Annotated in this window: 199 protein-coding genes and 2 pseudogenes; 47 read left to right on the top strand and 154 right to left on the bottom strand. The window is 56.7% G+C overall.

From position 1 onward, the window contains the following. Nucleotides 1-114 precede the first annotated feature (114 nt). Entirely contained in the window at nt 115-1,338 is a 1,224-nt protein-coding gene (locus tag B5F19_RS01005; protein ID WP_087286680.1) for a site-specific integrase, read from the top strand. 539 nt (nt 1,339-1,877) lie between these two features. Continuing rightward, nucleotides 1,878-2,162 (top strand): hypothetical protein, encoded by a 285-nt coding sequence (locus B5F19_RS16990; RefSeq protein WP_140394133.1) that lies wholly within the window; start codon nt 1,878-1,880, stop codon nt 2,160-2,162. On the opposite strand, the gene B5F19_RS01000 is transcribed toward B5F19_RS16990, so the two are convergent. The 15 genes from B5F19_RS01000 to B5F19_RS00925 all read right to left on the bottom strand — a co-directional run bounded on the left by B5F19_RS01000 (nt 2,132) and on the right by B5F19_RS00925 (nt 21,026). Continuing rightward, nucleotides 2,132-3,412 (bottom strand): TIGR02679 family protein, encoded by a 1,281-nt coding sequence (locus B5F19_RS01000; RefSeq protein WP_087286678.1) that lies wholly within the window; start codon nt 3,410-3,412, stop codon nt 2,132-2,134. The two genes, B5F19_RS16990 and B5F19_RS01000, sit on opposite strands and share 31 nt — an antisense overlap. After that, nucleotides 3,409-7,455 (bottom strand): TIGR02680 family protein, encoded by a 4,047-nt coding sequence (locus tag B5F19_RS00995; RefSeq protein ID WP_162612488.1) that lies wholly within the window; start codon nt 7,453-7,455, stop codon nt 3,409-3,411. Before B5F19_RS00995 ends, B5F19_RS01000 begins: the two co-directional genes overlap by 4 nt. Next, on the bottom strand, nt 7,433-8,599 hold the full coding sequence (locus tag B5F19_RS00990) for a TIGR02678 family protein (protein WP_162612487.1): 1,167 nt from the start codon (nt 8,597-8,599) through the stop codon (nt 7,433-7,435). The genes B5F19_RS00995 and B5F19_RS00990 overlap by 23 nt, the downstream gene beginning before the upstream one ends. After that, a complete protein-coding gene (locus B5F19_RS00985; RefSeq protein ID WP_087286673.1) occupies nt 8,592-10,082 on the bottom strand; it encodes a TIGR02677 family protein in 1,491 nt (496 codons plus the stop codon). The genes B5F19_RS00990 and B5F19_RS00985 overlap by 8 nt, the downstream gene beginning before the upstream one ends. Before the next feature lie 237 nt (nt 10,083-10,319). Further along, nucleotides 10,320-11,366: a Fic family protein gene (locus B5F19_RS00980; RefSeq protein ID WP_087286670.1), complete on the bottom strand. Its 1,047-nt coding sequence runs from the start codon at nt 11,364-11,366 to the stop codon at nt 10,320-10,322. A gap of 187 nt (nt 11,367-11,553) precedes the next feature. Continuing rightward, entirely contained in the window at nt 11,554-11,757 is a 204-nt protein-coding gene (locus B5F19_RS00975; protein ID WP_087286667.1) for an antitoxin VbhA family protein, read from the bottom strand. Nucleotides 11,758-12,082: 325 nt separating this feature from the next. After that, nucleotides 12,083-13,354 carry a tyrosine-type recombinase/integrase gene (locus tag B5F19_RS00970; protein ID WP_087286664.1) on the bottom strand — a complete coding sequence of 424 codons (1,272 nt, stop codon included), beginning with the start codon at nt 13,352-13,354 and terminating at the stop codon, nt 12,083-12,085. A gap of 152 nt (nt 13,355-13,506) precedes the next feature. After that, nucleotides 13,507-13,707: an excisionase gene (locus B5F19_RS00965; RefSeq protein WP_087286661.1), complete on the bottom strand. Its 201-nt coding sequence runs from the start codon at nt 13,705-13,707 to the stop codon at nt 13,507-13,509. A 452-nt stretch (nt 13,708-14,159) separates the two neighbouring features. Continuing rightward, a complete protein-coding gene (locus tag B5F19_RS00955) occupies nt 14,160-14,540 on the bottom strand; it encodes a hypothetical protein (RefSeq protein WP_087286655.1) in 381 nt (126 codons plus the stop codon). Continuing rightward, the gene (locus B5F19_RS00950) at nt 14,527-15,471 is read right to left on the bottom strand and encodes a ParM/StbA family protein (protein ID WP_087286652.1); all 945 of its coding nucleotides are present in this window, start codon (nt 15,469-15,471) and stop codon (nt 14,527-14,529) included. The genes B5F19_RS00955 and B5F19_RS00950 overlap by 14 nt, the downstream gene beginning before the upstream one ends. Nucleotides 15,472-15,583: 112 nt before the next feature. After that, nucleotides 15,584-16,678, bottom strand: coding sequence for a DUF3854 domain-containing protein (locus B5F19_RS00945; protein WP_087286649.1), 1,095 nt, complete (start codon nt 16,676-16,678; stop codon nt 15,584-15,586). Between the two features lie 51 nt (nt 16,679-16,729). Then, nucleotides 16,730-17,452, bottom strand: a complete 723-nt coding sequence (locus B5F19_RS00940) for a hypothetical protein (RefSeq protein WP_087286646.1) — start codon at nt 17,450-17,452, stop codon at nt 16,730-16,732. Then, a complete protein-coding gene (locus B5F19_RS00935) occupies nt 17,449-17,919 on the bottom strand; it encodes a hypothetical protein (protein WP_087286643.1) in 471 nt (156 codons plus the stop codon). Before B5F19_RS00935 ends, B5F19_RS00940 begins: the two co-directional genes overlap by 4 nt. 11 nt (nt 17,920-17,930) lie before the next feature. Beyond that, nucleotides 17,931-20,111, bottom strand: a complete 2,181-nt coding sequence (locus B5F19_RS00930; RefSeq protein WP_087286640.1) for an ATP-dependent RecD-like DNA helicase — start codon at nt 20,109-20,111, stop codon at nt 17,931-17,933. 357 nt (nt 20,112-20,468) lie between these two features. Then, complete coding sequence (locus tag B5F19_RS00925) at nt 20,469-21,026, bottom strand: helix-turn-helix transcriptional regulator (RefSeq protein WP_004010378.1); 558 nt, start codon at nt 21,024-21,026, stop codon at nt 20,469-20,471. 166 nt (nt 21,027-21,192) lie between these two features. Between B5F19_RS00925 and B5F19_RS00920 the strand changes: the two genes are divergently transcribed. The 8 genes and pseudogenes from B5F19_RS00920 to B5F19_RS17830 all read left to right on the top strand — a co-directional run. Next, entirely contained in the window at nt 21,193-21,381 is a 189-nt protein-coding gene (locus B5F19_RS00920) for a hypothetical protein (protein WP_004010379.1), read from the top strand. Nucleotides 21,382-21,394: 13 nt separating this feature from the next. Next, entirely contained in the window at nt 21,395-22,471 is a 1,077-nt protein-coding gene (locus tag B5F19_RS00915; RefSeq protein WP_004010380.1) for a site-specific integrase, read from the top strand. 3 nt (nt 22,472-22,474) lie between these two features. After that, entirely contained in the window at nt 22,475-22,795 is a 321-nt protein-coding gene (locus B5F19_RS00910) for a hypothetical protein (protein WP_004010381.1), read from the top strand. A gap of 3 nt (nt 22,796-22,798) precedes the next feature. Then, complete coding sequence (locus B5F19_RS00905; RefSeq protein ID WP_031474225.1) at nt 22,799-23,953, top strand: helicase RepA family protein; 1,155 nt, start codon at nt 22,799-22,801, stop codon at nt 23,951-23,953. 446 nt (nt 23,954-24,399) lie between these two features. After that, on the top strand, nt 24,400-25,587 hold the full coding sequence (locus B5F19_RS00900; RefSeq protein ID WP_228275371.1) for a plasmid recombination protein: 1,188 nt from the start codon (nt 24,400-24,402) through the stop codon (nt 25,585-25,587). A 372-nt stretch (nt 25,588-25,959) separates the two neighbouring features. Further along, on the top strand, nt 25,960-27,879 hold the full coding sequence (tet(W), locus tag B5F19_RS00895) for a tetracycline resistance ribosomal protection protein Tet(W) (protein WP_031474227.1): 1,920 nt from the start codon (nt 25,960-25,962) through the stop codon (nt 27,877-27,879). A 50-nt stretch (nt 27,880-27,929) separates the two neighbouring features. Beyond that, nucleotides 27,930-28,697 carry a class I SAM-dependent methyltransferase gene (locus B5F19_RS00890; protein WP_004010385.1) on the top strand — a complete coding sequence of 256 codons (768 nt, stop codon included), beginning with the start codon at nt 27,930-27,932 and terminating at the stop codon, nt 28,695-28,697. A 169-nt stretch (nt 28,698-28,866) separates the two neighbouring features. Beyond that, nucleotides 28,867-28,944, top strand: a pseudogene (locus tag B5F19_RS17830) (sigma-70 family RNA polymerase sigma factor); the annotation flags it as partial. Between the two features lie 173 nt (nt 28,945-29,117). Here the strand turns inward: B5F19_RS17830 and B5F19_RS00880 are convergent. From B5F19_RS00880 to B5F19_RS16980, 25 genes are all read right to left on the bottom strand, one after another. Next, entirely contained in the window at nt 29,118-30,167 is a 1,050-nt protein-coding gene (locus B5F19_RS00880; protein ID WP_087286637.1) for a lambda-exonuclease family protein, read from the bottom strand. After that, nucleotides 30,167-31,309: a hypothetical protein gene (locus B5F19_RS00875; RefSeq protein ID WP_087286634.1), complete on the bottom strand. Its 1,143-nt coding sequence runs from the start codon at nt 31,307-31,309 to the stop codon at nt 30,167-30,169. Before B5F19_RS00875 ends, B5F19_RS00880 begins: the two co-directional genes overlap by 1 nt. Nucleotides 31,310-31,579: 270 nt before the next feature. Next, entirely contained in the window at nt 31,580-32,368 is a 789-nt protein-coding gene (locus B5F19_RS00870) for a hypothetical protein (RefSeq protein ID WP_087286631.1), read from the bottom strand. 30 nt (nt 32,369-32,398) lie between these two features. Further along, nucleotides 32,399-33,313, bottom strand: coding sequence for a hypothetical protein (locus B5F19_RS00865; protein ID WP_242972649.1), 915 nt, complete (start codon nt 33,311-33,313; stop codon nt 32,399-32,401). An 87-nt stretch (nt 33,314-33,400) separates the two neighbouring features. Beyond that, nucleotides 33,401-34,498: a HipA protein gene (locus tag B5F19_RS00860; protein ID WP_087286625.1), complete on the bottom strand. Its 1,098-nt coding sequence runs from the start codon at nt 34,496-34,498 to the stop codon at nt 33,401-33,403. 131 nt (nt 34,499-34,629) lie between these two features. Next, complete coding sequence (locus B5F19_RS00855; RefSeq protein WP_087286622.1) at nt 34,630-35,067, bottom strand: hypothetical protein; 438 nt, start codon at nt 35,065-35,067, stop codon at nt 34,630-34,632. Next, on the bottom strand, nt 35,064-35,669 hold the full coding sequence (locus B5F19_RS00850; protein WP_140394132.1) for a hypothetical protein: 606 nt from the start codon (nt 35,667-35,669) through the stop codon (nt 35,064-35,066). Before B5F19_RS00850 ends, B5F19_RS00855 begins: the two co-directional genes overlap by 4 nt. Before the next feature lie 78 nt (nt 35,670-35,747). After that, nucleotides 35,748-36,857, bottom strand: coding sequence for an ATP-binding protein (locus B5F19_RS00845; protein WP_087286616.1), 1,110 nt, complete (start codon nt 36,855-36,857; stop codon nt 35,748-35,750). 138 nt (nt 36,858-36,995) lie between these two features. After that, on the bottom strand, nt 36,996-38,234 hold the full coding sequence (locus B5F19_RS00840) for a PcfJ domain-containing protein (protein WP_162612486.1): 1,239 nt from the start codon (nt 38,232-38,234) through the stop codon (nt 36,996-36,998). A 102-nt stretch (nt 38,235-38,336) separates the two neighbouring features. After that, complete coding sequence (locus tag B5F19_RS00835; RefSeq protein WP_087286610.1) at nt 38,337-39,044, bottom strand: hypothetical protein; 708 nt, start codon at nt 39,042-39,044, stop codon at nt 38,337-38,339. Between the two features lie 18 nt (nt 39,045-39,062). Beyond that, nucleotides 39,063-39,602: a hypothetical protein gene (locus B5F19_RS00830; RefSeq protein ID WP_087286607.1), complete on the bottom strand. Its 540-nt coding sequence runs from the start codon at nt 39,600-39,602 to the stop codon at nt 39,063-39,065. 102 nt (nt 39,603-39,704) lie between these two features. Next, entirely contained in the window at nt 39,705-40,034 is a 330-nt protein-coding gene (locus B5F19_RS00825; RefSeq protein WP_087286604.1) for a hypothetical protein, read from the bottom strand. Nucleotides 40,035-40,099: 65 nt separating this feature from the next. After that, on the bottom strand, nt 40,100-42,415 hold the full coding sequence (locus B5F19_RS00820) for a hypothetical protein (protein WP_087286602.1): 2,316 nt from the start codon (nt 42,413-42,415) through the stop codon (nt 40,100-40,102). A gap of 46 nt (nt 42,416-42,461) precedes the next feature. Next, nucleotides 42,462-44,324 carry an AAA family ATPase gene (locus B5F19_RS00815; protein WP_087286599.1) on the bottom strand — a complete coding sequence of 621 codons (1,863 nt, stop codon included), beginning with the start codon at nt 44,322-44,324 and terminating at the stop codon, nt 42,462-42,464. A 15-nt stretch (nt 44,325-44,339) separates the two neighbouring features. Beyond that, nucleotides 44,340-45,080 (bottom strand): hypothetical protein, encoded by a 741-nt coding sequence (locus B5F19_RS00810; RefSeq protein ID WP_087286596.1) that lies wholly within the window; start codon nt 45,078-45,080, stop codon nt 44,340-44,342. Next, nucleotides 45,046-45,426 carry a hypothetical protein gene (locus tag B5F19_RS00805; protein ID WP_140394131.1) on the bottom strand — a complete coding sequence of 127 codons (381 nt, stop codon included), beginning with the start codon at nt 45,424-45,426 and terminating at the stop codon, nt 45,046-45,048. Before B5F19_RS00805 ends, B5F19_RS00810 begins: the two co-directional genes overlap by 35 nt. Nucleotides 45,427-45,530: 104 nt before the next feature. Beyond that, on the bottom strand, nt 45,531-46,079 hold the full coding sequence (locus B5F19_RS00800; RefSeq protein ID WP_162612485.1) for a single-stranded DNA-binding protein: 549 nt from the start codon (nt 46,077-46,079) through the stop codon (nt 45,531-45,533). Nucleotides 46,080-46,310: 231 nt separating this feature from the next. Continuing rightward, nucleotides 46,311-47,138: an XF1762 family protein gene (locus B5F19_RS00795; RefSeq protein WP_087286590.1), complete on the bottom strand. Its 828-nt coding sequence runs from the start codon at nt 47,136-47,138 to the stop codon at nt 46,311-46,313. Between the two features lie 9 nt (nt 47,139-47,147). Further along, a complete protein-coding gene (locus tag B5F19_RS00790; RefSeq protein WP_087286587.1) occupies nt 47,148-47,597 on the bottom strand; it encodes a hypothetical protein in 450 nt (149 codons plus the stop codon). A gap of 14 nt (nt 47,598-47,611) precedes the next feature. Continuing rightward, nucleotides 47,612-48,169: a hypothetical protein gene (locus B5F19_RS00785; protein ID WP_087286584.1), complete on the bottom strand. Its 558-nt coding sequence runs from the start codon at nt 48,167-48,169 to the stop codon at nt 47,612-47,614. Between the two features lie 56 nt (nt 48,170-48,225). Beyond that, the gene (locus B5F19_RS00780) at nt 48,226-48,603 is read right to left on the bottom strand and encodes a zinc ribbon domain-containing protein (RefSeq protein ID WP_087286582.1); all 378 of its coding nucleotides are present in this window, start codon (nt 48,601-48,603) and stop codon (nt 48,226-48,228) included. Between the two features lie 79 nt (nt 48,604-48,682). After that, nucleotides 48,683-49,492: a hypothetical protein gene (locus B5F19_RS00775; RefSeq protein WP_140394129.1), complete on the bottom strand. Its 810-nt coding sequence runs from the start codon at nt 49,490-49,492 to the stop codon at nt 48,683-48,685. A gap of 5 nt (nt 49,493-49,497) precedes the next feature. After that, on the bottom strand, nt 49,498-50,301 hold the full coding sequence (locus B5F19_RS00770) for a YkgJ family cysteine cluster protein (RefSeq protein WP_087286577.1): 804 nt from the start codon (nt 50,299-50,301) through the stop codon (nt 49,498-49,500). Nucleotides 50,302-50,386: 85 nt separating this feature from the next. Further along, nucleotides 50,387-52,357: an NAD-dependent DNA ligase LigA gene (gene ligA, locus B5F19_RS00765; protein WP_087286574.1), complete on the bottom strand. Its 1,971-nt coding sequence runs from the start codon at nt 52,355-52,357 to the stop codon at nt 50,387-50,389. Nucleotides 52,358-52,371: 14 nt separating this feature from the next. Continuing rightward, the gene (locus B5F19_RS16980) at nt 52,372-52,599 is read right to left on the bottom strand and encodes a hypothetical protein (protein WP_140394128.1); all 228 of its coding nucleotides are present in this window, start codon (nt 52,597-52,599) and stop codon (nt 52,372-52,374) included. A 575-nt stretch (nt 52,600-53,174) separates the two neighbouring features. Between B5F19_RS16980 and B5F19_RS00755 the strand changes: the two genes are divergently transcribed. From B5F19_RS00755 to B5F19_RS00735, 5 genes are all read left to right on the top strand, one after another. Next, a complete protein-coding gene (locus B5F19_RS00755; RefSeq protein WP_040647021.1) occupies nt 53,175-53,711 on the top strand; it encodes a hypothetical protein in 537 nt (178 codons plus the stop codon). 38 nt (nt 53,712-53,749) lie between these two features. Then, the gene (locus B5F19_RS00750) at nt 53,750-54,550 is read left to right on the top strand and encodes a hypothetical protein (protein WP_087286568.1); all 801 of its coding nucleotides are present in this window, start codon (nt 53,750-53,752) and stop codon (nt 54,548-54,550) included. 64 nt (nt 54,551-54,614) lie between these two features. Beyond that, nucleotides 54,615-55,211 (top strand): hypothetical protein, encoded by a 597-nt coding sequence (locus tag B5F19_RS16975; protein WP_140394127.1) that lies wholly within the window; start codon nt 54,615-54,617, stop codon nt 55,209-55,211. A gap of 105 nt (nt 55,212-55,316) precedes the next feature. Then, a complete protein-coding gene (locus B5F19_RS00740) occupies nt 55,317-55,697 on the top strand; it encodes a hypothetical protein (protein ID WP_087286562.1) in 381 nt (126 codons plus the stop codon). Between the two features lie 144 nt (nt 55,698-55,841). Then, on the top strand, nt 55,842-56,993 hold the full coding sequence (locus B5F19_RS00735; protein WP_087286559.1) for a DUF4317 domain-containing protein: 1,152 nt from the start codon (nt 55,842-55,844) through the stop codon (nt 56,991-56,993). Nucleotides 56,994-57,060: 67 nt separating this feature from the next. Here B5F19_RS00735 and B5F19_RS00730 read toward each other — a convergent pair whose 3' ends face one another. From B5F19_RS00730 to B5F19_RS00655, 16 genes are all read right to left on the bottom strand, one after another. Next, complete coding sequence (locus B5F19_RS00730; protein WP_087286556.1) at nt 57,061-57,369, bottom strand: hypothetical protein; 309 nt, start codon at nt 57,367-57,369, stop codon at nt 57,061-57,063. 12 nt (nt 57,370-57,381) lie between these two features. After that, on the bottom strand, nt 57,382-57,630 hold the full coding sequence (locus B5F19_RS00725) for a hypothetical protein (protein ID WP_140394126.1): 249 nt from the start codon (nt 57,628-57,630) through the stop codon (nt 57,382-57,384). 66 nt (nt 57,631-57,696) lie between these two features. Continuing rightward, nucleotides 57,697-58,095, bottom strand: coding sequence for a DUF4262 domain-containing protein (locus B5F19_RS00720; RefSeq protein WP_087286550.1), 399 nt, complete (start codon nt 58,093-58,095; stop codon nt 57,697-57,699). Continuing rightward, complete coding sequence (locus B5F19_RS00715; protein WP_087286547.1) at nt 58,092-58,547, bottom strand: hypothetical protein; 456 nt, start codon at nt 58,545-58,547, stop codon at nt 58,092-58,094. Before B5F19_RS00715 ends, B5F19_RS00720 begins: the two co-directional genes overlap by 4 nt. A gap of 298 nt (nt 58,548-58,845) precedes the next feature. After that, nucleotides 58,846-59,169, bottom strand: a complete 324-nt coding sequence (locus B5F19_RS00710) for a type II toxin-antitoxin system RelE/ParE family toxin (RefSeq protein WP_087286544.1) — start codon at nt 59,167-59,169, stop codon at nt 58,846-58,848. Beyond that, complete coding sequence (locus tag B5F19_RS00705; RefSeq protein WP_087286541.1) at nt 59,166-59,471, bottom strand: type II toxin-antitoxin system RelB/DinJ family antitoxin; 306 nt, start codon at nt 59,469-59,471, stop codon at nt 59,166-59,168. Before B5F19_RS00705 ends, B5F19_RS00710 begins: the two co-directional genes overlap by 4 nt. Before the next feature lie 131 nt (nt 59,472-59,602). Next, nucleotides 59,603-60,034 carry a hypothetical protein gene (locus tag B5F19_RS00700; protein WP_087286538.1) on the bottom strand — a complete coding sequence of 144 codons (432 nt, stop codon included), beginning with the start codon at nt 60,032-60,034 and terminating at the stop codon, nt 59,603-59,605. Further along, nucleotides 60,031-60,390, bottom strand: a complete 360-nt coding sequence (locus tag B5F19_RS16970) for a hypothetical protein (RefSeq protein ID WP_140394125.1) — start codon at nt 60,388-60,390, stop codon at nt 60,031-60,033. Before B5F19_RS16970 ends, B5F19_RS00700 begins: the two co-directional genes overlap by 4 nt. A 376-nt stretch (nt 60,391-60,766) precedes the next feature. Further along, on the bottom strand, nt 60,767-61,123 hold the full coding sequence (locus B5F19_RS00690; RefSeq protein ID WP_087286532.1) for a hypothetical protein: 357 nt from the start codon (nt 61,121-61,123) through the stop codon (nt 60,767-60,769). After that, entirely contained in the window at nt 61,120-61,455 is a 336-nt protein-coding gene (locus B5F19_RS00685; protein ID WP_087286529.1) for a hypothetical protein, read from the bottom strand. The genes B5F19_RS00690 and B5F19_RS00685 overlap by 4 nt, the downstream gene beginning before the upstream one ends. Then, on the bottom strand, nt 61,455-62,024 hold the full coding sequence (locus B5F19_RS00680; protein ID WP_087286526.1) for a hypothetical protein: 570 nt from the start codon (nt 62,022-62,024) through the stop codon (nt 61,455-61,457). Before B5F19_RS00680 ends, B5F19_RS00685 begins: the two co-directional genes overlap by 1 nt. Further along, nucleotides 62,021-62,935, bottom strand: a complete 915-nt coding sequence (locus tag B5F19_RS00675) for a hypothetical protein (protein WP_087286523.1) — start codon at nt 62,933-62,935, stop codon at nt 62,021-62,023. The genes B5F19_RS00680 and B5F19_RS00675 overlap by 4 nt, the downstream gene beginning before the upstream one ends. A gap of 67 nt (nt 62,936-63,002) precedes the next feature. Beyond that, entirely contained in the window at nt 63,003-63,200 is a 198-nt protein-coding gene (locus B5F19_RS00670; RefSeq protein WP_087286520.1) for a hypothetical protein, read from the bottom strand. Continuing rightward, nucleotides 63,197-63,679: an NADAR family protein gene (locus B5F19_RS00665; RefSeq protein ID WP_087286517.1), complete on the bottom strand. Its 483-nt coding sequence runs from the start codon at nt 63,677-63,679 to the stop codon at nt 63,197-63,199. The genes B5F19_RS00670 and B5F19_RS00665 overlap by 4 nt, the downstream gene beginning before the upstream one ends. Next, nucleotides 63,669-64,076, bottom strand: a complete 408-nt coding sequence (locus B5F19_RS00660) for a hypothetical protein (RefSeq protein WP_087286514.1) — start codon at nt 64,074-64,076, stop codon at nt 63,669-63,671. Before B5F19_RS00660 ends, B5F19_RS00665 begins: the two co-directional genes overlap by 11 nt. Beyond that, nucleotides 64,073-64,486: a hypothetical protein gene (locus B5F19_RS00655; RefSeq protein ID WP_087286511.1), complete on the bottom strand. Its 414-nt coding sequence runs from the start codon at nt 64,484-64,486 to the stop codon at nt 64,073-64,075. Before B5F19_RS00655 ends, B5F19_RS00660 begins: the two co-directional genes overlap by 4 nt. A 627-nt stretch (nt 64,487-65,113) precedes the next feature. Here B5F19_RS00655 and B5F19_RS00650 point away from each other — a divergent pair. Continuing rightward, nucleotides 65,114-65,293: a hypothetical protein gene (locus tag B5F19_RS00650; protein ID WP_087286509.1), complete on the top strand. Its 180-nt coding sequence runs from the start codon at nt 65,114-65,116 to the stop codon at nt 65,291-65,293. Between the two features lie 133 nt (nt 65,294-65,426). Here B5F19_RS00650 and B5F19_RS00645 read toward each other — a convergent pair whose 3' ends face one another. Then, nucleotides 65,427-66,551 carry a Fic family protein gene (locus tag B5F19_RS00645; protein WP_242972651.1) on the bottom strand — a complete coding sequence of 375 codons (1,125 nt, stop codon included), beginning with the start codon at nt 66,549-66,551 and terminating at the stop codon, nt 65,427-65,429. A 418-nt stretch (nt 66,552-66,969) separates the two neighbouring features. Between B5F19_RS00645 and B5F19_RS00640 the strand changes: the two genes are divergently transcribed. From B5F19_RS00640 to B5F19_RS00625, 4 genes are read left to right on the top strand one after another with little or no spacing between them, the layout of a single operon-like run. Further along, a complete protein-coding gene (locus B5F19_RS00640) occupies nt 66,970-67,503 on the top strand; it encodes a hypothetical protein (protein ID WP_087286503.1) in 534 nt (177 codons plus the stop codon). Between the two features lie 54 nt (nt 67,504-67,557). Continuing rightward, the gene (locus tag B5F19_RS00635; protein ID WP_087286500.1) at nt 67,558-67,815 is read left to right on the top strand and encodes a hypothetical protein; all 258 of its coding nucleotides are present in this window, start codon (nt 67,558-67,560) and stop codon (nt 67,813-67,815) included. Next, nucleotides 67,802-68,293 (top strand): hypothetical protein, encoded by a 492-nt coding sequence (locus B5F19_RS00630; protein ID WP_087286498.1) that lies wholly within the window; start codon nt 67,802-67,804, stop codon nt 68,291-68,293. Before B5F19_RS00635 ends, B5F19_RS00630 begins: the two co-directional genes overlap by 14 nt. Nucleotides 68,294-68,325: 32 nt before the next feature. Next, nucleotides 68,326-68,961 (top strand): hypothetical protein, encoded by a 636-nt coding sequence (locus B5F19_RS00625; RefSeq protein ID WP_087286494.1) that lies wholly within the window; start codon nt 68,326-68,328, stop codon nt 68,959-68,961. Nucleotides 68,962-69,098: 137 nt separating this feature from the next. Here the strand turns inward: B5F19_RS00625 and B5F19_RS00620 are convergent, their stop codons facing one another. Continuing rightward, nucleotides 69,099-70,298 carry an ATP-binding protein gene (locus B5F19_RS00620; RefSeq protein ID WP_087286491.1) on the bottom strand — a complete coding sequence of 400 codons (1,200 nt, stop codon included), beginning with the start codon at nt 70,296-70,298 and terminating at the stop codon, nt 69,099-69,101. Between the two features lie 266 nt (nt 70,299-70,564). Here B5F19_RS00620 and B5F19_RS18225 point away from each other — a divergent pair, with 266 nt between their 5' ends. After that, nucleotides 70,565-71,563, top strand: a complete 999-nt coding sequence (locus B5F19_RS18225) for an SEC-C metal-binding domain-containing protein (protein WP_275532762.1) — start codon at nt 70,565-70,567, stop codon at nt 71,561-71,563. 162 nt (nt 71,564-71,725) lie between these two features. On the opposite strand, the gene B5F19_RS00610 is transcribed toward B5F19_RS18225, so the two are convergent. The 6 genes from B5F19_RS00610 to B5F19_RS00585 form a co-directional block, all read right to left on the bottom strand. After that, entirely contained in the window at nt 71,726-72,010 is a 285-nt protein-coding gene (locus B5F19_RS00610) for an IreB family regulatory phosphoprotein (RefSeq protein ID WP_087286488.1), read from the bottom strand. A 64-nt stretch (nt 72,011-72,074) separates the two neighbouring features. Then, complete coding sequence (locus tag B5F19_RS00605; RefSeq protein WP_087286485.1) at nt 72,075-73,391, bottom strand: ATP-binding protein; 1,317 nt, start codon at nt 73,389-73,391, stop codon at nt 72,075-72,077. A gap of 194 nt (nt 73,392-73,585) precedes the next feature. Continuing rightward, the gene (locus tag B5F19_RS00600) at nt 73,586-73,978 is read right to left on the bottom strand and encodes a DUF6075 family protein (RefSeq protein ID WP_087286482.1); all 393 of its coding nucleotides are present in this window, start codon (nt 73,976-73,978) and stop codon (nt 73,586-73,588) included. An 84-nt stretch (nt 73,979-74,062) separates the two neighbouring features. Then, nucleotides 74,063-74,899 (bottom strand): tyrosine-type recombinase/integrase, encoded by an 837-nt coding sequence (locus B5F19_RS00595; protein WP_242972648.1) that lies wholly within the window; start codon nt 74,897-74,899, stop codon nt 74,063-74,065. 196 nt (nt 74,900-75,095) lie between these two features. Continuing rightward, nucleotides 75,096-75,344 carry a helix-turn-helix domain-containing protein gene (locus B5F19_RS00590; protein WP_006573133.1) on the bottom strand — a complete coding sequence of 83 codons (249 nt, stop codon included), beginning with the start codon at nt 75,342-75,344 and terminating at the stop codon, nt 75,096-75,098. A gap of 1 nt (nt 75,345) precedes the next feature. Next, entirely contained in the window at nt 75,346-75,762 is a 417-nt protein-coding gene (locus B5F19_RS00585) for a sigma-70 family RNA polymerase sigma factor (RefSeq protein ID WP_006573132.1), read from the bottom strand. A gap of 378 nt (nt 75,763-76,140) precedes the next feature. Here B5F19_RS00585 and B5F19_RS00580 point away from each other — a divergent pair, with 378 nt between their 5' ends. From B5F19_RS00580 to B5F19_RS00565, 3 genes are all read left to right on the top strand, one after another. Next, a complete protein-coding gene (locus B5F19_RS00580) occupies nt 76,141-76,500 on the top strand; it encodes a helix-turn-helix transcriptional regulator (RefSeq protein ID WP_242972650.1) in 360 nt (119 codons plus the stop codon). 991 nt (nt 76,501-77,491) lie between these two features. Next, entirely contained in the window at nt 77,492-78,004 is a 513-nt protein-coding gene (locus tag B5F19_RS00570) for a hypothetical protein (RefSeq protein WP_087286471.1), read from the top strand. Nucleotides 78,005-78,045: 41 nt separating this feature from the next. Beyond that, nucleotides 78,046-78,546: a hypothetical protein gene (locus tag B5F19_RS00565; protein ID WP_087286468.1), complete on the top strand. Its 501-nt coding sequence runs from the start codon at nt 78,046-78,048 to the stop codon at nt 78,544-78,546. Nucleotides 78,547-78,658: 112 nt separating this feature from the next. Here the strand turns inward: B5F19_RS00565 and B5F19_RS00560 are convergent, their stop codons facing one another. Then, nucleotides 78,659-79,240: an SOS response-associated peptidase gene (locus tag B5F19_RS00560; protein ID WP_087236211.1), complete on the bottom strand. Its 582-nt coding sequence runs from the start codon at nt 79,238-79,240 to the stop codon at nt 78,659-78,661. A 160-nt stretch (nt 79,241-79,400) separates the two neighbouring features. Here B5F19_RS00560 and dinB point away from each other — a divergent pair, with 160 nt between their 5' ends. Both dinB and B5F19_RS00550 read left to right on the top strand, forming a co-directional pair. Beyond that, nucleotides 79,401-80,651 carry a DNA polymerase IV gene (dinB, locus tag B5F19_RS00555; protein WP_087286465.1) on the top strand — a complete coding sequence of 417 codons (1,251 nt, stop codon included), beginning with the start codon at nt 79,401-79,403 and terminating at the stop codon, nt 80,649-80,651. A gap of 5 nt (nt 80,652-80,656) precedes the next feature. Then, nucleotides 80,657-80,899 (top strand): hypothetical protein, encoded by a 243-nt coding sequence (locus B5F19_RS00550; protein ID WP_087286462.1) that lies wholly within the window; start codon nt 80,657-80,659, stop codon nt 80,897-80,899. A gap of 48 nt (nt 80,900-80,947) precedes the next feature. Here the strand turns inward: B5F19_RS00550 and B5F19_RS00545 are convergent, their stop codons facing one another. Genes B5F19_RS00545 through B5F19_RS00530 form a run of 4 tightly spaced genes read right to left on the bottom strand, consistent with a single transcriptional unit; the run spans nt 80,948 to nt 85,150 of the window. After that, a complete protein-coding gene (locus tag B5F19_RS00545) occupies nt 80,948-81,379 on the bottom strand; it encodes a response regulator transcription factor (RefSeq protein WP_227604584.1) in 432 nt (143 codons plus the stop codon). Between the two features lie 21 nt (nt 81,380-81,400). Next, nucleotides 81,401-82,117 carry a hypothetical protein gene (locus B5F19_RS00540; protein ID WP_087286460.1) on the bottom strand — a complete coding sequence of 239 codons (717 nt, stop codon included), beginning with the start codon at nt 82,115-82,117 and terminating at the stop codon, nt 81,401-81,403. Next, the gene (locus B5F19_RS00535) at nt 82,110-84,293 is read right to left on the bottom strand and encodes a hypothetical protein (RefSeq protein ID WP_087286457.1); all 2,184 of its coding nucleotides are present in this window, start codon (nt 84,291-84,293) and stop codon (nt 82,110-82,112) included. The genes B5F19_RS00540 and B5F19_RS00535 overlap by 8 nt, the downstream gene beginning before the upstream one ends. Continuing rightward, a complete protein-coding gene (locus B5F19_RS00530; protein WP_087286454.1) occupies nt 84,290-85,150 on the bottom strand; it encodes an ATP-binding cassette domain-containing protein in 861 nt (286 codons plus the stop codon). The genes B5F19_RS00535 and B5F19_RS00530 overlap by 4 nt, the downstream gene beginning before the upstream one ends. 331 nt (nt 85,151-85,481) lie before the next feature. Here B5F19_RS00530 and B5F19_RS00525 point away from each other — a divergent pair, with 331 nt between their 5' ends. Beyond that, nucleotides 85,482-85,724 carry a hypothetical protein gene (locus B5F19_RS00525; RefSeq protein WP_087286451.1) on the top strand — a complete coding sequence of 81 codons (243 nt, stop codon included), beginning with the start codon at nt 85,482-85,484 and terminating at the stop codon, nt 85,722-85,724. 109 nt (nt 85,725-85,833) lie between these two features. Here B5F19_RS00525 and B5F19_RS00520 read toward each other — a convergent pair whose 3' ends face one another. The 30 genes and pseudogenes from B5F19_RS00520 to B5F19_RS17825 form a co-directional block, all read right to left on the bottom strand. Then, nucleotides 85,834-86,619 (bottom strand): ABC transporter permease, encoded by a 786-nt coding sequence (locus tag B5F19_RS00520; RefSeq protein ID WP_204248279.1) that lies wholly within the window; start codon nt 86,617-86,619, stop codon nt 85,834-85,836. Next, nucleotides 86,616-87,530 (bottom strand): ABC transporter ATP-binding protein, encoded by a 915-nt coding sequence (locus tag B5F19_RS00515; RefSeq protein WP_087286448.1) that lies wholly within the window; start codon nt 87,528-87,530, stop codon nt 86,616-86,618. Before B5F19_RS00515 ends, B5F19_RS00520 begins: the two co-directional genes overlap by 4 nt. Nucleotide 87,531: 1 nt before the next feature. Continuing rightward, the gene (locus B5F19_RS00510; protein ID WP_242972647.1) at nt 87,532-88,653 is read right to left on the bottom strand and encodes a helix-turn-helix transcriptional regulator; all 1,122 of its coding nucleotides are present in this window, start codon (nt 88,651-88,653) and stop codon (nt 87,532-87,534) included. 209 nt (nt 88,654-88,862) lie between these two features. Next, the gene (locus tag B5F19_RS00505; protein WP_087286442.1) at nt 88,863-89,516 is read right to left on the bottom strand and encodes a CatA-like O-acetyltransferase; all 654 of its coding nucleotides are present in this window, start codon (nt 89,514-89,516) and stop codon (nt 88,863-88,865) included. Between the two features lie 187 nt (nt 89,517-89,703). Then, nucleotides 89,704-90,339, bottom strand: a complete 636-nt coding sequence (locus B5F19_RS00500; RefSeq protein ID WP_242972646.1) for an alpha/beta hydrolase — start codon at nt 90,337-90,339, stop codon at nt 89,704-89,706. Nucleotides 90,340-90,354: 15 nt separating this feature from the next. Beyond that, complete coding sequence (locus B5F19_RS00495; protein ID WP_087286438.1) at nt 90,355-90,720, bottom strand: hypothetical protein; 366 nt, start codon at nt 90,718-90,720, stop codon at nt 90,355-90,357. Between the two features lie 67 nt (nt 90,721-90,787). Further along, the gene (locus tag B5F19_RS00490; protein WP_087286435.1) at nt 90,788-92,266 is read right to left on the bottom strand and encodes a HAMP domain-containing sensor histidine kinase; all 1,479 of its coding nucleotides are present in this window, start codon (nt 92,264-92,266) and stop codon (nt 90,788-90,790) included. Then, a complete protein-coding gene (locus B5F19_RS00485) occupies nt 92,244-92,912 on the bottom strand; it encodes a response regulator transcription factor (RefSeq protein ID WP_087286432.1) in 669 nt (222 codons plus the stop codon). The genes B5F19_RS00490 and B5F19_RS00485 overlap by 23 nt, the downstream gene beginning before the upstream one ends. Before the next feature lie 145 nt (nt 92,913-93,057). Beyond that, nucleotides 93,058-93,480 carry a response regulator transcription factor gene (locus B5F19_RS00480; protein WP_087286706.1) on the bottom strand — a complete coding sequence of 141 codons (423 nt, stop codon included), beginning with the start codon at nt 93,478-93,480 and terminating at the stop codon, nt 93,058-93,060. 64 nt (nt 93,481-93,544) lie between these two features. After that, nucleotides 93,545-93,913 (bottom strand): metal-dependent transcriptional regulator, encoded by a 369-nt coding sequence (locus B5F19_RS00475; RefSeq protein WP_087286429.1) that lies wholly within the window; start codon nt 93,911-93,913, stop codon nt 93,545-93,547. Between the two features lie 14 nt (nt 93,914-93,927). Further along, on the bottom strand, nt 93,928-95,592 hold the full coding sequence (locus B5F19_RS00470; protein WP_087286426.1) for an ABC transporter substrate-binding protein: 1,665 nt from the start codon (nt 95,590-95,592) through the stop codon (nt 93,928-93,930). A gap of 22 nt (nt 95,593-95,614) precedes the next feature. Further along, complete coding sequence (locus tag B5F19_RS00465) at nt 95,615-96,394, bottom strand: ATP-binding cassette domain-containing protein (RefSeq protein ID WP_087286423.1); 780 nt, start codon at nt 96,392-96,394, stop codon at nt 95,615-95,617. Then, entirely contained in the window at nt 96,388-97,170 is a 783-nt protein-coding gene (locus B5F19_RS00460; RefSeq protein ID WP_087286420.1) for an ABC transporter ATP-binding protein, read from the bottom strand. Before B5F19_RS00460 ends, B5F19_RS00465 begins: the two co-directional genes overlap by 7 nt. Nucleotides 97,171-97,172: 2 nt before the next feature. Then, complete coding sequence (locus tag B5F19_RS00455; protein ID WP_087286417.1) at nt 97,173-97,991, bottom strand: ABC transporter permease subunit; 819 nt, start codon at nt 97,989-97,991, stop codon at nt 97,173-97,175. Then, nucleotides 97,988-98,923 (bottom strand): ABC transporter permease, encoded by a 936-nt coding sequence (locus B5F19_RS00450; RefSeq protein ID WP_087286414.1) that lies wholly within the window; start codon nt 98,921-98,923, stop codon nt 97,988-97,990. Before B5F19_RS00450 ends, B5F19_RS00455 begins: the two co-directional genes overlap by 4 nt. Beyond that, a complete protein-coding gene (locus B5F19_RS00445; protein ID WP_087286411.1) occupies nt 98,920-100,686 on the bottom strand; it encodes an ABC transporter ATP-binding protein in 1,767 nt (588 codons plus the stop codon). The genes B5F19_RS00450 and B5F19_RS00445 overlap by 4 nt, the downstream gene beginning before the upstream one ends. Continuing rightward, entirely contained in the window at nt 100,679-102,439 is a 1,761-nt protein-coding gene (locus tag B5F19_RS00440) for an ABC transporter ATP-binding protein (protein ID WP_087286408.1), read from the bottom strand. The genes B5F19_RS00445 and B5F19_RS00440 overlap by 8 nt, the downstream gene beginning before the upstream one ends. Nucleotides 102,440-102,517: 78 nt before the next feature. Then, nucleotides 102,518-102,703, bottom strand: coding sequence for a cysteine-rich KTR domain-containing protein (locus tag B5F19_RS00435; RefSeq protein ID WP_087286703.1), 186 nt, complete (start codon nt 102,701-102,703; stop codon nt 102,518-102,520). Between the two features lie 8 nt (nt 102,704-102,711). Further along, entirely contained in the window at nt 102,712-103,347 is a 636-nt protein-coding gene (locus B5F19_RS00430; RefSeq protein ID WP_087286405.1) for a TetR/AcrR family transcriptional regulator, read from the bottom strand. Between the two features lie 72 nt (nt 103,348-103,419). Beyond that, nucleotides 103,420-103,845: a winged helix-turn-helix domain-containing protein gene (locus B5F19_RS00425; RefSeq protein WP_087286402.1), complete on the bottom strand. Its 426-nt coding sequence runs from the start codon at nt 103,843-103,845 to the stop codon at nt 103,420-103,422. A 61-nt stretch (nt 103,846-103,906) separates the two neighbouring features. Beyond that, nucleotides 103,907-104,293: a metal-dependent transcriptional regulator gene (locus B5F19_RS00420; RefSeq protein WP_087286399.1), complete on the bottom strand. Its 387-nt coding sequence runs from the start codon at nt 104,291-104,293 to the stop codon at nt 103,907-103,909. Then, nucleotides 104,290-106,038, bottom strand: coding sequence for an ABC transporter ATP-binding protein (locus B5F19_RS00415; RefSeq protein WP_087286396.1), 1,749 nt, complete (start codon nt 106,036-106,038; stop codon nt 104,290-104,292). Before B5F19_RS00415 ends, B5F19_RS00420 begins: the two co-directional genes overlap by 4 nt. Nucleotide 106,039: 1 nt before the next feature. Next, on the bottom strand, nt 106,040-107,806 hold the full coding sequence (locus B5F19_RS00410; protein WP_087286393.1) for an ABC transporter ATP-binding protein: 1,767 nt from the start codon (nt 107,804-107,806) through the stop codon (nt 106,040-106,042). Between the two features lie 124 nt (nt 107,807-107,930). Beyond that, nucleotides 107,931-108,881 carry an AraC family transcriptional regulator gene (locus B5F19_RS00405; RefSeq protein WP_087286390.1) on the bottom strand — a complete coding sequence of 317 codons (951 nt, stop codon included), beginning with the start codon at nt 108,879-108,881 and terminating at the stop codon, nt 107,931-107,933. 13 nt (nt 108,882-108,894) lie between these two features. Continuing rightward, the gene (locus tag B5F19_RS00400; protein WP_087286386.1) at nt 108,895-110,277 is read right to left on the bottom strand and encodes an energy-coupling factor ABC transporter ATP-binding protein; all 1,383 of its coding nucleotides are present in this window, start codon (nt 110,275-110,277) and stop codon (nt 108,895-108,897) included. A gap of 14 nt (nt 110,278-110,291) precedes the next feature. Next, nucleotides 110,292-110,963 (bottom strand): energy-coupling factor transporter transmembrane component T, encoded by a 672-nt coding sequence (locus B5F19_RS00395; protein ID WP_087286383.1) that lies wholly within the window; start codon nt 110,961-110,963, stop codon nt 110,292-110,294. 1 nt (nt 110,964) lies between these two features. Further along, nucleotides 110,965-111,570 (bottom strand): MptD family putative ECF transporter S component, encoded by a 606-nt coding sequence (locus B5F19_RS00390; protein ID WP_087286380.1) that lies wholly within the window; start codon nt 111,568-111,570, stop codon nt 110,965-110,967. Between the two features lie 144 nt (nt 111,571-111,714). Further along, a complete protein-coding gene (locus tag B5F19_RS00385) occupies nt 111,715-112,170 on the bottom strand; it encodes a response regulator transcription factor (protein WP_087286378.1) in 456 nt (151 codons plus the stop codon). A gap of 62 nt (nt 112,171-112,232) precedes the next feature. Next, nucleotides 112,233-112,604: a metal-dependent transcriptional regulator gene (locus B5F19_RS00380; RefSeq protein WP_087286375.1), complete on the bottom strand. Its 372-nt coding sequence runs from the start codon at nt 112,602-112,604 to the stop codon at nt 112,233-112,235. 16 nt (nt 112,605-112,620) lie between these two features. After that, a pseudogene (locus B5F19_RS17825) lies at nt 112,621-113,448 on the bottom strand (ATP-binding cassette domain-containing protein); the annotation flags it as partial. Here B5F19_RS17825 and B5F19_RS18295 point away from each other — a divergent pair. Further along, nucleotides 113,353-113,685: a helix-turn-helix transcriptional regulator gene (locus B5F19_RS18295; RefSeq protein ID WP_343219408.1), complete on the top strand. Its 333-nt coding sequence runs from the start codon at nt 113,353-113,355 to the stop codon at nt 113,683-113,685. The pseudogene B5F19_RS17825 and the gene B5F19_RS18295 overlap by 96 nt on opposite strands. A 124-nt stretch (nt 113,686-113,809) precedes the next feature. Here the strand turns inward: B5F19_RS18295 and B5F19_RS00365 are convergent, their stop codons facing one another. The 21 genes from B5F19_RS00365 to B5F19_RS00265 form a co-directional block, all read right to left on the bottom strand. Further along, on the bottom strand, nt 113,810-115,540 hold the full coding sequence (locus B5F19_RS00365) for an ABC transporter ATP-binding protein (RefSeq protein ID WP_087236192.1): 1,731 nt from the start codon (nt 115,538-115,540) through the stop codon (nt 113,810-113,812). Beyond that, nucleotides 115,541-117,298, bottom strand: a complete 1,758-nt coding sequence (locus B5F19_RS00360) for an ABC transporter ATP-binding protein (RefSeq protein WP_087236190.1) — start codon at nt 117,296-117,298, stop codon at nt 115,541-115,543. A 34-nt stretch (nt 117,299-117,332) separates the two neighbouring features. Continuing rightward, nucleotides 117,333-117,926, bottom strand: a complete 594-nt coding sequence (locus tag B5F19_RS00355; protein WP_087286372.1) for an MptD family putative ECF transporter S component — start codon at nt 117,924-117,926, stop codon at nt 117,333-117,335. A 70-nt stretch (nt 117,927-117,996) separates the two neighbouring features. Beyond that, nucleotides 117,997-118,611, bottom strand: coding sequence for a TetR/AcrR family transcriptional regulator (locus B5F19_RS00350; protein ID WP_006573116.1), 615 nt, complete (start codon nt 118,609-118,611; stop codon nt 117,997-117,999). A gap of 173 nt (nt 118,612-118,784) precedes the next feature. After that, complete coding sequence (locus tag B5F19_RS00345; RefSeq protein ID WP_204248278.1) at nt 118,785-120,533, bottom strand: ABC transporter ATP-binding protein; 1,749 nt, start codon at nt 120,531-120,533, stop codon at nt 118,785-118,787. Then, on the bottom strand, nt 120,530-122,251 hold the full coding sequence (locus B5F19_RS00340) for an ABC transporter ATP-binding protein (RefSeq protein WP_242972645.1): 1,722 nt from the start codon (nt 122,249-122,251) through the stop codon (nt 120,530-120,532). The genes B5F19_RS00345 and B5F19_RS00340 overlap by 4 nt, the downstream gene beginning before the upstream one ends. A 139-nt stretch (nt 122,252-122,390) precedes the next feature. Next, entirely contained in the window at nt 122,391-122,999 is a 609-nt protein-coding gene (locus B5F19_RS00335; protein ID WP_087286370.1) for a TetR/AcrR family transcriptional regulator, read from the bottom strand. A gap of 300 nt (nt 123,000-123,299) precedes the next feature. Continuing rightward, nucleotides 123,300-123,749, bottom strand: coding sequence for a response regulator transcription factor (locus B5F19_RS00330; RefSeq protein WP_087286367.1), 450 nt, complete (start codon nt 123,747-123,749; stop codon nt 123,300-123,302). A 62-nt stretch (nt 123,750-123,811) separates the two neighbouring features. After that, a complete protein-coding gene (locus B5F19_RS00325) occupies nt 123,812-124,180 on the bottom strand; it encodes a metal-dependent transcriptional regulator (protein WP_087286364.1) in 369 nt (122 codons plus the stop codon). 117 nt (nt 124,181-124,297) lie between these two features. Next, entirely contained in the window at nt 124,298-125,914 is a 1,617-nt protein-coding gene (locus tag B5F19_RS00320) for a nickel ABC transporter substrate-binding protein (RefSeq protein WP_087286361.1), read from the bottom strand. A 16-nt stretch (nt 125,915-125,930) separates the two neighbouring features. After that, entirely contained in the window at nt 125,931-126,632 is a 702-nt protein-coding gene (locus B5F19_RS00315; RefSeq protein WP_238072745.1) for a dipeptide/oligopeptide/nickel ABC transporter ATP-binding protein, read from the bottom strand. After that, entirely contained in the window at nt 126,620-127,408 is a 789-nt protein-coding gene (locus B5F19_RS00310; RefSeq protein ID WP_087286358.1) for an ABC transporter ATP-binding protein, read from the bottom strand. Before B5F19_RS00310 ends, B5F19_RS00315 begins: the two co-directional genes overlap by 13 nt. Next, nucleotides 127,401-128,207: an ABC transporter permease gene (locus B5F19_RS00305; protein ID WP_204248277.1), complete on the bottom strand. Its 807-nt coding sequence runs from the start codon at nt 128,205-128,207 to the stop codon at nt 127,401-127,403. Before B5F19_RS00305 ends, B5F19_RS00310 begins: the two co-directional genes overlap by 8 nt. Next, nucleotides 128,204-129,157: an ABC transporter permease gene (locus tag B5F19_RS00300; protein ID WP_087286355.1), complete on the bottom strand. Its 954-nt coding sequence runs from the start codon at nt 129,155-129,157 to the stop codon at nt 128,204-128,206. Before B5F19_RS00300 ends, B5F19_RS00305 begins: the two co-directional genes overlap by 4 nt. 115 nt (nt 129,158-129,272) lie before the next feature. After that, nucleotides 129,273-130,319 carry an AraC family transcriptional regulator gene (locus tag B5F19_RS00295; RefSeq protein ID WP_087286352.1) on the bottom strand — a complete coding sequence of 349 codons (1,047 nt, stop codon included), beginning with the start codon at nt 130,317-130,319 and terminating at the stop codon, nt 129,273-129,275. Between the two features lie 15 nt (nt 130,320-130,334). Next, on the bottom strand, nt 130,335-132,065 hold the full coding sequence (locus B5F19_RS00290) for an ABC transporter ATP-binding protein (RefSeq protein ID WP_087286349.1): 1,731 nt from the start codon (nt 132,063-132,065) through the stop codon (nt 130,335-130,337). Nucleotides 132,066-132,068: 3 nt separating this feature from the next. Then, complete coding sequence (locus B5F19_RS00285; RefSeq protein WP_087286346.1) at nt 132,069-133,820, bottom strand: ABC transporter ATP-binding protein; 1,752 nt, start codon at nt 133,818-133,820, stop codon at nt 132,069-132,071. 56 nt (nt 133,821-133,876) lie between these two features. Then, a complete protein-coding gene (locus B5F19_RS00280) occupies nt 133,877-134,503 on the bottom strand; it encodes a TetR/AcrR family transcriptional regulator (protein ID WP_006573093.1) in 627 nt (208 codons plus the stop codon). A gap of 108 nt (nt 134,504-134,611) precedes the next feature. Further along, nucleotides 134,612-135,994, bottom strand: a complete 1,383-nt coding sequence (locus B5F19_RS00275; RefSeq protein WP_087286343.1) for an ABC transporter ATP-binding protein — start codon at nt 135,992-135,994, stop codon at nt 134,612-134,614. Beyond that, a complete protein-coding gene (locus tag B5F19_RS00270; protein WP_087286337.1) occupies nt 135,991-136,683 on the bottom strand; it encodes an energy-coupling factor transporter transmembrane component T in 693 nt (230 codons plus the stop codon). The genes B5F19_RS00275 and B5F19_RS00270 overlap by 4 nt, the downstream gene beginning before the upstream one ends. Next, nucleotides 136,680-137,282, bottom strand: a complete 603-nt coding sequence (locus B5F19_RS00265; protein WP_087286334.1) for an MptD family putative ECF transporter S component — start codon at nt 137,280-137,282, stop codon at nt 136,680-136,682. The genes B5F19_RS00270 and B5F19_RS00265 overlap by 4 nt, the downstream gene beginning before the upstream one ends. Before the next feature lie 189 nt (nt 137,283-137,471). On the opposite strand from B5F19_RS00265, the gene B5F19_RS00260 reads away from it, so the two are divergent. After that, a complete protein-coding gene (locus tag B5F19_RS00260) occupies nt 137,472-138,431 on the top strand; it encodes an AraC family transcriptional regulator (protein ID WP_087286331.1) in 960 nt (319 codons plus the stop codon). Nucleotides 138,432-138,464: 33 nt separating this feature from the next. On the opposite strand, the gene B5F19_RS00255 is transcribed toward B5F19_RS00260, so the two are convergent. The 11 genes from B5F19_RS00255 to B5F19_RS00205 all read right to left on the bottom strand — a co-directional run bounded on the left by B5F19_RS00255 (nt 138,465) and on the right by B5F19_RS00205 (nt 148,722). Further along, a complete protein-coding gene (locus tag B5F19_RS00255; protein WP_087286327.1) occupies nt 138,465-140,219 on the bottom strand; it encodes an ABC transporter ATP-binding protein in 1,755 nt (584 codons plus the stop codon). A 16-nt stretch (nt 140,220-140,235) separates the two neighbouring features. Next, nucleotides 140,236-142,029 carry an ABC transporter ATP-binding protein gene (locus B5F19_RS00250; protein WP_087286324.1) on the bottom strand — a complete coding sequence of 598 codons (1,794 nt, stop codon included), beginning with the start codon at nt 142,027-142,029 and terminating at the stop codon, nt 140,236-140,238. A 59-nt stretch (nt 142,030-142,088) separates the two neighbouring features. Continuing rightward, on the bottom strand, nt 142,089-142,706 hold the full coding sequence (locus B5F19_RS00245; protein WP_087286321.1) for a TetR/AcrR family transcriptional regulator: 618 nt from the start codon (nt 142,704-142,706) through the stop codon (nt 142,089-142,091). 182 nt (nt 142,707-142,888) lie between these two features. Further along, complete coding sequence (locus B5F19_RS00240; protein WP_087236158.1) at nt 142,889-143,119, bottom strand: hypothetical protein; 231 nt, start codon at nt 143,117-143,119, stop codon at nt 142,889-142,891. A gap of 57 nt (nt 143,120-143,176) precedes the next feature. Then, nucleotides 143,177-145,285: a heavy metal translocating P-type ATPase gene (locus B5F19_RS00235; RefSeq protein ID WP_087286318.1), complete on the bottom strand. Its 2,109-nt coding sequence runs from the start codon at nt 145,283-145,285 to the stop codon at nt 143,177-143,179. Between the two features lie 57 nt (nt 145,286-145,342). Further along, nucleotides 145,343-145,603 (bottom strand): DUF6110 family protein, encoded by a 261-nt coding sequence (locus B5F19_RS00230; RefSeq protein ID WP_087286688.1) that lies wholly within the window; start codon nt 145,601-145,603, stop codon nt 145,343-145,345. A 214-nt stretch (nt 145,604-145,817) separates the two neighbouring features. Beyond that, the gene (locus B5F19_RS00225; protein WP_087286315.1) at nt 145,818-146,075 is read right to left on the bottom strand and encodes a helix-turn-helix transcriptional regulator; all 258 of its coding nucleotides are present in this window, start codon (nt 146,073-146,075) and stop codon (nt 145,818-145,820) included. Between the two features lie 15 nt (nt 146,076-146,090). Beyond that, nucleotides 146,091-146,750: an L-2-amino-thiazoline-4-carboxylic acid hydrolase gene (locus B5F19_RS00220; protein WP_204248276.1), complete on the bottom strand. Its 660-nt coding sequence runs from the start codon at nt 146,748-146,750 to the stop codon at nt 146,091-146,093. A gap of 14 nt (nt 146,751-146,764) precedes the next feature. Beyond that, nucleotides 146,765-147,580 (bottom strand): methyltransferase domain-containing protein, encoded by an 816-nt coding sequence (locus B5F19_RS00215; protein ID WP_087238578.1) that lies wholly within the window; start codon nt 147,578-147,580, stop codon nt 146,765-146,767. Nucleotides 147,581-147,592: 12 nt separating this feature from the next. Further along, nucleotides 147,593-148,108: a hypothetical protein gene (locus B5F19_RS00210; RefSeq protein ID WP_087286313.1), complete on the bottom strand. Its 516-nt coding sequence runs from the start codon at nt 148,106-148,108 to the stop codon at nt 147,593-147,595. Between the two features lie 38 nt (nt 148,109-148,146). Beyond that, entirely contained in the window at nt 148,147-148,722 is a 576-nt protein-coding gene (locus B5F19_RS00205; RefSeq protein ID WP_343219409.1) for a class I SAM-dependent methyltransferase, read from the bottom strand. A gap of 311 nt (nt 148,723-149,033) precedes the next feature. On the opposite strand from B5F19_RS00205, the gene ahpC reads away from it, so the two are divergent. The 8 genes from ahpC to B5F19_RS00165 all read left to right on the top strand — a co-directional run bounded on the left by ahpC (nt 149,034) and on the right by B5F19_RS00165 (nt 155,040). Then, nucleotides 149,034-149,597, top strand: coding sequence for an alkyl hydroperoxide reductase subunit C (gene ahpC, locus B5F19_RS00200; RefSeq protein WP_087236143.1), 564 nt, complete (start codon nt 149,034-149,036; stop codon nt 149,595-149,597). Between the two features lie 3 nt (nt 149,598-149,600). After that, nucleotides 149,601-151,220 carry an FAD-dependent oxidoreductase gene (locus B5F19_RS00195; RefSeq protein WP_087286311.1) on the top strand — a complete coding sequence of 540 codons (1,620 nt, stop codon included), beginning with the start codon at nt 149,601-149,603 and terminating at the stop codon, nt 151,218-151,220. Between the two features lie 273 nt (nt 151,221-151,493). After that, complete coding sequence (locus tag B5F19_RS00190) at nt 151,494-152,045, top strand: DUF3793 family protein (RefSeq protein WP_087236139.1); 552 nt, start codon at nt 151,494-151,496, stop codon at nt 152,043-152,045. Between the two features lie 42 nt (nt 152,046-152,087). Then, nucleotides 152,088-152,510, top strand: coding sequence for a flavodoxin (locus B5F19_RS00185; protein WP_087236137.1), 423 nt, complete (start codon nt 152,088-152,090; stop codon nt 152,508-152,510). 142 nt (nt 152,511-152,652) lie between these two features. Beyond that, nucleotides 152,653-153,351 carry a class I SAM-dependent methyltransferase gene (locus B5F19_RS00180; RefSeq protein ID WP_087236135.1) on the top strand — a complete coding sequence of 233 codons (699 nt, stop codon included), beginning with the start codon at nt 152,653-152,655 and terminating at the stop codon, nt 153,349-153,351. Nucleotides 153,352-153,362: 11 nt separating this feature from the next. Continuing rightward, complete coding sequence (locus tag B5F19_RS00175; protein WP_087286308.1) at nt 153,363-153,683, top strand: hypothetical protein; 321 nt, start codon at nt 153,363-153,365, stop codon at nt 153,681-153,683. Between the two features lie 29 nt (nt 153,684-153,712). Next, nucleotides 153,713-154,357 (top strand): GNAT family N-acetyltransferase, encoded by a 645-nt coding sequence (locus B5F19_RS00170; protein WP_087286305.1) that lies wholly within the window; start codon nt 153,713-153,715, stop codon nt 154,355-154,357. Beyond that, complete coding sequence (locus tag B5F19_RS00165) at nt 154,354-155,040, top strand: DUF2249 domain-containing protein (protein ID WP_087236128.1); 687 nt, start codon at nt 154,354-154,356, stop codon at nt 155,038-155,040. Before B5F19_RS00170 ends, B5F19_RS00165 begins: the two co-directional genes overlap by 4 nt. A gap of 89 nt (nt 155,041-155,129) precedes the next feature. On the opposite strand, the gene B5F19_RS00160 is transcribed toward B5F19_RS00165, so the two are convergent. From B5F19_RS00160 to B5F19_RS00145, 4 genes are read right to left on the bottom strand one after another with little or no spacing between them, the layout of a single operon-like run. Next, nucleotides 155,130-155,708 (bottom strand): ABC transporter ATP-binding protein, encoded by a 579-nt coding sequence (locus B5F19_RS00160; RefSeq protein ID WP_087286301.1) that lies wholly within the window; start codon nt 155,706-155,708, stop codon nt 155,130-155,132. 3 nt (nt 155,709-155,711) lie between these two features. Continuing rightward, a complete protein-coding gene (locus B5F19_RS00155; protein ID WP_087286299.1) occupies nt 155,712-156,461 on the bottom strand; it encodes an ABC transporter permease subunit in 750 nt (249 codons plus the stop codon). Between the two features lie 5 nt (nt 156,462-156,466). Next, nucleotides 156,467-157,513, bottom strand: coding sequence for an MqnA/MqnD/SBP family protein (locus tag B5F19_RS00150; protein WP_087236124.1), 1,047 nt, complete (start codon nt 157,511-157,513; stop codon nt 156,467-156,469). A 46-nt stretch (nt 157,514-157,559) separates the two neighbouring features. Next, nucleotides 157,560-158,201, bottom strand: coding sequence for a Crp/Fnr family transcriptional regulator (locus B5F19_RS00145; RefSeq protein WP_087286298.1), 642 nt, complete (start codon nt 158,199-158,201; stop codon nt 157,560-157,562). Nucleotides 158,202-158,383: 182 nt separating this feature from the next. Here B5F19_RS00145 and B5F19_RS00140 point away from each other — a divergent pair, with 182 nt between their 5' ends. From B5F19_RS00140 to B5F19_RS00130, 3 genes are read left to right on the top strand one after another with little or no spacing between them, the layout of a single operon-like run. Beyond that, nucleotides 158,384-159,097, top strand: a complete 714-nt coding sequence (locus B5F19_RS00140; RefSeq protein WP_087286295.1) for a GTP-binding protein — start codon at nt 158,384-158,386, stop codon at nt 159,095-159,097. After that, on the top strand, nt 159,085-159,828 hold the full coding sequence (locus B5F19_RS00135; protein ID WP_087286292.1) for an ATP-binding cassette domain-containing protein: 744 nt from the start codon (nt 159,085-159,087) through the stop codon (nt 159,826-159,828). Before B5F19_RS00140 ends, B5F19_RS00135 begins: the two co-directional genes overlap by 13 nt. Beyond that, nucleotides 159,825-160,748, top strand: coding sequence for a hypothetical protein (locus tag B5F19_RS00130; RefSeq protein WP_087236116.1), 924 nt, complete (start codon nt 159,825-159,827; stop codon nt 160,746-160,748). Before B5F19_RS00135 ends, B5F19_RS00130 begins: the two co-directional genes overlap by 4 nt. 301 nt (nt 160,749-161,049) lie before the next feature. Here the strand turns inward: B5F19_RS00130 and B5F19_RS00125 are convergent, their stop codons facing one another. From B5F19_RS00125 to B5F19_RS00100, 7 genes are all read right to left on the bottom strand, one after another. Further along, nucleotides 161,050-162,216, bottom strand: a complete 1,167-nt coding sequence (locus B5F19_RS00125) for an alpha/beta fold hydrolase (protein ID WP_140394123.1) — start codon at nt 162,214-162,216, stop codon at nt 161,050-161,052. Nucleotides 162,217-162,273: 57 nt separating this feature from the next. Beyond that, nucleotides 162,274-163,050, bottom strand: a complete 777-nt coding sequence (locus B5F19_RS00120; protein WP_087286285.1) for a helix-turn-helix transcriptional regulator — start codon at nt 163,048-163,050, stop codon at nt 162,274-162,276. Then, nucleotides 163,050-163,910: a class I SAM-dependent methyltransferase gene (locus tag B5F19_RS00115; RefSeq protein WP_087286281.1), complete on the bottom strand. Its 861-nt coding sequence runs from the start codon at nt 163,908-163,910 to the stop codon at nt 163,050-163,052. Before B5F19_RS00115 ends, B5F19_RS00120 begins: the two co-directional genes overlap by 1 nt. Nucleotides 163,911-163,916: 6 nt before the next feature. Then, nucleotides 163,917-164,708: a class I SAM-dependent methyltransferase gene (locus B5F19_RS00110; RefSeq protein ID WP_204248275.1), complete on the bottom strand. Its 792-nt coding sequence runs from the start codon at nt 164,706-164,708 to the stop codon at nt 163,917-163,919. A 69-nt stretch (nt 164,709-164,777) separates the two neighbouring features. Then, entirely contained in the window at nt 164,778-165,155 is a 378-nt protein-coding gene (locus B5F19_RS00105) for a hypothetical protein (protein ID WP_087286271.1), read from the bottom strand. A gap of 29 nt (nt 165,156-165,184) precedes the next feature. Next, nucleotides 165,185-165,367 (bottom strand): hypothetical protein, encoded by a 183-nt coding sequence (locus tag B5F19_RS16960; RefSeq protein WP_140394122.1) that lies wholly within the window; start codon nt 165,365-165,367, stop codon nt 165,185-165,187. Nucleotides 165,368-165,517: 150 nt separating this feature from the next. Next, nucleotides 165,518-165,805, bottom strand: a complete 288-nt coding sequence (locus B5F19_RS00100) for a DUF4491 family protein (protein WP_306792531.1) — start codon at nt 165,803-165,805, stop codon at nt 165,518-165,520. A gap of 146 nt (nt 165,806-165,951) precedes the next feature. Between B5F19_RS00100 and B5F19_RS00095 the strand changes: the two genes are divergently transcribed. From B5F19_RS00095 to B5F19_RS00070, 6 genes are all read left to right on the top strand, one after another. After that, nucleotides 165,952-166,569, top strand: coding sequence for a TetR/AcrR family transcriptional regulator (locus B5F19_RS00095; RefSeq protein WP_087286265.1), 618 nt, complete (start codon nt 165,952-165,954; stop codon nt 166,567-166,569). Nucleotides 166,570-166,648: 79 nt separating this feature from the next. Next, nucleotides 166,649-168,397 (top strand): ABC transporter ATP-binding protein, encoded by a 1,749-nt coding sequence (locus tag B5F19_RS00090; protein ID WP_087286262.1) that lies wholly within the window; start codon nt 166,649-166,651, stop codon nt 168,395-168,397. Next, on the top strand, nt 168,394-170,145 hold the full coding sequence (locus tag B5F19_RS00085) for an ABC transporter ATP-binding protein (protein WP_087286259.1): 1,752 nt from the start codon (nt 168,394-168,396) through the stop codon (nt 170,143-170,145). The genes B5F19_RS00090 and B5F19_RS00085 overlap by 4 nt, the downstream gene beginning before the upstream one ends. A gap of 148 nt (nt 170,146-170,293) precedes the next feature. Further along, entirely contained in the window at nt 170,294-170,917 is a 624-nt protein-coding gene (locus tag B5F19_RS00080) for a TetR/AcrR family transcriptional regulator (protein WP_087286254.1), read from the top strand. 86 nt (nt 170,918-171,003) lie between these two features. Further along, complete coding sequence (locus B5F19_RS00075; protein WP_087286246.1) at nt 171,004-172,746, top strand: ABC transporter ATP-binding protein; 1,743 nt, start codon at nt 171,004-171,006, stop codon at nt 172,744-172,746. Continuing rightward, on the top strand, nt 172,743-174,473 hold the full coding sequence (locus tag B5F19_RS00070; RefSeq protein WP_087286242.1) for an ABC transporter ATP-binding protein: 1,731 nt from the start codon (nt 172,743-172,745) through the stop codon (nt 174,471-174,473). Before B5F19_RS00075 ends, B5F19_RS00070 begins: the two co-directional genes overlap by 4 nt. 136 nt (nt 174,474-174,609) lie before the next feature. Here the strand turns inward: B5F19_RS00070 and B5F19_RS00065 are convergent, their stop codons facing one another. The 7 genes from B5F19_RS00065 to B5F19_RS00035 are packed head-to-tail and all read right to left on the bottom strand — an operon-like array spanning nt 174,610 to nt 181,820. Next, nucleotides 174,610-175,059, bottom strand: a complete 450-nt coding sequence (locus tag B5F19_RS00065) for a response regulator transcription factor (protein WP_087286240.1) — start codon at nt 175,057-175,059, stop codon at nt 174,610-174,612. 57 nt (nt 175,060-175,116) lie between these two features. Beyond that, nucleotides 175,117-175,485 carry a metal-dependent transcriptional regulator gene (locus tag B5F19_RS00060; RefSeq protein ID WP_087286237.1) on the bottom strand — a complete coding sequence of 123 codons (369 nt, stop codon included), beginning with the start codon at nt 175,483-175,485 and terminating at the stop codon, nt 175,117-175,119. Between the two features lie 12 nt (nt 175,486-175,497). Continuing rightward, nucleotides 175,498-177,252, bottom strand: a complete 1,755-nt coding sequence (locus tag B5F19_RS00055; RefSeq protein WP_087286233.1) for an ABC transporter ATP-binding protein — start codon at nt 177,250-177,252, stop codon at nt 175,498-175,500. Next, nucleotides 177,245-179,008 (bottom strand): ABC transporter ATP-binding protein, encoded by a 1,764-nt coding sequence (locus B5F19_RS00050; protein WP_087286231.1) that lies wholly within the window; start codon nt 179,006-179,008, stop codon nt 177,245-177,247. Before B5F19_RS00050 ends, B5F19_RS00055 begins: the two co-directional genes overlap by 8 nt. 3 nt (nt 179,009-179,011) lie before the next feature. Next, on the bottom strand, nt 179,012-180,490 hold the full coding sequence (locus B5F19_RS00045) for an energy-coupling factor ABC transporter ATP-binding protein (RefSeq protein ID WP_087286228.1): 1,479 nt from the start codon (nt 180,488-180,490) through the stop codon (nt 179,012-179,014). After that, on the bottom strand, nt 180,487-181,212 hold the full coding sequence (locus B5F19_RS00040; RefSeq protein ID WP_087286225.1) for an energy-coupling factor transporter transmembrane component T: 726 nt from the start codon (nt 181,210-181,212) through the stop codon (nt 180,487-180,489). The genes B5F19_RS00045 and B5F19_RS00040 overlap by 4 nt, the downstream gene beginning before the upstream one ends. Then, complete coding sequence (locus tag B5F19_RS00035; protein ID WP_087286222.1) at nt 181,209-181,820, bottom strand: MptD family putative ECF transporter S component; 612 nt, start codon at nt 181,818-181,820, stop codon at nt 181,209-181,211. Before B5F19_RS00035 ends, B5F19_RS00040 begins: the two co-directional genes overlap by 4 nt. A 187-nt stretch (nt 181,821-182,007) precedes the next feature. Between B5F19_RS00035 and B5F19_RS00030 the strand changes: the two genes are divergently transcribed. Beyond that, entirely contained in the window at nt 182,008-182,970 is a 963-nt protein-coding gene (locus B5F19_RS00030) for an AraC family transcriptional regulator (protein ID WP_087286221.1), read from the top strand. Nucleotides 182,971-183,180: 210 nt separating this feature from the next. On the opposite strand, the gene B5F19_RS00025 is transcribed toward B5F19_RS00030, so the two are convergent. The 5 genes from B5F19_RS00025 to B5F19_RS00005 all read right to left on the bottom strand — a co-directional run. Next, nucleotides 183,181-183,624 (bottom strand): winged helix-turn-helix domain-containing protein, encoded by a 444-nt coding sequence (locus B5F19_RS00025; RefSeq protein WP_087286218.1) that lies wholly within the window; start codon nt 183,622-183,624, stop codon nt 183,181-183,183. A 76-nt stretch (nt 183,625-183,700) separates the two neighbouring features. After that, the gene (locus B5F19_RS00020; RefSeq protein ID WP_087286216.1) at nt 183,701-185,035 is read right to left on the bottom strand and encodes an MATE family efflux transporter; all 1,335 of its coding nucleotides are present in this window, start codon (nt 185,033-185,035) and stop codon (nt 183,701-183,703) included. Between the two features lie 85 nt (nt 185,036-185,120). Continuing rightward, nucleotides 185,121-185,681: a TetR/AcrR family transcriptional regulator gene (locus B5F19_RS00015; RefSeq protein WP_087286213.1), complete on the bottom strand. Its 561-nt coding sequence runs from the start codon at nt 185,679-185,681 to the stop codon at nt 185,121-185,123. 65 nt (nt 185,682-185,746) lie between these two features. Further along, nucleotides 185,747-186,355, bottom strand: a complete 609-nt coding sequence (locus B5F19_RS00010; protein WP_087286210.1) for a class I SAM-dependent methyltransferase — start codon at nt 186,353-186,355, stop codon at nt 185,747-185,749. 119 nt (nt 186,356-186,474) lie between these two features. Then, the coding region (locus B5F19_RS00005) for a response regulator transcription factor (protein ID WP_140394121.1) at nt 186,475-186,828 on the bottom strand (354 nt) is incomplete at its 5' end.

The following is a 186,828-nucleotide window of genomic DNA, read 5'->3' as shown; positions in this document are numbered from 1 at the left end:
CAGGAGGTAGAGAACTTGACCCTGCTGTCCTACAGCTATTGTATCACGGGCATCTCTAAGCCTGCTGATATCTGAATTATTAACTTTCAAACTTATTATACGAGGAGGTACTTTATGGCAAAAGTCAGAAAAGATAAACGTGGACGTAACCTTCACAAAGGAGAATACCAGCGCCCGGACGGGCGCTATGCCTATGCGTACAAATACAATGGAAAACGGGTGTTTATCTATGATACGGATCTCGCCAGCCTAAGGAAGAAAGAACAGCAGATCCAGGCTGATTTGATAGACGGAATCCGGACATATGAGAGTTCCCGGCTCACATTAAATGATCTCTTCCAGGTATATATGGAAACAAAGACCAATTTGAAAGAATCTACGGAATCCAACTACCGCTATCTCTGGGAGCACTATATCCAACACGAATCTATCGCAGAAAAGGCGCTTTCCAAGATCCATAAAAGCGATGTCAAATTGCTGTACGCCAAACTGCTGCAGGAGGGCTTTGCCTCCAATTCCTTGGAAAGCATCAACAATCTGATCCATCCGGTTTTAGAGCTTGCTGTGGATGACGATTTGATCCGCAAAAATCCAAGCAACGGTGTCTACCGCGAGATGAAAACAAACGCTCCTGTGCAGCGTATCGCTCTCACTTCGGAACAGGAAAAGCACTTTCTCCAATACATAGAATCCTCGCCACAGTACTGCAGCTGGTTACCGCTTTTTGTAACCCTGTTAGGCACCGGGATGAGGGCATCCGAATGTACCGGTCTGGTGTGGGATGATATCGATTTTGAGAATAACTGTATCCATGTGGATCATGCGCTGATCTATCGCTCCATTCACGGGAATGCGCAGTGGTATATATCCACGCTTAAAACCAGAAACTCGGTACGCACGATTCCTATGATTTCCGCTGTTGCCCAGCAACTAAACTTTCTTTATGAAAAGCATATCGGCAAGCATGCAAAGCCTGGCCCCACATTGGATGGATACCACGACTTCGTGTTTCTCAATCGGTTTGGCCAGTTAATCAATGCTCATGGGATCGACCGCGCTATTGAGCGCATTCGTACAAGTTATAATGACGTGGAATCCACGCGGGCAAAAGAATACGACCGCAAACCAGAGCTGCTTCCGCATTTTACCGCCCACTGCTTACGCCATACCTTTTGCACAAGACTATGTGAGTGTGAGAAGGACCTCGCTGTAATCCAGCATTTGATGGGGCACTCTGATATTGAGACAACATTGACCGTCTATGACCATGTTTCCCCGAACCGGTTAAGGAAGGCAATGAATTCGTTAGATCAAGCGTATGTGTTTTGCCTTCTATAACGATGTTTGCATTCTTTCGTCCTCAATAACCTGAGTGCAGATGTTTTTAGGCGTTGATCATAGATTTCTCCATCTCTTCCGCTTAATTTTTCCGTAGCTTTTTTACAACTCTCACCTTATCGAAAACAGGTGTGTTCGCGCAAACCCTTTCATTTAGATCCCGAAGTATCGGCCGAAGCCGCTAAAACATTATACAGATTGCGGCCGAATTTTGAATTTACTCGCTTTGATGTTTCAAAAGTACTCATATATTCCAGTATGGTGATTACCAGAGTCGAGCTAACCACAAATGGAGCAAAATCCAGTGCACTTCCAGCAAGAAGAAAATAAAACCGCTGTCCGGAAAGACTTGGAATGTAGGTCCTTCCGGACAACGATCATTTGAGAGGAAATTTCTGTTTAAAATATGCTTACGTTTAGAATATTGGTGAACTGCCCAGAATAAATGAAATACAGGAGCAATTCCGAATGCTGTGACAGTCGCCGATAAAAAGACCCTTAAAAGCAATCATAGCCGACTAGTCGGAAAGGACGCTTGCATGAAAGTTTGGATCTATGGACGCGATGAACGGGAAATCTGCGCCATGTTCGCGTACTGCGTGGGCAATTCAGATACAATAATTGGATTTTCCGTTCAGAAAAGCGTTATAAGTTTTTTCCCTCAAGGGGGACTGACACAGCCTATGCAGGCTGCGATCCGCGGAGATCTCGATCAACTGCTGCTGTCCGATCTCACGCTGCTCGGAGACAGCACAGAGGAGATCCGTAAGCAGGAAACCGTATTTCGTTCTTATCAAGTTTCCATTAAGTCTGCCTGCAACTGAGACAGCAGCAGCTCCTGATACCCATCACAGCCGCTATGTCCGACTGCCTCGGCTGCCGGAGCAAGAACCGTGCCTGCACAGTTCCGGAGCAGTGCGCGGCTTTTTTCACTCAGCCGGACCTCTGAGCGGCACTGCGCATAATCTGCCGCCGTCATATGCCACGGATGCAGGCGATCCGAGTAGCGCGCCAGAAGCTGCTGGGCGATGGACAGACCTTTCCCGTCAAAGTCTCCCGAGTAGAACAGTTCTGTCCCGCTGGAAACAAGCAGATCCAGCAGACGGATCACAGCGATCGTTAGCTGTCCGGAGGTACAAATCAGCGGGGAATGAAAATGAGCGGCCTGATCGCACAGCTGGGTGAACACCATCTGATTTTCCACCAGGTAGGCTTTTCCTGAGGGACTGTCTCCCGCTGTTAAGCCAGCCAGATTGGTGAGAGTGAGGGTGCCGGCCTCATTCCGCAGGCGAAACGCGCGATAAGCCGGATGTTCTTCCGCGTCTGTATACAAACGGACTCCCACTTGTGTGACGAGACTCGATATGCTGTCGCATAAAATTCCGCAGTTATAGTAGAGGGCGGCCCGTTCCTCAGCCCCAGCGGGAAGCTCAACGCCCGCCTGCATGGACAGGAGATGCAGAAACAGCTTTCCGCCCAGGGTGTTGGTATCCAGGGCATGTGGATCTGACGTTGCGTAAGCGCTGAGAACGGCCAGACGGATCCTCTCATCCGGGTGGCGTTCCAGCCAATCTATGCTTTTACACGCCTGAAGGACGGCCCGCCGTACCGCATCCCCATCTTCGGGCAGGGCTTTCCGGATCAGCCGGTATCCTTCTCCGCACCGATGGGACAACTCATCCAGCCACCGGCGGCACAGCCGGCTCTGCACAGCGGCGGTGGCCTCATCGGTCACTCGCAGGATGCAGGCATCTATCTGGTCCCGGACTTCACGCTTGGTTTGGATCGTGGTGTCAAAATAACACTCTAGTACATCTTTCAAAACCGCGCCGCGATAGGGCGTACCCTGGAGCGCGGCCTCAAAGTCCGCGGTTTTGATGAGAAGCGGCGGGGAGAAGGAGCGGCCAAACAGGCCGCGGACAGCATCGCATTCCTCCGGCGTCGCGTCGGGCAGGCATATCGTCCCCGCCGGACGGCCGTAGCTGCGGTACTTTCGGAGAAGCAGCTCCAGAATCCGACGGTATGCGGGACGTTCGTGAAAAAAGGATGCGCAGTCGGCTGTCACTTGATTCATCGGCCATCCCCCTCCAATACCCGCTGAGCACCATTCCAGTGGTAATGCAGGATCGTGACCACCGAGGCGTTGCCAGGGCGGTGCAGCTCTGCAATATCCAGGCTTTTGACGTTGGCATAGCAGCCCCAAAGCGCCTGAGAATTCATGATGTAGTCAAAGTCCAAAACTCCAACCAGCTCAAACATGGCGCTGATGTTCCGCTCATCCACGCCTGCGAACGCCTCATCCAGAGCCAAAAGCATGGGACAGTGGGGGCCGCCCTTTTGATATTGGGCGGAAACCGCCGCGAAGAGGGGGACATACATGGCCATGGCCTTTTCTCCGCCGCTGAATTTGTTAAAAGCGCGGTCCGTCAGCCCTTTTCTCGGCTCCCCATCCCGTTCATACAGCAGATGAAATTCATACCAGGCCCGATAATCCAGCACGTCCCGGATCAGATCCGCGTAACTGACCATCTGACCCTCAAGCGCCGCATCCTGCCTGGCCTGCTTGACCTTCGCGCGAAAATGCATGGATACTCGCTGACTATCCTCCCGGGTCAGGAGCGCCCGGTCCTTATTTAACAGCCGGACTAGCTGCTCGGTGTCCAGCTGCGACTCCCCTTCCGCTTTTTTGGCCTTCCAGTCCAGACGGAAGGTCAATCCCATCGAAGTTTTCAGCGTCCCCATCAGGTCGGTCATATTCTTGGTCCACTGCTGGCTCTCTTCAATACGGGCCCGCAGTTTATGACTGATGGTCTCCGCCAGGATGTTTTCAAACAGCTCCCGGTCTTTTTCCTCCAACAGCGCAGCCGTCAGTTCGATCTTTGTCTGCATCTCCTGAATAAAGCCGTAGAGTGAGAGTTCCTTCCCCTCCCACTGCAGGCTGATGCACAGGCGCTGACGGAGCATTCCGGGCCTGGCCGCGTCGTCAAACACCAGCTCAATCTTAGGCTGATACTTCAAAAGCGTATTATTGTGCTGCTGATAGTTGTTGCGGAGCGCCTCGCCCATGCGTTCGGGTGTGCGTTCCCGATCCTCCGGGCGGACTTTTCCATACGCTTCTTCGGCCTGCTGTTCCAGGGGCCCATCCGATACGGAACACAGGCTCAGGCGCAGATCCTCCCCAAAATACTTCTCGAGGTCATCCTCTTCTATCACCGCGCCGCGCAGAAGTTCGTTGCGCTGCTGAAGCTGCTCCCGCTTGCCGCGCTGTTCTGCCTCCAGGGCGGCGCACCGCTTTCCCGCGTCGCTCATCCGCTCCTGCTGGTTCTCCATCTCCCGATCCAGCTCAGCGCGCCGCTGTGCCCTGGCTCTGTTTTCCGGTCGGCCCAGGAACTCCTGGATCACCCGGACCCGCGCCTGAGAGACCTCCTTCTGTTTCCGGGTCTGGGCATTGATCCTGCTCTGCGTGTCTGCCTGGTCGCGGAGCTCGGCAATGCGGTCCTCCGTCCACTCAACCGCGTCGGCCGCATGGAGCAAATCGCTGTAGCTAATTCCCAGCGAGCCCAGCAGCGCCTGATAAGATTCCGCAGCGTTCAGCGCCTCCTCATAGGCTTCTTCTGTCCGCATGTAGGGAAGTCCGCGGCTCAATTCACGGCTCTGCTGTTCAAGGAGAGCAACGACCTGCTTAGCTGACCGCTCCTGATCCAGGCACCGCTCCTTTCTGGCTTCCGCTTCAGACAATTCCTCCTGCGCCTGTGCCAGCATTTCCAGGGCGTGGTCCAGATCCACCACCGCAGGCAGCTGTTCCAGCTCCTCCTTCAGCCTCGCCAGCCGGCGTTCCAGCGCTTCCACTTCGGCTTTCTTCTCCCGCTCCAGCGCCTCCGCCCGCTCCAGACGCTCCTCCCACTCCCGGATCTGGCGCTCCCGGTTGGCGCGGCGCGCCGCGGCACCAACAAAACCGGCAGGCCCTTCCGCACAGCTGTGTCCATGGACGGTGCCGCAGCGAAATCTCCCATCCGGCAGCAGGGCAGTCCCCGCCCGCAGATCGGACCGGGAGATGCCGCACAAGCAGGCAAGGACCGTTTCCCGGAAGCGCGGATCCCCATCCGGGAGCAGGCTGGCTATGGGATCACCCACCGGCGGTTCCGGAGACAAAAACCGGTCCGGATATTCCCGGAGCAGTTCCCGGATCTCCTCCATATGCTCCTGCGGAACCACCAGCGCGTCCAGGATCCCAGCGTCGGTAAGTTGCGCTTCTAGGAGATCCCGCTCCTGTTGCCCCAGTTCCGGCGCAAAGTCAACGACCTCATAGAACGCCGCATGCGGGATACCCCGCATCACCAGCTGAATGCGGGTCGCTTGGATCTGATCCCTGCGGGGCGGTACAGGTTCCAGCTGCTTCCGAAGCCGCGTCAAGTCCCTCTGGATCTCGTCCCGTGCCTGACCCAGGTTTTTCAGTTCCATGTCTCCCCTGTTTTTTTCATTCTGAATCTGGCCGAGCCGGTCCAGATAACAGGAGCTGATTAAGTGGTTGACCGCTGTCCAGTCCGCGGGGGAGCGGTACTGCGCAAGCATCCTTTTTAAGCGCATCATGTCTTCCTGGGGAAAGCGGAGCTCCTGATTGCTCTCCTGCCGGCGCGAGAACGCTTCCAGAAGCTGATCCCGCTCCTGTTGTTCCTGCTGCTGCGCGTCGCGCAGCGCGCCCTTTGCTTGGACTTCCGCCGTATTTGCCAGATCCAACGCCTGGCAGGCGGCGTCATATGTATCTTTGGCCTGGGACAGCTCCCGAAAACACGTCAGCATTTGTCCGATCTGCTTTTTCCTCTGCAGGAGGGCGGCGGACAGGGTCCGGCTGTCGGCCTTTGGATCCTTTACCCGCAGTGCCTGTACATATTGATCGTGCTCCTCTCCCAGCAACAGAAGCTCATTCTGCTCGTTGAAATCTCGGATCCCATCGTCCACCCGGTCCCGCGCGTCGGACATCTGGTGCTCCTTCTGCCGCAAGTCCACCTCATTTCGGGAAATGCTGTGCTGGAGGTTTTCTATCTGACGCTCCCCCTCGGCCAGCTGTTCTGCAAACTGCTGACAGGCAGCCTCTTCCTCCTCCATCCGTTTCCGCTGGGCCTCCAGATCGTCTTCGCCCAGGGCCGCATACTGGGCCTTTGCCTTTCGGAACCGGGCCTCCGCATCTTCCTGCTTCTGGGCTTGATCACGGAGCTCCTGCTCCAGTTTTTCCAGATCCATTTTCACATCCTGAAGCTGGTTTTGGAGCTGCAGTGTTTTGGCATGCGATCTCAGGTAGGCCCGTCCCTTCATGCCCAGCATATACTGATTATAGCGGCTGTACTCATTACGGATGATCGCGGCATCCCGCATGGCCGCCTGAAAATCCCGCAGCGTGTCCTCCAGGGCATCCATGCGCTCCATGGTGCTGACCATGGCGGAGAGATCCTCATCTGTCAACACCTGAAGCGATTCGTTCAAAATTTTCTTCACTTCAGAGGGGCGGAAAGCCTCTTTGGACAGCTTTGGCGTGCGCACCTTGATGAGAAGCTGAATCAGCTGTTCATATTGGCGGATATCCCGGAACTGAAACACCCGGTCATTGACCAGCTGCTTATAGGTACCGGGTGCTTCTGCCCAGTTGTTTTCATCGCCAATCAGATTGCGGAGCTTCTGCTTGCTCAGAGGAAGCATCTGACCCCCGATTTTTTCGTAGAGCGAGACGCCGCCTGTCCCAATGCGGCGCCCATCACACAGGCAGAATCCCCAGAAATCGATCCCTTTCCCCTTCTGCGCCCGCATCCCAACGCCGATGGTGAGATATTCTTCTGTATCGGCTTTTTTGAACTCCAAATAGAGGTAGCCGGTGGATTCTTCCCGCTCCCCGTCTCCCAGGAGATAGAACTCCATTTTACGGTCTCTGGAGCCAAAGGGATCCAGGCGTTCCGGGCTTTTATTGCCATCCAGGAGAAATGGTATAAAACTCTGGGTTGTGATGGATTTTCCGGAGGCGTTATCGCCGCGCAGCAGGATATGTCCATCCTTGATTTGGAATTCCTCATGGTCATACAGCCAGAAATTCACAAATCCCAGTTTATTCATCTTCCAGCGGTTCATCCCCATCCTCCTCTCCAGGCTCGCCCCGATACCGGGCGGGATAGTGTCCTGTCCATTTTCCCACAGCGGGGCAGAGCACAACGCCTTCGGCCCGCTCCTCCAAAAGCATCCAGCCCGCCATGTAGGCGGTCAGCTCCTGGACCAGCTTTTCCAGCGGAAGCTCCCGCAGGCGGCGGCCCCACCCATCTCCATACTGCCCACGGCATTGGACCAGTTCGTGCTGAAATTCCCGCCGGGTCAGGAACACGGTATCATCTTCCCCGCGGGGATAGACGCCCGCCGTGATCTGATCCCGCAGCTGCGCGCACAACAGCAGCGCTGCGTCCGGGATGGCCGCATCACGCGGATGGACCAGTCCAAAGCGGTTTTCCTCATCCAGCACAAAAAATGCGCCGTTTTTGTGGATCTGAAGTTCTCCGCCCAGTGCTTCTCCCAGATACCGGTTCAGCCATGAGCGCTGGTTTTTCACATAGTCGTAATCGCTGTGGTTTTGTTCAGACCAATAGAGCGCCGGCGCCAGCGTCAGCTGCCGGTATACCCGCTGGATCCGTTGACGTCCGCGTTCCGCTTCCTCTCCCTCCCACGAGAAGGCCTCGAAATCCTCAATGGATCTGCACTTCATGATATCACGGCCAAAATGAACGGGGAAGTGGCGGGATAGTCCCGTATTCTCATAAAGGACCTCCTGTGTCTGATCGTTTCCAAATCCCTCGCTTACGCCGTCATAGGCCAAAAGCATCCCGGTCCGCTGTGCGTACTGGAGAACCCGCACCAGGGCTTTTCTATGGGGAAACCGGGTCCAATCCACCGGCTGCACCTCCGCGAGGATCGCTTCCAAAGTTTCGGTCAAAGAGGAGAGCAGGAACTGCTCCCCATCATCCAGGTCTGACAAGAAAAGCAGCATACCGCACAGCAGGCAGTAATCCAGCTTTTCCTGAAATTCCTGTATCCCCATCCAGGCCATTGCCTTCGGCGGCACCTTTTCCAGTTTTATCACCGATTCATTGACGATCAGATTCCAGCCCAGCTGTTCGTTCACAAGGCGGCGGTAATTGGGCAGCGCCCGCTTGACGGAAAAATACAATCCCTTGTGATCCGCGCGCGTCACCCAGAACCGGTCCAGCAAATACCGAAACTCATACATATCCATTTCCCTCAAACACCAGCGTACAGTCCGGCATGGTCAGTGTGCCATCCGTACAGATCAGGTCACATGTGCCCTTCCCCCGCTTTTGCAGCGAAAAACGCTGTCCGTACTGCGTGTGCCCGCAACCATCCGGGGCGAGATTCGCCATGGCCACCCACGAGAGAAATACCGTCCGCACTTCAGGCGGGACAGGATCGGACAGGGCGGAAAAGTCCAGCCTTCCATCCCGAATATACCCCATGACCTTCTCCTGGAGCCGGCGCTCTTCCTCCAGGATCTTCTGCCGCTGCGCCGCTTTTTCCGCGCTTTTATCTGCGAATCCGCTGCGGTCCATGCGGGGCTTATAGGTCCGCACTCTTGGCTGCAGGGCGTAGTCCATGGGCGGTTCTTCATAGGTGCTCAAGTCGATGCGCTCTGTCTCACGCTCTGCGTTTACGGTAAAGTGCCTGCACTGCTGGGCACCGAATACCAGGGCCGAGAGCCTATGCGCGTCCTCGATGGACGCGGCACTCGCAAACAGCGTCATCAGATGGTGCAATTCCGCTTTGTTGCTGACGCCCATGTTCTGCATTTGGACTAGGATCGCCGCGTTTTGAACCACTCTGCGGATCACTTCATTCGTGACATCCATGACCTGTCTGGCTGTTGAATCTTTTCCGGTGAACCAGCCCATCAACGACTGCCATACGCCCTGCTCCTTCTGCCAGAGTTCTTCCTGCCAGAGAGGGGTCTGCTCAGAGTGCGGGCGTGGAATCTCCAACGCGCTTTGATGGACGAGCGCGAGAATACGGTTGACCTGATCCCCTGTAAACGATTCCAGCAGCGCGCCGATCTGTGCCGCGCTGCTCTGAAGGTCCTGAATAAAATCCTCCAGGTAGTGGATCAGATGCTGCTTATAGGCAATGAACTCCGCTGATTTCATCTGTTTTTCCGCGTTAGGACCGTAAAATTCCCGCAGGTAATCCTGATGATTCTGGCGAAGACGGCGGAAATCCTCCTGCAGCTCCTGCCACCATTCCCCGATCTCTTTCAGGGACATCCCTTCCAGATGTTCAGCCGTATGTAGAGCCGCCTGGAGACGGCGGAACGCGCTGGAGGAAAGTCCTGTCGTCCGCGTATACAGGTTTTCCAGCGTGATTGTCATACGCTCCACTTCCAACGCGGCTTCCGTCATCATGTACTGAAACTGTCGGTTTTTAAAATCCGTGATCGTGTATGCCTTGTGGGGGTCCTGAATCGGAGTCAGATTTTTCCATTTTGCCAGCTGATCCAGGTCTGATATGAGCTGCTCCGCAGTATATTCGACGAAAAGAGGATCTTTGTGCAACAGGGTCAAAATGGTGTCCTTATCCAGCTGATAGTGCATTTTTTGATATTCCAGATAGAATGTACGCATGATGGCCCGGTAGGAAATGTAGCTCTCCGCGGACAAATATCTTGTCTGCGGGATGCTCTCCAGCAAATCTGCCTGCAATGCCATCCGCATTCCTCCCATCGTGATACTCGTCATGTGAAACGACGCTTTTAAGAAATATTAAATATAGTATATATGACTCGCCTGTATTTCGCAATCGTGATCGCTCCTGAATGGTATCTCACATGACGAAAACCCGCAGCAATACGGCGATGTCTAACCAACAGCTGCGGCCGCCTCATCAAAACATTTTCTCCTTAACCTGCACTTAATTTTAAGGGAAAGACTTAACGGCTGAGGGAATTATTTTAACCTGTAATAGCAAGTGTTCTTTCCGGCGCCCTCCCGTTTTAGTTCGCCGGATGCCACCAATTTCCGCAGCGCCCCTTCGATGGAGCTGATACTAAGTGACGGGCAAAGCTCACGGATGTCCTGCTTCGTAAACCGGCCGATTTTCTCCATGGTAGCCCGGCGCACAGTCTCCAGGGCAGGAAGTTTGGTCTCCACCAGAGCAAAGCGGTCTTCAAAATCCTTGTAGGCGGAAAGAATAGTCCCCAGCAGATACTTGATGAACGGAACCACATCTTCAGTACCTTCATGCCATCCAATCTGCGCCTGGCCCAGGACATCATAATAGAGGTCCTTATTTTTTGCGATCTTGGCCTCTAGTGAGATATATTTGCCCACATAGAACCCGCTGCGGTAGAGCAGCAGCGTGGTCAGCAGGCGGCTCATTCTGCCGTTTCCGTCGTTGAAGGGATGAATGCAAAGAAAGTCGTGGATGAACACGGGAATAACAATTAGCGGCTCCACTTCCATATTCCCAATGACCCGGTTGTACTCCTCGCAGATCCTGTCCAGGGCCTCCGGGGTTTCATAGGGGGCCAGGGGCGTGAACAAGGTCTCCACATGGCCGTCGGGATAGGTGGCGCTGATGTAGTTCTGCACGCTTTTGGTCCTGCCCGCCATGGGATTGTTCATGTGGCTATAAAGGATCTTGTGGAGCTGCAGGATGTAGTTCTGGGTGATGGGGATGGCGTCGAAGTTCTCGTGAATGAGGTTCAGCACATCCCGGTAACCTGCGATCTCCTGCTCGTCCCGGTTTCTCGGCGCTGTTTTCTCCTCCACAAGCTGTCGGATACGGGTGTTTGTGGTCACGATGCCCTCAATGGCATTGGATGCCTCGGTGCTCTGCACCTTTGCGATCTCTACCAGTTTCTCCAATTCCGCTGGCCGCTGTTTCAGGTACAGTTCCTGCTTTCCGGCTTCTTTATAAATCGCCGCGACCAGGCCCATAATCTCCGAGTCCCACTTCTGTTCCCGGATCGCGGAGTAATTGAATGTACGCATACCCTTATGCCCCCTTTATTCCCTTAAATTTTACCATAGAATAAGGGAAAGTTCAACTCTTGGAGAAAACTTTCCCTTACCAGTATATCAGTTTTAAGGGATACTATACGTCTGTAAGGGAAATCAATCCTGTTTCCGCCACAGATTTTCTCCCGCAGCGTTTCTTATGTCCCATAGTCTTTTTGACTTAGCAATTATCCTCGCTTCTCTCCTCCGCGATCTTCCGATGGAGGTCCAGCAACTCCTGCTTCATCTGTTCTCCGGTCAATTCCCCTCGGACCCACTTCTCTGACAGGAACTTTGCATCCGCAGAAACTGGTACACCCTTGATCGCGTTGATCGCATCTGCGGTTTTGAGGGCCGCAAGCCTTTTATGGAAATCCTCTTTCATTTTTGTTTCACTCCATATCGTGATAGTAGAACGGGACCGCCAGCGTACCGGCGGTCCCGTGTCTTTTCATCCAAGGATTTTCATTTGTAGTAAAATTGTTGTAACTGTAGTAAACCTGATTTCTCACAAACCCAGGTTTCATGCGGGTTTGCGGGCTGTCCATCAGTCTAATGGCTTCATTGTGGGGAACAGAAAACCGGTGCTCTGTATCCCCCCGCAAGTTCCCATATCCTCAGCATTGCCCGGAAGCTGGGCCATAATGTTCTTATATTGTTTCATAATATTCCATCGTCACTTCCTCAACTGGTGTAAAATCAGGTGTAAATTAACTTACCCGGATCTTCCCCTCAAGATTAACGAAGCTGGCCACTTTTCTTTCCTTTGTAGCTTCATTGTAAATATTCATTGTTGTCGTGATATCCGCATGCCCCATGATTTCCTGAATAACCTTGAGATCTTTCTCGTTCTCGCAAAAGCGAGTGCAAAATGTATGCCTTAGGTTGTGGCATGAAAAATGCGGTAGGAGCTGCGGTGCTCGCTTTTCTTGCTTAGCACGTAACGTTTCCTCAGCATTGTAATCTCGGCATATTCGTTCAATAGCTCGATTGACGCAATGCGGACTAATTGCCTCACCGTATCTGGATGAAAAAATGAATCCACTATAACCATCAATCACAGTATCATTGAAGCCATCTTCCATTTGACGAAGTCGCTCCTGGAGAAGAGCACGCCGAACTTCCTCAAGCATCGGAATAATCCGGATTCCCGCACTTGTCTTAGGCGTTGTAACGTGGAAACCCATCTTCCCTGTTTTTTCACGTTTGCGATAAACCAGGTTATGATTTATGGAGATTATTCCCTCAGCAAAATCGCAATCTTGCCATCTTAACCCTACAACTTCGCCGATTCTGCACCCGGTCCCGAGCAACACAGTAAAAATAGGTAGCCAGTGTTTGTAGGTCGGCGATGAAGAAACATAACTAATAAAAGCAGATTGTTGCGATTCTGTCAAGGCTTTTCTTTTCGGTTTTTCCCAGTTGTGGGTTCTTTTGATCTCGTTCATGACACCATCAGTCGGATTCAATCGAATGATGCCATCCCGAACTGCAGTAGAGAAAACCGGATGAAGTATGGTATGGATGATTTCCATACTGTTAGGCTTAAAGCCTTTTTCATGAATCAGCGACAGGTAAAATCTCTTGATGTCACTATACTTGATATTGGCCAGCTTCATGTATCCGATTTCATCTCTGACATACTTATCATACATGTACTTATAGTTTCCTCTGGTAGATTCCTTGATCTCAATCTTCTGGGCGATATACCGATCAAAGTGGCCGTTCAAAGTCGTTCGGTCCGCTTCATGTGTATGTATTCCATCTTCGAGATCTCTGCGAATCCGTTTCTCCATTGAGCGCAGTGATTCGTTGCATCTCTTACCGGATGGGATCCGATCCGTATCTACCAGTTTCCAACTATATACGCTTTTTCTCTCCCCCTTTTCATCGTAATACCTGTACTCATACTTGCCATCGCTGCGTTGTAATTCCCCTTGTCTTAGGAGTCGTCCTTTATTATCGCGTCGTTTTTCGGACACGGTTACTCCTTTCCAAGAGCCTCCTAATTACACATTTAATTATAATACAGGAGCCTCTTTTTTTCAACCTGTGCGTCATTTGTACTGATATGAACGAAAAGCCAAAGGCCTGGACATAGTCTAAATCTATATCCAGGCCCTTTTTTCATGCCCTACACGGCATCTACATCTTCCAAATACTTTTCAAACTTTTTTCGTTTAATCAGCCTTTTTGTTCCTATCCAAATAACGAATTCACAGTCCGGATTACTGGTGATTTCCCGTAGTTTATTAGTCCCTATTCCAAAATAGGCCGCTGCTTCCTCAATCGTCAGATTGGCCTTTTCCCAAATTGGCACCTCTTTCTTCTCCATCTTTTCATCTCCTTCCAAGGAAAAAGTCAAAAGAAAAGCAGCGGGCGGCGGCTGGCTGGGCCGCTCCGCGAGACTTACTCCCCGAGCTTCTGGCACTTCCCGCAACCTGCGACGGAATAACTACCGCTCGGATCACGGCCAAAGCGACGTATCATGATCAACGAGTATGGGTCATGGCCACCAAGCCGCCACAGCTCGTCTGCACACAGCATCCGGCTCCCCCTTGTCCTCCCTTCCCTATGTGGGATCATGGCCTGGTCTGCCTGTGCGGCTCTCCATACACGCAACGTACCCGCTGCTGAATATGAGGCGCAGTACGCCTGTTTGTCAAGGTGCAATAGGATGCCTTCCTGGAAGACCATTTCGTCTTCACCTCATTCCCCGTTTTCTGCCGGCAGTTTTGCCACAAAAGAACAGCCCCACGCCGCTGGAAGGCGCAGGGCTGTCCCTATTCACTGGTCAAATATTGTGAGATTGTCAAGCATGTCATCCAGATCCTGCTGATTGGGTCCAGTAGGAGCCGTTTGCCCTCCGTGCTGTTCCTGTAGGACCTGCAACTTCATGCTGTCCTTGAGCCTTTCCATCGAGGCGTCGATCATGCGTTGGATCTGTGCAAGGGTCTGCTCGTCCGTTTGCGTGGACTGGACGGCAATCACTATTTTTGTGTTCTCCGCCATCACTTCCGGATGATTTCCGATAAACTCCCAGACTGCCTGGACGATCAGATCGCTCTTGTGGTTCTTCAGCTTCTCAAGAAAGTCTCCAACAGCGATCTTTTCAGCGGTGTCCCTACCCCAGCTGAGAGAAAATCGGTATTTGTCATCCCTGCGCAAAGAACTCCCCTCCGTAATTCTGCGGAGCCATCCGCCGCAGCTGAGCAGTGGCCAGCATCCCGTAGCCGATGGCGTTTGCCTTGGGATCCGTCACAAAGTCCGCATGCGCCACCAGGGGCGATTCTTCCACAAAGGACCTGAACAAAATCGAACCACCCCCAATAAAGATGGCAGGGTTCGCACGCAGATCGACCTGCAGCTCCCGCAGTTTGTCAAGAATATCGCAGGCATAACTGCGTACCTTTGCAAAAATAACGTCGCGCACTTCCTGCGGCAGGATGGTAGGACGGCCCTGGATAATGTCCGCAATGTGATCGTCATCAATCTTAATGTCATACATGGCGCTTACCCGGCTGATGATGTCGTTGGACATGGGGATCACCCCCATCTCCAGGCTGCGGCAAAACTGCAGGTCCGGCGCCGCGTTGCGCAGGAGCATGACGTCCGTGGTGTAGCCGCCGATGTCAATGATAAAGGTGCGCGGAATCTCCTTCAGGCGCCCCGCCTGCGGCACAACAGCGGCGTAGGCCTGGGGATAGACGAACACATACCGGATCAGCAAGCAGATCGGAGCACCGTTGTAAACGAAGTTTACCCTCCCCCGCTTAAAATAGTCCGCAAATCGCTGCCGCAGCGCGTAGTGCTCCGGCGGCAGGCCGACCGCCAGATCCGCCTCGACCATAGGGCTCGTATTTCCGCTCTTCTCCAGTTCCTTGGCGATGGCGAACAGCGTCAGGATCCAGTACCTCTCGTCCTTGGTCTTATCTCGCATATAGGAGATCCGCTGGCCGGACAGCGTCCAGAACTTACCATCGTATTCCAGCATCTCCGTATCTACAGGCGGCCGGATGGGATTGTCGATCAGGCCGGACGGAAACACAAAGTTGACCGTCTTCATGGCCGAATTGCCATGGTCAATGGGAAACAACATGAGGAACCACTCCTTATCTATCTTGGTACTTCATTACACCGGGCAAAATGCGTTTTTGCAACAGAATGCGTAAAAACAGCGGGGCATTCTGCGAATGCCCCGCTGTCCTCTGCTACTCTGGCGCTTTGCCCTGATTCATGCAGAACTCCCAGATATAGTCGTCCAGACCATTGTGGTCCGGGACCCATAGATAAGTACCGAATGTGATGTCCTGTTTCCCCAGTAGAGCCACCAGGTTTCGATATGCGTTTTCTACATGCCAGTTCTTCAGGTAGTCCATATCAAAGCAGGTCATGACATGGCGGACGCCAAGCGGGATCAGATCCCGAAGGGCCGCCTCCAGGTGCTGCAATGAAGTCACACCTGGAATGGCAAGCATAGTCTGTCCTGTAAAGTAATTGACAATGTCAGCCTTCATGTATCCTTCAATGAGCAATATCCTCTCCCGCACCGGGCCAACCAGATGGCACCAGTTCTCACCCATGGCGCCGTCCAACTCGTCTCTGCTGGAAAAGGTCAAAAACTTACCGCCCTTTTTCATCTTGTTGTCAAGGCGGATCTGAAAGCCTTGGATCTTCCCAAGGTAGGTCCCGGGAATTAGGATGCCCCTTCGCCATACGGCCATCGTCCACCGCCCATCTTCGTCCCGGTAGAACCCAGGGACACCGAACAGTGTGTAGCCCTCGTCCAGAAGGGATTGGGCCAGAGCGTGGAAGCCTACGACCGGCGTAGATTTATAGCCCAGACGCTCTATGGCTTCATCGGTCAATCCGCGCCGGAGCAAATTCTCTCGGTGATCCGGCGCAAGAGTCAGCCGGCTGAGAAGCGCCCGGTATACACGATCCCGTTCTTCCAGCGGCGCAAGGCTTGCCTGGGGTTTCATCAGAGGAGGTTGCAGTTTCTTTCTGGATCCGCCACTCCCAGAAGGGATAGGCGAACCTCCATGCAGTCTTGCCGTTATATCCTCCAGCACCTTATCCCGCGGGATGCCCATGTAGTAGGCATATAGATCGAAGACGCCGCCCTGGAATTGTCCGCACTTGGGACACCGATACACATTCCGTTTGAGGTTGATATTCAAATGTTTTTCCCTTGTGCCCGGCCTGTCGCAAAGTGGGCATGGAATGTTATAGGCACTTCTCCCATGCGGCGGCTGCGGGATGGGCAGCAGAGGAAGGATATCGGTCATTTGGTAGCGTAATTCCATGGAACGCTCCTCTCTGTGGGCGGCCATTCAACTGGCCGCCCCCACACTTTCTCAGGCGCTCTGCTCCACGGACTGCTCACAAATGAGCTTTGCGGCTGCCGAGACCTCCGGATCCCCGGTGAATTTGGTCGCCACCCACAGGATAGCACGGGGGTCCTCACGGAGAACCTGTCCCAGCGTTCTGCCCTTGTACTTGCTGATGGGGCAGAGCGTGTTCATGGCTTTTTCCAGCGGATTCGCCGGCTCTGCGGGGGACTGCGGCGCCACCGGTGCAGTCGCCGACGGCATGTCCGCCGACAGCGGAGCCTGTGGTTCGTCCTCCCCGCTCCAGATGATGCCCCCCAACTCGTCCACGGCCGGCGAGTCGAAGGAATCACCGGCCGCGCTGAACTGAAGTCCAAAGCCGGCATTGCGAAGAGCGATCCCAATGGCGGCGGTCTGCGCCCATTCACGCGGAGATACCGTCGGTTTGTCGGCTTGGTAGCCGCGGGATGCGGTCGCCTCCGACAGATACTGTTCGGGCGGGTTTGTGTAGCTGGGATAGACCCTGGCCGTAGCCACAAAGCAGTCCTTGGCGGCGGTAACTGCAACAGACACGCGCCCCTCCGGATATTTGAGCCGGAACCACGCCAACTGCGCCATCACCGGAAGCCGGGAACGCTTCTCCTGGGTGTTGAGGTCGACATACTCCACTGCAAGCGGCGTCGGATCGAACCCTTCCACCGCATTGATCTTCTGGATGGCCGAGAGAGCGGCCTGCTTCCCATCGTTCATGACCTGTTCTCCTCCTTCTTATTCTTCAGGGGCACAAAGGTGTTCCGATACTGCAGCCACGCAGGCAGCAGTGTCGTGATGACCCGGCCAATCTCCTTCTGATAAGCCTCAGGCTCCGCGGGCTGAAAGCCGGTAAACCGCTTCCGATAATCCTGGATCACCCGCTCCAGATTGACCTGAGCAGCATCCCGCTCTTTCTGCGTATCGGGGCCCCGGTTCGGGCCATAGCGCCGCTCTCTGGCCAGGTTCTGAACGTAAGCATCCAGCATCATGTAATGCCCCTGCAAGCAGGGCACTTCTCTGGTGATGGGCGCGCTGCGCAGGTACATCTGGCAGGTTTCCAGAACGCCGATTCGATACAAGATCTCACCGTAGAGCCACAGGTCAGCGGGGCTGATCGGCGGCTGGGCCATCCGCTGGAGCAGTTGCTGCCGGTACCCATAGTAGTTTTCAAGCACCGTAGCCATTGTTCATCCTCCTATTCTTTTGTCAATTCGTTGATCCGCATGGCCAGCATCGTATGCCGGCGCTTGGTGTCCGCGGTCTGGATGGCCCGCACGACGGCATCCCAGTCGCCCACAATGATGACGCGCTTCTTCGCACGGGTTTCCGCCGTGTAGAACAGCGCCCGGTTGAGCATCTTGCCGTGCATGTCCTGAATGTTGATCAGCACAGCGTCGTACTCACTGCCCTGGGATTTATGGATCGTGGTGGCGTAGGCCAGTTCCAGCTGCCGTAGCGCTTCGATGTCCTCGTAGGCGACAACACGGTCATCGCCGAAATCGACCTCCACCAAAAGGCCATCCTCTCCCTGTGTACTGGTGCAGATATATCCGATATCGCCGTTGCTGGCAAAGTCACGGTTTTTCATCTGCATGACCTTATCACCTACACGCAGGACCCGCTGCCCGACTTCAATCTCCGCCTTCCCGGGGACTGCCGGGTTGACTTCGTCATGGAGGGCCGCATTCAGGCTATAGACCCCTGTTTCCGATTTTTTGCGGAATGGGGTCAAAAGTGCCACATTATCCACGCCGAATCTTGCAACTTCCCTTTTGTAAAGCCGCATGAGATACTGCGCCGATTGCACCTCGTCTGCGGAGGCCCAGAACTGGAAATCGTCGCCAAAGTCCAGTTCCGATACACCGTGCCGGATCCGCTGCGCATTTTCCGCCACAAGGCTGCCTTCGCTCTGGCGGAACACCTTGTCCAGGATCACTGCCGGTAGCCGGCCGCTGGCGAGCAGTTCATTGAGCACCGCGCCCGGTCCGACAGATGGGAGCTGGTCAGCATCCCCAACCAGGATCAGCCGGCAGTTAGGCGGCAAGGCGTTGAACAGGCACCATGTAGTCACCATGTCCATCATGCTCACCTCGTCCACCAGTACCAGGTCAGCCTCCAGCAGCTGCAATTCCCGCAATTTGTGAAGTTCTCCTGCCGTCAGATTCAGCGCCTTATGGATGGTGGACGCCGGATACCCGGTGCTTTGCTCCATGCGCCGCGCCGCGCGTCCTGTGGGGGCGCAGCATACCACATCGGAGTCTGGGAATACCTTCTTGTAGATATTCAGGATCGCCCGCTGAATAGATGTCTTTCCAGTGCCGGGTCCTCCCGATATGATGCAGATAGGCGAAGTCAGCGCGGTTCGGATGGCGTGACGCTGCTCCTGTGCAAAGGTGAAGCCCATCTCAGCCTGCTGCCTGTCGATCTCATCGTCCAGGTCGCCCATGTAGGGCATTTTGTCGCGCTTGAGCATATCACAGATCTCGGCTGCCACTTCCTCCTCTGCCCTCGCCATGATCGGGCGATAGACATAGTCGTTGTAGAGGATCAGACGGCCGCTCTGGATCATCTCGAAGGCGCGCTGAGCCACACCCTTCCAGGTCACCTGCGGCGCGTGGAGCAGATTTACCGCCTTTCTCACAAAGGCTTCCTTGTGCATACAAAGATGCCCGTCGTGCTCCGCCAGTTTCAGGGTGTAGAGCAGCCCGGCATCCAGCCGTTCCGGCGCATTTCGCGCTATCCCGTTGGCCTGGGCCAACTGGTCTGCCGTCTCAAAGTCGATCTGGTCGTGCTCAAACACCATGTAGGGAAACTGTGTGAGAAGGGCCGGCGCATCCGATCCCAGCTGCTCCCGCAGCTTGATTGCCTGCGGTGCGCTGATATTGAAGGGTGCCAACATGTTGATGAGTTTTCGGGCGCTCCGTGTCTCCATATATGCCGAGCAAAACTTCTCGCACTTCTTCTTGCTGATGCCAGGCACTTCCGCGATACGCGCAGGGTTTTGATCCAACACCTCCAGCGTCTGCGCTCCGAACGTGTTATAAATCCGCTCCGCAAGGACACTCCCGATCCCGGGAATCATTCCCGAGGAGAGATAGGCCACAATGCTGCGCTTGTCAGAGCCGACGATTTCCTCATAGGACTCCATCTCAAACTGGAGCCCATAGCGGGCGTCCTTTTTCCAGTGCCCGGTCATATCGACTTTCACGCTTGCCACCGTGGGCAGGAAGTGCCCCACCACTTTAATGCTGCTCAGGCGATTGCCCTGCGCGTCCAGCACCTTCTCATTTGGTTTGAACAGAGCGATCATGTAGCTGCCGTCCCGCGCCTCCTCCAACCGTTTGGGATAGAGCAGGCGGCTGAAACTGCATTTCATTTATTTGAGCCTCCTTCTTGCTGGCGGGGCTGCTTGTATGAGAAACCTCTCATTCCATACCCCGGCCCAGCACTCCGATTTTGCTTTCCAGTAATACCGCCAGCTTGTTCTTTGAAATAAAGCGTGGGGAACGATTCCGCCGCTCCCCACGCCTGTCCAAAAATCACAGAGTGGGAATGACGCTCGAAACGGCGAAAACCCGCATGAATACAGGCTTTTTTGCCCGTCCATACTGCTCTTGATACTGGATTGATACTATTTGTGTCCGCCCGGTATTCTCAAGAGAAAAATCCCAAAAGGACAAGCAAAACCGCCCTGCTGAACGACAAATTCAGCAGGGCGGTTTTTTTGCTTGTCTTATTTATTTTTCCGCCAAGGGATATAATATTCGCTTTCCAGGCCATCGTCGCAGGTATGGGGCCAGTTGAGTTTCCATTCAAAATACTCTTCCCTGGTGATCTCCCCGGCGTGTAACTCCTGCTGACGAAAAAGCCATTCCCGCATGAACTCGTCCACAAGGCCATACTGGAAGTACATACCCACGGGAGGGTGTGCGGGCCAGTCATCGCTATCATTGTACCGTACAGCGGTATCATCAGCGGCCCCTGCTCTGCCCGGATTGCGGACAAGTTGGAACAGGCGGATAGCGCCAGGGCTGTCCTCGTCCAGCCAGAAGAATGTCCGCATGAAGTCCTCGGCAGAGCCGGGGGCGATGGTGTAGAAGTTCTGGCGGTCTACCCGCAGCGCCTCGGCCATCTTGTCCAGCAGTTCCCGTTTCGGAACACGGTAATTCGTCTCATACTGGGCGATCCGGTTGTCCGCTCCCTTTTCCTCAAAGCCGATAGCAAGCCCCAATTCCTTTTGTGTCATGCCTCGAAAGGTGCGGATTTTCTTTATCTTGTCTCCGACTGTCATAATATCCCACCGCCTTTGCCAATAGTATAGCGCAAAAAAGCGAAAGATGCAAGATAATCTTTAACAAAAATGCGAAATAAATTCTTGACATTAACACTTATGTTAATGTATAATGAAGATGGTGACATTAACATATTTGCGAAACTAAAATAAGGAGGTGCTGACCATGGAAAAGGAGCTGTTTGTGAGAGCAGAGGAGGTCGCCAGGGAGCTGGGCATTTCCAAGCCCTACGCCTACAAGCTGGTGCGGGAGATGAACGAGGAGCTGAAGAAAAAAGGCTTTCTCACCATTCCCGGACGGGTAAGCAGGCGCTACTTCGAGGAAAAATTCTATGGGCTGCGGGACAGACAATAAGGAGGGAACCACAATGCCGGCATACAAAGACAAGGCAAAGGGCACATGGTATGCGTCCTTTTACTACGAGGACTGGACGGGCAAGAAAGTAAAGAAAATGAAACGGGGCTTTCCCACCAAGCGGGAGGCTCTGGAGTGGGAGCGGACATTCCTGCAACAACAGACCGCCGACCTGGAAATGACCTTTGAAAACTTCGTGGCTGTCTATGTGGCGGACATGAAAGGCCGTATCAAGGAAAACACCTGGGGGACGAAAGAGCATATCCTCTACAAGAAGTTGGTGCCGTACTTCGGCAAGCGGAAGATGTGCGACATTCACTCCAAGGAGGTCATCGCCTGGCAGAATGAAATGCTGGGTTACCGGGACAAGAACGGCAAGCCCTACTCTCCGGTGTACTTAAAAACGCTGCACAATCAGTTGAGCGCCGTGTTCAACCATGCGGTACGGCACTACAATCTAAAGGTCAATCCCGCTGCCCAGGCGGGCAATATGGGAAAGCCAAAGGGACGGGAAATGCTGTTCTGGACAAAGGCGGAGTATCTGAAATTCGCCGAGGCCATGATGGACAAGCCCCTTTCCTATTACGCCTTTGAAATGCTCTACTGGTGCGGCGTCCGGGAGGGGGAGCTGCTGGCCCTCACTCCTGGCGACTTCGACTTTGAGAAACAGACCGTCACCATCTCCAAGTCCTACCAGCGGATTAAGGGCAAGGATGTGATTACCGACCCCAAGACCCCTAAGAGCAACCGGGTCATTCAAATGCCCGCTTTCCTCTGTGAAGAAATGCGAGACTATATCAAGAGCCTGTATGGGGTGAAGCCCACCGACCGCATTTTCACGGTGACAAAATCCTACCTCCACCGGGAGATGGACAGGGGTGCGAAAGAGGCCGGGGTAAAGCGGATCAGAATACACGACCTGAGGCACTCCCACATTTCGCTGCTCATTGACATGGGCTTTACGGCCCTGGCAATCGCTGACCGGGTGGGACATGAAAGCATTGATATTACCTACCGCTACGCCCACCTGTTCCCCACCCGGCAGGCGGAGATGGCGGACAAACTGGACATGGAGCGAAAGGGGGCCTAAATCATGTCAGTGAAAAATCTTGACCGACACAACCGCTGGAGAAACAAAACTGTGGCTTTCCGGGTGTCCCCGGATGAGGACAGGGAAATTGAAACCGCTGTGCGGCTCTCCGGCCTTACCAAACAGGACTACATCACCCGACGGCTGCTGTGCCGGGATGTGGTGGTACAGGGCAACCCCAGGGTGTATAAGGCCCTGCGGAACGAGCTGGCCGCCGTTCTGGAAGAACTGGAGCGTATCGAGGCCGGGAATGGCGTGGATGGGGAGTTGCTGGACACCATCCGGCTGATCGCCGCCATCATGGACGGCATGAGGGAGGATTGATAGATGGATAGATTGCAAGAGAAAACGACTGCCCCATATCCGCCTGTTGGCGCAGACGGGGGACAGTCGCTCTCACAAAAACCTAACCAAAGTATAGCAGAGGGCGTGACAGAACACAAGCCCCCGGAAAGAGATTTGGAGGAAATCCTGCGGCAGATAAGCCGGGTCAATGACCCGGCCTATCTGCCTACCGTGTCTATGAATGACCTCTACGAACAGGTGTACCCCGGCAGACCTCCTGTGGTAGACGGTCTGCTCTATGCGGGGACATATCTCTTTGTGGGCGCTCCCAAGGTGGGCAAGTCCTTTCTCATGGCCCAGCTTGCCTATCATGTGAGTATGGGCCTTTCCCTGTGGGGGTATGAGGTGCGCCAGGGGACAGTCCTCTATCTGGCCCTGGAGGACAACCACCGTCGCTTACAGGAGCGGTTGTACCGGATGTTTGGAGTAGAGAGTACCGGAAACCTGTTCTTTGCCATCGGAGCTAAGCAGCTCGGCGGTGGCCTGGAGGAGCAGCTAAAGGGCTTTGTCCGGGAACACACGGACACCCGGCTTATTATCATCGACACCCTGCAAAAAATCCGGGAGGCCGGGGCAGAGAAGTACAGCTATGCCAACGACTATGAGGTAATCACCAAACTGAAACGGTTTGCCGATATAAGCGGGGTTTGCCTCCTGGTTGTACATCACACCCGCAAGCAGCAGGCCGATGATAAGTTTGATATGATCTCCGGCACCAACGGCTTATTGGGTGCGGCAGACGGGGCCTTTCTGCTCCAAAAGGAGCGGCGGGCAGACAACGCCGCCACCCTGGACATTTCTGGGCGGGATCAGCAAGACCAGCGCCTCTACCTCAAGCGGGACGAGGAACGGCTTGTGTGGGAGCTGGAGCGGCGGGAAACGGAGCTGCGGCAGGAGCCGCCTGACCCGGTGTTGGAGGCTGTTGCCGCCCTGGTAACGGCGGAACGGCCAGAGTGGAGAGGGACGGCCACGGAACTTGTCGCCGCCCTGGGGCTGGATATGAAACCCAATGCCCTGGCTATGCGGCTGAATGTCCGGGCGTGGCGGCTGTCCTATGAGTACCACATCCACTATGAAAGCGCCCGAACCCATGCCGGGCGGAGTATCAAGCTCACGTTGGAGGAACCCCAGGCGTGACGACCGTGACAGCTGTGACAGCTTTTCGGAGTGCGGAGGCGGTGTGTAAAACATCGTCACGGTCGTCACGGCTGTCACGGGGAGCGGGGGCGAAAGTCAAGGGGGGCATACCTGCGGGTGGAGATTGCCGCAAGTCAATACAACCCGTACCCCTTGACTTTCGGCCCACGGAAAACACTTGCCGGGCGGTGGAAAGGCCCCTGGCCTTTCCACCCTGCCCAACGGCGAGTGACAAAGTTTAGGCGGGGTGCAGGGTGCCCTTTTCAAAGGGCGGCCCTGCTGGGGGAGGCAACCGCAGTTGCCGGGGGCAAAGCCCCCACACCACCCCGTAGGGCGCAAATGCGCTTTTGATGGCCGTCAGGCTGTCAAAAGTGCTTTTGCGTTACTTTCGCAGAAAGTAACAAAGGCTCGCCGCTTGCGCGGCGGAAAAGGGAGGAGGGATTGATTTGAAAAGGACAATCAGCGCCATGGTGGGCCAAGGATCGGTGAACCATAACAGTAGAAAATTCCACGCCAAGAACACTGACCCGGAACGCTCCCACTTGAATATAACCTACTGCCAGGAGAATATCAAGGCGGTGTACCATGAACTCTTTGACGAGGCTCTGGAACGGTACAACGCTAAACAAACCAGGGCCGACAGAAGGATAGAGGATTACTATGAGAAGATCCGCTCCGGCAAGCAGGAAAAGCCGTTCCATGAAATCATCCTGCAAGTGGGCAATCGAGATGATATGAGCGCCGACAGCGAGGAGGGACAGCTTGCGGCAGCGGTTTTGGACGAGTACATGAAGGGCTTTCAAGAGCGCAACCCCCAACTCCGGGTGTTCTCTGCCCACCTCCACATGGACGAGGCTACGCCCCATCTGCACATTGACTTTGTACCATTCACCACCGGGAGCAAGCGAGGGCTGGACACGAGGGTATCTTTGAAACAGGCGTTAGCGGCCCAGGGTTTCCAGGGCGGCACCAGAGGGGACACAGAGTGGAGCCAGTGGGTGCGCTCGGAAAAGGAGCAGCTTTCCCTGGTCATGGAGCGCCACGGGATTGAGTGGGAGGACAAAGGCACCCACGACAAGCACTTGTCTGTGCTGGACTACAAGAAAGAGCAGCGGGCAAAGGAGATCGCCGTTCTGGAGACGGTCAAGGCGGAGAAAGAAAACCAGGTGGAGAGCCAGGAACGGCGGCTCAAAGAACTTGCCCCGGCGGTGAAAAATATGGAGCGGTTGGCAGCGGATTTCTCCGCCAATCCGGAGGAGATTTTGCCGGAGCCGGGAACGCTGGAAACAGGCCGGGCCTACCGAGAGAAAAAGGCAAAGCCCCTGCTGGCCCAAATCGTCAAGGTGCTGCGCTCCCTGTATCTGGCCTATGTGGAGCTGCGGGGGAAATTTGAGCGTCTGCAAGGGGACTATGGCCGGGTGAGGGAGAGCAACATCCGCCTGTCTGATCGATTGCAGGAGGTCAAGTTGGAAAACAAGGCCATGCGGCAAGTCTCCGCTGACTATGAGCGGGTCAAAAGGGCCTTTGGCCCAGAACAAGTGGACAGAATATTAGAGGCAGCTTACCAGCAGGAACATGCCGAAAAGGAACGGAAACGGGCCGCAAAGTCAAAAATTCGGATAGACGCACGATAATCACCAAAACCGGAGGGTATTCCAGTGAATACCCTCCGATTTTATTTGTGGAATCGGTAAAATGATTTCTTGTTTTTTAGAGCGTACTATGATATACTGCTATTATCCTGATTTGAGGAGTCTATCAAATATGCGGCAAGGTATTCTTAAATAAAATTTGATAATGGGCGCAAAAATGATTGCCCCTTGCAGGGGCTTGGTTTTTGTACCCAATTTTAAGAATACTTTTGCCTTTTTAGTAAATATCGTGACGGACCGCGGCTTATGTAAGTCGTGTATGTTTCTGTGTGTCCGAAGTCATGATCCCCAGCGGTAAAAGTATTAGCCGCTGGGGATTTTTGCGCCCATTCGGGCCTTGTATGGAGGATAGACATGAACATTATCAATATCGGGATTCTTGCCCATGTAGACGCTGGAAAGACGACCTTGACGGAGAGTCTGCTATATGCCAGTGGAGCCATTTCAGAACCAGGGAGCGTCGAAAAAGGGACAACGAGGACGGACACCTTGTTTTTGGAGCGGCAGCGTGGGATTACCATTCAAGCGGCAGTCACTTCCTTCCAGTGGCACAGATGTAAAGTTAACATTGTGGATACGCCCGGCCACATGGATTTTTTGGCGGAGGTGTACCGCTCTTTGGCTGTTTTAGATGGGGCCATCTTGGTGATCTCCGCGAAAGATGGCGTGCAGGCCCAGACCCGTATTCTGTTCCATGCCCTGCGGAAAATGAACATTCCCACCGTTATCTTTATCAACAAGATCGACCAGGCTGGCGTTGATTTGCAGAGCGTGGTTCAGTCTGTTCGGGATAAGCTCTCCGCCGATATTATCATCAAGCAGACGGTGTCGCTGTCCCCGGAAATAGTCCTGGAGGAAAATACCGACATAGAAGCATGGGATGCGGTCATCGAAAATAACGATGCATTATTGGAAAAGTATATCGCAGGAGAACCAATCAGCCAGGAAAAACTTGCGCGGGAGGAACAGCGGCGGGTTCAAGAAGCCTCCCTGTTTCCGGTCTATCATGGCAGCGCCAAAAAGGGCCTTGGCATTCAACCGTTGATGGATGCGGTGACAGGACTGTTCCAACCGATTGGGGAACAGGGGAGCGCCACCCTATGCGGCAGCGTTTTCAAGGTTGAGTACACCGATTGCGGCCAGCGGCGTGTCTATCTGCGGCTATACAGCGGAACGCTGCGCCTGCGGGATACGGTGGCCCTGGCCGGGAGAGAAAAGCTGAAAATCACAGAGATGCGTATTCCATCCAAAGGGGAAATTGTTCGGACAGACACCGCTTATCCGGGCGAAATTGTTATCCTTCCCAGCGACAGCGTGAGGTTAAACGATGTATTAGGGGATCAAACCCGGCTCCCTCGTAAAAGGTGGCGCGAGGCCCCCCTCCCCATGCTGCGGACGACGATTGCGCCGAAAACGGCAGCGCAAAGAGAACGGCTGCTGGACGCTCTTACGCAACTTGCGGATACTGACCCGCTTTTGCGCTGCGAAGTGGATTCCATCACCCATGAGATCATTCTTTCTTTTTTGGGCCGGGTGCAGTTGGAGGTCGTTTCCGCTTTGCTGTCGGAAAAATACAAGATTGAAACAGTGGTAAAGGAACCCACCGTCATTTATATGGAGCGGCCGCTCAAAGCAGCCAGCCACACCATCCATATCGAGGTGCCGCCCAACCCGTTTTGGGCATCTATCGGACTGTCTGTTACACCACTCCCGCTTGGCTCCGGCGTACAATACGAGAGCCGGGTTTCGCTGGGATACTTGAACCAGAGTTTTCAAAACGCTGTCAGGGATGGTATCCGTTACGGGCTGGAGCAGGGCTTGTTCGGCTGGAACGTAACGGACTGTAAGATTTGCTTTGAATACGGGCTTTATTACAGTCCAGTCAGCACGCCGGCGGACTTCCGCTCATTGGCCCCGATTGTATTGGAACAGGCATTGAAGGAATCGGGGACGCAGCTGCTGGAACCTTATCTCTCCTTCACCCTCTATGCGCCCCAGGAATACCTTTCCAGGGCTTATCATGATGCACCGAAATACTGTGCCACCATCGAAACGGCCCAGGTAAAAAAGGATGAAGTTGTCTTTACTGGCGAGATTCCCGCCCGCTGTATACAGGCATACCGTACTGATCTGGCCTTTTACACCAACGGGCAGAGCGTATGCCTTACAGAGCTAAAAGGGTATCAGGCCGCTGTCGGCCAGCCGGTCATCCAGCCCCGCCGTCCAAACAACCGCCTGGACAAGGTGCGCCATATGTTTCAGAAGGTAATGTAAAGATACATAATCGTCAAGACGGCAACAATCAGAAGTTATGGAGGGTAACAATGGAATATCGTAAGGAAGATTTAATGGAAGCAAAAAAGCAAATTTTGGGAGTGGGAGAGAACATGGGAACAGAGGAAAGTAAAAAAATCTGGGAGGAGAACGCACAATTTTGGGATAATGCAATGGGTGACGAATCTAATGAATTTCACAGAGAGGTAGTGCGTCCCAAAGTAACGGAACTTCTATCTCCTAATCCTGCGGATTATATTTTGGATATTGCGTGTGGCAATGGAAATTATTCTTCGTATCTTGCACAAAGAGGCGCTTCGGTTGTCGCTTTTGATTACAGCAAAAAAATGATAGAATTGGCTAAAAGACGGCAATCACAATATGCAAAACAAATTGAATTTTGTGTGGCGGATGCGACCAATAGAAAAAGTATATTAGAATTAAAAAGAAATCGAGCCTTTACGAAAGCAGTTTCTAATATGGCAATTATGGATATTACGGATATTGAACCACTTCTTATGGCTGTTTATGAACTGTTGCAGGAAAGCGGAATTTTTGTCTTTGCAACGCAACACCCTTGTTTTGTCACGTTGACTGAAAAATATATGACACCGCACAGTTACTATGATATAGCGATTGAAGGGCAACCGAAAGAGCAGATTTATTATCATCGTTCCATACAAGATATTTTTAACCTTTGTTTTAGAGCTGGATTTGTCATTGATGGATTTTATGAAGAATGTTTCAAAACCAACAAAGAAATTCCTATGGTAATGATAGTAAGGCTTAAGAAGGTAAAACGTGATACCTTACAATAAATTCAAGTTTGTCGGGTAAATAGCAAAGCCAGCCGAGCCAGCGGGCGGTCAAGATGAACGGGCTTCGCCCACCGTTGACAGCCCCGCCCGGTTTCGCAGTTAGGCAGTCAAGGAGCGACAGCAAGGAGTGCTGCCGCCCCGCACTATTATTCAGAGAGGGGGAATTTCCATGACAGACCAGAAAGCCTATCAAGAATATATCCAGCGCAGGTACAACGCCTCTTGCAAGGCTGTTATCCGCTGTGCCTGACAGCGTCCGTCCGTGCCGGAATTATGTAGAGCTCCACATAATTCTGTTGTATTTCCCAGCCTTTTGTGATACTATTTTGATACTAATAAACTTTACAGCCGAAAATAGCAGGTGGAATATTAACATATTTGCGAAAGTTTTTCCTGCGAAATCACCTCAAATACACCCTACTATATCTGAATTTGCCGAGGCTGAATGGTTACTTTGACTTTCCGGTTCTTGGACGGCTTTCGTGCCTCCTCATAAATGGATGGATAGTTTTGCTTCAGGTACTCAGAACTGACGCGCCGGGATGTACTCGTCACAAAATCCACCAGCAATTTGTCTGTGGTCGTGGTCAGGATCCCATGCTCGTGCTCTTTCATCAGTTCCGCGATCCGCACGCTGTGTGCCTCAATAGCCTCCTCGTTCTTTTTGATAGCGCCCTTGAGTTGCGCGTTTTCCTCCTGCAGCGCGGCGATTTTCCGAAGCTGCGGCTCATATTTCCTGGGGAACTCAATGGTGGGCAGTCCCTTTTTACCGGCGCCGTAAATCCGCGCCAGGGCGTCCATTGCCAGCTGCGGCTGAACATCCTCCATGGTAGGAGGCTTATCATGCCGCAAGCTCCAGATCCATCGGTCCAGCTTCTCAAAAATAATGTCCTCCTTGGCCTGAACCCGTTCAATGTGAGGCGTGGCCAAGTCATTCTCCGGATTGTTGCCCCAAAGCGCCGAGAAAGCTCCGTGCTTTTCGTCCAGGACTGCAAGATAATAGCGCAGCTGCAGCTCGTAGTAGATGGGGATGGCTCCGTCAGCCCAATCTGCCGCTTTGTGGTAGGTCAGAGATTTGCACTCCAGGACGCCGCCCTCACCATCTTCTTTCCGCGTGTAGCGCCGGTCAATATTGGCAAGCGCGTACTCCAGCGTGGCGTGCTGATAGAGATAGTTGTCGTCCGTGACGGTGTTTCCCGTCCTCTGGGCGTAGAAGTGAGCGGCAATCGGCTCCAGCATATGTCCCATGGCCAACTGGTCGGGGTTCGGAGGCGATTTCGGCTTCATGCGCCCCTTTTTCACCATCCAAAGTTCCAGGGGCGTCGTCCACGGGGAAAGGCCGAAAATCGTTGCGACATCACTGCCGCCAACGGTATATTCAATATTGCCCTTCGGACCGTGTTCCCGGCATTTGAGCCACATCTCATTGGTCATCCCCGTACAATCGCAGAGGATATTGGGCGCGGCCATTACCACTTCACCTCTTTGGCGTAGTCGTAGTCCCGCCAGTTGATGGTGAGCGCCCGGGCCATGTTCTCCTGCAGCGCCAGCAGCTTACTCTCCGGCACTCCCTGCGTCTTCAGGGTGAAAGGGATCTCCTGCATGGCCACAAACACGTCATGGGCGGTAGCCTCGTCATTGCCAACCGCCATTTCGAACATGCTGATGGCCTCCAGAGCCGCCTTCTTGGGCAGTGCCAGGCGCTTGCACACCGCGGTCATCGCGTTGACCGGGTGATCCAAATGGACAGAGAGCAGGCTGGTCAGTCTGGCAACGGAATCTCCGAACTGAGCAAAGAGCATATCCAGGCTCCCAACAAAATCAGGCACCTTGGACTGCCGGCGGTGCTCTACGGCGATCATCCCGCCGATGTGGATGGGGTACTGCAGTCCGGCCAGCAGAGCCGACACCTTAGCCGAGGCCATGCCGGTATCCGATGTGGAGAATCGAATACCCGGCATCAGCTTGGCTGCCATGGACGACTTGCCCTCCGCAGCCAGCAGTTTGATGTAGGTGTCAAGGAGTTCCTCCCGCTGGCCGGGAAGCGTCCAGGATGCGCTGGTGATGGCGTGGTCCACATACCCGGCAGAAAACTGATTGCCCGGGAAACGCTCATCCATCTTGCTCTGGAGCCCGTCCAGCAACTGGTCGATCTCCAGCACGGAGTAATCCCGGCTGTCGCCGGAGTGGGCTGCGGACACCTTCTCGTCGCGGATCAGCAAAAGGGCGCTGTCCTTGTGAAGGGCCAGACAGGCGTTGATCACGTCGGCCAGCTTCTCCCGGGAGAGCTTGGGCAGCGCGGAGCCGCCGATCTTCGCCCGGTCCAGCAGGCTCTTATAGGCGGTATCGCGCAGGGGGAAAAACTTGTCCCGGAGCTTGATGGCCAGTTTCAGGTTCTCCGCAGTGTCCTCGACCGCATCCCGGGATACGGAGGGGTCAAAGCTGTCCGTATCCTCATACAGCGGAGAGGTCTTGTCCAGCGCCGCCACCTGCAGCTTCTTGACCTCGGTGCGCTCCCACAGGCTGCTCTTGCGGACCTGCTCATGGTAGCTGAGCATGGCGGAGAAGTCGCTGAATTGGGTGTGGTAGCTGTCACAACAGGATTTCACCATGGTTTTCAAATCTCCTTTCGTTTTTTGCGGATTTCACCACTGTATATGCAAAAACAGCGCTCCTGCAAAGGAACGCTGTCTATGCCGTAATTATGGGCCGGAAAATAAAAAAAGTGCCATCTGCATTGCTGCAAATGGCACTTGGAAACACGGTCAACTATGCACACCTTAGGTGTGGCACGGATACTGTATGATTGGATTATATCATCCTTCCATACGTTCGTCAACCTCTATGAAGCCGACTTGGGCTTCAGTATGGCACCCCGTCTTTCAGATCGTCAGTCTGTTTACCTTCACTCCTCGCTGCGCAGCATAGTGCAGAACCGAATCAAGGAATTCCTGCTTTATGTAAAGCCCCCGAGCCAAGTCCCCATTTGGAGTAATAGCAAGGCATTCATTGAGTATAAAATCATAGATTTCATTTTCTTCCCAGTGGTTTCCATCCGCATCATCTGCGATGAGTCTGTCCTTCACAACCTTTATGGTTATATCCTCAATCTTCATGCACGATAAAATGGTTTCCAGCGCATCTACTTCTTCGAGAAGAATATCGTCTTTGGCCTTTGCAGCCATTTTTTCTACACCTATACCGGGGCTTGCTACAGAATTGAGGTATTCTTCAATGATTTTTCGATTCTTCTCTGTATCCACATATAACCCATCCGGAATCGGAGGGAAGCCGAAAATGAGCTTCACTCCATCTCGTTCCGCAAACTTTGTCGCCATGCTTTCATCCGCAAACTCTGTGCCAACCAGCCCTCGAAATACTGACACATATTCTGCTCCCGGGATCGTTGACTGCCCATCGTAGGATGCTCCAACAGTGTACCCTAAAGTAAGCGGACGCAATGCCAGGAGTCTTCCATGAAAATCCCTGAATGCAGAAGCAATGCTTTCATCATCGGATTTCCCATGGTCCTGATACACTCCACTCCTCTCTATGATATGATCGAGCAGTTCCTCCGACTCCATGAAATCAATGTTCCCCATCTTATAGTCGTTAATCATTTTCTTCCGGACCAGGGAAAAGTACTTGTTTTTTAACTCATAAAAGTCCATAATTTCTTATCTCCTCAATAGTATTGAACATTAGATCAGCCGCCACACTCCCCGCCCCATGTGCTCAAAAGTCTCGGGATTGATTTGCAGGGTCTGCCGCACCTTCTCCTTCCACCACTGTTGGCTCTGGGCTCGTTTGTGGGGTTCCACTTGCCGGTAAATCTCCTCCAGGGAAGCAGACCCCCGGCAGGTTTCCAGCACGCCGGCAACAATGTCCCTCCATGTGGGGCCCGGCATATCCCGGATGTCGCTCTGAACCCGGTATGTCATCAGCAGAGGAACCGCCAGCGGCGCGTCTTTCCTCACCAACAGAACATACTCATGGACAATGGGGATGAACTTGCCGCTGTAAACTCGCTGGTCGGACATACAATTATGCTGGGCTTTGATAATGACATTCTCCAGCACACCGGGCTTCGTCAGCTCAAAAAGCATGCTGAAAAGTCTCCCTTTCTTCTTGATGTCACCTACAAGGACGGCCATCCGTCCCCCCTGCTCCAAGGCGCAAAACTGCTTCATCATGCAGTAATTCATAGCCTGAACAAAGCTCTCCCAGGTGGCGATGCGGGAGAGATCAAACTGGCGCGGATCGTAGCCATAGCGCCGTTGTACTTCACTGGCCCGATACATCACATCCGAATACTTGATGATATCCCAGTATGGCGGATGCCAGAAAATGAACTCAGGGCGCTCCTTAATGTCGGTGTGCAGCAGGTCAAACCCGCTGTGCAGATCGTAGGTATGGCTGACGATCCCCATGGTGCGTGCGGCATCGGCGGTAGTATTGCTGCCGCACATATAGTCACAGACCTCATGCGGCCGGAAATGGGCGATCAGATCTTCGATCAGTTTGGGGGAGCAGTTGCCGCGGTAGCGATTGTTTCCGCCCTGTCCCCGCTCCGGATAGGATACGACGCTGGTCAAAGCCTTATTTTGCCTCATCATTTGTTGAGTTCCTCCCATCATAACGCAAAAATGGGGACCACAGGCATGTGTCTGTGGTCCCCAAAACCATTGTGAATTGCTTCCAGTCTACGCCAGGATCTGCCTGATCCGCTCCCGCACGATACCGCTCAGGGCGTCCAGCCGCATCTGCTCCGCCTGGATCTTCGGGTGCTGCCGGAAGGTAAAATCCCGCATCCGCTCCAGGTCTGCCCGGATCTCGTCCGTCAGCAGTCCCCGGGCGGTCAGGATGAAGTCCCTGCCGATCCGCGGGCGGCACCGGGCGATATACCAGTCGGGCGCTGCCAGCTGGTCGTTGTCCAGCTCCGGCAGCAAGCTCTTGTTGTTGTCAAATACCGGCGCCATCTGAAGAACTTTCATGGTGGCGGTGTCGAACAGGACGCCGAAATTCCCATAATGCCGGTCCGGATTTAGGATAATCGCGTCCAGTATGCACATACGCCGGAAAGCGTCCTCGCTCCCGATCCCGCGAAAATATTGCAGGAGGTCGGGGATCGTATGCTCAGCGCCGTGGAACACCGCGCTTGCCTTGGCCAGCCCTACCGTTTCACTTGTGAACAACGGGCACTTGGAGATCAGTTTCCCATGGTAGTAATCCAGATCATACAAAACCGCCTGCCGGCAGATGCCTTCCGCCAGCTGCGACGCCAGGAACTCGGACAGAGGCTCGATCTCCAGGAAAGCGCTGCCGCTCTTATAGAGCTTTATCCCGCTCTCCTCCCGGATCCAGCACTTGGCGTAGTAACCGTCTGTCCCGAACTCAGGGGAGGTAGAGGAAAAATCCGTCTCACTGACGGTGCCGTCAAAGGCGGCCTCGCTGATCACTTCGCTGAAGGGATTGGTGTAGAGGGATACATCCCGCCACTGCAGAACCTCCCCCTGCCGCTTCACCCAGAAGGTGTCGTTCAGGGACAGGGCGCGGGTCACCTGCAGGAAACCCTCCAGATCATCACAGCCATACTGCTCCAGAAGCTGACGGATGTGCTCCCGATGCTTGGGGGCCTTCCGATGCTCCAGGAATGCAGCCAGACCGCGATAGCCGATGGGGCGGTAGTCCACATGCCAGGTGCCTTCAAAGAACTCCGGCTCGTCAAACTCATTCCTGCGGCAGGTGAAATCCAATACCGGGATATCCTGATTCATCAGGACATATTCCGTCGCCGCCATGCCTGCTGACCCCCCTTCCCGCCGAATGATATTATTATACACAGCTTTCGCATGATCCGCAACATCCTCGTACCGTTTCAAGGGCAGTTTACCATGCCTGCTGATTTTAGATTTAACCACAGAAAGGGCCGTCAGCCGCCGTTCTCCACTTCCTGGTAGTCAACATCCACCACCTCGTCCGTAAGCATCCCGACATATCGCCCGAACATGGCAGCGAGATGTTCTTCTGTCAGATCCCGATCCGCCTGCGTCAGCGCCCAGGGGTACCGCGGCTGGTAAATCAGGTAGGTCCTGCTGTCGCAATCGTCACAGGCAGTCAGGCACAGGCCCTCCGCCTCTTCAATCACTTTCTGCAGAATGGTTGCCAGGCCAAGCATAAAGTCCTGGTCGAACTCCATATAGTCATCCCAAACTGGCTCGCTGATGGAGCATTCCTCCAGCCACCTGTGTATCTCCCGGTCCAGGTTGGGCGCCAATTTCAGCATGGACTCCAGGCGCGTAACATCCCGCGTCTTGATGTCATCCACGCAGATTCCGTACCCGTAATTGTGCCAAGTCGTGTAACTCAAGATTTTTCAGCCTCCTCTTTCTTCTGTCGCTTTTGAAGTGCCCTGATCCGCAGATCACGGTTTGAGAGAAACCGCTCGCCGTTTTCCCAGAGGTATTCCGAAGCGAAATACGTCAGGGCGCCCAGTGTCTGCATGGCGCTCAGAGATGTCTCCAGGGTCTTATAAGTGCCAAGGTGCCAGCGTTTCTTCTCGCACTCCGGCTGAATCCTGCCTTCTGCGTAGCAATCAAGATAAATTCCCTCACTACCGCCAAACTGAACCTCAGTTACCACATAAAAGTCATCGCAGGTGATCTCTTTGGGGCTATCGTAGGTATCAGGGCTAAAGTAGTCCAGAATTGCCTCTGCGGATTGAAACTGCCCATTATCCACAACCATTTGATGGATACCCTTCATCAGCATTTCTCTGGTATCGCGCTTGACCTTGATTTTTAGGCCTGGGTCATCCCGCAGATACGCTTTGCAGTTTTCAGCTGTATTGCAACCTCCAAAACGATGCCGCACCTGACTTGATGGATGTCCGCAACAGAGAGTGGGATCGTTTTCCGGCCCGGTTGCGGCGCGCCAGGCGCACCACAAGCAATTTCGTTCATTGCATTTCATATGGAGCCTCCTAAGCAATATGTCGGTTTTGATAAAGAGAGGGGCGGATCGAATCCAACCCCCTCTTGCAGTACGGCTTTACGCCGTCAGATAATGAAGGTTCCGCTCTGCGGCTCTGGTCAACGAAAGATAGTCCGGCACCAGTTTCTTAATCTCCGCCACCGTTTCCTCCTCGTAATATTCAATGTAGTCCAGGGATAGCGCCTCCGCGGGCACGATGGTTGCATGGCGTTCATAATCATAGACGCACATCCGCGGATCAAACTCGACGATTAACTGGTCGCGGCCATGCTCATCTTGCAGGCAGACACGCTCAGACCTGTCATCGCCGAACAGATCCAACTGGCAGCGCTTGGCTGTCATCGTTCTGCCGCCATGGAAGTGCAGTGTGACGTTGTAGCACTCCTCGTGGAGATTGATGATGTTGAGATCCTGAATCGCTTTCTCGAAGGGGAGTCCCAGGTTCAACTCAAACGCAATCGCCCTCAGGCAGTCATAGTTCAGCGCCACCTTTTTGGAAAACAGGATAACCTTTCTAATCTCACCGATATAGGCTGGTCTGAGCTTATCGGTGAGATACGCCTGGATCTCCTCCGGGGAAGGATAGTCAAACCGGAAGTGGTAGTGGAACCGTCCCGGACGATTCACAAGGTAGTCGTTGAGCTTATACAGGCTGTTGCAGGTGATGATGAAAAGCTTTTTCCCTTGAGCGGTCCCATCGAACATGCTCAGCAACGCTGACTGTGGATCCGCCTCATTGGCGCCAGGGCAGACGCTGCCGAAGGTCTTGTCAAATTCATCGAACAGAAAGACCACTTCCTGCTCAATCGACTCGATGTAGGCAGCAATGCCGGGGATGTACTGGTCAATGATGATGACGGGATAGCCGGCATCCTGCGCCTTAGCGGACAAAAGCCGGGCAAACAGGGACTTCCCGATCCCTTTGGAGCCGCTGAGGATGACGCCCAGATTCCGCTCAAACATCGTGAATGCCTTGAGAACCTTGTCAGCCTTTTCCGGGTGAATCCCATAGACCTTTTCCGTAACGGTAAGCCTGGAGCGTGCCTCCAGGTAGAAACCGCTCATCTTGTCAAAACGGACGGTGTAAGTATTAACCGGGAGCTTGTCATAGGCCCTGAGAGAGTCCTCGTGGATTTCATACCGCTTTCCAATGCTGATAGCTTTCATGTCGAATGTTCTCCTTTAGTAATCCATTTTGCCACTCAAACGTGGCTGTTACTTGCAGTAGTTGTCTATGTTGGTGTACGAGGTCAAATTGCCGCAGGCAGGCCACAAGCGCACTTATGCCGGCCTGCATGCAGTTCCCTACACCACAATCTGAATATCTTTCTCCCTGCCCCACTGCACCAGGAACCTGCGCTCCTGGTCCGTGATCGGCCGCCGGTTGAATCCCTGCGCCTGGCAGATCTGTTTTCCGCTCAGCTGAAGCGTTACCAAAGACCGATCCGGAGCGCCCCGGCGCCGCAGAAACAGGATATGGCACTCCCCTCCTGCTACCCGGTCAACGTACTGGCCGACACAGTGGCTCAGGTTGATTCCTTCCTCCGCCAGTTCCTCCGGCTTAGTTGGGACCACAATGCAGTATCCGCCTCCGGAGTAGGCCAGGTCCTTGATAGACTCATTCTGCTGCTCAAAGTCCTCGCACTTGGCAAGCAGCCTGGCCTGATTGACCTTGAGCGCCATAACATCGTGCTCGGTCTTGAAGTGCGCGGGATACTTCTCTTTGACCTTTCCGTAGAAATTCTGCTGCATCTCCAGGTAATCCAGGTATTCAACGAAGAAACTCTTGGTCACGCTGGCATATCCCTGGGCATAAAGGTCAAACAGAATGTAGTCGATGAAACGTCGCAGATTGACGCGGTGGGGCGATGCCATGACCTTGAGAAACCAGCCCGGGTCGTGCGAAATCTGGTGTCCATAGTAGGAATAGCCATTTTGGTTGAAATCGAGCTCCATAATCCCGGACTGAACGAGCTTTTCGGCAAAGAACATGGCCTCATTGGCTCCGTACTGCTCCTCGATCCAGAAGATGGCCGGAATGCTCGCCTGGTATTTCTTTCGATCCGCCATACTGGGAAACATATTGTAAAGTCTGATAAAGAGCTTGCTGTTCTGCTTCCAGTAGCGAGTGTACCAGGTGGGATCAAAGGTATTGACCAGGACGTTATGCCGGCACATGTCCGTTAGGGTTTCGTCGGTGATGACCTGCATGATCAGGCCGACGGACTCACGGTAGAGATTGCTCAGCCAGTGTACCTCATGCAGGGCGACCATCCCGTCCTTCAGTTCACGGAGGAACGTGTTCAGACTCTGCTCCTTCAGTTCTTCGATGTGCCCGGTCTTGCAGTCCTTGATGTAATAGAGGCCCTTGCTCACCAGGATCACCAGCTCCCGGTCCGTGGTTGCCGTCCGCCGCTTAATGATAAAGTCCGTGTTGTTCTCCAGCACGACCTCATACTGGGCAGAACCTTTCACGGCTGCACTTTGCATGTCGATGATGTAGTCCTTCAGCGACACAGTTTTCGACACATTTTCGCTCGCCATACGAGCACCCTCCATTCTAAAATAGTTTTTGATGCGGAATTCATCGTTACAGGCGCGGCCCGGGCTGAGAAACAGCCCAGGCCGCATTTCTTGATGCGCGATTTACTCGCGCTCATCAGGATGCGCACTTTCTCCGCCGTCCTGCCAAATACCGGCAGCGACTCCATGCTCATGGAGCCGCCTGCCGCTCAAGGCGAGCAGAACGCCGTCCGGGTCATGCGCTTCAAAGGCTTTGAGAAGGTCGCGCGCCCTATCCTCATACGGGCGGTCATCATAGATCACCTGCCGGCGGATCTCCTCGATCAAGCGCTCCAGATTCTGCTTGCTCTCCTCGAACTGAGGCCTCGGTTCATCATAGCAGATGCGGCCGCTCCGCTCAGTCCATTCCCCGCCGGCAAAAACATGGCACCATAGATCACCTTCTTCACCGCGGTAGGAAATAAAGCCTTCTGCTGTAAAGGGAACCAGCGTATTCAGCAGTTCCAGGATCATGTCCTCATAGTAGTTGTTGCAATATGACAGCTCAATAGACAAGGCCACATCATTCGGGTTTCGCTCCACCTCAGTGAACCCCGCCTCTTTGAAAACAACCGTAAGCCACCAGAAGGGGTCATTGTACTTTAACATCGCCTGAGTGAGTTCCTGATACTCCCTCTCAATTTGGTAAGCCATATCATCTCCGCACTGCGCCAAGTCAGCCGTACGGAGTCTGTCATACCGGTTCATCAGCGCTTCCTGGAGATTTTTCTGTTTCTCGGCGGACATGGCATTCAAAGTAATGGAGCCGGAGCCAATAGCTGTGTAGCTCATGTGGATATTCCCCCAATTTTACAGCCCAAACCTGGCCGTTCTGTATGTGCTGAGATAGAAGTCGCGCAGTTTTTCCAGCGCGGCGTCAAAACTGTTCTTCTCAGATCTCCGTGCGGGTTTCATCCCATCCAGATAATCGAGAACCGCACGGCGCTCCTGAGGCTCCAGTCTGGCCAAGGCCTGCCGCAGACGCCTCTCCCGGATCAGGTCATCGTCGCTGCCCGTTTCGGCAACAGCGGGATACCCATAGTCCTCCGACAGTTCCAGGGACAAGACGCCAGGTGCAAAGCCCTCACAGGCCATAATGCCGTGGGGCTTGTTGCGCCGCTTGATGGTCAGGACTGCATACTGAAGTTTCGCCCAGATGTGAACGGTAATCGAATCACAGCGCCGGTCATCGTATGTGTCGATGGCCTGGAGCGCGGCAATGGCCAGTTCTTGGTAGACATCGTCCAGCTCCAGATGCAGGGCATACAGCAAAAGCCGGTGGCGGTGCAGCGTGCGGTTGATCAGATCAATATTTTCCATGAAGATATGGTTTCTTGTCATGGTATCCATGTGGGATCTCCTTTCCTTGACGGGCGGCATGATGCGGCCGGTCCGTTCTTCATTTTTTTGAAAATCTGTTTGGCGGAGGATTTGTTTGCCAGGCTGATGCGCTCAGGCCGGCACACGGTCAGCGACCAGGGGAAGGTCGAACAGGAGCCAAAACAGCTCCTCCGACAGCGCCTCAGCAGGCATCCCCTTGTAGTACCACAACAGCCGGGGGTCCTGCCCGTCCAGCGTAATGATGACCGGCACCTTTCCGCACGGCTGATACGCCAGCGGCGCCACCTCGACCGCAATTCCAGCCGGATGAAACACCGGCTCCAGCACCGCCTGCACATACCGCGCGATACCTGCGGGCTCCTCACCCGCCTCCACGGGGCAGCAGACGACAGACACGGTCAGGGAAACGCCAAGAGAACTATCCATCGAGTTTTTTACCATGATCAGATACTCCTTCCGTAAACGGACAGGGGAAAGCCGCTTGTGCGGCCCTCCCCTGCTGTCAATTAGTAGCGAATAAAACGCTTGATGATGCCGGCCAGTTTGACCGGCAATTTTGTAAGATCGGTGATGTCCAGAAAGGCGTCACCATAAATGCGCTCAATGTTCTCCTTATCGGAGCCGATGGCCGCAGCGATAAACAGGACCCCCTTGCGCTGGTACTCATGCTTGATCCCGCGCAGGTCCTCCTCCGCCGCGGTGCCGCCGTAGCCGGCGTCTGCAGGCTGTCCGTCGGACACCAGCATCAGCAGCTTGATGTCTTCCGGCCGGTGTACCAGCCGCTCCGCCACAAAGCGGAGCGCGGCGCCGTCCCGGTTACTGCCCCGGGCCGAAATGTCCATCATCCGATAACGGTCATCCCGGTCAATGGCGTCAAACTCAGCGTAGGAATAGAGATCGACGCCTCTGGACGTGGAGTGGCCATACACGGTAATAGGGATCCCGAGCGCCTGGCAGAAATCATAGAGGATGATTGCCGTCGCCCTTGCGTAGGTAGCCCGGTCGTTCCAGGACATACTTCCCGACTCGTCCAACAGGAGTCCCACACAGAGCGCGGGCATCTCATTGGGCAGCGCATTTTTGTAGAACACCCGGGAGTCCGTCCGAAACAGCGCGTGGGCGTCCAAACGTCTGCCCATCAGCAGGCTCGTCTGCTTGCCGCCCCGACGGCTGTCCTGCATCTGCTGGAGAACTGACTTTTGCAGCTGCTTGGAGATGTGGAGAAGATCGCCGGCGATGGACTGGTACTCCTCCTTCAGTTCCTCACTGACGGAAGCAATCCGATGAACCGTCTTGCTGACGCCGTCATGGATGTCCCCATAAGAGATGCTCTGGGCCAGTTCTGTCAGCTCCTCTGTCCGCTGGCGCTCCAACTCCGTGGTCACGCTGTTCTCTGCGATCCGGTTCAGCAGCCGTTCAACGTCGGCGGCGGCCCCGGTGTAGCCAGCACCTTCGTAGCTGTCGTCATGTTCCGTGCTGCCGCCATCCGGTGCGGAAACCTCACTGGTATCATGCAGCGGAATGCGGCCACCCTCCTGGTCCGACACCTTCTGATGCTGCTGGGGTGAACCAGGGACACCCGGCATCATTTCCAAGCCGCCGTCGCCATTCTGGCTGGATTCAGCGTGAGAAGCGTCTGCTGAAGGGTCTTCGGTGCCTTCTTCACCAGATTCTTCACCGCCCTCCCCGCCAGAGGGCTTTGCTTCGGCCTTTTCCGGGTCCTGCTCCTCACTCTCGCCGTCCGCGCTGCCCGCAGCCAAAGCCGCAGTTGCAGCACGCTGGGAGCCGGTAGCCGATGTGGCTTCCGATGGCGCGGGACTGCCGCCCACAGGAGACGTTTCGCCGGTGCCCTCCTCGCTGCCGCCGGCAAGGGCGGAGAGTAGGGTGCTCAGCAGATCGTTCGGGTCACCGGACCCGGAACCGCCGCCTTCCGAAGCGGCATTGTCCGCTTGCTCCTTGATGTTCTCCAGCAAATCCTTGATATGGGACCAGCAGCGGATCAGGATCATATTTGCCGTCCTGCACCGGTCCCGGGCATCCCTGCTGACCAGAGCCTTATCCAAATCTCCCAGGAGGGAAAAGACCATCTGGATCCGCTCGTCCGAGAGCAGCGTCCCGCCGTACTTGAGTTCGCCCCAAAGCATATAGGAGAGGAGCCCACTGCGAATGCTCAGCCAAATGTGGCCGCCGTCGGCCTCTTGGTCAATCATATCCTCCATGGTGGAATAATCCTCAAATCGCACCTGGCGCAGTTTCTGTAGGCTGCTGCCCAGAATACCGGGATAGTCCAGCAGCATCCTGTTTTCAATGTAGCCATCCTCCAGGATGTTCAGGATATCGTGGGACACGCGGGCAACGAGCTCCCTGTTTTTCGGGTCGGAAGCCTGGAAGGCCAGGAAATCCGCCTCCGCGTCCCGCTCGGTGATATTCCGAAGGGGCGGCGGTTCCGGGAACCACTTTCCCGATTCCAGGAAGGCGTGATAGGACTGGTAGAGCAGGAAGTCCGTGTAGAGCACATGTCCCAGCTCATGAGAAAACAGGCCGCTGACCATCTCATACCGCGTCTGCCGCCCCTTTTGCTTAGTCACAAGAGGGTTGCCGGCGTTGATGTGGATCAAGAGATTGTCCGTGCAGGCCAATCTCGGCAACTTGGGCTCCCACATGATGTCCAGCTTCACCCGCCGCCGGCAGCCATACCGCCGCGTCTGGGCGGCGGCGATATCGGCAAAATGGGCTGCCAGGATGCGGGAGGTGAAAAACTGGCGGTCTGTGATTTTGGACTGTTTCTGCGCAATCAGCTGCTTGATCTTTTTATGACTCACTCTTGCCAAGAGTAACTGTCCTCCCTTCTAAATCATAGATTTTTGTTCAGACCGCTTTCTTGCGCTTGGGCGCGAATATAGGCTCCAGCACAGTCGCTTTCAAAGCATCCCGATCCTCCTCGTCGGAAGTGGCCTTGCTCACGATGGTGTAGAGCGCGGAGCTGTAGGGATCTCCCGTGATCTCCGTGCTCATGATCCAGTCGATGAGGCTTCGCATGCCGCAGTTACCGTCCGAGATCCCGTTCTTGCGGCAATAGTCCGCCATGTCTGTCACGACCTGGACCATACGCCCCACCAGAACATCGTCCTCACAGCCGGTGATGCTCATAGCGCGCTGCGCCATGATCTCCGGGGCGGGCAGTTCAATGTCCTGGGTAAGATTCATCCGGTCCAAAACCGACTGGTTGACGCCCCGGCACCCCTCATAGCTGACGTTGGTAGTCACCACGACCACTGCGTCCGGATGGCGGTGGATCACCTCGCCGGTAGGCAGGGTGATAGATCCCCCCTGCTCCAGCAGAGAGTTCAGACCCACCAGCACACCGGGCTGGATAATGGTCGTGGGCTCCTGTAGTTCTACCAGATAGCCGTGCTTGAGCGCGCGGATGAAATCAGTCTCGATGTAACTATAGGTCTGCCGTCCATCGGCGAACTCGGGCTTCACCTTGCAAAGCTGCTGCAGCTTGTCGGTGACCATTTCCATGACCAGGCCCATGCAGTCCTGGGACGTGGCATCGGCTTTCTCCACGCCGGTGAGCTTCTGATAGGTGCCGGCGGGATCGTAGTCCATGTCATCCAGGTCAGGCAGGCCCATGAGTTTTTTGACATTCTCATAGGTGATGCCGCCCATCTCCTTGAGCTGCGCCCGCTGCTGATCCAATTCGGCGTCGCCGGTGGATGGCCCATCCGTGTCGGGGAACACCTGGCCGATCAGGTCGTAGATCTCCGTCCCGGCAGAGCAGGTGTACTTCATATACGGCAGATTCAGGCCCGCAGCGATGGCGCGGGCACCCTCGGTCTTTCCCGTGCCGGCGGGGCCGCGCAAAAGGAAATTGCGCATGGGCAGCGCCTTGCCGGTGGACTGCTTGGCGTGCTTGCAGATGGTGACCACCTCCTCGGGCAGCACATACCAGGGAGCCAGGACCGGCACCAGGCTCTGCTCGAAGGGCGTGAGTACCCGCGTCGTATCCAGCACATACTTCCCCACAAAATCGCTGTGGGGCGTGGCGGGCTTGATCTCCAGCTTCTCCGGCACGGTGCTGTTGGCCAGGATGGTAAACATCCCGGCAACCACGGTGTCCGGCCGGAAGTTCCCGGAGTCGATATGGGTGGTGGACACCCGCATCACATTGCCGGTGCTGTCAATACTGGTCGGCAGATGCGCCGCGCAGGAGCTGTCATTGATGCGCCGGTAAGCATTGTCACAGAGGATGGCCATGCGCTCCGTCGACTCACCCATGTCCGGGTAGCCGCCCTGATACTGGATCTCCAGAGCATCCAGGTTCTCCCGAAACTCATCGTCCGCCATCAGGGCGGGGAGCATCGACATCATGATCGCCGCGCCGTCCTTCCCATTGTTGCGGACGGCATAGGTTTCGAGCATCTCCGTGTCCTTGTTGTAGATACTGGCCAGCATGGCGCCGCCGGCAGGATCGTAGACCGCCAGGTGGTACACTTCCGGGCCGGAGGCGGACTTATATTCCGCAACGCCTTTAGTGCCGCAGAGTCCGACCGCACCCGGTGCGGAGCCGTCCTTGCATTTGAAATACGCCTGGACAGCCTTGACCACCGTGCTGCACAGCGTTGCCTCCGTGCCATTGCCGTACTTGGACGACACCTTCACCTTTTTCTTCGCCTTGTCAAAAGGCGCAGGCAAAGGCCGGCTGAAAGCAAACAGTTTCGAGCTCATTTTTGTTCACACTCCCTATTTAACTTTGATCTGTACCTGGATGCCGTCCGCCAGCGGTTCCGCGGCGAAAAAGCCGTTCCTCAGCAGTTCCTTGCAGATGGGCGGCCAGCTGTCCCCATGGGGGAGCTGGCTGGCGGGGATCCGGAAGCTGTCCTTCCCGCTGCCAATCACCTCATTGCACTGGGCGTTGAGCGCCTGGAGATTTGCCTCCACCCACTCAAACGCCAGAAGGCCATAATCCACTGTCTCCGGCTCCTGTTCCGGCTCTTCCGACGGCTCAGTTTCCGGCTCTGAGGCCGGCTGCTGCGGCTGTTCGGCAGTTGGATACTGAAGCCCGCAGAACTGGAGGTTGTTCACCTGCACCACCGCTCTCCGGTATCCGCCGGCGCGGTTGAGCAGGATGCTCAGCTCTCCGCCGTGGACGAACCGATCCCGGGCATCTGCAACACCCCACACCCATCTGGCATTGGGATACCGCAGCAGCACCTGCTCGGTGATCCTGCGCTGGAGCACCGAGAATGCCGTGTTCAGCACCGACTCCTCCGACGCAGGCGGAGGCAGCGCCAAAAGCGGAGCCTGAACCGGCTGCTGAGGTGCCGCATCCATGTGGAACAGCATCCATAGTGCGTAGAAAAATACACCGATCAGCATCAGCAGCAGGATCGGCCACATTCTGAGAATGAAGGCCAGCAGGATCATCATGCCGATGACGGTCAGGACATCACGCCTCTTTTGCATCTTCCTCTTGCATTTCATCACCCATTGCCTCCTTCGATTCTGGCAGGTAGAGATAGACGGTGTTATCCCCCCTTCCCTGCGTCTTGCTGCTGACGAGCGCCGCCATCATGCCGCAATTCTTACCAAGCAGCATCCTGACGCGCTTGCCGCAGTCCTTGTTCGCCTGTCCCGGCGACACGGCCTTCTTGAAATCGCAGCCGGTTCTACACAGCCGCAGCCGATACTGTCTCCGACAGTCCAAGGCGTGTTGCAGGCACAGTCGCTGGTCTTTTGTCAACGTGTCGCCGGTCAGCCGGCGCAGGACAACATCCAGCTTTTTTGCACGGTGTTTAACGCTTGTTTTCACAAAAGATCTGTTTTTCAAATCCATCACCTCCCCTGAAACGCAAAAAAGAGCGCACATGGAGTGGACGGATCCTACTTCATGTGCGCTCTTTTACGCCTGTGGTCATTGTTGTTTCCAGTTCCTCAGCCTGGGAAGAAGGGGTTCTGTCCCCCGCTGAAGCTCTCATACCCCGTGAAGTTCTGGGGCATTTCCGTGGTTGCCTGCATGGTCTGGCTGGACTGCGCCGGAGCCGCAGGTGCGGCCTGGGAAGCTCCGGGCGCCTGGGAGTAGCCCTGCTGGCCCTGGCCTCCCGTATCCTGGCCGTTGCCGTTCTGTTCCTTCTTCTGCCCGCCGGTGTGGGAGAATTTGATGTCATCAAGCACAATGACCGGCGCAGATCGGCCCTCGCCGGTATCCTTGTCCGTCCAGCGCTCCTCGTCGTAGTCGCCGCACAGGGAAATGAACGAACCCTCCTTGAGCGACATTTTCTTGATGCGCTCGCAGAGGTCGCCGAAGGCCTTGACCTTCAGGTTGACCCAGCGGTGGTTGTTCTCCGCCCGGCTGTCGTATTTGCGAATGCCGACCTGGAAAACTGCGAACTCGCCGCCGTTCTCGCTGTTGAAAAGGCGGATCGCCGGCGCGCCGTCGTACCCTCTGGACACAACGGCATCTGAGATAAAGATCTTCATCATGGCTTTTTTGCTCCTTTCCGCAGGCCTCACCCTGCATACAAATGATTTTATTTCAACCCGCATTGGCGCGGGCGGAAAACAAAAAAAGTGCCAAACGGCGCGATAGCGCCATTTGACACTGTGGTACACGGGAACTTTGTTTTCAGTCAGAAAACACGGTTACTATTGACTTGATTATAGCATGGAGAAATGCAAAGGTCAATATTTAACCATCGTCCCCTATTCCAAATTCTAAATCCAGCGGATCTTCTCACCACCCGGATATTTTTCCGACACCTTGCGAGGGCGGCTTCTGCAATTCCAGCCATTTGGCCGGGGCTCTGTCATCCCGTCCTGCCGGAAGCCAACCGCAAGCATACTGCTCCCGGACTCCTGTGGCAGCGTGTAGGTCACGATCCGCCGGTACCCCATAGCCCTGGCCGCGCGGATCGCCGCGCCGCTTACCATGCTGACTGCATTCCGATAGACCGGATCACAGCATATCCTGTTGAGTTCTAAAGTGCGCCCGTCATTCAATGCTCTGGCTTTCGGTGTACTGGCAATGACCACACCGATCAAGGCGCCGTCAGCCGTCAGCCCAACAGAAAATTTGTGTCCCTGAGGCTCCGCACAGTGGCGGTGATTACGCCTGACAAAATCCAGCGCCTCTTTTAAGGACACAGGAGCAACTTCCATCGGGACCATCATGCTCAAGCGGTTCCCATCCAAATAGGAAAGCTTTGGCCAGTCATTGGCTCCTTGATAGATTACATACCGCCCAAGCCTGCGGATGGCCGGGAACACCTCACGGCGCTGCTTATCATATATGGATGCCGGCTGTTGGATGCGCGCTTGCGCTATAGCAAAGGGATCAAGAGAAAGCACCGGCCTGTTGAGTATGATAGGATTGGTCAAGTCATAGCGTTTCCGCCCAGGCACTCCATAGTGATAGATTTTCACATTTGCTGGCACTTTCCCTTCCAAGGCATTCCTTATGCGCTCAAAATCATCATCAGAAAGGGAAAAGCTGTCCCGATACCAAATGCCCTGGATGCAGTAATTAAAAAGATGGTAAACCATTTCTCCTCATTAGACCCCGTCCCGTCTGCCCGGCACCATCGCCAGGTAGGCATGCAGTCGGTGGATCCCCTGCCATTCATAGAGTGGAGCGGTATCCGCAATATACAGCGTCACCGTGTCGCCCTCCCGGACGGCGGCATGCCTGTTGCGGAGCATGACCAGCAGCGCCTTCCCGTTTGCCTCCAACAGTATGGATTTTGGCCGTTGGCGGAGGACAGTCCTCTCTACCTTCAGGATAACCCCGCGAAGAATGAGATACTGTCCCCGCATCCCGGTGCGGTACAGGCGCGCGGCACAGATGGTCAGCAGCGCGGCGCCCAAAAGGAACGGGACGGATACCGAGAAAGAGATGAAAGCCAAAGCGCCAATCGCCAATACGAGGCAGCACACCGCCAGTCCCATCTGTATGATCAACTGGTGCTGAAGCGCGGGGGGCAGCGATTTCCAGTCCTGTTTCATTGTTCTATCCCCTCCTATACCAAAAACAGACAGCCCGCATGCAAGAGGCGGAGGAGCACAGCAACCAGACCATCCCGCGCCGGAGAGTGCTCCATCTCCTGCTCCAAAGCGCCTTCCCGGATCGTCCGAGCTGAGTAGAGCTTTTCCGTCAGTAGCTGCCGCCCCTCTTCCCCGAGCAAATTCGGCGTCGGATCTGTCCCCTGCTCCTCCAGTCGGATCAGCTCGCTGGCTGTGAGGCGCAGGCCGGCGTGTTGGATCCACCTCCAGATACGGCCGTCGCCACCCGCTTCTGAAAACTGCCCCTCCGACTCGGCCTGCGGACAGATAATGCTCCCGGAAAGCAGGCGGTAGAGCGCCAGGCCGCCCTCCTCCTGTGTGGTGACGGCAAGGCCGGACTGCTCCAGGCGCTCAACGAACCGGGCCTTCTGCGGCGGGACCGGCTGTGGCGCCAGTCTGGCAGATTCCCACAAAGCAGCCATCTCCGGTCCAAGGGCGAAGATCCTGCCGCAGTGGGAAACCCTGACGGTGCCGTCCTTTTCCGGGACGGACAGACCTTTCGATAAGTACATCATGCAATTCACCCCATCCTTATCATCTTTTGCTCTATTACACGGACGGGGCGGCCCGATTACAACAGCATCATGAGCGCCACGGAGGCCAGAATCACAGCAAAAACGCCAGCCAGGAGAATGGCGACCTTCTTAATCATTTCAGGATCCACTCCCTCCTCCTGTTCCCCTGCATCCACTGGCTTTACATCGTCATAATAGCCATCGTAATTGATATCCATGGGATTCCTTTTCCGTTTCGCCGGATGCGCCGGGCCGGTTGTGGGGCTTCGGCGCTTTTGCTTGGGCGCCGGGCGCTCCCTCACACTCGTCTTACCCTTAGGCTTCGGTTTCGATTGGGGCGCCTCTGTCTGGGCGGGGATCTTTTTGCCGCACTCCGCGCAAAAAGAGGCGGCACCTCCCACAAGGGAAGCGCCGCAATAGGGACAATACTTCATAGGTTCCACTCCTTGTCTGAATTTCCAGCTCAATCGCTGTTCATCCTTAGAGACAGGAGTAGATAATAGGATTATACCATCAAAACATCTTCCTGTCACCCGCGCCGGACTTGCCATTTCCACTGCCATAAACACTGCCAAAGGCACTTGCAAATCCAGCCTGCTGAGCAGGCGCTTTCTGTGCAGGTGCAGCGGGAGCCAGAGGTTTCGGTGCCGGGGCCGGCGCCGCGGAATGCGGCGCTCTCCCCTGTCCCCCACGCACCCTGTCCCTGCCGCTGGCACGCTGGGCATGGATCGTAGTCCATTCTGAAGCGTACTTTGCGGCGAGCCAGGCTCGGTAGTGCTCGACCGTCGTCAGCAGCAGTTCATTGAGCTGCCGCCAACTGAGGATCACAGAAACATGCTGTTCAGGCTTTGTCCCGAACCGCGGGACAATGAGCCCGGTCTTATTCTCCTCTCCTGGCCCGCTGTCGGCGGTGAGGAAATAATCCGACTTTGCCGCAACGGTCAGCCGCACGACCCGGGAAAGGCTCTTTCCATCCGGACGGGGACGTCCATATTTCGTCAGATACTTGGCTGCGGTGCCGCCCAGATGCTCATACAGGGGATCCTTATTGCCGGCATTCTTATACTGCTGCATCCGCATGTGGAGCGTGCCGGAGGCGGCCTCCTGGGCCAGGGCCAGGAACTCCGGCACATCAATGTATATGCTGATGTTGTTCACATAACGGCTGCCTTTTGGCTTTGTGGTGTCATAGGACACAAACTGCAGGTGTACTTTGTCAAGATGGAAGGTGTCGTTTCTGACCTCCACAAAGCACCCCTTGGCATCCTTACGGATGATCTGACCCCAGTTGTCCTGCGATACCGGCTTGTTGTCGTTTTCCATCCCAATCACACATTCACCGGCTCCAGGTCATTGGCAGCGGTTTCGGCACCGTCCGTATCGGGCCGTTGGTCCATAGTCATATCCCGGAACTTTCGGCACAGGTTCAGAAGGTACTCCTCAGCCTTTTCAAACTGCGGCATGAAGTCCTCCTTTGTATCGTAGTCCACATAGAGGGCGAAGAGAATGGCGTTCCAAAGCATCTGAAGCGTGTGTTCAGAGCAGTTGTTCTCCTCCAATTTTCTGACCATTGCGCTCAGATTGACCGTGACCACATTCCACCGGATGAAGAACTCGTCCTCCTCCGGGATCTGGAACTGTGCCAGCCAGCTGCGCACAGTATTGCGCTTTTTGGCCGACCCGCAGTTGTAATCATTGATGATGTACTTCACCCGGATATTCTCCCTGGTGATTTCGGCATCTTTGTCCTTAACATCTTGGAAAAGGGCCACACGGCCCAGGGGATACAGGGCGCACACGGTGGGCTTGCAGTCGTGAACGCTGCATCGGCCGTCTGGCAGCAGCAACGGGCAACGTCTCTGGGGGCCAACCGGCACCATATGTACCACGGGAATCCGCGAGGAGTCGCCGATATAAACCTCCGCGCACTCCTCGATGACCTGTTTGGGGGTCTTGCCGATCTTCTTGGCGATATTGTAAATGTCACGTGTATTGAAAAGAATCGTATCCTGGTTCTTGCAGCACTTTCCGCAGCGGCGGCACTTGAATCGGAACTCGGAATCCAGGTCCAGCAGATACTTTTCCATCTCCTCCGGCGACTTGGCATTTGCAATTCGTTCTCTGATATCCATATTGATGACTTCCTTTCAAAGAATATGAGGGCATCCGACTACCGGATGCCCCCGCGTTGTTGTGTTCCTTTCGGTCCCAGATGGGTTATGCCTCGATCCCGGCGTCAGCCAACATCTGCAGGAACTGCTGCTCCGTGAGCGTCGTGACGCCCAGGGTCTGCGCCTTGGTCAGTTTGCTGCCGGCGTTTTCACCAACGATCAGATAGTCCGTCTTTTTGCTGACAGAGCTGGCGGGCCGGGCCCCCAGGCTCAGCAGCTTCATCTGGATCCCGTCGCGGGTGTAGTTTTCCAGCTTGCCGGTCGCTACAACGGTCTTACCGGCAAAGGGGTTGTTCTGCGCTTCAGGCATAGTAGTTTCCTCCTTCAGAAATGTGATATGGTTGAGGGCAGGCCGCCAGAGCTTGGCCTCCTCCTCGTCGCTGTACCAGCAATAGATGTTGTCATTCATCACCTGGCCGAAATCCTCCAACTGCGTGAAGTCAAACTGATCCAGGATGGCCCGCTCGAAAGCATCCCAGGAGCCGCTAAACTTCCGGTTCAAGATCCGGCCGGCGTGGCGTCCCACCTCCGGGATACCCAGAGCGGCAATGAACTGATTGAGCGTGCAGGTGCGCCGCTCGTCCACCGCCTTCTGGAGCCGGGCAAACGATTTCTCGCCGAAGCCCGGCGTTTTGAGGATCTCCTCCTTGTGCCGCTCCAGCTCATACAGGTCACCGTAGTTTTTGACCCAGCCATGCTGCACAAAGGTTGTCAGCGTCTGCTCATCCAGCCCCTTGATCTCCATACGGGTTTTGCTGCAGAAATGGACAAACTTCCGCACCAGCCGGGCGGGGCACGCCTCATTGTCACAGTACAGCTGGCGGGTCCCGCCGCTGCTCTGGCGAACCACAAGCGTGCTGCCGCAGCAGGGACAGACATCGGGCAAGGGACACCCTCCGCTTTTCGTCTTGTTTTCGGCAATTTGAGGAATAATCATGTTTGCCTTATACACGCTGATGGTGTCCCCCGGTCCCAGAGCCAGACGTGTGAAGTTGTCCAGGTTGTGGAGGTAGGCGTGATTGACCGTGGTGCCGTCGATGACCACATCATCAAAAACGGCGGTCAGGCTGATCATCCCCGTGCGGGTCGTGGCGACCTCCAGGCGGCGGAACTTGGTTTCGTACCTGGTATCCGGCCACTTGAAAGCAGTCATCCGGTTTTCATGGTGCCCGGTGGCGCCAAGGGAGCGGCCATAGGCCAGGTCGTTGAACTCGAAGATCAGCCCGTCCGTCGGGTAGGCATACTCCTTGGGCTGATAGAAGTCCATCGCCTGACGGACAGCCTCCTCCGAGGCGCCGGCGGCCAGGATGGAATAACCCACTGTAGTGAACCCCATTTGTGCCAGGAAGCGCAGGGTTTCCCACTTGGTGCTGCCGCCCAGGTTGTCGCTGATCAGGTCAAAGGCCATGAAGGAAAGCCCGCGCTCCCGGACCTCCTCCGCGTTCAGCTTTCGGACGCTGCCTGCGGCGAGGTTCCGCGGATGTGCATACGGCTCGTCCAGAGTCCCGTTGAGGGCGTGAAACTCCTTCCAGCTGATGACGCCTTCCCCCCGGACCTCAAGCGGCTCCTTACAGGGAATGACAAGCGGGACATTTTTCATAATGCGCACCGTGTGGGTGACATCCTCGCCCTGCAGGCCAACGCCCCGGGTAATCGCCTGTGCCAGTTTCCCGTTCTCATAGCGCAGCACAAGGGTGAGGCCGTCCAGCTTCCAGCTCAGGACTGCCTCATGGCCGCCCAGGTATTTGTGGATATCCGCAACGCTTTTGCACTTATCAGCGGACAGCATCGGCCGGGTGTGGCGCACGGCGGTAAGGCTCTCCAGCACCTCGCCGGATACCCGCTGGGTAGGCGACGAGGACAGGATGGTTCCGGTTTCCCGCTCCAGGGCTGCCAGCTCGTCATACAGCCGGTCATAGTCCAGATCCGCCATGATCGGGGCATCGTACTTGTAGTAGGCCTCGTCTGCCTCGTTAATCGTTTGAATGAGTTCCCTCATTCGCTCTAAGTTCTGCATTCCTATGCCTCCAGTCAATAGATCCTCGTGCATCGGCCCGCCGCTTCAGCAATGCTCCGGCGTACGGACTCCAATTCTGCATCGTCCGATACCTTGGCATCGTCCAGATCCAGGACCTCCACATCAACCTGCGCCAAAGGGCAGTTTGCATACACAGCCTGAACGCGGCCGTCTTCCACCACGATGTGGATGGCCAGTTTCTGGCACGCCGGAACGTGCTCGTTCGGTCTTTCGGTTTCCAAATCACTCACCTCCTCGGAAACGAAAAAAGGGACGCCTTTCAGCGTCCCATCCTGTGGCCCGAAGGCCCGTATTATATATAAAAAAGCGCCCAAAGGCTGATCTGCCTTCAGGCGCTTTGAAACACGGCAACTGATGATCGCTTGCGCAATCAACGGATACTTTATGGCGCTATTATACCCGACCGCCGAGTAAAATGCAAGCCTTATCCTGCCGGGCAAGGATTTACTCCCCGGGGATTGCATTTTCTCAGTGAATAGGATATACTTTGGATAACAGTATCTGAGCCTTTCGGCAAAGTAGACCGTGTTTCCAATGTGCCATCACCCCTCCGGGGCGATGGCATTTTTTGTTTTCCGAGCCGATTTCGGCAACAAAGCGAGCAGGGATTAACCGTTCCTGCTCGCTTTTTTATATAGATGCGCCTCCGTTCCGGAGGCATAACCCTGTGTTCCGGGCCGAAGTCCGTTCACATACACGGCACGAAGTCCAAAGCCTAATATCAGAAAGGAGTTTCACAGCTAAATGTCAAAATCAACGCCGAAACGAGATCGGCAAAAGCAGGAGGTGTCGAATTATGTCTGAACGAGGATTGGATCCCTACCGCTGCACGAGCTGCCCGAATCGGTTAACCTACCTGGATCCAGTACCCAGGCGGGAACGCGGTGTCAATCTGCAGTTTGGCCAGACCTACTGTACTGCCGGGAAAAAGCCACGTGTGTTCAAAAAGAAGGAATGCAAAGTTTATCCACCCGACTGGTGCCCGAAGAAGAAATGGCCCTGCGAGTTTCGGATCTATACCTTTAAGAACATAAGATCGCGTTGTATGCACAACATGTTCCATGAGGACGAGGTCCCGAGCGAGTTCCGCTGCGCCGTCCGGCAGGAGGGTGTGGTTGAGCTGTCGCCAATGGCTTTCTTCTCCGGTCTGGAAGACAGCACCGCCGCGCAGCTTTTGGGCGTTGCTGTAAATTCCGGCGAGATTGTGGAAATGGATGATGGACTCAAGCATTACTGTTTCTATCTGGATCTTGGAGGAGCGCGGTACCTGCCTTACTGGGATGCCGACAAAGCCAGGCAAAACGTGTATCAGCCGGATTCCGAGGATGATTAAGGCCCTGTGCCACAACGAATAGGAGGTTATGAACTACCATGTCACAAACCAGAGATCCCAACTCTACCTACTGCCGGCGCTGCGGCGCCGAGCTGGTCTGGGAGCATCCGAAGGGCTCCGGACACTACCAGATGTCCAGCGACTACGTTGGCGGCGATATCTGCCGCAGCTGTCTGGAAGAGCAGCGGTCCATGCCTACCGGAGCTGCGCAAGTCATGGATGAGGATGTGACGAAGATCTCCGTCACGCTGTACCAAGCGCCCTTTGCTGTATTAAGCGAGCGTGGGCTGCTGCTGAAAATGCACGACCACAACCGCCCCTACGCCGGCCCGGTTCCCTCCCAGTACTATATGCCGGTCTTTCATGGGAACCTGGAGTTCCGTGGGCCTCTGCCACAAGATCCCATTGCCCGCAGAGCCAGCATTCTGGAAAACTTCTTCGCCCTATATAACCGTGATGACCGTCCGAACCCCAAGACCAGCCGCAGCATGTCGGTTGGGGATGTGGTTAAGCTGGACGGTCAGTTTTATCTCTGCGCCCCCACGTGCTTCACTCAGGTTGACTTCAAATCGGTGGAATTGAACGGCCCGGTGGTCAGACTGGTCACGCCGGATGGCTCCACACTCGAAGTCAGTGTATTTCCAAATGATGATTTTCCCTGCATCAACATCGACCTGCTCCAGAAAGACGGCAGTTCGGAGCGCGTCTGTTTTGTGGAACACAACCCTGAGAAGGCACCTGGACACCAGCTTCATATCGGCGTCTATTGCTCCACGGAGGAAGACACCGTCTACTACGACAGCTATGTCAGAACAGAGGAGAAGGTCTATGAGGTATGAGCAAACAGGCGAATAAATACATCACACCTGAAGCCTTCGAGTCTGTCCGGGGGGAAGATATACCATGGGACAACTGAAGGATCTTACCGGGCAGAAGTTCGGGAAGCTGACCGTCCTCAGGCGGGTGGAAGATAGAAAGCGTGGACGGCCCATGTGGCTTTGCCAATGTGAGTGTGGAAATCAGACTGTAGTTTCTTCCACCAGGCTCCTGCTACCGAACGGGACACGGTCCTGCGGCTGTCTCAGGCACCAACCATCGAATAATCTGGTGGACCTCACAGGCAAGGTTTTTGGGCATCTGACGGTGCTGCGTCGGGACGAATCGGTCACCGGCGGCAAGGCAAAGTGGATTTGCCGGTGCATCTGCGGCAACACTGTTTCTGTTTTCTCCAGCAGCCTCAGAAGTGGGAAAACAAAATCATGCGGCTGCCGCAGCGCACCGCTCAAACACGATCTGACGGGGCAAGAATTTGGATATCTCCTTGTACTCGGCCGGGTCTACAACCCGAAGATCAAAAGCAAAGAGGTGCGCTGGAAATGCCTTTGCCGGAACTGCGGGCGTATCGTTCAGGTGAGCAGCTACTGGCTCAGGATCAGCGACCCTTATGGTCACTGCAAATGCACCCGGTTCCACAAACCTAATCAGGACGAGCAAGATTGACGTTTCTTTTGGTGGGGCAGCCCTTGTAAGGACTGCCCCGCCATTCATCCATGCGGAAACCGTCTGCGGATGACATTATTATCTACTATTTGGGAGGAACAAAAAATGTCGAAGAAAGATGACGCCTTAGAGCAGCTGCGCCAGCGAAAGATTGCGATGCCGGATGTCGCGCCGCCTGTGCATGCTGGTCTTTGGGACCTCCCCGGCTTTGCGGAGGCGAGAGAATATTTTCATCGCAGGGGACTTACAGGCGCCTGGGTAGACACGGTGATTGACCCATCTGACAAATGGGCGTGCTTTGAGCGTCCCGGAAAGTCGTACTATCGGAGCGAATGTCCGGCATTTGAGGGCTTCTGGTTGGATGGCGGTTGCGGCTCAGTCCAGTGTCGAAACGTCCCCTTCCTTTTCCCGGGATTGCATTGGGATAACACCTGCAGTAAAAATCCGGAGCTGTGCCCGTTTTATAAAAAAGAGGAAGAAGCTTGAACAAGATGGCCGCTTGCAAGGGAAAACGTGCGGTTCAAAACATGGCCAGAGCTGTCATTGCTTTTTGACGCCATATCGGCTAAAATAGGACACGCCGCCTTCGTACGCGCGGTTAAATCCAACGACTTCAAGAGGAGTATCAGCATGACAGTGAAAGAGCTGGGCGAGCTTCGCCGCCGTCTTCGTCCCGATAAAAACGCCATCAGCCGTATCTACGGGTGCTATGTAAACAGCAGCAGGGAGATCATCTCGTACCTGGACGAATCTCTGGGCACCATGCCCCAGGACGAGTCAGAGAAGTATCTGAGCCTTCTGAAGAAAGGACTCTCCGGCGGACTGGGCCGCAACCTGATCGACATCGTGTTTTCCACAGCGCAGGTAATGGACAGCGACGAGCATCGCCTGCTGACCGCCCTGCGGGATTCTGAGTTAAGGGATGCGGAAGCCCGGAACAGATTCTATCAGACCGTCATTGACTCCCTGGAGATGGAGGACTGCAACTACCTGATCCTACTGGCCTGCGATGTCTATGATGTGCCGCACCGGAGCAAAGACGACGAGCTTCAGCCAGACGCCTCCGATGAGGTGTTCCGCTACATCCTTTGCAGCATCTGCCCGGTCAAGGACGGGAAACCGGAGCTTGGCTTTTTCTCCGGGGACAATGAGTTCCACAGCTGCATGGCCAGCCAGATCGTCTCACAGCCGGAGCTGGGCTTCCTCTTCCCCGCTTTCGATGACCGGACCGCAAACATCTATAATGCGCTCCTCTATACCAGGACGCCGGACCAGGTACATCACGAGTTCATCGCCGCCGTTTTCCATACGGAACCGCCCCTCTCCGCAGCGGAGCAGCGGGAGGGCTTCCAGGCAGCGCTCAGCGGCGCGCTGGATGACTCCTTCAATATGGAAGTCGTGCAGGCAGTGCATGAGCGGCTCCTCGACAAAATCGAGCAGCATAAGGAGAGCAAAGACCCGGAACCGCTGACAGTTTCCGTCCAGGAGGTTGCCACCATACTGAAGGACTGCGGGGTCGCGGACACCCAGGTCGCTGCCTTTGAGGCACAATGCGGTGCGCAGTTCGGCGACGGCGCTGTTCTGAATCCGGAGAACATCATCGACAGCAAACACTTTGAGGTAAAGACCTCTGACGCCTCTGTCGCTATCGACCCGAAACGCAGTTATATTGTTGAGACGCGGATCATCGACGGGCGGAAGTATCTCCTGATCCCTGCCGATGAGGGCGTAGAGGTCAACGGCATGGCAGTTGGAATTGCCGCCGCTGACCGCCGAGCGTAAGCCTTTCTTCTCGCCAACCAGTTAAAAAGGGAGCCTGCCGCACCATGGTGCGGCAGGCTCCCTCAATTTATTTGGAAAAATGTGCAATGAACTCCCGTGACATTTCCGAAAACTCGTCCGACTTCTGGAGGTAGTTCATGATTGCGTCAACGGGGGCACCGTTCGTCTTGACAGTCGCTGTCATCAAAAAAACTCTGATCCTGGCACCCGGGTACCCGCACCACACGTTAAAGACCAGGTTTCCCTTCTCCTTCATGGACTCGCCAAACTCAATGGTGAATTGGAGCATCTCTTCGCCGTCCAAGCCGATAAAGTGGACAGGCAGTGTAAAGCGAAAACTATCAATCTCTTCCACATTTACTTCCATAAAGTGCATCTGTGTATCTCCTTAGGCTCTATCTTCGATGTTCTCACAATAGGGAAGCAACCGATTATCAACCAGGTCTTCCACCATTTGCTCGAAGCGCACCTGTGTCTCCACGAGTTCGCTGTCCAAGGCGTCTTTTGCCGCATTATCCCCAAATCTGGCACGACGCAGGGCCGCAACGAGCTCGTTGATCCGTACTGTTGCAGGAAGATTGATGGCTTGTCCACAATTCTCCGGCAGTGTAACTGCCGTCAAAACCGTAAAGTGCATATACTTTATGATCTCCCTTCTGATATGTTTTCTTTTCACGCCTTGCCGCATGAGTCCTGCGAGGCGTTAGTTCCTCTGGCAGATAATCTGCGCCATTTCACGCTTTTCGCCCTCACTGAGTTGCTCCGCATAGCCGGACTCGCAGCCGGGTTCCCAGGGGTATTTCCCGTCCGGGTCACAGACCAGAACACGCATCACCCGGGAAAAGCAAGAGTCCGGCACCGCCGGCGTTGTCTCGAAGAAATAGACCGGGAGTGTGAATATGTCGTCCTCCCTGTCGCCAGACCGATAGCACTTGCCCTTTTCTGTAATCTCCAGGCCGAGCAGATTGAGAATCATCTGCGCCTTTTCCTGGGGTACAGGCAGGTTCAGTTCCAGTTCCAGGCTGCCATGCCGATCCAGGCCGTGGGTATGGCTGCTGGGCCGGTCGGCAAGGATATAGTGAATGATCCAATCAGGTTTCACGTTTTTTCCTCCTCTTCCTCCGGCTCATGCCGGGCATTGCGCGCCAGCAGTGTGTCAGCCGGCAGAATCCCCATCAGCAGCAGCCGGATGGCCGTCTGATACCCGACCAGGTAAGCCTGGTCCAATTCCGAGGTCATCCGGCAGTTCAGCCAGTCTTCATACCGGTCAAATTGTCTCTGGCCCTCTCTGTCCAGCATCTGGCGGATCTGCTCCTGCAGCTGAAGGATCTCCCGATCCTCTTTTCTCAGTTCCTCACTTTCGTGGGCCGTGGCCTCCTCATAGGCGTCCCAGCCACCGTCAATGAGTTCCTGAAAAAAAAGGGCGATCTCCGCCCGCTCCGGGGGATGGTTCCCAACGGCCTGCGCCAGCTGGCAGATCGCCTGTTCCAGCGCCAGATGATACTGCTGCATGACGGCCCGCAGAGAACCGCCCGCGTTTAGATCTTTTCGCATTGTAATGCACCTCCTATTCTTTTGCGCTCTGCTGCCTTTGTCTGTATATAAAAACAAGCGCATGGATCCGCTGCGATCCATGCGCTTGGTGCCTTTTCGGCGCGGAATATCAAATTGTGAGCCTGCTTAGGCTGTGATAAAATGAAAAAAACTCCCAAAGGCCATTTGACCTCTGGGAGCTGTGAAACACGGTTACTGTGTCTGCCGGCGGCAAACAACGGATACTGTATGGTTGTATTATAGCGGATTGGTCAGTGGATTGCAAGCATCTCCTTGCCGTCACCCCTATATGGATGCTTTATTCCGGCTCTTCAGCGCCAAACAGATGCACCAGATAGTCCGTCCGGCCATCCAAGACCCGGATCACCTCAATTCCAGTTTCAGTAACCTTGTAGAAGACCAACTGCTTACTGATAACAAGGAACCGAATATCCTCCGGAACGCCGTCGTACCTACTGGATAGTGGAGTCCCCATATATGGATTATCCCCCAAAAGGGACACACCTGCAAGAATTTTCGATTTGAGTCTATTCGCCGCACTACGGTTTTTGAGCACATCAGCTATATAATCTGAAGGCTTGCCGATGTCTGAAATAGCAGCCGGCCTATACTGCAGTTTCACAGTTCAGTCACTCCAAGCAGGCGGTATGCTTCCGCTTCATCAATGAGTTCCCCAGAGTTCTCGCCAGCTTCCAGTTCCTTCATCAACCGTTCCATCGCCCTCGCTTTGATTAGCTCCGCATTCTCCTCGTTTACCTGGAAAGGGAACCCTCCGGCGTTGATGGACTGCTGGATGAAGATATTCAGAGCCTGTGTGAGCGTCAGGCCATTTTTCGCATAGACATCCTCTACCTGTTTTTTTATCTCCGGATTGATACGGAAACGGAACATATCCGTCTTGGGCGCCGATACAATGTTTTCCATGTCCGATCCCTCCCATGTATTCTTCTGCTTTTAGTATAGCCAAGCAGAGTAAATAAGTCAACAGGATGTAGCAACAATGTTGCTACATCCTGTTGTGGCCTGTGGTATTCACCCCTGTTTGGCTGTGGATCCTACCCCGAGCATTCACTGCACAGCCTGGCCAGCGCTGTGTATTGCCGATCCTGCAACTTCCGTGCCGTCAGCCGGTAGGCACGGGCCGCCTCGGACTGCGCTGTGAGCGGGTGTGCCTGATCCTCGCCCTGGAGCAGATCATACGCCGCCTGGAGCGCCTGGGCTGTCTCTTGGAAGATTTTCTCTTTCTCAGGCGCCTCCAGCGCATGGCGGTATCGCTCAAGGCTCGGGTGACGCCCCTTCAGGACCGCATATTCGCAGAGCATCCGCAGGATCTCCCGATCCAGTCCCGGCTGTCCTTCCTCCTCATAGACTTTGGAAAGGCTCTCACAGTGCCAGGCGTGATAAGGTACATCATCGTTGCTGCTCTTCGAGGTCAAGTAAACCTGGCCCCGCCGGATGCTGACCGCTCGAATATACTCTGTACTCATCCCTCAGTCATCTCCTGTTCCAAGAATCTGGCTCCGTCCGCTGTGGGCTGCTCATAGATAAACAGCACGCTGTCGGCAGGCGGCAGTTTTCGCCCTTTCCGGAGGTTGCGAACCACGCCGGCATTACCCCCTTCTCCAAGGAAGGAGTGGTACGCCGCCTGTGCTGTCAGATTGGCCTTGATGAACTTCAAATAGGTATCCGCCGCCACAAAGAGCGCACGGATCTCCGGCCAGTCCAAATCGCAGCCGTCCAGGCAATCTCCCCGGGCTGCGTATTCGGCTTTATCCCCGTTGAACTCCTCTGTGATGTACCTGCGCCCGTCCTTCCGGACAAAAACAACTCTCCTCCGTGTCATGGGGCCTCCTAACCGCATGGCTTTTCTCGCCGCGCGAATGATTTCATCCTCTATCGTATAGGGGAAAGAGTGAACCGGGTCAGACAGGTTCAGCTTGAACGTCTCCCGGTATTGGAACAGTCCATAGGTGATGGTTGCTAGGATTTCGCCGGTCCGGCGGTCAACCTGGCCGGAACAGCAACCATAAGCGCTGGCCAGCCGTTTCCCCGTCTGGAACCTGAAGAACGCATATTTCCTGGGTCTTGGCGCCGGCGCTTCCAGCCGCGGCACTCTGTTTGTTTCAGGCAATTTCAGCCCTCCTCTCCTGATCAATAGGTTGCTTTACACCAGTGGAGCATGGGCGGGATAGCTCCCTGCCCATGCTCCAAACGGTTTTTTATCTCTGCTCCGGCTTCAGCCAGGCAGAAACCTTGTCCTGCAGGAGAGCCGCTGTGGCCGGATCCATCGCTACCTCGACCTCAAAATCCTGTTCTCCCTCCTCTGCCCCACTGTTGTTGGCATAGGTGAAGAACAGGCGGACGCCATGCGTCTTGGTGTTGTAGGCGCAGTAGAGGTTGATGTAGTCATCGTTTTCATCCGTAACCACATGAAGGCCGGGAAAAAACAGATCCACGTTGAACCAGCAAGGGATATAGAAAGTGACGGTATCATCATCTTCCCACTGGGGGTCCTCCAGCTGCAGCTCTGCGTCGGTCAGCGGGCGGAGCATGGTGGTGCTTTTGAACGGCTTCACTGGTTGTCCTCCTTTACAGGCGGCTTTCCGGACTCCAGCCAGGACTGCCAGCAGGTCTGGCAGTCAAACTCCCGGCAGTCAAAGTCCGCTTTTGCCTGCTGAAACGACGGGCACGCCCCGCTGAGCAGCTGCGCCAGGCACTCGCTGTCCATCTCCGGACTTCGGATCAACTGCAGGCCGGGGCACGCTGCCTGCGGAAGGTGCTCCCCGGGGCCAAGCACCAGCTCGATCACGCGCTCCATCGCCTGGATAAATGCCTTGCGGCTGATCGAATTGCGGTATCGGTCCAGCACTTCACTGGTGATCTGGAGGATCGTGTTGGATTTGTTCATCAGACCGCACCCCCATTCATAGTCCCATCAGTATCGGCGGGCTTGAGGGGCTGCATCTCCTCATAGAGCGCCTGCCGGCGATCCTCTGTGATGACGCCCATCTGCCGGGCCAGGTCGATGGCGCCGATATGCGACCAGTACCATGCCAGGCGCGAGGCGCCAGATGCTTTGGGATCTCTGATATTGCGCGCAGCCTCCTGACGCATGGAGGACAACAGGGTTTCAACACTTTTGCCCGAATCAGACCATGGCATGCCGCAGGAGGGGCAATACGAGAACGGTGGCAAATTGGATCTACAAACGGGACATTCCTCGTTGCCCGCGACCTCATAGAGCATCACCGTATCACCGGGCGGTTCATCCAACAGGTCCCAACAGCCATTGCCCCCCAGCGTGGCCTCCGAACAGTTGAGGAACAGGACATACTGGCCATTCCACTGCTGGTAGTCTTCAAAGCGGAGGATATCCTGGATTTCATCCAAAGCCAGTTTTCCGCGCTTCTTTTTTATTACAATGCAGGGGATATCGTTGTGGTCATACTTTCGTTCCACGGTAATTCCACGTTTCATGCTTTCTGAGCCTCCTCTCTGAATGCTTGCTGCTCTCCTCCGGCATCTGTGCAAATTGCCAGCTGCTTCCGTGCTTGGCTGAGTTTCTCAGGATGTGCTGCCAAATACGAAGCGAAATTGAACTCCGTTTTGCTGATCCTGTATGTGAGATTTTCTTTTGCAAGACGGTACTCCGTCCGCGGCTTACTCTCCTTGACATCCCAACGGCTCCCATAGTAGCTGACAACGCCCTCTTTTTTGGTCGGAGTCCATCCATCTTTCATCCGCGAAATCACGAATTCACGCTTAGTCATCACTTTTCCGTCTGCCCGGATCAGAACATCCAGTACGGAGGATACCTTTCCAAACTGCATTGCGGTCATCTGATCCGCCCAGCCCAGGTATTTTGCCCTCGCCGCCTGTTCTGCAGCTTTCCGCTGCGCCTCTTTTTGAGCCGCCTTCTCAGCGCGTTCCGCTGCCAAACGGCGGTGTTTCTCCTCTTGTCGGGCGATATAGTCCAGCCGGTGCTGAGCATATCGGTTTCCTCGCTCTGTATCAATCTGTCGGACAAACTCAATGACCGCAGCACCAATGAATTTTCCTTCTACCACACTCTGATCAAAGGTGGTCAAGAAATGCTCCAGCGTGTCATAGCCAACCCGCTCGATTTCCTCCATCATTTTTTCAGGCGTGTACTGCTCCGGGTGCCTCATGTTGTACTGGTACAGGAGTCCGTCTTTTCCCCCTTCGAAGAAAAGGTAAAGATCCATCTCCTGCTCCCCGTACTTATTTTTTTCCTCTTTACTTTTATAAAGCGGGCCGGCAATATGCTGCGCATCATGCCAGTGGCGGACCACTTTATTCCCATCCACACCATATTCGATCACACGCCGTCGCTCATATGGCGTATCGAGCTGTTCCAGTGTCGGCATCTCTTTGTTCCTCCATACTATTTTTTCATAAGGCCACATGAATTCTGACTGTTCTTTCTGGCATAATTCAGCTCCAGTCAAACACCATCGTGTTCGTATCCCGGTTAGAAAGCGCGCAGTCTCTCTCGTCATCCCCCGCCTCAAAGTCCTTTGACGGAGTATTGTGATAGATCTCCCGTGCCTTCTTCTCAGCCTCCTCATCGCTGTCCGCGTCAAACCACACCGCAATGCGGCGGGTCTGCTCCATGGTGAGGCAATAATTCATGTTCTACCATCCTCCTTATAGCTCGCCATGTAATCTGCGCGCAGCTCCATGAGCATACGTCCCAGATTGTTCCGGCCGCGTCTGCCCCCACAGCGGGAACAGGTGCAGCAGCCCCAATAGTTATCGTGCCAGGTGTTGCCCTCCACCAAGACCGCGCCGCCGGTGGCAAGAAGTTTGGGGATCAAGTCAGGGTTTTCGCTGAATTTGTGGACGAGCAGGTTGTGCATGATGGTCCGTTTCCGCGCATCCCAGTCATCCCGCATCCGGATCTGGCGCCCGCGGCGCTTTGCCTGCTCAGGCGTCATGGCCAGAAACTGCGCCCGATCCCGGTGGTCCGCACACTTTGCTGCTTGAAAAGCCGCCTCCACGGAAGGAAAGGTCATGCCATAGAAGGTCACGCGGCAAGGGTGGAAATTGCTCAGAAAGGCGTAAGGGCCAGTGAAACGGTCTATGACCTCCCTGTGCTGATCAGACACCATCCTCACCGCCTTCTTTTGCCTTCTGCAGCCCCTGCCGCTTGATGTCGGCGTAGCGGCAGCCTGGCCAATTTCCAAGGTCGCACTGCAGGCAGTTGGTCTGCACACAGTGTTCCTCCAGGCAGTCTCTGCAGAGCGAAGCGCCTACATACTCATTATTCGCCCGGAAGAAAGGCCTGCGGTCCTGCACCAGTTGGATCAAGGGGCGGCCACACTTTTCGCAGTTTTGCTCCCGCCATTGGATCGGTTCTGCCTTCTCGTATTCGATGAGCTCCCCGCACCTCGGGCAGAAGCGCCATTGGTCGTCATGCTGGTCGGGGGCCGGCAGGGACCGGCCGCAGGTTGAGCACCAATATCGCTGTACAATATTAGGCGCGTCTTGTGTGATTTTCGGGATCATTTATCTTCCCCTCCTGTTGTCGGCCGCATTAAATAGGCAACAACCTCCCCCATACTCGGGCTGTAGATCGGCTGAGCCTCCGCTTCGCACATCTGGATGGGAATCAACTCCTTCTTGACCTTTTCCAACAACACCTTGTCCGGACAGCGGTCAATAAAATAACCAATCGTCCATAATACTGGGCGCTCCTGCCGGTCAGTTAGTACAATCTGGTGAACCATGGGCCGCGCGCCGATGAAGTTAGCAATGTTCTCCGGACTCCCATGGAATAAAAACTCTGAGTAACCACTGTCATCATATACATGGGCGCAGAGCACATCATCGTCCTCCAACAATGTTGCCAACTGGCGCTCTCTATCCAGAGCAGTGCCCTTGTCATTAGGTCTATCCACATAGGTATTCGTATTCACAGTAAGACACCTCTTTCTTTCAAAAAATCTTATTTCTGCACATTACACGTTGCTTGGGGGATCGTTCATCAGCTCCTTTTCTTATTTTTGCGGCCTCGCCGCCTGGGGTATCTATATAAAAAGGCACATGAGCTTGAATGCTCATGTGCCTTGTAACATGCTGTTTCAGATGGAATTATGATAGAAAATCTGATGAAAGCATAAAAGTTCCCAAAGGCCGGCACGACCTCTGGGAACTTTGAAACACAGAAACTGTATTTGCCTCAGGCAAACTGCTGATACTGTATGCTCGTATTATATCTGATTGGATTGGGAATTGCAAGCAGTTCATGCAGCCAGGGGCTGGCCGGACAGGGGCGCAGCGCCAAAAGACGTTACTGCTAAGGACACCCTCAGGACTACTTCTACGCAAGCCCCCTATTCCCTCTCGTGGGTGCGTTATGAACTGCTCAACAGCAATCGTCAAACTGTCTGCAAAACAGATGTCGCCCTAATTGCCGAATTCTTATAACCATGCTATCATATGGACTGACAGGGCACAAACGGTGCGCAGTCCGGCTCTGGCTATCTTCCACGCAGCCATCTGCGACGTGGCAGCCCATACACTGATAGAAACGAGGAATAATTGTGAAGACTGATCTGGGACACAGTACCGGCGCCGGAAAACGGGAAGCCTTGTTGGACGGTTTCAAACATATGACGATTTCTGGGTATGAGCCAGTGATCCTCACCAGCCAGGACGTAGTGGCGGAACTTGACTCGCTTCAAAAACAACCCGGTCCGCAGGATAGCTCCAAAGATGGCTGAAAGCACTCGGTATAGAAGATATCGCAATCCCGGCCATACTGTCCGTCTTTCCTGTGGTGGAACTGGCAGCACAGCGATCCAAGAAAAGTAATTTCTATCGGTTTAGGAACCCATACACAGCAACCTCGGAGTCTCACTTGACGCTGTATTTGACCCGGTTTCCATACTTTGTCCTGTGCAGGAGGCCCATTCCCTCGAATTTCAGGACAAAACTGCGGATGGTAGCATAGGCGGCGCTGCCGAAATCCCGCTCCAGCTGCTTTGTAGAGAACTCCCCTCCGCCATAGGCGGACAGTACGAACTGCCACAAGTCCTTTTCCTTCTCCGTCACACTGCCCGAGGCCAGAGCCGCCTGAAAATGCTCCGTTGTCGAGGCCGCCGGGAGCGCATTGCTCAGTTTGTGGTAGACATTTTCGATGAAATACACCAGGAAGGGCGTCACATCCAGGACGCCGCTGATCCGGGCATTCTGTTCGATGAGCGTGTATGCGTCATAGTATCCCTTCCGGCTCCGCTCGATGAATCCGGACAGCGGAACAAACAGAGCGGAGGAATATCCGCGCTGCACCAGATACCACAGGTGCAGCAGCCGCGCCATTCTTCCGTTCCCATCAAAGTAGGGATGCAGGTAGGCCAGATCGAAGTGGAGCAGCGCAGCCTTCAGCAGGTCATTCATATCGCCGTCCATATTGGCAAATTCAATCAGAGCGCCCATGTACTCCGGGAGTTTCTTCCAACTCAGGCCCGTGTGCTCCACCTTGTCTCCCACCACATAGACGCTGTCGTTCCGGTAGAGATTGCCCGGCAGCAGGCGGTCTTCCTCCGGGAGAAGGACCCCAATGGTCATCTCGTACAGCTGGTGAAGGTTCTCTTCACTGATTTGATGGGCCGGATCCACGATAAATTCCAGGCCCTTCTTCATGGCGTAAATCCGTTTTTCTGACTCATTCGCAGGTGCATAACCGGAGAGTATCTTCCGGACGCTGTCACGGGACGTGTCGATCTGCTCAATAGAAAGCGTCGAGACGATCTCCTCCTCCATCGCCTTGATGCCATAGGGCTGGCTGCTGTCCTGCGGTGTAAGCAGCACCCGGGCCGCAGAGAGCCGCACCTGCGCGACACTCTCCAGATAGACCATCTGCCCGCCGTCGAAATCCTTTAGGGGCAGCGCATGATAAAAGCTGCCTTTCAGTAGGCTGACAAACTCTGCGAGATCTGCCTGCGGGTATTTGTATTTCAGTTTCTTCAAGTCCGTCACGCTCTTATCCGAAAGCATCTTTGTAAACAGCCCGGCATCCATCCCATATCGCCTCCGATATTTTGTAGTATCAATTAGTATCAGTATAACAAATGATGCCCCAATCTGCAAGGATAAAATCATCCCCGTATTGCCATTCCACACTCTCTGCGGTATAATAAATATGTTCAGTATCAGAAATTGCCTGAGGCAATCAAAGTAAGCCGTGTTTCACAGCGTCTGAAGGCCGTGTTGGCCTTTGGGCGCTTTTTTCTGTTTCTGGGCAAAAAACATGATGAGCGCGCCACAAAGCATCTGAGGAAATCTCTGCAGGTGCTTTTTTATATAGATCCTGGCCACGGCCGGGGCCCCCTGTTCTGCGGTGCGCTCCGGAGCGTGCCGATCACATAGATATCTCAAACGAAAAGGAGTGATTGACTTGGGTATCAGCAACTGCTGCGTGTTCGGAAAATATGAGGGCCTCTATTTCATCGACTACGATGACATCCATGTATTCCGCCATAAGGACTGCGACCCGGACGGCTCCGCCGAGGCCAGGTTCCTGCGCGATCTGGACTACGGGGAGCTGACGGGCGGCGACTGGATCTTCGATGACCTGGCCACGCAGTTTGTACAGCAGGAGGTCCTGGACTCCTTCACCAGCGACTTCCTGCGGATGTTCCCCAATTTCAGCAAGACCTGTCCGGACCTGTGGAACTCCCGGAGCCAGAAGGCCATCCTGGAGAGTCCTCTCTTTTACCTCTGTCTGGAGGACAACAACTGGTCGCTTGCTGTGGAGCTGATCCAAAAAGAGCCGCCGCAGGGCCGGTCCTACGCGGCCCTCCAGGCCAGGTGCTACCAGCGGTACTTGACAGGAATCGCGCGGTGCCTGCTGAACCATCTGCCCAGCGTAGGGCTCTATACGGGTCCCTGGACTTACGGGTGCCTCAGGCGCGAAGAACTGAGCGCATGACGCCGTCAGGACAAGCACGCCAAACCATCGGACATCTGATTGAGGAGGTTCCATATGAAAAATGATAATTCGCCGGCCGCTGTGTATGAGCGGTTCAAATTGGAGTGGATGCTCGCGCACGGGTACACGCTCCAGCACCTTGTGGCAGAACTGGAAAAGCTCCGGGAGGAGTCACCAGACATGTCTCTGCCCGACATCTTTGCCGACTGGGAGTTTGGCTATGGGTTCGGCTCCGAGATCTGGCCCTGCTTTGAAGAATTTCTGGATTGCGAATACAAGGAAAGGATGGCTTGCAGTCATGATGGACAGTGAACCCAAGCGGCTGTGCGGCCGCTATCTGGCCGAGAACAAAGACGACTTCCTGAATGCCTATCACATCGTCGTGGATGTGAAGGAAACCGACAAATCCTACATCATGCAGCTGGTCGAGTTCAACAGCCGGTACAGCGCCAGCCATATCTCCCTTCTGTTTTCCAAGTCCAAACGGGTGGTACTCAGTAAGAAAAAGGGAGGTTTCGCCATCAGGAGCTGGAGCGATGATAGCTTTACGTTTTACCCCTTTCAGGCTGGGACTCCCTATTACTTTGAGAAACTCCCCGGCACTGGCGGTAAGGAGGAACATGCTGTCCAGGAAGTCAAACCCATCCAGGATGACTGCCTTGAATGCGAGTCCAAGGACTGCGCCTATAACCGGGACGGCATCTGCCGCTTTTCCAAAGTCTTTGACCGGGGCCCCTCTATCACCGAGGAGGACGGCTGCACGGAATTTGTCATCCGCCACACATACTGAACACAGAGTAGCCATTAGAGGAGGAATCATAAATGCAGTTTGCAGAAATCAGACACGATTACATCTGGGGTGAGGCGGTCGAAAACGGACTCAACCATCGGGCCGGCGATCCCCTGCTTGCCGCGGTTTCCATTGACGCATGGGAGACGGGCAACGATGACGAGGAGGGCCGCGTGGTGGCCAATGTCCTGTTGTCCCGGCACGGCGACATCATCGTGGACTTCCACGACAACGGCGTGCGGATGGACCAGCAGGTGCTGGAGCACATCGCAGAAGCCAAGACAGATCTGCGGCGGATCTGGGAAGAATACACCGCTGCGCAGCGTCAAGCTGCCGTTCATGTCAAAAGCCTGGGCTGCACCGCTGAGCTGGAGATCCCCCGCGATGCGATGGAGCAGATCAACGGCTACCTGCACGCCGCATCTGAGGATGCGTACCAGAGCGAGGATCATACCATCTCCTACACCGTCCAGTTCCCTGACGGGAAGCAGATGGATATAAAGTGCTGCGGGTGCCAGGATGAACCGTCCTGGACAGAAGCAGTCCTGTTCGATGAGGATGGCAGCCAGCTGTGCTGCACGGAGCCGGGCGACAGCTTTGACGGCCCCTGGGAACTGCAGTACGCAGGAATCCGCTACACTGTGACCATCAAAACCGAACACGCCTGACAATCAGGCAGCGGGCGCCTTCCCAAACTTGGGAGGACCCCCGCTTTTCTCTGTTCAGGTGCAGGACGCTCAGGAACTGCATATACTTCGTTATTCTGGCGGTGAATCCGCAGGGACAACTTATTGAACCGGGGAAATCACCACTGCTCATCAAGCAGGAAGTCTGCCAGATGGACGATTCGAATGCCATTCTCGTTGCCTACATCCAAGCTGTTTGTGGTGACCACGTATTTGGGGTAGTGATCCTGGATCTCCATGAGATTGCCAATCTCTCGGTCAGAGTTCTCCGGAAGCTGGACGCAGACCTGGACGTAGATCTTCTCATCCCGCCGGATACCGATGAAGTCGATTTCTTTGGCGGCGTTCTTCCCAATATAGACCTCGTAGCCCCGGCGCTTCAGCTCCAGGAACACGATGTTCTCCAAGGCCCCGTCCAGCATCTTCCGGTCGTAGCCCAGGAGACAGTATTTCAGTGTGACGTCGGCCAGATAATACTTCTCCTGGGTGGCCAGGACAGCCTTCCCCTGGATGTCATAGCGGTGGCAGGGGTAGATGATAAACGCCTGCTCCAACCAGCGCAGGTAGTTGTAGATGGACTCCACAGAGACCGTGCGGTGCTCATTGCGCAGGAACTTGGTGATGGAGCTGGCCGAGAAGGTTTTGCCCATGTTTTCCATCAAATACTTCACTACCCGGTCGAACAGATCCTGCTTGTTGATCCGGTGCCGTTTGACAATATCCCGGGAGACAACTGTGTGATAGATGCCGTTGACGATCTGGTAGGCGCTCTGGGTATCATATCTACCAAGAGCGATGATGGGAAACCCACCGAAGCGGATAAAATCCTCCAGCAGTTCTTTCGGCGGCCGGGGATCGCCTGCCTTAAAGTCCAGGAACTCCCGGAAGGACAACGGGTAGACCGGAATGGAAACATAGCGTCCAGTGAGGTAGGTGGAGATCTCACTGGACATCAGTTTGGAGTTGGAGCCGGTGACGTAGATATCCACGTCAGCCCCCTCCAGCAGACTGTTGACCGTCTTCTCCCAGCCCTTGACCTCCTGGATCTCATCTAACAGCAGATAGCAGCGGCCCTTCCCCTGTATCTGCAGTTTCAGATCATCGTACATGTCCTTGGCGGAAATATCCGCCGGAATATCCATTTCTGTATAGCGCTTCTTGATGATTCGGTCCTCCGGCACCCCACGACGCCGCAGTTCGTCAGCCAGCATCTCAAAGATGGTGGACTTCCCGCAGCGTCGCACCCCAGCCAGGATCTTCACCAGCGGCTGGTCGATGAACGGGGCAATCGCCTCAATATAGGAAGGTCTTAAAATCATTACGCCACCCCCTTTGCTATAGTATACCAAACTGGGCCTCGAATAACAACACTTTTTCGTGTGTAACACGAAAAAGTTTCTACATCACTGAGATTTTTCTCGGCAGACTAATCCCTATGTGCAGGAGGCGTACCGCGACCCTCCATTTTAGCACTGACTTCTGGTAGGAGTAGTCTTGCCATATGTTTGTATCGCCGCTATAATTCAAGGTGGGAGAATTGCGCAAAAATCCGCTCCAATGTCCCCTGTTCTATGGAGGCAAGGCAATGATAAAAGACGGACAATTCTATATCGACTTCCCGGAGCCTTATAAACGGCGGGAATTGAATGCCAAGTACCGGGAGATCCCACTGAAGGATACGACTTCACGACAGCTGAGGAAGTACTTCAATGCGATGGCTAACCTCTATGGGATCATTCCCCTTCGGAAGGCATACGAGATCATCTCCTCTCAAAGCCCGAAGCTGGTGACGCGGGACGAGTTCCTTGCCTTTGCTGAAATTGCCCGGCATGAGTGTGAGGACTACTATATCCTGGGCCTTGATGAACTCTATGTGGATGGGAAACTCAAAGATGTCCTGGACCGAGAGATCATAGATGTCTCGCTCATTGGAGATGGGTTGGACCGATACCATGCGCTCCTGAGAAGTCAGCGGGGAAAGCCCTACTATGTTCCATCGAAGGCAGAGCTGCTGGCCTACGATGATGCCTTCTACTGTGAGCCGACAGAGGAAACAAATCAGATGCGGGAGTTCATAGAGACTCGGCTGCAGCTGCCAGAGTGGAAAAAGGCTGATGTCTTTGATGAGCTCGTCTTCGGTATCCGCTGCGCTGATGCCGATTTCCCGCAGGTCCAGGAACGGCTCACGGCGATGGGTGTCCACTTTCCTCGTCGGAAGGACTTCCAAACCTTCATCGAACGATATCAGGCTTTCCACAATACCACCAGGATGCAGAGCAACCGTGGCTATACCCCCAATGAGCTTTTTGACCTCTTGCCTCGTGAAGAACAGATGCCCCAGACGCTGTCGTTCGGCCCGAATATCAGGAAGGCGCTTGCGGAAGGAAATATGAATGCAGAGGAGCTGCGGCGAGGGATCATGGAGGCTGACCTACCCAGCGAACAGCTGCGGCTGAGCCTCCTGAAGGAACTGGCCGAGGCAGCCCCTGCAAAGCCGGTGGGAGAGAAGAAACCGAAAATCGGCAGGAATGATCCGTGCCCTTGCGGGAGCGGCAAAAAATATAAGAAGTGCTGCGGCAGGTAGCGAATAGGTTTTTGCCAAGGCCGGAGTGGTTTTACATTGGATCTGATATATATGAGAAAAGCCCAGTACCTTGGAGGTGCTGGGCTTTTGCCATATCAGGATACCGGGGTCTTCCCAATCAGGGAGGATCCCGGTATCCTCATTTTCTGTTCCTTAAACAGGTCAGAGGCTTGCATCGCTCCGCTCAAACTGATGTTGCCCCGCGGGCGCTCCCCCGCCGACATGCTCCTCGGTATCGTCAAAGTAGTTGGCCACAATATCCGCCAGCAGGCCATACCGGTCAATCTTCCGAATGAGCCTGCGGGCGTCGAGGTGATTGGTGATGTAGGTGGGGTCCTCTGTCAACAGATAACCGACGATCTGGCCGACTGCGTTATACCCCTTTTCCTGGAGCGCCCCATAGACGCGCAGGATATATTCCCGGTTTTCATTTTCCATCGTGCGCATCACCTCTCAGGCATTCCCGGCTGAGGCAAATTCAGATCAGGCGGGCGCGGATCCCGCCCCCGTTTCAGTTAAATGCGTCACAGACCTCCCAGAGCTGGGAGAGCGCATAGAGGGGCAGATTGATGAGCTTCTCCTGCCTGCGGTAGTCGGACATGGAGGTGCGGACGCCGAAAGGCAGCTCATTGCCGGCAACAAAGTGCTTCAGGCTCTTGGCCTGCAGGTTCTCCTCCGCCTTAACCTCCAGCGGGATCACATTCCCGCTGTGCTGGAGGACGAAGTCCACCTCTCCGGAGGAATTCTCCGCCGACCAGTAGTAGGGCGTGGCGCCCAGATCGGAAACGAGCTGCTGGCAGACATACTGCTCTGTGAGCGCTCCCTTAAACTCGGTGAAGATGGCGTTGCCCTTGAGCAGCGTCTTGGCGTCCAGATCCGTCATTGCAGCCAGCAGGCCCACATCCACCAGATACAGTTTGAAGGCCGGAATGTCCTGATATGCCTTCAAGGGAACGGCGCCCTTGGTCACCCTGCCGACCTTGCAGCACAATCCGCAGTCGATCAGCCATTGGATGGCCAGCTCAAAGTCCTTGGCCCGCGCCCCCTCCCGCAGGACGCTGTAAATGAATTTCTTATTCTCCTTGGCGAGCTGAGAGGGGATGCCGTCCCACACCATACGGATGCGGGGAATGACGGCCGTCGGAGCATGCTTGGAAAAGTCCTGCTCATAGTCTGAGATCAGGCGCTTCTGCACCCGGCGCACAGCAGTCAGGCTCTGCTTGGGCAGGTAGGCGTTCACCGCCGCCGGCATCCCGCCCACAAAGTAATACGTTCTGAGCAAGTCGATGTACTTGTCCCGGAAGGCGGTGACCATTTCAAAGTCCCGCTGCTCCAGAAGATCGAGCAGTTGTTCATTGCCTGTGGCGGACAGAAACTCGGTGAAGGAAAGCGGATAGAGTTCCATGCTGTCCACCTTTCCCACAGGGAAGGACGTGCCCTCGTGCATGGCGATCCCCAGCAGTGACCCGGCAGCCAGGATATAGTATCTGTGCCGGCTATCCTCACAGAAATATTTCAGGCTCTGCAGCGCGGCCGGCACCTCTTGGATCTCGTCCAGAATAATCAAAGTATTCTCCGGGTCGATCTCCACCCCGCTCTCGATGGCAAGGCCACGCAGGATCCGATCCACATCAAAATCGCCGGAGAACAGGTTCTGCATCCGCTCATTGCGGTCAAAATTGATATAGGCGCACTGCTCAAACGCAGTCCGGCCAAACTCCTGCATCAGCCAGGTCTTCCCCACCTGCCGCGCACCGCGGATGATCATAGGCAGGCGGTACGGATCCTCCTTCCACTCCTGCAGACGGTTGATTGCATATCGCTTCATCGCCACACTCCCCCTCGACCATTTGATACTATCAGTATATCGCTTTCTATCAAATAGTCAACCGAAAAAGTGTGTTTAATGTCATAAAGTCCGCATTATTTATGTCATTCAACCTGAAGCGGCGTTTGCCTCCGGAGCACGCCGTGTTCCGTCGGGCCTCCCATTTGCCGTAGGGCCCTGCCGGCTTGGACAACTCACTTCCGGGGGCGGTCCGTATATTCTGGATACCGCAGCTTGACTGCCTCATAGAAGTAGGGGGCAAATTCACAGCAGAACAGATTGTCCGGCGTGAAAGCCTCTGACATCCGGCCCTCCTGCGCGTCCTCCTCCGACTCGTAGCACCACCCGTTCCAGAGATTGAAGGCCATGCGCACGATCCTCGCAGTACCGCCCGTCTGCCAGCCCTCCCCCAGGGCGGCCGGCCGGATCATCCTCGCCTCCCCGTCAAAGCACCGGGAGAAGTTGGCGCGTGTCTCCTCCGTCACACCGAGCAGATAGACGAGCGCGCGATAATAGGGGTCTGCGCCGCCGTCCACATGGAGGCGGTAGAAGTTCCGGTGCTGCTCGCTGTAAAAAAGTTCTCCCATCTATTCTACACATCCTTTCCTCACGCCTCGCGCTGGGTTCTCTGCTTGTTCCCTACCTTATTATATATAGGACGCTTAAATCGCTCAGAGGCGGTTCGCCTTCTCCTTCATCTTCTCCCGGGTGGGGTTGGTATAGAGCAGCGTGGTGTGGACATTGGAGTGGCCCGCCTGGTTTGCCAGATCGGCAATGGTGTATCCATTCTCCAGGGCATTGGAGCAGAAGAAGTGGCGGAGGGTGTGCGGGGTGATGGACTCTGAATACTCGTTGAAGATCCGGTTGACCTGGCTCCGGGTCAGGTGGCTGTCGCCCCGCCCGGGGAACAGATAGGGATTTCCCGTCTTCGGCCGGTTCCTGAGGTACTCCCGCACCGCGTTGACCACCTTATCCCCGAAGTACACCACCCGCATCTTGTCCCCCTTGCCATGCCGAACCTTGATCTCCCGGGCCGGCAGGGATATGTCCTCCACCCTGAGCGCCAGGCACTCGCTGATCCGCAATCCGGCGTAGGCCAGGATGGTGACGATTGCATAGTCCCGGACGCCGCTGCGCTCCAGGATCTCCTGCCGGAACCGCTCCACCTCCTCCCGGCTCACCGTGCTGGGGCTGGCGTAGGCCAGCTGCACCTTCAAATAGTCTTGCTTGTCCAGGACCACCTCCTTTGTATAGCCGGCGGCGATCAGGTAGAGGTTGAAACTGTGCAGGCTGGCCAGCTTGGCGTTGACCGAGCGGTTGCTCAGCCCCTTCACCGTGCGCAGGTAGGAGATGTAGTCCAGCACATTGGCCCGCAGGAACATCTTCATCCGCTTCCCAAAGGTCTCCTCGTGCCAGCGCATATATTCCTTCATGCCCTGGCAGTACGCCTTCACCGTGTTCTCCGACTTCCCCTGCCGGCGCAGGTACTCGCAAAATCCTTCCAGCATCCTTCGGCCCTCCCCGGTCATAAATTATGTTGCATTGAGGTTCTCGGCCGGACGCATCAATTATGTTGCATCCACCTGCTCTATTACACGGATGACGGGCCGGTTTTACAACATAATTTACCTTATGGTGCGTGATATGCCCGGGGCGGGCAGACGGAGGGGACGCCGTATACCCGCCCCGGGATGTCGGGGATTTTCAATCAGGTCGGAACCGCTCCATGATGCGGGCGGTCAGCTTGTCCTGGATGCGCTGCTTCAGTTCCGCATCCACGCCGCGGTAGGACTGGCCATACTCGTCGTAGAAGATCCGTGTGGCCCGCAGCGATATGTAGCCGTCGAAGTGCCGGAGCACCTCGGCCATCGCATCCGGGTCGCCACGGGTCGCGGCGCAGATGGCGTCATAGGGCAGCAGCTTCTCTTCCGGGATATTGCTCTTTCTTTTCATCTTACTCCACCATCCGCTTCTTCAACTCGTTGAACAGGAGCTTCCGGTCCTTCTGGATCTTGGACCGGGACAGGCCCAGGAGCGAGGCGATCTCCCGATCCTTGAGCTGGAGGGAGTAGTACAGCAGCAGGATGCTGTACCCCTCGTCGCCGAGCGCGAGGAGGATCTCCGCCAGGCGGTCATTGCGGATCGGGATCTGATGACCGTAGACGTGGAAGATATACTGCTCCGCCGGATCGCTGTCAAAAGTGCAGAGGCTCGTCAGCACGGTTTCCGGCAGATCGGAAAAGGAGGACTCCCATTCCATCTTCTTCATCAGTTTTCGGAGGTAATCACACCGCTCCCCGTCGATGACCTTCATGCAGAAGATCTCAAATTGGTAACGGACTCTTCTCTGGGTGGTCTGTGTGGACTCCATCAAATCACCTCCTCCCCTACCCGCGGAGGCGGTTTCTTCGTCCCCTTTCGCTCCTTTCCCCGAAAGTGGGCGGCGATTTTGCCACACATGATAAAAACCGCCAAGCAAATTCCTTGCTTGACGGTTTGGTGTCGATTATTCAGAACTATTGGTTCATTGTTGACACAGACAGAGTGGCCGCCGGTCAAGCCGGCTTTTTTCAGATGCTCCGGCCGATCTGCTGCATCGGGACGTACTGCTACTCTATCAGCGTATTCAGTCTCATTCTCTTCCCACCTTTCTCCTGTGATGAACCATTAGAACTGAAATTACGCCACCAGTGGAGCATTTCACCTGATTTCTGCACAACATAGAATGTGAGTCGGAGGTGAACCATTGGTGGTAACAAATGATGAATTCAAGGGCTGCGGCATGCAGCTGCGTGCGGAGCGGGAGCGGCTCGGCTATACGAGAGATCAAGCCGCTGAACGGGCCGACATCACTTCACGGTATCTGGCAGCCATCGAATTGGGCGAAAAAATTCCAAAGGCCGATGTACTGGTGAAGCTCATCCGGGGTATGGGCGCGTCTGCCAACTCTGTGATCTACGCTTCACAGCAGCAGGCGGATGACGAGTGCGAGCGGCTGGCCCGCCTGTTCCTGCAGTGTACCCCGAGAGAGCGCAAGCTCATTGCGGCCATAATTGATACGATCCTCGACCAGCATCGGCAGGAGGACACGCCGGATGAGAAGGCGTAACCATGTTTTCGCCTTGAAAAAGCATGAAGGGCATTGCTCCATCTTGAGGAGCAATGCCCTTTTTTCACGGGAGCGGCCCGTGTTCACCCTATGCAGGCTCCTCAGCAGTATTTCACGCAGTGTTTACTGTTCAGTGAGGGGAAACCTTTTTGTTATTTTATACCCTCGGTTTCATATCCGTTTCTCATTCACTTCATATCTGTTTCATATTTTCAGCTGCAGGGCGATTGGATGCGCTTTGAGCGAGGATTACTCAATTCTCAGAAGCTCCATGCAGAATTACATAGAAAAATGCGCTGTGTACTTCAGCAAGTTCTTTTGATTTTTTGAGTCCTTTGTGTTATCCTATACAAAAAAGGTAGGAGGGAACTGTTTGACGCCTCAATATTCTCACGTTATTTGAAGGAGGAATAAGCACGGCTCAAGACAAGTTTTCCCGTTTGGATGAATTAGCTGCACCCACCAGCTATGTTGCTCCTTCAACGGAGGAGGAGTTGGGGTACTTGGCTTACTTCCGGCAGGTCTGCAAACGGTACAACATTGTATTTGCGGACGCTGATTCGGATGAGCGTGATTTTGTAATCCGAATGGCCGAAAAGGGATATTATCCCAAACGCGCCTGATGAAACACATTTGATTGAATTTCAAAACAACGCCGCCCGATTCTACCGGGTCGGCGCTGCTTTGTATCCACTTAAAACAGAACCCTTAGTTTCATTCCCCTCTTGCTATTTCTGGCTGGGCAGACTATAATGATTACAACAGTTTCTGATGTCTGCGCCTGAGCAGTCATAGTCGCCGTGTTCCAAAGTACCCGAGAGCCGCAATGGCTGCTTGGGTACTTTTTTTATTTCACCGCCGGCCCCGGAAACCGGGCCGTGTCAACCCAACCCCGGCCGACCGGCCACAAGCGCATGGAAAGGATCTCTCTTTTCCGTGCGCTTTTTATATATACATCACAATCATTCCAGTCTTGAGGAGGAACATCACCATGGAACAATTTGAACTTCGCTTCATCGTGTGCGGAAACGACTTGGCCGCGACCCGCGAGTGCGCCAAAATTTTGTTTGAGGCGCCTCTACCCGGGAAAGTGACGCTGTGCCAGGATGGGAAATTTCTTTTCGGCACCGTGACCATCGGATACGCCGGCGCCGCATCGCCCGACTGGCAGGTGGCATTGACCTCCGATCTGCTCACGGAGATCCAGTTTCGGGAGCGGGTGGAATCCGTGCTCAGCAAACTCGGTCTGCCGTACTGCATCTTCGAGGGCACGGAAATCAGCCCCGACAGCCAGCTGGGCGAGATGGCCCAGGCGCTGGGCGCCGAGCTGCTGTTCCAAAGCATCTGGCAGACGGAGCAGATCGACAAATTCTGCTCGAAACACGTCCCCTCCCTGGTGCGGGACGGATGCCTTGACCGCATCCTATCCTTTGCAAAGAAGGCCCTGGCCCAGCAGGTTTGGGACGATGCCGCCGGGAAGGCGCAGTCGGAGCCGGGGAAATAGCCGGCGCCCATCGCATCTGAAAAATATAAGGAGGGATTTTCATGCCGACAAAGCTGATCTGCCACACCCCGGACTGCGTCAGCTGCGGGGCGGACGGCACCTGTAAACTGGACGGCGAGATCCGGGTGGATCAAAAGCGGTGCCAGTCCTACACGCCGCACTCCATCCCATTTATGGAAAAGCCCCTGGCTCTGTCCGAACTCCCCAAGGAGGAGTGGGTCTGCCACATCCTTGAGGAGTCCGGCGCCACCTTCGTCAGTCTGGAGGACTTCTATGAGCCGTACGGAAAGGCGCTGCGCCGTGACCTGGTCTGGCGCATCCCTTATGGCTGCCTGGACTTCAGCGGGTGCGTCCTCTGCCTGGTGCAGGAAGGCATCCTCTGCCTGCCCTACGACGCGGTGGACAGCCAGGAGTACGAGCTGTTCAAAATGGATAGCGAGCGGCTTTTGACCAAGGAAAGCCTGTTGGAACTTCTGCAGGAGTTCAACGAGCAGACCGCGTCGCTGGCCACCGTCCTGATGGAGATGGGGAAGCTGGTCTGAGCCATCCATCTCGGCGCCTGCAACCCTGTCACAGCAAGAGGCCGTCGATCTCACAAGATCGGCGGCCTCTTTATTTTTCGCCTGAAAGCGGCTCCTCCCCTGCCCTGCCTCTCTACCACAGGCTGATCTGAGCCTCCGCTGACGCGCGGGTCAGCTCCGGGGGCGCCACGGTAAGGATCTCAGTCGCGGCATCGGCGTCGGCCAGCCATCTTTGCCGCTGCTCCCCTGTCAGGATCAGGGGCATCCGGTCGTGGATGGGCCGCATGGATGCGTTGGGCGCCGTGGTCAGGATGCAGTAGCACTCCTCGCTCCCCCGCCGGTCATACAGCCCCGCCATATAGAGGGCGCCCTCCCGGGGCAGGGTGAACAGATACTTCCGCTTCTGGCCGTCCCACTCATAAAATCCTGTGGACGGGATCAGACAGCGCCGGCTGCGGACGCTGTCCCGAAACAGGGGCTTCTCCGCCGCCGTCTCAGCACGGGCATTGATGACCAGCGTGCCGGGCAGCTGATATCCCCACTTCATCAGCTTTGGGACCGGCCCTCCGGCGCCGTCCAGCAGGACCGGGGCATGGTTGGACGGCCGGATCTCCCCCGGCGTCCACGCGCCGGCGCCATACTTGCGCTGGATCGCTTCGGCAATCTGCCGAATTTCTTCGCATTGTTCCGCCGTGAACTGATACCGACCACACATGACTTTGGGCCTCCCATGCAACAAGTTGTACGCGCTGGTACAAAATATAGTGTACCATAAAGAGGGATGTGGGAAAACAGCTTCCGGCCATTTTCCAGAAATCGGCTCTTGCGCTTATCAAACAAATGTTCTATTATGGAGGCAAAGGGGGGTGACGCCGATGGGCACGCGCCACATTTTACACTGTGATATGAACTGCTTCTACGCCAGCGTCGAGATGCAGCGCCACCCGGAACTGAGGGACACGCCGCTGGCGGTGTGTGGGAGCCAGGAGGAGCGGCACGGCATCGTACTCACCGCGAATTATATCGCCAAGCCCTACGGCGTCAAAACCGGCATGGCCATCTGGCAGGCAAAACAGCGTTGCCCCCAGCTTGTTACCCTGCCCCCCGACATGGACGAGTATATTCGCATCAGCCGCTATGCCAGAGAGATCTACGAGGACTACACCGACCAGGTGGAGCCGTTTGGCCTGGATGAGAACTGGTTGGATGTGACGGGCAGCGTGGGGCTGTACGGCTCCCCCATGACCATCGCCCGGGAGATCAGCAGCCGGATCAAGTCTGAACTGGGCATCACGGCCAGCATCGGCGTGGCCAACAACAAGATCACCGCCAAACTGGGGAGCGACTACAAAAAGCCGGACGCCATCACCCGGATCGAGCAGGATAACTACAAGGAGATCGTCTACCCCCTGCCGGTGGAGGACCTGCTCTATGTGGGGCCTGCCACCTCCAAAAAACTGCGGGCCATTGGGATCGACACCATCGGCCGGCTGGCGGAGTGCTCGGAGGATGTGCTGCAGCGGCGCCTTGGGAAAATGGGACTGATCCTCAGTATGTTCGCAAAGGGGCGGGATGTCTCCCCTGTGCAGAAGACGGATCATATTCCAAACGTCAAATCCGTCGGCAACAGCGCCACCACGCCCCGTGACCTGGTATCAGAAGGCGATGTGCAGCTGATGCTGCTCCTGCTGGCCGAAAGCGTCTGCTCCCGGATGCGGGAACTGGCGTCCCGCTGCACGGTGGTGGAGATCTATGTCCGGGACACGGGGCTGCGCTCCATGCTCCGGCAGCGGAAGCTGCCGGCCCCCTCCTGCTCCAGCCAGGAGCTGGCGGAGGTGGGTTTGGAATTGTTCCGCCGGAATTACCATTGGGAGCGCCCGATCCGGAGTATCGGGCTGCGCGGCGCCGGCTTAGTGGAGGCTGTCGGCACCGTCCAGATGTCCCTCTACGCGGAGGATCAAAGGCGCGACAAGTGGGAGCGAATCGACCGGGCGGTGGATCACCTGCGCCAGCGGTACGGATACATGAGCGTCCGCCGCGCCCTGCTGGATACCGACCCGCGCCTGGGCCATATCAATGTGCGGGACGATCACACCGTCCACCCAGTCGGATACTTTGGAGGATAACACCGATGGAGCGTGAAAAGCGATATGTGCCGGTCATCGTCCGGTTTGACGCGGATGGGAAACTGCGGCCGTTGGAGATCGAGTTTGACGAGAGCCACAAGTACCCGGTGGACAAGATCCTGGATATCCGGCGGGCGGCCTGCCAGAGCGTGGGCGGCGTTGGGGACCGCTACACCTGCATGATTCAGGGCAGGGAAACCTACCTCTGGATGGAGAAAGGGCGATGGTTCGTCTGTGCCAAGCGATGAGCCGGGAGAGAAAATGAGGCGGCGCCGATGCTGGCGCCGCCTTTGTCCTTATCTTGGCTTTTCTATTTTATATCCGCTTCGGATGACCGTCTTGATGTAAACCGGGTGCCTGGGATCGTCCTCTAACTTCTGCCGCAGCCGCCAGATGATATTCTCTACCGCGGTGGTCCCATAGCGGTACTCCTCATGCCAGGCGGCGTCATAGAGCTGATCCTTGCTGAACACCTGCCCAGGAGCACTGGCCAGGAGCAGGAGCATGGAGAACTCTCCGTGGTTCAGGCTCACCTCCTCCCCTGCTTTGAGCACCACCCGGCGGTCCGGGTGGATCTCTATATCCCCAAAGGTGAGGATATCGTGAGAAGGCGCGGCCAGTTCAATAACTTCCGCTCGCCTGCCCCGGAGCGCGTCCTTGATGGCCCGGAACATACTGCCATCCGGATCCGCGGCCCGAATGATGATAACTTCTTTGATCCGCTGCACCTCCCTCCCCTCTCTGTTCCTTTATCTCATTGCCTTGCGGCGGCTGCCGCCTGCTGCCAGCAGCGCCGCCCCAACGGCCAGCAGGACAACTTGCGCCGCAGCCGCGCCGGCGGGCAGGGCAAAGGCCGGGTCCAGCGTCCCCAGAGTCAGGGGATAGGCGGTGAAGAAGCGGCCGTTCCAGAGGGAGAGGACTTCCGGCAGGGGCAGGGCCGCCAGCAGGAAGGGTACCGCCATCCATACATACACCAGCCAGGTCCGCAGCCGCCCCAGCAGCCATCCGCTCCCCAGTGCGAACACCAGGGCGGGCAGAAGGACCGTCAGGGCCGGGAGCAGAAGGCTCCCCCAGCCGTACCAGTGGAACATACGGCCGTAGAACACCGCCGCCTCTCCCATGCACAGCAGACTCAGCAGCACGCCCCCCGTCAGGGCCGCGGCGCACCGGACCCAAGCATATTGCTTGGGCGGCATCGGCGTAGTGTCCATGAGAACCGCCGCCCGCCGGGCCTTGGGCGAGGTATAAAAGGTCAGGAAGAACAGCATCCCGATCCAAAGCAGAGGCAGCATGCGGGAGAGATAATCCCCAAAGCTCCAGGGGGAGAAGGGGGCGGTATGGGATACCCCCAGGATGGTCACGGCGTGGAGCACCAGCGCCCCGTAGAGAAGCAGCACAACCGCCAGCCCGATAAAAAACTTGTTCCACAGCAGCCTGCGGCATTCATATCGAAAAATCTTACCCAAGGTTCAAATCCTCCTCCGTCAGAGCGCAGGCGCTCAAAAATTCCTGGTAGGTCAGATAGGGGTACATGGGGTTCAGCTCCCGGTTGAATAGGCCGTGGAGGATCTGGTCCATGGCCTCCTCGCCGCCCACCAGCTGCTCTGCCTTATAGATCTTCAGGGGCATCTCATTGTACTGCCGAACCTGAGACAGACTATTGGAGATGGCAAGCTGCACCTGCTCCGGCAGCATCTCCAGATATTCAGGATTGCGCACATAGAAGTTCAGGTAGTAGTCATCTACCGCTTTCTGCCACTGATCCACATAATGCTCCCGGGCATAGTCCTCGCCGTACAGCTCCTTGACAATACGGTAGGTGGTGTAGACAGTCAGACCCTCGGCAGACCAGGGGCTGGTGGGATCGGAGGTATCAAACATGTTGCCCAGGCCCCACCACTGATGGACCAGCTCGTGGATCATGACCTCACCGGCGCCGCCGCCCTTTTCGGTGTTCCCCAGGTTGGCGGCGGTAAAGTCCGCCTCATCCAGCAGGCTGGCCCCGGTGGTGGCGTAGCCGCCGCCGGCCACCCGGCTCTGGATGAGCTTCAGGGTCTCCCCGGTTCCGAAGGAGAGGGAGCCATAATGCTCGGTACAGTAGTCCACCACTTCCTTTACCGCGTCCACGGCTTGGGCAGCCTCCATGACGGCCTGATGTTTGCGGCCGTAGTAGAACTCAATGGTCATGCCGCCGGCCTCGATGTCCTCCCGGATATAGTCCCCGGCGTAGAGAATGCCGCCGGCTCCGTTGTGTTCATACCGCCATGTTCTGGTGCCGTCCTCGTGCTCCGCGACGACCTCCGCCTCGCTGGAGCCGAAGGGGATCGCCAGCATATTTTCCGGCAGGGTGATCTCAATTTCAGCGGGATAGCCGGCCTCTCCGGGCATGACATTCATCACACGGGGCGAGAGAGCCGAGTTTTCCAGGCAGAGGTATTCGTCGCTCAGCTCCTTGCCGCCCTGCATGGTGGGCATACTCTCCTGGGGAAAGCCGCTGTACTCCATGGTCAGCTCCACTTCTTCCTCTGCGGGAATGGTGACTTCCAGCAGGGCCTCGTTGTACTCCTGGTAATCGCTCACCGTAAAGGGTATGTCCGCGCCGTTGGCTTTCACGTTGGAGATGGCGTAGCCAGGGTTGATGCCGAAGGAGATGCTCTGCTCCTGGCCGGAGGTGTTCCGGAACTGGTAGGAGGCCCGGCCCGTCACGGTGCCGGCATCGGTGTCCGGAAACACCTGGGCGGTGCGGTGGACAAAAGTGACGCCCTCGGCATAAGGGATCTCATAGAAGGACATCACCGTTAAATCCGGATTGCTGTGGTCGAGAAAGGGCTGGGCGGCATAGGCGGTGCCGGAACAGGCCAGCAGCGCCAGGGCGATCACCGGGCGGTAGAGCCGCCGGACGCTCCGGGCCAGGGAGCCGAACACGCCCTTCCCATACTGCCGGATGCAGAGATAGGAGATTGTCCAGACCCCGGCCAGTGCAAGGAGCCAGGTGAAACGCATCCAGGCCACCGACCGAAACACACGAAGGTTGGAGAAATCATCGGACAGGGCCCACACGCAGGGATTGAGCCAGCATAACTGCCAGTCTGCCGCCCACACCGTCAGGCTCAGGGCGCAGAAGGCGATAAACAGGACGATGGACAGATCCGCCCGGCGGGTGAACTGGTAGGCTGCGGCCGCTGCCAGGACGCCCAGGGGCAGCGCCAGCCCCAGGAAGAGCAGATAGGCCAGCACATAGTTTGCGCCGGTGAACACGGCGCCGATCAGTCCCGCGCTGATGGGCAGCCAGACCAACATTGTGAGGCCCACCGTCAGCACTGTGGCCGCCAGCAGGGCCAGCAGGCGGGTCAGTGCCGTGGTCAGGGGGGACACCACCGCGTCGGTGAGAATGTCCACCCGGCTGCGGCAGGCCCGGTCCAGTTCAAAGATGGTCAACAGACCAAAGAGGATGGCGCCGGCTGTGCCGCCGGCAATCGCGGGGTTTGCCAGATACATGGAGAGCATGGTGGTGGAGGTGGCGGGCTTGTAGAGCACCAGCCCCAACACCGGGGAGAGGACCGTCAAAGCCATCATCAGCCAGGTCAGGCGGCTTTGAAGCAGCCGCCGCAGTTCCAAAGGGAAAAGCCGCATTGTCTTCATTGGTCCGCCTCCCTGGAGATTAGATAGAGGTAAGCGTCCTCTAAAGAGGGCTCCTCCGCCTGGGCATAGGGGGGCAGTTTGTCCGCCACGGCCCGGCATCGGATACCCTGGCTGGTGTTCACCCGGGCGGTGATGTGGAGGCCCGCCTCCTGTCCGGCCTCCCGCTCGTAGAACACCCCCACATGGCCGGCGGCGGAGGCGATCAGCTGCTCCGGCGTGCCGGTGAACAGGATGGTCCCGTGGTGGATGACCACGATCTGGTCGCACACCGACTGCACATCCTCAATGATGTGGGTGGAGAGCAGGACTAACCGCTCCTGGGCAGTGCGGGAGAACAGGTTGCGGAAGTGGATGCGCTCCTCCGGGTCCAGTCCCACGGTGGGCTCGTCAAAGATCAGGAAGGGGGGATCCCCCAGCAGCGCCTGGGCGATGCCCACCCGCTGGCGCTGGCCGCCGGAGAGGGTGCGGATCTTGGCTCTGGCCTTCTCCTCCAGATTCACCGCCGCCACCACCTCCCGGATGGCCGCTTTGGGGTTTTTCAGCCCCTTGAGGGCGGCCATGTAGTCTAAAAACTGGGTGACCGTCAGCTCGTCAAACAGGCCGAAGTCCTGGGGGAGATAGCCCAGGCTGGCCTTCAACTGGCTCTCGGACTTGTTCAGCGGCGTCCCGTCCACCAGGATGTTCCCCCCGGTGGGCATCAGGGCCGCCACCAGCAGCTTCATCAGGGTGGATTTACCCGCCCCGTTGGGGCCCAGCAGGCCGATGAGGCTGGGGGATTTGAGGTCCAGGTTCAGCCCTTTCAGGGCTTGTTTCCCGCTGGGGTAGGTCATGCTGACGTTTTGAATTTTGAGTTCCATAGTGTCTGGTTCCTTTCTGCTTGGGATGTGGAAAGGATAACAAGGCAATATGGAGGGAGTGTGGAGCGAATATGTGATTTGTGTGGAGATTATTACATGAATCAGTCCATGGTCCTATAATCTCGAAACACTTGATAATTTCTGCTGAGCGAAGGCTTATTTCTTTTGCCATTGTGCGACAGAGCATTATTCTTTTTGATCCAAGCGCATGAGTGTGGTTTATCAAAAACTCTGTAAAGTGCCCGGTTTTATCGTCCACGACCAGTATTGACAAACACATCACGTTACGATAAACTTAGCCCAGAATGTTTGCGGCGGGGAGGAAGTGCGCATGGAAAGAGCGTGGAGGCTTGATGACGACCTTTACACTTCAGATAATTTGCTGGATCCTATTACTTTTGATCAGTTAATCATGGCTGTCCACTGTGACTGTCGGCAGGTAAACGAAGCCTCAGTACGCAGGGAACTAGAGAAGATTTTGGAAATGCGAAAAGACGACATGATGGAACTTCTGGAAAGGAATATGGATATTATTATCGAAAAGGCTCTTGAAAACAGAAAACAAGAAGCGTGATAAAAGGGCGGCCCGCACTACACTGTACGGGTCGCCCTACCTTTTCTTAATCACCTGGTATGGTAGCCATATCAGTAGGGTTTCTGCAATGAGCGAGATACCTTTCGGTTCATTGCAGCAACGTCTCATAGGTAAACTTTCCCATACAAGTTTTGAGGAGCACCCACGCGAGCAACGTACAGACCAGGCCAAACGCCAACAGGATCCAGGCGCTCACCAGCAGCAAACCGGTGGACTGCCCGACAACCAGCAGGATCACCGGGATAACCAGGAATACCGCGCTCTGCTGGGACTCCTCCACACTCTGCGCTTTCGCCGATCTGCGGACGATAAGGGTCACCGCTATCAGAGAAATGGATGGAGCGAGGAGCAGCAGGATAACCAGCCAACTGATGCTGGGTATCAACACCATCCCCATAAGGATCCCCGCTTCCAACTCCAGCACCACCATCATAGTGCAGAAAGATATGAAAGACACCATCATGCTCAGCAAAAAAGAGGCCAGAACTTTTGCGCGGAAGATCTGCCGGACAGAAAGCGGGCAATATAGGAGCGTCTCCAGCGTGCGCTTTTCCTTTTCCCCCACAAAGGAACTGGCTGCCATAATTGACGCCGACATAATAGGGATAATTAGGAAAAACACCGGGAGCATAAAGTTGAGCACCAATTCGGCAAGTCCCTGCTCCAGCCCTTTGGTTTGCATAGATTGAGGCAACAGATCGAGCAATCTCTGAATGTCCGGATCATCTGGTGCGAAATGAATCATCACAAGGAAAGTAGAGGGCAGAACGATGGTGAGTACGAGGGGAACAATCAGAAGGCTGGCAAAGAGATGTTTGTTATCAGTCACACCCCGAAAATCCTTTTTGATAATTGCAGCCATTGCTGTTTTCACATTGCCTCCCCCTTCCCTTTCGCGGTCAACGCGAAGTAGATGTCCTCCAAAGAGGGTTTTTGCGCCGTAACGTCATAAACATCTCCGCCGCCTTCAACGATTTGGCGAACCAAGTGCGGAATCTCTGAATCCGAGTGGATGTCCAATTCATATTGATTTTCTCCACTCTTACGAAACGGGAGGATCGCCGGCATTATTTCGGCGCGGATCTTGAGAACAGTATCGGAGAGTACATCATGTCGCAATTCCTCCAGCGTCCCCTCGGCCAGCATTGTCCCATCTTCAATTAGGCCGTACCGGGTGCAGATTTCTTGCGCATAGCGCAACTGGTGGGTGCAGAGGAACACGGTGATACCTTCCCGATATGCCAAATCTCGAATGAGTTGATTGACATTCTGCGCGCTTTCCGGGTCAAGGCCGGATGTAGGTTCATCCAGAAATAATACTCTGGGCTGATGAATCAGGGCTCTTGCTAAGGAAAGCCTTTGCCGCATTCCGGTGGAATAGGCAGACAGCTTCTTTGCTCCAGCATTCTCCAGTCCCAGTCGCTTGAGCAGGGACTCAGTGCGTGACCTTGCCTCACGGGACGGTATATCAAACAAGGATGCGTAGAAAATCAGATTTTGTGTCCCCGTCATGTTATCGTACATCTGCGCATGCTCTGTGAGGACACCGGATACCCTGTGAACCTTTTCCGGTTCCTTGGCGGGATTGATGCCCAGCACCTGGCAACTACCTTCTGTGGGAGAGAGCATCCCATTCAGCAATTTCACAGTTGTGGTCTTGCCGGCTCCGTTAGGGCCGAGGAATCCAAACACCTCCCCTTGATTCAGGGACAGTGAGACCTGTCGGACTGCCAGTTTCCCGCCGGAATAAGTCTTGGAAAGAGACTGCAATACAACGGTTTCCATTCTATGTTTCCCCCTCGTTTCGTTCCAACCTGGATACCATGTTCTGAAAGCGCGGTTCTTCTTTCAGCGGCTCGAAAGCTGAGTCCTCCTTGAGCGCCTGGGTCATACTGCGGCGGATGACCGTATCGTCTCTGGGCAGAGTTGTTCCCAAAATGAGCACATCATGGAACCACTCGTCCAGCAGGTCAAAAAAAGAGTCGCCGTGAAGATGGAGCGGATAGATGCTGCTGGTTGCCAGATCCGTGTACTTCCCCAACATATCAAGTGCCTTTCCGGACTCCCCCAGGACAGCCCAGCCACGGGCCATGATGAAATAGCATGACAGCAGCAGGCCAGGATGCAGGTGCTGCAGTTGGAACGCATCAGCAACCGCTTGAAATCTCGTGCAGAGTTTTTCAAACCTCTCCGGATCGTCCATGGAAAGGTTCATATAGGACGGCAGAAGATTGCAAAAAGCCACAACCTGTTTATAGATCCCAGCTTGCAGCACCCTTTTGGCGTCCAGCGTGTTTCCAGTCATTTGATATGCACTGGCCAGAAGCGGTTCGGCGGGGCCGATCTCCGGCGAGTCTTCTTCCAGGAGGTCCAACGCTTCCGCTGGCTGTTGCAGCGCCAGCAGACAGTAAGCCTCCATCTGTAGCGCCTCTTTCCCCAGCTTTGGGTCAGTGCTGTCTGTCCTCACGCGGGAGAAGATGGCCTTTGCCTCTTCTATGACTTGATAGGTTCTCTCCTGTGTACCGGCAAGCATTGCGTGATTTACCAGCAGAGAGCCAATGTGGAATAGGAGCGGATAGCAGGCACAGTATTGCTTGGCCAGTTTGCGGCTTTGTTCCAACGTCTCTTCAAAAGCCCCCTCGGCGAACTCCCTGGCGAGCCGGCTGTACCATTTTCGGATGTCCGCCGTATCCATCTGGGGCTTATAGCCCATCAATTCATCTATGCTGATATTGAAATAGGAAGCCAGCCGTGGCAGCAGACTAATGTCAGGGTAAGTCATACCAATTTCCCACTTTGAAACGGCGGCCTTTGAAACTCCGATATATTCCGCCAGTTCCTCTTGCGTAATTCCTCGCTTGCGGCGGTTCTCAATCAGGACTCGACCAAGATTGATTTCTTTCATCATGCTCACCACCTGACTATGGTATAAGGAACAAAGACCCGAAAAACAATGGAGTTCTATTTGATTTTGATTGATTAAATCAACCAGCAGGAAACTTATATTGAGTCAAAGAGGGGTGCCAGCATATCATGCTGGCACCCCTCTGCCTAATCTTATCCGGTGATTTGTTGAAATAGCGTCATACTACCCGAGAAATCTATTCATCACTTGCCTCAGTCTGCGGGACTGTCTGTGGTCAGGCGGTCTATCAGCTCCTGCACCTCCGCAAAAAAGCGGGATAGGTGGAAGCCGTCCGCCACTGCATGGTGGATATTCATTGTCAGCGGCATGACCAATTTATCGCCCTCCGCCTCGTACTTTCCCCAAGTGACCACCGGGGCCAGAAAGTCCCCCTGATCAAACACATGGACATCGAAGTGGCGGTAACGTACCCAGGGCAGGCAGGATACGTCAAAGTGATTGGCTGGCTGGCCCTCCACTACAGCCCGGAGATCCCGGTATTTCTCCCGATCCTCCAGAAAACGGGTGTGGAACTCCGTCAGGTCCTTTCTATAGGGTGTGACCAGCTTGGTGAAGTTTCCGTCCTCCGGATGGAAGTGGGCGTAGCTGGGAGAGATAAGGTCCCAACGGATCAAGTTTCCATCTGCATCCCAGCCATACTTGAACTCCTCATGGGAATTGATCACCCGCGACACCACCCAAATCATGGTCGGATAGAACTTCATGCCGTTCTTTTTTACGAACCGAACCAGCGGCGTCACGTTCACATCCACCGTCAGGCTCATGACAACCCGCATGTGATCCATATAGAACCGGAACAGATCGCCTCTTGGCCAAGTGCTGAAATCAACCATTTTGTAATTCATCTCAATACTCCTTTGCATGATTATTTCTTTTCCACCATGCAAGGCCATTGGGATGGCTAACATTTTGCTCCATACAAGTCCATCCAAGTCAAGCCTTGCATGGAGCTACATCAAGGCCGCGCTTCATCCGCCTCACCTCCCGAATGATGTTTATATTCTGCCGCAGCCGCAAGCGCCCACGATACAGTCAAAGATGCCGTGCGTAAAAGTCGTTCAGCCGCTCCGCCAATACTTTGGGGGACTCCTCATTCACCACATGACCGGTGTTTTCCAGCACCTGCAACTCCGCGTCCGGAATGTGTTCGGCCAAGAAATGGGCTGATTTCAGATTTGCACTGTCTTTCTCCCCGCAGAGGATCAGGGCGGGGCAGCGGATCTCCTCCACCCTGCCGCTGAAGTCCAGATCCTTCATGGAGTTTCCCAGAGCAAAGGTGTTCTTCTTGTCAAAAGCCATAGACGTGAATGTAGACTTGGGCAGAAGGCGGAACACCACATTCTGGAGAGCAAAGGTCCCCTTTGGAACCTTGTGGGGCGTACCGATCAGCACCAGGGTCTTGACATCCTCTGGATGCTCCAGCGCATAGTCCAAGGCCAGAATTCCACCCAGAGAGAGACCGCACAGGTGAACCGGCCCGCCCGCCTGGGCACAGTACGCCTCAAAGGCAATACGGAGATTGGGGTAGATGGCCTCCCGCCCGTCCAGAATAGCGGACAACTCCGGGCAGAAGATTTCCTCCGGGTGATTTAGATAAGCGATGGTCTCTTTCCAACTGGCCGCCTTATGGCCGGAGCCGTGAACTAAAATCGTCTTTTCCATCGGCATTCCCTCAATTCCCGGTCATCTATTTACAAAACTTACGCTTCCTTTGGCCCTGTGTCCTGTAACGGTAAATGTGTAAGTATCGTCTTGGGAGATCACAATTTCAAATTCAGAAGTGGGAACATCTGTTTCTGAATAGATCTGCTCTCCCTCACTGTTTTCTACCTGAATGTCTACACTTCCATCGTCACTTACGACGGTTGTATCAATCACATCGCCCGTTTTCAAAGGCATCGCCCTGTGATCGGAAGTATTTAAGATACTGTATTCCATGATAAACTGGGTATCATTCCCGGTGCTGCTGCCATTAAACGTGGCGTTGCCGCAAGCGTTTAACAGCGCCAGAGAAAAGCATAAGATACAAGCGAAACCTAATTTTTTCATCATTTCCCTCATTCGCAGTGTAATGGTATTATTTTATCATATTGTGTCCGTAAAATCCACCGTGCCCTCAATCAGAAAACCGCACCGTGGCCCGCACCCCGTCCGCCGTATTCTCGATGGCGCACTCTGCGCCGTGGCGGTCCAGAATCATCTTCACCAGATACAGCCCCAGGCCGCTGCCGCCGGTGGCCCGGTTCCGTGAGCCTTCTTCCCTGTAAAATGCCTCAAAGAGATGGGGTATGGCATCCTCGCTGATATGAGTCCCAGTGTTTTCCACCGTCAGGGCCGGGCGGCCCTCCAGCAGGCCGCACCACACCCGGATCTCTGCCCCCTCCGGGGAATAGAGGGCTGCGTTTGAGAGCAGGTTCCCCACGGCCTTGCCGAGGAGAGACGGGTCGCCGGTGACGGTGACCCCCGGCGTCAATTTGGACACCAGCCGCTGCTCACGCTGCTCCAGCAATCCTGCGTCCAGCGTCAGCTGCCGCTCGATCAGAGCGGACAGCTCCACGCACTCCTGCTTGACAGCCACAGACCCTGTCTCCATCCGGGAGATGGCCAGCATCTCCCCCACCAGGTTTTCCATCCGGCCTGTCACCTGAAGGGAGCGCAGCAGGTATTTGTCCCGATCCTGGTAGACACCAACTCCCTCCAGCATACCGGAGAGCTGTCCCTTCAGGATCGTCACCGGGGTCTTCAGCTCGTGGGAGGCGGCGTTGAAAAAAGCCATTCGCTGCCGGTCCAGTTCCCGCTCCTGCTCTACCTCTCCCCGCAGGGCTTGGTTGGCGCTCTCCAGATCCGTGAGGGCTGCATCCAGTCTCTGGGCCAATTTGTCTAAGCTGCGGCCCAGTTTGCCAATCTCATCCCGACGCTTTTCCCCGCATTCCCAGTGGAAATCCAGTTCCGCCATCTTCCCGGCAATGCTGCTCATGCGCACAATGGGACGGGTAATGTACCGGGAGTAGAAAAAAGCGCACAGCATGGAGAAAGCCAGCAGCACCAGCAAAATCCAGGGAGCCATCTGCACCAGTGCCCGCACAGCCAGGTTTTCCACCTGAACTCTGGGAGTGACATAGAGCGTATAGCTCTCACTCTGGCCCGCAAAGGTCACCTCGGTGGCAATGGTGGCCCCATCAGAGGCGGTGATGGTCATGGTTTCCTCGGTTTCCGTCCCCGTCCCATAACTGACCACCGTGTCTCCCTCCGCTGTGGTGACGGCCACACGTTCGTCCTCATACACGGCCTGGACGGTCAAACTCGCCCCTGTATCCACCAGTTCTCCGTCCGGACCCACCAGCATGGCACTGGCCCCGGAGGAAAGCGTAAACTCGTCCAGCAGCGCGCCGCAGTCCTCCGGCGTGGTGTCCGCCAACCGTTCCGCCAGGGCATCCACCTGGGCGGCGAGGTCGTTATTCACCACAGCGGTATAGGTGCTTGGGGTGGCCCAGGCAATCAGGCCGAAGGTGACCGTCCCGGCAAAGAGCAGGATGCCGGCAGTAATCAGAAAAATGCGGGCGGTCAGACTCTCAGAGAGTTTCTTTCGCGGCACGATAGCCCACCCCCCTCACAGTTTCAATGTAGTCCCGACCCAGTTTGTGGCGGAGATTCTTGATATGGCTGTCCACCACCCGCTCGTCTCCGTAAAAGTCATAACCCCATAGTTTCGCCAGCAGCATCTCTCGGGTGAACACCCGCCCCGGTGCATCCAAGAAAGTATGGAGCAGTTCAAACTCCCGGGTGGTCAGTTCCAGGGGACGGCCGTCCAGCAGCGCCTCCCGTGTGTCCAGGTCCAGAGATAGATCCCGGTACCGAAGGCGACTGTCCTCACCCGCACTCCCCCGTCGACGAAGGATGACCCGAATCTTCTCCAGCAACACCGGCATGGAAAATGGCTTGGTCACATAGTCGTCGATGTCCAGACCAAAGCCCCGGAGCTGCTGTTCCTCCCCGTCCAAGGCGGTGAGCATAAGAATAGGCACTTGAGATTGCTGGCGGATTAACTCGCAGACACCGAACCCGTCGATCTTGGGGAGCATTAAGTCCAGGAGAACCAAATCAAAGTGTTGACTTCCGAACAGGGCCAGGGCCACCACCCCGTCTCCGGCCACGGCGGTTTGATAGCCAGCGTCTTCCAGATAGGTCCGCAGCAGTTCCTGAATATCCGGCTCGTCTTCTACAATTAAAATGTGTTTCATTCAGCATCACCTGTCCCAAGGATAGCATGGAATTATGAATTTATCATGGAGATTTCTCAAAAGATCAAATTCAAAGAAAGTTTTTGTCAGCAAGGGCGGTATCCCAACAAAAGGATTCCGGCCCTCATTTGTTTTTATAAGGCCATTAGGGACTCTTCCCAATTTTATAGCCTCCCCTTATCACTGTTTTTATGTATGTCGGATGCTTGGGATCTTCCTCCAGTTTCTGCCTCAGCCGCCAGATGATATTTTCCACGGAGTTCGTCCCATGCAGGTATTCTTCTCCCCAGGCCGCCGCATAGAGCTGTGCCTTTGAGAACACTTGCCCTGGTGAACTGGCCATGCAGTAAAGCATGGCATATTCCCCATGATTGAGCCGCACTTCCCTGCCAGCCATCAGCACCCTACGGTACTCATGGTGGATTTCCAGTTCTCCGACACGCAGCACAGGTGAGGCCGGCGGAATGACCTCTGTGACCGTTCCCTTCTTGTCTCGCAAAACATCTACGACTGCCCTGAATATGCTGCCATCTGGGTCTGCAGCTCGAATCACAATGATTTCATCCACTATATTACCTCCAAATAGCAAAAAGAGGGGGACCGTTTGCACGGCCCCCCTCCTTTTGCTGCGCTTATGACTCTGATTTCACAGCTGCCTTCAGTCGTTGGAAACTCTCTTCACTGATGACATGCTCAATCCGGCAGGCGTCGGCCTCTGCTATCTTCGGATCCACACCTGCTGCAATTAACTGTATCGTAAAAAACTGGTGTTTTTCATAGATCTGTTCTGCCGTCTCACGGCCCACATCAGTTAGATGCAAGAAAAAGTCGCCATCCACGGTGAGGAACCCGCCGTCCTTCAAAGTGGCCACTGCATGGCACACGCTGGGCTTGGACACATCCATATGTCGGGCCACATCTACGGAGCGCACCATGCCCGTCTTCTTATGGAGAACAAGTATGGCTTCCAAGTAATCTTCGCCCGACGCATGAAGTTTCATTTGAATGTCCTCCGTTATTTCAAATGGATTGCTGCAACATCCACGTGATTGGGGATGCTGTTGAATGTGTAGGACTCAATCACTTCGCTATTGAATACTGCATATTCATTCCTGTAATTCAGCGGGATTACCACACTGCTCTCATTGGCACAGTCCAGAGCCGCTGTATAAATCTCTTGAACGACTGTAGGATCATCCGTGTTGTAAAGCCCGCCGATCAATTCCTTGGCTTCCTCGTCGCTCATAGTAGCCAAGGCCTTGGCGACCTGCGGATCGGTGGAATAGATGCCGCTGGGATCAGTATAGTCGGTAGACGGATACATATTTGCAACGAAGGTGTATGGGTCGTAAGGGAACCAGTAGCTCATATACGCGGTCATTTCGTAGTTGTCCTCCATGAACACCTGCTGCATGAAGGCCATCAGGTCAATGGGATTGGTCTTAATCTCAATTCCCAGTTCGGCCATAGAACTCTGGAAAAAGAGTACCATGTTGTCATAAACGCCCGTAGAGGGGTAGGTGATTGTAAAGGAAAGCGCCGTTCCGTCCTTTTCCCGGATGCCATCTCCATTGGAATCGACCCAGCCGGAGCCTTCCAGCAAGGCAATCGCTCCATCCATGTCATAGTCTGGAGTGGACACCGTGGCGACGCAGTAGGGCATGGCAGTAGGCATCACCGAGTCCGCCTTTGTACGCAGGCCGGAGTAAATATTCTGCGCGATGGATTCTTTGTCAATCGCCATCTGAATGGCTGTACGGACATTCAGATCATCCAGCGGCGCCACCTCATCGTTCAGCGCGATAAATTCCGTCACAAAGTCAAAGTCAGAAATCACGCCGGTGATTCCCTCCACCTGAGACAGTTCCAGATAGGAATTGGCATCCAGCGTATCAGACCCCATGATAAAGTCAACCTCGCCGGCCCACATGGCGGCAACCTTGGACTCCGGGATCACCTTTACGGTAAAGCGGTCCACATCCGGCTCCTCGCCCCAATAGTTCGGGTTTTTCACAAAAGTGTATTCCGTTGCGGTTTCATTCACGCTCTCAAACATATACGGGCCGGTGCCTGGAGTGTGGGTCATCAGGTATTCGGTATTCAGAGAGCCGTCCTCATTGAAGGCCGCCGCGGAAAGGATGCCGCGGGGCATTACCATGGAAAGATCGTTCAGAACATTGTAATAGGGGCGGCTCAGGTGGAAGGAGACAGTGTACTCGTCATCCACTGTGATCTCCGTGGTCAGCATATCGAGCTGACCATAGTTGGCGCTGGTGCCAATGACCGACTTCATATTGTCGAAATAGAGCTTGACCGCCTCGGCATTGAAGGCGGTGCCGTCATTGAACTGCACATCATCCCGCAGATGGAAGGTATAGGTGAGGCCGTCATCCGAGGCAGCCCAGTCTGTCGCCAGGCAGGGCAGGTACTCACCATCCCGGTATTCGACCAAGCTCTCATAGAAATTGTTCATGTAATAGGTGGCCTCATAGGACTGTACGCCGGGGGCAAATCCCATGGAAAAATTGGCGCTTTGCGCAATGGTGATGGACCGTTCCTCCTCGCCGGCAGGCGGTGTCGAGGAAGAAGCGGGGTCTGGATCATTTGCAGTGGTTCCGCAGCCGGCAAGAAGCATGGCGCTCATAACGCCGGCCAGCAGAAGGGACAAGAATTTTTTCATACAGTTACTCTCCTATTTTGATTTATTGCAAGGCTCTCCGCTTGGAGCGGACTGCCTTTACAAGCTCTTGTGAATAAGGTTCCTGAAAATCAGAGAAGCTCTTGGGGTGCTCAAGCGTTTCGATGATTTTACCTCTGCGCATGACATGAATCGCGTCGGCCATATACATGGCGGTGTCCAGATCGTGGGTAATCACCAGAAAACTGATCTGAAGTTCCGTTTGAAGCTCCTTCAGAAAACCCAGTACCTGCTTTTTCAGTGTGACATCCAATCCGCTGAAAGACTCGTCAAAGATAATGTGTTGTGGCTGGGTGGCCAGAGCGCGGGCAATACACAGCCGTTTTTGCTGTCCACCGGAGAGTTCATCCGGCCGACGTCGGAGTGTGTCCCGTTCCAGCCGTGCCATGTCCAGCAGTTCAAGGCACCGCTGCTTTCTCTTCTCCGCCCCCATGTGGAACAGCAGCCGCAGGGGCTCCTCCAGAATGGACACAACGCTCTGGTGGGGGTCTAAAGACCCCAAAGCGTTCTGCATCACAAGCTGGACCTTTCCCCTTACAGCGCGGAGTTCCTTTCTTCCGCAGGCGGACACCTCCAGGCCATCCAGAAACACCCGCCCGCCGTCCGGCCGTTCCACATAGGACAGGACTCTGGCTAAAGTACTCTTGCCGCTCCCGCTTTCTCCCACGATGGCGGTCACGCCTCCATTCCCAAGCTCTATGGAGACATCCGAAACTGCATCGAACACGGTATGCCCGCCGCCTGGGATCTGATATTGTTTTGTGATATGTTCCGCTTTCAGCATAGTCCCTCCTGAAAGAGTACGCTTGCCTGCACAAGCTGCCTGGTATATTCGTGCTGTGGGTCAGAAAATACCTCCCGCATTTTTCCCTCCTCGACGATCTCGCCGTCTTTCATAACGGCCACGCGGTCACACAGCCTCGCTGCCACACCAAAGTCATGGGTCACCACAATCATGGAGACGCCGGCCCGCCTCAGCTTCTCCAATTCATTCAGAATGAGGTATTCGCTGGCCGCGTCAACAGCGGTGGTAATTTCGTCTGCGATAATCAGTTCCGGGCGCTGCAAGATCGTCAGCGCAATCATCACGCGTTGTAGCGTGCCGCCGGACAGCTCATGGGGATAGCTATTGATGATTTTTTCCGCATCGGACAAATTGACACCCGCAAGTGCGGCAGCCAGCCGCCCCCGGAACTGTGTCCGTTCCCTGTGCCCTTTCAGCGAAAAGCCCAGTTCCATCTGTTTTCCCAGCTTGAGCATAGGCGCAAAGGCGGTCATGGGGTTTTGCGGGATCATACTGACCTGTTTGCCCCGGTAGCCGTCCAACTCATTCAGCTTCATCGCAAGCATTTCTTTCCCGTTCCATTGCACGCTTCCGCGCAGATCAAAAAGCCGTGGATTCAACAGCCGCATAATGCACTTGCTGGTCATGCTCTTTCCGCTGCCGCTCTCCCCAATCAGACCAAGGGCCTCTCCGTTTTTTACGGAGAAGCTGACGGAGCGCACAAGGGTTTCCTTTGTCTGCTTTGTACGGATGGACAAATTGGTAACTGTCAGCATGGCTATCCCTCCCTTGGTGCACAGATGTCCCGCAGGGCCTCCCCGAACAGGTTGAACCCTGCCGCGGCAAACAAAATGCAAAGTCCCGGATACACCAGGAACAGCGGATGACTGAATATCAGCTTGTTGGCGTTTACAAACATGGCGCCCCACTCCGCCGTACCTGTTTCCAGCCCCAAACCGAGAAAGGCATAACTGGAGATCATAATGATGATTGAGGACAGCCCTGTGCTGTACAAAACCAGAAGGTGCGGCAGAATATTGGGGATGATATGCCGGAACACAATGCGCAGCTCTGAACAGCCGGACATCCGGCAGGTAATCACATAGGGCTGATTCCGTTCCCGAAGCACATGGGTGCGGACCACCCTTGCGTTCCAGACCCACATGGCGATTACAATAGACAGGACGATGCTGGCCGCTTTTGACTCAAAGAGTCCCACCAGAGTGATGGCAACGAGGAATGGAGGAAAGGCCATAAAAATATTAGAGACCACTTCAAACATGCGGTCCAGCGCCCCGCCGACATAGGCGCACAGGGTAGCCACCACGGTGCTGATAACCGCCAGCAACAGCAGTGTGGGCAGCGCGATACTCAGAGAAGCCCTTGCCCCATAGATCAAGCGGGAGAGGATGCAACGTCCAAGCTCGTCCGTTCCGAGGGGGTACTGTGCGTCCGGTGGGGCGAAACTATGAGCCACATTCAACTGCATCGGGTCATTTGGGGCAAAAACCGGGGCAAGCAGCATCACAAGAAACACGAGGAGCATCATGGCAAGGCCGAGGACGGCCTGCGGGCGGTGCATGATTTTGCGGATCATAGGCCGCCTCCCTTCTGGTTCTGCGGGTTTAGAAATGCGTTCACACAGTCCGCGATAAAATTGACCAGGACGAAAATGACGGCGGTGAGCAGTACACACGCATTGATGGTAATGGTGTCTCTGGCTCCCAATGCAGTGACCAGCATGGACCCCAGCCCTGGGATGGAGAACACACTTTCCACCATGGCGCTACCCGCAATCATAAAACCGAAACTCTGCGCCAGCATGGTGATCAGCGGCGGCAGGGCAAACCGGCTCACCAGATTGGCGATTTTCCACTCCGATACGCCTCGGGCCCTGGCATACAGGACAAAATCGCTGTTGTACCCATCCAGGAGTGAGGACCGAAACACACGGATGTTGCCGGCGGCCATAGGAATAGCCAGCGCCAGGGCCGGAAGAACGAAATCCTTTAGGCTGTCCGCTCCCATAATACTGAAAATAGGAAGATAGACCGCAAAAGCAAGCAGGAGCATGAAACCGATCCAGTAATTTGGCAGAGACATGCAGATTATGCCGAATAGGTAAATACTGCGATCTGACAAGCCCCCTTTTCTGCTGGCGGATAACACTCCGAGCGGAATACTGATGAGGGTTGCAAACAGGAGTGCCATGGCCGCCATGACCAACGTAGGACGGATGGCAGCAGTCAATTCTTCTACAATCGGACGCCCAGTGTTATAGGAGTTTCCGAAATCTCCGTGCAGAGCGTTCCACAGCCATGATCCATATTGTTGAAGAATCGGCTGGTCGAGGCCGAGTTCTTCCCGCACCAGTTCAACCTGCTGTGCAGTGGGGCGGTTGTAGCGGCGTACCGCCAGTGCCTCAGCCGCGTCTACCGGGGACAGATTGGTGTAAAAGAAAGTCAGGACAGTAACACCAAACAGGACAACAATGAGCAGGCCGAGCCGAGCCAATATTCTCTTACTCATATCTCTGCTTTGACCTCTCTGCTTTTCCGCCCTGCAATGCGCCACGATTCCGCAGAACTCCTGGAGCAGACAAAGTCCGCATAGATGCCGCCCTGTTTCATCAGTTCCGCATGGCGGCCCCGCTGCACAATCCGCCCCTGATCCAGTACAAGGATCTGATCCGCCTCCTGGACAGTTTTCATCCGGTGCGCAATCATAACCAGTGTTTTCCCAGCAGTCAGGGCCTTGACAGCCTCCTGCAGCTCCACCTCGTTCTCCGGGTCAACATTGGCCGTGGCCTCGTCCAAAATGATGATCGGCGCATCCTTGAGCATGGCCCGGGCGATGGAGAGCCGCTGGCGTTCTCCGCCGGAGATCGTGGCGCCGCTCTCACCGATGATGGTATCGTAGCCGTCCGGCAGGGCCGTGATGAAGTCATGGCACCGAGCCGCCTTTGCCGCGGCCACCACCTCCTCATGGGTGGCATCCGGCTTGCCGAACTTGATGTTGTTCTCAATGCTGTCGTTGAACAGGTACACGCGCTGAAAGACCATACTGAAATTGCGCATCAAACTATCCAGCGCATAGTCCTTCACATTGATGCCGCCCAGCTTGACCGTGCCGCTGTCCACATCCCAAAACCTTGCCATAAGACTGGTGAGGGTGGTCTTGCCGGAGCCGGAGGGTCCCACAATGGCAGTTGTTGTCCCTTCCGGGATAGTAAAGCTGACATCGCGGATGATTTTCCGCTCCCCATAGGAAAAGTCCACATGCTCGAAGGAAATATCGCAGTGTTTCGGTGTCTGTACGGAGCCGCCTTCGTCCATCCGGGGTGCGCAGTCAATCTCCTCCACCCGGTCGATGGAAGCGTCGATCATAGGCAGCATGAAGAACATCTCACCGGCAGACTCCAGCTCGCTGTATACCAAGAAAGCGGAAACCACCACCATCAGGCAGGCAAAAAGGGTCATACTGCCTTGCAGGAAAAACCAGATTGAGAGCAGAATCGCCACCACCGCCGTGACACGCAGGACAATTTGCTCCAAAACATTGTAGGGAATACGCTTGCGCTCCAGCTTGAAATTCTGCTGTTCCGTCTCCTCAATCGTGCGGTTCAGCGTCTGATTAGCCGCCTTATCTCCATGGAAGGCGCGTACCACGCTCATGCCCTGTATGTATTCCAGCACAGCGTCCACAAGTCTTGTCTGGGCTGCCAGCCGTCCCGGAGACAATTCTCTGGATTTCTTCAGTAAAAGCGAATTGACCCAGAGGAACAGGAGCATACCAAGCAGGAAGATCAGCCCAATGCGCCAGTCAAAGCACAGGACCGCCAAAGAGAAGATGGTGGTCCGGATCATGCCCACCACCGTCCGGGCAATTACCGCAAAGGACATGCTCTCCAAGTCCTCCATGGTGGAGGTGGCCACTGCGGTGAGGCTGCCCAGGCTCTGGGCATTGAAGTAGCCCATAGGCATGTACTTCATTCGTTCTCCGATATGGATGCGCTTCTCCGCACACATACAGTAATCGGCGTGCCCCTCGCTGTTGTGGGCCAGATACCAGCACAGGGCGGCCCCGGCCACGCTGACCGCCATGATCCCAAAAGCCATCCACGGGGTGGTTCCGGTCATATTTTGCTCTACCAGAGCACGGAGAACAATCAGCAGCGCCGCAAACTGCAGAGCCTCAAAAATGCTCCGCAGCAGTTCAAAGGCCATTCCCTTATACCAAGTGCCTTTCTGCTCCCCGGCAAAACGGAAAAACCGTTTATATGCGTCAAACATGCTTGCCACCTCCTTCTCCCGTATCCGCATCCTTCGCCTGCGTGTGGGCCACCCACATCTGAGCGTAGAGGGGACACCGTTTCAACAACTCCTCATGTGTTCCCGCATCCAGGATTTTTCCCTGATCCACCACAGCGATTTGGTCTGCATCGGTTATGGTACTCAAGCGGTGGGCGATAACGATAAGTGTCTTTCCTCGGGTCAGCCTGCCGATGGCGTCCTGAAGCACCGCCTCGTTCTCGGGGTCTGTGTAGGAAGTCGCCTCGTCCAAAATCACAATCGGGGCATTCTTCATCATGGCCCGCGCAATAGCGACCCGCTGGCGCTCCCCGCCGGAGAGGTGTCCGCCTGCGCCGCCTACCACAGTGTCATACCCGTGATCCAGCCCCATGATGAATTCATGACAGCCGGAGGCCTTCGCCACAGCCTCCACTTCATCGTCGGTAGCCTCCGGCCGTCCCATGCGGATGTTTTCCCGGACAGAGACATTGAACAGGAAGTTATCTTGGGAGACATATCCGATGAGGTCCATTACTTGCTCTGGCGGCAGGTTTTTTACATCCTCTCCGCCGATAGTGATGCTCCCGCTGCCAGCGTCCCAATAGGAGGCGATGAGCTTGGCGATGGTGGATTTACCGGAACCAGACGGTCCTACCAGCGCAGTGGTCGTGCCTTGCCGGATGTTCAGTGTGACGCCGTTCAAAACCTGCTTATCTTTGTAAGCGAATCTCACATCCCGCAGGCCAATGTCCAGCCCATGCAGTTCTTTTCTCTGCACAGGCCGCTCCAGATCCGGCTCGGACAGCACAGCGCCGATTTCCCCGGTGATGGTCGCAATTTTGGAGAAATCATCAGTCAAAAAGATCGCCGCTACCAATGGCCCCACGATACCGAGGGACAGGATTGCAATCGTGATAAAATCCGGGGCGGTCAGGCTTCCATTCCGATAAAAGACGCATCCAATGGGCAGAACGCCGATCAGCACAGCGGGCCAAATAGTCATCATCAGGGCGGAGTAGCCCTGCGTGGACTTCATCCAGTCCAATATAAGATCCGCATTTTGTCGAACCGCATCGGTAAACTTCCCATAGGATGCTGCACTCTGGTTGAACGCTTTAATGACCTCAATACCGTTGATATACTCCACCGTGGTGGCACTCATGTGCTTTCCGGCTTGAACGACCGCACCATATTTTTTCGGATACTCTTTCATCTGGGCCATATAACAGAGCATCCCAATAGGGATGGTGATAAGCGATACTAACGCCATACGCCAGTCCAGGGCGAAGAGGCAAACCACAATAGCGAGAGGGACCAACAGATTAGAGGTCATTTCCGGAATGATATGTGCCAGTGGGACTTCCATCTGCTCCACGCGCTCCACCATGGTCGTTTTCAACCGACCCGATGGTGTATCAGTCAGATAGCCCATGGAAACATGAGTCAACTTATCCGCCACAGCCCTCCGCAACTCCGACAGCACATGGAAAGTGGCCTCGTGAGAGCATCGAGTAGAAATGCCGTGGAGGACGGACTTGAGCAGATAGGCGATCAGGGCTACCATTCCCCAAGTCAGATAAATCGAAAAGTTTTTTTCAGCAGAAATGAGTAGGTTGACCATCTTTGCCACGGCAAAGTATGGCACCATCCCGCTGGCCACGCTGAGAACAGCAAGGACAGTCGAGGCAATAAAACCTGCCCGGTGCGGTCTGATAAACGCCATCAAGCTAAATGGATTCTTTTGTTTCTGCATGGTATCCCTCCTGAAGTTAGCGAACTCTAACCAAATGCCAAAGAAAAAAGCCGATGACTCGCAGGATTATCCTGCACATCATCGGCTCTGCGTCTTGGCGTCTGGCTCTGACAATATGATGTTTTGTCCCTGCACATCAACAATGTGTTCCGTTCCGCATTTAGGACAGAACAGCGGAAAACGCTTTAGAATTGTGTCTGGATTCACCTTAGTACGAGTTTTGTTGCCGCAGGTAGGGCAATGAATCCAGCCACTCCGGTCGATCCACCCGCTCAATGGTTTTCACCTCCATCCCCGAAGAAGATGGATTTCCAGCCAGCGATATAGAAACGTCGCATCCTCTGGATATGCTCGACCGCCTGCTCCTTTGGCATATCGTGGATGACCACCTCAAATATGCCAGTATAAAAGGCGCTGGACAGCAGATGGCTTAGTTCCGGTGTGAGGCGGCCGCTGGAGATCGCGTCATTCCCGGATGCCTGAATATATCGCATGGTGCATTGTGTATCCAGTTCCACAACACGATGAAGGAACTCCTGATATGTGTTGCTCTCCCCGCTGGTCAGGAGCAATTTGAACTCGTCAAAGTGGTCATAAATATAGTCTACAGAGGCCCAAAAGCCATGGTCGGAGAAAGAATACATTTGGCTGGTCTGTTCAGCTCCGGGCAACTGGTTAAACTGCTCCAACGCCGATTGTATCAGGCCACAAAAAGCATCCATGGCAGGCTGTACGAGGGAGCGGTACAGGCTCTCTTTGTCCGGATATCGAATATAGATTGCCCCTTTGCTGGAGCCAGCTTTTTCCGCTATCACTCTAAGAGATGCGTTCTCATACCCATTTGTAAGGAATTCCTCTTTTGCACATTCCATGAGTTTTTCCGTCACGCCTGCTACTCTTTTTGCCAAGTGACCACCTCATCAATTAAAACCTTCGGTTTCAAACCAGCGGTTTTAATATAGCACAAAAGAAGCGAACAGTCAATAGTCTCCGCTAACTATCTTATATCCACTCCGAAAGACGGTTTTGATATATATAGGATGTCTGGGATCCTCCTCCAGTTTCTTTCTCAGCCGCCAGATGGTATTCTCCACAGAGTTTGTCCCGTGCAGATATTCCTCGCCCCAAGCGGCCTCATAGAGCTGCGCTTTGGAGAACACATGCCCTGGTGAACTGGCCATGCAGTAGAGCATGGCATACTCCCCATGATTGAGCTCCACTTCCCTGCCGGCCATGAGCACCCAGCGTTGCTCGTGATGGATCTCCAGATCCCCGATACGCAGCACGGAAGCAGACTGCTCGACAACATCGATCATCTCTGCCCTTTTACCCTTCAGCGCATCCATGACGGCCTGGAACACGCTACCGTCCGGATCGGCAGCCCGGATAACGATAATTTCATCCACGATTTCACCCCCAATGGCAAAGGGAGGCGGCCGCCTGCACGGCCTCCTCCCTTTGCTGTGCTTACGATTCTGGTTTCGCGGCAGCTTTCAGCCTCTCGAAACTTTCATCACTGATGACGTGCTCGATCCGACAGGCGTCTGCCTCTGCAGTTTTGGGGTCAACACCAGCAGCTATCAGGCGTTCTGTGAAAAAGCGGTGCTTTTCATAGATCTGCTCCGCCACTTCCCGCCCCACATCGGTCAGGTGCAGGAAATAGTCGCTGTCCATCGTCAGAAAGCCCCCGTCCCGCAGGGTCGCCACCGCATTGCAGACGCTGGGCTTTGTGACCTCCAGGTGCCGGGCGACATCTACGGAACGCACCATGCCTTTCTGTTTTTTGAGCACCAGAATGGCCTCCAGATAATCTTCGCCCGACGCATAGAGAGACTGTTTTCCTCTATCCTTCATGCCAGCCTCCAGCCCTCTGCCTGTTCCCGGATCTCGATAAAGCGCCGATACAGCCCGCCCTGGGCCATCAACTCAACATGGGTGCCCCGCTGGACGATGCGGCCATCCTCCACCACCAGGATCTGATCGGCGTGCTGGATGGTGGCCAATCGGTGGGCGATAGTGAGGATGGTCTTTCCTTTCGTCAGGGCGGACAGGGCCTGTTGGATCAAGTGCTCGTTCTCCGGATCCACGCTGGCGGTAGCCTCGTCCAGGATGACGATGGGCGCATCCTTCAGGATGGCCCGGGCGATGGAGATCCGCTGTTTCTCCCCGCCGGAGAGGGTGGAACCGCCCTCCCCGATCACCGTGTCATACCCATTGGGCAGTGCCATAATGAAGTCGTGGCAGCAGGCAGCTTTGGCGGCGGCCACCACCTGCTCATGGGTCGCCTCGGGACAGCCAAACTTGATGTTGTTCTCCACGCTGTCCTGGAAGAGATACACATTCTGAAAGACCATGGAGATGTTCCGCAGCAGGCTCTCACAGGTAAATTCCCGCACATCATGGCCGCCGACAGACACAGTTCCGCTGTCCGTGTCATAGAACCGAGCCACCAGGTTGCAGATGGTACTCTTGCCGGAGCCGGACGGTCCCACGATGGCAGTGGTGGTCCCCTGGGGCGCGGTGAAGGTCACATCGTGGAGCACCTCCCGCTGGCCGTAGCCAAAGGACACATGGGATAGGGCCACGTCGAACCGCTCCGGGGTAATCTCCCGGCCGTCCTTGTCAATGAAGTCTGTGTGCTCCAGCTCCTCAAGGCGATCCAAGACAGAGTCTGTCACCGACAACACATGGGCCGCGTCGTTGATGGCCTCCACACTGCCGAAGATGGTGAAGGAGAACAGAGCGATCATCAGAAAATACGGGAGGGGCAAAGCCCCCATCAGAGCCTGCTGTCCGGCGGTGAGGACCAGCCCCACGGACGCCGCCCGCAGGGCAAACAAGTGCAGGCAGTTCCAGGGCACGAAGCCGAACTCGTTCTTGATCCGGATGGCTTTATTGGCCCGGCAGGCATCCCGGAACCGCTGGACAGATACGCCGTCCTGGCCGAAGGACTTCACCACCGGCAGGCCGTGGATGTACTCGATGGCCGCGCCGGACAGCGCCTCCTGGGCGCGGTGGCCCACTGGGGCGGTGCGGGCGCTCTGCCGCCCAATGCCCCGCAGGGCAAAGGCGGATACCAGGACGCCGGCCAGCGCCACCAGAGCCGCAGGCGGGCAGAAGATGGCCACGCACAGCAGGATCACCGCCACCTGGATATAGCCGTTGATCACTGCGTCCACCATCTTCATGCTCTGGAGTTCCAGCGTGCTCAGTTCCGTGGTGAGGGCGGTCAGGATGTCCCCCAGGTTGTTCCTGGCGAAGTACCCCAGGGATACCCGCTTCAACATATCCCCCAGTTCCATGCGCTGGTCTGCCGCCCGCTCCGTGCCGATGCTCTCCTGGAGCCGGTTCTTCCAGTAGGTGAAGAGGAACCGCAGCAAAATCAGCGCCGTGATCCCGACCAGGCACAGCCAAGGGAGCGAAGCGGAGATTTCGCTTTCTCCCCAGGCGTTCCCGATCAGCCGGCCCAGGGCCCAGGCGGCCAGCATCACCGGCCCGGCGGTACACCAGGTGGCGAAGAAGGAGCAGACAAAGCCCAGAATCATGCGTCTCTGGTAGCCCTTCGCCCACCGCAAAATGCGTCCGACACTTTGAAACATCTCAGGTTCCCTCCTTTTCACCCGATGTCACGGCCCAACTCCGCGCCCCAACATGAGCCGCCCACAACGTCTGATACAGCGGGCAGCGATCCAGCAACTCCCTCTGGGTGCCTCTGTCCACGATCTGCCCCTTCTCCAGCACCACGATCTGATCCGCGTTCTGAATGGTGGACAGCCGGTGGGCGATCACCAGCAGGGTCTTTCCTTTTGAGAGGGCCATGATGGACCTCTGGATCTTGTCCTCATTCTCCGGGTCCGTGAAGGCTGTGGCCTCGTCCAAAATGACGATGGGCGCGTCCTTCAAAATTGCCCGGGCGATGGCGATGCGCTGACGCTCTCCGCCGGAGAGCTGCTTGCCCGCGTCCCCGGCGGCGGTGTCCCAGCCGTGCTCCAGACGGCCGATGAACTCCTCGCACTGGGCTGCCCTGGCGGCGGCGAACACCTCCTCGTCCGAGGCCCCCGGCCTTCCCAGCCGGATGTTCTCCTTCAGGGAGCAGTCAAAGAGGAAGTTGTCCTGGGTGACGAAGCTAATCTCCCGGGAGAGCTGTTTCAGAGGCAGTTCCCGGATGTCCCGCCCGCCCAGCGTGATGGTGCCGCCGGTCACATCCCAGAACCGGGCCGCCAGCCGGGCGATGGTGGACTTTCCGCCGCCGGAGGGGCCCACCAGAGCGGTAAACTTCCCCTGGGGGATGGTCAGGTCCAGATGGTGGAGCACTTCTTCCCCATCGCCGCTGTAGGAGAAGGACACATCCCGCAGTTGAATATCGCAGCCATTGAGGGGCGCGTCCCGCTCCACCTGGGACAACTGGGGCAGGTCCAGCAGCTCCCGGGTATCCTTCACAGCAAACTGCATGCTCTTCATGGAGTTGATGAAGGCGGTGGCGCTCATGAGCGGGGTCACGATCCCCAGCGCCAGCATCAGGCACAGCGTCACCTGGGCCGGGTCCAGCACCCCTGTCTGATAGAGAAAGATCCCCATGGGGAGCGTCCCCAGCAGGGTAGTGGGCAGGATGGACAGGCACAGGTTCATGGATGCCCAGGTGCAGCGGAACCAGTCCATCGTAAAATCACGGAAGGATCTCACCGCATTGGCGAATTTCTGATAGGACCGCTCCCCCTGGCTGAAGGCTTTGACCACCTGGATACCCTCCACATACTCCACAATGACGCTGTTCACATGGGCGTTGGCCGCCATGTAGGCGGCGTAGTTTTTGTTATAAGTCCGCAGCCCAAATGCCATGGGAATCAGTGCCACGGGGATGGTCACCAGCAGGGCCAGCCCCATCCGCCAGTCGATGGCAAACATGGCGATAGCCACCACCAGGGGCAGCAGGATGTTGGAGCTCAGCTCCGGGATCATGTGGGCCAGGGGCGGCTCGATGTCCTCGATCCGGTCCACGATGGTGCTCTTCATGACGCCGATAGGCCGGGAGTCCACCTCTCCCAGGGGCGCCCCCATAAGCCGGTCCGCCGCCTGGAGGCGCAGGCCCTCCAGAATGGTGTAGGCGGATACATGGGCCAGCATGGTGGACAAGGCGTAGCCCGCCACCTTGATGGCGTAACCCGCAAGGCATACGCCGCACCAGAACAGGATGCCCTCCCAGCTGGTCTGCCGCTCCAGAAACAGCCGGATGATCTGATAGACGCCAAGGTATGGCACAAAGCCGCCCGCAACGCTGAGAATAGCCAGCACCACAGAGGCGGCCATCTTCCCCCGGCAGGGCGCGGCGAAGGACAGCAGGATGCCAAGCCAGGTCCTCTCCTTCATACACAGCACTCCTCTCAAAGAAAAATCGTTGTAGTTCGCTCACGCTAACTACAACGATTATAGGGAGATACTTTGTTCCTGTCCGCTCCGGCGCGCCGGTTCGGTCCCGTTTGGACGAAAACATTTACCGCCCTTCCCGCCGGTATTCCAGCGGGGTCTTCCCCTTGGCCTCCCTGAACACGGCGGCGAATTTGCTGGCGCTGTCATAGCCCACCCGTCCGGCGATCTCCGCCACGCTGGTCTGGGGCTCCTGCCGCAGAAGAAGGGCGGCCCGGTCCATGCGGAGGTTCCGCATATAGGTATTGACCGGCTGGCCGTAGACTGACTTGAAACACTCCTTCAGGGCCGTGGCAGGGATGGAGAAACGCGCTGAAAGTTCCGCGATGGTGTAGTGCCGCTCCAGATCCTCTGTCAACAGGCGGTGGGCGGCCTTTACCTTCTCCACCTGAGACTTGTAGAAGTAGGGCTTCTCTGTCCTCCCGTCCAGTTCCAGGGCGTCCAGGTACAGCAGCAGTTCCAGCACCTTGATGCGGAAGTAGGGCAGTTTGATCTGCTCCGGCACCGCATAGAGCTCCTGGAAGATGTGGTCCACAGAGGGCGCCCCGTGGATCACCCTGGGGTGGCGGCCGGCGCAGAACTTCTCCTGGAGCCGCACCAGATCCACCGGGAACTCCCGCACCCACTCCTTCAGAGACTGAACAGCCAGAGGCAGGGTGAAGCCGATGGTAATGCCGTGGTAGTGGGAGAGCGGGAAGGTGAAGTGGCCCTGGTGCTCCAGCCGGCGGTCCAGTTTCAGGTCTCCGGCCTCCACATAGGAGTAGGTATCCAGCCCCGCCGGATACTCCATCCGCCCCTGGCGGCAGTAGTCGATGCACAGCATATCCTCCGTGGTGCGAAACAGGGAATCGTAGCTCTCCATGTGGAAGTCGTTATACATGAGATAGACGCCGGGAAACAGGTCATACTGGGTCATGATCCCCTCCCCGGTCTCACTGTGAAACTGGAAGACCCGGCATCCTCCACTCTCTGCTACGGGGCTGGGAAAGCCATTGTCCGCCATGATGCGTTCCAGCATGGTTCTCCTCCTCTCAGAGCCGCAGCACCCGGTCGCAGGCGCGCTGCAAAAACTCCTGGTCGTGGGTGACCACCAGCACGATCCGCCCCTGCCGGGCCAGGTTTCGGATCACCCCGGACACTTCCACCATGCGGGCATAGTCCAGGCCGCTGGTGGGTTCATCAAAAATCAAGATCGGTTTCTCCGACAGCAGCGCCGTGGCCACCGCCAGCCGCTGCTTCTGCCCGCCGGACAGGGACATGGGGTGGCGCTCCCGGAAGGGCAGCAAATGGAGACTGTCCAGCACCCCTTCCACTGTTGAGTCTGGCGCATCCGGTGCGGACATCCGGCACTCGCCCCACACGCTGTCGGAGAAGAGCTGATGGTTCACATCCTGCATGACGCAGAACGCCGCCTTCTGCCGCTCCTTCCGGTTCAGAGGCCTGCCATCCAGTCTGATCTGCCCGGCCTGTTCACGGATCAGACCGCACAGGCACCGAGAGAGGGTGGTCTTACCCACGCCGTTGGGCCCGGTAATGGACACCACTTCCCCCGGGCGGGCTGAAAAGGACAGGCCTTGAAACACAGCAGGTTCTTTCCGATAGGCACAGGTCAATCCCTCTACGGACAAACCTTCTTTCGTGCCCGCTGGCGCCACAGCAGGCAGGGTACAGGCCGCCGGCGTCAGGGTCCGAAGCCCCAGTTCCTCCCGTTCTTGTTCCGTCAGGCCGCAGAACTGCTCCCAGTTGAAGGTGCGCTCCAGCACCCCGTCCCGCAGATAGAGCGCCCGGTCGATCAGATCTGTAAGGAAATACAGCCGATGCTCCGCAATCACCACCGTGCGGCCCTGATGTTTCAAACAGGCGATCTGGTCGTGGAGCCGAGCGATGGCGTCCTGGTCCAAATTGGCCGTGGGCTCGTCCAGCACAAAAACCTCCGGGCCCATGGCATAGACCGAGCCGAAGGCCAGCAACTGCTTCTGCCCGCCGGACAGGGAGAAGATGCTCCGCCTCTGCAATTCCTGAAGGTGCAGGGCCTCCACCGTATCCGCCACCCGCCTTCGGATCTCCTCCGGCGGCCGGCCCTCATTTTCCAGACCGAAGGCCAGTTCACTGTCCGTGTCCAGATTGAAGAACTGGGATTTGGGGTTCTGGAATACGGAGCCGACTTTCCGAGCCAACTCGTACATGGGTGTCGTTCCCGGGTCAAGTCCGTCCACCTCTACCCGCCCTTCCAGGCGGCAGCCGGGGGTAAAGGACGGGATCAGGCCGTTGATCAGCTTTGTCACCGTAGTCTTGCCGCAGCCGGAGGCCCCGCACAGCAGGACGCACTCCCCCGGCGCGATGGCGGCGCTGACCTGGGAGAGCGTCTCCTGCGCTTCCCCATAGCCGAAGGAAACATTGTCAATGCTTATCATTGTCATTGCCTCCCTTATTGTACCACAAATGAGATCACCAGCAAGGCCAGACCTGCCAGCATCCCCAAAAAGTCCAGAGGGGAAATCCGCAGGGATACAGCGCTGGTTTTGCGGGCCGGGTTTTCGATCCCGCGGGTCACAGCCGCAGCGGATAACTCTTCCGCCGTCTCCGTGGCGGATACCATGAGAGGCATCACCGTACACTCCAGGCGGTCAAGGCCCCGGATGTTCCGCAACTTCATGGCGTCCCGGATGTAGCCCACCTCCTCCCGGATGGCGGGGAAATACCGCAGCGTCACAGAAATGGCCACAATCAGCTTCTGAGGGATATGTAACTGCCGCAGGGCTACGATCAGATATCGCAGCGGGGTGCAGGTCAGCATCAATGCCCCCGTCATCAGGCATGGGAACATCCGGCGGGTGTAGGTGGCGAAGATGGTGAAGCTGGTGGCGATGATCATGGGGGACACCGGCAGGATGAATTGCTGGAAGACCACCAGCGCGCAGTATCCCACCGCCCATTTTATGGCCATTACAAATCTTCTGTGGACGAGCATCAGCGCCAAAAGCAGCCCGATCAAAGCCAGTTCCAGCCAAAAGGCGTGGGGACGGAAAGCGATGACATTAGCGCCGATCAGCAGCCACAATCCCGCCCGCGGGTCAAATATGCGCTGCTCCGTTTCCATCTCACACCAGGCCGGCTTTCTCAAAGTGCTTGCGGAACATGGCCCTGGCAATGAATCCTCCGATGATGGCGCCCACGATGGGAGCTAGGAACAGCACCACCAGCATGACGTTGGAGGAAAGGGCTGCCAGGGTATTTACATAGTCCGCCGGCATCCCCTGCTCCGTGATCTGCTGCAGGAACTCATCCCGCATGAGCCAGATAGGAAGTGGAGAACCCACCATGCCCACCGAGAACAGCACAAAAGATACCAGATTTCCGGCCATGCTCCGGTAATGGGTGAGGCCCCGGGTGAGTTCCGCCAAGCCGCAAGCGATGACAAAGGAAACCAGAATCACCACGGTAAACTGTCCGGTGACATAGTAGATGAGGCCGGTGATGAGGCCCATCAGGAGGACAGAGCCTACCTTTTGTACCTTGGCGCACATCATGAGATACGGGATGCCGGTGAACAGGGCGATGAAGCCGGGCATCAAGATCCACAGCAGCGGATGCAGCCCGCCCAGGAGCATGAAGACGAAGTTAATGACGAAGTAAATGGCGGAGAAAATCCCCACGGTAATGACATCCTTGCCGCTCATTCCGCGCCGTTTAATTGGTTCAGACATAACGCGCTCTCCTTTTAGTTAGATGTTGCTAACCCGTGTGTTGAAAAATAGGACGCCTCCCGGCCTCCTCACATCGTCCTATTTTATCGGTTGAGTGTCTGCTTGTCTGCCCTGTTTGGCCGACTTTGCTCTGATTGGTCAGAATTATTGTGTGCAGTCATCTCCCTGCTGCCCGGGCTTCTCAGGAATTTCTATTTTATACCCGGCTCTGATTACTGTCTTAATATAAACTGGATTCCTCGGATCTGGTTCCAGTTTTTTCCGCAGCCGGTAAATGGTGTTTTCTACAGCACTGGAACCATAGGGATAGGTCTCGTCCCACGCCGCAGCATAGAGTTGTTCTTTTGTGTAAATCCGACCTGGCCTTTTGGCCATACAGGAAAGAATGGCATACTCGCCATGGTTGAGCCGCACTTCCCTGCCGGCCATTAGCACCCTGCGGTGCTCATGATTGATCTCCAGTTCTCCAATGCGCAGCACGGCGGAGAACGGGGCGGTGACATGAATTATCTCTGACCGCTTGTCATTCAGCGCATCCACGATTGTCTGAAACAAACTGCCGTCTGGGTCTGCGACCCGGATGACGATGATTTCGTTCACTGTATTCCCTCCCAATGGCAAAAGGAGAGGGCCGTGTGGACGGCCCCCTCCTTTTGCTGTACTCATGACTCTGCTTCCGCAACTGCCTTTAGTCGTCGGAAACTCTCCTCGCTGATGACGTGCTCGATCCTGCAGGCGTCTGCCTCAGCGATTTCCGAATCCACGCCGGCGGCAATCAGGCGCTCCGTGAAAAAGCGGTGCTTTTCATAGATCTGCTCTGCCACTTCCCGTCCAATATTGGTCAAATGCAAGAAAAAGCCATCATCCATGGTGAGGAACCCACCATTTTTCAAAGTGGCCACTGCATGACACACGCTGGGCTTGGACACCCCCATGTGCCGGGCCATATCCACGGAGCGCACCATGCCTTTCTGCTTTTGGAGCACCAGAATGGCCTCCAGGTAGTCTTCGCCCGACGCATGGAGTTTTTTCATAGGCGCGACCTCTTCTCTATACAGTGATTTTCTGTTCTGCGTTCCACATGGCCGCATATTTTCCGTTCTCGGCCAGCAGCTCCTCGTGGGTGCCGGACTCCTTGATCGTTCCGTCCGCCACTACCAGGATCTGATTCGCGTTCTTGACGATGGACAAGGTATGGGCGATCATCACCACGGTCTTTTTCTCCTTGAGCAGATTGGCGATGGCCTGCTTGACCGCCAGCTCGTTCTCGATGTCCAGGGATGCGGTAGCCTCGTCCAGCAATAGGATGGGACTGTTTTTCAGAATGGCCCGGGCAATAGAAAGCCGCTGTCGCTCTCCTCCGGAGAGCAGGCTGCCGTTTTCTCCAATCCCGGTGTCATAGCTCTTTTCCAGTTTCTCCACAAAGCCGTCACATCCGGCGTCCCTGCAGGCTGCCTCCACCTCCCGGTCAGTGGCCGTGGGCCGGGCGTGGCGGATGTTCTCCCGCACGGTATCGTCAAAGAGGAACACCTGCTGGTCCACCATAGAGAGCTGTGCCAGCACCCGCTCTGCGGAGACAGTCTGGATGGATCGATCGCCGATGGTGATGGTCCCGCTCTGCGGCTCATAGAATTTGGCGATCAGATTCAAAATCGTGGATTTGCCCGAGCCGGAGTCCCCCACGATGGCGGTGAGTTTTCCCTCCGGGACGGTGAAGGACACCCTCTTCAGGACCGGCTCTCCCGGTACATAGGAGAACGACACATCCCGGAAGGTGATGTCGTGCCGCTCTGGGGCAAAGGGTGCGTCCTCTCCGGTCTCCTCCGGCTCCTGAATCAGATTCTCAATGTTCCTTTTGGAGACCATCAGGTGCTTCCACTCAAAGAGAAGGATGCCTTTCACGCCCGATACGGCTGCACCATCACTCAGTATATTCAGGGGCAGCGGATGGAGCGTGCGGAGCGGCTGCTGGCAAATACCGACCTGCCCGTGGGCCAGATCGCTCAAATTGTGGGCTATCAGAATCCCAGCCGTTTCGCGCAGCTCTTTCGCCGCAACACCGGGCAGAGTCCGGCAGCGTTCCGGGCGTTTTCCCACCCACGGGAAGCAGAGTGAGAGAATATGCCGGACCGAAAAAGACAGGAGGCAGAAAGAAAGACAGCCGCTTCATCAAAGGGGGGCCGCCGGCACAGTTCCGGCGTCCTCCTTTTCTGTGTGCCACACGGAGCGGCAGGGGCTGTCATTCCAGCCGCCAGCCCTCGGCCTGCTCCCGGACCTGAACAAACCGGCGGTAGAGGCCGTCCTGCGCCATCAGCGCATCGTGAGTCCCCTGCTGAACGATCCGTCCCTGGTCCACCACCACGATCTGATCCGCGTCCCGGACGGTTGAAAGCCGGTGGGCGATGGAAATGAGTGTTTTGCCCGCCGTCAGCTCCCGGATGGCGGCCAAAAGCAGGTGTTCGTTCTCCGGGTCCACACTGGAAGTCGCCTCATCCAGAATGACGATGGGGGCGTCCTTCAGAATGGCGCGGGCAATGGAGACCCGCTGCTTCTCGCCTCCGGAGAGGGTGGAGCCGCCCTCTCCCACCATCGTATTATAGCCGTCGGGCAGCGCCATGATAAAGTCGTGGCACTGTGCGCGCTTGGCCGCCTCCACCACCTGCCCGTGAGTGGCGTTGGGATTGCCGAATTTGATGTTGTTCTCAATGGAGTCGTGGAAGAGATACACATTTTGGAAGACCATGGAGAGGTTTTTCAGCAGGCTGTCGGCGGTGCAGTCCTTCACATCCATGCCGCCCACGCAGACACTCCCCTCCTGCACATCCCAAAAACGGGCGATCAGGCTGCATAAGGTGGTCTTTCCAGAGCCGGACGGTCCCACCACGGCGCAGGTAGTCCCCTGGGGGATTTTGAGAGAAACATGGTCGATGACCTTCCGGCCTCCTCCATAGGAGAAGGATACCTCCTTCAGCTCAATGTCGAAGCGGCCGGGAGCGAGGGCCTTGTCCGTCCGGTCCAGGGAGGGGATGTTGGTCACAGCCTCCAGCCGGTCCAGCTCAGTGGCGATCTTCTTGTCCAGGAAGGAGCCGTCCCCCATGACCTCCATCTCGGAGTAGAGGATAAAGGACGCCACCAGGAACAAAAAGCAGTAGGTCAGGGAGATGGCCCCCTGCAGGTAGAGGAAGGTGGACAGGAACATGAGGGCGCAGCCGGTGAGCTTGAACACCAGAATATAGAGCCGCAGGGCGGGCAGGGCCGCCTTCTCCTGATCCAGCGCCGCCTTCTGCCGCCGGCGGAAGGACTGGTACACCGCGCCGTCCTGCCCCACCGTCTGGGAGAAGGAGCGCAGCACCGCGATGCCCCGGATGTACTCCAGCGACTGGGTGACCAGCTCCTCCTGCGCCTCCTGCACCTTGGGGGTGTGCTCTGCCGCGGCTTTCTGCACCATTCCCAGCACATAGAGGCCCACCAGCAGGCCCGCCAGGGACAGCAGGGAGAACCAGGGACTGAAAAACAGCATCATTACAATAATGATGACCGACATGGACACGCCGCCGGTGATGTCCGTGATAAACAGCATGGAATACTGCTCCAGCTCCACCACCGTGGAGGTGAGAGTGGTCTGGATGGTGCCCAGGCGCTGGTCGGAGAAGTAGCCCATGGGGGCGCTTTTCATCTTCTCACCGATAGCCAGCCGGTAGTCCCGGAAGATGTCGAAGCCCTTGGCGCTCATAGAGATGTCCTCCAGCCACTGGAACAGGAAACGGCCGAACACGCTGGCAATCAGGATGCCGAGGCCCTGTCCGATCACCTCGGCGGTGAGGCTGTCCAGATGGGAGATCACCACATAGACCGCCATGAGCATCATGGCCATGGAAAAGGTTTTCAGGATGTTGCAGACAATGCCCGCATAGATGTATTTTTTCTGGTCTCCGGCAATATCCAGAATCCGTTTGATGGTATGGAACATTCAGTTGACCTCCTTTCCGGCAAAAGCCGCCGTGCTTTGATACTGCTCCCACATAGTCCGGTACAGGGGGCAGGTGTTAAGCAGCTCCTCCTGCCGGCCGCAGGCGGCAAGCCGCCCCTGGTCGATCACCAGAATTTGATCCGCGTTCTGGATGGTGTTCAGCCGGTGGGCCACCACGATCAGGGTCTTGCCCCGTACCAGACGGGAGATGGCCTGTTGGATCTGCGCCTCGCTCTCGGGGTCAGCGAAGGCGGTTGCCTCGTCCAGAATGATGACGGACGCCTTTTTGAGCATGGCCCGGGCGATGGTGATGCGCTGGCGCTCTCCGCCGGAGAGCCGGTCCCCGGCGTCTCCGGCCAGGGTATCGTACCCCTGCTCCAGATTCATGATAAAGTCATGGCAGTTGGCGGCCCTGGCCGCGGCTTCCACCTCCGCGTCGGTGGCGCCGGGGTCGCCCATGCGGATATTCTCCCGGATGGACCTGTCAAAGAGGAAGTTGTCCTGGGCCACATAGCTGATCTCCCCCATGAGCTGGTCAAAGGGAATATTTTGGATGTCCTGCCCGCCGAAGGAGACCGTCCCGCCTGTGGCGTCCCAGAAGCCGGCCATCAGCTTGGCAATGGTGGATTTTCCGGAGCCGGAGGGCCCCACAATGGCGGTGATCTGCCCAGTGCGGGCGGTAAAGCTCACATCGTGGAGGACCTCTTTCTTCCCATCATAGGAGAAGCACACCCGGTCAAAACGGAAGGAACGCTCTCCCAGCTTCACCGGCTTTTCAGGCCGGCGCTGCTCCGGCGTGTCGAGGAAGTCCTGAATGGGGTCCAGGTTGGGAGCCATGTAGGAAAGCTGCCCCAGGGCAAAGCCGAATTTGATGAGCCCGGCCATAAAGCCGAAGGGGATGATGATGCAGGCCAGGAACAGGGGCAGCTCCAGCGTGCCCTGCATATAGAGCCACGCTCCCACGGGCAGCGTGCCCAGTAAAGTGGAGGGGAGCACCGCCTTGAAGCCCGCCATCCAAAACCAGCTCTGCCGCCACCAGGCCAGGGTGCTGTCGTGGAAAAAGTTGACCGACCGGGAGAACTCCCCGAAGCTCTTGCTCCCCTGCCCGAATGCCTTGATGACCTGGATGCCGCCCACATACTCCACCAGGGCGGCATTCATCTCGTTGCCCGAGCGCAGGTAGACGGCCATCTTCTCCTTGTACCCCCGCATCATGCACACGGCGAACACCAGGCTCAGGGGGACGGTAATGAAGGCGGCCAGCCCCATCCGCCAGTCCAGAACGAACACCAGGATGATGCTGAAAACCGGCCCGGCCAGGTTGGAGGGCAGCTCCGGCACCATGTGGGCGATGATGTCCTCCAGCCGCCCCACATTGTCCACCATCAAAGTCTTGAAGGTGCCGGAGGGGGTCTCCAGCATGACGCCCATGGGGACCTTCGCCATTTTATCCGCCAGAGCGCACCGGATGTTCTTCAGGATGGTGAAGGAAACTGTATGGCTGCGCATGGAGGACAGGCCGGTAAGCCACGCCCGCAGGCACATGCACACCGCCGCCGTCACCGCCATGACCGCCGCCCGTTCCACCGTGGCAGTGCCCTCATACAGCTCCTTCGCCAGCAGGGTCACCACAAAATAGGGGGCCATGCCGAACATCTCTCCGATAAAGGCCAGGATCACCGAGCCAGTCATTTTTCCCCTGGCCTCTCCAGAGAAGGAAAAGAGGACTTTCAGGGGATTTTCCCGTTTTGTTTTCATTCTGCACTTCCTTTCCGCCGTATTCCGATACGGCTCATGCTTTTCTGATATAGATTCGGGCCTGACCGCGTTTCCAAAGCGGGCTCCCAAGCCATGCGCCGATGGCGGCTCCCACGATGATGGCCGCCAGCATCAGGACCAGCATCCCCGGCGTAGCAAGCCCCTCCACCGCCGCGGCATAGGCTGGGGACATCTCTTCCGCGGCGCTGGCTGCCGTCCGGGCCGGGTCGATCCAAATGTAGAGTGGACTCCCGCTGGAGCTGAAGGCCAGCGGGAGAAAGCTCCAGCGGGCGGCCCGCAGGCCCTCATACCCGCCCAGCCGCCGCACCAGCTCCGCCAGCACCGCTCCGGCCGCCAGCGTCACCGCCATCCAGCCGGACAGCTCACCCGCCGCCAGGAACAGCAGAAGCACCACTAAGTTCATGAGTACCGGTACCCCAAACCGGGGCGTTCGGGCCGCCAGATACAGATACAGCCACCCCGATGCGGCGGCGGTGATGGCCGGGAGAAAGACCCAGAACAAGGGGGAAAATGACCCACACATCATCACCAGCACCGTGATCAGGAAATAGAGCAGGGACCCGCCGAGCACGGCAGCAAGGCTTCTGGCCGTCCATACACGCTTCATTTACATACGCACCTCCTGTTGTGGATTTTAGTTAGTTTTCGCTAACTCAAATGTAGAAAAAAGGGGCTGTTCAAAGCCCCAGGATGGCCCGCCAGCCGGGAATGAAGAACTGGTGCATCGTATCCAGGTAGTGCAGGGCCTCCTCCTTGGTGAAGTCATGGACTACCACTTCAAAGAGGGCGTTGGTATAGGCGGTCATAAGCAGATGGAGTTCTTTGGGGTCCACTTCTTTTACCGGGACGCCATGCTTCTTCGCTTCCTCCATGTAGGCCAGCGTCTCCTGCTGCTCCATAACCACAATATCGTGGAGAAACCAGGCATACTTGGTCCCGGCGGAACAGCAAAGCAGCAGCTTGAACTCGTTGAAATGGGAATAGATCTGTTCCACCACCAGGCCCAAATCATTGCCTGAATCCCACATGGCATCCAGGTCGCCCTGCTCCAGAAAGTCATAGTCCACCTGCCGCGTCCGCTCACACCACTTCTGAAGTTCGGAGAGTACCGGCTCCACCAGGGCGGCGAACATGGCCTCCTTGTCTACAAAGTGGCGGTACAGTCCGGCGGCGGTGATGCCAGCCTCCTCCGCGATCTCCCGCATGGTGGCCTTTTCAAAGCCTTTTTCCAGAAAGATCTTCATGGCGGCCGGTATGATCCGTTCGTGGGTTTCCGTCTTGTCCTTCGGCATACTTGCCTCCTTTCTTTGTTATCGTTGTTCGCTAACGATGTTTACAATATAGCACGCAGTGTTCAGCCTGTCAAGCCTCTCGTTCTGATTACCATGACAGATAGACACGATGGAAAAACCGCAGTCACCCATTTAGGGCAACTGCGGTTTTTCTGCCTATTCTGCTGCCTATGCTACAATCCCCAGCTTGCCGCCTGGCTCTGTTCAGCCCAAAGCCGGGCATAGATACCATTTCGTTTCAGCAGTTCCTCGTGGGTGCCCTGCTCGGCTACCTGGCCCTCATCAAGCACCACGATATTGTCGGCACTCATGATGGACTGGAGCCGGTGGGCGATGACGATGACGGTCTTTTCCGCGACCAGAGCGGAGATCGCCTGCTGGATTAGCACCTCATTCTCGGGGTCAAGGGAGGCCGTTGCCTCGTCCAGCAGAACAATGGGGGCATCCTTCAGCAAAGCCCGGGCAATGGAGATTCGCTGCTTTTCCCCCCCGGAGAGGGTGGAGCCGCCCTCTCCCACCATAGTCTGGTACCCGTCAGGCAGGGCCATGATGAAGTCGTGGCAGGCCGCGGCCTTGGCTGCCGCGATGATTTCCTCCTGGGTGGCGTCCGGCTTTCCCATGCGGATATTTCCCTCTACCGTGTCGTGAAAGAGATATACGTCCTGAAAGACTACACTAATGCGGCTGAGCACCTCGTCGCTTTTCATGTCCCGTACATCCACACCGCCCAGCCGCACCGCTCCCCTGTTCACATCCCAGAACCGGGCGGCCAACCGGGTGATGGTGGACTTCCCGGAGCCGGACGGCCCCACCAGTGCGGTGACGCTCCGGGCCGGGAATTGCAGGGAAATGTCGTGCAGGACCTCGGTTTTTCCATAGCCGAAGGATACATGGTCAAATACGATGTCTGTCCCTTGCGGTGTCTGACTAACTGTCGGTTCCGGCAGGGGCTTTTCATCAAACAGGGCCTTGATCCGTTCTCCGCTTCGGCGGGTGCGGGAGAAGTCCGCGATGAAGGTGAACAAAGTCAGGACCGGCTCATAGACCGTCAGCGTGAGGATCAGGAAGGCAATGTAATAGTAGGGTGTCAACTCCCCGCGGGTCAGCAGTACAACACCCACCAGAATAACCAGCCCGATCCCGCAACTCAAAATGGCCCGGCCCAGCATGCTCACCGGCGCGGCCGCGCCGGTCTCCATCCCGATTGCCGCCTTCCGCTCCTGGTCAAAGGATTTCTTAAGGCTTTGAAAGTGCTGGCCGGCCAAATTGAAGGCCCGGAGGATTTGAATGCCATTGACATATTCCAAGATGCCGGATGCCACTTCACGCTGGGCCTGCTGGAGATCGGCGCTGACCGTCCCCATCCGGCGCAGGCTCCAGAACGCAAAGGGAAGTGCCAGGGGGATCACCGCAAACAGTGCCAAAGTCATCATGCCGTTGAACCAGGAGAGGCATACGGCCGCCAGTACAAAGCGGATAACAATGACCGCTGTCTGTGGCAGTAACTGCTGGGATAAGTCGCCCACCGTCTGGTAATCCCGCAGAAGGACGGTGGACAGATCCCCAGCGTCCCTGCTGGAATAAAAGCCCATGGACAACTGGCGCAGATGCTCCCCCAATGTGATCTGGGAGTCCTTGATAATCCCCGCATAACCGGTGCAGGCATCTATGTAGGTTTTCTGGCGGATGAAGAAGTAGACGATCAACTGGGCCAAGAATCCGGCGGCAAGCCCCCAGAGTACCCCAGTGGGGAGTGCGGCCCCGGGTTCTGCCAGAGGGACAAGGAGGAAATAGACAGCACCCAGCATCAGTCCGTATGGGACAGACATTACAATGCTGTCAAAGAGGCACCAGGCCATCAGGCGCAGGTACTTCCCAGGGTGGCCCAGGGTCATCATTTGAAACCAATCTCTGAACTTCATACCTGCACCGCTCCCTTCCCGATACTCCAGCGATCCCGCCGCAGATTGGCGTCTACCAGATTCTTATAGGTCTCACAGCCTGTCAGCAGTTCCTCATGGGTCCCTGCCCCCACCAATTTCCCTTTGTCCATAACCAAGATTTGGTCTGCCCGCTCCACCGTTTTCAGCCGATGGGCAATCATCAGCACCGTCTTGTTCTGGGCCAGTTTCGCAAATGCCGCCTGGATCTTTGCCTCGTTTTCGGCGTCCGCGTAGGCGGTTGCCTCATCCAAGATGATGATAGGGGCGTCTTTCAGGAAGACCCGCGCAATGGCAAGGCGCTGCTTCTCACCGCCGGAGAGATAGGCGTCGTCCCGGCCCACCACTGTCTGATATCCCTGGGGCAATGCCTGGATAACCTCATGGATGCCGGCGTTCCGGGCCGCCTGCTCCACTTCCTCCATGGTGGCTTTGGTATTCCCCATACGGATGTTGTTTTCAATGGTATCTGTAAACAGCACGGAGTCTTGGAACACATAGGCCACCAGCTCCATCAGCCGTGCAGGCGGGATCTCCCGGATGTCCACGCCGCCAATACGGATGGTGCCTCCCTGGGGCTCATAGAACCGCAGCAAAAGCTGGGCCAGAGTGGATTTCCCACCACCAGAAGGTCCCACCAGCCCGGTGACAGTTCCTTGGGGCAGATGAAAGGATACACGGTCTACTGCTGGGATGCCCTCCGTATAGGCAAACTCCACATCTGAAAATTCCACATCGAACGTGGTGGGATCTCCAGCGCCGTCCTGATCCGGTTCCGGCTGGCGGAGGATGTTGTCGATGCGGTTGACCCCCTCCACGATACGGCCAGAGAGTATGACCATCTGCATCAGATTTTCCATAGGCTCCTTGAGGCCGCTGCCTACCAGAAAAAACAGCAGGATCACCGGCAGAAAGTCCAGGTAGCTCTCCGCCGTGGGGATCAGCAGCAAAACCGCCGGGAGCAGGAACAGCAGCTGTGCGCCGAAGAAAGCGTAGTAGGCACCCATGGGCCTGGCGTTGGCCCGGGCTGTCCGATCCACCACCTCGGTAAAGTGGTTGAGGTCCCCTTCATACCGCTGAAAGGCGTTGAGGGTGCGGTTGAACACCTTGATAACGCTCATGCCGTGGATATACTCCACGACCGTCCCCTGCATCCGCTCCTGGGCGTCGTGGAGTTCCACTTGGAGGGCCGCTTTGTCGGGCTGTTTCAAGCAGGCGGAGAGCAATACCAGAGAGATCAGAATAGGCAGCAGGGTCACAATGGCCAGCCGCCAGTCCATGCCGAACAGGTACAGCAGGGTGAAGACCGGCGTAGCAACTGCGGCCGCGATCTCGCAGAGGTGGTGCGCCAGAAACGCCTCGATCTGGTTGGAGTCATCGGAGACCACCTTCTTGATGGCTCCTTGGGTTGTGCCGGTGAAAAATCCGGAGGAGACGCGGGAGAGCTTCTCCATCAACTGCAGCCGCAGGTCGTAGATAATCTCATAGGCCGCCGTATGGGAAAGTGCGGAGGAGATGAAGGCGCACAGGCCGTAGACCAGCGCCGCTCCAAAGGTGACCGCGCAGAGCGTTAGGATCGCATTTTGATCCACCATGGATGGCTCCTGGTAATGAGCCAGCAGCTCCCGCACCACACCGTAGATGGTGAAGAATGGTACGATGCGAGCGGCCGAGGACAGGACGGACAGTACACAGGCCAAGGTCAATTTTCTCCCCCTTTGGCCCGCCAATTCAAAGAGCCGGGCAACGCCCTGTTTCTCTTTTGGGGATTTCGAGCGCATGAAAAACACCTCACTTTAATTAGTTATCGCTAACTCCTTCTGATAAAGAAAGGCGCGGTCAAGCGCCCTCCTCAAAAATCAGAGAATACAGGAGTCCATAGATATGGTCAAGGGTTCGGTCCAGAGCATCAGCATGCAGGGCATCCCGGTTGACCTTTGCCATCGCCATGATCTTAATGAGGTTGGCCACCACATGGAGGTCCAAATCAGGCCGTACCCCCTCCATATGGTCAAACAGGCCGTGCATGATCTCGGCCTCCCGCTGGTCATAGAGTCTGTCATCTGGACTGGTACACTCCGGGGAGGAAGCCTGCTTGAGTTTTTCCATGTCCTCTGCGGTTAGGTACTGGTAGATACTGTTCCGGCTGAATACGATGAGTTTCAGATACTCCTTGCCTTCCGCGGCGGTCATCTTCTCCCGGCCGTTCAGGATCTGCTCAAAGTGCCGCTTAACACGATCCCGCTGATATTCCATGATGTCAGTGACAAACTCCTCCTTGGAGGAGAAAAAGTTGTAAAAGGTGCTCTTACCCAGGCCGGCGGCTTGGGTGATCTTCTCCACAGAGGCATGGGTCATGCCGTGCTGTTTGATCAGTTCAAAGCCTGCGTCCAGCATCTTGATCCGCAGCTCCTCACGCTGGGTGGTAGAAAAAATCCTTGGCGACATAGGCGTCCTCCTTTTGCGACTATTATTTTAATTTTAGTCGCAAAAGAATAATAGCACACAGCTGTGCGTCTGTCAATCACTTTGCGACTATAATAATAATTTTATTCGCTTATGGTCATCGTCTCAGTTTATCGAGTCCACTCCGCAGCGATTTTTATAGCCGCTCCCGATCTCAGTTTTATAAAGATTGAATAAGGAGGAGCGGCCTCCAGTTCTTTTCTGCGTTGCCATACCATATTCCCAACGTCGGTTGACCTTTTCATAAAACTGTTCTTTTTTGATAAAATTATCGCAACTGTTCTAATCAGAACGAAGATTAACCACCTTATTCATTGGATTGTTCATCTTGTATCCTGCTCTGAGCACTGTCTTAATATAGTCTGGATGTTTCGGATCAGATTCCAATTTCCGTCTCAGCCGCCAGATGATATTCTCTACCGATGTAGTCCTATGCAGATACCCCTCTCCCCAAGCCGCTGCATAGAGCTGCACCTTGGAAAATACCTGCCCGGGGGCGCTGGCCATGCAGTAGAGCATGGCGTATTCCCCGTGGTTGAGACGCACTTCCCTGCCGGCCACAAACACCCGGCGGTGCCCGTGATGGATCTCCAACTCCCCGATGCGCAGCACGGAGGAGGCCGGGGCGTTGATATGGACCACTTCCGCCCGCTTGCCCTTCAGCGCATTCACGATTGCCTTAAATATACTGCCGTCCGGGTCGGCAGCTCGGATGACGATGATTTCGTCCACTATATTACCTCCCGCTGGCAAAAGGAGGGGGCCGTGTAGACGGCCCCCTCCTTTTGCTGTACTTATGACTCTGCTTCCACAACTGCCTTTAGTCGTCGGAAACTCTCGTCGCTGATGACATGCTCGATCCGGCAGGCATCCCGCTCGGCTGTTGCCGGGTCTACGCCGGCCTCGATCAGCCGGTCGGTAAAGAAACGGTGCTTTTCGTAGATCTGTTCCGCAACTTCCCGGCCCACATCAGTCAGATGCAGGAAATAGTCGCTGTCCATCGTGAGAAAGCCTCCGTCCCGCAGGGTCGCCACAGCATGGCACACGCTGGGCTTGGACACCTCCATGTGCCGGGCCACATCCACGGAGCGTACCATGCCCCTCTGCTTTTGTAGGACCAAAATAGCCTCCAAGTAGTCCTCGCCAGACTGGTGTAGCGCCAAATCATTTTGCCCCCTTCCCTTTGGAAGTGTTTCCTGTAACAAGGAGCCGGCCTACTAAGGTCGGCTCCTTGTCACGGGTTCAATTGTTCAAAAGCCGGATGCAAATGCAGTGCTTCATCACTCTGCCGGCTGAATCAACCGCACATCAAAGAACATGGGCGTGCTGGAGAAATCGTAGCCCGCAACCTTGTCCGTGTTGTAGACAATCATATCCTTGACGAACAGCAGGGGCAGATCCAGCACATTGTCGTTATCAAAGTTCAGCAGCTGATCAAAGATTTCCTGAACTCTGGTAGGATCATCAGTGGTCTGAAACTCCTCAATCAGAGCCAGGAACTTGTCGCTGCCCTCCACAGCGGTGAGGCTGGGCACATGGGGAGAGCGAGACAGCATGGGGATGAAGTAATTGTGGGGGCTGGTATAGGGCTGCTCCGTGTTCCACATGATGAGGTCGTAGTTACCAGCAACGCCTTCCTGCCACCAGGTCATCATCTCCTGGCCTTCCGTCTCCACATCGATACCCACCGCCGCCAGTTGGCTCTTGACCGCTGTGGCCAGCGACTTGTTCAGTGCATCTCCGGAATCGTAGGTGTATTTCAGGGATAGCGCCTGTCCGTCCTTCTCCCGGATGCCGGTGGACTCATTCAGCACCCATCCGGCTTCATCCAGAAGCGCGTTGGCTTTTTCGGGGTCGTAGGTACGGACGACATTCAGTTCCACATCCGTATAGGGGATGCCATCAGGGAACAGGTGGTCGGCGGGAGTCTCCTCGCCGTAGGTCAGCCCTTCGGAGAGAGTCTCCTTGTCGATAGCGTAGGCCACGGCCTCGCGCACTTTCAAATCAGACAAAACGCCGGAGGCGTTGAGCACCAGGTTTCGGGTCTTGGAATCGCTCTCCGCCACCGCGCCGGCAATATTGGGAAGAGAGAGGGCCTGCTGATAGTCGTCCCAGGTCAGAAGCGCGCTGCCGTAGATCAGGTCGATCTCGCCGCTCTGGAGCGCCTGGAGCCGAGCAGAGGCGTCGGGGATGTACTTGACAATGACTTCATCATAATAGGGCTGCTCTCCCCAGTAGTTCTCGTTGCGGACAAAGCGGACATAATCGCCGTCCACAATCTCCTCATACACATAGGGGCCGGTGCCCACCACGCCGTTCATGGACTGGTAGTTTCCCTCCTCCAATACGGCGGGAGATACCAGGACCATGGTTTCTGGATAGCAGAAGTCCATTAGATAGGCGAAATAGGCATTGGGATAATGGAATGTCACTGTGTACTCATCCACGACCTCAATGCTCTCCACCTTGGCCACGGCGGAGATGTTGCTGAAATTGGGATTGGGGTGTGCAAACTCAAAATCTGTCTTGACTGCCTCTGCATTGAACGGCGTCCCATCGTGGAACGTGACGCCCTCTTTCAGATGGAAGGTCAGAGCAGTTCCGTCATCGGAAAACTCCCAGCTCTCCGCCAGGCAGGGGACGACCTCCCCGTTTTCATAGTTGACAAGGCCCTCATAACAGAGCTTTGTGCCGATATTGTTCTGCACATCCATGTTGAGGGGATAAAGGGTGTTCAGCTCCGCACTGACCGCCGTGGTCAGGATCTTGGGTTCGTCCTCCGTCTGGCCAGAGGACGGTTCCTGCGAAGTGGAAGGTGTTTCATTTCCACCGCAGCCTGCCAGCGCGCCGCAGAGCAGAGCGCCGCAGAGGGCAAGAGAAAGCAGTCTCTTTTTCATGGTTTACTTCCTTTCGTTACTGTTTTATGCCAACACGGACGATTTGCCCGGCTTGCATCGTGAGAATGGTGTCGGACAGGCGGTAGGCGCTGTCCATATCATGGGTGATAAGCAGAAAAGCGCAGTCAAATTCCCGATGATATTGTTCCAGGACACGCATGACGGCATCGGCGGAGATCAGATCCAGACCGCTGAGCACCTCATCCAGAATGAGGTACTTGGGCCGGATCGACATGGCCCGCACCAGGGAGAGCCTCCGTTGCTCTCCGCCAGATAGCTGCCGGGCGGGGATCTCCAATAGCCGTTCTTCCATATGGGTCAGTTCCATGAGTTCGCCAACGCGCTCGCGGCGCTGCCGCTTTGAGAGGGAGGTAAGGTTGACCATCGCCTCCTCCACATTACTGCGGACAGAGCGCATGGGGTTCAGTGTCCCGCTGGCATCCTGAAAAACCGCCTGGAGCTTTGTGCGCCGTTTTCGCCAGTCCTCGGTGCTCCAACCGGAGGTATCCTCTCCATCAAGGAAGATTGCCCCCTGATCCGGGGCCTCCAGGCCAACCAACAGGCGTGCCAGGGTACTTTTCCCAGAGCCGGACTCTCCTACCAGAGAGGTGAAGGAGCCGGGTTCCAGACGAATGGACACATCCCGAAGCGCAGCAAAGGAGAGTCCGTGCGTGCCGGCGTAGGTTTTGCTGATGTGCTCGGCAATTAGTCCGTCCATGTCCATCCCTCCCTGCTCACCGGGTGATTTGCCGCGGCATATTCCTTGGTCCACGCCTGTTTGGGGTGTTCCAGAAGTTCCTGAATCGTCCCCTGTTCGGTCAGCATTCCATGCTCCATCACATGGACCGTTCCGCAGAGGGTGCGGAGTGCGGCAACATCGTGGGAGATAAACAGGATGCCTGCGGTTTCCCTCTGCTTCTCCAGCAGCTCCAGCAAAAGTGTCCGATTTTCCGCGTCCAGCGCGGAGGTGGGCTCGTCGGCCAAAATATATCTGGGATGCAGGGCCAGCAGTAATGCGGCCGCTGCCCGCTGGAGCATCCCGCCGGAGAGCTGGGCGGGATAGCTGTCCAGCACCCGCCGGGGCTGGGACAGGCCCAGTTCCGCCAGAAGCGTTTCTGCCCGCTCCACCGCCTCTTTCCCGAAAACGCCCGTTCTCAGCCGCAGAGTCTCTTCCATTTGACGCCCCATCTTGAGCCTGGGGTCAAATGCAGTCATCGGGTTTTGCGGGATAAAACCCAGAGTCGTTCCGCACAGCTCCCGCCGTTTCCGCGGAGGCAGGGTCCATAGAGATTGGCCGTCCACCTGGATCGTGCCGCCGCTGACCTGACAGCCGCCGCTCAAAATACCGAGCAGTGCCTTGAGCAGCGTGGTTTTGCCCGCCCCGCTCTGTCCAGTCAACCCTATCGCCTCGCCAATCTCGATCTGAAAGGAGATTTGATTAAGAAGTTGAGCGCCGCTCCGGGCGGTCACGGACAAATTGTTTACCTCAAGCACGGGCGGACACCCTCCTTTCGATCCAGCGTCCCAGCATATGGAATGCCATGGTACACAGCACGATCATCAAGACCGGATACAGCGTAAGACCGGGATAGGAGAGCAGATAGTGGTGTGTCTCCGACACCATGCTGCCCCAGTCCACCACATTGTCTCCCATGCCCAGGCCGATAAACGAAAAGCTGACGATGGACAGCGTCATATCCGCACAGGAGAGGCAGATGAAGTGGAGAACATCCCAGATGAGGTTCGGGAGGATGTGGACAAACAAGATACGGCTCGGCTTTGCACCGGAGGCCACCGCGCACATCACATAGGCCTTCCCCTGTTCGATTTCGGTCCGTGTTTGAACTAGTTTGATGACCCGAAGCATCAGGGAAGCCGACACTGCCACTACCATGGTGAACACACTGTTGCCCCAAGCCGCAATGAAGATGATCAGGTAGGCGATGGGCGGGATGGCGGTAACCGCGTTCAGCACGCCCTCTAAAATTAGGTTTTTGCCGTTCTTCCCACTGCCCATGAGCAGTCCGATCAGCGTCCCAAAAACGGAAACCGTAACAGAGCCCACTAAGACGATACCCAGGGTCGTCCGCCCGCCGTAGAGCAGGCGGGACAGCACACAGCGCCCCAGGTTGTCCGCGCCTAAGGGGAACTCCGGGCAAGGTGCCAGGAACTTCTTGGTCAGGTCCACCAGTTCCGGGTCATTAGGGGCGAACACAAATCCGAATGCACAGACACAGAGGACTAGTAGCGGCAGGACCATTCCCGCCTTTGATGCAAAATAATGTTTTCTCATGCCCGGCCTCCCGCAGCCCGCATATCACTTCTCAGGGCATATTGTAAAAGTTCCGCGACTGTATCTAAAAGCACCAGTGTCAGCGCCAGCACCAGAACAGCGGCGTGGATCACCGGCGAGTCCCGTTTCACCACTGCGTCAATGATCAGGTAGCCCAAGCCGGACAGGGAGAACACCCGCTCCACAATGGCCGCATTGGCGAGGCACAGCCCCAGCATCTGGGCAAAACTGGGCAGAAGGTCCACCACAGCGTGAGGAAACGCATGGAATAGGAGGATGCGCCCATCCTGCAGCCCGCGGCACCGTAAGTACATGGCATAATCCTGCTCCATCTCCCGCTCCAGTGAGGCTGCGAGCATCTGTCCATAAAAACAGATCCCCAAGACCGACAGGCAGAGCGCCACCGGGAAATACCGGGCAAAACCGCTGTTTCCCGACACGCTGATCCAGCCCAGCCGCACCGCGAACAAGTCGATAAAAGCGGTACCCAGATAGAAGCCAGGCACGGAAATGCCGATCATGGTCAGAAAGGAGAGGATCATGCCGCCGGCTTTCTGCCGCCAAAGGTACCCCAGCATCCCTACTCCCAGAACGCCCAAGGACATAATCACAGCGGAATAGGCCACCACCGTCAGGGTAACGGGCACCGTTTTGGCCAATTCCTCCGTCACCGGATTTCCCGTTCCCAGAGAAATCCCGAAGTCCATGTGGAGCGCGTCCACCACCCAATCGAAATACTGCACCGGCAATGGCTTGTCCAGACCCAGTATGACCCGGGCCTCGTCGATCTGCTCCTGGGTGACGACCGCAGAATTGCGCTTCACATACGCTGTGGCCGGATCAACGGGAGAGAGCCGCATCAGCAGGAAAGAGAGAAGCGTGACGACAAACAAAGTCAGCAGAACGACGGTGACTCGCCGAATGAGATACCGCCTGGTCCGCTGTGCCATAAGACCACCTCCAAATAGTTAGATAATGCTAACCTCATATCAAAGAGAAAGCGCACCGGACTCGATGCGCTTTTTTGGCAGATGCCCTTGCGTACAAAGACATTTTAGCGGATTTTCACTTGTCTCGCCACTCCCGCAGGACGCTGTCTGCTCCTATAAGACAAAAAGTTTTGCGGTACTCTGTTGGGGTATGCCCTGTATGCTGGCGGAACACTTCGGAAAACTTGCTGGCATTCTGGTACCCCACCTTTCCAGCGATTTCAGTCACATCCAATCTGGTCTCTCGCAAAAGTCCCGCTGCTGTATGCATACGGTAGGCCTGCAGATACGCATTGATGGTAGTTCCATAAACTTCCTTGAAGCACTTTTTCATAGAAGTCAGCGGAAAGGAAAAAGTCTGTGAGAGAGTTTGCAGAGTGATCCGGCGGTCCAAATGCTCTATCAAGTACTGCCGGACAGATTTGATCTGTTCTGCCTGGGATCGGTCTACATACAGACGGTCTTCTCCCTGCGCTGTGATCTCTGGGGAGCCAAGGAAGAGGAACAATTCCATCACCTTGAGTTTGAAATAACCGGCCCGCAGATCCTCCGGCGCATGGTATAGCTCAGAGAATATATGCTGAATGGAGTCAGCCGCCCGCATAACGAAGCAGGAGTTGTGGGCACACAGCCGGTCCCGCATGGCAAAAAGGTCGCAGTACAGCCCTTCGCCCAGCGCCTCCGACACCTGACGCAAAACCCTGTCCGCCACCGGAATATCCACTGCGATGGTGATGCCGTGGTAGTGGGACAGGGGGAACCAGGTCTCACGAGTCCGGTTGGTCATGACATTGACTGCCAGATCGCCTTCCCCCAGATAGACAGCCCTTCCATCCGAAAACTCACACTCAAATCGCCCTGTCCGGCAGTGATTGATCTCCAGCAGATCGGCCCGTGGGTCCTCTCGGTGCGCCACCCCGCAGGACATATGAATATCGTCATAGAGCAGTTCAATTCCGGGGAACACCGGGTATCGGGTGATGACACCCTCTCCGGTTTCATTTTCCATCTTATAGACAGAACAATTCTCCCCCCGAATGATAGTCTGAGCCGCCTCGCCCTTGAGGACTTGGGTTTTGATCAGTTCCTCGTCCGCAAAGCGGACATGCTCCAATCCGGTCATTGTGCCGATTTCTCCTCAAGTATCCAATTTCCACCTGAGCGCCTCTTGGCGGACACCCACAAAGTCAGCATACAGGCCGCCTTGGGCCATCAGTTCCTGATGGGTGCCCCGCTGAACGATGTGCCCGCCGCTGAGGACCAGAATTTGATCAGCGTTCCGCACCGTGTTCAGGCGGTGGGCGATCATGATGAGCGTCTTTCCGCGGGTCAGGGCGGAGATGGCTGCCTGCAGCTCCGCCTCATTCTCCGGGTCCACGCTGGCGGTGGCTTCGTCCAAAATCACAATGGGAGCGTCCTTCAGCATGGCCCGGGCAATGGAGATGCGCTGCTTTTCCCCACCAGAGAGTGAACCGCCTCCCTCACCCAAGACTGTATCATATCCATCCGGCAGTGCCATGATAAAGTCGTGGCAGCAGGCGGCCCTAGCGGCGGCCACCACCTGCTCGTGGGTGGCATCCGGGCGGCCAAACTTGATGTTGTTCTCCACTGTGTCGTTGAAGAGGTACACCGACTGGAACACCATGGAGATATTCTTCATCAGGCTGTCCAGCTTGTACTCCCGCACATCGTAGCCTCCCACAGTGATTTTACCGCTCTGCACATCCCAGAACCGGGCGATCAGGTTGCAGAGGGTGGTCTTGCCGCCGCCGGAGGGTCCCACCACGGCGGTGATGCTACCAGAGGGAACGGTCAAGCTCACGTGGTCCAGGATCGTCCGGTCCCCATAGGCGAAGGACACATCCTGAAATTCCACAGAGGTGTCCGCCGGCGTCAGCTCCGCCCCGTCGATGTCCATGACCGGGGTGTCGTCAATGGAGTTGGCCTTGTCCATGGAGGCCCCCAGCATCTGCAGATTGTCCGCCATATTGCCGGCGCTCTCCAGCTCCGCATAGAGCATGAACGAAGCCACCAGCATCAAGAGGCACCGGGCCAAGGACAACGTGCCGCCGGAGTAGAAGGCCAGGGCACACACAGCGATGGCCACGGAGAACACCCGCACCACCACCTGACGGAGCCCCATCCAGGGGACTACCGACTTTTCCAGCGACAGGGCCTTGTCACAGCTCTCGTCCACAGTCCTCTGCACCGCCTGGCCGCTGTCCTTGTCCAGACCATAGGACTTTACCACGCTCATACCCTGGATGTACTCCAGCACCGCCTCCACCAAGTTCATCTGGGCGTGCTGCCGGGCAGGGCCGGTTTTCAGCATGGCTCGCTGGGAGAGCTCCGTCACTCCCAGATAGGCCAGGATACCCGCGATGGCCAGCAGACCCAGCCGCCAGTCCGCCACCGTGAGCCCCAGGCACAGGCCCAAGGTGTTAAGGAACCCGCCGATAACGCTCACCAGGCACCGGGCGGCATTGTTTTCCACATCGGACAGGGTCGTGGTGACCACGGCGGTGATGTTCCCCAGGGAGTTGTCGTTGAAATAGCCCATGGGGATATATCGCAGCCGGTCTCCGATGTGAATTCGTTTCTCCGCCACCATGAAGTAGCCTGTCTCCGTTTCTGCATTGGTGGACCAGTAGGAACATGCCGCCCGGCCTACCACAGATACCACCATCACACCAATGACCGGCCAAATGCGCAGGTCCGCCCCGCCCACCAGAATATCCAAGGTGAGCATCAGGGCGGCAAACTGGAGGGCGGCGAACACCGCTCCCAGGAAGGCTACCGCCATGGACTTTTTCAAGAGCCCCCGCCGGGTCCCCGCAAAGTCGGAGATCTTCTTCAGAACACTGAACACGGCTCATTCCTCCTTCCCGTCCCGGGTACCCAGATAGGTGTTCCACATCCGGGCGTACAGCGGGCACTTCCGCAACAGTTCCTCCTGCCGTCCCTGGCCGGCGATCCTACCATGGTCGATGACCACGATATTGTCCGCGTCGGCCACTGTTCCCAGCCGGTGGGCGATGACGATCAGGGTCTTGCCCCGGGTCAGGTTGGAGATGGCCCGCTGGATTACCGCCTCGTTCTCGGGGTCAATACTTGCGGTGGCTTCATCCAGGATCACGATGGGGGCGTCCTTCAGAATGGCCCGGGCAATGGAGATCCGCTGCTTCTCCCCGCCGGACAGGTGCCCGCCGCCACCGCCGCAGATCGTGTCGTACCCATGATCCAGCGCCCGGATGAACTCGTCGCACCCAGCGGCTTTTGCTACCCGCTCCATTTCCTCGTCGCTGGCATCCAGACGGCCCATGCGGATGTTTTCCCGAACCGTGCGGTCAAAGAGGTAGTTGTCCTGGGACACGTAGGCGATCTGCCGGTTCAACTGCTCCAGGGGAATGTCTTTCAAATCGGCCCCGCCCAGGGTGATACTGCCGCCGGACACGTCCCAGAACCCGGCGATCAGTTTGGCGATGGTGCTCTTGCCGGAGCCGGAGGGACCCACCAGGGCGGTGACGGTGCCCGGCGCGATGTCCAGGGAGATGTCATGGAGCACCTCACCGTCCTCCGCCTTGTAGGTGAAAGAGACGTGGTCCAGATGGATAGCCATACCGCTGAGGGCAGCCTCCCGCTCCGGCCGCTGGAGTTCCGGGGCATCCAGGATGGCGGAGATCTCCCCCACATTGGTGCCCACCACCGCCAGTTCATCCACAAAGGTCATGGCGGAGATCAGCGGCCCTGTGAGACCCAGGGACAGCACTACAATAGTGAGGAAGGTGGCGGCGGACAGGCTGCCACCGGACCACAGCAGCAGTCCCACCGGCAACACCGGCAGCAGCACCGAGGGGATCACCGTCTGCATGACGGCCATGAACTTCTGGTTTTCCGCCATCCAGTCCACATAGTATTGGGCGTTCTCCGTTACCGCATCGGAGTATCGCTTATAGGAACCGGCGGACTGGCTGAAGGCCTTCACCACCTGGATGCCGCCCACATACTCCACAATGGCGTTTGCCATGCGACGGCCCACCTCCACCGCCCCCTGCCAGCGGGGCCCGTAGTTCTTGGCACTCTGCATGGATACCAGCATACCCACTACCGTAGTCACCAGCGATGCAAGCCCCATCCGCCAATCCAGCACAAAAATATAGACCGCGATAGCAAGCGGTACCAACAGGTTGGAGGTCATCTCCGGCAGCAGGTGGGCCAGGGTGGGCTCCATGCCCTCTACCCGGTCCACGATGGTGGTCTTGTACTGGCCGGATGGGGTATCCAAAATGGTGCCCATGGGCACCCGGCTTAGTTTCGCCAGCAGTTCCCTGCGGACCTTCCGCAGAATATGATAAGTTGCGGTATGGGACAGCGCCGTGGACCAAGTGGAGAACAGGGCTTTCCCCAGATACCCCACCAGCGCGCCCGCGCACCAGGGCATGCACTCCACCAAGCCCCCGCCGGAGAGAAGCCGTGCGATCATAGCCGCCACACAGAAATAGGGCACCATCCCGCAGGCCACCCCCAGCAGCGCCAAGGCCACCGACGTGTAAAACCCGCCGTGCTCACCGTCCGCCCAGCCCCATAGTACGGCAAAGGGGGAGGGCGCTTTCTTAGATTCCATATCAGCATCTCCTTTAGTTAGTTTTTGCTAACTTTTAATCAAAAAACTGGGGGAACTCAGGTGTCTGAGATCCCCAGCAGTTTGAACCAACCGGCAGAATAGAAGTCCCGGAGGCTTGCCATATAGCGAAGTGCCTTCTCCCGGGGCATGTCGTGGCGCACCGTCTCAAAGATGCCGTTGAACAGGGCGCTGGACATGATGTGGATGAGTTCGTCGTCGATTTGAGGCAGCGAGTAGCCGGCCTCTGCCATCTTTTCAATGAGGGCCCGGCCGGCGTTATCCTCGATTTCCGCCAGAGTATCCAGATAGTGCTCATACTTAGTGCCCCCGGCGCAGCAGGCGATCAGTTTGAAGGCGTCGAAGTGGTCGTAGATGAAGTCCAGCATCCACCCGGCCTCTTCGTCAGGCACTTCGGGGAGGTTTCGTACCTGCTCCTCCACGCTCTGCTGAGCAAAGGTCTGCTGTACCGCCCGGTAGCGATCCGCCAGCTCTTGGGCCGGCTGGGCGACCAAAGCGTCAAACAGCGCCTCTTTGTCCGCATAATAGCGGTAGATAGCCCCGGTAGTTACTCCCAGTGAAGCGGCTATATGCCGCAATGAAGCATCCCGGTAGCCTAACGCGAGGAACTCTTTTCTGCCGGTCTCCAGTATGTCTGCACAGAGCTTTTCATTCAGAACGCGCATCGGCTTCTCCTTAAAATAACGTCGTTATTAAATAACGATGTTATTTTAATCTGCTGAACACTATTTGTCAAGCCTTCTCCGGGAAAATTTACGGCGTTGCTCATGGTGTCATTCCTCCGACAGCCAGGAAACGGCTCGGGCGCCGCTCTCCCGCAGGAACTCCCCGTCGTGGGTGATGACCAGCACGCACAGGCCCCGCTCCGCCAGCTCCCGGAGCAGGCGGCTCACCTCCAGCATGTGGGCGTGGTCCAGCCCGCTGGTGGGTTCGTCGAAAATCAGCAGTTCTTTCCCGCTGAGGCAGCCATCCACGATGGCAAGCCGCTGCTTCTGCCCGCCGGAAAGGGCCAGGGGGTGTGCCTGGGCGTACTGGGCCAGATTCATCCGCTCCAGCGCGGCCAGGGCCTCCTGCTCTGTGGCTGTGCCGCCCAGCCTCGCTTCCGCCAGCACGCTGTCCCCAAAAAGCTGGAGGTTCACATCCTGCATGATGAGGAAAGCCTTTCGCCGTCTTTCTTTTCGGCCCAAGGGGCTTCCGTCCCACAGGATCGTCCCGGCCTGCTCCTTCATCAAACCGCACAAGCACCGGGCCAAAGTGGTCTTGCCCGCCCCGTTGTGACCGGTAATGGCTGTGATCTGCCCCCGGGGTGCGGTAAAGGACACATCCTGCCAGACTGCTCTGCCGCCGTAGGAAACCCGAAGGCCTCGTACCGTCAGACCGCCCGTTTCCGCTGTTGGGTGCGGCTCCGGCAGCGGCACCTCCGTCAAACTCCGCAGACCCATGGAGCGCCGTTTCTCTTCCGGCAAAGCCAGGAACTCCCCCCCGGTGTAGATCCGCTCCAGCTGCCCTTCCCGCAGATAGAACACCCGGTCTGCGAGGTCGGCGGCGTACCACAGGCGGTGCTCCGCCACCAGGACGGTTTTTCCCGCTGCTTTCAGCCGCCTTAGAATGTCCCGCAGCTGATGGATGCCTTCTCCGTCCAAATTGGAGGAGGGCTCATCCAACACAAACACCTCCGGCCCCATGGCCCACGCGCTGGCACAGGCGATGCGCTGCTTCTCCCCGCCGGACAGAGCAAAGATATTTCGATCCAGGAGCGGACCCACGCCGCAGACCTGAGCGGCGGAATCCAGGGCCAGGGACATTTCCTCCTGAGAGGCGCCCCGGCTCTCCAGGCCAAAGAGCACCTCACCGGTGGTGTCCAGATTGAAGAACTGAGACTTGGGGTTCTGAAACACGGAGCCCACGGTCTGGGCCAGCTCCCACAGGGGCGCCCCGGCCACATCCCGGCCGCCCACTGTGACGGTGCCTTCCAAAGTCCCGCTTCCGCCATGCTGGAGCAACCCGTTGATGAGCTTGATGATGGTGGTCTTGCCGCACCCGCTCTCGCCGGTGAAAAGGATCAGTTCTCCCGGTTCCACCGTAAAAGAACAGTCCCGAAGGCTGGGCACCGTCTGCCCCTCATAGGTGTACGTCACATGGTCGAAGGTGATCACGGGAGCACCCCCTTGCAGCAGATCCCACCCAAGCACAGGGCCAGGAACAGCAGGACAACGGTCACATCCTGAATGTGGAATCCGATGGGCCGCCAGGAGGACATTTTTCCCGGGTGCTCAATGCCTCGGGCGGTGGCGGACTCGCTGAGTTCCTCCGCTGTCTGGGCCGCCCCCATAAGCATGGGGACATAAATACACTCCAATTTTTCCTCCAGGCCGTGGATCTGGCGCAGGGCCATGGCGTCCCGGATATGCCGGAAGTCCTGGCGGAGCGCCGGCAGAAACCGGAGGGTCACCGCCAGAGTGATGGAAAAGCTCCGGGGCGCCCCCAACCGCTCCAGAGCGGCCATAAACTGGCTGACGCTGGTAGTGGCAATGATGTAAGCCCCGCCGGCAATGCAGGGAAAGACCAGAAGGAAATAGGTCACTGTGGCAAAGACCGTGGCAAGGGAGCCGGGCAGCAGCGGCAGCAGCCAGAACTGCACTGCCACGATGACCAGGTAGACAAGCAGCAGGCCCGCCAGCATCTTTCCCTTCCGCTCCAGCAGAAATAGCCCGAAGTAGGCCAGCATCACGGCGATGCGGAACACTGCCGGAGCCCAGGTGAACACCACCACATTGGCCAGCAGCCAAATCAGGATTTTGGTCCGTGGGTCCAGAAAGGAACCGCGGGCAGTCCGCGTCCTCATTGTGCCAACCCGGCCTTCACAAAGTGCTTACGCATCAGCTTCATCCCCAGCAGGGCGCCCAGCACGGAGCCCACCAGGATACTCAAGACGATGACGCCGAACACCGGCCAGGTGAGCAGGCCCTCCATGGTGGCCATATAGCCGGGGTCCATCATCTGGGCGGCGTACTCCAAGTAACTCTCCTTGGTGAACCATAGGGGCAGGAAGTCCCCGATGAACCCCAGGTTGAAACAGAAGAAGCCCAGCACCAGCCAGCCCTTCTTCCGAAACTGCCCAGACTTCAGGCACAGCTCACACAGGATACCGCCCACAAGGCCGGTGATGGGGAACATCCAGGTGGCAGCCACCAGGACAACACCCGTGACGAGGCTGGTAATGACGAAGGGGCCGTTCTTTTGGATCTTAGCCACCAGCAGCATGAACACCGGGCCAATCAGGATGGCGTCAATGAAGTGGGTGGCGAACCACACATAGGGGCTGATACCGCCCACCAGCATAAAGATAAAGCGGATGGCGATACAGACCGCGCCCAGCGCGCCGGCCGTGATGGCGTCCTTTGCCGTCAATTTCCGCTTCCCTTCCATTCCTTGTTGAGTCATTTAAATTCCTCCTATCATTTTCTCGTTAGGCGATGCTAACCATTTGACAGGATAGCACAGCACACCCTATACCACAAACTCCGTACCGTCGTTTTAGCTCCAAACAGCACTCAGTTGCTCCGACGGTATTGACGGTCATTGCCCCATCCGATACAATCCAAACAGGATGAATTAAGGGGGGATCTGCTGATGTCCCATCTAATGCAACTCTTTGAGCCTGCCCGCTTTCCCGGCGGCGTAGAAGTACATACGGACGGTCTCAGCGCAACTATGACGCTGGATGGGGCGGAACACGGGAGCCTGCGTTTCTTTCCCCTGGGGCCTGGTGCGATCCTATCCTTCAACCGGATCTATACCCAGGTCTGGCCCCTGGCACAGACGGAGACGGACAACATCCTGCTGCTGAACTTCTGCCTCAATGGCCGGTGCGAGGTGGATCTGGACAACGGGCAGTTCGCCTTTCTTTCCCAGGGGATCATGGCCTTGGGGACCCAGCAGGTCAAAGAAGCATACCGTTACCCCAGCGGCGTCTATGAGGGGGTAGAGTTGTTCCTGGACATGGATGCGCTGGAGCAGGAGCCCTACTGCCTATTCCTCGAGGCAGGTATTGACTTGACAGCCCTGATCCGGCACTTTCAAGCCGCTCAGAACCTCTATCTTGCTCAGACCCCTGCTGCCATACAGGGGACATTGTCCGAGTTGTGGGCATTGCGGGATACCGAGGATATAGGGCAGATGAAACTTAACTCCGCCCGGCTGCTGCTCGAATTAGGGCGGCAGCCCTATGTACCCCATCCCCGCATCCGGTACTTTACGCTATCCCAGGTGACCATTGCCAAAGAGGTACGCTCCATTCTCCTATCCGATCTCAGCCAAAATCACACAGCACGGGAACTGGCAAATCGGTTCCAGATCGGGGAGACCAGCTTGAAGAACTATTTCCGGGGCGTATTCGGGGAAAATCTCTCCGTCTGGCTCCGGGAGGCCCGGATGCGCCGGGCGGCGGAGCTGCTGCGGGACACGGACCTGCGGGTGGCGGAGATTGCGGAACAGGTGGGCTACGAGAATCAGAGCAAATTTGCGGCGGTCTTTACCAAGCAATTCGGCTGTCCGCCGCTGGAATATCGAAGAAGGGCACGGCTCGATTGAGCCGTGCCCTTTTCTGCCCGGTTTCAGAAAGCGTTATGCCTCCGCGCCGTTCAGCCGCCACTGGGCGCTCTCGCTCTGGAGCTCCACCATGCGGCGGTAGAGGCCGCCCTGTTCCATCAGCTCCGCCGGGGCGCCCTGCTGGGCCACATGGCCGTCATCCAGCACCACGATGTGGTCGGCTCCCGCCACGGTACGCATCCTGTGGGCGATGACCAGCACCGTCTTGCCCTGAAGCAGACGGGAAAGGGCCCCCTGTACCTTTGTCTCGTTTTCCACGTCCAGGGAAGCGGTTGCCTCGTCCAGCAGGACGATGGGTGCGTCTTTTAGAAGTGCCCGGGCGATGGAGATCCGCTGCCGCTCCCCGCCGGAGAGTTTGGCGCCATTCTCCCCAATGGGCGTGTCATAACCCTGGGGGAGCCGCTCCACAAATTCATCGCAGTTGGCGGCCTTGGCAGCGGCGCGTACCTCCTCGTCCGTAGCGCCACGCTTGCCCAGGCGGATGTTCTCCATCACCGTGTCGTCAAAGAGAACCACATCCTGGAACACCATGGAGTAGTCGGTAAGAAGTACCTCCGGGTCCACCGTGGAAATGTCCACGCCGCCCACGGTAATGCGGCCGGCCGTAATATCCCACAGGCGGGCGGCCAGACGCGCACAGGTGCTTTTGCCGGAGCCGGATGGCCCCACCAGAGCTGTGACTTCTCCCTCTTTTGCGGTGAAACTCACGTCACGGAGCACCTGTTTCTTATCGTAGGCGAATCCCACATGGTCAAAGATAATGTCGTGGCCCTGAGGCCGGAAGGTCTCCGCCCCTTTGGCGATAGGGGTTTCGTAGATCTCGTTGATGCGGTCGGCAGATACTTGGGAGATGAACATTTCCGCGATAAGAGCCAGGCTCTGGTCGAAGGGGGCGTACACCCGGGTGATGACCAGCAGGAACAGGAACAGCACCATGAAGTCGATCTGTCCGGACAAAATCAGGCTGGCTCCCGTCAGGATGGTAGTCGCTACGCCCAGGCGCATGATCACGCTGGCGGCATTGACAAACAATCCGGTGGTGAGTTCGCCCCGGATGGTGACTTTTTCGTGCTGGTCGATCTTCTCATAAAGACCGGCCAGATACCGCTCCTCCTGGTTGGCAGCCCGTATCTCCCGGACGTTCTCCAACGCCTCCTGGATGCCGTCTGAGACCCGAAGGGCGGCTTTTTTTGTCACTTCGGAGTTTTGGGCGGCGATTTTCCGGCTGCCGAACAGCAGCCCAAAGGCCACCGGCACACCCCAAAGGCAGGCGATCATCAGCCGCCAGTCGTAGAAGAGCAGGCACAGGGCGATGATGGCAGTGGAGATGTAGGCCCCGTACAGGTATCCCAGCACATGGCTCCACACGTGCTCCATCCGGTTTACGTCCCCCATGATGGTTTCAGTTAAGTCCGCCAGGTCCCGCTTACCGAAGTAGCCCAGGGGCAACTTCCGCAGCCGCTCCGCCAGGCGCAGGCGGGTGGTCTTGACCTCACCGTACACCAGGCCGTAGGTGGCCCGGTACTGTTGCAGGTGGGTCACAAAGGACAGCAGGACGAACCCCACGGTCAGGACTGCCGGCAGCGCCGCCCCCGGCAGGGGCGCGCCGTCCGTCAGGGTGCCCATAAAGCCCCCCATCAGCAGGTAAAGGATGCCCATGCCGCCCATGACCACCAGGTTGGTGACGACGGTCCAGAACGCGCCGCTTTTGGTGTTTTTCAGGCCCTGGTCGGTCAGGGCGTATTTGCGCTGAAACGCTTTGCTGAACATTTCCCTTCCCCCTTTCTCACCGTTCGCTGGTGATCTTCCACTGGACCGCCCGGTTGTAGTCCGCCCACATCCTGGCATACAGCCCGCCGGCGGCAGTCAACTCCTCGTGCGTGCCCTGTTCCACTATGCGCCCCTGGTCCATGACGAGGATCCTGTCCGCCCCCACCACGGTGGACAGGCGGTGGGCGATCATGATGACCGTGCGGCCCTTCGTCAGTTGGGCAAAGGCCTTCTGAATCAGGGCCTCGTTCTCCGGGTCGGCAAAGGCGGTGGCCTCGTCCAGCACCACGATGGGGGCGTCTTTCAAGATGGCCCTGGCCAGGGCCACCCGCTGCTGCTCTCCGCCGGAGAGGTAGGTGCCCTCTGTACCGATCACAGTGTCCATGCCCTTTGGCAGCTTTTCCAGAATGTCTCCGCACTGGGCGGCCATGAGGGCGGCGAGCACCTGCTCCCGGGTGGCCTCTGGCCTTGCGGCCCGGACGTTCTCCAGGATGGAGGTCTTGAACAGCCGGCTGTTCTGGAACACAAAGGCAATCTGATCCATGAGCGCGTGGGGGTCCATGTCCCGCACATCCACGCCGCCCACAAGCACCGCGCCGGAGGACACGTCCCAGAACCGGGGGATCAGGCTGGCGGCGGTGGTTTTGCCGCCGCCGGAGGGGCCCACCAGGGCCACGGTCTGTCCCGGCTCTACTGTAAAAGACACATGGCTGAGAGCGGGCGTCTCTGCCCCGTCGTAGGTGAAGCTCACGTCCCGGAACTCTACCCGGCTGCCCTGAGGCGCCCTGGGGCGCTCTGGTGCTTTCAGCTCCGGGGCCTCCATGACCATGCGGATGCGGCCCAGGGCGGTGCCGGCCAGCATGATGCCGGAGGAGGCGAACATGATCCGGGCCAGCGCCGTGGAGATGATGGCGGAGAACACCGCGTAAAAGGCGAAGTCTGTCACGAACCCGGCAAAGCTCCCGGTGGCCAGGGCTCCCGGGGCCAGGAACAGGGCCGCCGGAACCAGGAACACGAAGGCCCCCTCGGTGACGCTCAGGTTGATGGACTGGGGCGTCCGGCACACGTCCGCCTGATAGTGCTCGGCCTTGGCGCTGTACTCCTCAATGGCCTGCTGAAACGCCTTGAAGGAATACACCGTCTGCTGGAAGATCTTCACCACCGGGATGCCCCGGACATACTCGGTGCCCGCCTTGGTCATGCGGTCCTGGGCCGCCTGGTACTCCGCCATGATCTGGGCGTTCTTGCCCCCCATCATGGCGAACATGGTGAGGATGGAGATCACCGCCGCCAGCAGGCAGGCGCAGCCCATCCGCCAGTCAAAGACGAACATCAGCACCAGCATGGCAATAAACAGGGTGATGGTACCCACGATGTCTGCCAGATTGTGGGCCAGCAGGGTCTCGGTGTCGGCCGCCGCCGCGTCCAGCCGTCCCCGGATGAGGCCGGAGGCGTTGGCGTCGAACCAGCCCAGAGGGGCGTTCATCACATGGGCCACGCCCTGCTTGCGGATGTTGGCCGCCGTGCGGAAAGCCGCCAGGTGGGTACACATGAGTCCGCCGAAGTACAGCACGATCCCTCCGAACGCAGTTCCGAAGGCCAGCCAGCCGTACCGGGTAACGCTCTGGGCCGCCGTCCAGTCCGGCGCCACGGCGATCAGGTCCCTGGCTGCCAGCCAGATGCAGATATATGGTGCCATGCTCAGCACCATGGACACCCCCGACAGGGCCAGGCCCAGAAAGGTCAGCCCTCTGTGGCTCCCCGCGTAGTCCAGCAGGGCAGCCACATCGCTCTTTTTCTTCTGTTTCATGGAAAAACCTCCTCCTTCTAAGTTAGTTATTGCTAACTCAATATCAAAAAAGACAGGGATCATCCCCCCATCAATTTCAGCCATCCGCCGGTGTAGAAGCTTCGGAACTGTTCCACATCCCGCAGTGCCTGCTCCCTGGGCATATCGTGGACCACGATCTCAAAAAGGCCGTTGAACATCCCGCTGGCAATAATATGGCATAGGGAGCGGCTCAGCTCCGGAACATCCAGCCCCAGATGGCGAAGGACATCCATATACCGAAGGGTGTAGTCTACCTCCTGCTCCACCATGTTGTGGACGAAGTGCTCATAACTGGTACCCTCCGCCCGGCAGAGAAGCAACTTGACCGGCTGTCGGTGCTGGCAGATGTAGTCCACCATCCAATTCACATATTGCCCGGACTTCTCACCCATGCTGTTTGCCTGTTCCTCCTCAGGAAGCTCGGCGAAGGAGGTCTGGGCTTCCATGAACCGGCCCATGAGGGCGGCGGCGTGGGGCTCCACAATGGAGGCGAATAAGGCCTCCTTGCTGGAAAAATACCCATAGAGCGCTCCTGTGGTCACCCCGGCGTTCTTCACGATCTGCCGCAGGGAGGCCCCCAGAAAGCCCTTGTCCAGAAATTCGGTCATGGCCGCCTCCTGGATCCTTTCCAATGTGGTGGGAGTGTTCTCTTCCATTGTGGCAGCCTCCTTATAGCAGCGTTATATAACAATGCTATAGTATAGCTGTCGGATCCATTTGTCAAGAGGTGGAAGGAAATTCTCCACGGAGCACATGGAAGGAAATTCCCCAAAGAGCACGATGAGAAATGCCCCGGCGTACAACTGCACGCCGGGGCATTCGAGAATAAAATCGTTGCTTACGGTTTGCGCCGGAAAAGATACGCCGCGCCGAAGAGTCCCAGAAGAACACCGCCCAGGATCTGAAAGCCCGTTACCGCGCTCTGCATAAGCAGTACATAGCTCTGGGTGTCCATCCCACCATAAACCGAAAGATAATTTCCAATATAGGCGTTTCCCAGCGGTACTGCCAGCAACACCAGCAGTGCACCGGCCACGGCGCCAATCAGATAGAATATTTCCTTCTTCATATTCAACCCTCCGTTCAGTCGATGATGGAAATAAACTCATGCGGGATCTTCCGAACTTTACAGATCCTTCAGCACCTTTGTCGCCTGACCGGCTACCGGTAGTGCGCTCATGCTGTGAAGGCTTACTCCAAGAGTGGACAGGTTATGTAGCATGGCGGAGGTGGCCGGAGGCAGGATACCCACTATGCCCAGGCCGATGAGGGCCCCGTTGAAGCCGATGACAAAGCGGTAGTTGTTCTGGATGCGGTTCATCAGGGCCATGGCCAGCTGCCGCAGGCGCACCAGCTCCCACAGGCTGTCGGCGGCGATGGTGATGTCGGCGATCTCCCGGGCGATAGCCGCCCCGTCACTGATTGCGATACCCGCATCCGCCTCGGAGAGAGCCGGGGAGTCGTTGATGCCGTCCCCCACCATGAGGACGGTGTGCCCTTCCCGCCGAAGGGCGGCCACATAATCCGCCTTGTCTGCCGGGAGCACTCCGGCTCGGAAGTCGTCTACTCCCAATTCCTTGGCAATGGCAGCGGCGGTGCGGGGGCTGTCCCCGGTGAGCATAACAGCGTTTTTCACTCCCAAGTCCCGCAGAGTGGAGAGCACATCCTTCGCCTCCTCCCGCAGGGGATCGGAGATGCAGAGCACGGCGGAGAGCACCCCGTCGATGGCAAGATAGAGCTGGGAATACTCCGGGGGCAGGGCATCAAACTTGGCCTGTTCGCCCTCCGGGATGGTCCCCTTTTCATCCTCAAAGATGAAGTGGGCGCTGCCGATGCACACCTGCTCCCCGTCCACCGAACTGGCGATGCCGTGGGCCACCAGGTATTCCACCTTGGCGTGGCGCTCCTCGTGGTTCAGCCCCCGGCGGCGGGCCTCCTCCACCACGGCGTTGGCCATGGAGTGGGGGAAGTGCTCCTCCAGGCAGGCGGCAAGGCGCAGCATCTCCGCCTCCTCTTTTCCATTGAAGGGGACGACCTTCGCCACCCGGGGGCAGGCGTGGGTGAGGGTGCCGGTCTTGTCAAAGACGATGGTGTCCGCTTTGGCCACCGCCTCCAAGAATTTGCCGCCTTTGACGGTGATGTGCTCCCGTCCCGCCTCCCGCATGGCGGAGAGCACCGCCAGGGGCATGGCCAGCTTCAGGGCGCAGGAGAAGTCCACCATGAGCACCGACAGGGCCCGGGTCACGTTTCGGGTGAGGGCCAGACTCAGCAGGCTCCCGGCGAAGGTGTAGGGAACCAGCTTATCCGCCAGACTGGACGCCTTGGCCTCAGCGCCAGACTTCATCTGCTCTGACCGCTGGATCATCTCCACGATCTGGTCGTAGCGGCCCTGGCCGGAGGCCTGTTTCACCTCCAGAACACACTCGCCCTCCTCTACCACGGTACCGGCGTACACCGTGCCGCCTGGGTGTTTGGCCACGGGGACGGACTCGCCGGTGAGGGAGGCCTGGTTGACGGTGACATCTCCTTCCGCCACCACGCCGTCCAGGGGGATGACGCCCCCGGCCCGGATCACCACCCGGTCGCCGGGGCTAATTTGTCCGATTGGGGTAAGCACCTCCCCGGCCTCTGTTTTCAGCCACACCCGGTCCACATGGAGGGACAGGCTCTCAGCCAGGTCGGCCACAGACTTCTTCCTCGTCCAGTCCTCCAGCAGCTCGCCGATCTCCAGCAGGAACATAACGGTGCCGGCGGTTCCAAAGTCCCGGCGGCAGACGGAGATGCCGATGGACAGGGCATCCAGCAGTTCCACCTTGATTTTCCGCCCCCCCAAGCATCGGAGCCCCTTGCGGAGGAAGGGGACCATGTGCCAGACTACCCGGGCGATCCGCAGAGGGGCGGGCAGGAACAGGGCGGCGGCCCCCTTCATCAGCACCTTGCCCACCAGCTTCTCCTGAAATTCCCGGTTCAGCGCCCGAGTGCTGTGGCTGGGAAGGGTAACCGCCCCCTCTGCCCAGGCCCAGGTGAAGCCGCCGATGGCGGAGAGGACAGTCTCCCGCTCCCCCGCATAGGTCACAATGACGCAGCCGGTGCGCTCGTGGACGACCGCCTCTTTCGTCCAGGGTTGGGCCTTCAGCCAGGTCTCCATCAGGTCCGCTTGGCGGAGGGACATAGTTTTCTGCCTCAGCCGCAGGCGCATCCGGCCCCGGCTCTCGTGTACGATGGTCGCTCGCATCAAAAATCTCTCCTTATGGAAAAAGGGAGCCGGTTCCCGGCTCCCTTCCGCAGTTTTTCAGGCCTCCTGGCCCTCTACCTGAGCCTCGGCTTCCTTGGCGGCCCGGGCCTCGTTGATGTCCTTGGCGGCGGCCAGAATGTCGGCGGCGTTCTCTTGGACAGAGGTAACGGTCTCCATTACGCTGTCCTTCATCCGCAGGCCGGCGGCGGTAATGTGGGTATAGGCCTTCTTGGCGTCCTTGCTGGCAAGCAGCTTTACGCCGACGGAGCCAAACAGGGCGCCGCCCACGAAGCAGGCTAGTCTGACATAGTGTTTCATCATGAGGGTTTCTTCCTTTCTGCTATGTACTTATTTGCGTTTGTAGCCTGTGATCATCACCATGACCATGCAGATCACGGCGCCCCAGGCCCAGAAGCGATGCTGTTTCATCAAGATCTCCTCCCCGGAAACAAGCTTAGCTCTTAGCGTATTTAAGTAGTATAGCAGATATCCTTCTCAAGCACATCTCTGAATCGGTCAAATAGTTGCCTGTTTAGACATTTTTGCGATACTGGCCCGGTGTCAGCCCATATTGCTGCCTGAAAGCAGCGATAAATTGACTGACACTGCTGTAACCTACCGCTTTGGCCACGCCTTCCAGACTTAGTTCGGGCGTGTGCAGCAACTCTGCCGCCCGTTCCATCCGCCGCTGGCGCAGCCAGGTGTGGACCGGCAGACCGTAGAGGCGGCGGAATCCCTCCTTTACGGTAGTGGCGGTGAGATAGGCCCGGCGAAACTCCGCAAGCGTCATCAAATCTTCCTCTTTCTATTTTCCCTGCCGTTCTTTGTCCCAACGGGAACCCTTTTTGCAGATATAAAAGTCACAACAGTCTCCGCCGGTAGCCAGTGTTTTGGTACGGTAGAGCCGCCCACCCATCCAGTCGACGGACATCGTGTCCAGAGCGCATAGATAGGGAACCAGATGAGGAAGGCCCTCCTGTCGGCCCAGGGCACACAGACCGCACTGGTGGTAAAGGATCGTATATTCCTCTGCATCCCGGCCGAAGATGACCTCGGTATTCCACTGAAAGGGGTTCCTATCTGCATCCGCCAAAGATGCAGTCGCTGCTCGCTTATATTGAGCCTTCAAAGTAAATGCAGTCTTGGCTTTGCCCCGGAAGGCAGCCACAACCAGAGGAGAACGCATACTGGCACTTACCATGCCCTCAAAGCGCTTTTCACTCATTTTTTCTTCTGCCGCCTTATAGATAGACAGCCATAGAATTCCACCAGTCAGGCAGACCCGCAACGGGTTTTCCATCATGGAGCCAATATCCGGGGTACGGGATACCATTTGCCGGTAAATCTGCTTAGAGAGCTGCTTCAACGCAGAAATATCCCATCCCAACTCCTGCCTTGCCAGATACCGAAATGCGGCAGGAGCGATGGCAGCCCACATCAGCCTTTCACAATATGTATAGGTCATGACAAACCTCCGTCTTACTTCCGCCCCACCAGCATCCGGGAGTCGCCCAGCATCATCATGCCCGCCCGCCGGCGGGAGCCGAAGACCTCCGTGGCCGTGTCGATGAGGCGCACGTCCTCATAGCCCATGTCCCGCAGCTTTTGGACAAAGGCATCCATGTCCCCGTACATTTTTGGCTTCATGTCATCGTTGAGCGCAAAGACGCCGCCCTTTTTCAGCACCCGCAGGGTCTCCAACAGCAGAGCCTGCTTGTCCGCACCCATTACATTGTGGTAGACATAGTTGCTCACCACGGCGTCGAAACTCTCATCAGGGAAATCCAGCTTGTTGGCATCCCCGTGCCGGAACGCACACCTGAAGCCGACGCCCTCGCTCTCGGCATTTTTCTCGCACATGGCCTGACCATAGCCGTAGGCCACACCCCAATAGTCCATGCCGGTGATTTGGGCGTCCGGCCAGGTGAGAGCCGCCCGTATGCTCAGTGCGCCGGAGCCGCATCCAACCTCCAGAAGTTGTCCCTGCCCGTCAAAATCCAGATGGGAGAGGACGACCTGATGGACCCGCTCCATCATTCCTCCGCCGCCGAAAGCGTACTGTTTCCGTATCCATGCACACCAGATCAGCAGGGCAAGCAGCGCCGCTGCGGCAACAGAGAACAGGATGCCGAGCGCGGCAATATGAAACATGGAAAAGGATAGCGCTGCCAGCACCGCCGACAGGGTCAACAGCCCACCGATCATGTAAAAAACCGGGTTAGACATCCAGCTTCCGTAGTCCTCGCCGTGGGTGCCGAGTCGGATTATTTTTTGTTGCTTTTGATGTTGTTTCATTTGAACCATCTCCTATCCTATCTTTTGCCATAACAGCCCCAATCCCGCCTGAGCCGCCGCCATGAGCGGGCACAGCAGCAGCGGCCATTGGAGCAGGTGCTCTGGCAGCGCATAGCCCTTCATCCAGTCTGTGAACTCATAGCCGGGATGTCCCTCTGTACCAGGGATCACAAAACGGTCTTTCGCTTTTTTCTGGATCAGCCACACATCCAGAAAAAGAAGATCGCCTATGTTGATCATCATCCACTGGATGTATCCCATCAGGGATAGACGCCAGAATCCGGTTGTCCCGCCCTCCACAGCGCTGACCGCACCATAAAGAAGGAGAGGCAGCAGCTCTCCAAAGCAGATCCAAAGCCAGTAAAAACGGTTTTCCTCTCTGGTAGGCGGCCTGTTCGCCGCCTTGATGATGGCGGACGGATAGCAGGGAAACATCAGCCGGGGCTTATACAGTGCAGCCGCTGCGGCGAACAGGTTAAAATAGGCCGCCATAGCGAGCCCGTCCAAGATGCTGCGCGTCCAGTTCATAGAAATCCTCCCGCATTTTTCATAAGGGATCTCTCTTGTTATTTATTGCCTGAACACCCCGCATCCTCCCGGATCGCCAGCACACAGAGCCAGTGTCTTTTCGCATCCCGCTTCACGATGACCTTAGAAAAACCAGCCTCGGTGAGAAAGGTGACAAACTGGCTCCGGTTGAATATCTTCATCCCATCAATGACAGAAAGCCACCTGCTGTCTCGGGGATTTTCTCCGTCCACTTCATTGACGATCAGAAAGATGCCGCCCGGCCGCAAGATGCGGTACACCTCCCGGAAACTCTCCGTGGGGCCGGGCCAGAAATATACCGTTTCAAAGGCAGTCGCCAGATCAAATGCCCTATCCTCGAAAGGGAGGCGAGAAACATCTCCCTGTATGACACGGCAGCGGCCGGCCTGCAGTTCTTCCTGATTGATATTTCTGGCCTTTTCCACGGATATTTCCGAATAGTCCAGGGCGGTGACAGTTGCGGCAGGGTATTTTCGCAGAAGGGCCCGGATGTTTCGGCCGCCGCCGCAGCCCAGTTCCGCAATCCTGACGGGACCTGTTTTCGGCAAACAGCCCAGTCCCCAGTCCGCCAGGGCGGCATGGGCATAATTCATGCTGGCTACCATGCACTTGCCCAGAAAACCTTCCGGTTTTCGTGTGTTGCGAAGGAAAGATCGAAAAAGTTCCATAGGCACCCTCATCCCTCAAAATAGGTTAGCAATAACTAACCCAAGAGCAGTATACACTTGCTTAACGCAAAAATCAAGCCCGCCGACTTATTATAGAAGCGGTTTTATTGAGTCGAGCGATACATATTCAGAGCCGTGCGCACTCCCTCTTGACAAGGAGATAGAAAACCCTATATAATTCTTTTACGGTTAGCGTCAGCTAACTGCAAGAAATATGAATGGAGGTTGAATCACCCATGTCCCTGATTCAGAAAGAAATTGCCGATTTCACCGTACAGTGCTACCAGAACAACGCTTTCCGAGCTGTCTCCAAGGCGGACATCCTGGGCAAGTGGAGCGTGTTTTTCTTCTATCCTGCCGATTTTACCTTTGTGTGCCCCACAGAATTGGAGGATCTGGCCAATCTCTATGAGAAATTCCAGGCCATCGGCTGCGAAATCTACTCTGTTTCCTGCGATACCCATTTCGTCCATAAGGCGTGGCATGACGCTTCCGAGCGCATCCAGAATATCCAGTATCCCATGCTGGCCGACCCCACCCATTGTCTGGCCAAAGATTTTGAGGTCTATATCGAGGCGGACGGCGTGGCCGAGCGGGGCAGCTTCATCGTGAACCCCGAAGGGAAAATCGTGGCTTATGAGGTCAACGCCGGCAATGTGGGCCGGAATGCCGATGAACTTCTGCGGAAGGTGCAGGCCTGCCAGTTCGTGGCGGAGCATGGAGACGAGGTGTGCCCGGCGAAGTGGCAGCCTGGCGCCGAGACCCTGAAGCCCAGCCTGGATCTGGTGGGGCAGTTGTAAGCCATGGAGCGGATGGAAAATCTCTACGATGTCGTGGTCATCGGAGGAGGGCCGGCGGGACTCACCGCCGCCCTCTATCTGGCCCGGGCCCGCTACCGGGTCGTGGTCGTGGAAAAGAACCACTTCGGCGGGCAGATCACCATTACCGCAGAAGTGGTCAATTTCCCCGGGGTGGAGCGAACCAGCGGCGCCGCGCTCACGGAAACGATGCGGAAACAGGCCGAGTCCTTCGGTGCGGAATTCCTCCTGGCGGAGGTCACCGAACTGGATCTGAGCGGTGATGTGAAGACTGTGCGCACTGGGCGTGGCGATTTGAAGTGCTTCGGCGTCCTGCTGGCCACCGGCGCCCATCCCCGTATGGTGGGGTTCCAGGGTGAAGCACAGTTCCGGGGGCGGGGAGTTGCCTATTGCGCCACCTGCGATGGGGAGTTCTTTACCGGCAAGGATGTCTTTGTGGTGGGCGGCGGCTTCGCGGCCGCCGAGGAGAGCGTGTTCCTTACCAAGTACGCCCGCCACGTGACCATTCTGATCCGGGGCGACGGATTCACCTGCGCCCAAGCCACGGCGGATGCCGCCCGGAACCACGAGAAGATCACCGTCCTCACCAACACAGTGGTGGAAGAGGTGTCCGGTGACACCGCCCTGCGGTTCATCCGCTATCGCAACACAAGAACCGGCCAGGTGACCAAGCACCACGCGGCGGATGGGGAGACCTTCGGCGTCTTCGTCTTTGCCGGATATGAGCCAGCCACGGAACTGGTACAGGGGCTGGCGGAGTTGGACGAGCAGGGCTATGTCCTCACCGACCGCAGCCAGAAGACCACGGCGGACGGCCTGTATGCCGCCGGGGACGTATGTGTCAAGCCCCTGCGGCAGGTGGTCACCGCCGTGGGTGACGGCGCTTTGGCCGCCACCGAGCTGGAGCGGCTGTGCGCCGCCATGCAGGCCAGGACTGGCCTCCGCCCCCAGCAACCAGTGAGCCGGGCAGAGGAAGCGGCGGCACCCGCTGAGGCAGGCAGCACTCTGTTTAACGGGGATATGCTCTCTCAGCTCCACACGGTGTTCGCCCGGATGGCATCGCCATTGATCCTGCGTCTGTTTCTGGATGAAACGCCCCTGTCCGCCGAACTGCGGCAATACATGGATGAGCTGGCGGCCCAGAGCGGGAAATTATCTGTTGAAGTGGGTGACCCCGCCAGTGCGGACCATCTGCCCTGCGTCCGGGTCTGCCGGGCGGACGGCGACTGGACGGGCCTTGCCTTCCACGGCGTCCCCGGCGGCCATGAGTTCACCTCCTTCGTTCTGGGCCTCTACAACGCCGCCGGGCCGGGACAGGCTTTGGACGAAGAGAGCCGGAACGCCATCCATGCCATTCAAAAAACAATGGATCTTCAGGTGTTGGTGTCCCTCTCCTGCACCATGTGCCCAGAACTGGTGACCGCCGCCCAGCGTGTTGCCGCGGAAAATCCGAACATCACCGCCCAGGTCTACGACCTGAACCACTTTCCCGACCTGCGGGAAAAGTACCAGGTCATGAGCGTCCCCTGCCTGGTGGTCAACAGCGGGGAGCAGGTCTCCTTTGGCAAGAAGAGCATCCGGCAACTGTTGGAATTGCTGACTTAACGGAGCCAGCGGTACCCATCATCAATATTGCGCGGAGAAGATTAGAAAAGAGGCGGTACGATGAACGAGGCAGTACAGTCTTTGGGATATGGCTTGGCCGCTTTGCTGTTCTGTGCTGTCATCTGCGCGATCTGTCAGATGATTAAAAAGCTCGCATATTGGTTCTTACACCATGAGAAGCCACAGTCTCATAACAGTCATAAAAAACTGCTTTGACGTGAATATCGCACAGCGTCAAACAGAAAGTCCATTTCTTTTCGGGGGATAAAGCTTATGTCAGAAGACCTGGTCATTCGCCACTGCGCCCCGACTTTGGCAGGGATCAAAACCGGAAACCTGTTTTCCTGCGCCTGCCCCTGCAAAGCCGCACTGACAAAAGAATTATGCCGCTTGAACAGGAAGCTGGTCCCCAAGGGGATCCGCGCCCTGCCGCTGAGAGTTCAGAAAGGCCGTGCCCTTATCTATGTCTACCGGCCCAATGCGCTGGAGTGTGATCTGGCAGATCACTGTTCCAGGGGACTGCTCCTGCAATATGGTTATACGCCGGAAGATTCCAACCGGTGTGTGATCCACCTGATCCAACGTCTGCGGTCGGACGGAGAATTCCCCCATGAGATCGGCCTGTTTCTCAGCTATCCGCCGGAGGATGTCCTGGGTTTCATTCTCAATAAAGCGTGCAATCACAAGTGCGTTGGCTGCTGGAAGGTCTACGGTGATGAACAAGCGGCCAAGTGTATCTTTCGAAGGTACAAAAAATGCAGCAAAATCTATTCCCAGCAGTGGGAACAGGGGAAGTCCATCGAGCAGCTCACGGTAGCTGGCTGATGTTTTCCAAATCCAAGTAAATCAGAAAGGTTGTTGATTCTTATGAGCAAAATCGCAGTTGTTTATTGGAGCGGCACCGGCAACACCGAGGCCATGGCCGCGGCGGTCGTGGAAGGTGCCAAGGAAAAGGGGGCCGAGGTGTCCCTGCTCACCGCCTCCGAGTTTTCCCCCGAGCAGGTCAGCGAGTATGACGCCATTGCCTTTGGCTGCCCCTCCATGGGGTCGGAGCAGCTGGAGGAGAGTGAGTTTGAGCCCATGTTTACCGCCTGTGAGGGCCGGCTGAGCGGGAAGAGCATCGCCCTGTTCGGTTCCTACGGATGGGGCGACGGCGAATGGATGCGCAGCTGGGAGGCCCGGTGCAACGACGACGGGGCAAACCTCGTCTGTGACAGCGTGATCTGCAACGAGGCTCCGGATGAGGAGGCCCTGTCGGCCTGCCGGGCCCTGGGCGCGGCCCTCGCCTGAGAAAACAGAGAGGCGCCGGCATCCTTCATGGTCATCTACTCGTTTCTCTCAACACATTTGCTCCTCGCGGGGACTTGCAATCTTTTGCGGGTTGTAGTATCTTATGGTTAGCAGATACTAACCACAAAAGAGGCATCGCACCATGAAGGAATCTGAATTGGCTTTTTGGCAGAAGACTGCCCGGCATTATACCAGGTCCATGGACCGCTCCGCACCGCTGTACGCGGCGGTGTGTGAGCGGATCCGGCCCCATCTCTCCCGGGATATGAACGTGCTGGAGCTGGCCTGCGGCACGGGGCAGCTGTCCTTTCCGCTCTCGCCCTATGTCCGGCTCTGGGAGGCCACGGACGCCGCTCCCGCTATGATCCAGGAGGCGAAAAAGCGGATCGGCTCCTCACGCCTCCACTTCTCTGTCCAGGATGCCGCCCATCTGCCCTACGCGCCGGAGTCCTTCGACGCGGTGGTCATCGCCAATGCCCTGCACATCCTGCCGGAGCCGGATCGCGTGCTCCGGGAGATCCAGCGGGTTCTGAAGCCGGGCGGATGGTTGTTTGCCCCTACCTTTGTCCACGGCGGAGGGCGGCTGGCAAGGCTTCGCACCTGGTGTATGGAGCGAACCGGTTTCCATGTTTACCACCGCTGGAACGCTGGAGAGTTTGTCTCCTATCTGTCCATGCACGATTTCTGGGTGGTGGAGCACGCACTGCTGGGCGGCCGTGTGCTGCCCCTTTGTTGCGCCGCCTGCCGGTGGACACCGGCGGAACGGATCACCGCGCAGAGCAGGAGTGAAGGACGCCTGCACGGGAGATATCCAGGAACAGGACTGGGAACCGCTGAATAGGGGGGATTGTTTTGAAACGGTGGAAAACGGTTCTGGCTGCGCTTGCTATCTTTTGCCTGCTAACCGGCTGCGGGATGATGAATCACGGGGATGCAGAAAGCGAGTCACCGTCCCCGTTGGAGGGACCTGCGGCAACGGAAGGATTCACGCCGGCAGCAGACTCCACCTGGGGAGACCTGTTCCGTCACTTTGACCCGGAGGGGTTTTCCAAACTTCCAGCGGATGTTCAATCTGAATTTAACCGCACCTTGCTGACAGAACAGTCTCCCCAACTCGTCTTGAAAGAGGGCGGGAAGTGGACATTCGAGTGGCAACCGTTTCGGAATAACTGAAGTAAGACTCACATACGGGGAGCACGATCATGGTGTTTACGATCCGTCCATACGCAGAAAGAGACGCCGCGGCCTGCGGTGAGTGCCTGTATGAAGGCTTTTTTACGGCCCCTATAGATCATTGCGACAAGCTCCTGTTGCGGGATTATGCCCAGGTCTTGATTGAAAAATGCAACTTCACCTTTGTTGCGGAGGCGGAGGATGGGCAGGTCGTGGGGTTCGTTTGCGGGAAATACGACAAAGCCTTCGACCGAACTTTGGCAAACCGATATAGGTGCAAAAGGCACTATGGCTTGTGGTGCAGGATGTTTCTCAAATACTATTTGAAGCGTTATAAAATGTCGGAGCGTTTTCAGAAACAATGGGATCATTTCTCCTCCCAATTACAGGAGCGGGACAGCAAGACCTTCGGAGCCTGCGACCTGGAGCTTGTGGCGCTTGCGTCCAAAGCAGCCTATCGGAAAGGGCTTGGGACGGCCTTGGTCACACAGTTTCTGTCCAGAGCCAGGGCTGACGGTGCGGACACCGTGCGTCTGCTGACCAATACGCTGGCGTCATGGGAATTTTATGAGAAGCGCGGCTTTGCGAGGGTGGCCGAAACGCCGTTCCGGGATGGCTCCGAAAACCGGACCATTATCTATGAATACCGAATCAAGGGGGCAGACAGCGCATGAGTTACGAAAATTGGAAAGATCAGGCGCCCAACTTCCAGGTCGTCGATGTACGCCATCTGCAGGGGAACTTTTTCCCGGGCCTGAAGCAGAAAGCAATGGGACTGGAAGTAGGCGAGGGCTTCACCGTCATCCAGACCTTTGAGCCCCACCCGCTCTATGCCGCCATGGAGGCCCTTGGGTTTGAACACCATACCGAGCAGGCCGGGCCGGCTGAATTTCATGTTTCGTTCTGCCGTGTGGAGAAAAAGGACGGCGGGGAGGATACGCCCTTCAAGCCCCTGGCCCTGCTCAACTATCCCATGATCGACGAGGAGCTGGGCCGGATCGCGGCGGACTTCTGGTCGCTGACCTGGCAGAGCGAAAAGCGGACGCTGCCTTATGAAATGCGGCTGCTCCTCTCCCTGGCCAACGCCGTGGGCGCCGGACGGATGCGGCAGGCCACAAGAGAGCTGATCAAAGCCTATGCCTGCGGGGTGGAGTCAGCGGCCCTGGACGATGTGTTTGAGCTGCTGGCCTGGAACCAGGGGATCGGTTATTTCAGTTCGGAGATCGGTCCCTCCACTCTGTTCCAAGCCTATAAGCTGATCAAGCAGCAGGAAAAACAGGGGGCGGAGCGGCCCCGGATCTGCCAGATGCTGCGTGAAAAATTCGGTGAGAAGAACGCGGAGGTAACGGTTCTTTGAGCCGCGTCATGAAAAAAGTGGATGCCCTTCCGGCATCCACTTTTTCTGCTTTTCTGCTTTTGTTGTACCCTTGCCGGCACGTCGGGGGTTCAGGACAGCTCCAGCCGCTGCACAGCGCCCAAGGCCTCCAGCTCCGCCGGGTCGTGGGTGACGAACAGCACCGTCCTTCCGGCGCACCGGCGGCGGGTATCCGCCATAACGATCTCCTTGGTCTCCTGATCCAGGCCCTTAAAGGGTTCGTCCAGGAACAGCAGGTCGTACTCTGCCAACAGGGCCCGGAGAATGGCCACCCGGCGGCGCATCCCGCCGGACAGCTCCCGGGCGGGCTGGCGCTGACAGTCCGTCAGTCCCACGGCCGCCAGAGCCTCTGCAGCCGCCGTCCGGCTCAAAGCCGGGGTCACCAGGCGGAGATTGGAGACCGGATTCAGGTTCTCGCACAGCCGGTCCTCCTGGAACACCGCGCTCAGGCGCAGGCCCTCCAAGCCCGTGATGGTCCCCCGGTCCGGCGTCTCCAGTCCCATGAGGATCCGCAGCAGGGTGGTCTTGCCCGCACCGGAGGGGGCCATGAGTCCGGTGACCTGTCCCGCCGGCAGAGCGGCGGAAAAGTCCCGGAGGACCTGTTTCCCGTCAAAGGCCTTGCACAGGCCCCGGATCACAATATCCTGCATGGCTCACATCCTCTCCAGGGCGCGTTCTCCCCACTTCAGAAGGATCAGGAATACCTTTTCAAAGACCAGACTCACCAGCACGATCACCAGCGTCCAGGCGAACAGATCCGGCGTGTTCAAGTAGATCTTGGCCTGCTGGAGCTGTTCGCCGATGGAGCCGTCTGGCATACCGATGACCTCGGCAGCGATGCCGGACTTCCAGCACAGGCCCAGAGCGGAGCCGCAGGCCGACCGAAAGTAAGGGAGCACCTGTGGCAGATACACATAGCGGATACTGCGGAGTGTGGGGATCCGGAACACCCGAGCCATCTCCAGCAGCTGCGGATCTGCGGCCCGGATGCCGCTCAACAGATTGGTATAGAGGACCGGCAGGACGATCAGGAAGGAGATCAGCACCGCCAGATTCCTGGAGGAAAACAGGATCAGCGCCAGAATGATAAAGGAGGCCACCGGAATGGACTTGATGGCCAGGAGGGCTGGCGCCAGCAGCTCCTCCACCCGGCGGAACCGGGCGGACAGAGCCGCCAGCACAACTCCGGCCGCTGTTCCAAGCAGGAAACCCGCTGTGATGCGCACCAGGGAATACCAGATGGCGCCCCAAAAATCCAGCGTGGGGATCAGTTCCGTCAGCCGCGCCAGCACACGGAGGGGAGAGACCAGGATGATGCGCTGATCGATGGCCATGGCGCCTGCCTGCCACAGGAGCAACCAAAAGATTACAGCCCAGGCCCGTATGGTTCGGCGGCCTTTCATGAAAGTCAGCGGCTGAAGTAAAAGGCGTCGTCAGGCAGGGCGCCGCCCACGGACTGAGGATTCTGCTCGAACAAAACCGACAGATAGCCGGACAGCTTCTCCTTCATCTCGGCTCCCTCAATGAAAACAATGTTGCACTCCGGCAGGGCCTTCTGTGCCACTTCGGCGGTGACGATCTCATACTGGCCCACCAGCTGGGCGGCCTCCTCCACATTGGAGTTGACATAGTCCACCGACTCCTGATAGTGGTCCAGGAAGGCAGATACCACCTCCGGATGCTCCTCTACAAAGGTGGTCCGGGCCACCACCACGCCAGTGACCAGGGTGGAGGGCGTCTCGCTGTCAGCCTGAAGGGCATCCCACTCCTCCGTCAGATCCAGCGCCACCCGCAGGCTCTCGCTCTGGGCCTGGGCGGTGGTGACGAAGGGCTGGGGCAGCATGGCGATGGCGTTCTCCTCCGCCATCAGGGCGGAAAGGCACTCGGCCTGCTCGCTTTTCCACTCAATGGTCACATCCGCGGAGGGGTCGATACCGTTCTGGGTCAGCACATAATTCAGGGCGGCCTCCGGTGTGTTTCCCTTGCCGCTGGCGTAAATGGTCTTGCCCCGGAGGTCCTCCACGGAGTGTACCGTGTCTCCGCTCTCCACAATGTAAAGCACGCCCAGCGTATTGATGGCCAGCACCTGCACGCCGCCCTCGGTGTTGTTGTAAAGGACAGAAGCCAGGTTGGCGGGGACGGCGGCGATATCCGTGGTCCCCTGCGCCAGGGCGGCAGACACCTCATCGGTGGCGGCGGTGATATTAAAGTGATAGTTGTTGTCTGTGATCGTTCCACTGTCCGCTTCATTCATGAACTCCACCATGCCCATTGCGGTGGGGCCCTTCAGGGCCATCACGTTGACGTCGATCGGATCGGCCATCTCTGTCACGTCGGATGGCGTGCTGCTCGAACCGGGCGTTTCCGAGGTGCCGGCATCCCCGGCGGTGGAGCAGCCTGCCAGCAGCGCGGCAGACAGGGACAGGACACAGAGCAGAGAGAGCAATTTTTTCATACCGTTGTTCCTTTCTAAATGTTCATCATTTTGTGTCGGAGGGGTGCTAGAGCAGTTCTTCCAGCAACGGGCGGTCCTGGATCCGAATGGAATTTCCGTCCACTGCGGCCGCTCCCATGGACTGGAGCGCGGACAGCTCCCGGAAAAGGGCGGCCCGGCTGACCCCCAGACGGCGGGCCAGATCCTCCCGGGACCCGGCGAGCCTTACCACGCCCTTCTCATCCTGCTGCTCCAGGAGATGGGCAATGAGCCGGCCTCGGCAGGACTGCATCGTAAGCAGCTCGATGCGCCGGAGCAGAAACTGGAGCTTCCGGTTGCACAGGGCCGCATAGCGCATGGCAAGTCCTGCATCCTGCTCCATACAGGAGAGTAGGACCGCCTTAGGAATATATAGGACTTCTGTCTCTTCCCCGCATCGCAAGACCGTTTCCAGCTCGGCGCTGGCCATCAGATTACAGACGCCAAAACACTCCCCCGCAGTCAGGGCATTGAGCTGCACATCCTTTCCATCCAGTGCCACGGAATAGACCTCCACCCGTCCGGACACGATCATCCCCACGGATGAAACGCCGCTCGGCTTGTCGCTGATGATCTGGCCCGCACGGAACCTCTTTGAGGTCACCTGCTCCAGCGGTAGGGATGCGCCCGCCAAAAAGGGTGACGATGCCAGTTTTTCCTGTATGATCATTCGCTCCAGATCACGCCCCCCCTTGGTTAGCCATCGCTAACCTACTGCTATATTCTACTCTGAAACCCCGCCGTAAGTCAAGAAAAAAAGCTTGCCGGCCAGTCTCATTTGATACTGACAATCCTGCATCTCCTGTGGTAAGCTATGGCTAATCAATCGAATTCCAAGATTGGAGGTTCACGATGCCGCGTCAAGTGCTCCTTTTCTCCGGCGCTTCCGCCGTGGGAAAGACTTCTGTTCTGAAAAGCCTGCTCCCGCTGCTGGCCCACGGCGGCATGGCGCCCTGCGTGTGCAAGATCGACTGTCTGAAAACCGGGGACGCGGATGTCTTTCAAAGCCTGGGGCTTCCCTGTGTCACCGGTTTGAGCGGGGATATCTGCCCTGACCATTTCCTTGTCTCTAATCTGTCGGAGCTGTGGGGGTGGGCGGACCGCCTGGGGCGGGACGCCCTGGTCATTGAAACGGCCGGACTGTGCCACCGCTGCTCCCCGGCTACGGAGCACATGGCCGCTGGCTGTGTGCTGGACTGCACCGCCAGCTGCAGGGCGCCGGGGCAGCTGGGTCCCATGCTCACTCAGGCGGACTTTGTGGTGCTCACCAAGATCGACATGGTGTCCCAGGCGGAGCTGGAGATCATCTCCTGGCAGATCCGCATCCTCAACCCGTCCGCGGCACTGTTCCCAGTGGACGGGCTGGCCGGTTACGGCACGGATCTGCTGGCACAGTGGCTGCTGGCCCGGCCGGTATGCACCGGTTTCGAGAGGGACGCCCTCCGACACACCATGCCCAGCGGCGTATGCTCCTACTGCGTAGGCGAGCGGCGGGTGGGCAGCGCGTTCCAGCAGGGCGTGGTGGGCAAAATTTCCTTTGAGGAGGCGCCGGTATGCGGAGTGTGACCATCCTGGCCGGCTGCGGGAAAGACGGCCGACCGGAGCCCTTTGACTCCATATCCCTGGAACGCGGGGGGCTATACACCATTGTTGGCAACACCGGCTCCGGAAAGTCCCGGTTCATCAAGGACATCGAGCAACTGGCCTGCGGAGACTCCATCACAGGCCGCCGGGTCCTGCTGGACGGAGTGCCGGTCCCACTGGCAGAGCGGCAGAGCACATCCGCCCATCTGGTGGCCCATTTGGGCCAGAATATGCGCTTTGTGCTGGATGTCAGTGTGGAGGAGTTTCTTCAACTCCACGCCCGCTGCCGTGACCGGAGGGCAGCCCCGGCAGAAGTTCTGGCCCTTGCCAATGAAATCACCCCAGAACCGGTGGCTCTCCGGCAGGGGCTGAACCAGCTCAGCGGCGGCCAGTCCCGTGCGCTGATGATTGCGGATATCGCCCTGATCTGTGACAGCCCTATCGTCCTCATTGACGAGATTGAAAACGCGGGCATCGACAAGGAGCGGGCGCTGGGCCTGCTTCAGAAGAGCGACAAGCTGGTGCTGGTTGTCACCCACGATCCCCACACAGCCCTGATGGCCCGGCGGCGCATCGTTCTGGCCGGCGGCGCGGTGACCGCCGTGGTAGAGCGCACCGCCGGAGAGGCTGCCCTCTATGAAGCGCTGGGCAGGGCTTATCGGGAACAGCGACGCTATCAAACCCAGCTGCGGAAAGGAGCCTACCTGGCATGACGTCTATTTTGCTCTATTGGAACCACATCTGCGTCCTGCACCGCCAGGAGAAGGCTTTCCTGGAGGACCTGGCCCAACGGCTGCGGGGGGACGGCATCCGGCTGGAGGTGCGCTATTTCGGTCTGGGATATCCGGAGCGTATGTCCGAGTACCTGGCCCGGCCGGACGCCATACTTCCGGACCTCATCGTTTCCGCCGATCTGGAGGTGTTTGAGGATCTGCGGATCTTCTCCAAATTCAAGTCGAATCTCTATCCGGCGGCTGACTGGGTCCCGCTGCGGCAGAGCCCCATGCTGAATGCGGTACAGCGGGGCCCCTGTCTTCTGCCCTTTGTCTCCATCCCGCTGGTGTACTATACCCGGGAGCCGGAGGCCTGTGCCAAGACCTCTCTGCCGGATTGGCGCGGGCTAGCTTTCGGGGGCATCAACAATTCCGCGGCAAAAACGGTGGTAAAGTCCGTGTGGGAGCGGTGGGGCCAGGTGGCCGCCGCCAAGCTCCTGGGGGAGAGTCTGGTGGCCGATATGCCAATCGGGGCCTTTCAGGCGGTGCGTCAGGGGCAGACCAGCACCGCCCTGGTTCCCTCCCTCTATGCCCTCCGAGCGGACGGCCGGGAGACCTTTCTCCGCGTCCCCCAGGAGGGGCCGGTCCTGATCCCCTCTTATCTCTGTGCCCGCGCTTCTGCGCCGGAGTGGGCGGCCCGCCGGGTGGCAGAGCGCATTCTCTCCCGTGAGCTTTGCGATTTCTATGCGGCAAACGGGGATCTGATCGTCTACCCCGCCTGCACCGGGCGGCGCAGCGGACAGGAGGCCGATTACGCCCTCTGTCCATCCGCTGCATGGCTGGAACATCTTTCTCATGTGGATTTCTACCGGCTCTATTGCACCAAACTGCCTTCCGCAATCGAGTTTGCCTACGCCTGACAGAAACAGAAGGAGCTTCCCGTTTATGGTTGGGAAGCTCCTGCTCTTTACTTCACTTCAACCGCTCCCAGGTGGCCACTGCCTAGGAAACCCGGAATATCCTGTGCGCCGAGTGGAACACGGACTTACGGATGGCGGAAACCGCGGAGAAGGTAGGCTATAAAAACCTGAGCAAATTGGCGGCAGTCCTTATCAAGCAGTTCGGCTGTCCGCCACTGGAGCATCACAGAAGGGCACGGCTCGAATGAGCTGTGCCCTTCCTCTTGCAAGTCGGTTTCGATTTTATAGGGGCCTGCCGCTGTTATCGTTCCAGCATCCGGTCGTTCCAGTTCAGAATCAAGTCCAGCATATATTTAGTGTTGCCCATGTTGCAGTGGGCCTGGCCGTTCAGCGCCCAGCCAGGCACCACAAACTCCAAGGAACGGGTATTTTTCAACAGGTCGATCTCCTGCTTGTAAAGGCCGAAGTCCATCAGCAGGTCCTCCCGGGCACTGAGAAGCAGCACATCCTGGGTGATCCGCTCCGCTACCGGCTCAATGGTGAAGGCCCGGGCTTTTTGCAGATACTCGTACACATCGGAGGTGCCGTAGGCGTAGTTGGAGTGCTGGATGGACCAGCGGAACAGCGGCTCCCGCTCCGCCAGGCCGGCGTAGAGGTCCAAGATGGCGTCCCGGTTGTTCTCGTCCAGCCAGTGCTCCAGCTTCGCCCGGATCTCCGCCGGCTTGTCCGCCATCAACGCGCCATAGATGCTGGGCAGCACGCTCCAGGACACCACACGCCGGATACGCGGTTCCATGGCCGCCGCCCGCATGCAAAGCTCCCCGCCCAGAGAGACGCCGATGATGGTCACATTGTCTGCCCCATAGTGGTTCAGCACCGCACCCACCGGCTTCTCCCACTCCGGCGTGAAGGTCAGGCCGGATTTCCGCAGGGCCGCTCCCTGGCCGGGACCCTCAAAGGCCAGCACTGTATAGCCGCCTTGGGCCAAATACAGCAGGGCGTCGGTGAACTCCTCCAGCAGGGAGTCGTTGCCGCCATGGAACAGGATGGTGCCCTTGGAGGCGCCGTCGGGAAGAACGCGCCAGCAGGGCAGAACGCCGCCCTCATAGGGCACCTCCTCCCGATAGATGGGACCACCCTTCTCCGCAAACAAATGGGCGAAGTGTGTATAGAAGATCTCCCTGGCCCGGTCATAGACGGCATGGCACTCCGGGGTGTCCGGCACCATGAAGAACTCCGCCATTCGGAGATACCCGGCGGCGGCCGCCCAGTCCGCCCGGGCCTCCGCCTGGGCGGAGAGCTCCTTTAAGACCCGCTCCCAGGAGGGGAAGTCCGTGATCTCCCCGCCCCGGGCCTGGACCTCTGCCGGATCGCCATGGTTCCACATGACCACTCGATTGAGCTGGAAGTCAAAGAGCGGATGGTCGTTGAAGTGATAAGTCCCCTCAGGAAAAGTAATGACAGACATGGCAAATGCCCCTTTCTTCTTGTAAGATAGGGGCATTGTAACAGGGGCCTGTCTCATTTACTTCTGTTCATCTGCTGTTTTGGTCCGGCCCAGGCCGGCCAGGAAAATCTGCTTCACCTCTGTCATGGACATACCGTACAACTTCCGGCTGGTGTCCGCCATGTGGGAGGGAGTGGCAAAGCCCGCATCCATGCAGACCTGGGTGAGGGAGCGTCCCGTCTCCAGCAGATAGAAGGCCCGTTCCAGCTTCAGGTTTGCCAGATAGAGATGGGGAGAGATTCCCGTATCCCGCCGGAACAGATGGGTCAGGCGGCTGGGAGACAGGTGGACGGCCCGGGCCACTTCCCGGATGGTCAGCTGCTCCAGGGCGGGGGTTGCTTTCATGTAGGCGGCCGCCTCCAGTATCCGCGGATCCTCCGCAGAGGTACGTTGCTCCTGCAATCCGAGCAGCCGCTCGGTTTCGGCAGCGGCGGCGGCCGCATCCGCCTCCGTGCGCACATCCCGCCACCGCTCCCCTACCTCGGAGGAAACAGACGTATCCAGTGTCCGCCAGGGAGCGCCCCGCAAAAGGGTGTGCTTCACACAGCGGCTCATAGGCGTCAGCTCGTCGATGAACACCACCAGAGTCGGGGCCTCGCTCAAAATCGTGTGGGGGACATCAGAGCCGATAGCGATGCCCGCCGCCTCCACGGATACGCCATTCACCAGGGCGGTGAAGGGCCGCTCCATGGCAAACACCAAATGGGCGGCGAAATGCCGGTGCTCCGCCGGAGAGGGATAGCTTGCCTGGATGTAGTAGCAGTCACTGACACGGAAAATAAAGGGTTCGTTCATCAGGAACTCACCCCGTTTCTGGCTTGAAACTCCATCCGCACGATTTGCAGCTTCATCGGCCCGTCGGCGATCCCGGCCAACAAACGATGGATATTACGGATTCCCGGACCCCGCAAATCCTGATAGCCCAGCATATAACCCCGACTAGATATGGAGATGCGGTTCGACCAGGACGTCAATTCCTTCTCCGCATCCCGGACGGAGAAATACGCCCCCACATCCCGGATGCCTGCCTGCTTGACCCAGGTTTTCAGCATCAGTTTTACCGCTGTCGGCCCAGCGGCGTCAAATACCAGTCGCCCACCCGGAAATCGCTCTGCCATGGCCGCGCAGAGGGCGCGCACCTGCTCTGTCCGAAAGTAGTAAAACACGCCGGCGGCAAAGAACACCGCCCCGTCCTCTGCCGGCGTGTCGATGGCATCGAACCAGGAGAAGTCGTTCAGGTCGGCGGCAAGGTTCTTCTCCCGTTCCTCAGCGGGGAGCAGCGCCTCCCGCACCACCATGACGTCGGGCAGGTCGATGTTATAGATGTAGCACTGCCCGTTGTCACAAGCCCGGCCTGTCTGGTCCAAGCCGCAGCCCAGATTGACCACGGCGGCCTTGGGATGGGTGCTCAGGTAGTCCCGCACCTCAAAGGCCAGGTCGCCCTGGCGCATGGCCACCTCCAGAGCGCCGAAGATCTGCATGAGGCTGTCGGATTTCCTCTCCAAAGCGGAAAAATCGTAGTCAATCCTCTCCAACAGCTCCGACGCCGTCTGGTCGGCAAACAGCTGGGGAAACTTCCGGGAACACAGTGCCCGGCCATACAGGGGGATCACCAGCGTCTCCTGGATGGAGTTCTTTTGAATGGGATACCGCATGGCCTCTCACTTCCTGCCAACCAGCAGGGTGGAGCCGGAGAGGAACAGGCGCTTTCCCTCCCCGCGGGTCATGAAGGTCCCGTCTGCCGTAGGGAGCAGCCGCGCCTCTTGGAAGCCCTCCTCCCGCAGTTTGCGGAGAAAATCGTCCATATCCCCATACCGGGAGGGCTCCATCAGGTCATGAATGGCAAAGATACCGCCCTTCTTCAGCACCCGCAGGGTCTCCAGAAGCAACACCCGCTTGTCCGCGCCCATGACGTTGTGGTAGACGTAGTTGCTGGTCACTGCGTCGAAGGTCTCATCCGGGAAATCCAGATGGCGGGCGTCGCCCTTCTGAAAGGCAGCATTGTCCACCCCCTCGGCTTGAGCGTTCCGCTCACAGAGTTTCCGGCTGTAGGAGGCGTATTCCACGCCCCAGCGGTCGATGCCCACCATGCGGCCCTGGGGGTTCCGTTTGGCACAGGCGATGGTCAGCGCCCCGCTGCCGCCCCCCACATCCAGGCCCACGCCGCCCTCCGGAAGTTCAATGTATGAGGCGACGCCCTCGATGATCTGCCGGGACAACTGCCGCCCGCCCTCGTAGGAAAACATCGCCCGGGCGTACAGGCTCCACGCCGCCCCCGCCAGACATCCCACAGCGCCCAGGCCCAGGACTGCTCCGGCAAGATGCTTTGCCGTCCGGCCCATGGGCAGCCGTGATCTGACTGCAGCCGCGCTTCCCGCCGCCAGTACGCCGGTGGCGGTTCCCAGCCCCACGATCATGCCCCTGGGCATCCAATTCCGATAATCTGGCTTCATGGTCATCTCCCCTTCTGGATTCATCTTCAGTATCCATTTCCGATAATCTGATCTCATTTCACAAATCGCTCAGTCACCATTCCCAACAATAAATGCCCCCACTTCGGGGCCCTCATCCAGTACGGTAAATCCATCTTCTGTCTGCCTCAGCTTATATCCATAGACCTCAATTTCGTCATTACAGCGATACCGATAGCCAACAAGATAAGTGACAGGATCATCCGTAATGAAGCCGCCGGAGGTCAATTCGATCTCATAGTTGTTGATCCCCTTTTGCCCCAGCATATCCTCCAATAATTCATCCGTGAAATCACTGGCGGCAACACTGTTGTCAAATGCAGTCTGAAACCCTGCATCTGATGTAGCGGAAGAGTCCTGCTGCGGTAAGCAGCCCGCTAAGGAAAGGATCAAAACTGCAAAAACTGCAGCCAACAACGATTTTTTCATGCCAATCTCCCCTGTACTAAATTATGCAATCACACTTTTTCTCGCTCTTCCGCGATAGGTTGGTTCTCCTGTCCATGGCAGTGCCGCCCACAGCAAGGGTGCCCTTCGTGATGACAGCAGCAGCCTCCATCCGGGTCGGCAGGGTTCAGGTGCAGAAGATCGACCTTGACAACATGCTCTTGGGTATCCATCTGATTCAAGTGATCCATCATAGCAATGACTCCTTCGGAACTTTTTATTGGTAAGCATTGTATTTTCTTTTGGTTAGTTATTGCTAACCATAGGGCAATTATATAAAATTGCACCCCCGCTGTCAAGAAACAGACTGCCGCAGGACGGAAAATTGTTCCTGCGGCAGTCGGTTATTTTCTTTTAGGATTTTTGGGAAACCATCCACGCTCTACGCGATGGGCCTGTTCTTTCAGCTCCCGGATGCTCCACAGGCAGCCTGCCCCCAAAAGCCCCAAAACAATGGAGATCAGTCCCTGAACGAACAAGGCCCCACAGAGAAAGAGCAGACCTGCAATCAGAAAAACCGGCCAGACCCGCTGGGTGAAGTGGTATTCGCACCAGATTACCAGCGGATGGAATGCACCGATAATCAGCAGGGACGCCGCACCGACGGCGATCCCCTCAAAGTTTAGCTGCATAAGCATCACCTCAGGGCTATCATACCAGAAACGCGGAAAAATGGAAACAGCTCTTTCCGCAGTTTCCCCTTGACAGGTTCCACCCTCCATGCTATATTGATAATCAGATTATCGGTAATCGAATTATTGAACAAGGAGGCGATCAAATGGCAGTGGCGGACCGCTCCATTGATCCCCGGATCCTGGACAGCGCCCGAACGGAATTCCTTGCAAGCGGCTTTGAAAAGGCGTCTCTCAAAACCATCTGCGAGGGAGCCGGCGTCACCACCGGGGCGCTGTATAAGCGGTACAAGGGGAAAGAGGATCTGTTTTGCGCCGTGGTGGAGCAGACCGTGGCGGACCTGTATGAGGTGGCCCATGCCCGGGGGGATAAAGACCCCGCCGCCATGTCCGACCAGGAGTTGATCAAGGCATGGGATATGGACGGAGCGGACATGATGTGGTGGTTCCGTTTCCTCTACGACCGGCGGGACGACTTCTATCTGCTGCTCTCCTGCTCCCAGGGAACCCGGTACGCCAACTTCCCCCACGACTGGGTGGAGCTTCTGACGAAAGCCACCAGCGCCTATTTAGCGGAGGCCCAGCGGCGGGGCCTGTGCCGGAACGATGTGGAGCCGGCAGAGCTGCACATCCTGCTGTCCGCCTTCTGGACCACGATCTACGAACCCTTCATCCACCACTTTACCTGGGAGCAGATCGAGGCCCACTGCCGGATCGTCTGCGGCCTGTTTAACTGGCATGGAGCGCTGCATTTTCAGAAATAGGGAAAGCCTCTCCGGGCGGAGAGGTTTTTCACCGGCTATGAGTTAGCAATAACTAATTATCAAAAAAGGAGGTTCAGCTGTGTTTCAAAAAGTCTTGGAGTATGCGGGCGAGTACCGAAAGACCACCTATCTCTCCATGGTGGTGATGCTGATCGGCATTGTGATGAACGTGCTCCCTTTCCTGTTCATCTACCAACTGATCCGCCCCCTGCTTCTGGGGGGATCGCTGGAACTCGGATACGCGGCGTGGCGGGTGGCCGCCATTGCCGTCTGTGGGATCCTGTATGCCGTTTTGTATGTGAAAGGTCTGTCCCTCTCCCACCGGGCAGCCTACAACACGCTGAAAAATCTGCGGATCTCTCTGCAAGGAAAACTGGAGTGGCAGCCCCTGGGCGTGATTCAGGAGAAGGGCGTGGGCGCCCTGAAGAAGATGTTCATTGACGACATCGACTCCATTGAACTGCTGCTGGCCCACGCCCTGCCGGAGGGGCTGGCCAATCTGGCGGTGCCCGCCTTCGTCTTTCTCGCCATGTTCTTCGTGGACTGGAAGCTGGCGCTGCTCTCCCTGTGCGCACTGCCCTTAGGGTTGGTGGCCATGATGGCCATGTACCGTGCGGGCACCAGCAAGATGGGGGCCTACTACGCCTCGGCCCAGAAGATGAACAACACCATCGTGGAGTACATCAACGGCATGGAGGTGGTGAAGGTCTTCAACCGGGACGGGGAGTCCTACCAGCGTTTCGAGCAGGATGTGCGGGGCTACCGGGACTTCACCCTGGCCTGGTACAGGGTCTGCTGGCCCTGGATGGCCCTCTACAACAGCATCCTGCCCTGCGTGGCCCTGTTCACCCTGCCCATCGGGGCGTACCTGGTTTTACAAGGGTATTCAACCCTGCCGGACTTCGCCCTGGTGCTGTGCATGTCCTTCGGCGTGGGGGCGCCCCTGCTGCGGGCGCTGGGTTTCATGTCCACCCTGCCCCAGATCAACTACAAGATCACCGCGTTGGAGCAGCTGATGGGCGCGCCTGCTCTGGTGCAGACGGATAGGGCCTTCTCCGGTGAGGATCACTCCGTTTCCTTTGAGGACGTCCGCTTTGCCTATCAGGAGGACGAGGTGCTCCACGGCGTCTCCCTCACCGCACCGGAGGGGAGCCTCACCGCCCTGGTGGGGGAGTCGGGCAGCGGCAAGTCCACCCTGGCCAAGCTCCTGGTCCACTACTATGATGTGGCCGGCGGGAGCATCCGCGTGGGCGGCCAGGACATCCGGGAGATGAGCGTGGAGGCCCTCAACGACCAGATCTCCTATGTGGCCCAGGAACAGTTCCTGTTCAACATGAGCCTGCTGGAGAACATCCGCCTGGGCCGCCCGGAGGCCACGGACCAGGAAGTGCTGGCCGCGGCGGAGAAGGCCCAGTGCGGGGAGTTCCTCGCCCGGCTGGAGCACGGCATCCACACCATGGCCGGGGACGGGGGCAAGATGCTCTCCGGCGGGGAGCGGCAGCGCATCTCTCTGGCCCGGGCGATCTTGAAAAACGCCCCTATCGTGGTGCTGGACGAGGCCACCGCCTTCATGGATCCGGAGAATGAGGAGAAGATGAACGAGGCCATTGCCGAAGTGATCCGGGGTAAGACAGTCCTCGTCATCGCCCACCGGCTCCACTCCATTGTGAATGCAGACCAGATCTGCGTGCTGGACCGAGGGACGGTGGCCGATGCGGGCACCCACGAGGAGCTGCTGGGCCGCTGCCCGGCGTATCAAAAGCTCTGGCAGGCGGCGGAGGACAGCGCCCAGTGGGGTGTGAATCAGAGAGGAGGCGCGGCACAATGATCCAGCTGATGAAACGGATTCTGGCGGTATCCGGCCGGTACAAGGGGCGGATCCAAATTGCCTTTATCTTTTCGTTCCTGAAATCCCTGCTGGCCAAGGCGCCCATTATGCTGGCATTCCTGGCGCTGGCCGGTTTTTACAAGGGGACCATCACCGCCGGCGACTGTCTCCGGTACGGGGTCGCCATGGCAGTCTGCGTTTTGCTGCAGGTCCTCTTCCACCACATCGCCGACCGTCTCCAATCCGCGGCAGGTTTCCTGGTGTTCTCCGACATGCGCATGGAGCTGGGCGCCCACCTGCGGCGGATGCCCATGGGATACTTCACCGAGGGGAACATCGGCAAGATCAGCTCCGTCCTCTCCTCCGACATGGTATTCATCGAGGAGAACTGCATGACCGTGCTGGCGGACATGATGAGCTATATCTTCGCCCAGGCCATCCTGATTGTGTTTTTACTCTGCTTCAATGTCTGGATCGGCCTGGCTGCACTGGTGATCATCGGCGTCGTGCTGCTCATTGCCCGGGGCATGAAGCGGGAGGCCCTTCAGGACTCCGTGGCGCGGCAGGAGCAGAACGAGAACCTCACCGAGGCGGTGCTGGACTTTGTGGAGGGCATTGGGATCATCAAGACCTACAACCTGCTGGGAGAAAAGTCCCGGGAGTTGACGGACAACTTCCAGAGGAGCTGCGACACCAATCTCCAGTTTGAAGAGGACCACTCCCCCTGGCAGCTGCGGCTGAACCTGGCCTACGGCCTGGGGGCGGCGGCCATCGCAGCCATCGCCCTGGCGCTGGAGAGCGCCGGACTCATGAGCGTCCCCTACCTGGTGGGCATCATGCTCTTCGTCTTTGACCTGTTCGGCCCCATCAAGGCCCTGTATACCCAGGCCACCCGGCTGACCGTCATGAACAGCTGCATGGACCGGATCGAGGAGGTCTTTCACGAGCCGGAGCTGCCGGACGACGGCCGGGACTCCATCCCGGAGACCGGCGAAGCCCCGGAGGTGGAGTTCCAGCATGTGCGCTTTGCCTACGGGGAGAAAGAGGTATTGCACGACATCTCCTTCTCCCTGCCCCGGCACCAGATGCTGGCCCTGGTGGGGCCCTCCGGCGGGGGCAAATCCACCATCGCCAACCTGCTCACCCGTTTTTGGGACGTGAAGGACGGACGGGTGCTGGTCCGGGGGAAGGACGTGCGGGAGGTGAAACTGGCCGACCTGATGGACCACATCAGTATGGTGTTCCAGCGGGTTTATCTCTTCCAGGATACCATCTACAACAACATCGCCATGGGCCGACCAGACGCCACTCGGGAGGAGGTGCTGGAGGCGGCCCGCAAGGCCCGGTGCTACGACTTTGTGATGGCTCTGCCCGATGGGTTTGACACGGTGATCGGCGAGGGCGGGGCAAGCCTCTCCGGCGGGGAGCGGCAGCGGATCTCCATCGCCCGCTGCATCCTGAAGGACGCCCCTATCGTCATCTTGGACGAGGCAACCGCCAGCGTGGACGCGGACAACGAGAGCTACATCCAGCAGGCCATCTCGGAACTGGTGCAGGGCAAGACCCTGCTGGTCATCGCCCACCGGCTGAACACCATCCGGGGCGCGGATCAGATCCTGGCCATCTCGGATGGAGAGATTGCCCAGCGGGGCACCCACCAGTCGCTGATGGAGGAGGATGGCATTTACCGGAACTTCGTCACGGTGCGACAGCAGAGCCGGGGGTGGAACCGCAAAGCCGGCGCATAGCAAAAGAACATATTCCCGGGACGCAGTGTCGAAAGGACACTGCGTCCTTTTTTCCTGCACAGGGCTTGACAAAGGGAATGTCGCGTGGTATATTCAAAACATCGTTATAAAACATTGTTATGAATATAGTTTGAAAGAAGGTGACCGTATGGCGAAGCAGAAGCCCGGCGTCTATGATCGTGTTCTGGAGTGCGCCAAGGAGGAGTTCCTGTCCAAGGGGTTTCTGGACGCATCCCTGCGGACCATTGCCCAGGAGGCGGGCACCAGCACCGGGTCCATCTACACCCGCTTTGGGGATAAAGAGGGCCTGTTCCGGGCCATTGTGGAGCCGGTGGTGTACGAGTTCCGGGCCATGTTCCGGGAGATTCAGGAGAGTTTCCATCAGCTGGACGGCGAGACCCAGCAGGCGGAGATGGGCCGGTACACCGCCCGCCACCAGATGGACCTGCTGGACTACATCTATGACCACTTCGACTTATTCCGCCTCCTGCTGGATGGGGCGCACGGCACCCGGTTTGCCTGTTTTCTGGACGAGTTGGTGGACATCGAGGTGGAGTATACCTACCGGTACATGGAGGTCATCGGCTGTGAGAGCGTGAAGTCCGGCCAGGTGACGGAGGAGTTCATCCACATCATCGTCACCGCCTATTTCAACGGCATGTTCGAGGTGGTGCGCCACAACATGGACCGGGCCGCCGCCCATCGCTATGTGAAGATGCTCAACGACTACCATATGGCGGGCTTCAGCACGGTGTTCGATCCCCAGCCCTGAATCAAGCAGGCTGTCCCCCCTTCTGGGTGCAGCCTTTTGATTTCACAGAAAGTTAGCAATCACTAACCATTAAGGAGGAATTCACGATGAAGCAACAAAATCCCATGCTTCGGCTATGGGAACTGGGTAAGGCACAGCACGGCAGCCTGATTCAGGCCATCCTGTCCGCCGTGGTGGGGGTGCTGTGCGGCATGGCCCCCTACTTCGCCGCCGCCCAGATCATTCTCGGCCTGCTGTCCGGCAGACAGGAATTCTCGTTCTACCTGACCTGGTGCGCCGTGGCCCTGGCAGGGTTCCTACTGCGGGCCAGCCTGTATTCCCTGGCCCTGTCCATCTCCCATAAGGCTACCTTCTCCATTCTGAAGTCCATCCGGGAGAAAATTTTGGAGAAACTCCCCAGAATGCCTCTCGGCACCATCCTGGATACCTCCAGCGGCCAGATGAAGCAGGTCATCGTTGACCAGGTGGAGAGCATGGAGCGGCCCCTGGCCCACCTGCTGCCGGAGATGACCGCCAACGTGCTGGGGCCGGTTTGCATCCTGATCTACCTCTTCGTGCTGGATTGGCGGATGGCCCTGCTGAGCCTGGTGTCCATCCCGGTGGGCATGGCCTTCATGATGGCGGTGATGGCGGGCTACGGCAAGCAGTACGAGGGCTCCGTCAAGACCACCCAGGCCATGAACAGCGCCATCGTGGAGTACATCGGCGGCATTGAGGTCATCAAGGCCTTCAATCAGGGGAAGCAGTCCTACGCCCGGTTTTCCGACAGCGTAAAGGCCAACGCCTCCTACTTCTACCACTGGATGAAAAGCTGCCAGCTGCCCATCTCCCTGTCCAAGGCCATCTCCCCCACCACCATGATCACCATTTTGCCGGTGGGCTGGCTCCTGTATGCCGGCGGGAGCCTGCCGGTGGAGACCTTCATCACCACCATCGTGCTGTCCCTGGGCATCGCCGGACCGCTGCTGTCCGCCATGGACTTTGTGGACAGCCTGGCCAAGGTGGGAACTATCGTGGGCTCAGTGGACGAGATTTTGAACGGTCAGGAGCAGGACCACGGGAACGCCCCGGTGCAGTTCCAGGGGCGGGACATCGCCCTCTCCCATGTGTCCTTCGGCTACCACGCGGACAAGGAGGTCCTCCACGACGTGTCCCTCACCATCCCCGCCGGCACCATGACTGCCTTTGTGGGCCCCTCCGGCTCCGGCAAGTCCACCATCGCCAAACTGATCGCCGGGTTCTGGGATGTGTCCGCCGGCGCCATCACCCTGGACGGGCAGGATCTGAAGAAAATCCCGCTTCCCCAGCTCTATGACCAGGTGGCCTTTGTGTCCCAGGACAACTACCTCTTTGACGAGAGCGTCCGGGAGAACATCCGCATGGGCCGCCCCAATGCCGCCGACCAGGAGGTGGAGGCTGTGGCGAAGGCCGCCGGGTGCGACGATTTCATTCGGGCCCTGGAACAGGGCTATGACACCATCGTGGGCGGAGGCGGCGCCCACCTCTCCGGCGGGGAGCGGCAGCGCATTGCCATCGCCCGGGCCATGCTGAAGGATGCCCCCATCGTGGTGCTGGATGAGGCCACAGCCTACATTGACCCAGAAAACGAGGCCCTGGTCCAGCGTGCAGTGGGCAAGCTGGTTGCGGGCAGGACGGTGCTGGTCATCGCCCACCGCCTGAGCACCATCACCGGCGCGGACCAGATCGTAGTGGTGAACGGCGGACGCATCGAGGCCGCCGGCAAGCATGAGAATCTTTTGGAAACCTGCCCCCTCTATCGTGAGATGTGGCAGGCTCACATGGGTGTAAAGGAGGGAGAGCAGGCATGATCGAGGTTTTGAGAAAGATCTGGCGCTTTGCCGGTGAAGAGCAAGGCAATATCCGCAAGTCTATGGTGCTGGGGTTCTTTTATGCCATCTTCCACATGTTCCAGATCGCCGCCATCTATGTAGTGGTCCTGGCTCTGGTGGACGGTTCCACTTCTGTCGCCCCGGCCTGGGAGGCCCTGGCCTTGCTGCTGGTCAGTATTCTGGGGCGGGCGATCATGAATCGGTTCAGTCAGCTCCAGCAGACCCACGCCGGGTATTTCATGGCGGCCAACAAGCGCCTAAGCATGGGCGATAAGCTCAAGCGCATCCCCATGGGCTACTTCAATGACCAGAGTTTAGGGGAACTCACCGGCATCGCCACCACCGTCCTGGACGAGGTGGAGAGCGCCGGGGCCATGGTGCTGGTCACCATCCTGGGCGGGCTCATCAACTCCGCCGTCATGCTGCTGTGCGTGCTGTTCTGGGACTGGCGCATCGGCCTGCTGGCTCTGGCCGGGATGGCGCTGTACCTGCTGCTCCTCTCCCGCATGGAGAAACAGTCCGCCAAAATCGCGCCCAAGCGGCAGCGGGACGAGGCCCGGCTGGTAGAGGCGGTTCTGGAGCAGCTCCAGGGAATGAGCGTCATCAAGTCCTTCAACCTCACCGGCAAGGGGGACAAACGGATCCGTCAGGCCCTGGAGGACAGCCGCGTCAACAATCTGGCGGTGGAAAAGCTGTTCACCCCCTACATCTGGGCCCAGGAGATGGCCCTCCACCTGTTCAGTGTGGTGATTTTGGCTGCCGCCGTGTGGCTGTACCTGAATGGCAGCCTGACTCTGGCCAACGCTCTGATGGCGGTGATCATCTCCTTCCTGATCTTCTCTCAGATTCAGTCCGCCGGCAGCGGTGTGTCCGCCCTGCGGCTGGTGGGCAGTTCCATCGACCACGCCAACCAGGCGGACCAAATTCCGGAGATGGACCAGGACGGCGCGGCGCTCCATCCGGACTCCCACGACATCGTGTTCGACCATGTAAACTTCTCCTACGGCAGCCGGCCCATCTTGAAGGATGTGTCCCTCACCATCCCGGACAGGACCACCACCGCTATCGTGGGGCCCTCCGGCTCCGGCAAGACCACCCTCTGCAACCTGATCACCCGGTTTTGGGACGTGGAGGGCGGCCGGGTCGCCATCGGCGGCCGGGATGTGCGGGAATACACGTTAGAATCCCTGATGAAACAGGTGAGCATGGTGTTCCAGCGGGTGTACCTCTTCCATGACACCATTGAGAACAACATCAAGTTCGGCTGTCCCAACGCTACCCACGAGCAGGTGATGGATGCGGCGAAGAAGGCCTGCTGCCATGACTTCATCTCCGCCCTGCCGGAAGGGTATGACACGGTCATCGGTGAGAGCGGGGCTACCCTGTCTGGTGGTGAGAAGCAGCGGATCTCCATTGCCCGGTGTCTGCTGAAGGATGCTCCCATCGTCATCTTCGACGAGGCCACCGCCAACGTGGACCCGGAGAACGAGGACCAGCTTCAAAAGGCCATGGAGGCTTTGACCCGGGAAAAGACCGTGCTGATGATCGCCCACCGGCTGAAGACCGTTCGCAACGCCGACCAGATCCTGGTGCTGGATCAGGGCCGCATCGTCCAGCGGGGCACCCATGAGGACCTGATCGGCCAGGAGGGCATCTACCGGAACTTTGTAACTCAAAGGGCCGAGGCCGGCAAGTGGTCGCTGTAAATCTTTATGAAAAATCAGCGCCAGGCTGCAACAATCTTGCGCAGCCTGGCGCTGATCCAGTTATTGTGATGCGAGCCGCTGTTTTCACATAAGCCGGATGACCGGAACATCCTTCAGCCTCTGCATCAGCCATCTGCTATATTCCATTTTTAATTTCCTGCTCTTCGCCATCAATGTCTATTTTATAGTCCATCCCCACCACCGTCTTGATGTATCCCGGATGTTTGGGGTCCTCCTCCAGTTTTCTTCTCAGCCGCCAAATGATATTTTCCACGGAGTTTGTTCCGTGGAGATATTCCTCCCCCCAAGCGGCCTCATAGAGCTGCGCTTTGGAGAACAACTGCCCTGGTGAACTGGCCATGCAGTAGAGCATGGCATACTCCCCATGATTGAGCTCCACTTCCCTGCCTGCCATGAGCACCCGGCGTTGCTCGTGATGGATCTCCAGATCCCCGATGTGCAGCACGGAGGCGGACAGATTGGATACATCGACCACCTCTGCCCTTTTACCCTTCAGCGCGTCCATGACGGCCTGGAACACGCTGCCGTCCGGATCCTGCGCATAGATGACGATGATCTCTGCCAATCTCTCCCCCTCCGCAAGACGGAGGAGGCCGAGCGAATGGCCTCCTCCCTGCTATGCTCAAGATTTTAACTTTGCCGCGGCTTTCAAGCACCGGAAACTCTCGTCGCTGATGACGTGCTCGATTCGGCAGGCGTCCCGCTCAGCTGTGTCCGGGTCTACGCCCGCCTCAATGAGCCGGTCGGTAAAGAAGCGGTGCTTCTCATAGGTCTGCTCTGCCACTTCCCGGCCCACATCGGTGAGATGCAGGGAATAGTCCTCGTCCATCGTGAGAAAGCCTCCGTCCCGCAGGGTCGCCACCGCATTGCAGACGCTGGGCTTTGTGACCTCCAGGTGCCGGGCCACATCTACAGAGCGCACCATGCCTTTCTGCCTTTGGAGCACCAGAATGGCCTCCAGGTAATCCTCTCCAGATGCGTGGAGTTTCATGGCGTCCTCCCCTCAGGCGGATATTTTTTGCTCTGCCTGCCACATGGCCGCGTACTTCCCGTTCTTGGCCAGCAGCTCCTCATGGGTACCGGCCTCTGCGATCTTCCCGTCTGCTACCACCAGGATCTGGTCCGCATTCTTGACAATGGACAGGGTATGGGCAATCATCACCACGGTCTTTTTCTCCTTGAGCAGATTGGCAATGGCCTGTTTCACCGCCAGCTCGTTCTCGATGTCCAGGGACGCCGTGGCCTCGTCCAGCAGCAGAATGGGACTGTTCTTCAAAATGGCCCGGGCAATGGAGATGCGCTGGCGCTCACCGCCGGAGAGCAGATTGCCATTCTCCCCTGTGGGGGTATCATAGCCCTTCTCCATGCTGCGGATAAAGCCGTCGCAGTTGGCCTCCCGGCAAGCCGCCTCGATTTCCCCATCGGTGGCATCAGGGCGTGCGTGGTGGATATTGTCACGGATGGTGTCATCAAAGAGGAACACATCCTGATCCACCATGGAGATCTGCTCCAGCACCCGCTCCGCCGCCACATGGCCCGTGGGCCTACCGCCAATCGCAATAGTGCCGCCGGTGGGTTCATAGTATTTGGCAATCAGGTTCAGGATAGTGGACTTGCCGGAGCCGGAGTCCCCCACGATGGCGGTGAGCTTCTGGTCCGGTACTGTAAATGTGGCCTGCTTCAGCACAGGCTCTCCGGGGACATACGCAAAATCCACATGGTCAAAGGTGATCTCATGGGTATCCGTCTGGAACGGTTCCATACTGCCGCTCTCCTCCGGCTCCTCCATGACGCCCAGGATTTTGTTTTTGGAGATCATCAGGTTTTTATAACTGGTGAGATCCACAAAAATGGTGTTGGCCAGCTTCGCGCAGAACAGGGGCAGCATACAGATCAGCAGGTAGGACACGGTATCCAGTGTCCCGGCCGCCCATGGCGCATACGCTGCCCAGATGACCAGCGGGCAGGCCAGCCAGGTCAGGATGCTCAGTCCCGCCCCCACCGGGAGCACCTTGGCCTCATACACATAGCTGATGCGGCAGAATGCCCGCATGGCGTCAATGACGGTTTTATTCTTCAGACCGCCCACACCGTAGGCCCGGAAGGTCTGAATACCGGATACATACTCCACAATGCTGCTGACGTTCTCCGCGCAGATGTCGTTCTTCTCCTGGCCGTATTTCCGGACCATGCGGAAGGATAGCCACAGGCCGGGGATCAGCAGCAGATCCGCCGCCAGCAGGATCAGCCCGGCGGGGACGTAGACAGTCATGACAAACACGATCAGCATGAGGGACAGGGCGAAGCTCTTCGCCAGGTCCCCGATCTTATGGGTCAAAATCTTTTCATAGTTATTGACGTCGCTGGTGATAGTGTTGATGTAGTCGCCGGTCTGCCCCTGGGTAAACCGGGATAACGGGATGCGTTTGAGATGGTCCCCCATGAAGAGGCGGATGTTCCGGCTGACCTCCGCACCGCCGATTTGGGCCTTGGTATAGCCATAACTGTAAATCAGGATACGGAGCAGGAAGATCCCGGCAATCACACCGGTCAGCACCAGGGCCTGATCCATGTCGAACCGACCAGACCACAAGAATTGCATCACCGCATAGAGCAGCATGAAGAGGCTGCCGGAGAGCATGCCCTCCAGCACGGTCCCCGCAACGCCGATATAGAAGTTTCGGTTCTTCTTCAAAACCTCATGGCCCACGCCGCTCTCTCTGGCTCCTTCGGAGCTATTCACCTTGTGCTCACCCATTGTCCTCGCCCCCTTCCAGCTGATAGGTGATGTTCCGGGCCTTTTCATAGTCCTCCCATGCTTTCCGGTAGTAGGCGTTCTTTCGACGAACCTCCTCATGGGTGCCCACGCTGGTAATCGTGCGGTTTTCCACCACGGCCACCCGGTCGCACAGTTTCAGGGCACTGAGCCGGTGGGCCACCACAATGACGGTCTTGCCCTTGCAGAGATTTTGGATGGCTTTGTCGATCTCCATTTGATTTTCCGGGTCGGAGGCACTGGTGGCCTCGTCCAAAATCAGGATCGGGGCATTTTTCAGGATGGCCCGGGCGATAGCGATGCGCTGCTTTTCGCCGCCGGAGAAGCGGGAGCCGAAGCTGCCCACCTTGGTGTCGTAGCCATCCGGCAGGGACATGATAAAGTCGTCGATCTGTGCCTCTTTCGCGGCCGCCCGCACCTCCTCCAGACTGGCGCTGCTCCCCATGCGGATGTTTTCCAAAACGCTGTCCCGGGTCAGGAAGGTCTTCTGGAACACAATGGCCACGTTTTTTAGAATGGTGTCGTAGTCCAGCTCCTGCACATTTTTCCCGCCGATCAGCACCTCGCCCTCCTGCACATCATAGAACCGGGAGACCAGTTCAATAATGGTGCTCTTGCCGGCGCCGGACTGCCCCACCAGGGCCATACGCTCCCCGTCTCTGATTTTCAGGTTGACGCCCTGCAGCACGTCGGTCTTGCCGTCATAGGAAAACCGCACGTTCCGCAGTTCAATGTCGTGGCTTTCGGGGAAGTCGCTCCCGCCCTGATAGACAGGGATGTCCAGGATCTCCTTTGCCTTGGTGACAGCGCCCAGCACATTGGCGAAGTTGGTTCCCAGCTCTTGCAGGGGCCGAATCTCGGTCAGGTACAGGGAACCCACATAGAGGAACAGCAGAAAGGCGCTGGCCGTTAGGGAGCCTCTCAGGAAAAACATCCCGCCAAGAGGCACCATCAGCAGCATGCCGCACTCGATAATGACCACAAAGGCCGCATAAGGCGGCCCCATCCGCCGGGAAGTTTCATTCCACATGGCGTTTTCCTCGCGGATGGCATCGGAGAATTTTTGAAAGGACTTGCTCCCCATGTTGTAGGCCTTGATCAGTTTCATGCCGTTGATGTACTCGATCATGACGGAGTTCAAGGTGCTGATGGAGCGGTTGGCCCGGTCCATCAGGTCATCCGTATTGCGGAACATGACCCCCATCACAGCGACGGCCAGGATCAGCGGCACCAGAGAGACCAGCGCCAGGGGGATATTGACGGTCATCAGGTAGGCAAAGACCACCACCGGTCCTACCAGATAGCACACCAGATCCGGCAGGTTGTGGGCCAGGAACAGTTCCAGTTTCTCAATATCCTCGTTCAGCACCGTCTTGATGTCCCCGGTGCGCCGCTCATTCAGAGCGCCCAGGGGCGCCCGGGCCATGTGCTCCGCCACCATGCAGCGCACCTTGAACAGCGCCCCGTAGGCGCCTTTGTGGGCGGCTACCCCGGAGCCGCCAAACAGCACAAAACGCAAGGCCACGGCCACAGCGATCATCGCCGCGATCCGTACCACCAATTCGGTGGTACAGGTCCCGCTGAAGGCGGCATCCATCAGCTGATAGATCCCCATATAGGGGACAACAATGCACAGCCCTCCGGCCGCTGACAAAAAGACTGCCAGAAACAGCCAGGCTTTCTGCTCCCCCGCCCAGTGGAGCAGCAGGGCCACGCGGTTGACCTTTTTCTGTTTCATCGGTCATCTCTCCTTTCCATTTGAAACTGAAACAGAGAACAGCTCTCTCAATTTCGGGAGGGCTTCCATGGCAACAGGGACATCATCGGGCATCTCGCCCTCGTCAAAGTGCAGGACCCGGGAGCAGGTGCGGCAGATAAATTCAAAGTCGTGGGTGACGATGAAGATGACTTTTCCCATGTCGGATAGGCGGCGGATCAGCGCCGCCACCTGAGCCATGCTGTCAAAGTCCAGGCCGCTGGTGGGTTCATCGAATACCAGCAGGTCTTTTCCGCAGATCATGCTGACGGCCACGGCCACCCGCTGTTTCTGTCCGCCGGACAGGGTATTGGGATGGCGCTCCCGGCACTGAGCCAGCCCCAGCTCCTTCAGGGTGGCGTCTACCAAAACCTTGTCCGGGTTCCGGATGCCGAAGGAGCACTCCGCCTCCACGCTCTCGGCGAACAGCTCGTAGTTTACGTCCTGCATCACCATGTAGGACTGCTTGAGCCGATCCCTGCGCTCCATAGGCCTGCCGTCCCACTGGAACTGACCGTCACAGTCCTTGTGGAGCCCGCACAGGGCCCGAGAGAATGTGGTCTTTCCGGCCCCACTGTGGCCCACCACGCCGATGACCTCTCCCCTTCCGGCGGAAAGGCCGATCCCGTGAAGGATGGTGCGCCTCTTATAGCGCAGGGAGACATCGTTCAACGACAGCACCGATCCCCGGACCGGGGCATGGCCGGGCGGCGGGAGGACGTCCATCAGATCCGTTGCCCGCAGCCCCATCTGTTCCCGCTGTGCCTGGGACAGCCGACGGAGCTCTTCCGGTGTGAATATCCCTTTGATCTCTCCTCGGTCCAGATACACGATCCGGTCTGCTATGTCCATCAGGTAGTAGAGCCGGTGCTCCGCAATCAAAATGGTCTTTCCCTGCCCTTTGATCAGCCGCAGATGCTCCCGTAGTTCTTGGATGGAGGTCATATCCAGGTTAGAAGATGGTTCATCCAGCAGGTAGATCTCTGGGTTCATGGCGTAGACGGATGCGAAAGCGATCTTCTGCTTTTCCCCGCCGGACAGTTCGAAGATATTGCGGCCGCGGAGACTCTGGATGTGCAGGTCCTCCGTCGTCTGTTCCACGCGCTCCGCCAGTTCCCAGGGCGGCCGGGCCTCATTCTCGATGCCGAAGGCGATCTCGCTGTCCGTGTCCACGTTAAAAAACTGCGTTCTGGGATTCTGGAACACTGACCCCACCTTGGCGGCGATCTGGTACATGGGGAGGCTGCTGATCTCCTGCCCGTCTACCAGCACACGGCCCTGAAGTTCTCCCTGGTAAAATTGAGGGATCAGTCCGTTCACCAGCCTTGTGATGGTAGTCTTGCCGCATCCGCTGCGCCCACAGAGCAGGACGCACTCCCCATCCGCGATGGTCAGGTCAATGTCCCGGAGGCCGTCATGCTCCTGCCCCTGATAGGTAAAGGATACCTGTTTCAGTTCGATCATCCAAATACCCCCTTCCCATAGAGGCCCGCCGCGAAAAAGGCGCCAAAACAGAGAATTGCCGCCGCATCCGCCGGCCCCATGCGGATCTGCACCAGGCAGGTCCTTGGTTTTGGGTTCTCGATTCCCCGGGTGATGGAGGCGATGGACAGTTCATCCGCCGCCTTGGATGCCGCCATCATCAGCGGGACGTAGATGCACTCTACGGTCATGCCGGGATGGGTCAGTAGTCCTTTCAGGGACGGCGACACATCCCGCAGCCGCATAGCGTCCTTGATGAACCGCCAGTCCTCCTGAATGGTGGGGATATAGCGGAGCATGACCGCCAGCGGGATCACCAGATTTTTCGGCGCATGGACACGGTTCATGGCTGACAAAAACTCGCTGACCTTAGTGGTGGAGATGACGATGCCTGACAGCATCCCGCAGGGGTACACCTTGTGGAACAGGCCGAGGAATGTGATGAACATGGTGCGCCAGGTCCCGGTCATGGTATCCATGATCCAGAAGGTGAGCAGGACGATCAGCCCGTAGAACGCCGCGCCCTTCCAGGCGTACTTCCACTTTCCGCAGCAGGCGCCAAACAGCCCAATCAGCACCACGAGTCCCAGCTCATAGTACAGGGACAGGGCCATCATGGCGGAGAGGATGCAGAGCAGGAGCAGCAGGATTTTCGTCCTTGGATCCAGCCAGAGTCTTTGCCGTGGGGATGTTCCGCCGTTCATGCGGTGATCCCAGCCTTCTCGAACTGTTTCTTCAGCATCTTGCCGCCGATCCACCCGCTGAAGGCCGCGATGACCAGCGTGCCGACGACGATGACCGCCAGCAGCCAGGAGGGCGCGGAGGCGCTCATGGTGTCAATGTAGGACTGCTCCGTGCCGTTATCCAGCATAGTGCTGGCCCAGCCCTCCGGGTCGATAAAGAATACCACATAGGTGTAGATGCCGCCCAGGGAGATCAGCATGTAGGACAGCAGGTTGATGGCCTTGTTGCGGTAGTGACCGGCGCCGGCCACAAGGTCCGCAATGATCCCCATGCCGATGTACCCCAGGGAGAACGCCCAGTGCATCCCCGTGGCAAACCAGATGATTCCCATGATGATGCCGAGGATGGTGACGCTCCAGCGTTTCTGCACCTTAGCGACCATCAGCAAATAGATGGGGCCGCACAGCAGCGCCGCACCCATGGGCATGTAAAAGGTCAGAACCGGGTTTGGCGCAAAGGGCAGACCGCCAATCAACGTAAAGACAAAAAAGATGGCGCTGAAAATGCCGGTGGTCACAAGGTCCTTGACCGTAAGGCCCTTCTTCAGTGAATTGGCTTGGCTGCTCATAGTTTTCCTCCTGTTTCATAACGTGTTGACTTTTCATAGGCGATGTGCTACCATTCGGTTAGATGTCGCTAACCATCGCCTATACACTACACGTGGTCTGGACATCTTGCAAGGGTTTGAGACGAGGTTCGTCTCTTCGTTGCAAAAGTTCGTCCAACCGTTGTAAAGAGGAGGCGAGTCTTTTGTTATGCCCGAAATGACGGAGCCATACTATGTATCCATGCTGAAGGGCCACGGTTTTACCCCCGACCCCGACGATCACCAGTATGGGGCCTTGGGCCTCTGCTGGAAAATCTCCCAGGAAATCGGGGAGGGTTCCTACTGGACCTATGGACAGAAGGACCTCTACGACATTAAGATCCACAACTTTTTCTTCCATAAGGACTCCCTGCTGGAGTTCTCCCTGCCGGAGTGCCTGAGCATTACTCGCTATGACTCCATCTCCGGGGAAGAGCTGTCGCCCTACCGCCGGCTGTCCGCCGGGTGCATCAAGACCTATATCGGCGGGTATGAACCGTATCAGGTTCTGATCCACAAGAACATCCCCATCCACTCCATCGGCATCGAGATCATGCCGGCCTACTATGAGGACTACCTCAAGAAGCAATACCCGGAAGAATACCGAAACCCAGTGGAGGCGTTCCGCAAAATCGACCAGACCACTGATTTCCCGGAGATGTCCAGACTGCTTTCTGAAGTCCAGAACTATCGCGGGGATGGGATCGCCGCCAAGCTGTTCTATGAGAGCAAGGTGGCGGAGGCCCTGTCCCTTGTGGTTGAGTATCAGAAGAAAAGGCCGGCAACCCCCAGCAAGTTATCCCAGTCGGATCTGGAGCGTATCCAGACCGTAGCCGCCTATCTAAGCGACCACTATGCCGCGGAGATCCCCATGGAGCGGCTGACGCAGATCGCCTGCATGGGAACCACGAAACTCAAGAGCAGTTTCAAAAAGGTTTACGACTGCACCATCACAGAGTACATCCAGCAGCGCCGCATGAGCCAGGCGGAGTACCTGCTGACCAACACAGACTTATCCATCGGCCAGATCGCTCAGACCGTTGGCTACTCCACCTCCAGCCGCTTTGCGGAGCTGTTCCGGAAGAGCACCGGGCTGCTGCCGGGAGAGTTCCGGAAAGTGGGAAGCCGGTAATAGGGCATGAAACTTCATGCGCCGTGGGCGCACCACGATAACAGGCAAAAGTAAGCGGCACATGAAGTTTCGCGCATGTGGGCCGTCTCCGGCCCACGCGCTGAAATTCCATGCCGTGCCGTCAGAGACGGCACAGGGCGCTTTTGCTATGCTTTTGCATAGCAAAAAGGAACTGGATACCGCCCTTTAATGGGTGGCATCCAGTTCCTTTCAATCTTCCATTCCCGATTGCCTGTTATGAATATCTATTTTATAGCCTGCACCCACTACCGTCTTGATGTAACCCGGATGTTTGGGATCCTCCTCCAACTTTCTTCTCAGACGCCAAATGATATTTTCCACGGAGTTTGTTCCGTGGAGATATGCCTCCCCCCAGGCGGCCTCATAGAGCTGCGCTTTGGAGAACACCTGCCCTGGTGAACTGGCCATGCAGTAGAGCATGGCATACTCCCCATGATTGAGTTCCACTTCCCTGCCCGCCATGAGCACCCGGCGGTGCTTATGATGGAGCTCCAGTTCCCCGATGCGCAGCACGGAGGTCGCAGGGGCAGCAACATCGACTACCTCTGCCCTTTTACCCTTCAGCGAGTCCATGACGGCCTGGAACACGCTGCCGTCCGGGTCAGTGGCCCGGATGACGATAATCTTCTCCATGCTGCTCACCTCTATTGTTTCGTTATCTGGATATCTCAATTCAATACAATAAAGATTATGATTCAAAATGAAGTGATTACATCCTTGTCGGGGTGGCTCCAAAATGACTCTGATTTAGATGATTCATTGTAAATGCGGTGACACTGGCCACCACATGACTGACCAGAACCGCAACCCAAATTCCATTTAGGCCAAAGCCCAGATAGGAAAGTAAATAGGCCAGAGGAATCCGGACTGCAATGTAATAGAAAATCATCAAAAACATACTCTTTGATGGCTTTCCCATACCATTGAGGGCACCTAAATAGCAATTTGTGACGGTATTAAGAACATATCCAATGCTGACAATCAAAAAATATGTTCCAACGATAGTGGCCACATCCTCACTGCGAACAAATAGAACGGAAAGCCGTCTTGAAAACCCGACCACCAAAACAGAAAGAATTACAAGCAAACCACAGCCGTAACCCAATGCACATTTCAGATAGTCTTTAGCCCTGTCGTATCGACTTCCGCCAACGCACTGCCCGATGATGGTAGTTAAGACCATGTTTAGCGCCATCGCCGGGTAGAAAAGTATGGTTTCCAATTTTCCTGTTACCCCATAAGCCGCTATTGCAGTGACGCTATATGTGCTGACAAGTGCGGTGAGAGAAGTTGTGCTGATGGCCGGGATGCTTTGCTGAATGACAGAAGGAATTGCCTTCTGAATAAGTGGCAATATATCACTCTTATCAAATGCAGAGATTTTGAACGCAAACAGATTCTTCTTTTTCAGATAGGCCAGCATGAACAGTAAGCAAATTACCTGAGAAAGTAGTGTAGCAATCGCCGCGCCGTGAAATCCGATGAAGTGGATAAAAATAGGATCGAGGATCGCGTTCAAAATTGTTGACACCAGCATGGCTACTGCTTGAAACATAGAATTGCCGAAGCTCCTCAATACAGCGGTAAAATAAAGGTAAAGGTAAACCGCCAAATATCCGAGGATATAGATCGCCAAGTAGCTGTATGCCATATCATAAGTTTCAGCTGGGGTGTTCAAAACCTTCAAAATTCCCGGAAGCAAAGCCTCAAGCAAAATCGTCACGAGAAAGGAGAAAGCTACCGCAACGCTGAATGATGTGGCAATCAAACTTTCTGTCTTTTTCTTATCCTTTGCGCCAATCGCCTGGGAGATCAGGATCGACACACCATTAGTCGCCCCCATCGCAACAGAGGTTAAGATCAGAATGATAGGAGTGGAGTTTGTCAAAGCGGCATAAGCCGTTTCTCCGAGCAAATTTCCGATCCACAGGCTGTCTACAAGGTTATACATCATATTGAGGAACATGGCGGCAATCATCGGGAGCGCCATCGCCATAAGGCAACGCTTTGTGTTCCCGCCTATAAAGTCGATTTTAGTTGGCATGATAATCACCTTTCTTAATAATTGAATGAATAACATTCATTAACAGGTCCTTAAAAATCCCCCGCCCCAGAGCGGGGGATCAGTTTCAAAGGTGTAATGCAAATATAAGAAATTCACGGATCCTTTTTGACTTATCATCTTGTGTCAAATCGTCTGCCAGCAGGATACCAAGCTGCCCATATACACAGAACATCGCAGCGGCCTGAATATCATCAAACTGGATTTCACCCTTTTGCCGAGCGCGTAGCAACAATTTTTCTACAAGCGGAACCAACTTCTCACAGACTTTGAGAGAAAGCTGATCGTGGAATTTCTTGTTTTCTGCGCCGTGAAAGACTGAATAATATTTTGTGTCCCGTTCTTCCATAGTGGCAGGCATATCTTCAATGATCTGCCGTAAGGTCTTGTGATCGTCCTTTTCAGCACCGATAAACTGCTCCACCAGGACATCCGCATATTGTTCAATCGCGCTGTCAAACAGCGCCTCTTTAGACGGAAAATAGCGATAGCATAGACCCTGTGCCACACCGATTGCTTTTGCTATATCCGTAATCGAGGTCTTTTCATATCCATTTTCCCCGAACAATTTGAGGGCAGTATCTAAAATCTCCTGCTTGCGTATTTCCGGCTCCTTTGTAACCCGCATAGTCTGAGCCTCCTTTCTTTCTATGATAGCACTCCCTTTCTAAAAAATCAATGAGTGAATATCAATCATTTTTCACCCATAGCAATACACGCCGTGTTACCAACCTTTTCCCATGATACATTATGAAAAAATGCTGAAAGCATGGAGACGAGTTCGGCTTCAGAGTAAATCTTCACATCTCCTTCTTTACTATGACGCACATAAAAATTCATGATCACGCGACCTACAAAAGGTTGCCAGCAATCTCCCATCAGGAAAGTGCCGCCCGGCTTCAATACTCGGTTTATCTCTCTTAATACATCTTTCGGTGCAGGATAATGATGAAAAGAGTCGTTGCAATACACAACATCAAAGGCGTTGTCCGGGAAAGGGAGTGCCTCGCTGTCCCCCAACAATAGCTTGACTTGTTCCGGTAGTTTCGATTTCGCAACAGCAAGCATTTCCTCTGATAGATCAATGCCGCACAATTCTTTATGGGGATCTTTCTGCAAAATGAGCTTTAGCACTTCACCAGTCCCGCATCCCAAATCGAGGGCAGATTGAAACGGAATGTGCGACAGCTTTTCCAGCAGGACGGGATAAAGAGAGCGGGCGTGCTGGCCCTTAATATCTTTATCATAGGTGGCAGCCTGCTGATTAAATGCAGCTTTCGAGTTTTCTTTTATGGTGTTCATGGTTTGACCTCCTTTCCACCAATTAGTATAGCACCCTTTTTTGAAATGTCAATGAATAATGTTCATTCATTTTTTGCTAATTACAAGTAAAAGATTAACTATCGCTTCTCCCCTCTTCTTCAATGCGGATAATCCAGACGATACCCTGTCCCCACCACTGTTTTGATGTACGCCGGATGCCTGGGGTCCTCCTCCAGTTTTCTTCTCAGCCGCCAGATGGTATTCTCCACGGAGTTTGTCCCGCGTAGATATTCCTCGCCCCAAGCGGCCTCATAGAGCTGCGCTTTGGAGAACACCTGCCCTGGTGAACTGGCCATGCAGTAGAGCATGGCATACTCCCCATGATTGAGTTCCACTTCCCTGTCCGCCATGAGCACCCGGCGGTGCTTATGATGGAGCTCCAGTTCCCCGATGCGCAGCACGGAGGTCGCAGGGGCAGCAACATCGACTACCTCTGCCCTTTTACCCTTCAG

Origin of the sequence: Pseudoflavonifractor sp. An184 (genome assembly GCF_002160305.1) — a bacterium.
Taxonomy (GTDB): domain Bacteria; phylum Bacillota; class Clostridia; order Oscillospirales; family Oscillospiraceae; genus Lawsonibacter; species Lawsonibacter pullicola.
The sequence above is the reverse complement of the archived record's forward strand: the minus strand, read 5'-3'. Positions and strand labels throughout refer to the sequence as shown.

Coding starts and splice junctions, on each gene's coding strand:
- B5F19_RS01005 (WP_087286680.1), top strand. CDS start 115: ATGGCAAAAGTCAGAAAAGATAAACGTGGACGTAACCTTCACAAAGGA.
- B5F19_RS16990 (WP_140394133.1), top strand. CDS start 1,878: ATGAAAGTTTGGATCTATGGACGCGATGAACGGGAAATCTGCGCCATG.
- B5F19_RS01000 (WP_087286678.1), bottom strand. CDS start 3,412: ATGAATCAAGTGACAGCCGACTGCGCATCCTTTTTTCACGAACGTCCC.
- B5F19_RS00995 (WP_162612488.1), bottom strand. CDS start 7,455: ATGAACCGCTGGAAGATGAATAAACTGGGATTTGTGAATTTCTGGCTG.
- B5F19_RS00990 (WP_162612487.1), bottom strand. CDS start 8,599: ATGTATGAGTTTCGGTATTTGCTGGACCGGTTCTGGGTGACGCGCGCG.
- B5F19_RS00985 (WP_087286673.1), bottom strand. CDS start 10,082: ATGGCATTGCAGGCAGATTTGCTGGAGAGCATCCCGCAGACAAGATAT.
- B5F19_RS00980 (WP_087286670.1), bottom strand. CDS start 11,366: ATGCGTACATTCAATTACTCCGCGATCCGGGAACAGAAGTGGGACTCG.
- B5F19_RS00975 (WP_087286667.1), bottom strand. CDS start 11,757: ATGAAAGAGGATTTCCATAAAAGGCTTGCGGCCCTCAAAACCGCAGAT.
- B5F19_RS00965 (WP_087286661.1), bottom strand. CDS start 13,707: ATGGAGAAGAAAGAGGTGCCAATTTGGGAAAAGGCCAATCTGACGATT.
- B5F19_RS00950 (WP_087286652.1), bottom strand. CDS start 15,471: ATGTTGTTTCCCATTGACCATGGCAATTCGGCCATGAAGACGGTCAAC.
- B5F19_RS00945 (WP_087286649.1), bottom strand. CDS start 16,678: ATGGAATTACGCTACCAAATGACCGATATCCTTCCTCTGCTGCCCATC.
- B5F19_RS00940 (WP_087286646.1), bottom strand. CDS start 17,452: ATGAACGATGGGAAGCAGGCCGCTCTCTCGGCCATCCAGAAGATCAAT.
- B5F19_RS00935 (WP_087286643.1), bottom strand. CDS start 17,919: ATGGCTACGGTGCTTGAAAACTACTATGGGTACCGGCAGCAACTGCTC.
- B5F19_RS00930 (WP_087286640.1), bottom strand. CDS start 20,111: ATGAAATGCAGTTTCAGCCGCCTGCTCTATCCCAAACGGTTGGAGGAG.
- B5F19_RS00925 (WP_004010378.1), bottom strand. CDS start 21,026: ATGACAGTCGGAGACAAGATAAAGAAAATCCGCACCTTTCGAGGCATG.
- B5F19_RS00920 (WP_004010379.1), top strand. CDS start 21,193: ATGGAAAAGGAGCTGTTTGTGAGAGCAGAGGAGGTCGCCAGGGAGCTG.
- B5F19_RS00915 (WP_004010380.1), top strand. CDS start 21,395: ATGCCGGCATACAAAGACAAGGCAAAGGGCACATGGTATGCGTCCTTT.
- B5F19_RS00910 (WP_004010381.1), top strand. CDS start 22,475: ATGTCAGTGAAAAATCTTGACCGACACAACCGCTGGAGAAACAAAACT.
- B5F19_RS00905 (WP_031474225.1), top strand. CDS start 22,799: ATGGATAGATTGCAAGAGAAAACGACTGCCCCATATCCGCCTGTTGGC.
- B5F19_RS00890 (WP_004010385.1), top strand. CDS start 27,930: ATGGAATATCGTAAGGAAGATTTAATGGAAGCAAAAAAGCAAATTTTG.
- B5F19_RS00880 (WP_087286637.1), bottom strand. CDS start 30,167: ATGGCCGCGCCCAATATCCTCTGCGATTGTACGGGGATGACCAATGAG.
- B5F19_RS00875 (WP_087286634.1), bottom strand. CDS start 31,309: ATGGTGAAATCCTGTTGTGACAGCTACCACACCCAATTCAGCGACTTC.
- B5F19_RS00870 (WP_087286631.1), bottom strand. CDS start 32,368: ATGGACTTTTATGAGTTAAAAAACAAGTACTTTTCCCTGGTCCGGAAG.
- B5F19_RS00865 (WP_242972649.1), bottom strand. CDS start 33,313: ATGATGAGGCAAAATAAGGCTTTGACCAGCGTCGTATCCTATCCGGAG.
- B5F19_RS00860 (WP_087286625.1), bottom strand. CDS start 34,498: ATGGCGGCGACGGAATATGTCCTGATGAATCAGGATATCCCGGTATTG.
- B5F19_RS00850 (WP_140394132.1), bottom strand. CDS start 35,669: ATGAAATGCAATGAACGAAATTGCTTGTGGTGCGCCTGGCGCGCCGCA.
- B5F19_RS00845 (WP_087286616.1), bottom strand. CDS start 36,857: ATGAAAGCTATCAGCATTGGAAAGCGGTATGAAATCCACGAGGACTCT.
- B5F19_RS00840 (WP_162612486.1), bottom strand. CDS start 38,234: ATGGCGAGCGAAAATGTGTCGAAAACTGTGTCGCTGAAGGACTACATC.
- B5F19_RS00835 (WP_087286610.1), bottom strand. CDS start 39,044: ATGAGCTACACAGCTATTGGCTCCGGCTCCATTACTTTGAATGCCATG.
- B5F19_RS00830 (WP_087286607.1), bottom strand. CDS start 39,602: ATGGATACCATGACAAGAAACCATATCTTCATGGAAAATATTGATCTG.
- B5F19_RS00825 (WP_087286604.1), bottom strand. CDS start 40,034: ATGGTAAAAAACTCGATGGATAGTTCTCTTGGCGTTTCCCTGACCGTG.
- B5F19_RS00815 (WP_087286599.1), bottom strand. CDS start 44,324: ATGAGCTCGAAACTGTTTGCTTTCAGCCGGCCTTTGCCTGCGCCTTTT.
- B5F19_RS00810 (WP_087286596.1), bottom strand. CDS start 45,080: ATGAAATGCAAGAGGAAGATGCAAAAGAGGCGTGATGTCCTGACCGTC.
- B5F19_RS00800 (WP_162612485.1), bottom strand. CDS start 46,079: ATGATGAAGATCTTTATCTCAGATGCCGTTGTGTCCAGAGGGTACGAC.
- B5F19_RS00795 (WP_087286590.1), bottom strand. CDS start 47,138: ATGGTTTACCATCTTTTTAATTACTGCATCCAGGGCATTTGGTATCGG.
- B5F19_RS00790 (WP_087286587.1), bottom strand. CDS start 47,597: ATGAAACAGGACTGGAAATCGCTGCCCCCCGCGCTTCAGCACCAGTTG.
- B5F19_RS00785 (WP_087286584.1), bottom strand. CDS start 48,169: ATGATGTACTTATCGAAAGGTCTGTCCGTCCCGGAAAAGGACGGCACC.
- B5F19_RS00780 (WP_087286582.1), bottom strand. CDS start 48,603: ATGAAGTATTGTCCCTATTGCGGCGCTTCCCTTGTGGGAGGTGCCGCC.
- B5F19_RS00775 (WP_140394129.1), bottom strand. CDS start 49,492: ATGGAAAACGACAACAAGCCGGTATCGCAGGACAACTGGGGTCAGATC.
- B5F19_RS00770 (WP_087286577.1), bottom strand. CDS start 50,301: ATGGATATCAGAGAACGAATTGCAAATGCCAAGTCGCCGGAGGAGATG.
- ligA (WP_087286574.1), bottom strand. CDS start 52,357: ATGCAGAACTTAGAGCGAATGAGGGAACTCATTCAAACGATTAACGAG.
- B5F19_RS00755 (WP_040647021.1), top strand. CDS start 53,175: ATGTCTGAACGAGGATTGGATCCCTACCGCTGCACGAGCTGCCCGAAT.
- B5F19_RS00750 (WP_087286568.1), top strand. CDS start 53,750: ATGTCACAAACCAGAGATCCCAACTCTACCTACTGCCGGCGCTGCGGC.
- B5F19_RS16975 (WP_140394127.1), top strand. CDS start 54,615: ATGGGACAACTGAAGGATCTTACCGGGCAGAAGTTCGGGAAGCTGACC.
- B5F19_RS00740 (WP_087286562.1), top strand. CDS start 55,317: ATGTCGAAGAAAGATGACGCCTTAGAGCAGCTGCGCCAGCGAAAGATT.
- B5F19_RS00735 (WP_087286559.1), top strand. CDS start 55,842: ATGACAGTGAAAGAGCTGGGCGAGCTTCGCCGCCGTCTTCGTCCCGAT.
- B5F19_RS00730 (WP_087286556.1), bottom strand. CDS start 57,369: ATGCACTTTATGGAAGTAAATGTGGAAGAGATTGATAGTTTTCGCTTT.
- B5F19_RS00725 (WP_140394126.1), bottom strand. CDS start 57,630: ATGCACTTTACGGTTTTGACGGCAGTTACACTGCCGGAGAATTGTGGA.
- B5F19_RS00715 (WP_087286547.1), bottom strand. CDS start 58,547: ATGCGAAAAGATCTAAACGCGGGCGGTTCTCTGCGGGCCGTCATGCAG.
- B5F19_RS00705 (WP_087286541.1), bottom strand. CDS start 59,471: ATGGAAAACATTGTATCGGCGCCCAAGACGGATATGTTCCGTTTCCGT.
- B5F19_RS00700 (WP_087286538.1), bottom strand. CDS start 60,034: ATGAGTACAGAGTATATTCGAGCGGTCAGCATCCGGCGGGGCCAGGTT.
- B5F19_RS16970 (WP_140394125.1), bottom strand. CDS start 60,390: ATGACACGGAGGAGAGTTGTTTTTGTCCGGAAGGACGGGCGCAGGTAC.
- B5F19_RS00685 (WP_087286529.1), bottom strand. CDS start 61,455: ATGAACAAATCCAACACGATCCTCCAGATCACCAGTGAAGTGCTGGAC.
- B5F19_RS00680 (WP_087286526.1), bottom strand. CDS start 62,024: ATGAAACGTGGAATTACCGTGGAACGAAAGTATGACCACAACGATATC.
- B5F19_RS00675 (WP_087286523.1), bottom strand. CDS start 62,935: ATGCCGACACTGGAACAGCTCGATACGCCATATGAGCGACGGCGTGTG.
- B5F19_RS00670 (WP_087286520.1), bottom strand. CDS start 63,200: ATGAATTATTGCCTCACCATGGAGCAGACCCGCCGCATTGCGGTGTGG.
- B5F19_RS00665 (WP_087286517.1), bottom strand. CDS start 63,679: ATGGTGTCTGATCAGCACAGGGAGGTCATAGACCGTTTCACTGGCCCT.
- B5F19_RS00660 (WP_087286514.1), bottom strand. CDS start 64,076: ATGATCCCGAAAATCACACAAGACGCGCCTAATATTGTACAGCGATAT.
- B5F19_RS00635 (WP_087286500.1), top strand. CDS start 67,558: ATGAAAAATGATAATTCGCCGGCCGCTGTGTATGAGCGGTTCAAATTG.
- B5F19_RS00630 (WP_087286498.1), top strand. CDS start 67,802: ATGATGGACAGTGAACCCAAGCGGCTGTGCGGCCGCTATCTGGCCGAG.
- B5F19_RS00625 (WP_087286494.1), top strand. CDS start 68,326: ATGCAGTTTGCAGAAATCAGACACGATTACATCTGGGGTGAGGCGGTC.
- B5F19_RS00620 (WP_087286491.1), bottom strand. CDS start 70,298: ATGATTTTAAGACCTTCCTATATTGAGGCGATTGCCCCGTTCATCGAC.
- B5F19_RS18225 (WP_275532762.1), top strand. CDS start 70,565: ATGATAAAAGACGGACAATTCTATATCGACTTCCCGGAGCCTTATAAA.
- B5F19_RS00610 (WP_087286488.1), bottom strand. CDS start 72,010: ATGCGCACGATGGAAAATGAAAACCGGGAATATATCCTGCGCGTCTAT.
- B5F19_RS00605 (WP_087286485.1), bottom strand. CDS start 73,391: ATGAAGCGATATGCAATCAACCGTCTGCAGGAGTGGAAGGAGGATCCG.
- B5F19_RS00600 (WP_087286482.1), bottom strand. CDS start 73,978: ATGGGAGAACTTTTTTACAGCGAGCAGCACCGGAACTTCTACCGCCTC.
- B5F19_RS00595 (WP_242972648.1), bottom strand. CDS start 74,899: ATGCTGGAAGGATTTTGCGAGTACCTGCGCCGGCAGGGGAAGTCGGAG.
- B5F19_RS00590 (WP_006573133.1), bottom strand. CDS start 75,344: ATGAAAAGAAAGAGCAATATCCCGGAAGAGAAGCTGCTGCCCTATGAC.
- B5F19_RS00585 (WP_006573132.1), bottom strand. CDS start 75,762: ATGGAGTCCACACAGACCACCCAGAGAAGAGTCCGTTACCAATTTGAG.
- B5F19_RS00570 (WP_087286471.1), top strand. CDS start 77,492: ATGGAACAATTTGAACTTCGCTTCATCGTGTGCGGAAACGACTTGGCC.
- B5F19_RS00565 (WP_087286468.1), top strand. CDS start 78,046: ATGCCGACAAAGCTGATCTGCCACACCCCGGACTGCGTCAGCTGCGGG.
- B5F19_RS00560 (WP_087236211.1), bottom strand. CDS start 79,240: ATGTGTGGTCGGTATCAGTTCACGGCGGAACAATGCGAAGAAATTCGG.
- dinB (WP_087286465.1), top strand. CDS start 79,401: ATGGGCACGCGCCACATTTTACACTGTGATATGAACTGCTTCTACGCC.
- B5F19_RS00550 (WP_087286462.1), top strand. CDS start 80,657: ATGGAGCGTGAAAAGCGATATGTGCCGGTCATCGTCCGGTTTGACGCG.
- B5F19_RS00535 (WP_087286457.1), bottom strand. CDS start 84,293: ATGAAGACAATGCGGCTTTTCCCTTTGGAACTGCGGCGGCTGCTTCAA.
- B5F19_RS00530 (WP_087286454.1), bottom strand. CDS start 85,150: ATGGAACTCAAAATTCAAAACGTCAGCATGACCTACCCCAGCGGGAAA.
- B5F19_RS00525 (WP_087286451.1), top strand. CDS start 85,482: ATGGAAAGAGCGTGGAGGCTTGATGACGACCTTTACACTTCAGATAAT.
- B5F19_RS00515 (WP_087286448.1), bottom strand. CDS start 87,530: ATGGAAACCGTTGTATTGCAGTCTCTTTCCAAGACTTATTCCGGCGGG.
- B5F19_RS00510 (WP_242972647.1), bottom strand. CDS start 88,653: ATGATGAAAGAAATCAATCTTGGTCGAGTCCTGATTGAGAACCGCCGC.
- B5F19_RS00505 (WP_087286442.1), bottom strand. CDS start 89,516: ATGAATTACAAAATGGTTGATTTCAGCACTTGGCCAAGAGGCGATCTG.
- B5F19_RS00500 (WP_242972646.1), bottom strand. CDS start 90,339: ATGCCGATGGAAAAGACGATTTTAGTTCACGGCTCCGGCCATAAGGCG.
- B5F19_RS00495 (WP_087286438.1), bottom strand. CDS start 90,720: ATGAAAAAATTAGGTTTCGCTTGTATCTTATGCTTTTCTCTGGCGCTG.
- B5F19_RS00485 (WP_087286432.1), bottom strand. CDS start 92,912: ATGAAACACATTTTAATTGTAGAAGACGAGCCGGATATTCAGGAACTG.
- B5F19_RS00475 (WP_087286429.1), bottom strand. CDS start 93,913: ATGAAACTTCATGCGTCGGGCGAAGATTACTTGGAAGCCATACTTGTT.
- B5F19_RS00470 (WP_087286426.1), bottom strand. CDS start 95,592: ATGAAAAAATTCTTGTCCCTTCTGCTGGCCGGCGTTATGAGCGCCATG.
- B5F19_RS00465 (WP_087286423.1), bottom strand. CDS start 96,394: ATGCTGAAAGCGGAACATATCACAAAACAATATCAGATCCCAGGCGGC.
- B5F19_RS00460 (WP_087286420.1), bottom strand. CDS start 97,170: ATGCTGACAGTTACCAATTTGTCCATCCGTACAAAGCAGACAAAGGAA.
- B5F19_RS00455 (WP_087286417.1), bottom strand. CDS start 97,991: ATGATCCGCAAAATCATGCACCGCCCGCAGGCCGTCCTCGGCCTTGCC.
- B5F19_RS00450 (WP_087286414.1), bottom strand. CDS start 98,923: ATGAGTAAGAGAATATTGGCTCGGCTCGGCCTGCTCATTGTTGTCCTG.
- B5F19_RS00445 (WP_087286411.1), bottom strand. CDS start 100,686: ATGTTTGACGCATATAAACGGTTTTTCCGTTTTGCCGGGGAGCAGAAA.
- B5F19_RS00440 (WP_087286408.1), bottom strand. CDS start 102,439: ATGCAGAAACAAAAGAATCCATTTAGCTTGATGGCGTTTATCAGACCG.
- B5F19_RS00420 (WP_087286399.1), bottom strand. CDS start 104,293: ATGAAGGATAGAGGAAAACAGTCTCTCTATGCGTCGGGCGAAGATTAT.
- B5F19_RS00415 (WP_087286396.1), bottom strand. CDS start 106,038: ATGTTTCAAAGTGTCGGACGCATTTTGCGGTGGGCGAAGGGCTACCAG.
- B5F19_RS00410 (WP_087286393.1), bottom strand. CDS start 107,806: ATGAAGGAGAGGACCTGGCTTGGCATCCTGCTGTCCTTCGCCGCGCCC.
- B5F19_RS00405 (WP_087286390.1), bottom strand. CDS start 108,881: ATGCTGGAACGCATCATGGCGGACAATGGCTTTCCCAGCCCCGTAGCA.
- B5F19_RS00400 (WP_087286386.1), bottom strand. CDS start 110,277: ATGATAAGCATTGACAATGTTTCCTTCGGCTATGGGGAAGCGCAGGAG.
- B5F19_RS00395 (WP_087286383.1), bottom strand. CDS start 110,963: ATGGAAACGGAGCAGCGCATATTTGACCCGCGGGCGGGATTGTGGCTG.
- B5F19_RS00390 (WP_087286380.1), bottom strand. CDS start 111,570: ATGTCTGAACCAATTAAACGGCGCGGAATGAGCGGCAAGGATGTCATT.
- B5F19_RS00380 (WP_087286375.1), bottom strand. CDS start 112,604: ATGAAAAAACTCCATGCGTCGGGCGAAGACTACCTGGAGGCCATTCTG.
- B5F19_RS00365 (WP_087236192.1), bottom strand. CDS start 115,540: ATGTTCCATACCATCAAACGGATTCTGGATATTGCCGGAGACCAGAAA.
- B5F19_RS00360 (WP_087236190.1), bottom strand. CDS start 117,298: ATGAAAACAAAACGGGAAAATCCCCTGAAAGTCCTCTTTTCCTTCTCT.
- B5F19_RS00355 (WP_087286372.1), bottom strand. CDS start 117,926: ATGAAGCGTGTATGGACGGCCAGAAGCCTTGCTGCCGTGCTCGGCGGG.
- B5F19_RS00350 (WP_006573116.1), bottom strand. CDS start 118,611: ATGCCGAAGGACAAGACGGAAACCCACGAACGGATCATACCGGCCGCC.
- B5F19_RS00345 (WP_204248278.1), bottom strand. CDS start 120,533: ATGAAGTTCAGAGATTGGTTTCAAATGATGACCCTGGGCCACCCTGGG.
- B5F19_RS00335 (WP_087286370.1), bottom strand. CDS start 122,999: ATGTCGCCAAGGATTTTTTCTACCACCCAGCGTGAGGAGCTGCGGATC.
- B5F19_RS00320 (WP_087286361.1), bottom strand. CDS start 125,914: ATGAAAAAGAGACTGCTTTCTCTTGCCCTCTGCGGCGCTCTGCTCTGC.
- B5F19_RS00315 (WP_238072745.1), bottom strand. CDS start 126,632: ATGGACGGACTAATTGCCGAGCACATCAGCAAAACCTACGCCGGCACG.
- B5F19_RS00305 (WP_204248277.1), bottom strand. CDS start 128,207: ATGAGAAAACATTATTTTGCATCAAAGGCGGGAATGGTCCTGCCGCTA.
- B5F19_RS00300 (WP_087286355.1), bottom strand. CDS start 129,157: ATGGCACAGCGGACCAGGCGGTATCTCATTCGGCGAGTCACCGTCGTT.
- B5F19_RS00295 (WP_087286352.1), bottom strand. CDS start 130,319: ATGACCGGATTGGAGCATGTCCGCTTTGCGGACGAGGAACTGATCAAA.
- B5F19_RS00285 (WP_087286346.1), bottom strand. CDS start 133,820: ATGGAATCTAAGAAAGCGCCCTCCCCCTTTGCCGTACTATGGGGCTGG.
- B5F19_RS00280 (WP_006573093.1), bottom strand. CDS start 134,503: ATGCGCGTTCTGAATGAAAAGCTCTGTGCAGACATACTGGAGACCGGC.
- B5F19_RS00270 (WP_087286337.1), bottom strand. CDS start 136,683: ATGAGGACGCGGACTGCCCGCGGTTCCTTTCTGGACCCACGGACCAAA.
- B5F19_RS00265 (WP_087286334.1), bottom strand. CDS start 137,282: ATGACTCAACAAGGAATGGAAGGGAAGCGGAAATTGACGGCAAAGGAC.
- B5F19_RS00260 (WP_087286331.1), top strand. CDS start 137,472: ATGTCCCATCTAATGCAACTCTTTGAGCCTGCCCGCTTTCCCGGCGGC.
- B5F19_RS00255 (WP_087286327.1), bottom strand. CDS start 140,219: ATGTTCAGCAAAGCGTTTCAGCGCAAATACGCCCTGACCGACCAGGGC.
- B5F19_RS00250 (WP_087286324.1), bottom strand. CDS start 142,029: ATGAAACAGAAGAAAAAGAGCGATGTGGCTGCCCTGCTGGACTACGCG.
- B5F19_RS00245 (WP_087286321.1), bottom strand. CDS start 142,706: ATGGAAGAGAACACTCCCACCACATTGGAAAGGATCCAGGAGGCGGCC.
- B5F19_RS00240 (WP_087236158.1), bottom strand. CDS start 143,119: ATGAAGAAGGAAATATTCTATCTGATTGGCGCCGTGGCCGGTGCACTG.
- B5F19_RS00235 (WP_087286318.1), bottom strand. CDS start 145,285: ATGCGAGCGACCATCGTACACGAGAGCCGGGGCCGGATGCGCCTGCGG.
- B5F19_RS00230 (WP_087286688.1), bottom strand. CDS start 145,603: ATGAAACACTATGTCAGACTAGCCTGCTTCGTGGGCGGCGCCCTGTTT.
- B5F19_RS00225 (WP_087286315.1), bottom strand. CDS start 146,075: ATGACGCTTGCGGAGTTTCGCCGGGCCTATCTCACCGCCACTACCGTA.
- B5F19_RS00220 (WP_204248276.1), bottom strand. CDS start 146,750: ATGACCTATACATATTGTGAAAGGCTGATGTGGGCTGCCATCGCTCCT.
- B5F19_RS00215 (WP_087238578.1), bottom strand. CDS start 147,580: ATGAAACAACATCAAAAGCAACAAAAAATAATCCGACTCGGCACCCAC.
- B5F19_RS00210 (WP_087286313.1), bottom strand. CDS start 148,108: ATGAACTGGACGCGCAGCATCTTGGACGGGCTCGCTATGGCGGCCTAT.
- B5F19_RS00205 (WP_343219409.1), bottom strand. CDS start 148,722: ATGAATTATGCCCATGCCGCCCTGGCGGACTGGGGACTGGGCTGTTTG.
- ahpC (WP_087236143.1), top strand. CDS start 149,034: ATGTCCCTGATTCAGAAAGAAATTGCCGATTTCACCGTACAGTGCTAC.
- B5F19_RS00195 (WP_087286311.1), top strand. CDS start 149,601: ATGGAGCGGATGGAAAATCTCTACGATGTCGTGGTCATCGGAGGAGGG.
- B5F19_RS00190 (WP_087236139.1), top strand. CDS start 151,494: ATGTCAGAAGACCTGGTCATTCGCCACTGCGCCCCGACTTTGGCAGGG.
- B5F19_RS00185 (WP_087236137.1), top strand. CDS start 152,088: ATGAGCAAAATCGCAGTTGTTTATTGGAGCGGCACCGGCAACACCGAG.
- B5F19_RS00180 (WP_087236135.1), top strand. CDS start 152,653: ATGAAGGAATCTGAATTGGCTTTTTGGCAGAAGACTGCCCGGCATTAT.
- B5F19_RS00170 (WP_087286305.1), top strand. CDS start 153,713: ATGGTGTTTACGATCCGTCCATACGCAGAAAGAGACGCCGCGGCCTGC.
- B5F19_RS00165 (WP_087236128.1), top strand. CDS start 154,354: ATGAGTTACGAAAATTGGAAAGATCAGGCGCCCAACTTCCAGGTCGTC.
- B5F19_RS00160 (WP_087286301.1), bottom strand. CDS start 155,708: ATGCAGGATATTGTGATCCGGGGCCTGTGCAAGGCCTTTGACGGGAAA.
- B5F19_RS00155 (WP_087286299.1), bottom strand. CDS start 156,461: ATGAAAGGCCGCCGAACCATACGGGCCTGGGCTGTAATCTTTTGGTTG.
- B5F19_RS00150 (WP_087236124.1), bottom strand. CDS start 157,513: ATGAAAAAATTGCTCTCTCTGCTCTGTGTCCTGTCCCTGTCTGCCGCG.
- B5F19_RS00145 (WP_087286298.1), bottom strand. CDS start 158,201: ATGATCATACAGGAAAAACTGGCATCGTCACCCTTTTTGGCGGGCGCA.
- B5F19_RS00140 (WP_087286295.1), top strand. CDS start 158,384: ATGCCGCGTCAAGTGCTCCTTTTCTCCGGCGCTTCCGCCGTGGGAAAG.
- B5F19_RS00135 (WP_087286292.1), top strand. CDS start 159,085: ATGCGGAGTGTGACCATCCTGGCCGGCTGCGGGAAAGACGGCCGACCG.
- B5F19_RS00130 (WP_087236116.1), top strand. CDS start 159,825: ATGACGTCTATTTTGCTCTATTGGAACCACATCTGCGTCCTGCACCGC.
- B5F19_RS00125 (WP_140394123.1), bottom strand. CDS start 162,216: ATGTCTGTCATTACTTTTCCTGAGGGGACTTATCACTTCAACGACCAT.
- B5F19_RS00120 (WP_087286285.1), bottom strand. CDS start 163,050: ATGAACGAACCCTTTATTTTCCGTGTCAGTGACTGCTACTACATCCAG.
- B5F19_RS00115 (WP_087286281.1), bottom strand. CDS start 163,910: ATGCGGTATCCCATTCAAAAGAACTCCATCCAGGAGACGCTGGTGATC.
- B5F19_RS00110 (WP_204248275.1), bottom strand. CDS start 164,708: ATGAAGCCAGATTATCGGAATTGGATGCCCAGGGGCATGATCGTGGGG.
- B5F19_RS00105 (WP_087286271.1), bottom strand. CDS start 165,155: ATGAAAAAATCGTTGTTGGCTGCAGTTTTTGCAGTTTTGATCCTTTCC.
- B5F19_RS16960 (WP_140394122.1), bottom strand. CDS start 165,367: ATGATGGATCACTTGAATCAGATGGATACCCAAGAGCATGTTGTCAAG.
- B5F19_RS00100 (WP_306792531.1), bottom strand. CDS start 165,805: ATGCAGCTAAACTTTGAGGGGATCGCCGTCGGTGCGGCGTCCCTGCTG.
- B5F19_RS00095 (WP_087286265.1), top strand. CDS start 165,952: ATGGCAGTGGCGGACCGCTCCATTGATCCCCGGATCCTGGACAGCGCC.
- B5F19_RS00085 (WP_087286259.1), top strand. CDS start 168,394: ATGATCCAGCTGATGAAACGGATTCTGGCGGTATCCGGCCGGTACAAG.
- B5F19_RS00080 (WP_087286254.1), top strand. CDS start 170,294: ATGGCGAAGCAGAAGCCCGGCGTCTATGATCGTGTTCTGGAGTGCGCC.
- B5F19_RS00075 (WP_087286246.1), top strand. CDS start 171,004: ATGAAGCAACAAAATCCCATGCTTCGGCTATGGGAACTGGGTAAGGCA.
- B5F19_RS00070 (WP_087286242.1), top strand. CDS start 172,743: ATGATCGAGGTTTTGAGAAAGATCTGGCGCTTTGCCGGTGAAGAGCAA.
- B5F19_RS00060 (WP_087286237.1), bottom strand. CDS start 175,485: ATGAAACTCCACGCATCTGGAGAGGATTACCTGGAGGCCATTCTGGTG.
- B5F19_RS00055 (WP_087286233.1), bottom strand. CDS start 177,252: ATGGGTGAGCACAAGGTGAATAGCTCCGAAGGAGCCAGAGAGAGCGGC.
- B5F19_RS00050 (WP_087286231.1), bottom strand. CDS start 179,008: ATGAAACAGAAAAAGGTCAACCGCGTGGCCCTGCTGCTCCACTGGGCG.
- B5F19_RS00045 (WP_087286228.1), bottom strand. CDS start 180,490: ATGATCGAACTGAAACAGGTATCCTTTACCTATCAGGGGCAGGAGCAT.
- B5F19_RS00040 (WP_087286225.1), bottom strand. CDS start 181,212: ATGAACGGCGGAACATCCCCACGGCAAAGACTCTGGCTGGATCCAAGG.
- B5F19_RS00035 (WP_087286222.1), bottom strand. CDS start 181,820: ATGAGCAGCCAAGCCAATTCACTGAAGAAGGGCCTTACGGTCAAGGAC.
- B5F19_RS00030 (WP_087286221.1), top strand. CDS start 182,008: ATGCCCGAAATGACGGAGCCATACTATGTATCCATGCTGAAGGGCCAC.
- B5F19_RS00025 (WP_087286218.1), bottom strand. CDS start 183,624: ATGGAGAAGATTATCGTCATCCGGGCCACTGACCCGGACGGCAGCGTG.
- B5F19_RS00020 (WP_087286216.1), bottom strand. CDS start 185,035: ATGCCAACTAAAATCGACTTTATAGGCGGGAACACAAAGCGTTGCCTT.
- B5F19_RS00015 (WP_087286213.1), bottom strand. CDS start 185,681: ATGCGGGTTACAAAGGAGCCGGAAATACGCAAGCAGGAGATTTTAGAT.
- B5F19_RS00010 (WP_087286210.1), bottom strand. CDS start 186,355: ATGAACACCATAAAAGAAAACTCGAAAGCTGCATTTAATCAGCAGGCT.